General features: G+C 59.5%; 215 protein-coding genes, 2 tRNA genes and 1 pseudogene (1 of these 218 cut by a window edge). 87 read left to right on the top strand and 131 right to left on the bottom strand.

What is annotated here, in order from left to right:
• From ACQ4OE_RS08305 to ACQ4OE_RS08285, 5 genes are all read left to right on the top strand, one after another.
• Positions 1-665: the 3' portion of an efflux RND transporter periplasmic adaptor subunit gene (locus ACQ4OE_RS08305; protein WP_122591595.1), read on the top strand. It extends 493 nt beyond the left edge of the window; the window shows 665 of its 1,158 coding nt (coding positions 494-1,158); its start codon lies off the left edge, out of view; the stop codon is at positions 663-665.
• A gap of 3 nt (positions 666-668) precedes the next feature.
• Positions 669-3,818: an efflux RND transporter permease subunit EmhB gene (gene emhB / locus ACQ4OE_RS08300; protein ID WP_430946324.1), complete on the top strand. Its 3,150-nt coding sequence runs from the start codon at positions 669-671 to the stop codon at positions 3,816-3,818.
• A complete protein-coding gene (emhC, locus tag ACQ4OE_RS08295) occupies positions 3,815-5,275 on the top strand; it encodes an efflux RND transporter outer membrane subunit EmhC (RefSeq protein ID WP_430946323.1) in 1,461 nt (486 codons plus the stop codon). The genes emhB and emhC overlap by 4 nt, the downstream gene beginning before the upstream one ends.
• Positions 5,276-5,627: 352 nt before the next feature.
• On the top strand, positions 5,628-6,887 hold the full coding sequence (locus ACQ4OE_RS08290) for an OprD family porin (RefSeq protein ID WP_430946322.1): 1,260 nt from the start codon (positions 5,628-5,630) through the stop codon (positions 6,885-6,887).
• A 277-nt stretch (positions 6,888-7,164) separates the two neighbouring features.
• Positions 7,165-7,971, top strand: a complete 807-nt coding sequence (locus ACQ4OE_RS08285; RefSeq protein WP_430946321.1) for a methyltransferase domain-containing protein — start codon at positions 7,165-7,167, stop codon at positions 7,969-7,971.
• 119 nt (positions 7,972-8,090) lie between these two features.
• Here ACQ4OE_RS08285 and pcaC read toward each other — a convergent pair whose 3' ends face one another.
• The 11 genes from pcaC to pcaR all read right to left on the bottom strand — a co-directional run bounded on the left by pcaC (position 8,091) and on the right by pcaR (position 19,044).
• Positions 8,091-8,483 carry a 4-carboxymuconolactone decarboxylase gene (gene pcaC / locus ACQ4OE_RS08280; RefSeq protein WP_008080096.1) on the bottom strand — a complete coding sequence of 131 codons (393 nt, stop codon included), beginning with the start codon at positions 8,481-8,483 and terminating at the stop codon, positions 8,091-8,093.
• Between the two features lie 13 nt (positions 8,484-8,496).
• Positions 8,497-9,285, bottom strand: a complete 789-nt coding sequence (gene pcaD, locus ACQ4OE_RS08275) for a 3-oxoadipate enol-lactonase (protein WP_430946320.1) — start codon at positions 9,283-9,285, stop codon at positions 8,497-8,499.
• 12 nt (positions 9,286-9,297) lie between these two features.
• Complete coding sequence (locus ACQ4OE_RS08270) at positions 9,298-10,662, bottom strand: 3-carboxy-cis,cis-muconate cycloisomerase (RefSeq protein WP_430946319.1); 1,365 nt, start codon at positions 10,660-10,662, stop codon at positions 9,298-9,300.
• A 45-nt stretch (positions 10,663-10,707) separates the two neighbouring features.
• The gene (locus ACQ4OE_RS08265) at positions 10,708-12,003 is read right to left on the bottom strand and encodes an MFS family transporter (RefSeq protein ID WP_122591583.1); all 1,296 of its coding nucleotides are present in this window, start codon (positions 12,001-12,003) and stop codon (positions 10,708-10,710) included.
• 210 nt (positions 12,004-12,213) lie between these two features.
• Positions 12,214-12,780, bottom strand: a complete 567-nt coding sequence (gene pcaG, locus ACQ4OE_RS08260) for a protocatechuate 3,4-dioxygenase subunit alpha (protein ID WP_430946318.1) — start codon at positions 12,778-12,780, stop codon at positions 12,214-12,216.
• Position 12,781: 1 nt separating this feature from the next.
• A complete protein-coding gene (pcaH, locus tag ACQ4OE_RS08255) occupies positions 12,782-13,486 on the bottom strand; it encodes a protocatechuate 3,4-dioxygenase subunit beta (RefSeq protein WP_122591579.1) in 705 nt (234 codons plus the stop codon).
• 36 nt (positions 13,487-13,522) lie between these two features.
• Positions 13,523-14,728, bottom strand: coding sequence for a 3-oxoadipyl-CoA thiolase (pcaF, locus tag ACQ4OE_RS08250; protein WP_430946317.1), 1,206 nt, complete (start codon positions 14,726-14,728; stop codon positions 13,523-13,525).
• Positions 14,725-15,504, bottom strand: coding sequence for a CoA-transferase subunit beta (locus tag ACQ4OE_RS08245; RefSeq protein ID WP_430946316.1), 780 nt, complete (start codon positions 15,502-15,504; stop codon positions 14,725-14,727). Before ACQ4OE_RS08245 ends, pcaF begins: the two co-directional genes overlap by 4 nt.
• Positions 15,504-16,361 carry a CoA transferase subunit A gene (locus ACQ4OE_RS08240; protein WP_122591574.1) on the bottom strand — a complete coding sequence of 286 codons (858 nt, stop codon included), beginning with the start codon at positions 16,359-16,361 and terminating at the stop codon, positions 15,504-15,506. The genes ACQ4OE_RS08245 and ACQ4OE_RS08240 overlap by 1 nt, the downstream gene beginning before the upstream one ends.
• A gap of 199 nt (positions 16,362-16,560) precedes the next feature.
• The gene (locus ACQ4OE_RS08235) at positions 16,561-17,907 is read right to left on the bottom strand and encodes an MFS transporter (RefSeq protein ID WP_122591572.1); all 1,347 of its coding nucleotides are present in this window, start codon (positions 17,905-17,907) and stop codon (positions 16,561-16,563) included.
• Positions 17,908-18,201: 294 nt separating this feature from the next.
• Positions 18,202-19,044 carry a pca regulon transcriptional regulator PcaR gene (gene pcaR, locus ACQ4OE_RS08230; protein ID WP_007917109.1) on the bottom strand — a complete coding sequence of 281 codons (843 nt, stop codon included), beginning with the start codon at positions 19,042-19,044 and terminating at the stop codon, positions 18,202-18,204.
• Positions 19,045-19,693: 649 nt separating this feature from the next.
• Here pcaR and ACQ4OE_RS08225 point away from each other — a divergent pair.
• Together ACQ4OE_RS08225 and ACQ4OE_RS08220 are read left to right on the top strand one after the other, a co-directional pair.
• Positions 19,694-19,894: a hypothetical protein gene (locus ACQ4OE_RS08225; protein WP_122591569.1), complete on the top strand. Its 201-nt coding sequence runs from the start codon at positions 19,694-19,696 to the stop codon at positions 19,892-19,894.
• 373 nt (positions 19,895-20,267) lie between these two features.
• On the top strand, positions 20,268-21,743 hold the full coding sequence (locus ACQ4OE_RS08220) for an inorganic phosphate transporter (protein WP_122591568.1): 1,476 nt from the start codon (positions 20,268-20,270) through the stop codon (positions 21,741-21,743).
• A gap of 765 nt (positions 21,744-22,508) precedes the next feature.
• Here the strand turns inward: ACQ4OE_RS08220 and ccoM are convergent.
• From ccoM to ACQ4OE_RS08205, 3 genes are all read right to left on the bottom strand, one after another.
• Entirely contained in the window at positions 22,509-22,622 is a 114-nt protein-coding gene (gene ccoM, locus ACQ4OE_RS08215; protein ID WP_041070550.1) for a cytochrome c oxidase subunit CcoM, read from the bottom strand.
• A gap of 145 nt (positions 22,623-22,767) precedes the next feature.
• Positions 22,768-22,929 carry a hypothetical protein gene (locus ACQ4OE_RS08210; RefSeq protein WP_007918490.1) on the bottom strand — a complete coding sequence of 54 codons (162 nt, stop codon included), beginning with the start codon at positions 22,927-22,929 and terminating at the stop codon, positions 22,768-22,770.
• Between the two features lie 135 nt (positions 22,930-23,064).
• Positions 23,065-23,406 carry a hypothetical protein gene (locus ACQ4OE_RS08205; RefSeq protein WP_003222394.1) on the bottom strand — a complete coding sequence of 114 codons (342 nt, stop codon included), beginning with the start codon at positions 23,404-23,406 and terminating at the stop codon, positions 23,065-23,067.
• Between the two features lie 242 nt (positions 23,407-23,648).
• On the opposite strand from ACQ4OE_RS08205, the gene rapA reads away from it, so the two are divergent.
• Positions 23,649-26,495: an RNA polymerase-associated protein RapA gene (gene rapA / locus ACQ4OE_RS08200; protein WP_122591566.1), complete on the top strand. Its 2,847-nt coding sequence runs from the start codon at positions 23,649-23,651 to the stop codon at positions 26,493-26,495.
• Positions 26,496-26,668: 173 nt separating this feature from the next.
• Here the strand turns inward: rapA and ACQ4OE_RS08195 are convergent, their stop codons facing one another.
• Positions 26,669-28,018: an MFS transporter gene (locus ACQ4OE_RS08195; protein WP_430946315.1), complete on the bottom strand. Its 1,350-nt coding sequence runs from the start codon at positions 28,016-28,018 to the stop codon at positions 26,669-26,671.
• Positions 28,019-28,319: 301 nt separating this feature from the next.
• Here ACQ4OE_RS08195 and ACQ4OE_RS08190 point away from each other — a divergent pair, with 301 nt between their 5' ends.
• Positions 28,320-28,688, top strand: a complete 369-nt coding sequence (locus ACQ4OE_RS08190) for a YkgJ family cysteine cluster protein (RefSeq protein ID WP_122591563.1) — start codon at positions 28,320-28,322, stop codon at positions 28,686-28,688.
• Between the two features lie 149 nt (positions 28,689-28,837).
• Positions 28,838-31,120 (top strand): putative bifunctional diguanylate cyclase/phosphodiesterase, encoded by a 2,283-nt coding sequence (locus ACQ4OE_RS08185; RefSeq protein ID WP_430946389.1) that lies wholly within the window; start codon positions 28,838-28,840, stop codon positions 31,118-31,120.
• On the opposite strand, the gene ACQ4OE_RS08180 is transcribed toward ACQ4OE_RS08185, so the two are convergent.
• Positions 31,011-31,907, bottom strand: coding sequence for an NAD(P)-dependent oxidoreductase (locus ACQ4OE_RS08180; protein ID WP_430946314.1), 897 nt, complete (start codon positions 31,905-31,907; stop codon positions 31,011-31,013). The genes ACQ4OE_RS08185 and ACQ4OE_RS08180 overlap by 110 nt on opposite strands.
• Before the next feature lie 195 nt (positions 31,908-32,102).
• On the opposite strand from ACQ4OE_RS08180, the gene ACQ4OE_RS08175 reads away from it, so the two are divergent.
• On the top strand, positions 32,103-34,304 hold the full coding sequence (locus ACQ4OE_RS08175; protein ID WP_430946313.1) for a hypothetical protein: 2,202 nt from the start codon (positions 32,103-32,105) through the stop codon (positions 34,302-34,304).
• Between the two features lie 280 nt (positions 34,305-34,584).
• Here ACQ4OE_RS08175 and ACQ4OE_RS08170 read toward each other — a convergent pair whose 3' ends face one another.
• Positions 34,585-34,905, bottom strand: coding sequence for a DUF2288 domain-containing protein (locus ACQ4OE_RS08170; protein WP_122591558.1), 321 nt, complete (start codon positions 34,903-34,905; stop codon positions 34,585-34,587).
• Positions 34,906-35,256: 351 nt separating this feature from the next.
• On the opposite strand from ACQ4OE_RS08170, the gene ACQ4OE_RS08165 reads away from it, so the two are divergent.
• The 9 genes from ACQ4OE_RS08165 to ACQ4OE_RS08125 all read left to right on the top strand — a co-directional run bounded on the left by ACQ4OE_RS08165 (position 35,257) and on the right by ACQ4OE_RS08125 (position 42,997).
• Complete coding sequence (locus ACQ4OE_RS08165) at positions 35,257-36,384, top strand: branched-chain amino acid ABC transporter substrate-binding protein (protein WP_007918518.1); 1,128 nt, start codon at positions 35,257-35,259, stop codon at positions 36,382-36,384.
• 231 nt (positions 36,385-36,615) lie between these two features.
• Entirely contained in the window at positions 36,616-37,539 is a 924-nt protein-coding gene (livH, locus tag ACQ4OE_RS08160; protein WP_116028816.1) for a high-affinity branched-chain amino acid ABC transporter permease LivH, read from the top strand.
• Positions 37,536-38,792 carry a high-affinity branched-chain amino acid ABC transporter permease LivM gene (locus ACQ4OE_RS08155; RefSeq protein WP_093438700.1) on the top strand — a complete coding sequence of 419 codons (1,257 nt, stop codon included), beginning with the start codon at positions 37,536-37,538 and terminating at the stop codon, positions 38,790-38,792. Before livH ends, ACQ4OE_RS08155 begins: the two co-directional genes overlap by 4 nt.
• Positions 38,789-39,556 (top strand): high-affinity branched-chain amino acid ABC transporter ATP-binding protein LivG, encoded by a 768-nt coding sequence (gene livG, locus ACQ4OE_RS08150; protein WP_027621149.1) that lies wholly within the window; start codon positions 38,789-38,791, stop codon positions 39,554-39,556. Before ACQ4OE_RS08155 ends, livG begins: the two co-directional genes overlap by 4 nt.
• On the top strand, positions 39,557-40,258 hold the full coding sequence (locus ACQ4OE_RS08145; protein WP_019580929.1) for an ABC transporter ATP-binding protein: 702 nt from the start codon (positions 39,557-39,559) through the stop codon (positions 40,256-40,258).
• A 292-nt stretch (positions 40,259-40,550) separates the two neighbouring features.
• Entirely contained in the window at positions 40,551-40,856 is a 306-nt protein-coding gene (locus tag ACQ4OE_RS08140) for a BufA1 family periplasmic bufferin-type metallophore (protein WP_430946312.1), read from the top strand.
• A gap of 25 nt (positions 40,857-40,881) precedes the next feature.
• Positions 40,882-41,769 (top strand): MNIO family bufferin maturase, encoded by an 888-nt coding sequence (gene bufB / locus ACQ4OE_RS08135; RefSeq protein WP_430946311.1) that lies wholly within the window; start codon positions 40,882-40,884, stop codon positions 41,767-41,769.
• Positions 41,766-42,524 carry a DNA-binding domain-containing protein gene (locus tag ACQ4OE_RS08130; protein ID WP_430946310.1) on the top strand — a complete coding sequence of 253 codons (759 nt, stop codon included), beginning with the start codon at positions 41,766-41,768 and terminating at the stop codon, positions 42,522-42,524. Before bufB ends, ACQ4OE_RS08130 begins: the two co-directional genes overlap by 4 nt.
• Entirely contained in the window at positions 42,521-42,997 is a 477-nt protein-coding gene (locus ACQ4OE_RS08125; protein ID WP_430946309.1) for a DoxX family protein, read from the top strand. The genes ACQ4OE_RS08130 and ACQ4OE_RS08125 overlap by 4 nt, the downstream gene beginning before the upstream one ends.
• Before the next feature lies 1 nt (position 42,998).
• On the opposite strand, the gene ACQ4OE_RS08120 is transcribed toward ACQ4OE_RS08125, so the two are convergent.
• Positions 42,999-43,913: a LysR family transcriptional regulator gene (locus tag ACQ4OE_RS08120; protein WP_430946308.1), complete on the bottom strand. Its 915-nt coding sequence runs from the start codon at positions 43,911-43,913 to the stop codon at positions 42,999-43,001.
• Positions 43,914-44,017: 104 nt separating this feature from the next.
• On the opposite strand from ACQ4OE_RS08120, the gene ACQ4OE_RS08115 reads away from it, so the two are divergent.
• The 3 genes from ACQ4OE_RS08115 to ACQ4OE_RS08105 all read left to right on the top strand — a co-directional run bounded on the left by ACQ4OE_RS08115 (position 44,018) and on the right by ACQ4OE_RS08105 (position 47,041).
• Positions 44,018-44,617 (top strand): short chain dehydrogenase, encoded by a 600-nt coding sequence (locus ACQ4OE_RS08115; protein ID WP_430946307.1) that lies wholly within the window; start codon positions 44,018-44,020, stop codon positions 44,615-44,617.
• A 59-nt stretch (positions 44,618-44,676) separates the two neighbouring features.
• Positions 44,677-45,330: a COG3650 family protein gene (locus ACQ4OE_RS08110; RefSeq protein ID WP_430946306.1), complete on the top strand. Its 654-nt coding sequence runs from the start codon at positions 44,677-44,679 to the stop codon at positions 45,328-45,330.
• A 97-nt stretch (positions 45,331-45,427) separates the two neighbouring features.
• Positions 45,428-47,041 (top strand): NAD(P)/FAD-dependent oxidoreductase, encoded by a 1,614-nt coding sequence (locus tag ACQ4OE_RS08105; protein ID WP_430946305.1) that lies wholly within the window; start codon positions 45,428-45,430, stop codon positions 47,039-47,041.
• Between the two features lie 131 nt (positions 47,042-47,172).
• Here ACQ4OE_RS08105 and ACQ4OE_RS08100 read toward each other — a convergent pair whose 3' ends face one another.
• Entirely contained in the window at positions 47,173-48,267 is a 1,095-nt protein-coding gene (locus ACQ4OE_RS08100; RefSeq protein WP_430946304.1) for a PLP-dependent cysteine synthase family protein, read from the bottom strand.
• A 251-nt stretch (positions 48,268-48,518) separates the two neighbouring features.
• Here ACQ4OE_RS08100 and nhaA point away from each other — a divergent pair, with 251 nt between their 5' ends.
• The 3 genes from nhaA to ACQ4OE_RS08085 all read left to right on the top strand — a co-directional run bounded on the left by nhaA (position 48,519) and on the right by ACQ4OE_RS08085 (position 51,281).
• Positions 48,519-49,703 carry a Na+/H+ antiporter NhaA gene (nhaA, locus tag ACQ4OE_RS08095; RefSeq protein ID WP_430946303.1) on the top strand — a complete coding sequence of 395 codons (1,185 nt, stop codon included), beginning with the start codon at positions 48,519-48,521 and terminating at the stop codon, positions 49,701-49,703.
• 172 nt (positions 49,704-49,875) lie between these two features.
• Positions 49,876-51,060, top strand: a complete 1,185-nt coding sequence (locus tag ACQ4OE_RS08090) for a colicin E3/pyocin S6 family cytotoxin (protein WP_430946302.1) — start codon at positions 49,876-49,878, stop codon at positions 51,058-51,060.
• Positions 51,057-51,281: a pyocin S6 family toxin immunity protein gene (locus tag ACQ4OE_RS08085; protein ID WP_430946301.1), complete on the top strand. Its 225-nt coding sequence runs from the start codon at positions 51,057-51,059 to the stop codon at positions 51,279-51,281. The genes ACQ4OE_RS08090 and ACQ4OE_RS08085 overlap by 4 nt, the downstream gene beginning before the upstream one ends.
• Positions 51,282-51,365: 84 nt before the next feature.
• On the opposite strand, the gene ACQ4OE_RS08080 is transcribed toward ACQ4OE_RS08085, so the two are convergent.
• Positions 51,366-51,830, bottom strand: a complete 465-nt coding sequence (locus tag ACQ4OE_RS08080) for a glycine zipper 2TM domain-containing protein (RefSeq protein WP_122591533.1) — start codon at positions 51,828-51,830, stop codon at positions 51,366-51,368.
• Between the two features lie 180 nt (positions 51,831-52,010).
• Between ACQ4OE_RS08080 and ACQ4OE_RS08075 the strand changes: the two genes are divergently transcribed.
• Positions 52,011-52,247 (top strand): hypothetical protein, encoded by a 237-nt coding sequence (locus ACQ4OE_RS08075; RefSeq protein WP_430946300.1) that lies wholly within the window; start codon positions 52,011-52,013, stop codon positions 52,245-52,247.
• 5 nt (positions 52,248-52,252) lie between these two features.
• Here the strand turns inward: ACQ4OE_RS08075 and pdxH are convergent, their stop codons facing one another.
• From pdxH to dinG, 5 genes are all read right to left on the bottom strand, one after another.
• Complete coding sequence (gene pdxH, locus ACQ4OE_RS08070) at positions 52,253-52,900, bottom strand: pyridoxamine 5'-phosphate oxidase (RefSeq protein ID WP_430946299.1); 648 nt, start codon at positions 52,898-52,900, stop codon at positions 52,253-52,255.
• Positions 52,901-52,924: 24 nt separating this feature from the next.
• Positions 52,925-54,031, bottom strand: coding sequence for an OmpA family protein (locus tag ACQ4OE_RS08065; RefSeq protein ID WP_430946298.1), 1,107 nt, complete (start codon positions 54,029-54,031; stop codon positions 52,925-52,927).
• A 113-nt stretch (positions 54,032-54,144) separates the two neighbouring features.
• Positions 54,145-55,290 (bottom strand): serine hydrolase domain-containing protein, encoded by a 1,146-nt coding sequence (locus tag ACQ4OE_RS08060; RefSeq protein ID WP_430946297.1) that lies wholly within the window; start codon positions 55,288-55,290, stop codon positions 54,145-54,147.
• 103 nt (positions 55,291-55,393) lie between these two features.
• A complete protein-coding gene (locus ACQ4OE_RS08055) occupies positions 55,394-57,871 on the bottom strand; it encodes a beta-agarase (RefSeq protein ID WP_430946296.1) in 2,478 nt (825 codons plus the stop codon).
• Positions 57,872-57,965: 94 nt separating this feature from the next.
• Positions 57,966-60,110: an ATP-dependent DNA helicase DinG gene (gene dinG / locus ACQ4OE_RS08050; RefSeq protein WP_122591523.1), complete on the bottom strand. Its 2,145-nt coding sequence runs from the start codon at positions 60,108-60,110 to the stop codon at positions 57,966-57,968.
• A 99-nt stretch (positions 60,111-60,209) separates the two neighbouring features.
• Here dinG and ACQ4OE_RS08045 point away from each other — a divergent pair, with 99 nt between their 5' ends.
• A complete protein-coding gene (locus ACQ4OE_RS08045; protein WP_430946295.1) occupies positions 60,210-60,668 on the top strand; it encodes a CopD family protein in 459 nt (152 codons plus the stop codon).
• A 111-nt stretch (positions 60,669-60,779) separates the two neighbouring features.
• Here the strand turns inward: ACQ4OE_RS08045 and ACQ4OE_RS08040 are convergent, their stop codons facing one another.
• The 4 genes from ACQ4OE_RS08040 to ACQ4OE_RS08025 all read right to left on the bottom strand — a co-directional run bounded on the left by ACQ4OE_RS08040 (position 60,780) and on the right by ACQ4OE_RS08025 (position 63,485).
• On the bottom strand, positions 60,780-61,538 hold the full coding sequence (locus ACQ4OE_RS08040; RefSeq protein ID WP_122591519.1) for a collagen-like protein: 759 nt from the start codon (positions 61,536-61,538) through the stop codon (positions 60,780-60,782).
• Positions 61,531-61,812, bottom strand: a complete 282-nt coding sequence (locus ACQ4OE_RS08035) for a DUF1145 domain-containing protein (protein WP_053117797.1) — start codon at positions 61,810-61,812, stop codon at positions 61,531-61,533. Before ACQ4OE_RS08035 ends, ACQ4OE_RS08040 begins: the two co-directional genes overlap by 8 nt.
• Before the next feature lie 163 nt (positions 61,813-61,975).
• A complete protein-coding gene (locus ACQ4OE_RS08030) occupies positions 61,976-62,698 on the bottom strand; it encodes an OmpA family protein (protein WP_430946294.1) in 723 nt (240 codons plus the stop codon).
• Between the two features lie 91 nt (positions 62,699-62,789).
• The gene (locus ACQ4OE_RS08025; protein ID WP_007918596.1) at positions 62,790-63,485 is read right to left on the bottom strand and encodes an OmpA family protein; all 696 of its coding nucleotides are present in this window, start codon (positions 63,483-63,485) and stop codon (positions 62,790-62,792) included.
• A 199-nt stretch (positions 63,486-63,684) separates the two neighbouring features.
• Between ACQ4OE_RS08025 and ACQ4OE_RS08020 the strand changes: the two genes are divergently transcribed.
• From ACQ4OE_RS08020 to pdeM, 14 genes are all read left to right on the top strand, one after another.
• Positions 63,685-64,182: a DUF6231 family protein gene (locus ACQ4OE_RS08020; protein WP_116254526.1), complete on the top strand. Its 498-nt coding sequence runs from the start codon at positions 63,685-63,687 to the stop codon at positions 64,180-64,182.
• 4 nt (positions 64,183-64,186) lie between these two features.
• Positions 64,187-64,663 (top strand): YchJ family protein, encoded by a 477-nt coding sequence (locus ACQ4OE_RS08015; protein ID WP_122591515.1) that lies wholly within the window; start codon positions 64,187-64,189, stop codon positions 64,661-64,663.
• A gap of 40 nt (positions 64,664-64,703) precedes the next feature.
• A complete protein-coding gene (locus ACQ4OE_RS08010; RefSeq protein ID WP_122591513.1) occupies positions 64,704-65,195 on the top strand; it encodes an LEA type 2 family protein in 492 nt (163 codons plus the stop codon).
• The gene (locus ACQ4OE_RS08005) at positions 65,192-65,401 is read left to right on the top strand and encodes an SEC-C metal-binding domain-containing protein (RefSeq protein WP_008083915.1); all 210 of its coding nucleotides are present in this window, start codon (positions 65,192-65,194) and stop codon (positions 65,399-65,401) included. Before ACQ4OE_RS08010 ends, ACQ4OE_RS08005 begins: the two co-directional genes overlap by 4 nt.
• Before the next feature lie 347 nt (positions 65,402-65,748).
• Complete coding sequence (locus ACQ4OE_RS08000; RefSeq protein WP_430946293.1) at positions 65,749-68,199, top strand: penicillin acylase family protein; 2,451 nt, start codon at positions 65,749-65,751, stop codon at positions 68,197-68,199.
• A gap of 140 nt (positions 68,200-68,339) precedes the next feature.
• Complete coding sequence (locus tag ACQ4OE_RS07995; protein WP_430946292.1) at positions 68,340-69,374, top strand: ligase-associated DNA damage response exonuclease; 1,035 nt, start codon at positions 68,340-68,342, stop codon at positions 69,372-69,374.
• Positions 69,371-71,059 (top strand): ATP-dependent DNA ligase, encoded by a 1,689-nt coding sequence (locus ACQ4OE_RS07990; RefSeq protein ID WP_430946291.1) that lies wholly within the window; start codon positions 69,371-69,373, stop codon positions 71,057-71,059. The genes ACQ4OE_RS07995 and ACQ4OE_RS07990 overlap by 4 nt, the downstream gene beginning before the upstream one ends.
• Positions 71,060-71,302: 243 nt before the next feature.
• Positions 71,303-72,085 carry a transporter substrate-binding domain-containing protein gene (locus ACQ4OE_RS07985; RefSeq protein WP_008083900.1) on the top strand — a complete coding sequence of 261 codons (783 nt, stop codon included), beginning with the start codon at positions 71,303-71,305 and terminating at the stop codon, positions 72,083-72,085.
• A gap of 56 nt (positions 72,086-72,141) precedes the next feature.
• On the top strand, positions 72,142-72,870 hold the full coding sequence (locus ACQ4OE_RS07980; RefSeq protein ID WP_122591506.1) for an ABC transporter permease: 729 nt from the start codon (positions 72,142-72,144) through the stop codon (positions 72,868-72,870).
• Entirely contained in the window at positions 72,867-73,577 is a 711-nt protein-coding gene (locus ACQ4OE_RS07975) for an ABC transporter permease (protein WP_034154960.1), read from the top strand. Before ACQ4OE_RS07980 ends, ACQ4OE_RS07975 begins: the two co-directional genes overlap by 4 nt.
• Before the next feature lie 28 nt (positions 73,578-73,605).
• Positions 73,606-74,724: a succinylglutamate desuccinylase/aspartoacylase family protein gene (locus ACQ4OE_RS07970; protein WP_430946290.1), complete on the top strand. Its 1,119-nt coding sequence runs from the start codon at positions 73,606-73,608 to the stop codon at positions 74,722-74,724.
• 13 nt (positions 74,725-74,737) lie between these two features.
• Positions 74,738-75,502, top strand: a complete 765-nt coding sequence (locus ACQ4OE_RS07965; RefSeq protein WP_122591502.1) for an ATP-binding cassette domain-containing protein — start codon at positions 74,738-74,740, stop codon at positions 75,500-75,502.
• Between the two features lie 131 nt (positions 75,503-75,633).
• Positions 75,634-78,123: a ligase-associated DNA damage response DEXH box helicase gene (locus ACQ4OE_RS07960; protein ID WP_430946289.1), complete on the top strand. Its 2,490-nt coding sequence runs from the start codon at positions 75,634-75,636 to the stop codon at positions 78,121-78,123.
• Positions 78,120-78,773, top strand: coding sequence for a ligase-associated DNA damage response endonuclease PdeM (gene pdeM / locus ACQ4OE_RS07955; protein ID WP_430946288.1), 654 nt, complete (start codon positions 78,120-78,122; stop codon positions 78,771-78,773). Before ACQ4OE_RS07960 ends, pdeM begins: the two co-directional genes overlap by 4 nt.
• A 36-nt stretch (positions 78,774-78,809) precedes the next feature.
• On the opposite strand, the gene ACQ4OE_RS07950 is transcribed toward pdeM, so the two are convergent.
• Together ACQ4OE_RS07950 and dcd are read right to left on the bottom strand one after the other, a co-directional pair.
• Positions 78,810-79,019: a hypothetical protein gene (locus ACQ4OE_RS07950; protein ID WP_122591497.1), complete on the bottom strand. Its 210-nt coding sequence runs from the start codon at positions 79,017-79,019 to the stop codon at positions 78,810-78,812.
• Between the two features lie 105 nt (positions 79,020-79,124).
• Positions 79,125-79,691 carry a dCTP deaminase gene (dcd, locus tag ACQ4OE_RS07945; protein WP_007918616.1) on the bottom strand — a complete coding sequence of 189 codons (567 nt, stop codon included), beginning with the start codon at positions 79,689-79,691 and terminating at the stop codon, positions 79,125-79,127.
• A gap of 353 nt (positions 79,692-80,044) precedes the next feature.
• Here dcd and ACQ4OE_RS07940 point away from each other — a divergent pair, with 353 nt between their 5' ends.
• Complete coding sequence (locus ACQ4OE_RS07940; protein ID WP_002554837.1) at positions 80,045-80,254, top strand: cold-shock protein; 210 nt, start codon at positions 80,045-80,047, stop codon at positions 80,252-80,254.
• A gap of 118 nt (positions 80,255-80,372) precedes the next feature.
• Here the strand turns inward: ACQ4OE_RS07940 and ACQ4OE_RS07935 are convergent, their stop codons facing one another.
• On the bottom strand, positions 80,373-81,380 hold the full coding sequence (locus ACQ4OE_RS07935) for a DUF481 domain-containing protein (RefSeq protein ID WP_122591496.1): 1,008 nt from the start codon (positions 81,378-81,380) through the stop codon (positions 80,373-80,375).
• Between the two features lie 176 nt (positions 81,381-81,556).
• Here ACQ4OE_RS07935 and ACQ4OE_RS07930 point away from each other — a divergent pair, with 176 nt between their 5' ends.
• The 4 genes from ACQ4OE_RS07930 (at position 81,557) to ACQ4OE_RS07915 (ending at position 86,317) form a co-directional block, all read left to right on the top strand.
• A complete protein-coding gene (locus ACQ4OE_RS07930) occupies positions 81,557-81,898 on the top strand; it encodes an MGMT family protein (protein ID WP_430946388.1) in 342 nt (113 codons plus the stop codon).
• A gap of 43 nt (positions 81,899-81,941) precedes the next feature.
• Complete coding sequence (locus ACQ4OE_RS07925; protein WP_122591492.1) at positions 81,942-83,501, top strand: AmpG family muropeptide MFS transporter; 1,560 nt, start codon at positions 81,942-81,944, stop codon at positions 83,499-83,501.
• 129 nt (positions 83,502-83,630) lie between these two features.
• Positions 83,631-85,346: a proline--tRNA ligase gene (locus tag ACQ4OE_RS07920; RefSeq protein WP_122591491.1), complete on the top strand. Its 1,716-nt coding sequence runs from the start codon at positions 83,631-83,633 to the stop codon at positions 85,344-85,346.
• 17 nt (positions 85,347-85,363) lie between these two features.
• Positions 85,364-86,317, top strand: coding sequence for a hypothetical protein (locus ACQ4OE_RS07915; protein WP_122591489.1), 954 nt, complete (start codon positions 85,364-85,366; stop codon positions 86,315-86,317).
• 102 nt (positions 86,318-86,419) lie between these two features.
• Here the strand turns inward: ACQ4OE_RS07915 and dinB are convergent, their stop codons facing one another.
• Positions 86,420-87,481 (bottom strand): DNA polymerase IV, encoded by a 1,062-nt coding sequence (gene dinB / locus ACQ4OE_RS07910; protein WP_122591488.1) that lies wholly within the window; start codon positions 87,479-87,481, stop codon positions 86,420-86,422.
• A 280-nt stretch (positions 87,482-87,761) separates the two neighbouring features.
• Here dinB and ACQ4OE_RS07905 point away from each other — a divergent pair.
• The 4 genes from ACQ4OE_RS07905 (at position 87,762) to ACQ4OE_RS07890 (ending at position 92,350) form a co-directional block, all read left to right on the top strand.
• Positions 87,762-87,838 (top strand) — tRNA-Met (locus tag ACQ4OE_RS07905).
• A gap of 221 nt (positions 87,839-88,059) precedes the next feature.
• Positions 88,060-88,136 (top strand) — tRNA-Met (locus ACQ4OE_RS07900).
• A gap of 279 nt (positions 88,137-88,415) precedes the next feature.
• On the top strand, positions 88,416-91,055 hold the full coding sequence (mprF, locus tag ACQ4OE_RS07895) for a bifunctional lysylphosphatidylglycerol flippase/synthetase MprF (protein WP_430946287.1): 2,640 nt from the start codon (positions 88,416-88,418) through the stop codon (positions 91,053-91,055).
• Positions 91,055-92,350: an AcvB/VirJ family lysyl-phosphatidylglycerol hydrolase gene (locus ACQ4OE_RS07890; protein ID WP_122591483.1), complete on the top strand. Its 1,296-nt coding sequence runs from the start codon at positions 91,055-91,057 to the stop codon at positions 92,348-92,350. The genes mprF and ACQ4OE_RS07890 overlap by 1 nt, the downstream gene beginning before the upstream one ends.
• 196 nt (positions 92,351-92,546) lie before the next feature.
• Here ACQ4OE_RS07890 and ACQ4OE_RS07885 read toward each other — a convergent pair whose 3' ends face one another.
• From ACQ4OE_RS07885 to ACQ4OE_RS07875, 3 genes are read right to left on the bottom strand one after another with little or no spacing between them, the layout of a single operon-like run.
• Positions 92,547-93,230, bottom strand: a complete 684-nt coding sequence (locus tag ACQ4OE_RS07885; protein WP_430946286.1) for a serine/threonine protein phosphatase — start codon at positions 93,228-93,230, stop codon at positions 92,547-92,549.
• Positions 93,227-93,925 (bottom strand): hypothetical protein, encoded by a 699-nt coding sequence (locus tag ACQ4OE_RS07880; RefSeq protein WP_430946285.1) that lies wholly within the window; start codon positions 93,923-93,925, stop codon positions 93,227-93,229. Before ACQ4OE_RS07880 ends, ACQ4OE_RS07885 begins: the two co-directional genes overlap by 4 nt.
• 1 nt (position 93,926) lies before the next feature.
• Positions 93,927-94,694: a MarR family transcriptional regulator gene (locus ACQ4OE_RS07875; protein ID WP_430946284.1), complete on the bottom strand. Its 768-nt coding sequence runs from the start codon at positions 94,692-94,694 to the stop codon at positions 93,927-93,929.
• Positions 94,695-95,331: 637 nt separating this feature from the next.
• Here ACQ4OE_RS07875 and ACQ4OE_RS07870 point away from each other — a divergent pair.
• Positions 95,332-95,643: a DUF3077 domain-containing protein gene (locus ACQ4OE_RS07870; RefSeq protein ID WP_430946283.1), complete on the top strand. Its 312-nt coding sequence runs from the start codon at positions 95,332-95,334 to the stop codon at positions 95,641-95,643.
• Between the two features lie 161 nt (positions 95,644-95,804).
• Here ACQ4OE_RS07870 and ACQ4OE_RS07865 read toward each other — a convergent pair whose 3' ends face one another.
• Positions 95,805-97,646, bottom strand: a complete 1,842-nt coding sequence (locus tag ACQ4OE_RS07865) for a potassium transporter Kup (protein ID WP_430946387.1) — start codon at positions 97,644-97,646, stop codon at positions 95,805-95,807.
• Positions 97,647-97,995: 349 nt separating this feature from the next.
• Here ACQ4OE_RS07865 and rimO point away from each other — a divergent pair, with 349 nt between their 5' ends.
• The 6 genes from rimO (at position 97,996) to tsaA (ending at position 103,179) form a co-directional block, all read left to right on the top strand.
• The gene (gene rimO / locus ACQ4OE_RS07860) at positions 97,996-99,333 is read left to right on the top strand and encodes a 30S ribosomal protein S12 methylthiotransferase RimO (protein ID WP_331694916.1); all 1,338 of its coding nucleotides are present in this window, start codon (positions 97,996-97,998) and stop codon (positions 99,331-99,333) included.
• Positions 99,334-99,456: 123 nt separating this feature from the next.
• Positions 99,457-99,930 (top strand): GNAT family N-acetyltransferase, encoded by a 474-nt coding sequence (locus ACQ4OE_RS07855; RefSeq protein WP_430946282.1) that lies wholly within the window; start codon positions 99,457-99,459, stop codon positions 99,928-99,930.
• Between the two features lie 192 nt (positions 99,931-100,122).
• Positions 100,123-100,833, top strand: coding sequence for an rRNA pseudouridine synthase (locus ACQ4OE_RS07850; protein ID WP_122591467.1), 711 nt, complete (start codon positions 100,123-100,125; stop codon positions 100,831-100,833).
• Positions 100,834-100,905: 72 nt separating this feature from the next.
• Complete coding sequence (locus ACQ4OE_RS07845) at positions 100,906-101,373, top strand: DUF1456 family protein (RefSeq protein ID WP_430946281.1); 468 nt, start codon at positions 100,906-100,908, stop codon at positions 101,371-101,373.
• Between the two features lie 168 nt (positions 101,374-101,541).
• On the top strand, positions 101,542-102,312 hold the full coding sequence (locus tag ACQ4OE_RS07840) for an SDR family oxidoreductase (protein ID WP_122591463.1): 771 nt from the start codon (positions 101,542-101,544) through the stop codon (positions 102,310-102,312).
• A gap of 159 nt (positions 102,313-102,471) precedes the next feature.
• Complete coding sequence (tsaA, locus tag ACQ4OE_RS07835; protein ID WP_430946280.1) at positions 102,472-103,179, top strand: tRNA (N6-threonylcarbamoyladenosine(37)-N6)-methyltransferase TrmO; 708 nt, start codon at positions 102,472-102,474, stop codon at positions 103,177-103,179.
• Between the two features lie 78 nt (positions 103,180-103,257).
• Here tsaA and fpr read toward each other — a convergent pair whose 3' ends face one another.
• The gene (gene fpr, locus ACQ4OE_RS07830) at positions 103,258-104,037 is read right to left on the bottom strand and encodes a ferredoxin-NADP reductase (protein WP_007908723.1); all 780 of its coding nucleotides are present in this window, start codon (positions 104,035-104,037) and stop codon (positions 103,258-103,260) included.
• Positions 104,038-104,170: 133 nt separating this feature from the next.
• On the opposite strand from fpr, the gene ACQ4OE_RS07825 reads away from it, so the two are divergent.
• Positions 104,171-105,097: a LysR family transcriptional regulator gene (locus tag ACQ4OE_RS07825; protein ID WP_430946279.1), complete on the top strand. Its 927-nt coding sequence runs from the start codon at positions 104,171-104,173 to the stop codon at positions 105,095-105,097.
• Here ACQ4OE_RS07825 and ACQ4OE_RS07820 read toward each other — a convergent pair.
• From ACQ4OE_RS07820 to ACQ4OE_RS07810, 3 genes are all read right to left on the bottom strand, one after another.
• Positions 105,094-105,456: a diacylglycerol kinase gene (locus ACQ4OE_RS07820; protein WP_003222276.1), complete on the bottom strand. Its 363-nt coding sequence runs from the start codon at positions 105,454-105,456 to the stop codon at positions 105,094-105,096. The genes ACQ4OE_RS07825 and ACQ4OE_RS07820 overlap by 4 nt on opposite strands.
• A 74-nt stretch (positions 105,457-105,530) precedes the next feature.
• Positions 105,531-106,181 carry a response regulator transcription factor ErdR gene (gene erdR, locus ACQ4OE_RS07815; RefSeq protein ID WP_122591459.1) on the bottom strand — a complete coding sequence of 217 codons (651 nt, stop codon included), beginning with the start codon at positions 106,179-106,181 and terminating at the stop codon, positions 105,531-105,533.
• 224 nt (positions 106,182-106,405) lie between these two features.
• Positions 106,406-107,152 (bottom strand): tRNA-uridine aminocarboxypropyltransferase, encoded by a 747-nt coding sequence (locus ACQ4OE_RS07810; protein ID WP_430946278.1) that lies wholly within the window; start codon positions 107,150-107,152, stop codon positions 106,406-106,408.
• A 189-nt stretch (positions 107,153-107,341) separates the two neighbouring features.
• Here ACQ4OE_RS07810 and ACQ4OE_RS07805 point away from each other — a divergent pair, with 189 nt between their 5' ends.
• A complete protein-coding gene (locus tag ACQ4OE_RS07805) occupies positions 107,342-107,767 on the top strand; it encodes a PA3611 family quorum-sensing-regulated virulence factor (RefSeq protein ID WP_008077172.1) in 426 nt (141 codons plus the stop codon).
• On the opposite strand, the gene ACQ4OE_RS07800 is transcribed toward ACQ4OE_RS07805, so the two are convergent.
• Positions 107,768-107,962: a hypothetical protein gene (locus tag ACQ4OE_RS07800; RefSeq protein ID WP_105707415.1), complete on the bottom strand. Its 195-nt coding sequence runs from the start codon at positions 107,960-107,962 to the stop codon at positions 107,768-107,770.
• Between the two features lie 350 nt (positions 107,963-108,312).
• Here ACQ4OE_RS07800 and ACQ4OE_RS07795 point away from each other — a divergent pair, with 350 nt between their 5' ends.
• A complete protein-coding gene (locus tag ACQ4OE_RS07795; RefSeq protein ID WP_430946277.1) occupies positions 108,313-109,431 on the top strand; it encodes a TIGR00730 family Rossman fold protein in 1,119 nt (372 codons plus the stop codon).
• Between the two features lie 55 nt (positions 109,432-109,486).
• On the opposite strand, the gene recX is transcribed toward ACQ4OE_RS07795, so the two are convergent.
• From recX to ACQ4OE_RS07650, 29 genes are all read right to left on the bottom strand, one after another.
• The gene (gene recX, locus ACQ4OE_RS07790) at positions 109,487-109,957 is read right to left on the bottom strand and encodes a recombination regulator RecX (RefSeq protein ID WP_430946276.1); all 471 of its coding nucleotides are present in this window, start codon (positions 109,955-109,957) and stop codon (positions 109,487-109,489) included.
• Between the two features lie 8 nt (positions 109,958-109,965).
• Positions 109,966-111,021: a recombinase RecA gene (gene recA, locus ACQ4OE_RS07785; RefSeq protein WP_122591453.1), complete on the bottom strand. Its 1,056-nt coding sequence runs from the start codon at positions 111,019-111,021 to the stop codon at positions 109,966-109,968.
• Positions 111,022-111,104: 83 nt separating this feature from the next.
• Complete coding sequence (locus tag ACQ4OE_RS07780) at positions 111,105-111,605, bottom strand: CinA family protein (protein ID WP_122591451.1); 501 nt, start codon at positions 111,603-111,605, stop codon at positions 111,105-111,107.
• Positions 111,606-111,672: 67 nt separating this feature from the next.
• Positions 111,673-112,191, bottom strand: a complete 519-nt coding sequence (locus ACQ4OE_RS07775; protein WP_430946275.1) for a lysis system i-spanin subunit Rz — start codon at positions 112,189-112,191, stop codon at positions 111,673-111,675.
• Positions 112,170-112,736 carry a glycoside hydrolase family 19 protein gene (locus ACQ4OE_RS07770; RefSeq protein ID WP_430946274.1) on the bottom strand — a complete coding sequence of 189 codons (567 nt, stop codon included), beginning with the start codon at positions 112,734-112,736 and terminating at the stop codon, positions 112,170-112,172. Before ACQ4OE_RS07770 ends, ACQ4OE_RS07775 begins: the two co-directional genes overlap by 22 nt.
• Before the next feature lie 114 nt (positions 112,737-112,850).
• Positions 112,851-113,324: a hypothetical protein gene (locus ACQ4OE_RS07765; RefSeq protein ID WP_430946273.1), complete on the bottom strand. Its 474-nt coding sequence runs from the start codon at positions 113,322-113,324 to the stop codon at positions 112,851-112,853.
• Between the two features lie 88 nt (positions 113,325-113,412).
• Positions 113,413-114,444, bottom strand: coding sequence for a phage late control D family protein (locus ACQ4OE_RS07760; RefSeq protein WP_430946272.1), 1,032 nt, complete (start codon positions 114,442-114,444; stop codon positions 113,413-113,415).
• 9 nt (positions 114,445-114,453) lie between these two features.
• Complete coding sequence (locus ACQ4OE_RS07755) at positions 114,454-114,666, bottom strand: tail protein X (RefSeq protein WP_064393145.1); 213 nt, start codon at positions 114,664-114,666, stop codon at positions 114,454-114,456.
• Positions 114,659-115,042, bottom strand: a complete 384-nt coding sequence (locus ACQ4OE_RS07750; protein WP_430946271.1) for a phage tail protein — start codon at positions 115,040-115,042, stop codon at positions 114,659-114,661. Before ACQ4OE_RS07750 ends, ACQ4OE_RS07755 begins: the two co-directional genes overlap by 8 nt.
• Positions 115,042-117,195 carry a phage tail tape measure protein gene (locus ACQ4OE_RS07745; RefSeq protein ID WP_430946270.1) on the bottom strand — a complete coding sequence of 718 codons (2,154 nt, stop codon included), beginning with the start codon at positions 117,193-117,195 and terminating at the stop codon, positions 115,042-115,044. The genes ACQ4OE_RS07750 and ACQ4OE_RS07745 overlap by 1 nt, the downstream gene beginning before the upstream one ends.
• A 129-nt stretch (positions 117,196-117,324) precedes the next feature.
• Positions 117,325-117,906 carry a phage tail assembly protein gene (locus ACQ4OE_RS07740; protein WP_430946269.1) on the bottom strand — a complete coding sequence of 194 codons (582 nt, stop codon included), beginning with the start codon at positions 117,904-117,906 and terminating at the stop codon, positions 117,325-117,327.
• A 177-nt stretch (positions 117,907-118,083) separates the two neighbouring features.
• Positions 118,084-118,590, bottom strand: coding sequence for a phage major tail tube protein (locus ACQ4OE_RS07735; protein ID WP_122591411.1), 507 nt, complete (start codon positions 118,588-118,590; stop codon positions 118,084-118,086).
• Positions 118,590-119,756, bottom strand: a complete 1,167-nt coding sequence (locus ACQ4OE_RS07730; protein WP_430946268.1) for a phage tail protein — start codon at positions 119,754-119,756, stop codon at positions 118,590-118,592. The genes ACQ4OE_RS07735 and ACQ4OE_RS07730 overlap by 1 nt, the downstream gene beginning before the upstream one ends.
• Before the next feature lie 2 nt (positions 119,757-119,758).
• Positions 119,759-119,944: a hypothetical protein gene (locus tag ACQ4OE_RS07725; protein WP_430946267.1), complete on the bottom strand. Its 186-nt coding sequence runs from the start codon at positions 119,942-119,944 to the stop codon at positions 119,759-119,761.
• A gap of 101 nt (positions 119,945-120,045) precedes the next feature.
• Positions 120,046-120,450 carry a hypothetical protein gene (locus ACQ4OE_RS07720; RefSeq protein WP_430946266.1) on the bottom strand — a complete coding sequence of 135 codons (405 nt, stop codon included), beginning with the start codon at positions 120,448-120,450 and terminating at the stop codon, positions 120,046-120,048.
• Between the two features lie 10 nt (positions 120,451-120,460).
• Entirely contained in the window at positions 120,461-122,923 is a 2,463-nt protein-coding gene (locus tag ACQ4OE_RS07715) for a phage tail protein (protein WP_430946265.1), read from the bottom strand.
• The gene (locus ACQ4OE_RS07710; protein WP_430946264.1) at positions 122,924-123,559 is read right to left on the bottom strand and encodes a phage tail protein I; all 636 of its coding nucleotides are present in this window, start codon (positions 123,557-123,559) and stop codon (positions 122,924-122,926) included.
• Entirely contained in the window at positions 123,556-124,551 is a 996-nt protein-coding gene (locus ACQ4OE_RS07705; protein ID WP_430946263.1) for a baseplate J/gp47 family protein, read from the bottom strand. The genes ACQ4OE_RS07710 and ACQ4OE_RS07705 overlap by 4 nt, the downstream gene beginning before the upstream one ends.
• Positions 124,548-124,880, bottom strand: a complete 333-nt coding sequence (locus ACQ4OE_RS07700) for a phage baseplate protein (protein WP_007908814.1) — start codon at positions 124,878-124,880, stop codon at positions 124,548-124,550. The genes ACQ4OE_RS07705 and ACQ4OE_RS07700 overlap by 4 nt, the downstream gene beginning before the upstream one ends.
• A gap of 14 nt (positions 124,881-124,894) precedes the next feature.
• Entirely contained in the window at positions 124,895-125,503 is a 609-nt protein-coding gene (locus tag ACQ4OE_RS07695) for a phage baseplate assembly protein V (protein ID WP_430946262.1), read from the bottom strand.
• Between the two features lie 3 nt (positions 125,504-125,506).
• Positions 125,507-126,019, bottom strand: a complete 513-nt coding sequence (locus tag ACQ4OE_RS07690; protein WP_122591398.1) for a hypothetical protein — start codon at positions 126,017-126,019, stop codon at positions 125,507-125,509.
• Positions 126,020-126,089: 70 nt separating this feature from the next.
• Positions 126,090-126,428 (bottom strand): phage holin family protein, encoded by a 339-nt coding sequence (locus tag ACQ4OE_RS07685; RefSeq protein WP_122591396.1) that lies wholly within the window; start codon positions 126,426-126,428, stop codon positions 126,090-126,092.
• Positions 126,429-126,551: 123 nt separating this feature from the next.
• Positions 126,552-127,022 (bottom strand): tail fiber assembly protein, encoded by a 471-nt coding sequence (locus ACQ4OE_RS07680; RefSeq protein WP_430946261.1) that lies wholly within the window; start codon positions 127,020-127,022, stop codon positions 126,552-126,554.
• A 135-nt stretch (positions 127,023-127,157) separates the two neighbouring features.
• Positions 127,158-127,574, bottom strand: coding sequence for a tail fiber assembly protein (locus ACQ4OE_RS07675; RefSeq protein WP_430946260.1), 417 nt, complete (start codon positions 127,572-127,574; stop codon positions 127,158-127,160).
• A gap of 515 nt (positions 127,575-128,089) precedes the next feature.
• The gene (locus tag ACQ4OE_RS07670; RefSeq protein ID WP_430946259.1) at positions 128,090-128,833 is read right to left on the bottom strand and encodes a LexA family transcriptional regulator; all 744 of its coding nucleotides are present in this window, start codon (positions 128,831-128,833) and stop codon (positions 128,090-128,092) included.
• A 55-nt stretch (positions 128,834-128,888) separates the two neighbouring features.
• Complete coding sequence (locus ACQ4OE_RS07665; RefSeq protein WP_122591393.1) at positions 128,889-129,071, bottom strand: hypothetical protein; 183 nt, start codon at positions 129,069-129,071, stop codon at positions 128,889-128,891.
• A 54-nt stretch (positions 129,072-129,125) separates the two neighbouring features.
• Complete coding sequence (locus tag ACQ4OE_RS07660) at positions 129,126-129,491, bottom strand: DUF1090 family protein (protein ID WP_430946258.1); 366 nt, start codon at positions 129,489-129,491, stop codon at positions 129,126-129,128.
• A 560-nt stretch (positions 129,492-130,051) separates the two neighbouring features.
• Positions 130,052-130,543: a hypothetical protein gene (locus tag ACQ4OE_RS07655; RefSeq protein ID WP_430946257.1), complete on the bottom strand. Its 492-nt coding sequence runs from the start codon at positions 130,541-130,543 to the stop codon at positions 130,052-130,054.
• Positions 130,510-131,259 (bottom strand): winged helix-turn-helix domain-containing protein, encoded by a 750-nt coding sequence (locus tag ACQ4OE_RS07650; RefSeq protein WP_430946256.1) that lies wholly within the window; start codon positions 131,257-131,259, stop codon positions 130,510-130,512. The genes ACQ4OE_RS07655 and ACQ4OE_RS07650 overlap by 34 nt, the downstream gene beginning before the upstream one ends.
• 251 nt (positions 131,260-131,510) lie before the next feature.
• Between ACQ4OE_RS07650 and mutS the strand changes: the two genes are divergently transcribed.
• Positions 131,511-134,081, top strand: coding sequence for a DNA mismatch repair protein MutS (mutS, locus tag ACQ4OE_RS07645; protein WP_430946386.1), 2,571 nt, complete (start codon positions 131,511-131,513; stop codon positions 134,079-134,081).
• Between the two features lie 163 nt (positions 134,082-134,244).
• Complete coding sequence (fdxA, locus tag ACQ4OE_RS07640; protein ID WP_007908827.1) at positions 134,245-134,568, top strand: ferredoxin FdxA; 324 nt, start codon at positions 134,245-134,247, stop codon at positions 134,566-134,568.
• A gap of 491 nt (positions 134,569-135,059) precedes the next feature.
• On the opposite strand, the gene rpoS is transcribed toward fdxA, so the two are convergent.
• The 8 genes from rpoS to ACQ4OE_RS07600 form a co-directional block, all read right to left on the bottom strand.
• Complete coding sequence (gene rpoS, locus ACQ4OE_RS07635) at positions 135,060-136,070, bottom strand: RNA polymerase sigma factor RpoS (RefSeq protein WP_122591386.1); 1,011 nt, start codon at positions 136,068-136,070, stop codon at positions 135,060-135,062.
• A gap of 106 nt (positions 136,071-136,176) precedes the next feature.
• Positions 136,177-137,046 (bottom strand): peptidoglycan DD-metalloendopeptidase family protein, encoded by an 870-nt coding sequence (locus ACQ4OE_RS07630; RefSeq protein WP_430946255.1) that lies wholly within the window; start codon positions 137,044-137,046, stop codon positions 136,177-136,179.
• A gap of 211 nt (positions 137,047-137,257) precedes the next feature.
• The gene (locus ACQ4OE_RS07625; protein WP_178113750.1) at positions 137,258-137,893 is read right to left on the bottom strand and encodes a protein-L-isoaspartate(D-aspartate) O-methyltransferase; all 636 of its coding nucleotides are present in this window, start codon (positions 137,891-137,893) and stop codon (positions 137,258-137,260) included.
• Positions 137,894-137,934: 41 nt separating this feature from the next.
• The gene (gene surE, locus ACQ4OE_RS07620; RefSeq protein WP_007908831.1) at positions 137,935-138,684 is read right to left on the bottom strand and encodes a 5'/3'-nucleotidase SurE; all 750 of its coding nucleotides are present in this window, start codon (positions 138,682-138,684) and stop codon (positions 137,935-137,937) included.
• Positions 138,672-139,730, bottom strand: coding sequence for a tRNA pseudouridine(13) synthase TruD (truD, locus tag ACQ4OE_RS07615; RefSeq protein WP_430946254.1), 1,059 nt, complete (start codon positions 139,728-139,730; stop codon positions 138,672-138,674). Before truD ends, surE begins: the two co-directional genes overlap by 13 nt.
• A complete protein-coding gene (gene ispF / locus ACQ4OE_RS07610) occupies positions 139,727-140,200 on the bottom strand; it encodes a 2-C-methyl-D-erythritol 2,4-cyclodiphosphate synthase (RefSeq protein WP_421139256.1) in 474 nt (157 codons plus the stop codon). The genes truD and ispF overlap by 4 nt, the downstream gene beginning before the upstream one ends.
• A 44-nt stretch (positions 140,201-140,244) precedes the next feature.
• Positions 140,245-141,096 carry an S-formylglutathione hydrolase gene (gene fghA, locus ACQ4OE_RS07605; protein ID WP_430946385.1) on the bottom strand — a complete coding sequence of 284 codons (852 nt, stop codon included), beginning with the start codon at positions 141,094-141,096 and terminating at the stop codon, positions 140,245-140,247.
• A gap of 90 nt (positions 141,097-141,186) precedes the next feature.
• Entirely contained in the window at positions 141,187-142,299 is a 1,113-nt protein-coding gene (locus ACQ4OE_RS07600; protein ID WP_007908835.1) for an S-(hydroxymethyl)glutathione dehydrogenase/class III alcohol dehydrogenase, read from the bottom strand.
• Between the two features lie 115 nt (positions 142,300-142,414).
• On the opposite strand from ACQ4OE_RS07600, the gene ACQ4OE_RS07595 reads away from it, so the two are divergent.
• On the top strand, positions 142,415-143,311 hold the full coding sequence (locus tag ACQ4OE_RS07595; RefSeq protein ID WP_122591378.1) for a LysR substrate-binding domain-containing protein: 897 nt from the start codon (positions 142,415-142,417) through the stop codon (positions 143,309-143,311).
• 143 nt (positions 143,312-143,454) lie between these two features.
• Here the strand turns inward: ACQ4OE_RS07595 and ispD are convergent, their stop codons facing one another.
• The 23 genes from ispD to rpsB form a co-directional block, all read right to left on the bottom strand.
• Positions 143,455-144,162, bottom strand: a complete 708-nt coding sequence (ispD, locus tag ACQ4OE_RS07590; protein WP_008081721.1) for a 2-C-methyl-D-erythritol 4-phosphate cytidylyltransferase — start codon at positions 144,160-144,162, stop codon at positions 143,455-143,457.
• Positions 144,159-144,437, bottom strand: coding sequence for a cell division protein FtsB (gene ftsB, locus ACQ4OE_RS07585; protein ID WP_007908838.1), 279 nt, complete (start codon positions 144,435-144,437; stop codon positions 144,159-144,161). Before ftsB ends, ispD begins: the two co-directional genes overlap by 4 nt.
• A gap of 171 nt (positions 144,438-144,608) precedes the next feature.
• The gene (gene eno, locus ACQ4OE_RS07580) at positions 144,609-145,898 is read right to left on the bottom strand and encodes a phosphopyruvate hydratase (RefSeq protein ID WP_042557893.1); all 1,290 of its coding nucleotides are present in this window, start codon (positions 145,896-145,898) and stop codon (positions 144,609-144,611) included.
• 157 nt (positions 145,899-146,055) lie between these two features.
• Entirely contained in the window at positions 146,056-146,901 is an 846-nt protein-coding gene (kdsA, locus tag ACQ4OE_RS07575) for a 3-deoxy-8-phosphooctulonate synthase (RefSeq protein WP_016985082.1), read from the bottom strand.
• A gap of 5 nt (positions 146,902-146,906) precedes the next feature.
• Positions 146,907-148,538 (bottom strand): CTP synthase, encoded by a 1,632-nt coding sequence (locus ACQ4OE_RS07570; protein WP_122591375.1) that lies wholly within the window; start codon positions 148,536-148,538, stop codon positions 146,907-146,909.
• 274 nt (positions 148,539-148,812) lie between these two features.
• The gene (gene tilS, locus ACQ4OE_RS07565) at positions 148,813-150,141 is read right to left on the bottom strand and encodes a tRNA lysidine(34) synthetase TilS (RefSeq protein WP_430946253.1); all 1,329 of its coding nucleotides are present in this window, start codon (positions 150,139-150,141) and stop codon (positions 148,813-148,815) included.
• Positions 150,142-150,272: 131 nt separating this feature from the next.
• Entirely contained in the window at positions 150,273-151,220 is a 948-nt protein-coding gene (locus ACQ4OE_RS07560; RefSeq protein ID WP_122591371.1) for an acetyl-CoA carboxylase carboxyltransferase subunit alpha, read from the bottom strand.
• A 139-nt stretch (positions 151,221-151,359) separates the two neighbouring features.
• A complete protein-coding gene (gene dnaE / locus ACQ4OE_RS07555; RefSeq protein ID WP_430946252.1) occupies positions 151,360-154,881 on the bottom strand; it encodes a DNA polymerase III subunit alpha in 3,522 nt (1,173 codons plus the stop codon).
• A 76-nt stretch (positions 154,882-154,957) separates the two neighbouring features.
• Positions 154,958-155,584, bottom strand: coding sequence for a ribonuclease HII (rnhB, locus tag ACQ4OE_RS07550; RefSeq protein ID WP_122591368.1), 627 nt, complete (start codon positions 155,582-155,584; stop codon positions 154,958-154,960).
• Between the two features lie 11 nt (positions 155,585-155,595).
• Positions 155,596-156,726, bottom strand: coding sequence for a lipid-A-disaccharide synthase (gene lpxB / locus ACQ4OE_RS07545; protein WP_122591366.1), 1,131 nt, complete (start codon positions 156,724-156,726; stop codon positions 155,596-155,598).
• Positions 156,727-156,728: 2 nt separating this feature from the next.
• Positions 156,729-157,505 (bottom strand): acyl-ACP--UDP-N-acetylglucosamine O-acyltransferase, encoded by a 777-nt coding sequence (gene lpxA, locus ACQ4OE_RS07540; RefSeq protein WP_430946251.1) that lies wholly within the window; start codon positions 157,503-157,505, stop codon positions 156,729-156,731.
• Positions 157,502-157,942: a 3-hydroxyacyl-ACP dehydratase FabZ gene (gene fabZ, locus ACQ4OE_RS07535; protein ID WP_003222142.1), complete on the bottom strand. Its 441-nt coding sequence runs from the start codon at positions 157,940-157,942 to the stop codon at positions 157,502-157,504. Before fabZ ends, lpxA begins: the two co-directional genes overlap by 4 nt.
• Before the next feature lie 106 nt (positions 157,943-158,048).
• The gene (gene lpxD / locus ACQ4OE_RS07530; RefSeq protein WP_430946250.1) at positions 158,049-159,104 is read right to left on the bottom strand and encodes a UDP-3-O-(3-hydroxymyristoyl)glucosamine N-acyltransferase; all 1,056 of its coding nucleotides are present in this window, start codon (positions 159,102-159,104) and stop codon (positions 158,049-158,051) included.
• 3 nt (positions 159,105-159,107) lie between these two features.
• Positions 159,108-159,611, bottom strand: coding sequence for an OmpH family outer membrane protein (locus ACQ4OE_RS07525; protein WP_122591360.1), 504 nt, complete (start codon positions 159,609-159,611; stop codon positions 159,108-159,110).
• 45 nt (positions 159,612-159,656) lie between these two features.
• Positions 159,657-162,032 carry an outer membrane protein assembly factor BamA gene (bamA, locus tag ACQ4OE_RS07520; RefSeq protein WP_122591358.1) on the bottom strand — a complete coding sequence of 792 codons (2,376 nt, stop codon included), beginning with the start codon at positions 162,030-162,032 and terminating at the stop codon, positions 159,657-159,659.
• Positions 162,033-162,106: 74 nt separating this feature from the next.
• The gene (gene rseP, locus ACQ4OE_RS07515; protein ID WP_430946249.1) at positions 162,107-163,459 is read right to left on the bottom strand and encodes a sigma E protease regulator RseP; all 1,353 of its coding nucleotides are present in this window, start codon (positions 163,457-163,459) and stop codon (positions 162,107-162,109) included.
• 54 nt (positions 163,460-163,513) lie between these two features.
• Positions 163,514-164,704 carry a 1-deoxy-D-xylulose-5-phosphate reductoisomerase gene (gene ispC, locus ACQ4OE_RS07510; RefSeq protein ID WP_430946248.1) on the bottom strand — a complete coding sequence of 397 codons (1,191 nt, stop codon included), beginning with the start codon at positions 164,702-164,704 and terminating at the stop codon, positions 163,514-163,516.
• Positions 164,701-165,507 carry a phosphatidate cytidylyltransferase gene (locus tag ACQ4OE_RS07505; RefSeq protein WP_122591353.1) on the bottom strand — a complete coding sequence of 269 codons (807 nt, stop codon included), beginning with the start codon at positions 165,505-165,507 and terminating at the stop codon, positions 164,701-164,703. Before ACQ4OE_RS07505 ends, ispC begins: the two co-directional genes overlap by 4 nt.
• On the bottom strand, positions 165,507-166,262 hold the full coding sequence (gene uppS / locus ACQ4OE_RS07500) for a polyprenyl diphosphate synthase (RefSeq protein ID WP_122591351.1): 756 nt from the start codon (positions 166,260-166,262) through the stop codon (positions 165,507-165,509). Before uppS ends, ACQ4OE_RS07505 begins: the two co-directional genes overlap by 1 nt.
• Before the next feature lie 14 nt (positions 166,263-166,276).
• Entirely contained in the window at positions 166,277-166,834 is a 558-nt protein-coding gene (gene frr / locus ACQ4OE_RS07495; protein WP_034156333.1) for a ribosome recycling factor, read from the bottom strand.
• Positions 166,831-167,574: a UMP kinase gene (gene pyrH / locus ACQ4OE_RS07490; RefSeq protein ID WP_003222124.1), complete on the bottom strand. Its 744-nt coding sequence runs from the start codon at positions 167,572-167,574 to the stop codon at positions 166,831-166,833. Before pyrH ends, frr begins: the two co-directional genes overlap by 4 nt.
• A 211-nt stretch (positions 167,575-167,785) precedes the next feature.
• Positions 167,786-168,649, bottom strand: coding sequence for a translation elongation factor Ts (gene tsf, locus ACQ4OE_RS07485; protein ID WP_430946247.1), 864 nt, complete (start codon positions 168,647-168,649; stop codon positions 167,786-167,788).
• Between the two features lie 192 nt (positions 168,650-168,841).
• Positions 168,842-169,579, bottom strand: coding sequence for a 30S ribosomal protein S2 (gene rpsB / locus ACQ4OE_RS07480; RefSeq protein WP_003222119.1), 738 nt, complete (start codon positions 169,577-169,579; stop codon positions 168,842-168,844).
• 373 nt (positions 169,580-169,952) lie between these two features.
• Here rpsB and map point away from each other — a divergent pair, with 373 nt between their 5' ends.
• The 5 genes from map to ACQ4OE_RS07455 all read left to right on the top strand — a co-directional run bounded on the left by map (position 169,953) and on the right by ACQ4OE_RS07455 (position 176,493).
• Positions 169,953-170,735, top strand: a complete 783-nt coding sequence (gene map, locus ACQ4OE_RS07475; protein ID WP_016985097.1) for a type I methionyl aminopeptidase — start codon at positions 169,953-169,955, stop codon at positions 170,733-170,735.
• Positions 170,736-170,776: 41 nt separating this feature from the next.
• Positions 170,777-173,479, top strand: coding sequence for a [protein-PII] uridylyltransferase (locus ACQ4OE_RS07470; protein ID WP_122591349.1), 2,703 nt, complete (start codon positions 170,777-170,779; stop codon positions 173,477-173,479).
• A 43-nt stretch (positions 173,480-173,522) separates the two neighbouring features.
• Positions 173,523-174,722 (top strand): succinyldiaminopimelate transaminase, encoded by a 1,200-nt coding sequence (gene dapC / locus ACQ4OE_RS07465; protein ID WP_430946246.1) that lies wholly within the window; start codon positions 173,523-173,525, stop codon positions 174,720-174,722.
• A 279-nt stretch (positions 174,723-175,001) separates the two neighbouring features.
• Positions 175,002-175,748: a hypothetical protein gene (locus tag ACQ4OE_RS07460; RefSeq protein WP_430946245.1), complete on the top strand. Its 747-nt coding sequence runs from the start codon at positions 175,002-175,004 to the stop codon at positions 175,746-175,748.
• 52 nt (positions 175,749-175,800) lie between these two features.
• Complete coding sequence (locus ACQ4OE_RS07455) at positions 175,801-176,493, top strand: M12 family metallopeptidase (protein ID WP_430946244.1); 693 nt, start codon at positions 175,801-175,803, stop codon at positions 176,491-176,493.
• Here the strand turns inward: ACQ4OE_RS07455 and ACQ4OE_RS07450 are convergent.
• Positions 176,486-178,117, bottom strand: a complete 1,632-nt coding sequence (locus ACQ4OE_RS07450) for a Na+/H+ antiporter (RefSeq protein WP_122591341.1) — start codon at positions 178,115-178,117, stop codon at positions 176,486-176,488. The genes ACQ4OE_RS07455 and ACQ4OE_RS07450 overlap by 8 nt on opposite strands.
• A gap of 292 nt (positions 178,118-178,409) precedes the next feature.
• Between ACQ4OE_RS07450 and ACQ4OE_RS07445 the strand changes: the two genes are divergently transcribed.
• The 4 genes from ACQ4OE_RS07445 (at position 178,410) to ACQ4OE_RS07430 (ending at position 181,596) form a co-directional block, all read left to right on the top strand.
• Positions 178,410-178,772 (top strand): ArsC family reductase, encoded by a 363-nt coding sequence (locus ACQ4OE_RS07445; RefSeq protein ID WP_003222107.1) that lies wholly within the window; start codon positions 178,410-178,412, stop codon positions 178,770-178,772.
• Positions 178,773-178,805: 33 nt separating this feature from the next.
• Entirely contained in the window at positions 178,806-179,840 is a 1,035-nt protein-coding gene (gene dapD, locus ACQ4OE_RS07440) for a 2,3,4,5-tetrahydropyridine-2,6-dicarboxylate N-succinyltransferase (protein WP_122591337.1), read from the top strand.
• A gap of 149 nt (positions 179,841-179,989) precedes the next feature.
• Positions 179,990-181,195 carry an aminotransferase class V-fold PLP-dependent enzyme gene (locus tag ACQ4OE_RS07435; RefSeq protein WP_430946243.1) on the top strand — a complete coding sequence of 402 codons (1,206 nt, stop codon included), beginning with the start codon at positions 179,990-179,992 and terminating at the stop codon, positions 181,193-181,195.
• Complete coding sequence (locus ACQ4OE_RS07430; RefSeq protein ID WP_430946242.1) at positions 181,192-181,596, top strand: SufE family protein; 405 nt, start codon at positions 181,192-181,194, stop codon at positions 181,594-181,596. Before ACQ4OE_RS07435 ends, ACQ4OE_RS07430 begins: the two co-directional genes overlap by 4 nt.
• 88 nt (positions 181,597-181,684) lie before the next feature.
• On the opposite strand, the gene tcdA is transcribed toward ACQ4OE_RS07430, so the two are convergent.
• Complete coding sequence (gene tcdA / locus ACQ4OE_RS07425) at positions 181,685-182,503, bottom strand: tRNA cyclic N6-threonylcarbamoyladenosine(37) synthase TcdA (protein ID WP_122591331.1); 819 nt, start codon at positions 182,501-182,503, stop codon at positions 181,685-181,687.
• Between the two features lie 214 nt (positions 182,504-182,717).
• Between tcdA and ACQ4OE_RS07420 the strand changes: the two genes are divergently transcribed.
• The 4 genes from ACQ4OE_RS07420 (at position 182,718) to ACQ4OE_RS07405 (ending at position 187,961) form a co-directional block, all read left to right on the top strand.
• Positions 182,718-185,309 (top strand): glycosyltransferase, encoded by a 2,592-nt coding sequence (locus tag ACQ4OE_RS07420; protein WP_122591329.1) that lies wholly within the window; start codon positions 182,718-182,720, stop codon positions 185,307-185,309.
• A 238-nt stretch (positions 185,310-185,547) separates the two neighbouring features.
• Positions 185,548-186,699: a succinyl-diaminopimelate desuccinylase gene (dapE, locus tag ACQ4OE_RS07415; RefSeq protein ID WP_095050390.1), complete on the top strand. Its 1,152-nt coding sequence runs from the start codon at positions 185,548-185,550 to the stop codon at positions 186,697-186,699.
• Entirely contained in the window at positions 186,699-187,508 is an 810-nt protein-coding gene (locus ACQ4OE_RS07410; protein ID WP_430946241.1) for a putative RNA methyltransferase, read from the top strand. Before dapE ends, ACQ4OE_RS07410 begins: the two co-directional genes overlap by 1 nt.
• Before the next feature lie 75 nt (positions 187,509-187,583).
• Positions 187,584-187,961, top strand: coding sequence for a hypothetical protein (locus ACQ4OE_RS07405; protein WP_122591323.1), 378 nt, complete (start codon positions 187,584-187,586; stop codon positions 187,959-187,961).
• Between the two features lie 59 nt (positions 187,962-188,020).
• On the opposite strand, the gene ACQ4OE_RS07400 is transcribed toward ACQ4OE_RS07405, so the two are convergent.
• Both ACQ4OE_RS07400 and ACQ4OE_RS07395 read right to left on the bottom strand, forming a co-directional pair.
• Positions 188,021-189,595, bottom strand: a complete 1,575-nt coding sequence (locus ACQ4OE_RS07400; RefSeq protein WP_430946240.1) for a hypothetical protein — start codon at positions 189,593-189,595, stop codon at positions 188,021-188,023.
• A 240-nt stretch (positions 189,596-189,835) separates the two neighbouring features.
• On the bottom strand, positions 189,836-190,045 hold the full coding sequence (locus ACQ4OE_RS07395; RefSeq protein ID WP_053117589.1) for a cold-shock protein: 210 nt from the start codon (positions 190,043-190,045) through the stop codon (positions 189,836-189,838).
• 236 nt (positions 190,046-190,281) lie between these two features.
• Here ACQ4OE_RS07395 and plsB point away from each other — a divergent pair, with 236 nt between their 5' ends.
• The 5 genes from plsB to ACQ4OE_RS07370 all read left to right on the top strand — a co-directional run bounded on the left by plsB (position 190,282) and on the right by ACQ4OE_RS07370 (position 195,235).
• A complete protein-coding gene (plsB, locus tag ACQ4OE_RS07390) occupies positions 190,282-192,774 on the top strand; it encodes a glycerol-3-phosphate 1-O-acyltransferase PlsB (protein WP_430946239.1) in 2,493 nt (830 codons plus the stop codon).
• 148 nt (positions 192,775-192,922) lie between these two features.
• Entirely contained in the window at positions 192,923-193,255 is a 333-nt protein-coding gene (locus tag ACQ4OE_RS07385; protein ID WP_430946238.1) for a YbaY family lipoprotein, read from the top strand.
• A 116-nt stretch (positions 193,256-193,371) separates the two neighbouring features.
• Positions 193,372-194,055, top strand: a complete 684-nt coding sequence (locus tag ACQ4OE_RS07380; protein WP_430946237.1) for a hypothetical protein — start codon at positions 193,372-193,374, stop codon at positions 194,053-194,055.
• A 51-nt stretch (positions 194,056-194,106) separates the two neighbouring features.
• Positions 194,107-194,505, top strand: coding sequence for a YbaY family lipoprotein (locus ACQ4OE_RS07375; RefSeq protein ID WP_122591317.1), 399 nt, complete (start codon positions 194,107-194,109; stop codon positions 194,503-194,505).
• 40 nt (positions 194,506-194,545) lie between these two features.
• Complete coding sequence (locus ACQ4OE_RS07370; RefSeq protein ID WP_430946236.1) at positions 194,546-195,235, top strand: DUF4197 domain-containing protein; 690 nt, start codon at positions 194,546-194,548, stop codon at positions 195,233-195,235.
• A gap of 110 nt (positions 195,236-195,345) precedes the next feature.
• Here ACQ4OE_RS07370 and ACQ4OE_RS07365 read toward each other — a convergent pair.
• From ACQ4OE_RS07365 to ACQ4OE_RS07355, 3 genes and pseudogenes are all read right to left on the bottom strand, one after another.
• A pseudogene (locus ACQ4OE_RS07365) lies at positions 195,346-196,461 on the bottom strand (Fic family protein).
• A gap of 749 nt (positions 196,462-197,210) precedes the next feature.
• The gene (locus tag ACQ4OE_RS07360; protein WP_430946235.1) at positions 197,211-200,279 is read right to left on the bottom strand and encodes an efflux RND transporter permease subunit; all 3,069 of its coding nucleotides are present in this window, start codon (positions 200,277-200,279) and stop codon (positions 197,211-197,213) included.
• Between the two features lie 6 nt (positions 200,280-200,285).
• A complete protein-coding gene (locus ACQ4OE_RS07355) occupies positions 200,286-201,386 on the bottom strand; it encodes an efflux RND transporter periplasmic adaptor subunit (RefSeq protein WP_122591309.1) in 1,101 nt (366 codons plus the stop codon).
• 94 nt (positions 201,387-201,480) lie between these two features.
• Here ACQ4OE_RS07355 and ACQ4OE_RS07350 point away from each other — a divergent pair, with 94 nt between their 5' ends.
• A complete protein-coding gene (locus tag ACQ4OE_RS07350) occupies positions 201,481-202,116 on the top strand; it encodes a TetR/AcrR family transcriptional regulator (protein WP_430946234.1) in 636 nt (211 codons plus the stop codon).
• A 104-nt stretch (positions 202,117-202,220) separates the two neighbouring features.
• Here the strand turns inward: ACQ4OE_RS07350 and ACQ4OE_RS07345 are convergent, their stop codons facing one another.
• On the bottom strand, positions 202,221-203,003 hold the full coding sequence (locus tag ACQ4OE_RS07345; protein WP_430946233.1) for a class I SAM-dependent methyltransferase: 783 nt from the start codon (positions 203,001-203,003) through the stop codon (positions 202,221-202,223).
• Between the two features lie 92 nt (positions 203,004-203,095).
• On the opposite strand from ACQ4OE_RS07345, the gene ACQ4OE_RS07340 reads away from it, so the two are divergent.
• Complete coding sequence (locus ACQ4OE_RS07340) at positions 203,096-203,716, top strand: energy transducer TonB (protein WP_122591305.1); 621 nt, start codon at positions 203,096-203,098, stop codon at positions 203,714-203,716.
• 3 nt (positions 203,717-203,719) lie between these two features.
• Here ACQ4OE_RS07340 and ACQ4OE_RS07335 read toward each other — a convergent pair whose 3' ends face one another.
• From ACQ4OE_RS07335 to ppc, 7 genes are all read right to left on the bottom strand, one after another.
• Complete coding sequence (locus ACQ4OE_RS07335; RefSeq protein ID WP_430946232.1) at positions 203,720-204,412, bottom strand: extensin family protein; 693 nt, start codon at positions 204,410-204,412, stop codon at positions 203,720-203,722.
• Between the two features lie 2 nt (positions 204,413-204,414).
• Complete coding sequence (locus tag ACQ4OE_RS07330) at positions 204,415-205,251, bottom strand: isocitrate lyase/PEP mutase family protein (protein ID WP_430946231.1); 837 nt, start codon at positions 205,249-205,251, stop codon at positions 204,415-204,417.
• Between the two features lie 32 nt (positions 205,252-205,283).
• Positions 205,284-206,144: a DUF72 domain-containing protein gene (locus tag ACQ4OE_RS07325; RefSeq protein WP_430946230.1), complete on the bottom strand. Its 861-nt coding sequence runs from the start codon at positions 206,142-206,144 to the stop codon at positions 205,284-205,286.
• Positions 206,144-206,452: a hypothetical protein gene (locus tag ACQ4OE_RS07320; protein ID WP_122591297.1), complete on the bottom strand. Its 309-nt coding sequence runs from the start codon at positions 206,450-206,452 to the stop codon at positions 206,144-206,146. Before ACQ4OE_RS07320 ends, ACQ4OE_RS07325 begins: the two co-directional genes overlap by 1 nt.
• Before the next feature lie 257 nt (positions 206,453-206,709).
• On the bottom strand, positions 206,710-207,384 hold the full coding sequence (gene tsaB, locus ACQ4OE_RS07315; RefSeq protein WP_430946229.1) for a tRNA (adenosine(37)-N6)-threonylcarbamoyltransferase complex dimerization subunit type 1 TsaB: 675 nt from the start codon (positions 207,382-207,384) through the stop codon (positions 206,710-206,712).
• Positions 207,385-207,478: 94 nt separating this feature from the next.
• The gene (adk, locus tag ACQ4OE_RS07310) at positions 207,479-208,129 is read right to left on the bottom strand and encodes an adenylate kinase (RefSeq protein WP_122591293.1); all 651 of its coding nucleotides are present in this window, start codon (positions 208,127-208,129) and stop codon (positions 207,479-207,481) included.
• A gap of 300 nt (positions 208,130-208,429) precedes the next feature.
• Positions 208,430-211,060, bottom strand: a complete 2,631-nt coding sequence (ppc, locus tag ACQ4OE_RS07305; RefSeq protein WP_430946228.1) for a phosphoenolpyruvate carboxylase — start codon at positions 211,058-211,060, stop codon at positions 208,430-208,432.
• 213 nt (positions 211,061-211,273) lie between these two features.
• Here ppc and ACQ4OE_RS07300 point away from each other — a divergent pair, with 213 nt between their 5' ends.
• The 3 genes from ACQ4OE_RS07300 (at position 211,274) to ACQ4OE_RS07290 (ending at position 213,245) form a co-directional block, all read left to right on the top strand.
• Positions 211,274-211,618, top strand: coding sequence for a hypothetical protein (locus tag ACQ4OE_RS07300; RefSeq protein ID WP_016983304.1), 345 nt, complete (start codon positions 211,274-211,276; stop codon positions 211,616-211,618).
• 379 nt (positions 211,619-211,997) lie between these two features.
• On the top strand, positions 211,998-212,402 hold the full coding sequence (locus ACQ4OE_RS07295; protein ID WP_034154861.1) for a DUF4398 domain-containing protein: 405 nt from the start codon (positions 211,998-212,000) through the stop codon (positions 212,400-212,402).
• A 54-nt stretch (positions 212,403-212,456) separates the two neighbouring features.
• Complete coding sequence (locus ACQ4OE_RS07290; RefSeq protein ID WP_122591287.1) at positions 212,457-213,245, top strand: OmpA family protein; 789 nt, start codon at positions 212,457-212,459, stop codon at positions 213,243-213,245.
• Positions 213,246-213,419: 174 nt separating this feature from the next.
• On the opposite strand, the gene ACQ4OE_RS07285 is transcribed toward ACQ4OE_RS07290, so the two are convergent.
• From ACQ4OE_RS07285 to ACQ4OE_RS07220, 14 genes are all read right to left on the bottom strand, one after another.
• Positions 213,420-213,749, bottom strand: coding sequence for a hypothetical protein (locus ACQ4OE_RS07285; RefSeq protein ID WP_430946227.1), 330 nt, complete (start codon positions 213,747-213,749; stop codon positions 213,420-213,422).
• Positions 213,746-214,651, bottom strand: coding sequence for an alpha/beta hydrolase (locus ACQ4OE_RS07280; protein WP_122591283.1), 906 nt, complete (start codon positions 214,649-214,651; stop codon positions 213,746-213,748). Before ACQ4OE_RS07280 ends, ACQ4OE_RS07285 begins: the two co-directional genes overlap by 4 nt.
• Positions 214,652-214,798: 147 nt before the next feature.
• Positions 214,799-216,049 (bottom strand): flavohemoglobin expression-modulating QEGLA motif protein, encoded by a 1,251-nt coding sequence (locus tag ACQ4OE_RS07275; protein ID WP_177323295.1) that lies wholly within the window; start codon positions 216,047-216,049, stop codon positions 214,799-214,801.
• A gap of 59 nt (positions 216,050-216,108) precedes the next feature.
• Positions 216,109-216,663: a hypothetical protein gene (locus tag ACQ4OE_RS07270; protein WP_430946226.1), complete on the bottom strand. Its 555-nt coding sequence runs from the start codon at positions 216,661-216,663 to the stop codon at positions 216,109-216,111.
• Between the two features lie 157 nt (positions 216,664-216,820).
• Positions 216,821-217,525 (bottom strand): TetR/AcrR family transcriptional regulator, encoded by a 705-nt coding sequence (locus tag ACQ4OE_RS07265; protein WP_430946384.1) that lies wholly within the window; start codon positions 217,523-217,525, stop codon positions 216,821-216,823.
• 114 nt (positions 217,526-217,639) lie between these two features.
• Positions 217,640-219,142 (bottom strand): lysine--tRNA ligase, encoded by a 1,503-nt coding sequence (gene lysS, locus ACQ4OE_RS07260; protein WP_122591277.1) that lies wholly within the window; start codon positions 219,140-219,142, stop codon positions 217,640-217,642.
• A gap of 114 nt (positions 219,143-219,256) precedes the next feature.
• Positions 219,257-220,352 (bottom strand): peptide chain release factor 2 gene (gene prfB, locus ACQ4OE_RS07255; protein ID WP_122591275.1). Its coding sequence is split into 2 segments (ribosomal slippage): positions 219,257-220,279 and positions 220,281-220,352, totalling 1,095 coding nucleotides; the frame shifts between segments, so codons are not numbered across the junction.
• A gap of 209 nt (positions 220,353-220,561) precedes the next feature.
• The gene (locus ACQ4OE_RS07250; RefSeq protein ID WP_064393226.1) at positions 220,562-221,563 is read right to left on the bottom strand and encodes a response regulator; all 1,002 of its coding nucleotides are present in this window, start codon (positions 221,561-221,563) and stop codon (positions 220,562-220,564) included.
• Positions 221,564-221,611: 48 nt separating this feature from the next.
• The gene (locus ACQ4OE_RS07245; protein ID WP_430946225.1) at positions 221,612-222,622 is read right to left on the bottom strand and encodes a chemotaxis response regulator protein-glutamate methylesterase; all 1,011 of its coding nucleotides are present in this window, start codon (positions 222,620-222,622) and stop codon (positions 221,612-221,614) included.
• Positions 222,619-224,904 (bottom strand): hybrid sensor histidine kinase/response regulator, encoded by a 2,286-nt coding sequence (locus tag ACQ4OE_RS07240; RefSeq protein WP_430946224.1) that lies wholly within the window; start codon positions 224,902-224,904, stop codon positions 222,619-222,621. The genes ACQ4OE_RS07245 and ACQ4OE_RS07240 overlap by 4 nt, the downstream gene beginning before the upstream one ends.
• Entirely contained in the window at positions 224,901-225,584 is a 684-nt protein-coding gene (locus tag ACQ4OE_RS07235; RefSeq protein WP_430946223.1) for a chemotaxis protein CheW, read from the bottom strand. The genes ACQ4OE_RS07240 and ACQ4OE_RS07235 overlap by 4 nt, the downstream gene beginning before the upstream one ends.
• Positions 225,581-226,852: a CheR family methyltransferase gene (locus ACQ4OE_RS07230; RefSeq protein ID WP_430946222.1), complete on the bottom strand. Its 1,272-nt coding sequence runs from the start codon at positions 226,850-226,852 to the stop codon at positions 225,581-225,583. The genes ACQ4OE_RS07235 and ACQ4OE_RS07230 overlap by 4 nt, the downstream gene beginning before the upstream one ends.
• Positions 226,849-227,385, bottom strand: a complete 537-nt coding sequence (locus ACQ4OE_RS07225) for a chemotaxis protein CheW (protein ID WP_430946221.1) — start codon at positions 227,383-227,385, stop codon at positions 226,849-226,851. Before ACQ4OE_RS07225 ends, ACQ4OE_RS07230 begins: the two co-directional genes overlap by 4 nt.
• Entirely contained in the window at positions 227,385-229,007 is a 1,623-nt protein-coding gene (locus ACQ4OE_RS07220; protein ID WP_122591261.1) for a HAMP domain-containing methyl-accepting chemotaxis protein, read from the bottom strand. The genes ACQ4OE_RS07225 and ACQ4OE_RS07220 overlap by 1 nt, the downstream gene beginning before the upstream one ends.
• Positions 229,008-229,447 lie beyond the last annotated feature (440 nt).

The following is a 229,447-nucleotide window of genomic DNA, read 5'->3' as shown; positions in this document are numbered from 1 at the left end:
GCCGTATTGGCCGCTCTTCGGTCACTGAAGGTGCGCTGGTCAGCAACGGTCAGGCCGACGCGATGGCAACGATCCAGCAACTGGACCCGATCTACGTCGACGTGACCCAATCTTCGGTTGAGCTGCTGGAACTGCGCCGCGAACTGGAAAGCGGTCGTCTGCAAAAGGCCGGTGACAACTCGGCAGCGGTCAAACTGACCCTGGAAGACGGCAGCCAGTACAAGCTCGACGGTAAGCTGGAATTCTCCGAAGTCACGGTCGACCCGACTACCGGTTCGGTGACCCTGCGTGCGGTGTTCCCGAACCCGGATCACACCCTGCTGCCGGGCATGTTCGTCCGCGCCCAGTTGCAGGCCGGCGTCAATGCCGCCGCCATTCTGGCGCCGCAGCAAGGCGTGACCCGCGACCTCAAAGGCACCCCGACCGCTCTGGTCGTCGGCGCCGACAACAAGGTTGAGCTGCGTCAGCTCAAGGCCAGCCGCACCGTCGGCAGCCAGTGGCTGATCGAAGACGGCTTGAAGGCGGGCGACCGTCTAATCACCGAAGGGCTGCAATACGTGCGTCCAGGTGTTCAAGTGAACCCGACCGAAGCCACCAATGTAGGCAACAAGAACCCGGCCCCCGCTCAGGCAGCTGACAAAGCCGCCGGCGGCAAAGGGGAGTAATTCATGTCAAAATTCTTCATCGACCGTCCGATTTTCGCCTGGGTAATTGCCCTGGTGATCATGCTGGTCGGGGCACTTTCGATCCTGAAACTGCCGATCAACCAGTACCCGAGCATTGCCCCACCGGCCATTGCGATCTCCGTGACCTACCCGGGCGCTTCGGCGCAAACCGTGCAGGACACCGTGGTTCAGGTGATCGAGCAGCAGCTCAACGGTATCGACAACCTGCGTTATGTGTCCTCGGAAAGTAACTCCGACGGCAGCATGACCATCACCGCAACCTTCGAGCAAGGCACCAACTCCGACACCGCGCAGGTACAGGTTCAGAACAAGCTGAACCTCGCCACCCCGCTGTTGCCGCAGGAAGTGCAGCAACAAGGTATCCGCGTGACCAAGGCAGTGAAGAACTTCCTGCTGGTGATCGGCGTGGTGTCGCGTGACGGCAGCATGACCAAGGACGACCTGTCCAACTACATCGTGTCGAACATGCAGGATCCGATCTCGCGAACCGCCGGTGTCGGTGACTTCCAGGTCTTCGGTGCCCAGTACGCGATGCGCATCTGGCTCGACCCGGCGAAGTTGAACAAGTACAACCTGACCCCGGGCGATGTCAGCACCGCGATCTCGGCACAGAACGTCCAGGTGTCTTCCGGTCAGCTCGGCGGCTTGCCGGCGCTGCCTGGCCAGCAACTGAACGCCACGATCATCGGCAAGACCCGTCTGCAGACGGCCGAGCAGTTCAAGGCGATCCTGCTGAAGGTTAACCAGGACGGCTCGCAAGTGCGTGTCGGCGACGTCGCTGACGTCGGTCTGGGCGGTGAAAACTCGAGCATTTCTGCGCAGTTCAACGGCAGCCCGGCGTCTGGTCTAGCGGTCAAACTGGCCAACGGTGCCAACGCCCTCGACACCGCCAAAGCACTGCGCAAGACGATTGACGACCTCAAGCCGTTCTTCCCGCAAGGCATGGAAGTGGTGTTCCCGTACGACACCACTCCGGTGGTGACCGAATCGATCAAAGGTGTGGTTGAAACCCTGGTCGAAGCGATCGTGCTGGTGTTCCTGGTGATGTTCCTGTTCCTGCAGAACTTCCGCGCCACGGTCATCACCACGATGACGGTGCCAGTGGTATTGCTGGGTACATTCGGCATCCTCGCGGCGTTCGGTTTCAGCATCAACACTCTGACCATGTTTGGTATGGTGCTGGCCATCGGTTTGCTGGTGGACGACGCCATCGTTGTGGTGGAAAACGTCGAGCGGGTGATGAGCGAAGAAGGCTTGTCACCGAAGGAAGCGACCAAGAAGTCCATGGGCCAGATCCAGGGCGCACTGGTCGGTATTGCCCTGGTTCTGTCGGCGGTACTGCTGCCGATGGCGTTCTTCAGCGGTTCCACCGGTGTGATCTACAAGCAGTTCTCGATCACCATCGTTTCCGCCATGGCCCTGTCGGTACTGGTTGCGCTGATCTTCACCCCGGCGCTGTGCGCCACCATGCTCAAGGCTATTCCGAAAGGCGAGCACGGCACGCCGAAGAAAGGTTTCTTTGGCTGGTTCAACCGCAACTTCGACCGTGGCGTGCAGAGCTACGAGCGCGGTGTCGGCAACATGCTGTCGCGCAAAGCGCCGTACCTGCTGGCCTACTTGCTGATCGTGGTCGGCATGATCTGGCTGTTCACCCGCATTCCAACCGCGTTCCTGCCGGAAGAAGACCAAGGCGTACTGTTCGCCCAGGTGCAGACCCCGGCCGGTTCGAGTGCCGAGCGTACTCAAGTGGTTATCGACGAAATGCGCAGCTACCTGCTGGATAAAGAGGCAGGCGCAGTGTCCTCGGTGTTTACCGTGAACGGCTTCAACTTCGCCGGTCGCGGTCAGAGCTCTGGCCTGGCGTTCATCATGCTCAAGCCGTGGGACGAGCGTAACTCGGACAACAGCGTGTTTGCCCTGGCCCAACGTGCCCAGCAACACTTCTTCAGTTTCCGCGATGCCATGGTGTTTGCCTTCGCCCCGCCAGCGGTACTGGAGCTGGGTAACGCCACCGGTTTCGACGTGTTCCTGCAAGACCGTGCCGGTATCGGTCACGACAAGCTGATGGAAGCGCGTAACCAGTTCCTCGGCCTCGCCGCGCAGAGCAAGGTGCTCTATCAGGTGCGTCCGAACGGCCTGAACGATGAACCGCAATACCACCTGGAAATCGATGACGAGAAAGCCCAGGCCCTTGGCTTGAGCCTCACCGACATCAACAGCACGCTGTCGATCTCTTTCGGTAGTAGCTACGTCAACGACTTCATCGACCGTGGTCGCGTGAAGAAGGTTTACGTGCAAGGTCAGGCCGGTGCTCGCATGAGCCCTGAAGACTTGAAGAAATGGTATGTGCGCAACAACGTCGGGACCATGGTGCCGTTCTCCGCGTTCGCCAAAGGCGAGTGGATCTACGGTTCGCCGAAGCTGGCCCGTTACAACGGCGTAGAGGCGATGGAAATTCTCGGTTCTCCGGCGCCGGGTTATTCCACCGGTGACGCGATGGCCGAAGTCGAAGCGATTGCCAAGAAGCTGCCGGCGGGTGTCGGTATCTCCTGGACCGGTCTGTCCTATGAGGAACGTCTGTCCGGCTCGCAAGCACCGGCGCTGTACGCCCTCTCGCTGCTGATGGTGTTCCTGTGTCTGGCGGCACTGTACGAGAGCTGGTCGATTCCGATCGCGGTTATGCTCGTAGTACCGCTGGGTATCATCGGTGCGCTGCTGGCCACCAGCCTGCGCGGTCTGTCCAACGACGTGTACTTCCAGGTGGGCCTGTTGACGACCATCGGTCTGGCGGCTAAAAACGCCATTCTGATCGTCGAGTTCGCCAAGGAACTGCATGAACAGGGACGCAGCCTGCGTGATGCGGCGATCGAAGCCTGCCGCATGCGTTTGCGTCCGATCATCATGACCTCGCTGGCCTTCGTCCTCGGTGTTGTACCGTTGGCGATTTCCACTGGCGCAGGTTCAGGCAGTCAACATGCGATCGGTACGGGCGTGATTGGCGGTATGCTCACGGCCACGATCCTGGCGATCTTCTGGGTCCCACTGTTCTTCGTTACGGTTTCGTCCATCGGCAAGCGTAAAGTCGCTGACGAGGATGAGACGACTGAAACTCCTAAAGAGGCTGGCCAATGAGCAAGTCGCTACTCTCCATCGCAGTCGCCGCCTTCGTGCTGAGCGGTTGCTCGCTGATACCTGACTATCAGCAGCCTGAGGCTCCGGTCGCAGGTCAGTACCCGCAGGGGCCGGCGTATTCGCCGGCCCAGGCTCCGGCGCAGGCCGCTGCCGAGCAGGGCTGGAAGCAGTTTTTCCATGACCCGGCGCTGCAACAGCTGATCCAGGTTTCCCTGGAAAACAACCGCGACCTGCGTGTCGCGGCGCTGAACATCGATGCCTATGCGGCTCAATACCGCATCCAGCGTGCCGATCTGTTCCCGGCGGTTTCGGCTAACGCTGCTGGCAGCCGCCAGCGCCTGCCGGCCCGTGCCTCGCAGACCGGTGAAGCGGGCATTACCAGCTCCTATTCCGCCACCGTTGGCATCAGCGCCTACGAACTCGACCTGTTCGGTCGGGTTCGCAGCCTGAGCGAACAAGCCTTGCAACAATACTTCGCCACGGAAGAAGCGCGCCGCAGCACCCAGATCAGTCTGGTCGCCAGCGTCGCCAACGCTTACCTGACCTGGCAAGCGGACAAGGAACTGCTGAAGCTGACGCAAGACACCCTCGGTGCCTTCGAAGAAAGCCTCAAGCTGACCAGCCGCAGCAACGAAGTCGGTGTGGCCTCGGCACTGGATCTGGCGCAGTCGCGCACGTCTGTGGAAAACGCCCGTGCGCAACTGGCGCGTTACACCCGCCAGGTCGCACAGGACGAAAACAGCCTGACCCTGCTGCTCGGCACCGGCATCCCGGCCAACCTGCAAGCGGCCAAACCGCTGTCCGATGACCTGCTCAGCGACGTACCGCCGGGCCTGCCTTCGGACCTGCTGCAACGCCGTCCGGACATCCTGCAAGCCGAGTACAACCTGAAAGCGGCCAACGCCAACATCGGCGCGGCCCGTGCCGCGTTCTTCCCGAGCATCAGCCTGACCGCCAACGCGGGCAGCCTGAGCCCGGACCTGTCCGGCCTGTTCAAGGGTGGCTCGGGGACATGGCTGTTCGCGCCGCAGATCAACCTGCCGATCTTCAATGCTGGCAGCCTGCGCGCCAGCCTCGATGCCGCCGAGATCCAGAAGGACATCGGCGTGGCGAACTACGAGAAGTCCATTCAGACGGCCTTCCAGGAAGTCGCCGACGGCCTGGCCGCCCGCCAGACCTACACCGAGCAGCTGCAAGCGCAGCGTGACTTCGTTCAGGCCAACCAGGATTACTACCGCCTGGCCGAACGTCGTTATCGCATCGGCGTCGACAGCAACCTGACCTTCCTCGATGCCCAGCGTCAGCTGTTCAGCGCGCAACAAGCCCTGATCACCGACCGCCTCGCGCAGCTGACCAGTGCGGTCAACCTGTACAAGGCACTGGGCGGTGGCTGGAATGCGCAAACCGCGCAGAACGAACCGCTGAAAGAAGAAGCACCGAAGATGAAGTTGTTCTGATCATCATCGAGTGAAAACGAGAAGCCCACCGATTGGTGGGCTTTTTGTTGCCTGTCAGAAAGTTGTGGTGTCTGGGCTCGCGAAGAGGCCCTCACATTCACGCAAAAATCCGCCTCAATCTTGCGTTCGATAATCGCCCAAAACCCGCTTTTCCCAATTGAATCCAAACATCTGCCCCCCGCACCATTCGCTCAACAAAATCAATAACATCAGGTTCGACACCATGCTCCCGCGCCCTGCTCCGTCCGGCTGATCGCCGCCGCTTCACGCCCTGAATCCATGCATTTCTGCACCGTAAAAAACGGCCGCAGCGCCCCCGTTCGTCCTAAAAAAACAAGAGAGACCCGAGCCCATGACCACCTCCCCTGCGCCCTACGCACTTCCGGGCCTGATCGCCCTCGCTTTGGCCGGCATTGCGCTGCCCGCTGCGGCTGAAGAAGCCGGTTTCGTCGAAGGTGCCAAGGTCAACCTCAACCTGCGCAACTTCTACATCAACCGCAACTTCACCAACCCGACCAAAGCCCAAGGCAAGGCTGAAGAGTGGACGCAGAACTTCATCCTCGACGCCAAATCCGGGTTCACCCAAGGCACCGTCGGTTTCGGCATGGACGTGTTGGGTTTGTACTCGGTGAAACTCGATGGCGGCAAAGGCACCGGCGGCACCCAATTGCTGCCGCTGGATCGCGATGGACGCCCGGCAGACAACTTCGGTCGCACCAACGTCGCCTTCAAGGCCAGGCTTTCCCAGACCGAAGTGAAGGTCGGCGAGTGGATGCCGGTGCTGCCGATCCTGCGCTCGGATGATGGTCGCTCCCTACCGCAAACCTTCCGTGGCGGGCAGATCACGTCGAAGGAAATCGACGGCCTGACCCTTTACGGCGGCCAGTTCCGCGCCAACAGCCCGCGCGACGACAGCAGCATGACGGACATGTCGATGACCGGAAAAGCAGCGTTCACCTCTGATCGTTTCAACTTTCAGGGCGGCGAATATGTGTTCAACGACAAGCGCACGCAGATCGGCGTGTGGAATGCCCAGCTCAAGGACATCTACAGCCAGCAATACGTCAATCTGATCCATAGCCAGCCTGTCGGCGACTGGACCCTCGGCGCCAATCTCGGTTTCTTCTACGGCAAGGACGACGGCAGCGCCCGCGCCGGCGATCTGGATAACAAGACCTGGTCCGGCCTGCTGTCGGCCAGACACGGCGGCAACACCTTCTACGTCGGTCTGCAAAAACTCACCGGCGACAGCGCCTGGATGCGGGTCAACGGCACCAGTGGCGGCACCCTGGCCAACGACAGCTACAACGCCAGTTACGACAACGCACAGGAACGTTCCTGGCAGTTGCGCCACGACTACAACTTCGCCGCCATGGGTGTGCCCGGCCTGACGTTGATGAACCGCTACATCAGCGGCGACAACGTACACACCGGAACCATCACCGACGGCAAGGAATGGGGCCGCGAGTCGGAACTGGGCTACACCGTGCAGAGCGGCGCGCTCAAAGACCTCAACGTCAGATGGCGCAACTCGACCATGCGTCGTGATTACAGCAATAACGAGTTCGACGAGAACCGCTTGATCGTCAGCTATCCGATCAGCCTGTTGTAAAACACTGATGTTTCCCTGTGGGAGCGAGCCTGCTCGCGAAAGCGATTTATCAGTGACATTTAAAGTGCCTGACACACCGCTATCGCGAGCAGGCGAAGGCCTACAGGGGATCTGTGCCATTGGTCAGGAGAAGTGGCGCTTCGCCGACTGCCGGGTAAAGTGAAAAAACCTGAAAGACTCAGGCGCTTCACCCTGCCCTTCCGTCGTCGTTGTTGGTCCTCAAGTCGTGCACCAGGTTGTCATCGGAAGACACCCCCGATCACTGGAGGACCGCCTCATGATCACCCGAGTCAAACCCGCCCCCGACTGGGACGCCAAGGCGTACCAGCAGTTTTCCCGTCTCAGGCGACGCCCGATCAATGAATTGCTCGACCGCGTCGACCTGCAAAATCCCGAAACCATCATCGACCTCGGCTGCGGCACCGGTATTGCCACGCAATTGCTGGCCGAGCGCTGGCCGCAGGCGCAATTGCAGGGCATCGACAGCTCAGCGCAGATGCTGGAGCAGGCCCGGTGCCTGCCGATCAAGGCCTTGTGGCGGCACTGCGACCTGCTCGACTGGCAGTCGGAACAACCGGCGGATCTGTTATTCGCCGCCGCCGTGCTGCACTTCATCGACGGCCACGAAACATTACTGCCGCGCCTGCTCGGCCAGCTCAATCCGGGCGGCTGTCTGGCCGCGCACATGCCGGATTGGCGCGACGCGTTGTGGTATCGACTGATGCTCGAAACCCTCGATGATGGCGGTATCGGCGGCACGCCATTGGGCACACCCGAGCTGCGCCAGCGCATGGCCGCGCGACCGTTGCTGGCGCTGGAGGATTACTACCGCTTGCTCGCGCCGATGACGGAGTCGCTGGATATCTGGGAGACCGAGCAATTACAGGTGGTTGACGGTAAATCGCCGGTGTATGACTGGGTGAAGGTCTCGGCGCTGCGGCCGGTGATGCAGGCGTTGAGTTCAGCAGAACAGGCGCGGTTTATTTATCACTTTCTGATGCGGGTGCACGAGGAGTATCCGCAGGAGGCGGACGGGCACACGTTGTTTGCGTTCAAGCGGGTATTTATTGTCGCCAGGGTTTGATTCGTCACGGCCACTACCGCTTTCGCGAGCAGGCTCGCTCCCACAGGGAAATGCATTCCAATGTGGGAGCGAGCTTGCTCCGGGCGGCGATCCGACGAAAGCGTCAGAAGGGGCGACAATTATTCGCGGGATTCGACTCCTAGCTCATCCCACACCGCTTCGGCCAAATGAAACGTCGCATTCGCCGCCGGAATCCCGCAGTAGATCGCGCTCTGCATGATCACTTCTTTGATCTCGCCTCGGCTCACCCCATTATTCGCCGCCGCGCGCAAATGCAGTTTCAGCTCGCCTTCACGGTTCATGCCGATCAGCATGGCGATGGTAATTAAACTGCGGGTGTGCCGCGGCAAGCCCGGGCGCGTCCAGATATCGCCCCAGGCATGCCGGGTAATCATCTCCTGGAACTCCGAGTTGAACTCGGTCAGGGTGGTCAGGCTGCGATCGACATGCGCATCGCCCAACACCGCGCGGCGTACCTGCATGCCGTCGTCGTAACGTTGTTTCTCGTCCACGAAAATCCCCTTATCAGGCGTTTAGAAACGCCAACACACGATCACTGAAATCAGCACCGGCCTGCACGTTGGACAGATGCGCCGCATAGAACTCGGCGTACTCGGCGCCGCGCACGTGCTCCTGAATGAAATGCCCACCGGCCGGCGGTGTCACTGCATCTTCGGTGCCGGCAATCACCAGCAACGGCACGTTGATCGAGGCCAGTTGCTCGCGGAAATCGGCATCACGCACCGCTGCGCAATTGGCTGCGTAACCTTCAGGCGAAGTCGCTGCGAGCATGTCGGTGATCTGCTTGGCCGCCGCCGGATGGGCCGCGGAAAAATCCGGGGTAAACCAGCGGGCAATCGACGCATCACGCAGAGCAACCATCGCCGCAGCACCATCGCGCAGCACGGTTTCAATGCGTGGGTTCCACACCGATGGATCACCGATTTTTGCCGCCGTGTTACAGACGATCAGCTTGTGCAGACGATGCCCGGCATTGATCCCCAGCCACTGGCCAATCAAGCCGCCCATCGACAGCCCGCAGAAATGCGCTTGCTCGATGTGCAGCGCATCCAGCAAGCCGAGCACGTCGTGACCGAGTTGCTCGATGCTGTACGGCCCCCGCGTCACCAGCGACTTGCCATGGCCACGGGTGTCGAAACGCAGCACGCGGAAATGCTCGGTAAATGCCGGCATCTGCGCGTCCCACATGTGCAGATCGGTGCCCAGCGAGTTGGACAGCACCAGCACCGGTGCATCGACCGGGCCCTCGATTTGATAGTGCAGTTCGCCATCGGCGAGTTGAACGAAAGCCACAGCCCTCTCCTTTCAGTCAGACAATGCGTTGTGTTCGGCCACCGCACGCTCGACCCAGGTTTGCGCCTGACCGAGGTAATGGGCGGGGTTCAAAAGATGATCGAGTTCAGCGCTGCTCAACTCGGCAGTGACTTGCGGTTCGTCACCGAGCACGGCGCGCAAGTGGCGCTGTTCGGCCACCGCGCGCTTGCAGCATTGTTCGAGCAGGTGATGCGCGGTGTCGCGGCCAACCCGTTGCGCGAGAACGATGCTCACCGCTTCGGCGAGCACCAGCCCTTGGGTCAATTCGAGGTTGCGCGCCATGCGGTCGGCGTCGACTTCCAGACCTTCGGCGAGCAATTTCGCTTGCTGCAGCGAACCCGACACCAGGCTGCAAATCTCCGGCAAGGTTTCCCATTCGGCATGCCACAGACCGAGGCTGCGTTCATGTTCCTGAGGCATGGCGCTGAACAGCGTCGAAACCAGACCCGGCACCCGCGTCGCCGCGCCGATCAACACCGCTGCGCCGACTGGATTGCGTTTGTGCGGCATGGTCGAAGAACCGCCCTTGCCCGGCGCCGATGGCTCGAAAACCTCGGCGGCTTCGGTCTGCATCAACAGGCTGATGTCGCGGCCGAATTTGCCGAGGCTGCCGGCGATCAAACCGAGCACCGCGCCGAACTCCACCACGCGATCGCGCTGGGTATGCCACGGTTGTTCCGGCAAAGTCAGTTGCAGTTCTTCGGCCAGCGCTTGGGCAATCGGCAAGGCCTGTTCGCCAAGCGCCGCCAGCGTCCCCGACGCACCGCCAAATTGCACCACCAGCAAGCGCGGTTTGAGTTCGCGCAGACGTTGGCGGCTACGTGTCACGGCGCCCAGCCAACCGGCGATTTTCATGCCGAGGGTGACCGGTGTCGCGTGTTGCAGCCAAGTGCGTCCGGCCAGCGGCGTAGCGGCGTGACGTTGTGCTTGAGTAGCAAGGGAATCAGCCAGTTGCGCCAAATCGCCTTCAATCAATTCCAGCGCCTGACGCAATTGCAGCACCAGCCCGGAATCCATCACATCCTGACTGGTCGCGCCCAAATGCACATAACGCTCGGCCTCGGCGTCGTTGGAGGCGATCTGCTTGCCCAACGCCTTGACCAACGGAATCGCCGAATTGCCCGCCGTGGCAATCGCCTCGCCGAGTGCCGCGAAGTCATACAGACCGGCGCTGCACGCCGCCGCAATCGGTGCCACCGCAGAGTCAGGAATCAAGCCGACCCGCGCCTCGGCCCGGGCCAGCGCTGCTTCGAAGTCGAGCATCGCCTGCACGCGGCCCTGATCACAGAACACCTCACGCATATCGCGGGCAGTGAAGTAGGCATCGAACAATTGATTGCCCGGTCGCTGAGTCATAAAAATCCTTGCCGGCGCGGGCCATCACGGCCCGCGCGCATCGGGTTAGAGGTCGTGGTGCAAGTACGCCGCCTGTTTCGGCAAGCGCAGACTGAACAGGAACGCGATCGCCATCATTGCCGTCACGTACCAGTAGAACGAGTTTTCCATACCGATATTCTTCAGGCTCAGGGCGACGAATTCCGCCGAACCGCCGAAGATCGCATTCGCCACCGCGTACGCCAGACCAACGCCGAGGGCGCGGACTTCCGGCGGGAACATTTCGGCTTTCACCAGGCCGCTGATCGAGGTGTAGAAACTGACGATTGCCAGCGCCACGGTGATCAACACAAACGCGAGGAACGGGCTGCTGACGCTTTTCAGGCTCAGCAGAATCGGCACGGTGAACAGCGTACCCAGCGCGCCGAACCAGAGCATCGAGTTACGACGGCCAATCTTGTCAGCGAGCATGCCGAACAGCGGCTGCATGCACATATACAGGAACAGCGCGCCGGTCATGATGTAGCTGGCGGTCTTGGCGTGCATGCCGGCGGTGTTCACCAGGTACTTCTGCATGTACGTGGTGAAGGTGTAGAAAATCAGCGAACCACCGGCGGTGTAACCGAGCACGGTGATGAACGCGGCTTTGTGATCGCGGAACAGCGCGCTGATGCTGCCGGCGTCCTTGTGGGCACGGGTTTCCTCGTTGGTGGTTTCTTTCAACGAACGACGCAGGAACAGCGAAATCAACGCCGCCACCGCACCGACCACAAACGGAATCCGCCAGCCGTAGGCGCGCAGGTCTTCTTCGGTGAGGAACTGCTGCAATACTACTACCAGCGACACCGCCAGCAATTGCCCGCCAATCAACGTCACGTATTGGAACGAAGCGAAGAAGCCGCGCTGGCCCTTGAGTGCGACTTCGCTCATGTAGGTCGCGGTGGTGCCGTACTCGCCGCCGACCGACAGGCCTTGCAGCAGACGTGCGAACAACAGCAGGACCGGCGCCCAGACGCCGATGTCTTTGTAGGTCGGCAGGCAGGCGATCAGCAACGAACCGAAGCACATCATCAGAATCGAGATGAGCATCGAATTCTTGCGACCGTGCTTGTCGGCGACGCGACCGAAAATCCAGCCACCAATCGGGCGCATCAGGAAGCCGGCGGCGAATACGCCGGCGGTGTTGACCAGTTGCACCGTGGGGTTGTCAGAGGGGAAAAACGCCGGGGCGAAATAGATCGCGCAGAAGGCGTAGACGTAGAAGTCGAACCATTCGACGAGGTTGCCGGACGAGGCGCCGACAATGGCAAAGATGCGCTTGCTGCGCTCTTCGCCGGTGTAATGGGAGGTGGTGGTTGTCATTGTTTTTCACTCGATAGGGACAGTGAGAGTCTAGACATACTTTGCAACAGTCCCGTTCCACATCCTATATCGATCGTTCCCACGCTCCGCGTGGTAACGCATCCGGTGACGCTCCGCGTCACGGTGGACGCGGAGCGTCCATGGCGGCGTTCCCACGCAGAGCGTGGGAACGATCATGTAGGCGCTGCCGCAGGCGGCGATCTTTTGATCTTAATAATCGAAGAACACCGTCTCGGCATCAGTGCCCTGCAGAATCACATTCCACTGGTAAACACCCGATTCATCTTTCTTCGCCAACAACGTATCGCGGCGTTCAGCCGGGACGCATTCCAGCAGCGGATCAGCAACGTTCGCCGGCTCACCTTCAAAGTAGATCCGCGTCAGCAAGTGCTTGACCAAGCCACGGGCAAACACCAACACGACCAAGTGCGGCGCCTGGGTCGAACCTTTCAGCCCTTCAACCATACCCGGTTTGATCGTGGTGAAACGGAAACGCCCTTCAGCGTCCACCGGCACCCGACCGAAACCTTCAAAATTAGGATCGAGCGGTTTGTTCTGCTCGTCTTCCGGGTGGTCGTACTTGCCGGCGGCGTTGGCCTGCCAGACTTCGAGCATGGCGTCGTTGACGACATCGCCATTGCCATCCACCACCTGCCCGGTGATCGCCACACGTTCGCCCAGAGTCTGTTCGACCGTGAGGTCTTCGCGGTTCAGCCAGGTCAGGCCGATGTGGTAATACGGCCCGACGGTGTGGGACGTGGTCGCAGTCAGCGTCATCTTATTTCTCCATCGGCGTGGCTTCACGCCCGCGCAGCACGATGTCCCAGCGATAACCGAGGGCGTAGGACGGAATGGTTTTTTCCAGATCGAAACTGGCGATCAGGCGTTCCTTGGCCGAGGTGTCCGGCACGCAGTTGTAGATCGGGTCGTAGGCCAGCAGCGGGTCGCCCGGGAAGTACATTTGCGTGACCAGGCGCGTAAGAATGCTCGGCCCAAACAGCGAAAAGTGGATGTGCGCCGGGCGCCACGCATTGTGGTGGTTGCCCCACGGATAGGCGCCGGGCTTGATGGTCTGGAACTGATACCAGCCGTCGGCATCAGTCACGGTGCGGCCGGTGCCGGTGAAGTTCGGGTCCAGCGGCGCATCGTGCAGGTCGCGCTTGTGGTTGTAGCGGCCGGCGGCGTTGGCCTGCCAGATCTCCACCAGAATTCCCGGTACCGGCAGACCGTTTTCGTCCAGTACACGGCCATGAATGATGATGCGTTCGCCCTGTGGCTCGCCCTCATGCTGGGCGGTCAGGTCGTTATCGGTGTCGCCTACGCGCTCGGCGCCGATGGTCGGACCGGTGATTTCCGACAGCGAATGCGGCAGAAACACCAACGGCTTCGACGGCGAACGCAGGTTGGTGGATTGATACGTCGGGTGCAGGTACTCAGGCTGCGTGCCTTCCTGCGGACGAAGATAACCAGGCTTGTCAGACATGTCGCTTTCCTCTGTACTTATTCGTCACGGCTTGCGTCAGACGCGTTCGATGGCCAGGGCCAGACCTTGGCCGACACCGACGCACATGGTCGCCAGACCTTTTTTGCCGCCGGTCTTTTCCAACTGATGCAACGCGGTCAACACCAGACGCGCACCGCTCATGCCCAACGGGTGACCCAAGGCAATGGCGCCACCGTTCGGGTTGACCTGCGCAGCGTCATCCGCCAGCCCCAACTCACGCAGCACCGCCAAGCCTTGGCTGGCAAACGCTTCGTTGAGTTCGATCACATCGAAATCGTTGACCGCTACGCCGAGGCGCTCGATCAATTTGCGCACCGCTGGCACCGGGCCAATGCCCATCACGCGCGGCGCTACACCGGCGCTGGCCATGCCGAGCACTTTGGCGCGGGCCGTCAGGCCGTGTTTTTTCACCGCTTCGGCGGAAGCCAGTATCAGTGCAGCGGCACCGTCGTTGACGCCGGAAGCATTGCCGGCGGTAACGGTTTTATCCGCGCCGTTGACAGGTTTCAACTTGGTCAACGCTTCAATCGTGGTGTCGGCGCGCGGATGTTCGTCCTGGCTGACCACGGTTTCGCCCTTCTTGTGGGCGATCCGCACTTCGACGATTTCTTCAGCGAAGTAGCCAGCAGCCTGCGCCGCGGCGGTACGTTGCTGGCTGCGCAGGGCGAACGCGTCCTGATCGGCGCGCGAGACTTGATAGTCGTCGGCGACGTTGTCAGCGGTCTGCGGCATCGCATCAACGCCGTACTGCGCCTTCATCAATGGATTGATGAAACGCCAGCCGATGGTGGTGTCTTCCAGCTTCATATTGCGCGAGAACGCCGCGTCAGCCTTGCCCATCACGAACGGTGCGCGGGACATCGACTCGACGCCGCCGGCAATCGCCAACTCCATCTCGCCGCTGGCAATCGCCCGGAACGCCGTGCCGATCGCATCCATGCCCGAAGCGCAGAGGCGATTGAGGGTCACGCCCGGCACGCTCTCCGGCAGGCCCGCCAGCAACAGCGCCATGCGCGCAACGTTGCGGTTGTCTTCGCCGGCCTGGTTGGCGCAGCCGAGGAATACTTCGTCAATGGCGTTCCAGTCCACCGAGGGATTGCGATCCATCAGGGCCTTGATCGGCACGGCGGCCAGGTCATCGGCGCGCACGGCGGACAAACCGCCGCCGAAACGGCCAATGGGTGTGCGAATCGCGTCGCAGATATAAACGTCACGCATCATGCTTCTCCAGGTGCCTGGCCGTGGGCGGCCGCGGTGCGTGCTTCGAGATCACGCAGTGCAGTCAGTTCGACTTCCGTCGGTTCAGCGGTGGCTTCAACGTGGTCGGCGAAACGAATCGCCCAACCGGTGGCCGCGACCACTTGCTCGCGGGTCACGCCCGGGTGCAGTGCGGTGACCACGAATTCGTGGGTGCCTTCTTCCGGCTCCATGATGCACAGGTCGGTAATGATCCCGACCGGCCCGGCGCCCGGCAGGCCCAGGCGTTTGCGCGAATCGCCGCCCTCGCCGTGACCGACCGAGGTGATGAAATCGAGCTTGTCGACAAACGAACGCGCCGACTGTTTAAGGATGATCAACACGCTTTTCGCCGAGCCGGCAATTTCCGGCGCGCCCCCGGCACCCGGCAGGCGCACTTTCGGCGAGAAGTAATCGCCGACCACGGTGGTGTTGATGTTGCCGAAGCGGTCGACCTGCGCGGCGCCGAGAAAACCGACGTCGATGCGGCCGCCCTGCAACCAATAGCGAAAAATCTCACCGGTCGGTACGACGGTGTCGGCGGTTTCCGCCAGCTCGCCGTCGCCGATGGACAGCGGCAGCACGCTTGGCTTGGCGCCAATCGGGCCCGATTCGTAAATCAGCACCACGTCCGGCGACGAGGTCAGGCGCGCGAGGTTGGCGGCTTTCGAAGGCAGGCCAATGCCGACGAAGCACACCGAGCCATTCTTCAGGCGACGGGCCGCCGCGACGGTCATCATTTCATGGGTGGTGTACGGCATTACTTGGCCTCCGAAGCAGCAGCCAACTTGGCCTGGAACGCGCTGAAGTCAGCGCAGCCATGGATGTATTCGTTGATCCACGCGGTAAACGTCTCACGGTCGCGGGCGATCGGATCCCACGCCTGATAGAAACGATTGTCACGCTCGGTGTAACCGTGGGCGTAGGACGGATGCGCGCCGCCGGGAACATGGCAGACCGCGCTCAGGGCCCAGGTCGGCAATACACAAGCGTTCATCGGCGCCTTTAGATCGTCGACGATCTCTTCCACGGTGACGATGCAACGCTTGGCCGCCAATGCGGCTTCTTTCTGTACGCCGAGAATGCCCCACAGCAGCACGTTGCCCTGGCGGTCGGCTTTCTGCGCGTGGATCACGGTCACGTCCGGGCGCACCGACGGCACCGCCGCCAGCACTTCACCGGTGAATGGGCAGGTCACAGTTTTGATCAGCGGGTTGACCTTCGGCAGGTCGGAGCCGGCGTAGGCACGCAGCACCGCGAACGGTAGGCCGGAGGCGCCGGCGACGTAGGCATTGGCCAGGTCGGCGTGGCTGTGTTCTTCGATTTCGAGAGCGTGCGGCCATTGTTTCTCGACCGCGTCGCGCAGACGGTGCAGCGAACCCACGCCCGGGTTACCGCCCCAAGAGAAGATCAGTTTGCGTGCGCAACCGGCGCCGATCAGTTGGTCGTAGATCAGGTCAGGCGTCATCCGCACCAGCGTCAGATCTTTCTTGCCCTGACGAATGATTTCATGACCCGCAGCGGTGGGGATCAGGTGAGTGAAGCCTTCGAGCGCGACGGTGTCACCGTCGTTGACGAACTGCTTCACCGCTTCGTGCAGCGAAAGGATCTCAGCCATGGAGCGGGCTCCTGTTTTTGTTATGAATCGCCAGTAATAAAAAGGCGCGAGGTTCAGCGCCGGAGTGACTGAAGATTAAGCCTGGGAAATGTGCCAAACAATCCGATAATCGACTGAGCGTTCGTTTATCGAACAGATTGTTGTCAGCCTAACAATGATCGTTCCCACGCTCCGCGTGGGTACGATCATGCGCTGAAACTCAGGTCGCATCCGCATGACTGACCATGCCCTTGATCAACACCGCCGCCGTCGCCAGACCCGCCGGAATCACCAACGCCGTCAGCACTTGTTCGAAATTCCAGCCCAGGCCCAACAACGTCGCGCCCATCCATGCACCGAGAATCGCGCCAAATCGGCCAATCCCCAACATCCACGAAACCCCGGTCGCCCGCCCTTGGGTCGGATAAAACCGCGCCGCCAGTGACGGCATCGCCGATTGCGCACCGTTCACGCACATCCCTGCCACCAGCACCAGCGTCGCCAGCAAGGTGATATTGCCCAGGCTCTGCCCGACGGCGTAGGCAAACACCCCGGCCAGCAGGTAGAAAATGCCGATGACCTTGTGCGGATTGAAGCGATCCATCGCCCATCCCACAGCGACCGCGCTCAATACCCCACCGAACTGGAACAACGCACCGATGAATGCCGCTTGCTCCATGCTTGCGCCGCTGTCACGCATCAGCGTCGGCAGCCAACTGGTCAGCAGATAAACAATCACCAGGCCCATGAAATAGGTCAGCCACAGCAGCAAAGTGCCGGTGCTGTAAGTGCCTGAGAAAATCACCGCGAAGACGTTGCGCGCCTTGACGGTTTTTTGTTCCGGCACACTGAAACTGGAGGCTTGGGCAACGGTGACCGGATCAATCGGCGCCAGGGTCTTGCGGACTTTGTCGGTGCCACGGTTACGCACGACCAGGTAGCGCGCCGATTCCGGCAGCCAGAACAGCAGCACCACGGCGAGGATCAGCGGCAGGATGCCGCCGATCATCAACAGACTGTGCCAGCCGAACGCCGGAATCAGCTTGGCGGAAATAAACCCGCCACCGGCCATGCCGAGGTTGAAACCGCAGAACATGCTGGTCACCAGCAGCGACTTCTTGCGCTCCGGCGTGTATTCCGAGAGCAGCGTGGTCGCATTGGGCATCCCCGCGCCCAGACCGAGGCCGGTCAGGAAGCGCAGCACCAGCAGTTGTTCAACGTTAGTGCTATAGGCCGACGCTAGGCTGAAGGCACCGAACAGCACCACAGCGCCAACGAGTACGACTTTTCGCCCGAAGCGGTCAGCCAAAGGGCCAGAACCCAGTGCGCCGAAGACCATGCCGATCAACGCGGCGCTCATCACCGGGCCGAGGCTGGCGCGGTCGATGCCCCAGTCCTGCGAGAGCGCCGGGGCAATGAAGCCCATCGCGGCGGTGTCGAGGCCATCGAGGAAGACAATCAGGAAACACAGAATCACTACACGCCACTGATAGCGCGAGATCGGTTGGGCATTGATGAAGGTCTGCACATCGAGGCAGTTACCTACAGCGGACTGAGGCTGGTTCATTATTTTTATTCCACGCAAAAAACGCAGTCGAACGGCGGCCGGCCAACGAGCGGCACGGTCACAAGAATAGAAGGTCTGGATCAGGCGTTGCGGGTCACCCGGCAACAGCGGGCGAAGCGGAGACAGTCGGAGAGCTTGCGCATGGGGAGTTGCCTCTTGTCATTATTATGAGAGTCGACAGTCCGGCGGGCTCATTCACAACAGCTCCGGATGACGCTGCCGCGACATTAATGATCCGGGGGTTTTAGCGTCAATTCGATAAACGCAACACTGTGCGTTTATCGAACAGCTTCATCAGGCAAACAACTGCGCGCTGAGGTCGCGACTGGCGCTGAGCAGGCCCGGCAGGAAGCGCTGTTCCAGCTCGGTGCGACTGACGCGACCGGCGTGGGTGCTGACGTTGAGCGCCGCCACCACTTGGCCCGAGGCGTCGTAGACCGGCACGGCAATCGAGCGCAGACCTTGCTCCAGTTCCTGATCGACGATGCACCAGCCCTGCTGCCGCACTTCCTGCAAACATTCGAGCAACGCGTCGGGGGTGTGGATCGTGCGACTGGTTTTGGCGACCAGTTCGGCGTGATCGAGGTATTCGCGCAGTGACGTGTCGTCCAGCGCTGCCAGTAGAATCCGCCCCATCGATGTGCAATAAGCCGGCAGGCGCCCGCCGACCGACAGGTCGACCGAAATAAGGCGCTGCGTGGTGGCCGAGCGAGCGATGTAGAGAATGTCGTCGCCCTCGAGCGTGGCCATGTTGCAGGCTTCGTGCAGTTGTTCGCTCATGCGGTCGAGGTACGGCTGGGCGGACACGGCCAACGGCGTCGACGACAGATAAGCGTGGCCGAGGGTCAGCACTTTGGGCAGCAAGGAATAGGTGCGGCCGTCGGTGGTGGCGTAGCCGAGTTTGATCAAGGTGTGTAGGCAACGGCGCACGGCGGCGCGGGGAATTTCCGTGCGGTGGCTGATCTGGGCGATGGTCAGATGACGCTTGCGTTCCTGAAACGCCTGGACCACCGCCAGGCCACGGGCCAGCGACGTCATGAAGTCCGGATCGCCGGTCAGCGCCTGAATCCGCTTGGCCGGCGAGGCAACGATGGGCGGCGCCACCGAAGTGAAGGAGTTGCGCATTTGATCGTTCATTTCTTGTCCTTTTATCCAGCACGGATCAACGGCTATACAAACGGCTCACGGGCTGATGCACAAGCATCAGGCCAGCGACATCGGGCGATTATCGAACCGTCGACCGATAATCGCAATCGGTCTGCTTGACCTGATGCCGCCAGTTGAGACGGTTGTGCAACTTTGGCGGGAAACTGGATCGCGGTTTAGTTGATCGACTAAATGGCGCCAAAAACTAAGCGCAGACAAGTAAACGTTTGCCTGCACTTGAACTATTCAGGAAAGTTGCGAGTAACAAAACAAACACACATCCCGAACCGTTTTTAACTTGGCAAAGATAGTCATTCCTGAATCGACCGCTATAATGCGTTCAGTGGGGCCGCGTTTTTTTATCGCCGTGGTCGCCACCTGCTGACGCGATGCCCATCGCCGACAGCCTCGGCCAGCGCTTGACGTTCATCACTCATTCAACGCCAGCGCTTGCTGAACCAGGACACTGAAGCTGCGTCAGTTTTAATCTGGTGCTGCAGCCGCCTGTAACACGGAAGTCTTGAACGCCCGCCGATGTGCTTGATGCCTTTTCAGGCATTGCGCTTTCGTCGGGGTCGTTCAATCGACTCGTTGCTGAGCGTTTCACCAGACATTTAACTCAACTCAAACAGGTAGCACTGTGACGAAAGACGAACTGCGCGCGGAACTAGAGCGCCAGGAACAACGTTACAAGGAAGTTTACGGCGGGGAAGTCACCACCTACGCCGCTCAGCCAGAACCGGAACGCAAAGCATGGCGCAAGCGCCCTACTGTTCAGGATCAGGTTTTCAAGCAGGAAATCGAAAAGATCGAGAAGGAACTCAAAACCGAAGAGCCATAAGCCCCGGTTTGATCATTATCCAGGGTCAACGCGGACATTGCCGACCAACGCGATGTCACGACGATGCCTTGCGCGCCCGCTACCCGCGGGCAGCGGCTATCTCCCCGTCCTACAGGGTGAAGGGGACCTTCCTACAGGTTTCATAGATATTTCAGACAAGCGTTTGAGCCGTCCGCGCGCCTGCAAAATCGCCTGTCAAAAAAGCGGTTTACCAATAAAATCAACAGGTTGAAAGACCTTGTAGGACACTGGGTTTTAATGCGCTGCAACAAATTAAATGAAAGAAGAGTGTTACCGATGAGCAGGGAGGGCATCGATTTCAAGACTTTTCTGGCATAATCGCGCCCCCTTACGACCGGGTCAGAAAACCTTCATGATCGATTTATTCAGCGGACTGGATGCTTGGGTGCTTGTGAGCCTCTTGCTCGCCCTGACGTTTGTCCTCGCCTTCGAGTTCATCAATGGATTTCATGACACCGCTAACGCGGTAGCCACTGTTATCTACACCAAAGCCATGCCGCCTCACCTGGCGGTATTTTTCTCCGGTGTGTTCAATTTCCTCGGCGTGCTGCTGGGTGGCGTTGGCGTGGCGTATGCCATTGTCCACTTGCTGCCAGTTGAGCTGCTGATCAATGTGAACACCGGCCATGGCCTGGCGATGGTGTTCTCGTTGCTTGCCGCGGCAATCGCCTGGAACCTTGGCACCTGGTACTTCGGTATCCCGGCGTCCAGCTCGCACACGCTGATCGGTTCGATCCTCGGTGTCGGTCTGGCCAATGCCCTGATCAACGACATTCCGTTGGCGGACGGCGTGAACTGGCAGAAAGCGATCGATATCGGCGCCTCGCTGGTGTTCTCGCCGATGGCCGGTTTCCTGATCGCGGCACTGGTACTGATCGGCCTGAAATGGTGGCGCCCACTGTCGAAAATGCACAAGACGCCCGAACAGCGCCGCAAGCTTGACGACAAGAAGCACCCGCCGTTCTGGAATCGTCTGGTCCTGGTGATCTCGGCCATGGCCGTGAGCTTCGTGCACGGTTCCAACGATGGCCAGAAAGGCATCGGCCTGATCATGCTGGTGCTGATCGGTATCGTTCCTGCGCAGTTCGTTCTCGACCTGAACAGCACCACCTACCAGATCGAGCGTACCCGCGACGCAACCCTTCACTTGAGTCAGTTCTACCAGCGCAACGCCGATTCGCTGGGCGAATTCCTCGCCCTGGGCAAAAGCGTGGAAGGCGACCTGCCGGAGAAATTCCGCTGCAACCCGCAGCAGACCGAACCGACCATCAGCGCCCTGCTGCACACCCTCAAAGGCGTTGCGGATTACCACTCGCTGTCGTCGGACAGCCGCGTAGAAGTTCGTCGCTACCTGCTGTGCCTGGACGATACCGCGAAGAAAGTCAGCAAGTTGCCGGTTCTGGATGCCCGTGAAAAGGCTGACCTCGACAAGTTGCGCAAGGATCTGACTACCACGACTGAATACGCCCCGTTCTGGGTGATTCTGGCGGTTGCACTGGCCCTGGGCCTGGGCACCATGGTCGGCTGGAAACGTGTGGTACTGACCATTGGCGAGAAGATCGGCAAGCAAGGCATGACTTATTCCCAAGGCATGTCGGCGCAGATCACGACGGCCAGTTTGATTGGCCTGGCCAACATCTTCAGCCTGCCGGTGTCGACCACTCATGTGTTGTCTTCGGGTGTGGCGGGGACCATGGTCGCCAACAAGAGCGGCCTGCAAGGTGGCACTGTTCGCACCATCCTGTTGGCTTGGGTACTGACCTTGCCGGCGACTGTGGCGCTGTCGGCCGGGTTGTTCTGGCTGGCGTCGAAGGCTTTGGGTAGTTGATAGATAGCTGTATGTAAGAAAGGCGCGATTCGAGAGGATCGCGCCTTTTTTTGTGTTTGGGTATTTGGGATTGGGATTTGGACAAAAGCCAAAGCAAGATCACAAGCCAGATCAAAAGCCCCTCAGCCTAACCCTCTCCCAAAGGGAGAGGGGACTGATTGAGGTGTTTGTCAGAGGTACGCCGACGTGCAATACCGCGTTGAACTCAGGTTTTAAAACGCCCGAAAATCGGCCCCCTCTCCCTCGGGAGAGGGCTGGGCGGGCGGCGTTCCGATGAGGGGCAGCCCCACCACAGAATCAAAGCCGACCACGCTGTGCTCTTCACCACTCAACAGGATGAGCGTTAGCTCGGCTGCGGCTTTTGATCTGTAAGGCGACGTCGGAAGGCGGAGTGGAGGGATTGATCCGGGGGTGGGAGCGTAGCGACCGTTCGACGAAGTCGAACACATCGAGAGGAGGTGCAGCGAAGCAAACCGTAGGCGATGCGCCCGGATCGATCCCGCAGCGAAGGAACCCCGAGCCCCAGCGAGCGGGCCGAACGTAGGAGCAAGCGTTTTTTGCTTACTTTTTGCTGGGCCGGCATTCCGGCGTTTGAAAAAAAGTGAGTCGCCGTAAGGGCGAAACCGCCAGTGGCACCACCCGCAAAAACGGATATACACCCAAAACCCCACCAGCCTGGTCGGCCCAAAGGCCGCCAAGGCACAAAAAAAAAGGGGCAACCGAAGTCGCCCCAAAATGCCTTGCGTGCTCATCAATCCAGAAGAATCACTTCTTACGCTTATGCGCATCCTTCCAGATAAAAAATCCAAACCCTGCAAAAAACAGAACCATCAGCCCGACAGTCAGGACCCCGGCAAACACCACGTTATCGAAAAACATGACTGGCCTCCTGGCCCCTGCTTTGCTGCGATGGGACTAAATTAGCAAACACACAGGCGCACACATTGACCAGGATCAATGTCCGCGAGGAAGGGAGAGAAAGGAGGGGAAATAACTGACCTGCATCAACGGATGCAGGGGGAGATCAACGTTTTTTCGGCTTGTTCTTCGACTTTTTCTTGGCTTTGCCCAACGGCATCGCCTGCTCGAATGCCTGGCGCACTTCGTTCAAGCGCTTCTCTTTGATGTCATGCACCCGCTTCGCGCGTTCGGTGCTGAGGTCGATCAGTTTGTCGTCTTGGCTCATGGCGCTCTGTGCATCGCTTGGAAGAATCACAACTGCCACATCACCGGCAGGGCTGTACCAATAATGCCGATTCGCCCCGACGCTGACCAGCCACCGCGTTAAACGCAATCAAACAAATCATGTAAGCCCCGCAGTTCAGATCTCGATATCGACCCACAACCCCTGACGCGGCTGATCTTCCATCAGCGGCACCACCGGCACGGTGTTGTCGGCGTTCAGCTCGGTGCCCGGCACGGCTAAGTGTTCTTCGGGATCTTCGTCGGCCTCGCGGCGCCGGCGATCGCGCTCCTGCTGTCGACGCTGTTCTTCGCGCGCGAGCAGTCGATCCTCTTCCGGATCGCGCTTTTGCAGATCGATCGTGCTTTCGTTGGAGCTTTCCTGCACCGGCACCACCGGAGGAATGTCCGGCCGCTGGCGGATCGGATCCTGCTGGGAAGTGATCGGCACAGCGCTCAGAGGGAGCATCGGTGGCAACATATAAAGGTTCTCCTGTGTGCAGGCTATCGGCTGCGGCAAAGGCGCCTTGAGCCATCCGTCGTAAATCTGTGACCTGCGTAACACTCACAAGGTGCCCTGCGCGGACAGAAAACACACACATAACGCCTTTTGTTTCAGCTTGCAGCTAGCAGCTAAAAGCTCGTCGCTGCTCCTAATCCTTTGGCCCTGAAGCCTGCATTCCGTTAAGATAGCCCGCTTTTTCAAGGTGGGAGTCAGGCAGCATGGCGCAGCAGTATCAACCGGGGCAACGCTGGATCAGTGACAGCGAAGCAGAGCTTGGTTTAGGCACCGTTCTGGCACAGGACGGCCGCTTGTTGACCGTGCTTTACCCGGCCACTGGCGAAACCCGCCAGTACGCGCTACGGAATGCGCCCCTGACCCGCGTGCGGTTCTCGCCGGGTGACAGCATCACCCACTTCGAAGGCTGGAAGATGACCGTGCAGCAAGTCGACGACGTCGACGGCCTGATGGTCTATCACGGTCTCAACGAGCAGAACGAAGCCGTCACCCTGCCGGAAACCCAGCTATCGAACTTCATCCAGTTCCGTCTGGCCAGCGACCGTCTGTTCGCCGGGCAGATCGACCCGCTGCCGTGGTTCTCGCTGCGTTACAACACCCTCGAACACACCAGCCGCCAGTTGCAATCTTCGCTCTGGGGCCTGGGTGGCGTGCGTGCGCAACCGATCGCGCACCAATTGCACATCGCCCGTGAAGTCGCTGACCGCATTGCGCCGCGCGTTCTGCTGGCGGACGAAGTGGGTCTGGGTAAAACCATCGAAGCCGGTCTGGTGATCCATCGCCAACTGCTGTCGGGCCGCGCCAACCGCGTGCTGATCCTGGTTCCGGAAAACCTTCAGCACCAGTGGCTGGTCGAGATGCGCCGCCGCTTCAACCTGCAGGTCGCGCTGTTCGACGAAGAACGTTTCATCGAAAGCGATGCCAGCAACCCGTTCGAAGACACCCAGCTTGCACTGGTGGCCCTGGAATGGCTGGTCGACGACGAAAAGGCGCAAGACGCACTGTTCGCGGCCGGTTGGGATCTGCTGGTGGTCGACGAAGCGCACCACCTGGTCTGGCACGAAGAAAAAGCCAGCCCTGAATACACGCTGGTCGAACAACTGGCTGAAACCATCCCGGGCGTGTTGCTGCTCACCGCGACCCCGGAACAACTCGGTCAGGACAGCCACTTCGCCCGCCTGCGCCTGCTCGATCCAAACCGTTTCCATGACCTGGCCGCCTTCCGCGCCGAGAGCGACAACTATCGCCCGGTGGCCGAAGCCGTTCAGGAACTGCTCGACAAGGGCCGTCTCTCGGCCAAAGCGCACAAAACCATCCAGGGTTTCCTCGGCAACGAAGGCGAAGCCCTGCTGACCGCGGTCAACGACGGCGACACCGAAGCCAGCGCCCGCCTCGTGCGCGAACTGCTTGATCGCCACGGCACTGGCCGCGTGCTGTTCCGTAACACCCGTGCCGCCGTGCAGGGTTTCCCGGAGCGCAAGCTGCACCCGTACCCGCTGCCGTGCCCGGACGAATACCTCGAACTGCCGCTGGGCGAACATGCCGAGCTGTACCCGGAAGTCAGCTTCCAGGCGCAACCGGACGCCAGCGAAGAAGAGCGCTGGTGGAAATTCGACCCGCGCGTCGAATGGCTGATCGATCAGCTGAAAATGCTCAAGCGCACCAAAGTGCTGGTGATCTGCGCCCACGCCGAAACCGCGATGGACCTGGAAGACGCCCTGCGCGTGCGTTCCGGCATCCCGGCCACGGTGTTCCACGAAGGCATGAACATCCTTGAGCGTGACCGCGCCGCCGCTTACTTCGCCGATGAAGAGTTCGGCGCGCAAGTGCTGATCTGCTCGGAAATCGGCAGTGAAGGTCGCAACTTCCAGTTCGCTCACCACTTGGTGCTGTTCGATCTGCCGTCGCACCCGGACCTGCTCGAGCAACGTATCGGTCGTCTCGACCGGATCGGCCAGAAGCACATCATCGAACTGCACGTGCCGTACCTGGAAACCAGCCCGCAAGAGCGCCTGTTCCAGTGGTACCACGAAGCGCTGAACGCGTTCCTCAACACCTGCCCGACCGGCAACGCCTTGCAGCATCAGTTTGGCCCACGCCTGCTGCCCCTGCTCGAAGAGGCCGACGACAGCGAGTGGCAAGCGCTGATCGACGAAGCACGCAGCGAGCGTGAGCGTCTGGAAGCCGAACTGCACACCGGTCGCGACCGCCTGCTGGAGCTCAACTCCGGTGGCGCTGGCGAAGGTGAAGCGCTGGTCGAGGACATTCTTGAGCAGGACGATCAATTCACCCTGCCGATCTACATGGAAACCCTGTTCGACGCGTTCGGCATCGACAGTGAAGACCATTCGGAAAACGCGCTGATCCTCAAGCCGAGCGAGAAAATGCTCGACGCCAGTTTCCCGCTGGGCGACGACGAAGGCGTGACCATTACTTACGACCGCAACCAGGCGCTGTCGCGCGAAGACATGCAGTTCATCACCTGGGAACACCCGATGGTGCAGGGCGGCATGGATCTGGTGCTGTCCGGTTCGATGGGCAACACCGCCGTCGCGCTGATCAAGAACAAGGCGTTGAAGCCAGGCACCGTGTTGCTGGAGTTGCTCTACGTCAGCGAAGTCGTTGCGCCACGTGCGCTGCAACTGGGCCGTTACCTGCCGCCGGCGGCCCTGCGCTGCCTGCTCGATGCCAATGGCAACGACCTGTCGCCACGGGTTTCCTTTGAAACCCTGAACGACCAGTTGGAAAGCGTGCCACGCGCCAGCGCCAACAAGTTCATCCAGGCCCAGCGCGATCAGCTGACGCCACGGATCAACGCCGGTGAAGACAAGATCGCCCCGCGTCACGCCGAGCGCGTGGCCGAGGCCCGTCGCCGTCTGGCGGCCGACACCGACGAAGAACTGGCGCGCCTGACCGCGTTGCAAGCGGTCAACCCGACTGTGCGTGACAGCGAACTGGATGCGCTGCGCCAACAGCGTGAGCAGGGTCTGGCGATGCTGGACAAAGCAGCGTTGCGCCTGGAAGCGATTCGGGTGTTGGTAGCGGGCTAAACCGCCCTGCTTCAACGCTGAAACAAGAAGGCCCGCAGTGATGCGGGCCTTTTTTCGCAGATCGTTCCCACGCTCCGCGTGGGAATGCCTCAAGGGACGCTCCGCGTTCCAGCTCCGGAAAGGGACGCAGAGCGTCCCGGGCTGCATTCCCACGCAGAGCGTGGGAACGATCATCATGCCGTCGCCGCAGCCACTTCTGGCTCAACCACAGCAACCAAGCCCTCCTTCATCCGCTGCGCATCGCGCACAAAACACCGCGCTGCCAGAAACAGAAACACCATGGTCAAAAACAGCGCCACCGGAATCAGATACATCGCGTCATGCAGCCCGACTGCCTTGAACGCCTCGGTCATCTGCTCAGCTCCCGCTGCCAGCATCGCCGTGTGCGCGAAATGATCCGACAAACCACCGACCACCACCGGGCCCAAACCACCGCCCAGCAGATACAAGCCGGCAAAGAACAACGCCATCGCCGTCGCACGCAAGCGCGGTTCGACCACGTCCTGAATCGCCGTGTAAACGCAGGTGTAGAAGTTATAGGCAAAGAGCCAACCGACACTGAACACCGCGACAAACACACCGATCTCGATGCGCCCGGCATGCAGTGCCCACGCCGTGCACAAGGTCGAAATGATCAGGCTGAACGCCGCGAATAACAGCCGCCCATTGGCTACGCGTTGATGAATCTTGTCGGCGATCAAGCCGCCCAGGGTCAAACCGACCAGCCCGGTCACGCCAACAATCACGCCCGTGGCCACTGCCGCCTCTTGCAAGGGCATAAGGAAATACCGCTGCAGCATCGGCACCAGAAACGAGTTGCAGGCATAGGTGGCGAAGTTGAAGCACAACCCGGCCATCACCAGCCACAGGAAGGTCGGCACCGCGAGAATCCGGCGGATCGGCTTGTCGACTTTCTCTTGCGAAACCTGCACGGTTTCCGCCGCGCCGCGCTTCGGCTCTTTAATGAAGAACATGAAGATCGCCAGAATCAGCCCCGGCACCGCGGCGATAAAGAACGGCGCGCGCCAACTGTCGAAGGCCTTGACCATCGCGCCGATGGTGAAGAACGCCAGCAGCAAACCCAGCGGCAGACCGAGCATGAAAATGCCCATGGCCCGCGCCCGACGGTGCGCCGGAAACAAGTCGCCGATCAGCGAGTTGGCTGCCGGTGCATAACTGGCCTCGCCGATGCCGATGCCCATGCGCACGATCAGGAAGCTCCAGAAACTGCCGACCAGACCGTTGACGGCGGTCAGCGCACTCCACGTCGCCAGGCCCCAGCCCATCAGTTTGCTGCGCGAACCGGTATCAGCCATCCGCCCTAATGGCAGGCCGGCAATGGCATAAACGATGGTGAACGCGGTGCCGACGATGCCCAGCTGAAAGTCGCTGAGGTGCCACTCCATGCGGATCGGCTCGATGATGATCGCCGGAATGGTGCGGTCGAAGAAGTTGAACAGGTTGGCGAGGAACAGCAGGAACAGAATGCGCCAGGCATTCGCCGCTTGGGTCGAGTTCTGCATGGGTCCGTCTCTTTATTGTTATGGGGCTTCACTGCCAACGCATCCGAGCCCGGAACCTGCAATCTAGTCAGCCCGTCGGGAGCTGTCTGTGATCATTCGTCCGCCTGATATCGGTCCATGGCTGTGTAAAGAAACGTAAGCCCTTGATAAGTCTGCAATCCCCCGAAAACAGGGGGTTTTGCGGCAAAACCTTGCCACAAAAAAATAGTTTCGCGCCCCCCTTCCCAAGTCCGTAGCGAAGCCTAGAATGGCCGCCGGATCCGTCCGGATCTCCCGATCAATCCCTTTGATACCCTCGCCCATGTCCGAAGTCAGTCCGTGTCTGAATTGCGGTGCCTGCTGTTCCCATTTTCGCGTGTCTTTTTTCTGGGGCGAATGCGCTTCCTCAGGGGGTACGGTGCCCGATGACCTGGTCACGCAGATCAGCCCGAGCCGGGTGGCGATGAACGGCACCGACTGCAAATCGCCGCGTTGCACGGCGTTGGTCGGCGAAGTCGGCAGCGAGGTGAAGTGCTCGATTTACGAACTGCGCTCCAGCCCCTGCCGCGAATTCGAATCGTCCTGGGAAAACGGCGAGCAGAACGTCGATTGCGACAAGGCCCGCGCACGTTTCGGCCTGCCACCGCTGCAACCGGACTGGGCGCAAATCCCTTTCGAACAGATCGCCTAAGCCTTTAGCGCCAATCGCTATGACGCTAATGCCGAAATCATTAGCGCCAATGTGCCACTACCCATTCCACTGCAAAAACCGCCTCTATACTCCTGTCATTCGCCTGCGCTGACCGCGCAGTAAGGACGACTTCAGAAATGGGGCATGCTATGGAGTGGCTTGGTCTGCAATTTGTTACCGAGCTGCCGGAGAGCGGGCAGGTCATTCTCGACTGCACACATAATCCCTTGCTGGTGCTGGTGGCCTACCTGGTCGCTTGCGCCGCGAGTTTTGCCACTCTCGACATGGCCGAGCGAGTCGGTCACGCCGAAGACCCGGGCTCGCAGCGATTGTGGCGCTGGATCGGCGCGACGTGCCTGGCCGGCGGCATTTGGGCCATGCATTTCATCGGCATGCTCGCGTTCCAGGCGCCGATCGACATCCAGTACGACCTGCCCATCACCCTGTTCTCCCTACTGATCGCCCTGCTCGCTTCCTGGCTGGCGATGCATACGCTGAGCGAAGCGCAGCCGAGTCTGGTGCTGTATCTGAAGACCGCTCTGGTCATCGGCCTGGGTATCGCCGGCATGCATTACGTCGGCATGGCCGCCATGCAATCGAGCGCCACCGCCTATTACCAGCCCGGCCTGTTTCTGCTGTCGATTGCGATTGCCATCGGCGCCAGTTTCGCCGCGTTATGGGTTGCGGGTTATTTGCGCGAAGGCAGCGGCCTGTTTCATCAGATGCTCAAGTACAGCGCCGCGCTGATCCTCGGCGCCGGCATCTTCAGCATGCATTTCACCGGGATGGCGGCGTTGCATCTGGTCTTGCCCGAGGGCAGCACTGCGGCGATCACCAGCGAAACCAGTCATATGCAGCTGGGCCTGACCGTAGCGTTGATTACCCTGCTGATTCTCGGCAGCGCAATCAGTGCGGCACTGGCGGACAAAAAACTGCAGAACAAAGAACGTGACCTGCGTCGGGTCAACGCCCTGCTCAGCCAACTCGATCAGGCGCGCATGTCCCTGCAACAAGTGGCCAACTACGACGCCCTGACCAACCTGATCAACCGTCGTGGGTTCAACCAGATCTTCGCCGAGAAGCTCAGCCAGAAAGCCAGCGAGGGCGGCATGCTCGCGGTAATGTTTCTCGACATCGACCACTTCAAACGCATCAACGACAGCCTCGGCCACGATGCCGGCGACGCCTTGCTCAAAGTCATCGCCGATCACATCAAGGGCTCGGTGCGCAGCCATGAAGACGTGGTCGCACGTTTTGGTGGTGACGAATTCTGCATCCTCATCGGCCTGCGTGACCGCGAAGAAGCGCGCAACATGGCGCAACGCATCATGCTGAAAATGAAGGAGCCGATCGAACTGGCCGGGCGTCGCATGGTGATGACCACCAGCATCGGCATCAGCCTCTATCCCGAGGACGGCACCACCTGCGACGAACTGCTCAAGCATGCCGATCTGGCGCTGTATCAATCCAAGGGCGCCGGGCGCAATGGCCTGCACTTCTTCAGTTCGAACATGAAGACCCGCGCCAGCATGGAGCTGCAACTGGAAGAAGAACTGCGCCATGCCTTGCGCGCAGAAAACGGCCTGATGCTCTACTACCAGCCGATCTATGAACTGAAAACCGGTCGGGTCACCAAGCTCGAAGCGTTGATCCGCTGGCAACATCCCGTGCACGGTCTGCTCGCCCCCGACCGTTTTATCGCCATTGCCGAAACCAACGGGCTGATTGCCGAACTGGACAATTGGGTGCTGCGCAAAGCCTGCAAGGATCTGGGGGAACTGTCACGGCATGGCTGCAACGAGTTGAAAATCGCCTGGAACTGCTCGCCGCTGAACCTTGCCCGGGAAGAGCTCGCCGACGAGATCGAGAGCGCTCTGCGTACCGCCGGCGTTGCCCCGGAACGGCTGGAGCTGGAAGTCACGGAAAACGCACTGATGGGCAATATCGCCAACACTTTGGTGCTGCTGCGACAGATCCGTGCCCTCGGCGTGTCGTTGTCGATCGACGACTTTGGCACCGGCTACTCGTCACTGGCCTATCTCAAGCGCCTGCCGCTGAATACGCTGAAGATCGACCGCTCGTTCATCCTCGATATTCCCAAGGCCACGGCGGACATGGAGATCGTCCAGGCAATCATCGTCATGGCCCACACCCTGCATTTGCAGGTGGTGACCGAAGGCGTGGAAAGCCTGGAGCAGTACGAATTTCTTGAGCGTTCAGGCTGCGATTTCATTCAGGGTTACCTGCTCAGCCGTCCGGTGCCGCTGGATGAACTGGTCCCGGTGCTGGAAGAAATCAATCAGCGCAAACATTCACACGCGGTCAATCCGCTGATTCTGGCGCGCGGTACATTTGCACCAGTGTCGCTGGATCTTTCGCCAAAAAGCCTTGCGCCCCATGCAGGCGCATCAACTGTGCGGCCAATCCGCTGATCGGTGTGGCTGAACCCTGTTCGCGAGAGAATTTCACCGCCGTGTCGAGATCCTTGAGCAGCGTGCGCACGTGCCACTTGATCGGTTCGAAACGGCTTTCGGCCATTTGCGGGGCGAGGATCTGCAACGGTTTCGAATCGGCAAAGCCACCGGCCAAGGCTTCAGCGATCAGGCTGGCGTCGACACCGGCCTGCTCGGCCAACGCCACCACTTCGGCAATCACCAGCGCATTGCAGGCGACGATCATCTGATTGCAGGCCTTGGTCACCTGACCGGCACCGATGCCGCCCATGTGCGTGACCCGTTGACCGAGGTTGAGCAACACCGGGCGCACCCGCTCCAGATCCGCTGCCTCGCCGCCGACCATGATCGCCAGGCTGCCCGCCTCGGCACCGACCACGCCACCGGACACCGGTGAATCCAGCCAGCTCATGCCGGATTTCTGTGCCAGTTCCGCCGCCATCTCGCGCGTGGCAGTCGGTTCGAGGCTGGAAAAATCCACCAGCAACTGGCCGTTTTTCGCTCCTTCGGCGATACCGTCCGAGCCAAACACCACCTCGCGCACCACCGCCGTATCGGCCAGACACAACATCACCACGTCGGCGTGTTCGCACAGTTCAGCGGCGGTCGCCACCTGCCGGGCATCGGCCTCAACCAGTGGCGCGCACTTGGCCGGGTTGCGATTCCACACGGTCAGCGGGTAGCCCGCGGCCAACAGACGCCGACACATGGGCAAGCCCATCAGACCGATTCCGGCGAACCCCAACGATGGTAGCGTTGACATCATTTTGCCTCTTTTCGATTAAAGATCGCCGAATAATGGCCGATTTATCAACGATCAGGAAAGGATTCCCCCCTGCGACAATCAGGCTAAAACCCTGGCGCTCGGGCCCAATTCGCGCAAAAAAGACGCGAGATCTTATTCCGTGAGGTTCGCCGGCATTTGACCCGCGAGCCGCCCAGTCCAGGTATATGGCGCACAATGACTTCTAAAAACAATCCCGCCACTGCGGTAGCCGATCTGACTTTGAGCCCCGCCGCCAACAGCCCGTCGTCTTCAAAGCCATCGGTTCCCTCGCGCCCGCTGTCGACCCAGCAATACCTGTACTTCACCGAAACCAATACCGACCGCATCCTCGATAATCTCGACGGCCTGCGCGATCTGGTGTTCCCGCGCCCGCCGCACCTGGAAGGCGATAACGAACAGCACAACGATCAGGAATTTCCGTCGGTGTGCCTGATCGGTCTCGGTCGTTGCGGCTCGAACATCGCCCTCGACGTGGCGGAGTTGGTGTACAACGCGCGCAAGTTCTACCTCAACGAATTCAACAACGAAGATCGCCCGTCGAATGACCGACGCTCCGCCGACAAGGGTTACAGCCCGGCGCAGTGGATCAAGAACAACCTGCGCATCGGTCACAACAAGGCGAGCAAACCGGTGTTTCTGGTCGAGCCGCTGGTGATGCTTGGCGACCTCGACAAGGACATCGCCGGGCGCATCCGTTTTTCGCGCAAGGGCGAGAAAAGCGGCTTCCTGCGCGACTACAGCAAAATGAAGATCATGGACTTGTCCGAAGTCCACGCCGGTGGCGCCGGTAACGCGCCGATCCTCGGCCAGTACCTGGCGAAGATCATCCTCAACAAGGACACGCAGCGCTTCTCCAGCCCTGACTGGAAAATGATCCACTCGTACCTGATCGACAGCTGCGGCATCAAGGCCAACCAGTCGCGCCTGTACTTCTCGATCTTCAGTGCCGGCGGCGGCACCGGTTCCGGCATGGCTTCGGAATTCGGTCTGGCCCAGCAACACTCGTACATGAACAAGACGTTCGACACCAAGCCGATGGACGAGCATGACGGCAAGAGCGGTCATTCGTTCGTGTTCGAACCGATCTTCACCAGTGGCATTTGCGTGCTGCCGAACATTTCCGATCACCGCAGCGAAATGTCCGAGGCGCTGCACATCAACGCCGGTCGCCTGCTGTGCAAATACCTCTCGGAGGAATGGGATTTCTCCTACAACTTCGCCAATGAAGACAGCAGCGAAGCCAGCGTCATGGGCCGTATCCGCCCTTGGAACGCGATGATGCTGATCTCCAACGACATCATGCGTTACGCCGAAGAGAGCGATGACGGCAACATCCAGAACATTGATGTCAATGCGATGGAGAAGCACGCCAACCAATACATCTCGCAGCAGATCTTCAACATTCTGACGGCGCAGGCAGTTACCACTGACTACGACCAGAACTATTTCCGCCGCGCCGGCATCGACATCGGCGAGACCATTCGCCTCGATGCCAACGACCTGTTCATGAGTCTGGCCGGCCCGGTGGCGATTGCCTACGCCGAATCGGTAGTGCCGGAAACGCCGCCACCGAGCAGCGACAAATTCAAGGTGTTCGACAAAGAGCCGCAGCGCCTGAACATCGATGATCTGTTCTTCCGTTCGATCGACCTGCCGCACTTCAACAAAGTCACGCAGGCGATTGAAGGCATCAGCCTGTTGCCGATCGAGTCCAAGCGGTATCGCGCTTCGCTGGAGCAGTACAAGAATTCCGGCTACGACGCCGCCGCGCTGCACGACCTGCATTTCTTCAAGAACTGCTCGTCGGTGGTGTCGATCGTTTCGCTGCCGAAAGACTACAAGCTGTCGTACATGGACCTGAACCGGTTGAAGACCCACCTCAACAGCCTGTTCCCCAACACCACGCTCAAGCGTTACGCGCTGGTGATCGGCGCTTCTGCCAACCTGTCGCTGACTACGTTGATCGCCAAGAGCCCGTGCCTGTCGGACGACTTCCTGACCCTGATCGTGGCGTTCATCAAACGCTGCTTCGCGAAGAACCCGTACCGCTTCGACGAAACCCTGGATAACTCGATTCTCGACTTCATCATCAATGAAGAATTCGACGAAGACCGCATCGATGACCTGCTCAACGAGTTCGAGAACCCGGCGAAAATCCTCGACACCAACTGGTACGCGATCAAGCCGATGTACGAGAAAAAGTACCGCGAACTGATCAACGACAAAGAGAAGTTTGTCTCGATCAATGACATTCGTTTGTCGCGGGATTGTGTGAAGAAGTCGATCAAGTACCTGCGCGAGATCTATCGTCACCGGATTGGCAAGACCAAGGTTATTTCGCTGAATAACCATACCGGGAAGTCGTTCTCGGCCTGATCCAGGACCGAGTCGCCCCACTCGCGAGCAGGCTCGCTCCCACAGGGGAATACATTCCAAATGTGGGAGCGAGCCTGCTCGCGAAGAGGCCTTCAAATTCACTGAAGATTTTGGCCTTTCCAATATCCAGAAACAATTAAGCAGCCGTCAGGCTGCTCAATAAACTGTTCCCGTTACGTTTACGTCACCGTGAGGCCACCCTCGCTTGTGGTGTTTCTCTACGGCAACGTGCCATCACGCTACTCCGCTACACACTTTTCGCTAATGACCGGTCGCACCATCAAGGTGCGACATCAGAAGCGCCTGCCCTTTCCTGGATCAGAATCCACGGCGAAACCACCACTGCCCACAGCTGCGGATCGCGTTCGAAAAGATCCAGCGCCCGCGTTTCAGACAGCTTGGCGAGTCTGTCTTCGGCCAGCCAGGCAGCGACTTTCTCGCCCTCATCCGAGGCCACGGCTTCGGCGGCAGCGATCAGATCCAGCGCCGGGTCGACCCACAATAGGGCACCCTTGGCGAAGAACGGCTCCAACTCCTTCCAGGTAATAGATGCGGTTTCACCAAGCAGCTTGGCATAGAGGGTGCTAGGTTCTTGATTCATGGGCGCTGTCCGGAAAAGAAATCGACGGGAATGATAACGTCGGTGGTCCGCCAGAAAAACCCGGTTGCAAATCGCTTCACCGAACGAAAAGAGCAGGAACGCCAAGGAATGCTGCCGATTGGGATATATGCCCACGAACGCCCCGCCGCAATTCTGTCTTTTTCATTCAAAAATGCGACACCCCCAAGTTTTGCCCCTCGGCGCCCGCTTCCCAGGCTAACAACCGGCGCTCTACACTGTACCGGTACAGTTGCCGGGGGCATTTCCGGAGGGTATCGCAAAGATATCTGACCCGGTTCTGCTGCTACGGCGCCAGGACTCTAAAAAATACAACAGTAAGAGTGGAGCACTATGACTAAGGCTACTAAGCAGATTTCCAAACTGTTTGCCGCTATGGTTCTGGCCGGGGTTGCCAGCCATTCGTTCGCAGCTGACACCATCAAAATCGGTATCGCCGGTCCTAAAACCGGTCCAGTAGCCCAGTACGGCGACATGCAGTTCAGTGGCGCAAAAATGGCCATCGAGCAAATCAACGCCAAGGGCGGCGTCGACGGCAAGAAGCTCGAAGCCGTTGAATACGACGATGCCTGCGATCCAAAACAAGCGGTAGCGGTCGCGAACAAGGTCGTCAACGACGGCGTCAAGTTCGTGGTCGGTCACCTGTGCTCCAGCTCCACTCAACCGGCTTCGGACATCTACGAAGACGAAGGCGTGATCATGATCACCCCGGCTGCCACCAGCCCGGACATCACCGCCCGTGGTTACAAAATGGTCTTCCGTACCATCGGTCTGGACAGCGCCCAGGGCCCTGCCGCCGGTAACTACATTGCCGACCACGTGAAACCGAAAATCGTCGGCGTCCTGCACGACAAGCAGCAGTACGGTGAAGGCATCGCCACCGCGGTCAAATCGACCCTCGAGAAGAAAGGCACCAAGGTTGCCGTGTTCGAAGGCGTCAACGCCGGCGACAAAGACTTCTCGGCGATCATCGCCAAGCTCAAGCAAGCCAACGTCGACTTCGTTTACTACGGCGGCTACCACCCGGAGCTGGGTCTGATCCTGCGTCAAGCCCAGGAAAAAGGCCTGAAAGCCAAGTTCATGGGTCCGGAAGGCGTGGGTAACGACTCGATCACCCAGATCGCCAAGGATGCTTCCGAAGGCCTGCTGGTGACCCTGCCGAAATCCTTCGACCAGGATCCAGCCAACATCGCTCTGGCCGATGCGTTCAAAGCGAAGAAAGAAGATCCGAGCGGTCCGTTCGTGTTCCCGTCCTACTCGGCGGTTGAAGTGATTGCCGAAGGCATCAAGGCAGCCAAGTCCGAAGACGCGACCAAAGTGGCTGAAGCCATCCACGCCGGCACCTTCAAGACCCCGACTGGCGACCTGAGCTTCGACGCCAAGGGCGACCTCAAAGACTTCAAATTCGTGGTCTACGAGTGGCACAACGGCAAGCCTAAAACTGAAGTATCGCCTCAGTAAGGCGCTGCCTGACTGACTGCCAATAAAGCCCACGGCGTGCCGTGGGCTTTGTTTTACGAATGTATTGGGCCGCGCTGGCGTGATCCGCCAGTCTCCCCACCTGAAAATCTCAAAACCGTCATCAGCGGTTCGCTGGCAAAACCCGGATTCGAAGTGGATATAGATCCACGGGGCCGGGCGGGAAAATGACTCCACCAGTGAAATGCGTATCAGGTTTTTAGGAGCGCTGTAATGCCTGACATCTATCACTTCTTCCAACAGCTGGTTAACGGCCTGAACGTTGGCAGCATGTATGCCTTGATCGCCATCGGCTACACGATGGTTTACGGCATCATTGGAATGATCAACTTCGCCCACGGCGAGGTGTACATGATCGGCTCCTACGTGGCGTTCATCGCCATCGCCGGGTTGACCATGATGGGACTCGACAGTGTCCCGCTGTTGATGACCGCGGCGTTCATCGCCAGCATCGTCGTCACCAGTTCCTACGGTTACAGCATCGAACGGATCGCCTACCGCCCCCTGCGCGGCAGCAACCGTCTGATCCCGCTGATTTCCGCGATCGGTATGTCGATTTTCCTGCAGAACACGGTTCTGCTGGCGCAAGACTCCAAGGACAAAGCTATCCCCAACCTGATTCCGGGCAACCTTGCCTTCGGTCCAGGTGGCGCACAAGAAGTGCTGATTTCCTACATGCAAATCGTGGTGTTCGTGGTGACAGTGATCGCCATGCTCGGCCTGACGCTGTTCATCTCCCGCTCTCGCCTGGGTCGCGCCTGCCGCGCCTGCGCCGAAGACATCAAGATGGCCAACCTGCTCGGCATCAACACCAACAACATCATCGCCCTGACCTTCGTCATTGGTGCCGCGCTGGCAGCCGTTGCGGCTGTGCTGCTGAGCATGCAATACGGCGTGATCAACCCGAACGCCGGTTTCCTCGTCGGCCTCAAAGCCTTCACCGCAGCAGTACTCGGCGGTATCGGCAGCATCCCTGGCGCCATGCTCGGCGGCTTGGTGCTTGGGGTGGCGGAAGCGTTTGGCGCCGATATCTTCGGTGACCAGTACAAGGACGTCGTGGCTTTCGGCTTGTTGGTTCTGGTGCTGTTGTTCCGTCCGACCGGCATTCTGGGCCGTCCGGAGGTTGAGAAAGTATGACTAGGAATCTTAAACAGGCACTGTTCAGTGCCTTGCTGGTTTGGGCCGTGGCCTACCCGGTACTCGGTCTGAAACTGACCATCGTCGGCATCAACCTGGAAGTGCACAACACCAGCCCGGCCGTACTGGCGACCATCGCCATCTGCTCGGTGCTGATGTTCTTGCGCGTGCTGTTCAATCAGCAGATCAGCAAAGCCTGGCGCTCGTCGCCGGGCCTGCCGCTGATCCCGGCCAAGGCGAGCAACTTCCTCACCCTGCCGACCACTCAGCGCTATTTCATCATTGCGCTGATCCTGGTCGCACTGGTGTGGCCGTTCTTCGGCTCCCGTGGTGCGGTGGACATCGCGACGCTGATCCTGATCTACGTGATGCTCGGCCTCGGTCTGAACATCGTGGTCGGTCTGGCCGGTCTGCTCGACCTCGGTTACGTCGGCTTCTACGCCGTCGGCGCCTACAGCTACGCGCTGCTGTCGCACTACTACGGCCTGAGCTTCTGGATCTGCCTGCCGATTGCCGGCCTGATGGCGGCGACGTTCGGCTTCCTGCTGGGCTTCCCGGTGTTGCGTTTGCGCGGTGACTACCTGGCGATCGTGACCCTCGGCTTCGGTGAGATCATCCGTCTGTTCCTGCGTAACCTGACCGACATCACCGGCGGTCCGAACGGCATCAGCAACATCGAGAAACCGACGTTCTTCGGTCTGACCTTCGAACGTAAAGCCGCTGAAGGCATGCAAACCTTTCACGAGTATTTCGGCCTGCAATACAACTCGATCAACAAGGTGATCTTCCTTTACCTGGTGGCCCTGTTGCTGGCGCTGGCGGCGCTGTTCGTCATCAACCGTCTGCTGCGCATGCCGATCGGCCGTGCGTGGGAAGCGCTGCGTGAAGACGAAATCGCTTGCCGTGCACTGGGTCTGAATCCAACGATCATCAAGCTCTCCGCGTTCACCCTCGGCGCTGCATTCGCCGGTTTCGCCGGTAGCTTCTTCGCCGCCCGTCAGGGTCTGGTGACCCCGGAGTCGTTCACCTTCATCGAGTCGGCGATCATCCTCGCCATCGTTGTGTTGGGTGGCATGGGCTCGCAGTTAGGTGTGATCCTGGCTGCGGTGGTGATGATCCTGTTGCCGGAAATGATGCGTGAGTTCAGCGAGTACCGCATGTTGATGTTCGGTGCCCTGATGGTGTTGATGATGATCTGGCGTCCACAAGGTCTGCTGCCGATGCAACGCCCACACATGGAGTTGCGAAAATGAGCCGCGAGATCTTGAAAGTTGAAAACCTGAGCATGCGCTTCGGCGGCTTGCTGGCGGTCAACGGCGTGGCACTGACCGTCAAAGAGAAACAAGTGGTGGCACTGATCGGGCCGAACGGCGCGGGCAAGACCACCGTGTTCAACTGCCTGACCGGTTTCTACAAGCCATCTGGCGGCAGCATCCTGCTGGACGGCGAGCCGATTCAGGGTTTGCCGGGCCACAAGATCGCCCTCAAAGGCGTCGTGCGGACTTTCCAGAACGTGCGTTTGTTCAAGGACATGACGGCGGTCGAGAACCTGTTGATCGCCCAGCACCGGCACCTGAACACCAACTTCCTGTCCGGCCTGTTCAAGACCCCGGCGTTCCGCAAAAGCGAGCGCGAGGCCATGGAGTTTGCCGAGTACTGGCTGGAAAAGGTCAACCTCAAAGAGTTCGCCAACCGCACCGCCGGCACCCTCGCCTACGGTCAGCAACGGCGTCTGGAAATCGCTCGCTGCATGATGACCCGTCCGCGGATCCTCATGCTCGACGAACCGGCCGCCGGCCTGAACCCGAAGGAAACCGAAGACCTCAAGGCGCTGATCAGCGTGCTGCGTGAAGAGCACAACGTCACCGTGCTGTTGATCGAACACGACATGAAACTGGTCATGAGCATTTCCGACCACATCGTCGTGATCAACCAGGGCACGCCTCTGGCCGACGGCACGCCGGAACAGATCCGCGACAATCCTGAAGTGATCAAAGCCTACCTGGGGGAAGCGTAAATGCTGCAGTTCGAAAACGTTTCCACCTTCTACGGCAAGATCCAGGCCCTGCACAGCGTCAACGTCGAAGTCCGTCAGGGCGAAATCGTCACGCTGATCGGCGCCAACGGTGCCGGCAAGTCCACGCTGCTGATGACGCTCTGCGGTTCGCCGCAAGCGCACAGCGGCAGCATCCGCTACATGGGTGAGGAACTGGTCGGCCAGGACTCGTCGCAGATCATGCGCAAAAGCATCGCCGTAGTGCCGGAAGGTCGTCGGGTATTTGCCCGTCTGACCGTTGAAGAAAACCTCGCCATGGGCGGATTCTTCACCGACAAGGGCGACTATCAGGAACAGATGGACAAAGTTCTCGGACTTTTCCCACGCCTGAAAGAACGTTTTGCCCAGCGCGGCGGCACCATGTCCGGCGGCGAACAGCAAATGCTCGCTATCGGCCGTGCGCTGATGAGCAAGCCGAAACTGCTGCTGCTCGATGAGCCGTCGCTAGGCCTGGCGCCGATCATCATCCAGCAGATCTTCGACATCATCGAACAGCTGCGCAAGGACGGCGTGACGGTGTTCCTGGTCGAGCAGAACGCCAACCAGGCGCTGAAAATCGCCGACCGCGCCTACGTTCTGGAGAACGGCCGCGTGGTCATGCAAGGCACCGGTGAAGCCCTGCTGACCGACCCGAAAGTGCGCGAGGCGTACCTCGGCGGTTGATAGTTTTCGCCCAACAAAAAAACGGCCTTCGGGCCGTTTTTTTGTGTCTGCACGATTTTCAGATTCTCCAAAAATCCCTTGTAGGAGTGAGCCTGCTCGCGATGGCGTCGTGTCATTCAACATCGCCAGTCTCTGACATGACGCCATTGCGAGCAGGCTCACTCCTACAGGACTCTGCGTTTTTCCAAAAAGATTTTGAGCAGGCTGTAACGCAACGCCACCTCGTTTCTCTAGAGGGATAAGCAAGCGCAACCGCGCTTGTAAAATCCCTGAACAAGACTGGAGAAACACCATGACTGCTACCACCCGCACCTTGTCCGCCACCGCCCTGGTTCTGGCCCTCGGTTCTGCCCTGAGCATGACTGCTGTATCGACCGTCCACGCTGCTGACGCCGACATGGAAAAATGCTTCGGCGTGGCCATGAAAGGCAAGAACGACTGCGCCGCAGGTGCAGGCACCACCTGTGCCGGCACCGCAAAAATGGACTATCAGGCCAACGCCTGGAAACTCGTTCCAGAGGGCACCTGCGCTACCACTGAAAGCAAAACCTCGCCGACCGGTTTCGGGCAGATGCAAGCCTTCAAAGCCAAGTCCTGATTTCTGGTTTGCCTGAGTGACGATCATGTTCACAACTCAACTCCCCAACCTCCCCGGCACTCAGGCAGCCTGCGCCGCACTCCCGCCGCGTGCCGGGCTGGGACTCAAGACCGGGCACTTTCGTGAAGTGCTCGGCTCACAACCGGACATCGGTTTCTTCGAAGTCCACGCCGAAAACTACATGGTGGCCGGCGGTCCGTTTCATCATTTTCTCGGTTTGATCCGCGATCAGTATCCGCTGTCGTTGCACGGTGTCGGCTTGTCCATCGGCGCTGAAGGGCCGCTGGATAAACAACATCTTCAACGCCTTGCCGAGCTGATTCAGCGCTATCAACCGCAAGCCTTTTCCGAACATCTGGCCTGGTCGAGCCACGGCCCGGTGTTTCTCAATGATCTGTTGCCGCTGGCCTATGACACGCCGACGTTGAACCGCGTCTGCGCGCACATCGACCAGGTGCAGAACACGCTCAAGCGGCCAATGTTGCTGGAGAACCCGGCGACCTATCTCGGCTTCCAGCGCTCGACCCTCGATGAGCCGGATTTCATCGCCGAGGTGATCCGCCGCAGCGGCTGTGGCCTGTTGCTCGACGTGAACAATGTCTACGTGTCGTGCATCAATCATCAGCGCGACCCGCAGGCTTATCTCGACGCGTTGCCGCTGCACGCCGTCGGTGAAATTCATCTGGCGGGGTTTGCCGAGGATTGCGACAGCCTCGGCGATCGTCTGCTGATCGACGATCACGGGGCGCCGATCGATCAGGCTGTCTGGGATTTGTACCAACAAGCGCTGCAACGCATCGGCCCGGTAGCCACGTTGATTGAGCGTGACAATCAGGTGCCGGCATTCGACGTGCTGCTGGCCGAGGCGCGTCAGGCAGAAAGGCTGTTAAGCCTTGCCGGAGCTCAGCCATGAGCAGCCAAACCGCATTCGCTACCGCCCTGCTCGATGTGCAATTGCCCTGCCCCGACGGCTTGTGCAGCGCCAACGGTGCCGACCCGGCCAGCCGCTTCGCGGTGTATCGCAACAACGTGCAGAGTTCGCTGATCAACGCGCTGGCCGACAGTTATCCGGTGGTCATGCAATTGGTCGGCGTAGAATTCTTTCGCGCGATGGCGACCATTTTTGTCCAGACCCAACCGCCATACAGTCCACTGATGAGTTGTTACGGCGAAGGATTTGTCGACTTCATTGCCGGGTTCGAACCGGCCGCCAGCGTGGCGTATCTGGCTGACGTGGCGCGCCTCGAAGGCTTGCGCACCCGCGCCTATCACGCCGCCGATGCATCGCCGATCCGACCGGAAGAAATCACCGCCGCCCTCGCCCACCCGCAAATACTGAGCACGCTGAGCGTCGTGCTGCATCCCTCCCTGCGCTTGCTCGACTCACCCTGGCCGGTGGTTGCGATCTGGGCGGCGCATCAACGGCAAGACAGCCTCGCAGGTATCGACTTGCATCGGGGGCAACATGCGCTGGTATTGCGCAATCACCTCGACGTTGAAGTGATGGTCATCGAGCCCGGCGCCAGCGTATTCATCCGCCAACTGATCGCAGGCCAGCCATTGCTGCGAGCGGCAGAAACAAGCCCGTCCTTCGATCTGGCGCAAACCCTTGGCTTGCTGATCGCGCACAACGCCATCTGTGATTTGAACGACAAGGAATTGCCATGAACAACCTCATCGTCCGCGCGATCGCGCTGCTGGCAAAAATCCCGCACAGCCTGATTGCCTTGGTTGCGCGTTTTTCGATTGCCGCGGTGTTCTGGAAGTCCGGGCAGACCAAGGTCGAGGGATTGGCCATCGACCTGGTCGACGGCACATTTCAACTGGGCTGGCCGCGCTTGGCCGACTCGACGATTCCGCTGTTCCAGAGCGAATACCACGTGCCGCTGCTGTCGCCCGAGATCGCGGCGCACATGGCGGCGTTCGCCGAGCATTTTTTTCCGCTGCTGATTCTGATGGGCTTCGCCACGCGATTTTCGGCGTTGGCGCTGCTGGGCATGACCCTGACCATTCAGTTGTTTGTGTACCCGGATGCGTATCCGACTCATGGCACGTGGGCGGCGGTGTTGCTGTATTTGATGGCGACCGGGCCGGGTAGATTGTCGGTCGATCACCTGATTGCCCGCGGCTATTCCCGATAAATCAACGCTGCAGTCGATCCAGCGCTTCGCCGCTGCGCTTGAACCAGCCGATCAAATAATCCGCGAGCACTTGCGTACGTTTAGGCAAACCACCCTGATACGGATGCACCAGGTACATCGGCATGCGTCGCGTCTGAAAATCACGCAGGAGCCAGCGCAATCGACCGTCAGCCAATTCCGCCTGCAACAGGTAGGACGGCAACCGGGCAATGCCGGCGCCGGTGAGTGCGGCTTTCTTCAGCAGGTTGTAGTGATTGCTGGCGAACGGGCCGGACACCCGCACCCGCAACAATTCGTGCTGCTGGTGATACAACCATTCCTCGCGCCCGCTGTAGTGGCTATTGAGCAAACAACGGTGTTCAGCCAGCGCCTGCGGGGTCGTCGGCTCACCGAAACGTTCGAGATAAGCCGGGCTGGCGCAGGTCATTTCCTGCCAGGCCAGCAGCGGTTTGGCGACCAGACGTTGGTCATTGGCCACTTCAGAGCGAATCGCCAGATCAAACCCGTCCCGAAACAGGTCGCGATAACTGTTGTTCAGCTCCAGCTCGATCTGCACCTCGGGGTATTGCTGCGAAAACTCCAACAGCAGGCCGTCGAAGAAGGTTTCCCCCAGCGATACCGGAACCGTCATACGCACCGGGCCGGCCATGTCGTCCTTCAATCGCGCCAATGCCTGACGCGCCTTTTCGACCTGGACGACAAGCGCCTGGGCCTGAGGCAACAACGCCGCGCCCGCCGCCGTCAGGCTCAAGCGCCGAGTAGTGCGCTGCAGCAACACCACGGAAAACTGCGCTTCGAGCTGGCTGATGCGCTTGGACAACTGGCCCTTGCTGCAACCCAATTGCTGCGCAGCGAGGGTAAAGCTGCCCGCTTCGATCAACACCGCGAAGGCGGCGAGGTCATCCATTTCGCTCATGGATTGTTTCCATTTGAAAACCAAAGGTTGCCTATTAGCGCGCTTATCCACAGAAAAAACCACTCTAGACTGAAACCTCGTTCAATCACTTGAGGTACAGCTCGATGAAAATTCTGTTGATAGGCGCTGGCGGCACCATCGGTTCGGCGGTGGACAAAGAACTCTCGCAACGCCACGAAGTCATCCGCATCGGGCGCAGCAGCGGTGATTTGCAGGTGGATATCAGCGACAGCGCGTCAATCCGCAAACTGTTCGAACAAACCGGCAAGTTCGATGCACTGGTCTGCGCCGCTGGCAACGTCACCTTCGCACCCCTAGGTGAGATGACTGAAGACAGTTTTGCCCTCGGCCTCAAAGACAAGCTGATGGGCCAGGTCAACCTGCTGCTGATCGGCCGCGAATTTGCCAACGACGGCGCTTCATTCACCTTCACCACTGGCGTGCTCAGCCACGATCCGATCCGCAGCGGCGCCTCGGCAGCGCTGGTGAATGGCGCTCTCGACAGCTTCGTCCGTGCAGCCGCCACCGAACTGCCTCGCGGTCTGCGCGTGAACTCGATCAGCCCCACCGTGTTGCTCGAAGCGATGGGTAAATATGCGCCGTACTTCCGTGGCTACAAGCCAGTGCCTGCGGCCGATGTGGCGTTGGCCTACGCGAAAAGTGTCGAAGGCCTGCAAACAGGTCAGACGTTTCACGTGGGCTAAGCCCTTGTGATGAACGGTCAGGCTGCGTAACGTGGCGGCACTTGTCTGGAGAGCCGAAGATGCGTGTTGCCCGTTCGTTAGTCGTTGTTGCCCTGCTGCCGTTGTTTGCCGCTTGCCAGTTGTTCGATGGTCAGCGAGAAAGTGCCTCGCACGTCGGGCAGACGCGGATGCAGGGGCAACTGACTGCCGCTGACGGCAAACTGGTGTTCCAGCCGTGTCAGGATCAGCGCCAATTGGTGGTCAATGACATTGGCGGCACCAGCGTTTTGCAGGAAGCTGCCACCCTCGCCGACGAGCAGGGCAAACTGTTCGCTGATGTTCGTGGCAAAGTCTCAGGCGATCGCCTCGATCTGACCCAGCTGTATCGCGTCGAACGCAACGGCACCGCCTGCGACGATCCGAATTTCAAACTGTTGATTCTGCGCGCCGCCGGCCATGGCCCGGAGTGGAACGTCAAGGTCAGCGGCAAAGGCATGGTCATCGACCGCGACGGCCAGCCACCACTCGCCGTGCCGTACGTTGAAGAACAGCTGGGCGACGGCCGCTTCAATCTGAGCAGCGAAGCCAACAACCAGCGCATCGAATTGTGGGTCGCGCCGCAACGTTGCGTCGACAGCAGCACCGGCAGCGTGCAGCACATGAGCGCCGAGTTGCGCATCGATGGCCAGGTGCAGCGCGGTTGCGGGTATTTCGGCGGATCGCGCAACGACTGAGCGTTTTAGCCTCACCGGATCCGGCCTTTGCGGCTTATAATCGCGGCCTTCAAACGCCCTGGCGCAGTTGTGCGCCCCGCGAATCCGGATCCTCGCCATGTTACGAATCACTGAACTCAAGCTGCCAATCGACCATCCCGAAGAAGACCTGCGCCCTGCCATCGTGCAGCGTCTGGGCATCGCCAGCGATGATTTGCTCGATTTCACCTTGTTCAAGCGCAGCTACGACGCGCGCAAAAAGTCCTCCGAACTGTGCTTCATCTACACCATCGACCTCGAAGTGCGCGACGAGGCCAAGGTGTTGGGCAAGTTCGCCGACGACCGTAACGTCAACGTGGCGCCGGATGTCAGCTACAAATTCGTCGGTGAAGCGCCGAGCGACCTGAGTCAGCGCCCGATCATCGTCGGTTTCGGCCCGTGCGGGATTTTTGCCGGCCTGTTGCTGGCGCAAATGGGCTTCAAGCCGATCGTTCTCGAACGCGGCACCGAAGTTCGTCAGCGCACCAAAGACACTTGGGGCCTGTGGCGTAAAAGCGTGCTCAATCCAGAATCCAACGTGCAGTTCGGCGAAGGCGGCGCGGGAACATTCTCTGACGGCAAGCTGTACAGCCAGATCAAAGACCCGAAATTCCTCGGCCGCAAAGTCCTGCACGAGTTCGTCAAGGCCGGCGCGCCGGAAGAAATCCTCTACGTCAGCAAGCCGCACATCGGTACATTCCGTCTGACCGGCATGGTTGAAAACATGCGCGAACAGATCCGCGAACTGGGCGGCGAAGTACGCTTCCAGGAGCGCGTCACCGACGTGCTGATCGAAGACGGCCAACTGGTCGGCGTCGAACTGGCCAGCGGCGAAACCCTGCATTCGAAACACGTGGTTCTGGCCCTCGGCCACAGCGCCCGCGACACCTTCCGCATGCTCCACAGCCGTGGCGTGTTCATGGAAGCCAAGCCGTTCTCGGTGGGTTTCCGTATCGAACACCCGCAATCGCTGATCGACCGCGCGCGACTGGGCAAGTACGCCGGCCACCCGAAACTCGGCGCCGCCGACTACAAACTGGTGCACCACGCCAAGAACGGCCGTTCGGTCTACAGCTTCTGCATGTGCCCGGGCGGCACCGTGGTGGCAGCCACTTCCGAGCCGAACCGGGTGGTCACCAACGGCATGAGCCAGTACTCGCGTAACGAGCGCAACGCCAACTCCGGCATCGTCGTAGGCATCACCCCGGAAGTCGATTATCCGGGGGGCCCGCTGGCCGGAATCGAGTTGCAGGAACGCCTGGAATCCCACGCGTTCATCCTCGGCGGCAGCGATTACAAGGCACCGGCGCAACTGGTTGGCGACTTCATCAACGACATTCCTTCGACCGAACTGGGCGAAGTCGAGCCGTCGTACAAACCGGGTGTAGCGCTGGGTGACTTGGCGTTGGCGTTGCCGGACTTTGCCATTGAAGCGATTCGGGAAGCGTTGCCGGCGTTCGAGAAACAGATTCGCGGTTACTCGCTGCACGATGCGGTGTTGACCGGTATCGAGACGCGCACCTCGTCCCCGCTGCGCATTACCCGCAACGAGACGCTGCAGAGCATGAACGTGAAGGGCTTGTTCCCGGCCGGTGAGGGCGCGGGTTATGCGGGCGGGATTCTGTCGGCAGGTGTGGATGGGATTCGGATTGCTGAAGCGGTGGCACGCGACATCCTCGGCCTGACTGACTAATCATCTGAAGTAACACAAGTCCATGTGGGAGCGAGCCTGCTCGCGAAAGCGGTATTTCAGTCAACGATGATGTTGAATGAGATGACCCCTTCGCGAGCAGGCTCGCTCCCACATTTGTTTTGTGTGCTTCTTTAAATATTGGCGCGTAAGACTGAAGTCGGCAGCGGCTCACCGCGCTCGGCACTCGCCGCCACGACGTCGATTAAATCGGCCAACTCGTAACCCTGCATCTTCAGCCAATCCTGATCGTAATAGGTGTCGGCGTAACGCTCGCCGCCATCGCACAGAATCGCCACGATCGACCCCGACTCCCCCGTCGCCTTCATCTGCTGCGCCGCCATTAAAGCGCCGATCAGATTGGTCCCGCTCGACCCGCCAACATGCCGCCCGAGACGCTGCGCCAAGTAATGCATGGCCGCCAGCGACAAGGCGTCCGGCACTTTGACCATCGCATCGATCACCTTGGGCAGGAACGACGCCTCGACCCGAGGTCGGCCAATGCCTTCAATGCGCGAACCGCACTCCAGGCGCAGACTTGCATCGCCAGTCTGGTAGTAATCGAAAAACACCGAACGCTCAGCATCGGCGCACAACACGCGGGTGCAGTGCTGGCGATAGCGCACATAACGACCGAGCGTCGCAGTGGTGCCGCCGGTGCCAGGGCTGGAAATCAGCCAGCTCGGTTCCGGGTGCTTTTCGTAGCGCATCTGCTGGAAGATCGATTCAGCGATGTTGTTGTTCGCGCGCCAGTCTGTAGCGCGCTCGGCGTAGGTGAACTGGTCGATGAAGTGACCGCTATGCTCACGGGCCAGACGCTCGGATTCGGCGTAAATCTGCGTCGGATCTTTCACCAGATGACTTTGGCCACCATAGAAGGCGATCTGCGCAATCTTCTCTTTGGACGTGGTCGCCGGCATCACCGCAATGAACGGCAAGCCCAGCATCCGCGCAAAATACGCCTCGGAAATCGCCGTCGAACCGCTGGACGCCTCGATGACCGGGGCACCGGGTTTCAACCAGCCATTACACAGTGCGTAGAGAAACAGTGAACGGGCCAAGCGATGTTTAAGGCTGCCAGTCGGATGGCTGGACTCATCCTTGAAATACAACTCGATGCCCGCGAAACCCGGCAGCGGCAAAGGGATCAGGTGGGTGTCGGCGCTGCGCTGAAAGTCCGCTTCGATGATGCGGATGGCTTCGCGGGCCCACTGTCGGTTGTCGCTCATGGTGAAAGTTCTCGTTGAATCGGGCAGGGAATAGATCTGTTCGAAAGGCTCACTCGTCAGCTTAGGAAAAAACCTACAGCGCGCACAGATACAGCTGAGTCTCAATGTGTCAGACAACTGCTAGGCTCAGCGTGGCTTGAGCTAGACACCCTGTAACGACATATAACAAAAAAGAATATAACTTTTGTTTTAACAACTAAGGGTACGGGTTAGGGTGTCGCACCTTTTTGACGATTCCATGGAGAGCGACCTTGCCTCTGCGTAGCACTTTCACGCGTTTCTTTCAGTTGGAAGCTGCCAGCGGTCTGTTATTGATCGCCGCAGCCATCCTGGCTCTGATTATCAACAACTCGCCGCTGTCGTGGCTGTACACCGGCCTGCTCGACACCCCAGTGGTGGCGCAGATCGGTGCGTTGAAAATCGCTAAACCCCTGCTGCTGTGGATCAACGACGGCCTGATGGCGATGTTCTTCCTGCTGATTGGCCTGGAAGTGAAACGCGAAGTTCTCGACGGTCAACTGTCGAAACCGTCGCAGATCGTCCTGCCCGGTGCGGCGGCGATCGGCGGCATGCTGGTGCCAGCGCTGATCTACTGGTTCCTGAACCGCGACAACCCTGCAGCCCTCAGCGGCTGGGCGATTCCGACGGCCACCGACATCGCCTTCGCCCTCGGCGTCCTGGCCCTGCTTGGCAAGCGAGTCCCGGTGTCGCTGAAGCTGTTCCTGATGACCCTGGCGATCATCGATGACCTTGGCGCCATCGTGATCATTGCGATCTTCTATTCCGGCGAACTGTCGACCCTGTCGCTGGGTCTCGCGGCAGCCTGTATCGCGGCGCTGGTAGCGATGAACCGGCTCGGCGTGGTCAAGCTCGGGCCGTACATGATCATTGGTTTGATCCTTTGGGTCTGCGTGCTCAAAAGCGGTGTCCACGCGACGCTGGCCGGCGTGACCCTGGCCTTCTGCATTCCGCTACGCACGAAAAACGCCGAGCCGTCGCCACTGCTGACCCTCGAACATGCGCTGCACCCGTGGGTCGCCTACGGCATCCTGCCGCTGTTCGCCTTCGCCAACGCTGGTCTGTCGCTGAGCGGCGTGACCGTCGAAAGCTTCACCCATCATGTGCCGATGGGCATTGCGGTCGGCCTGCTCCTGGGCAAAACCGTCGGCGTGTTCGGCCTGACCTGGCTGGCCGTCAAAGTCGGCATCGCCGCCCTGCCCCAAGGCGCAAATTGGGGTCAGGTGCTGGGCGTGGCGATCCTCTGCGGGATCGGCTTCACCATGAGCCTGTTCGTCGGCTCGCTGGCCTTCGAACCGGGCGTGAGTGATTACGCAGGCATGGACCGGATGGGCATTTTGACCGGGTCGATTCTGGCGGCGTTGATTGGTTATGCGGTGACGGCGGCGGCGAGTCGCAAGAACTCCCAAGCGATATAACCTCTGTGGCGAGGGAGCAAGCTCCCTCGCCACAAATTTCCTGCGTTCCTGTTACACGGCGAACAATCCCCACGTCTTTAGCGACGCGTCCTACAGCCACCATTTTTCTGCTTCGTTAACGTTGCGCAGCCCTTTGCGAAGGGCTGTCGACGGATGAACGAAAGGACGATCAGTGGCTGGCAACAAGGACATTCCTCGGGTTCAAAACCCACCGCAAGGCGACGGGCATCACGTCACCTACCGCTACATGACGGTCAGTGAACTGGCTGAACGTGACGCCAGACAAAACGCTTATGACGCCATGCTCGCCCGGCAGGAGGCTTTCGAGCGTAGCCGTGAGGTGGCGATCAAAAAGGCTGAGCCCGTTCGGGCTGGCTGCGTATTCGCCAAGTCCTGCAAATTGCCGGATGCGATTATTGATTACAGCAATCCCTCGGGCATGGTGCCGACTGACAGTCTGAAGGATTACGGCGATCTGATTCTGCTGGGCGCGCGTGAGGCCGATGAAAGCGGCGCAGTTCCTCTCAAGAAAATTGGAGCTACGGCCGTCCCGGCTGGGTTTGGCAGTCTGGCGTTGGCGGGGTCGGCTTTCGAAGCATTGCCTGCTGCTGTATCAAGCGCGGCTGTTGGACCTTTGGTTGGCTTGGTTGCGCTGTTCATGCCATCGAGCCTTGGCGACAGCGCGCTCTATACCGACGAGCAACTGCGCGGACTTGAACAGGCGCGAACGCGTGTTCGATTGAGAGTCGAACAACAGGCTGATGGAAGCTTGAAGGGCTACGGCTTCTACACCGGCAAGAATCGTGATTGGGAAATGGTTGATGTCGTGCAGTTCAAGTTGCGTGGCAGCCAGTTCATTGCTGACTTAGGCGAAGGTGTAAAACTGATCTGGACGCCTGCTGTGGATGGCTCGGACATCCTTGGTATTCCGGCGCTGGAGGCTGCACCGCAAGCACCACATATCTGGGTGTATCCGCCGACGAAAGCGGCGGATGGAATTCTGGTGAATCCGGTTTATCCGCCGGATTACCGGGATTTCATTCTGGTTTTTCCGGCGCATTCGGGGATACGACCGGTCTACGTTGTAGCGAACATTTCACATGGAAACTACCATCAAAAGCCCGAAAACCTGCCGGCATATCCCGATGCCCGATGGGCTACGCCAAAAACGCCAATAAAGGGTGGCGGAGGATTACGCCCACGTTGGAAAGACAGAGACGGCGTAATTTATGAATGGGACTTTCGACATGGAGCCATTGAAAAATATACAAAGCGTGGAAAACATTTCGGAGAGTTTAATCACGTAACAGGCGAGCAAACAAAACCGGCAGATCCAACCAGAAGGGTAGAACCATGAAACACCATGTCATGGGAGTAAAGAGAGGAGAAGATTTCCCACTCTTTCACCAAACGCTTGCCATCGCTACATCAGATTTAACAAGAGTCATGGGCTGGGAGAGTGAAGAAGAGTCCCAGCACGACTATAGGCTGACGGAGCAGCAGGTTATTGATATTGAAGAAGCATGCGCGATCAGCCTTCCTCGACATCTTGACCTTTATCTATCCACTCAGATTTAGCTCGCCGCGCCGAAAACAAAAAACAAAAAACAAAAACCCCGACCAGTCACCTGATCGGGGTTTTCTTTCGACCCTACATTCCGCTTAGTGCGAAACGCGGCTGGTCCCGCCGACGGTGGAGATGCGCACGCGTTCGCCAACGCGGAACACTTCGTTCTCCTGCACTTGCTGCACATAGGCACGCATGCTGCCGTCGTCTTCACGCACGGTGATTTCCACACCTTGAGTCCGGGTCAGGCCTTCTTCCGTTGCCGAGCCGAGCAGGCCACCCGCCACCGCACCGATCACCGCCGCAACGATGCTGCCCTTGCCGCCGCCGATGGCGCTGCCGCCAACGCCGCCGACCGCTGCACCGGCGATGCCGCCGATCGGGGTTTTGGTGCCTTCGATTTTGACCGGGCGCAGGGATTCGATGGTGCCCATGCGAATCGTCTGCACGCGACGCGCTTCGTCACGGGAGTAGGAGTCACCGGTCAGGCTCGACTGGCAGCCGGTCAGTAACATCGCCATCGTGGAAAAGGAAGCAACCAGCAGAACAGACTTACGCATAGCATCAACTCCAAAGGAACATATGTTCATTAAACTCCGTGGCTTGACGCCTGTCACGACGCTGCCCGGACAAATTCTGTTTCATTCAGGCGCGGTACAGACGCCTGCACGCGTCACCTGACATAGCCCTACAGTAGCGCCAAATAGCTGAGTCTGCGCCACCGAGACCAAGGATTTTTCATGGATTACTTCATCATCGTCGTCACCACTGCCGCCGGTTTGTACTTCCACTGGTGGTTGTTAGTGCGGATCAGGCGCTGGATGGATCGTGACCTGGCGCTGTCGCTGGCCGGCAAGGATGAGGGCAAACGCGCCTTCATGCTCGAACAGTTGGCCCGCGCTCAGGTGCAGAAGATCAAGCGTCGGGATCTGCCGAAGTGGCTGGAGGCCGCGTCAGCAGAGTATCCCGCTCGGTAGACTGTTCAGGGTGCCAGACGTTCAAGAATCCAGTCGGCGCCCTGCACACGGTAGTTGAGGCGATCGTGCAGACGGCTCGGACGGCCCTGCCAGAACTCGATGCGCTCAGGCAGCAGGCGGTAACCGCCCCAATGTTCGGGGCAGTCGGGTTGGGTATCGGAGAAACGCTGTTCGGTGGCCTTGAGCAAATCTTCCAGTTCACCGCGACCGTTGATCACCCGGCTCTGCGGTGATGCCCAGGCGCCGAGACGGCTGCCCAGCGGACGCACCTGGTAATACGCGTCGGACTCCTCAGGCGTGACCTTCACAACGCGGCCTTCGATGCGCACCTGGCGCTCGAGGGTTGGCCAAAAGAACGTCATGGCGGCGAACGGATTGGCCGCCAGATGTTGGCCCTTGGCACTGTCGTAGTTGGTGAAGAAGGTAAAGCCCTGCGCGTCCAGGCCCTTGAGCAGCAGAATGCGGCAATGCGGACGCCCTTGCGCATCGACCGTGGCCAGGGTCATGGCATTGGCTTCCACCGGCGCCTGTTCGGTTTTCACCGCGTCGGCAAACCATTGGTGAAACAGCGCAAACGGCTCGGCCGGGGCTTGCGCCTCGGTCAGGCCATCACGGGTGTAATCACGACGCATATCTGCCAGAGCCTGGGTCATGGCGCATTCCTTTTCGTTAGCGGATCACTTCTTGGTGGTATCGGTCGCGGCGACTTTCTTGTCGGTGGCGGCGGCTTTGGCTGGCGTGGTTTTCTTCGCTGGAGCCTTGGCCGGAGCTTTTTTCGCTGGCGCCTTGGCAGCGGCTTTCTTGACGGGAGCCTTTTTCGCGGCAGGCACAGCGGCTTTTTTCGCCGCAGGCGCCGGCGTCACCGGTTTGGCCACTGGCTTGACGTCTTGTGCAGCGACCATGGTCACCGGCTTAGGCGCCGGCATGTTGTACTTGCTCAACAGCGCGACCATGGTGTTTTGTGGGGTCACCAGCAGTTCGACGCGACGGTTCAGGGCACGACCTTCAACGCTGTCGTTGGCCGCACGCGGCGCTTCGGAACCCATGCCGCGTAGCATCAGACGATCACGCTGCAGGCCGCTGAGGCGGAAAATCGCGGCCACGGCCTGGGCACGTTCCTGGCTCAATTTGGTGTTGGCCGGAGCAGCGCCGCTGGTGTCGCTGTGGCCCAAAACCAGCACGGCGGTTTTCGGGTCAGCTTCGAGGATTTTCGCCACGCGAGTGAACGGGCCGAGGGTGACGGGCAGCAGCATCGCCGGGCGATCCGGGTTGAACGAGCCTTCCACCGGCGCCGTCACGACCAGCACGTTTTCACGGCGCTCCAGTTGCAGATTGCTGTCCTTGACCGCTTCACGCAGGCGCGGCTCATAGTCGTCGAGCCAGGCTTGCGTGACTTTCGGATCCGGCATCGGCACAGCTTTGGTGGTTGGCTGATCCTTGCCACCGAACGGCCACCACCACTTGCTGCCGGTGTCGGCGTCAGCCTTGGCCACGGCGACTGGTTTTTTCGCTTCGGGGGCGACTTCAGCCTTCATGTCAGCCTTGGCCGCTTCATCATCGGAACCGAATGGCCAGTACCAAGGGCTGCTGCTTTCAGATTTCGCCACTGGTGCAGTAGCGGCGGTTTTCAATGGCGCTGGAGCCGGTGCCGGCTCGTTGGCCGCGACTTTGTCGGAAGAACCGAACGGCCACCAACTGCTGCCGTCTGCATCGTTTTTCGGGGTCTGTGCGCAACCGGTGATCGCTACACACAGGGCCAGGGCGAGGGTCTTTTTAGATGACATTGAAAATCCACAAAATGAAGTAATGAAAAATCAGAGCACTTTCGCCCGGATAAACAGTCGATTTGAATCGAAATAACGCTTGAGGTTCCGACCCTGGAGCCCCGGATGGAACTTTACAGACAAGTGGCAAGGACCCGCGCGAGCTTCTGCGCGCGCGGATCCATCAAAACGTACGGCCCCAGGGTGTTTGTCACGAATCCGAAGGCGACATCATGTTCAGGGTCAGCGAAACCGATGGAACCGCCCGCGCCAGGATGGCCAAACGCCCGTGGGCCGAGGCCGTAAGTGGCATTAGGCACCTCCGGCTGATCAAGCATGCAGCCCAGACCGAAACGGGTGCGGGTCAGCAACGTCTTGTCTTCGCCGAGGCTGTGCTCGCGGGTCAGCTCTTGGAGCATGTCGCTTTCGAGCAGGCTGCCGTCGAGCAACCCGGCGTAGAACCCGGCGAGGCTGCGCGCATTGCCGTGGCCGTTGGCCGCCGGTTGCTGCATGCGCCGCCATTCGGGTTTGTTGGTGCTGGTGAGCACCGACGGCGGATTGGTGAAGGCGCGGGTGGTCATCGCGGTCGGTTCGCGCATGGTCACTTGCAGCAGGCGTTGCGCGGCGGCGTCGCCCGCATTGCCTTTGCCCCGCGCGATGTGCGCCACGCGATGGAATTCTTCGTCAGCCAGACCAACGTGGAAATCCAGACCTAGCGGCTTGGCCACGCGCGCGACGATGGATTCGCCCGGCCCGCGACCGTCGGCGCGCCGCAGCAATTCGCCAACTAACCAGCCGTAAGTGATCGCGGCGTAACCGTGACCGGTGCCCGGCGTCCACCACGGTGCTTCGGCGGCGAGGGCGTCGACCATGGTTTGCCAGTCGTAAAGGGCTTCGGGCGCCAGCAACTCGCGCAGGGCCGGCAGACCGGCCTGATGGCAGAGCAATTGGCGCAAGGTGACGGATTCTTTGCCCGCAGCGGCGAACTCGGGCCAGTAGCGGGCCACCGGAACATCGAGTTGCAACTTGCCTTCGGCAACCAGTTGCAGGGCGGTGACGGCGGTAAAGGTTTTGGTGCAGGAGAACAGGTTGGCGATGGTGTCGCTGTGCCAGGCTTCAGCGCCGTCCTTGTCGGCGGTACCGGACCAGAGGTCGAGGACGGTTTCTCCACCGACCTGAATGCACAGGGCTGCGCCGCGTTCCTGGGGATCGTCGAACAGTGCCGCGAAAGCGTCGCGCACCGCTTCGAATTGAAGCTCGTAATGTCCCTGAATCTGCACCCGCAACTCCCCCGCGAAAACGCTCTACAAAGTGGCCCGCATTGTTCCAGCCCTTGAGGGATTTGGGAACAGCTGCGGGCCAGACGGTTATTTCTGATTTCCGTTAGTGACCATTCCCCGAATGCCCACCGGCATGCCCTGCCCCCGGCCCTTTCCCGGCCTCGCCTTTGCGCCCGCCTTCAGCCTCATGCCCTGCAGCGGCGGCTTTCTCCGCCTCTTTGCCGAGCTGATCAATCGCCTGCAGATTGCTCTTGCGCACCGCCTCGACAAAGCCCTGATACGGCAGATCCGTCACTCCGACCAGCCCGAAATGACCGTTCTCGCCATCAAGCAAACGCCCGGTGACCGGTTGATCGAGATACTGGAACCAGTGCACGCCGACAATCGACGGTTCGCTCAAGGCCTGCTTGAGGAAGTTGGCATACGCCGGGGCGCGGTCTTCTTCTTTGCCCAGTTGCGTCACCCCGCCCCAGAACGGGCCACGGTCAGCCGAGCCAAAGTTGAATTCGGTGATCAACACCGGTTTGTCCAAAGCCGCCAGCGCCGCGAAGTCATAGCCGTCCTGCGGCTTGAGCGTGTACATATTGAAACTCAGCACATCGCAATACTGCGCGCAGGACGCCACCGCTTCCGGGGTGCTGATAGCGAAGCGGCCACCGAGCAGCAATTGGTTCGGCGCGTGCCATTTCAGCGAGTCGGAGATGGTCTTGAAGTAGGTGTCGGCGAAGACCTTCTGGAAGTATTTGAAGTCCGCCTCGATTTCCGGATGTTCCGGGCTTGGCAAGGGCGGCTCGAAGCCCGGGTCTTCCATCAATTCCCACGCCGGCAAATCAATGCCCCAGGCTTTCGACAGTCCGGCCTGATTGCGGTACTTGTCGCGCAATTGCTTGAGGAACGCGCGCTTGGCCGGCACATCGGTGGTCATCTTCAACGTGCCGTACGCCAAGGCGTAACGGGATTTCGGGTCATCGCCAGGACCGGCCCACGCCAATTCGTTGTCGGCGTAATAGCCGATCAGCCACGGATCATCGCGGTGATCGCGGGCAGCGATAGCCACGGCGCGCTCGGTCGCCATGGCGAAACGCGGATCGAACGGATCCGGCATGCCGCCCCACCAGTCGCTGCCGGTACTGATACTGGTGTAGTCGCCGACGATCGACAGCGGCAAGGTGTACGGCACGCGTTCGGCTTCACTTAGCGAATCGGCGCTCCAGTTGCCGACGGTGTTGAAACCCCAGGCTTGCAGTCGATCGAGCGTGTGATGGGTCCATTGCTGCTCATCGATGGTCGCTTTGCACGGCGCGGCAGCCTTTTCAGCCGTCACCTGCACGGCGTCAGTCTTGGCGGCTTCGGCAACGCCGGACTTCGGCTCGGCCGGCGCCGTCACAGGCTCTGTCGCATTGACGGCGGCGGTTTCAGCGGCTTCAGTCTTCGCGGCTTCGGCAACACCGGACTTGCTTTCGCTGTCGGTATTGCATGGATCGCCGTGGATACGCTGCAGATTGGCGCCGTAGAAGTCGTACCAGCGTCCATTGCCGTAACCCCGGCCCTGATCGACGCCGTTGCCGCCACGGTTATCACCCTCGCCAAAATGTCTGGCCAGTGGCTCCTCGGCTTTGGGCAGGGATTCGAACATGTACTCGCGACCGGCCACGTACGTCTGGTTGACGTCGGCGCTGACCGTGTTTACGCCCAGCGAGTAGAACGGATGCCCTTCAGGGGTGACCAGATACCAGCGGCCATCACGTTTTTCGGTGCGGAAAAAGCCGCTGGCCTTGAACGTCGGGCCTTTGTTCCAGCCGCCGAACTTGTCCAGCGAAGACTTCTCGCGCTCGGCCAGCCAGGTTTTCAGCTGTTGCTGTTCCTTGGCGGCGGCTGATTTCAATTGTTCGTCGCTGCTGACTTTTTCCGGCCATTTGCTGCGGGTCGATTGCCCGTAGGCGTCGACCAGATTGCCGTACACCGCTTGGGTGACCGAGTCGCCGTCCTGCACGCCAAAACGCTCCAACAGCAAGCTCTGGGCGACTTTCGGCTGATCCATCGACAGACTCACCGAGACCACTTGGCTGCGATCAATCTCGCCGCTGCTGCTGGCCAGCAAAATGCGCTGACCATCGACGGTCATCGGCATCGGCGGCCCGGCTTTCATGCCTTGGCTTAATGGCGTGGAGGCTACCAATGGCACCAGCAACGTTTGCGCAGGGCCGGCCGGCAGATCGACACGGCTGACCAGTGTACGGCCGTCATTGCTCTGGATTTGCACGTAAACGGTGACGGCCCAGTTCATCGCACTCTGCAAACGCAGGGTCATCATCCCCGACTGCGACCAGTCCCACGCGCCGGTTTGCGGGGTCAAACGCAACGTCGGGCGGGCCACTGGATTGAACGTCACCCGGCGCAGCACTTCGCCTTCCGGGGTTTGCTCGGCGTTGGCTTGCGGCAGATCAGCGTTTTCGGTGGCGATCTTCACCACGTCGGCAGGACGGACAAAGTTGAACAGTGTCTGCTGACCAGCGGGCGCTGCGAGCAACGGCGCAGCAAAGATCAAGACGAATACGGCAGGCAACGAACGGCGGATCATAAGAACGGAGTTCTCCCTAACGACCAACTAAGGCCAATGGAAAAGCATGGCAGAGAGATAGACAGCGCGGCGGGCAAAACTGCCCACCGTTGTCTCAGGATATTTCACGACGGAAAGGGGGCAACGCATTGAGGATCGCTTTGCCGTAGCGCTGGGTGACCAGCCGCCGATCCAGCAAAGTGATAGTGCCGCGGTCTTCTTCGGTACGCAGCAGACGCCCGCAGGCCTGCACCAGTTTCAGCGAAGCGTCGGGCACCGAGATCTCCATGAACGGATTGCCGCCCCGGGCTTCGATCCACTCCGACAACGCCGCTTCGACCGGATCGTCCGGCACCGAGAACGGAATCTTGGCAATCACCACGTGTTCGCAATAGGCGCCCGGCAAGTCCACACCTTCGGCGAAACTGGCGAGACCGAACAGGACGCTGGAATCACCACCATCGACCCGCGCCTTGTGCTTGTTCAGGGTTTCCTGTTTCGACAGGTTGCCTTGAATGAACACTTGTTTGCGCCAATCGCGGTCGAGACCGTCGAACACGTCCTGCATCTGTTTGCGCGAAGAGAACAGCACCAGCGTGCCGCGCGATCCTTCGACCAGATCCGGCAACTCCCGAATGATCGCCGCCGTATGAGCAGCGGCATCGCGCGGATCGGCTTTCAGATCCGGCACCCGTAGCACACCGGCATCGGCGTGGTGGAACGGGCTCGGCACCACGGCGGTGACGGCTTTTTTCGGCAGACCGGCACGCATGCGGAAGCGGTCAAACGTGCCCAGCGCGGTCAGGGTTGCCGACGTGACGAGGCAACCGTAGGCGACGTTCCACAGGCTGCGGCGCAAAGTTTCGGCGGCCAGGATCGGGCTGGCGTTGACCTCGATGTCAAACAGCGAACCGCTTTCGGCCAGCGTCAGCCAACGTGCCATCGGCGGGCTGTCTTCCGGGTCTTCGGCGGTGAACGCGGTCCACAGTTCCCAGTTGCCGGAGGCGCGGGACAACAGGCTGCCGAACAGCGGATACCACTCTTCCGCCTGATTGCTGGCGATGCCGATGTTGACCTCGCCGTCCATGCCTTCCTTGAGCAGGTCGGTCAGGCGGGTGAACAGATCGTTGAGGCGCGAGAAGCCTTTCTTCAGCTCGATGCCCATTTCGCGGATGTGCTCAGGAATCACCCCGGCGACGAAACGATAACGCGGCCGCTCACGGCCCTCGACGTCTTCACCGGGTTTGAAATCGGCAACCTGTTCGCAGGCGCTGAACATGAACTGTTGCTGGGCCTTGATCTCGCGCGCCAGCTCCGGCACCTGCTCGATCAATTTGCCGAGATCGCCCGGCAACGGGTGCTGAGCGAGCAGTTTGGTCAGGTTCTTCGCAGTGGTTTCCAGCCAGTCGGCGGTGGAACGCAGGCGCGTGTAATGGGCGAAGTGGCCGATCGCCTTGTCCGGCAAGTGGTGGCCTTCGTCGAACACGTAAATGGTGTCGCGCGGATCGGGCAGTACCGCACCGCCGCCAAGGGCCAGGTCAGCCAGCACCATGTCGTGGTTGGTGACGATCACGTCAACCTTGCCCATGCCTTCGCGGGCCTTGTAGAAAGCGCACTGGCCAAAGTTCGGGCAATGACGGTTGGTGCACTGGCTATGATCGGTAGTCAGGCGCGCCCAGTCGGCGTCTTCCAGCGCATTCGGCCAGCTGTCGCGGTCGCCATCCCATTTATTGCCGGCGAGCTTTTCAATCATGCTGGTGAACAGCTTCTGACTGGCTTCATCGACTTCGATCTTGAAGCCTTCTTCCTCGAACAGTTGCGCGGTGGCGGTTTGCGCGTGGCCTTCCTGCAACAGCATGTCGAGCTTGGACAGGCACATATAGCGGCCACGCCCCTTGGCCAGCGCGAAGGTGAAATTCAGCCCGCTGTTGCGCATCAGGTCGGGCAAATCCTTGTAGACGATTTGCTCTTGCAGCGCGACGGTCGCAGTCGCAATGACCAGACGCTTGCCGGCAGCTTTGGCCGTGGGGATCGCCGCCATACTGTAGGCCACTGTCTTGCCGGTACCGGTGCCGGCTTCCACCGCGACAATCGCGGGGTCGCCACTGCGCCGGCCTTCGTCGTCGGTGTCGATATCCCCGAGGACTTTGGCGATTTCAGCGATCATCAGGCGCTGGCCGTAACGCGGTTTGAGGCTCTTGGCCTCTAGAAAACGCGAGTAGGCGCCCTGGATCGTGGTTTTGAGTTCAGTGCTGATCATGGATTGTCGGGCGCAAAAAACGCTGGATAAATTTTCAGTGGTTTCGGATGGCGGCTATCATACCCCGCTAATTAATCCCGCGCAGAACGGAGTGCCCCAATGACACCTTTTAGCCTCGTTTACCCCCTGCATGTGCTGTCCGCATTAGTGTGGGTCGGCGGCATGTTTTTCGCCTGGATGGTCCTGCGCCCCGCGGCGGTGAAGGCCCTCGAAGGCCCTGCCCGGCTGACCTTGTGGGTGGAAGTGTTTCAAGGTTTTTTCCGCTGGGTGTGGGTCGCGGTGATCCTGCTGCCGATCAGCGGCGTCGGCATGTTGCATTTGCAGCAGGTCGGTTTCGAGACCGCGCCGAAATACGTGCAGGTGATGATCGGGTTGTACGTGGTGATGACGGCGCTGTTTATTCGGATTCAGGGGTTGATGCTGCCGGAATTGCGCACGGCGGTTGAAGCGAAGGACTGGCCGACGGGCGCGGCGGTGCTGGGGCGGATTCGCCGGGTGGTGGGGATTAATCTGATTGTCGGGTTGGTGCTGGTGGCGATTGCGGCGGCGAGGCCGTGATCGTTCCCACGCTCTGCGTGGGAATGCCGCAAGGGACGCTCCGCGTCCAGTGACGCGGAGCGTCACTGGCTGTGTTCCCACGCAGAGCGTGGGAACAATCAGTAAAAGCGCTTACAAGCGCTGCACCGTCACAGCACCCGCAGCCCCGACAGGCCCAGGCTGTCCATCCGCCCCGGCCTTGCCGCTCTTGCCGCCATCGGCGCGATAGACCAGGCAGCCCTTGGACTTGCCGCCCTTCCCTGCCTTACCGCCAACACCCGCCGGGCCACCGGCACCGCCAGCGACATTGACCTTGATCAGCTCGGCCGGAAACTCACGCGGCACTTCAAGGCGCACCAGTGCACCCGGTGCACCCGGTTGGCCGTCACTGCCATCACTGCCATCAAAACCGTGTCCAGCCGAACCATAGGTGCAGCCCGGATCTTCACCGTTGCCGCCGTCCAGACCGACAAAACCTGGTGCGCCGGTGCCGCCACGGGCATCAACGAACAGTTGTGGCGCGTTCAATGCCTTGAATTGCAGATTCAGATTGCGCCCCGCACGGGCCGCTTTTTCGTAGGTGCCCGGTGCACCGCGCGCGGTGATCTTGCTGCCATCGCCCAGCTCGGCGCGAACGACTTTCAGGTCCAGCGCCTGTTCACCCGGCACGATCGCAATGCGCGCTTCATGACCCAGGCGCAGTTCGCCGACGCTCAACTCGGTCACGTTGGCAGGAATCAGCAGCGTGCCGTAATCGGCCACTTCCAGTTTTTCCAGCTGCAAGGTGCTGGCGGTGTTGGGCAAGCGCATCAGCGAATTGGTTTCGACACTGACGACCTGGGCGCAGGCCAGTGGACTGATGAATGCAGCGAGCAGGCAAAGTTTACGCATGGGAAGAAGCCTCCGGAGCGGCCGGGGCCGGGATGGTTTGCAGGTGGAAAACGCCGAACAGCAGGATGCGGCCACGGTCACGCCAAGGGTGCGGACGGCCTTTGAGGCTGCGATTGCACAGCAGCACTTCGAGTACATGAATCAGCAACAACAGACCGCCGGCCAGATTGACCAGCAGATGCAGCGGATGAACGAACGGCACCAGCTGATTCGCCAGCACCACGCAGCAGAACAGCAGGGTCAATAAACGCCCCAGCCCCCAGAACACTTTCATACGCTCCCCCGTGTTGCGAATTATTCTTTGGGCGCACAGTAACGGCTTCTGCGGGGGATAAGCCAGAGGGATAAATGAAAAAATTCCGATTGCCTGCCAAATGGCTGCCGAAACGACGCTGATCGTCGCCCGGCAGCTCTAGCCCGCGCCCTACAGACGCTTCCTAACGATTAATGTGCAGCTCCACGCGACGGTTCTGCGCGCGGCCTTCATCGGTGGCGTTATCGGCAACCGGCTCACTTTCGCCGCGACCCTCGCTGGTCAGTTTGTTCGGCGCCAACCCCTGGCTCAGCAGATACGCCGCGACACTGCTCGCACGCCGTTCCGACAGTGCCTGGTTATAGGCATCCGAGCCTTTGCTGTCGGTGTGCCCGATGACTTTGATGCTCACCACGTCGGCATTGCGCAACTTTTCCATCAGCGTATCGAGCTGGGCTTTGGCGGCCGGGGTCAGGTCGGACTTGTCGAAATCGAACAACACGTCGCCGGCATCGCTCAAGGTGATGACTTCAGTCTGCGGGGCCGGTTCGACCGGTTTCTCAGCCACCGGATATTGCGGCAACGGGCAACCGCGATGGTCGACCGGGGTATTGGCCGGGGTATCCGGGCAACGGTCGCGGCGGTCGAACACGCCGTCGTCGTCCTCATCACCGTCCTGGGCATAGCAGATCAGTCCGCCGGTCACGATCCCCAGCGCTGCGCCGCCACCGGCCCAGCCAGCACTTTCGATGGCGCCAAGACCGCCACCGACCAGCCCGCCGAGAAGGCTGCAGATCGGCCACGTACGTTGATTGAGGGGGGCATCGCCATCGCTGTGAGTGGCGCAACCGGTCAGCAAGCTGCCTAGCAACAGCACCGGCAAGACGGACCTTGAGAATACAGTCATTGTGAAAGCTCCTGTGTCACCGGCCCATACCGGTTACACAGGAGTAAAGACCCGCATCCGCGACTGCACAAGCCGCGGATGCGAGAGGGGCTCAACGCTGGATTTTGATTTCGGTACGACGGTTCTGCGCGCGGCCGTCAGCGGTTTTGTTGTCGGCCACTGGCTGGCTTTCACCCAGACCGGACACCGAAACGAAGCTGGCGCGTGGCACTCCCTGCTGGATCAAGTAGTCCACCACCGAATGCGCGCGACGATCCGAGAGTTTTTTGTTGTAGGCATCGCTGCCCACGCTGTCGGTATGACCGGTCACGGTCAGTTGCGCAGTCGAGGATTCCTGTTTCAGTCGGGTAGCGACCTTGTCGAGGACTTGTTTGTCTGGGCCGGTCAACGTGGCTTTGTCGAACTGGAAGTGAACATCACGGATAACAATGGTTTCTTCCTTGACCACTACAGCTTCTTCGACCACTGGCGCAGGCGCTGGTGGAGGGCAACCGTCAGCATCGACCTGTACGCCTTTAGGCGTGCCTGGGCACTTGTCGCGACTGTCCGGCACACCATCGCCGTCTTCGTCGCCATCACCGTGCACCCAGCAATAGGCCGCTGCGGTACCACCGACCAGCAACGCGCCGTAGCCGGCCCATGCCGAACTTTCCGTCGCGCCGAGACCGGCACCGACAACACCACCGACCGCCGCACAGGTCGGCCAGTCGGTTTTCTGCAAACCTGCACAACCAGTCAACACACTGGTTAGCAGAATCAAAGGTAATGCTGTCCGAACTATGCTCATCTGGTTTTCTCCTGAGGGATCGGCTTAGAACCGATTCAGGGAGTAAAGACCGGAGTTTTAATCTCCGCCAGCAATAGGCCACTGCTGTTTGCGAGCGTGTTCACAGGACTTTGACGCATTTGCCGCAAACCGGCGAAACAGGGCCCTTTGCCGCTGCAGTCAGGCAGGCTAGTCTTGGCGGTCTGATTGAGGAGCCTTGATGAACGTCGCCATTTCTTCCCGCACGCCGCAACAGGCGTTGGCCGCTTTGCTGGATCGCTACGCCCCGGCGCGTCTTCTGCTGATCGGCGCCAGCGAGTTTCCGGCCCTGAGCGCCTTTAAAGAGGCGCACCCGGACACCGTCGTCGCCCACGCCGCGCCGGGCGCATTGCCCGCCGAACTGGCGGCGCAGCGTTTCGATCTGGCGCTGGTGGTCGATTGCCTGGAACATTTGCCCAAGCGCGATGGCCTGAATCTGTTAGGCGGGATTCGCAATCTCAACGCCAGCCGCATTGCGGTGCTGGCGGATCTGGCGGCCAGCGGCTGGCAGGAAACCGACTTCTATTCGCTGGCGCTGCAAGCCAGCGAACGTTTTCAGCGCGATGATCAAGTGCTGACCCTGTTCACCTACGATCTGCTTGAATACAAACAAGTCCCCGACTGGCTCAACTCACGCTTCTGGGCCAATCCGGAAAACTTCGGGAAATACTGGTGGTAATGCAATGAGTACAGCCATTTGCCCTTGCGGCAGCGGCAATCTGCTGGATGCCTGCTGCGGTCACTATCACGACGGTCATCCTGCGCCGTGCGCCGAAGCGCTCATGCGTTCGCGCTACAGCGCCTACGTGCTGGGCCTGATCGACTATCTGGTGGCGACCACCCTGCCCGCCCAACAAGCGGGACTGGATCGTCAGTCGATCAGCAACTGGAGCGCGCAGAGCACTTGGCTGGGCCTCGATGTCGAAAGTTCGGAAGTCTTCGGCGGTCAGCCGGAACACGCCTTCGTCACTTTCACCGCGCGCTGGCACGATGATCAGGGCGAGCACAGCCATCGCGAGCGTTCCTCGTTCGTGCAGAACACCGGGCGCTGGTATTTCATCGACCCGACGGTGCAGTTGAAGCTGGGCCGCAATGACAGTTGCCCGTGCGCCAGCGGGCAGAAGTTCAAGAAGTGCTGTGCGGGGTATTTCGGCGCGTAGAGACGACGGCGGTTAGACTGGCACCAAAGGGAGTACAACCATGCTCGGTCGGCGCACGTACCAATTTCTCATGTTGACGCTGGTCCTCAACCTCGGCGGTTGCGCGTCGTGGTTCAGCGACGACAGCGTCGAACCCGCCGTGCATCTGGTGAAAGTCGAAGTGGTGCGCGCCAAACTGCTCGAGCAGAAGTTCATCCTGCACTTTCGTGTCGATAACCCCAATGACAGTGACCTGACCGTGCGCGGCCTCGAATATCGCATTCATCTGGCCGACCTGTTGCTGGCCGAGGGCGAGCATGAACACTGGTTCACTGTCGGACCAAAACGCAGTGCCTATTTCAAAGTGCCGATCCGCACCAACCTGTGGCCGCGGGTAAAAGACGTGGTGAAAATGCTGAAAAGCTCAGACCAGCAGATTCCCTATCGACTGCAAGGGGAAATGGAAACCGGTTTATTCATCGCTCACTACGTGCACCTTGAGCGCAATGGCGTGATAATCCCCGCCGATTTAATTCCGGAGCAACACCGATGACCCAGCAACCTCATGTCCATGGCCCTGACTGCAACCACGATCATGATCATGACCATCACCACGATCATGACCACGGCCACGTGCACGGCCCGAACTGCGGCCACGCCCACCAGGAACCGGTGCGCAACGCCCTGAAAGACGTCGGCCGCAACGACCCGTGCCCGTGCGGCAACGGCAAGAAATTCAAGAAGTGCCACGGCGCTTGATGCCTTAGGCGAAGAATCTCTTCGCCTGACCTGCCGCCTTCGCGAGCAGGCTCGCTCCCACATTTGATCTGCGCCGACCACATTTTTTGTGAATACCCGCAGACCCAGTGGGAGCTGGCTTGCCAGCGATGAGGCCGGCAACTTCAACATTGATGTCAGCTCGCACACCGCTATCGCTGGCAAGCCAGGTCCCACAGGTTTATCTCGACTGCACTTGGGAAGACCTGACCCCGGGCGTCGTGAACTCAAGAAATAACTCTCTCGCCCGCTTGCGCGGCCACCTCCTGCTCACTAACGTAGCGGCTTTATTGCGCCCCCAGCCTCTACACCCCCGCAGGAGCTTTGCCATGGCCTCGCCAGCCCTCACACATTTTCTTCCCCGGTTCGGCGTTGCCGCAGCAGTGGCCGGTGTTTTGGGCCTGTCCGGTTGCCAGACCTGGAACGCCCAGGACACCCTCCCGCCGACCTCCGGCGTGCAACCGCTCAAGGGCTTGGCGCAGAATGTTTCGGTGCGTCGCAATGCCATGGGCATGCCGCTGATCGAGAGCAACACCTTCCACGACGCACTCTTCAGCCTTGGCTATGTCCACGCCAGCGACCGCATCAATCAGATGGTCACCCTGCGTCTCTTGGCTCAGGGCCGGCTGGCGGAAATGTCCGGTGCGTCGATGCTCGATGCCGACCGCTACATGCGCGCAGTCAACCTGAAGAAAAGCGCCGGTGAGCTGTACAAAGCTTCGTCGCCACGCCTCAAGCGTTTCTTCGAAGTCTATGCGCGGGGCGTCAACGCCTACCTGTTCCGCTACGCCGACAAGCTGCCGGGCGACCTCGCCTCCAGCGGTTACAAGCCGGAATACTGGAAACCGGAAGATTCCGCACTGATTTTCGCCCTGCTGAATTTCAGCCAGTCGGCCAACCTGCCGGAAGAAATCTCCTCGCTGGTACTCGCGCAAACCGTGACCACCGACAAACTCGCCTGGCTGACGCCGTCCGCCCCCGATGAAAACTTGCCACTGGCCGAAGCCGACAAGCTGCAAGGCCTCAAGCTCAACGGGCAGATTCCCGGCCTGACCGAGCTGAGCAATGCCAGCCAGCAACTGTCGGCACTGAACCTGCTCGGCACGCCGTCTTCGAACAACTGGGCGATTGCCCCGCAACGCAGCCGCAGCGGTAAAAGCCTGCTCGCCAGCGATGCCCATGGGCCGCTGGCCGCGCCGTCGTTGTGGAGCTTCGTGCAGATTCGTGCGCCGAAATATCAAGCGGCGGGCGTGACCGTCGCCGGTTTGCCGTTGGTGCTGGGTGGTTTCAACGGCAAAGTGGCGTGGAGCACCACCAGCGTATTTGGCGACAACCAAGACCTGTTCCTGGAAAAAATCCGTCGTCAGGGCAGCAGCCTGACCTACGAGGTCAATGGCAAATGGCAGCCACTGGGTGTGCGCAACGAAACCTATTTCGTCAAAGGTCAGCGACCGATTCGTGAAGCGGTGTACGAAACCCGCCACGGCGCGCTGCTCAACAGTGCTCAGGCTGCGGCGCAAGGCACCGGTTTCGGCCTGGCCTTGCAGACACCGAGCTTCACCGATGACAAGTCGCTGGATGCGTTTTTCGATCTGACCCGGGCACAAACCGTTGAACGTGCTTCCGACGCCAGCCGCGAGATCCGCGCCATCGCCCTGAATCTGGTGTTCGCCGATGCGAGCAACATTGGCTGGCAAGTCACCGGCCGCTTCCCAAATCGTCGTGAAGGCGAAGGCCTGCTGCCGTCGCCGGGCTGGGAAGGTCGCTACGACTGGGACGGTTACGCCGACCCGATGCTGCACCCGTACGATCAGGACCCGGCGCAAGGCTGGCTCGGCACCGCCAACCAGCGCGTGATTCCTCACGGTTACGGCATGCAGTTGTCGAATTCCTGGGCCGCGCCGGAACGTGGCGAACGTTTGGCCGAACTGGCCGGCAGCGGCAAACACGACAGCCGCAGCGTGATCGCCATGCAGTACGACCAGACCACCACCTTCGCTGCCAAGCTGAAGAAGATGTTTGAAGCGCCGGGCATGAAGCAGCCGCTGAAACAGGCCATTGATGCCCTGCCGGAAACCGATCGCAGCAAGGCCCGTGAAGCGTTCACGCGGTTGATGGCGTTTGACGGCAAGCTCAGCCCGACGTCGGCGGATGCGGCCATCTATGAGCTGTTCCTGCAAGAAAGCATGAAGCAGATTTTCCTCGACGAACTCGGTCCGGAATCGAGCCCGGCGTGGAAAGCGTTTATCGCCAACGGTGATTTGTCCTACGCGGCGCAGGCCGATCATCTGCTGGGGCGCGAAGACAGTCCGTTCTGGGATGACCTGCGCACGCCGCAGAAAGAAGACAAAGCGCAGATTCTTGCTCGTAGTTTCGCAGCGGCGATCAGCGCCGGCGACAGTCAGTTGGGCGGCGATCATCGCGCTTGGCAGTGGGGCAAATTGCACAGTTATGCCTGGAAAAACAGCACCGGCCAAACCGTGCGCGGGCCACTGGCGGCGGGGGGCGATCACACCACGCTGAACACCTCGGCGTTCGCTTGGGGTCAGGATTTCGTCACCACGCGCGCACCGTCGATGCGGTTCATCGTCGACTTCAGCCAGACCGAACCGCTGATGGGTCAGAACGGTACGGGGCAGTCGGGCAATCCGGTCAGCCCGAACTACCTGAACGGGATCGATGCGTGGTTGAAGGGGCAATACATCGGCTTGCCGATGCAGCCGCAGAACTTTGACCGGGTGTATGGCAAAACCCGATTGACCCTTACCCCCGGGAAATAAACGCAGTTCCATGGTGCTGATGATCGTTCCCACGCTCCGCGTGGGAACGATCTGTCGCAATGCGTCATCCTGAAAATCGATAGAACTTCCGGCTCCGCGCCAGCCTCATAACTGACAAGCCCCCCCATTCAGGTAACGACATGGACCTTGTTATCGCGCGCCCCGAAGGTCTCTATTGCCCGGCCGGGGATTTCTATATCGACCCCTGGCGTCCCGTCGAGCGCTCGGTGATCACCCATGCCCATGGCGATCACGCCCGCACCGGCAACCAGCATTACCTGTCCAGCAGCGCCAGCGAAGGGATTCTGCGCGCGCGACTCGGGCAAGACATCAATCTGCAAACCCTCGCCTACGGCCAGCGCCTGACCCACCATGGCGTCACCTTGAGTTTTCATCCCGCCGGCCACGTGCTGGGTTCGGCGCAAGTGCGTTTGGAATACGGCGGCGAAGTCTGGGTCGCGTCGGGGGATTACAAGATAGAACCGGACGGCACCTGTGCGCCGTTCGAACCGGTGCGTTGCCACACCTTCATTACCGAGTCGACCTTCGGCCTGCCCATCTATCGCTGGCAGCCACAGGCGCAGATCTTTGCCGAGATCAATCAGTGGTGGGCAGCCAACATCGCCGCCGGCAAGGCCAGCGTGCTGTTCTGCTACTCGTTCGGCAAAGCCCAGCGGATTCTCCATGGCATCGACGAAAGCCTCGGGCCGATTCTCAGCCACGGAGCGGTCGAGCCGCTGAACCGGGTGTACCGCGAGGCAGGCGTCTATCTGCCGCCGACGATCTACGCCGGCGACGTCGCCAAGAATGATCCACGAATGCGTGAAGCGTTGGTCATCGCCCCGCCCTCGGCCGGCGGCAGTAGCTGGATGCGTCGTTTCGGTGACTTCAGCGACGCCTTCGCCAGTGGCTGGATGCGCTTGCGTGGCACTCGCCGGCGGCGCGGTGTGGATCGCGGATTCGTCTTGTCCGATCACGCCGACTGGCCCGGTCTGCTCTGGGCAATCGAACAGACCGGCGCCGAACGGGTGATGGTCACCCACGGTTCGATTGGCGTCCTCGTGCGCCATCTGCGCGAACACGGCCTCGATGCACAGGGCTTCAACACCGAATACGGCGATGACGAAGAAGACAACATCGCCTCCCAGCCCACCGTCGCCGAGACGCCCGTATGAAAGCCTTCGCCGATCTCTACGCCGAACTCGACGCCACCACCTCGAGCAACGCCAAACTGGCGGCGATGCAGGCTTACTTCGCCCAGGCTGAACCCCACGACGCAGCGTGGGCGGTGTACTTTTTGTCCGGCGGCCGGCCTCGGCAGTTAGTCCCGGTGCGGGTCCTGCGTGAAGTCGCGGTCGCAGTGTCGGGCCTGGAGCCGTGGCTGTTTGAGGAAAGCTATCAATCGGTGGGCGATCTGGCCGAGACCATTTCCCTGGTTCTCCCGGAAAACCCGCACACGTCCAGCGCTGGTCTGGCTGAATGGATCGAAGACAAACTGCTGCCCTTGCGCGGTGAAACCCCGGAATTCCTCGCTCGGCAGTTACCGGCATTCTGGGCACAACTGGATAGGCCGAGCCTGATGTTGTGCATCAAGCTGATCACCGGCAGCTTTCGTGTTGGTGTGTCGAAATTGCTCGTGACCCGAGCGCTGGCGGCGATGGCCGGGCTCGACAGCAAACGCGTGGCGCAACGGCTGGTGGGTTACACCGATCTGTCGAACCGCCCGAATGCGGCCAGCTATCTGAAACTGATCGCCCCGGAATCCGCGGACGAACACGCCCAGCGCGGCGGGCAGCCGTACCCGTTTTTCCTCGCCCACGCCTTGTCGCAACCGGTTGAGGAATTCGAGCAACTGATCGGGCCGGCCAGCGACTGGCAGATCGAATGGAAATGGGATGGCATTCGCGCGCAAGTGGTCAAGCGCGAGGGCCGCTTGTGGGTGTGGTCGCGCGGTGAAGAACTGGTCACCGAGCGCTTCCCCGAACTGGATGTGCTGGTGCACGGTCTGCCCGATGGCACGGTGATCGACGGCGAAATCGTTGTATGGAAAAGCACCCATCCGACCACCGAAGATGCCTTCGATCCGCAATCGACTGAACCGCCAGCGGTGCAACCGTTCGCCCTGCTGCAGCAACGCATCGGCCGTAAAACCCTCGACAAGAAGATTCTCGAAGAAGTACCGGTGGTGGTGCTCGCTTACGACCTGCTGGAATGGCAAGGCGAAGACTGGCGCAATCAGCCGCAGGCCAAGCGCCGCGCGCAATTGGAAGAGGTGATTGCACGTTGCAACAGTCCGGTTTTACTGCCTTCGCCCGTGCTTACCGGTAACGACTGGTTTGACCTCGCCCGCCAGCGCGAAGCCTCTCGGCGCCTCGGTGTTGAAGGCATGATGCTCAAGGCGCGGGATTCGCTTTATGGCGTTGGCCGGACCAAGGACATGGGCGTGTGGTGGAAGTGGAAAGTCGATCCGTTCAGTGTCGACGCAGTGCTGATTTACGCCCAGCGCGGGCATGGCCGCCGGGCCAGCCTGTACAGCGATTACACCTTTGCCGTGTGGGACGGGCCGCCGGAATCCAGCCAACGCTCGCTGGTGCCGTTCGCCAAGGCTTATTCGGGGCTGACCGATGAGGAGATGCGCCAGGTCGACAGCATCGTGCGCAAGACCACCGTGGAAAAATTCGGCCCGGTGAGCAGCGTCAAGCCGAGTCTGGTGTTCGAATTGGGCTTTGAAGGCATCGCCCTGTCACGGCGGCACAAGAGCGGAATTGCCGTGCGTTTCCCGAGAATGCTGCGCTGGCGTCAGGATAAAACCGTGGATGAGGCGGATAGCCTCGCCACATTGCAGGATCTGCTGGCCTGACCTCAACATCACGCGAAGATCGTTCCTACGCTCCGCGTGGGGACGATCAGCCCTAAATCAGTGCAAGCTTTTTTCTGTGCCCGTTTAAGGGCACTCTTTCGCTCGCCCATTCCCAGCGCCAACCTTTTAAAACACTTGTTCGGGACTCTGGTTCGGAAATTGCTACTTTCTATAGGTCGTACGCGTTCCAGTAACAATAATTCTGCGCCACAAGCGCTCATATTGGTTCTTAGGGATTGAATAATGAAAAAAGCATTGCTGACCCTTTCTGCACTGGCGTTGTGCATGGCCGCTGGCTCCGCGCTGGCCAAGGAATACAAAGAGCTGCGCTTTGGCGTTGACCCTTCGTACGCACCGTTTGAGTCGAAAGCGGCCGACGGCAGCCTGGTGGGCTTCGACATCGACCTGGGCAACGCGATTTGCGCCGAACTGAAGGTCAAGTGCAAGTGGGTCGAAAGTGACTTCGACGGCATGATTCCGGGCCTGAAGGCCAATAAATTCGACGGTGTGATCTCGTCGATGACCGTAACTCCGGCCCGCGAAAAAGTCATCGATTTCTCCAGCGAGCTGTTCTCCGGCCCGACCGCTTACGTGTCGAAAAAAGGCTCCGGCATCACCGCCGACGTCGCGTCGCTGAAGGGTAAAACCGTTGGTTACGAGCAGGGCACCATCCAGGAAGCCTACGCCAAAGCCGTGCTGGACAAGGCCGGCGTGAAAACCCAGGCCTACCAGAATCAGGATCAGGTGTATTCCGACCTGACCTCCGGCCGTCTCGACGCCGGTATCCAGGACATGCTGCAAGCCGAACTGGGCTTCTTGAAGTCGCCACAAGGCGCCGACTATGACGTCAGCAAGCCAGTCGACAACGAATTGCTGCCAGCCAAAACCGCTGTCGGTATTAAGAAAGGTAACACTGAGCTGAAGGCGCTTTTAGATAAAGGTATCAAAGCGTTACACGATGACGGCAAATACGCCGAGATTCAAAAGAAACACTTTGGCGATCTGAATCTGTACAGCGGCAAATAATGCCCCGGCGCCCATCCTCGATGGGCGCCTTTTCCATCCGCTCAGGTTGCTGATTTATGTTCGAAACCCTCCTGCAAAATCTGGGGCTCTCCGCCTTCAGCCTCAAGGGCTTTGGTCCTTTGCTGCTGGAAGGCACCTGGATGACCATCAAATTATCGGCGTTGTCGCTGCTGGTGGCCGTGTTGCTCGGCCTGCTCGGCGCCAGTGCCAAACTGTCGAAAATCAAACTGGTGCGCCTACCCGCCCAGCTCTACACCACGCTGATTCGCGGCGTGCCAGACCTGGTGCTGATGCTGCTGATTTTCTACAGCCTGCAAACCTGGCTGACGTCTTTGACTGACTACATGGAATGGGAATACATCGAGATCAACCCGTTCAGCGCCGGGGTGCTGACCCTGGGCTTCATTTATGGCGCGTATTTCACCGAAACCTTCCGGGGTGCGATCCTCGCGGTACCGCGCGGTCAGGTTGAAGCCGCCACCGCCTATGGCCTCAAACGTGGCCAGCGCTTTCGCTTGGTGGTGTTCCCCCAAATGATGCGTTTCGCCCTGCCCGGCATCGGTAACAACTGGATGGTGATGCTCAAAGCCACCGCGCTGGTGTCGATCATTGGTCTGGCCGATCTGGTCAAAGCCGCGCAGGACGCCGGCAAAAGCACTTATCAACTGTTCTACTTTCTGGTCTTGGCCGCGCTGATTTATCTGCTGATCACCAGTGCTTCGAACTTCATTCTGCGCTGGCTCGAACGCCGTTATGCCGCCGGTTCCCGGGAGGCCGTACGATGATCGAACTCCTGCAGGAATACTGGCGCGCCTTCCTTTATACCGACGGCCAGAACATCACCGGGCTGGCGATGACGATGTGGCTGCTCAGCGCCTCGATCTTCATCGGCTTCCTCGTGTCGATTCCGTTGTCGATCGCCCGGGTGTCGCCGCACTTCTACATTCGCTGGCCGGTGCAGTTCTACACCTACCTGTTCCGTGGCACGCCGCTGTATATCCAGTTGCTGATTTGCTACACGGGGATCTACAGCCTCGCCGCCGTGCGGGCGCAACCGCTGCTCGACAGTTTCTTTCGCGATGCGATGAACTGCACGATTCTGGCTTTCGCTCTGAACACCTGCGCCTACACCACGGAGATTTTCGCCGGGGCGATCCGCAGCATGAACCACGGCGAAGTCGAAGCGGCCAAAGCGTACGGTCTGACCGGCTGGAAGCTGTATGCCTACGTGATCATGCCGTCGGCCTTACGCCGTTCGTTGCCTTACTACAGCAACGAAGTGATCCTGATGCTGCACTCGACCACCGTGGCGTTTACTGCGACCATCCCCGACATCCTGAAAGTCGCGCGGGACGCCAACTCGGCGACCTTCCTGACCTTCCAGTCGTTCGGCATCGCCGCGTTGATCTACCTGACCATTACCTTTGCGCTGGTCGGCCTGTTCCGCTTGGCCGAACGCCGATGGCTGGCCTTCCTCGGCCCGACCCACTAGGCCCAGCTCAGGAATAAAGAGATAAAAAATGCGCCACCTGATCCATGACCTGCTGGCCCCGCTGCCGGGAACCGCTCGACAGATCCACAGCTTCCACTTCGGCCCGGAGCAGGCCAAGGGCAAGGTCTACATTCAGTCTTCGCTGCATGCCGACGAACTGCCCGGCATGCTCGTCGCCTGGCACCTCAAGCAGCGCCTGGCGGAGCTGGAAGCCGCCGGCCGCCTGCGCAGTGAAATCGTGCTGGTGCCGGTGGCCAACCCGATCGGCCTCGAACAAGTGCTGATGGACGTGCCGCTGGGCCGCTACGAACTGGAGAGCGGGCAGAACTTCAACCGCTGGTTCGTCGACCTCAGCGAGGAAATCGGCAACGCGATCGAGGGCAAACTGAGCGACGATCCGCAGCGAAACCTCGAACTGATCCGCACCCATCTGCGCGCCGCCCTCGCCCGCCAGACCGCCACCACACAGCTGCAATCCCAGCGCCTGACCCTGCAGCGACTGGCCTGCGACGCTGACATGGTGCTGGACTTGCACTGCGATTTCGAATCGGTGGTGCATCTCTACACCACGCCCGAAGCGTGGCCGCAGGTCGAACCTTTGGCCCGTTACATCGAGGCGCAGGCGAGCCTGCTGGCCACCGATTCTGGCGGCCAGTCGTTCGACGAATGCTTCACCCTGCTGTGGTGGCAATTGAAAGAGCGCTTCGGCGAACACTTCGAGATTCCCCTCGGCAGTTTTTCGGTGACCATCGAGTTGCGCGGCCAAGGGGACGTCAATCACCCGATGGCCAGCCGTGATTGCCAAGCGCTGATCGACTATCTGATTCAGTCCGATGCAATCGTCGGCGAGACCAAACCGCAGCCGCCGTTGCCCTATCCCGCCACGCCACTGGCGGGTGTGGAACCGGTGACCACGCCGGTCGGTGGCTTGCTGGTGTTCACGGCGGTAGCCGGCCAATACCTGGAAGCCGGGCAACAGATCGCCGAAATCATCGACCCGATCCACGACCGGATCACCCCCATTCATTGCGCGACGGCCGGGCTGATGTACGCCCGTTCGCTGCGGCGCATGGCCACGGCGGGCATGGTCATCGCCCACGTTGCCGGCACCGAAGCCTATCGCAGCGGCTACCTACTTTCGCCTTGAGGATGTCTGTCCCATGTACAAACTGACCGTTGAAGGCCTGCACAAAAGCTATGGCGATCATCAGGTGCTCAAAGGCGTTTCGCTCAAGGCCAAGACCGGCGACGTGATCAGCCTGATCGGCGCCAGCGGTTCGGGCAAAAGCACCTTTTTGCGCTGCATCAATTTTCTCGAACAACCCAACGACGGCGCCATGAGCCTCGATGGCCAGACGATCCGTATGGTCACCGACCGCCACGGCATGCACGTCGCCGACGCCGATGAACTGCAGCGCCTGCGCACGCGCCTGGCGATGGTCTTTCAGCATTTCAATCTGTGGAGCCACATGACCGTGCTGGAAAACATCACCATGGCTCCGCGCCGGGTGCTGGGTTGCAGCAAACAGGAAGCCGAAGACCGCGCCCGACGGTATCTGGACAAGGTCGGCTTGCCGGCGCGGGTAGCGGATCAATACCCGGCGTTTCTTTCTGGCGGTCAGCAACAGCGCGTGGCGATTGCCCGGGCGCTGGCGATGGAGCCGGAGGTGATGTTGTTCGATGAGCCGACGTCGGCGCTCGACCCGGAACTGGTGGGGGAAGTGTTGAAGGTGATTCAAGGTCTGGCCGAGGAAGGCCGGACGATGATCATGGTGACCCATGAGATGAGCTTTGCGCGCAAGGTTTCCAGCCAGGTGCTGTTCCTGCATCAGGGTCTGGTTGAGGAAGAAGGTGCGCCCGAAGATGTGCTGGGCAACCCGAAGAGCGAACGTCTGAAGCAGTTTCTGAGCGGTAACCTGAAATAACGGTCAACACAAAACCCTGTGGGAGCGAGGTTGCTCGCTCCCACACTCGTTTTTCATCGCCTACAAAAATCAAACTTGTCCGCCCGCTCCGTGGTCACTGGAAGAACACCTCCAGAGCGCGCGCAGTTCGCATGGCGAAATCCCCCGACCACGCAAAAACCTGGTTCAGCGCCCGCGACTGGAAGCCGTTTGCCTTTCAGAAACAGGTGTGGACGGCGGTGAAAAATGGCGAATCCGGCCTGCTCCACGCCAGCACCGGCGCCGGTAAAACCTACGCTGTGTGGTTCGCCGCCCTCAATCGCTTCGCCAAAACCCTTGCCGTCGATGCGCCACCCCGTAAACGCAAGGCGCCCGCCGAACCGCTGACGGTCCTGTGGATCACCCCCATGCGCGCCCTCGCCGCCGACACCGCGCGAGCCCTGCAAACGCCCATTGAAGATCTGCAGATCCCGTGGAGCATCGGCCTGCGCACCGGTGACACCAGCAGCAGCGAACGCGCCCGGCAGAGCCGACGCTTGCCGACCACGCTGATCACCACGCCGGAAAGCCTGACCTTGCTGCTGGCCCGCGCCGATGCACAGGTGGCGCTGTCGACGCTGCGCATGATCGTCGTCGATGAATGGCATGAATTGCTCGGCAACAAACGCGGCGTGCAACTGCAACTGGCACTCGCCCGGCTGCGGCATTGGCAACCGGAGCTGATCGTCTGGGGCGTGTCCGCCACCCTCGGTAATCAATCCCACGCCGAACAAGTGCTTATCCCACAGGGCGGCGGCGTCAGCATTCAGGGGCAAAGCGAAAAATCGCTGAAGGTCGACACCCTCCTCCCACCAGCGATTGAGCGTTTTCCGTGGGCCGGGCACATCGGTCTGAAGATGCTCCCGCAAGTCGTCGCCGAACTGGATGCCTGTGCCAGCACCTTGGTGTTCACCAACACTCGCGCGCAGTCGGAAATCTGGTATCAGGCACTGCTGGAGGCGCGGCCAGACTGGGCCGGGTTAATTGCTTTGCATCACAGTTCATTGTCACGCGACACCCGCGACTGGGTGGAAAAAGCCTTGAAAGACGGGCAACTGAAAGCGGTGGTCTGCACGTCGAGTCTGGATTTGGGCGTCGACTTCCTGCCCGTGGAGCGCGTCCTGCAGATCGGCTCGGCCAAAGGTGTCGCGCGGTTGATGCAGCGCGCCGGGCGCTCGGGGCACGCACCGGGGCGTACCTCGCGGGTGACGCTGGTGCCGACGCACAGCCTGGAACTGATCGAAGCCGCTGCAGCCCGCGATGCCGTCGAACAACGGCGCATCGAACCGCGCCTGTCACCCTACAAACCGCTGGATGTACTGGTCCAGCATCTGGTCAGCATGGCGTTGGGCGGTGGATTTTTACCCGATGAGCTGTACGAAGAAGTTCGCCTGGCGTGGGCTTATCGCGACCTGACCCTTGCCGATTGGGCGTGGGCGCTGGCTTTCGTACGCCACGGTGGGATGTCTCTGACAGCCTATCCGGACTATCGCCGGGTCGAGCCAGACGAACACGGCGTCTGGCGCGTGCCCGACGCGCGTTTGGCGCGGCGCCACCGCATGAGCATCGGCACCATCGTCAGTGACGCCAGCATCAACCTAAAATTCTGGAGCAAGGGCGGCGGTGGCAAGCAGTTGGGCAGCGTTGAGGAAGGCTTTATTGCCCGACTGAAACCGGGCGACGGCTTTCTCTTTGCCGGACGTCTGCTCGAGCTGGTGCGGGTGGAAAACATGACGGCCTACGTCAAACGCAGCACCGCGAAGAAAGCTGCGGTACCGAGGTGGAATGGTGGGCGCATGCCACTTTCCAATGAATTGGCCGAAGCCGTGGTCAGGCGTTTTAGCGAAGCCACGCAAGGCGCGTTCAACGGCCCGGAAATGCAGGCCTTGCGACCGTTGCTGGAAACCCAGGTGCGCTGGTCAGGCTTGCCGACGACCGACAATCTGCTGGCCGAGGTTCTGAAGTCCCGCGAGGGCTGGCACTTTTTCCTTTATCCCTTTGCCGGACGCCAGGTGCATTTGGGACTGGCAAGCCTGCTGGCGTGGCGCGTCAGTCAACGCGAGCCCGTAACGTTTTCCATCGCAGTGAACGATTACGGCCTGGAGTTGCTCAGCGCCACGCCAATCGACTGGGCCGAACATCTGAATGCCGAGCTGTTCAAGGCCGATGATTTATTAGTGGATGTCCTGGCCAGCCTGAACGCCGGCGAACTGGCCCTGCGGCGTTTCCGCGAGATTGCGCGGATCGCCGGACTGGTTTTCGCTGGCTATCCCGGCGCACCGAAAAGCACCCGCCAAGTGCAGGCGTCCAGCGGATTGTTCTTCCAGGTGTTCAAGCAGTACGACGCCGACAACCTGTTGCTGGCGCAGGCCGGGGAAGAAGTCCTACGGGAAGAACTGGATATTCGTCGTTTGGAACAGACATTGGAAAGGATCAACGGGATGAAACTGGACGTGCATATGATCAAACGTCCTACACCATTAGGCTTTCCGCTGTTGGTGGAGCGCATGCGTGAAAGCATGAGCTCGGAAAAACTCGCAGATCGCATCAGACGGATGGTTGGTGATCTGGAGAAAAGCGCCGACAAGGGTAATGGACGATGAGCGCGCCCTACCCTGTGCGGTTGGCCGGAGAGGAACTCTGGTTGCTGCCGGAAAAAGCCCTGTACTGGCCCGCGCAACAAGCGCTGCTGATTGCCGATGTGCACTTCGGCAAAGCGGCGGCCTATCGCAGCCTCGGCCAGCCAGTGCCACAAGGCACGACGGCAAGCAACATCGCTGTGCTGGACCGGCTGCTGGCCAAACTGCCCTGTCGGCAGCTGATTTTTCTCGGAGACTTTCTGCATGGCCCGGGTTCGCACGCGCCCGGCACGCTGGGCGCCTTGGCGGAGTGGCGCGCGCGTCACGCTGACTTGCCGATGACGCTGATTCGCGGCAATCACGACAAACGCGCCGGCGATCCACCCGACTCATTGAATATCCGCGTAGTGCCCGAGCCTATGCTATTGGGGCCATTCGCCCTGCAGCATGAACCGGATCCGCATCCTGAACGGCATGTACTGGCCGGCCACGTGCACCCTGTTTACCGGTTGCATGGCAAAGGTCGACAAAGCTTGCGACTGGCGTGTTTCCGCCTGAGCGAGCGCATCAGCCTGATGCCCGCGTTCGGTACGTTCACCGGGGGTTATCAGGTCGAAAAAGATAATAATTGCAGGATATTCGTCATCGGCGATGACGAGATATGGCCTTTGTAGGAGCAGAGCAGGCTCGGCTCCTACAGATCAGCGCGGTCAGGCGACAGGCGCTGGTGGCGGCTCGTCCGGCAGCGTTGGTACGCCCGGCTCGGTTGGCTCTTCATTCGGGGTATCAGGATCAGGCTGACCGGGAATTCCGCCGGCCATGCTGATGGGCGGGTGTGCCAGCAAGGACCAGGCTAAAACGCCAACCTGATTGGGCTCAAGCCTTGCCAGTTCGGCGGTGATATGCGGATCGATCTTCATAAGGCACTCCTCGGCGAAGGCCCGTTTCTCAGAAGCAAAAACGGGCAGTACACCCCATAGAGTGTCTGCCCGCCAAAGAATTCCCGAGATCTGCCGGATGGCGAATCAGGTACGCGGCAGAGTCACGCCACGCTGGCCCTGATACTTACCGCCACGGTCCTTGTAGGAAACCTCACATTCCTCGTCGGATTCGAGGAAAAGCATCTGCGCCACGCCTTCATTGGCGTAGATTTTCGCCGGCAGGTTGGTGGTGTTGGAGAATTCCAGGGTCACGTGGCCTTCCCACTCAGGCTCGAGCGGCGTGACGTTGACGATGATGCCGCAGCGCGCGTAAGTGCTCTTGCCCAGGCAGATGGTCAGTACATTGCGCGGAATACGGAAGTATTCGACGGTGCTGGCCAGTGCGAAAGAGTTCGGTGGAATGATGCAGACATCACTGTGGACGTCGACGAAGCTGCCCGGGTCGAAGTTTTTCGGGTCGACGATGGACGAGTTGATGTTGGTGAACACCTTGAAGTGGTTGGTGCAACGCACGTCGTAGCCGTAGCTCGACACACCGTAGGAGATCACCCGGCTGTCGTCGCTGCCACGCATCTGGCGCTCGACGAACGGTTCGATCATGCCGTGTTCCTGCGCCATGCGGCGAATCCACTTGTCCGATTTGATGCTCATGGCGGGTGTCCTGAATAGCGAGGTGGAAAAATTCTGTCCGGCATCTTACCGGGCGCGCCGCCGGGTTCAAAGTGCGGCCTGCAAATCTCGCCGATCCCCCATGATTTGCGCGCTCTGGCGACGAACCGTCACACCGCCGATCCCTAAATCAGAGAAACCTTCGCAAGAAGCATTGGCACTTCCCGGAAAAAGGGTTAAGGTGGCGCCACTGTGTTGCTTGTGTCACTGAGAATCTCTACACGATATGTTGAATTTCGATCCAACCATCTACAAGAATTTTTCCTGCTCTTTGCACTCAGTCTCGGCCAGGGTTCTTCCTGAGTCGCAGTTATCTTTGTTCAAGGAGTTACACCATGTCTAATCGCCAAACCGGTACCGTTAAGTGGTTCAACGATGAAAAAGGCTTCGGCTTCATCACTCCACAATCCGGTGACGACCTGTTCGTTCACTTCAAAGCTATCCAATCCGACGGCTTCAAAAGCCTGAAAGAAGGCCAACAGGTTTCTTTCATCGCTACCCGCGGTCAGAAAGGCATGCAAGCTGAAGAAGTACAAGTTATCTAACTTGTAGCTTCTTTAGAAAAGAGCCCCGCCCTTAAAAGCGGGGCTTTTTTGTGGGCGTCTGTTTTGTACAGGCAAAAAAAATCGCAGCCGACACGGCTGCGATTTTTTTCTGCGGCGCTTACCAAGCCACGCCAAACCCAGCGGTATAACGGGTCTTGCTCAGATCCGCATCGTTGGTGCCGCTGATGATGTCACGCTCGGCCTTGAGGTTGAGCGACGCCCATTCAGTGACTTTGTAGCGCAAGCCCATCTCGGCATCCAGTGCGTAGTCGGCGACGCCAGACAGTGGCTTACCGAGCTCACCGTTGGTGAAGAACTCGACCTTCTTGCCAATCAGGTAACGGTTGTAGTCCCACTTCATCGCGACCGAATAGAAGTTGTCCTTGCCGCCATCGCTGTACTCGTAATCGGTGCGGTTGAGCAGCGAACCCAGCGAGAACGCGCCGAGTTCGTCATCCCAGAACTGATAACCCGGACCGGTACCGACAACGCGCTGGCGCGCCAGCTCTTCAACATGGTCGCGCTTGTAGTTCAAACGCCCCTGCCAGAACCATTTGTCTGTCAGGAAGCGGTCGAGGGAATATTCGGCGCGCCAGTTGTTGGTGGTGACTTCGTCGTCCTGCACTTCGCGGTTGTATTCGCCTTCGGCGGTGTGACGCCAGCGACCATGGCGCGCGGTGGTCTTGAAGCCGACGTCATAGTCGTCGGTGTCCTTCTCGGCGCGCTGATAGTCGAGGGCCATATCGACATTGCCCTTCCACACCAGATCCTCGACCACCGGTTTCGGTTTGAGAATCTGCTGGATGCTCGCCAGCTCCACGGTTTTAGGCGCTTCGCCGTTGGCCAGGGTGACCTTGCCATCTTCCGCGGCGGTCAACGACTTGGACACTTCACCGGTGTAGGCATCCTGCTTGACCAGCAGGTGCTGATCGCTGTCCAGAGTTTTGACCTCTTTCCAGTCAATCGTGACGGCGCCAGCGTATTTGGTCTGAATCAACAGCTTGCCGCCGTCGAAGACAGTAATGGTGCCGCTCAACTTGTCACCGTTCTTCAACCAGACGGTGTCGGCAAGCAGGGGCGTGGACGCACTGAAAACAGCAAGGCACAGCAGGGATCTGGACAACATAAGCGAATCGAGGGCTCAGGTTTGCGAGAAAGGTCGGCATTATCCGTAGGAATAAGACCCTGACAAGGACTGACCGGACGATTTCCAATGAGTTCATTTCTCAACTGCGCAGCCAAGGATTACCCTTGCAAGGGTCAATACGACGAAGCTCAGGAACCACGCCCGTGACAGACCCGATGCATGAAGGTGACAGCGAAGCGCAAATCCGACGCACGGCGCTCTACTCGACCCTCGCGCAAGTGCCCGAAGGCAAAGTCGTCAGCTATGGTCAGTTGGCTGAACTGGCCGGGCTTGGGCGCGCCGCCCGCTGGGTCGGTCGCACCTTGAGTCAGTTGCCCGGCGATACCAGACTGCCTTGGCACCGTGTACTGGGCGCCGGCGGTCGGATCAGCCTGCCGGTGGGCAGCCCTTCGGGGGATGAACAACGCGCCAGATTGCGCATGGAAGGCATCACCGTCCTGAACAATCGTGTGGATATTCAGCGCCATGGCTGGCGTCCGGTAGAGCACAGCGGTTAGAGTGCGCGCTTTGTTTTCGCAATCTTGAGGCAGACTTCAGCCCATGCCCCGTAAAACCTGGCGCGCCGCGCTCGCCGCCTATGCCAGTCCTTCGACGCTCGTGCTGTTGTTGCTCGGTTTCGCTGCCGGCCTGCCGTACATGCTGGTGTTTTCAACGCTGTCGGTCTGGCTGCGCGAGGCCGGTGTCGCCCGCGAAACCATCGGTTACGCCAGCCTGATCGGCCTGGCCTACGCGTTCAAATGGGTTTGGTCACCGCTGCTTGACCAATGGCGCCTGCCGTTGCTGGGCAAACTTGGCCGTCGCCGTTCATGGCTGGTGCTCTCGCAAACGCTGGTGATTCTCGGCCTGATCGGCATGGGCTTCTGTGATCCGCAGAAACACCTGTCCTGGCTGATCGCCATTGCCGTTGTCGTCGCGTTCGCCTCTGCCACACAAGACATCGCGGTCGATGCCTATCGACTGGAAATTGCCGAAGACAATCGCCAGGCCGCCCTCGCCGCCAGTTACATGTCCGGTTACCGCGTGGCTGCCCTGCTGGCGACCGCCGGGGCACTGTTTTTCGCCGAAGGCTTCGGCTCTACCGGTTTCAATTACAAGCACTCGGCCTGGACCGGCACCTATGTGCTGTTCGGCGCACTGATGATCCCGGCGTTGTTGACCACGCTGTTCATGCGCGAGCCGCCCGTGCCGTTACGCACTCAGTTGCAGGCCGGGCGCTACACCTTCATGCATCAATTGATGTCGGTGTTCGTGCTGATCGTATTGCTGGTCTCCGTACCGGCGATGTTCACCCAGCTCTACAACACCGACTTCGCCAGTGTGCTGTTCGGCACCATGAGCCCGCTCGATCTGCTGCTCGAAGACCGAGCGTTCCTGCGCGCCATTCTCTATACGCTGCTCACCGGCCTGTGCCTCTCGGCCATGGGCCGTCGCGGCCTCGCGCCCGTGCTGACACCGGTTAACGACTTCATCCTGCGTTATCGCTGGCAGGCGCTGTTGCTGCTGGGCCTGATCGCCACGTATCGCATGTCGGACACGGTGATGGGTGTCATGGCCAACGTGTTTTACATCGACCAAGGGTTCACCAAGGACCAGATCGCCAGTGTCAGCAAGATCTTCGGTCTGATCATGACCCTCGTCGGCGCCGGCATGGGCGGTCTGCTGATCGTGCGCTTCGGCATTCTGCCGATTCTGTTCATCGGCGGCGTGGCCTCGGCAGCGACCAACCTGCTGTTCGTGATGCTCGCCGACATGGGCCCAGACCTGCAGATGCTGGTGGTGACCATTTCCCTCGACAACTTCAGCTCGGGCCTGGCCACGTCGGCGTTCGTCGCCTACCTGTCGAGCCTGACCAACCTGAAGTTCTCGGCGACCCAGTACGCCCTGCTCAGCTCGATCATGTTGCTGTTGCCACGCTTGATGGGCGGCTATTCCGGCGTCCTGGTAGAGAAGTTCGGTTATCACAGTTTCTTTCTGATTACCGCACTGCTCGGCGTCCCGACGCTGGTGTTGATCGCCGTGCACTGGTTTCAGGAACGCCGCCGCGAAGGCCCGACACCCACGCCCGAGCCGGCTCCGACGCCTGCCGTCGAAGAGTCGTAAGAGATTTCGCCAACGGCGGGAGGAATCCCGCCGTCGTGCTGCCCCACCGACCGCACGCCTGTACGTCGGCAACACTCGCCGGTACACTGCTGCGTCATTTCCAGTCATAGCAACCGACAACGGCCAACCATGCGCACCAGTCAATTTTTGCTCGCCACACAGAAAGAAACGCCTTCCGATGCGGTCGTGATCAGCCATCAGTTGATGCTGCGCGCCGGCATGATCCGCAAGCTCGCCTCCGGCCTGTACACCTGGCTGCCCATGGGCCTGCGGGTGATGCGCAAGGTTGAAGCCATCGTTCGTGAAGAAATGAACGCTGCCGGCTCTCTGGAAGTGTTGATGCCGAGCACCCAACCGGCCGAACTGTGGCAGGAATCGGGGCGCTGGGAAGAATACGGCCCTGAGCTGCTGCGTATCAAAGACCGCCACGGTCGCGATTTCTGCGCGGGCCCGACCCACGAAGAAGTGATCACCGATCTGATGCGCAACGAGTTGAGCAGCTACAAACAGCTGCCAATCAACCTGTACCAGATCCAGACCAAGTTCCGTGACGAAATCCGTCCACGCTTCGGTTTGATGCGCGGCCGCGAATTCATCATGAAGGACGCTTACTCCTTCCACGCGGATCAGGCGTCGCTGCAGGTCACCTACGACCGCATGCATGAAGCCTACTGCAACGTGTTCACGCGTCTGGGCCTGAAATTCCGTCCAGTCGAAGCCGACAACGGTTCGATCGGTGGCGCTGGCTCCCACGAATTCCACGTGCTGGCCGAGTCCGGCGAAGACGATATTGTCTTCAGCAACGGTTCCGACTACGCGGCGAACATCGAGAAGGCCGAAGCGGTGCCACGCGAAACTTCGCGCGCCGCAGCGACCGAAGAGCTGCGCCTGGTCGATACACCGGACACCAAAACCATCGCGGCCCTGGTGGAAAAATTCAATCTGCCGATTGAAAAGACCATCAAGACCCTGATCGTGCGCGCCGAAGAAGAAGGCAAGCTGATCGCGCTGGTGATTCGTGGCGACCACGAACTCAACGAAATCAAGGCTGCCCAGCAACCAGGCGTAGCCAACCCGCTGGTCATGGCCACCGACGCCGAACTGCGTGACGCCATTGGCGCCGGCGCCGGTTCGCTCGGCCCACTGAACCTGCCGCTGCCAATCATCATCGACCGTTCGGTCGAGCTGATGAGCGACTTCGGCATCGGCGCGAACATCGACGACAAGCACTACTTCGGCGTGAACTGGGAGCGTGATCTGCCGGTTCCGACCGTGGCCGACCTGCGCAACGTAGTCGCCGGCGATCCAAGCCCGGACGGCAAAGGCACGCTGGAAATCAAACGCGGCATCGAAGTCGGGCACATCTTCCAGCTGGGCAACAAGTACAGCAAGGCGATGAAGTGCGAAGTGCTGGGCGAGAACGGCAAGCCAGTGACCCTGGAAATGGGTTGCTACGGCATCGGTGTTTCCCGCGTGGTGGCTGCCGCCATCGAGCAGAACAACGACGCCAACGGCATCATCTGGAGCGACACCCTGGCGCCGTTCCAGATCGCGCTGGTACCGCTGCGTTACGAAACCGAGCAGGTGCGCGAAGCCACTGACAAGCTGTACGCCGAACTGACGGCGGCCGGTTTCGAAGTGCTGCTGGACGATCGCGACAAGAAAACCAGCCCGGGCATCAAGTTCGCGGACATGGAACTGATCGGCATTCCACACCGGATCGTGGTCAGCGACCGCGGCCTCGCCGAAGGCAACCTGGAATACAAGAGTCGTACCGAAGGCGAGGCGCAAGCATTGCCGGTCGCCGATGTACTGTCCTTCCTGCAGGCCCGTATCCGCCGCTGAAACCAGATAGAGACGTCATGTTCAAGCGAAACACCTTAGGCCTCGGTGGCACCGCCCTGTGCGGTGCCCTGCTGGTCAGCGGCTGTGCCAATCACATGTCACAGCGCAGCGAGCACGAAGAGCGGGTCGAGCGGAAGTTGCTCGATCACAGCCTGCAGATTGATGTCGGTGAGCCTAAGGCGCTTGAGCTGCCGCAGCGACGCGTGAAGATCAACGAACAGAAGACTTTTGAAGTCACCGAGTTCGAAGTCACTCGTCGTTACGATCGTTACACGCCCTACCAGCCTTGGCGGGAAGTCTACGAGATTCCGCTGGGCGTGGTGGCGGTGGTCGGCGGCGTCGGCGCGAACGTGGTCAACGTATTTGCCTTGGGCAACTTGCCGGACAGCGTCACCAAGGACTGGCTGAGCTACGGTTTCGCCGGGCTCAATCCGTTCATGAACGTGCAGTCCAACGGTCGTGCGCAGCAAAACCTTGCGGGTATCGATGAAGTCCAGCGCGACAAGCGCACGGAATATTCGAGCCTGCCGTGGAGCGAGCGCCCGGTGCAGGTCAAGGCTGGCAAACAGACCTTCGACATGACCACCGACCGCAACGGCGTACTGCGCCTGAATCTGCTCGACAGTCCGTTTGCCGAAAATGACCTCAATCATGTTGGCAAATTGCAGATCAGCGTTGAAGACGCCAAGGATGACGTGCATTCCGATTCGTCGCTGCTGATCAGCAGTCATCTGCGCGGCAAGTTGCTCGAAGCGCACGGGCTGATTTACGACGACCTGGAAGATGACGAAGTGAGCCAGTGGGTGCACCGGGTCAAGCGGCTGTCGGAACTGGGTCTGGAAGAAGAAGCCAGCGAACTGGAACAAAGCCTGATCGAACTGACGCGTAATGATCCTGAGTTGCAGACTGAGTTTCTCAAGTCGCTGACCAAGGATGCCGGGCGCCTAGTGGCGGATCCAGGACCGAACTGACAGCTAGAAGCTTCTCAGGCAGGCCCGCTCCCACAGGGCGGAATACATTCCAAATGTGGGAGCGAGCTTGCTCGCGAAGAGGCCCTGACACACACCGCAAACCTACCGCTCAAACAACTCCATCTGCTCAAACCCGCCGCGCAAATCCTCCAGCCGCACCCCAACCCCCAACAACCGCACCGGTTTGCCGCCGCGATTGAACGCCTGCGTCAGCATCAATTGATAACTGCCCAAATCACGCCCTGCCCCGGCCTGCTCAAGCGTCGTCTGGGTAAAGTCATGAAACTTCACTTTGACGAACGGTTTGCCCGGCCGATAACTGCTGTCGATCCGTGCCATGCGGGTTTTCAGGGTTTCCAGCAGCTCTGGGAGTTTATCGAGGCAACTGCGCAGGTCCGGCAGATCAACGTCGTAGGTATTTTCCACGCTGATTGACTGACGACGACTGTCGTTGTGCACCAAGCGATCATCAATCCCACGAGCCAGACTCCACAATCGCTCGCCGAAGCTGCCGAATTCACGCACCAGCGCCAGCTTCCCCCACTCGCGCAACTGTGAGCAGTCGACGATGCCGTGCTTGCCCAGCTTGTCGGCGGTGACTTTGCCGACACCGTGCAACTTGCTCACCGGCAAACCGCTGACGAAATCTTCGACCTGATCCGGGGTAATCACGAACAAGCCATTGGGCTTTTTCCAGTCGCTGGCGATCTTCGCCAGAAACTTGTTCGGCGCCACGCCCGCCGACACGGTGATATGCAATTGATTGGAGACTCGGCGGCGGATGTCTTGGGCGATGCGCGTGGCACTGCCGCCGAAATGCGCACTGTCGGACACGTCGAGATAGGCTTCATCCAGCGACAGCGGCTCGATCAGGTCGGTGTAATCGCTGAAGATCGTATGAATTTCTTTCGATGCTTCGCGGTAAGCATCCATCCGTGGCTTGACGATGGTCAGATCCGGGCACAGTTTCAACGCATGCCCGGACGCCATCGCTGAACGCACGCCGTAAGCCCGCGCCTCATAGTTGCAGGTAGCAATCACTCCGCGCCGGTCCGCTGAACCACCCACCGCCAACGGCTTGCCGGCCAGGCGCGGGTCATCGCGCATCTCGATGGCGGCATAGAAACAATCGCAGTCGATGTGGATGATTTTTCGCTGAGTCATGTCAGAAAAGGAAACGTGGCGAACCGGATCAGCAGTATCTCACTCACACCTGTATATAGCACCAGTGGTATGAATGTTCTTTCCAGGCGGTAGGAAATGTCCTTTGAATTTATTTTCTCAATCGACGAGCGGCCGCCAATAGAGCTGAAAGCCTTGCCCCGCCTGACCTGTAGCGTGACAAACACCCGGAAAAAAGCGCTAACCGATTGAACCTCAACAGTTTTTATCCAGATTGCGGGTTGACACCCCGGCGTTCCTCTGTAGAATGCCGACACACAGACGCGGGATGGAGCAGTCTGGTAGCTCGTCGGGCTCATAACCCGAAGGTCGTCGGTTCAAATCCGGCTCCCGCAACCAAACATCAAAAAAGGCTACTCGAAAGAGTGGCCTTTTTTGTGCGCGTTGGTTTTGTGAATTTCTCTTCTTGATAGAGAGCGATCGCCAAACAGGAATTCTTTGCATTTCCGAAACTTAAGGCGTCACCTGCGACCGTTTGACGCGATTCCGCACTTATTTGACCCTTTACGGGATTAGCGGTTGACACCCCGTCGTTCGTCTGTAGAATGCCGCCACACAGACGCGGGATGGAGCAGTCTGGTAGCTCGTCGGGCTCATAACCCGAAGGTCGTCGGTTCAAATCCGGCTCCCGCAACCAAACATCAAAAAAGGCTACTCGAAAGAGTGGCCTTTTTTGTATCTGTGGAAAAAGTCCTTTCGCAACAATGATCTGTCAATGTGCAGTGACCCGCTCGGGATCTTCAGGCTCGCCAACTTGCGACTATGCTTGTGTCGCAGGCACGACGTCTGCAATCCAGGAACTGCCCTCGCCGATACCCGGTGAGAGGCGTAGTATTTTGTGATTATTTTTTTCTACAGGGATTGGTAACTTGGCTGGATACCTCCATCCTGTCGCGCACAATCCAAGAGGTGATTGATGCGCGCCAACTCGTCTGATCCACAAGACACCGTCACAGCGGAACATCCGATCAAACCCGAGCGTCTGCGCTTGCTGGATCGGTTAAGCAAATACCGACAACCGATTGGTCTGGCGGTGACGTTGCTGCTGTTCGCCATTGCGCTGATCGCCTGTCGTCATCTGCTCGCCGAACTCGATCTCGATGCGCTGCACGACTCGATTCTCGACGTGCCGAAACCCGCCCTGCTCGGCGCCTTCGCTGCGACCGTAGTCGGCTTCATTATTCTGCTCGGCTACGAATGGTCGGCCAGCCGCTATGCCGGTGTGAAATTGCCACCGCGCACATTGGCGCTGGGCGGCTTCACCGCGTTCGCCATCGGCAATGCCATCGGTCTGTCGCTGCTGTCCGGCGGCTCGGTCCGCTACCGTTTATATGCACGACTAGGCTTGGGCGCGTCGGAAGTCGCGCACATGACGTTGTTCGCCAGTCTGTCGCTGGGTTGCGCCCTGCCCCCTCTGGCTGCACTTGCAACGCTCAGTGATCTTCCTGCTGCTTCCCAGGCGCTGGGACTGTCCGAAGGTTTGCTCGGCACAGTTGCAGCAGTCGTACTGTTGCTTGGCGTAGTACTGGCTATCGGCATCTACCGTCGGCGCCTGCCGGAACAACCGTTGCGCGACAACCTGCTGGTCAGAGTTGGCCGCCGCACCCTGCGTCTGCCGGGTCGTCGCCTGACCTTCCTGCAACTGGTGATCACCGCCCTCGACGTCGCCGCTGCCGCCACCGTTCTCTATCTATTGCTGCCGGACGCACCACCGTTCGGTGCGTTCCTGCTGGTGTACCTGCTGGCATTGGCTGCGGGCGTTCTCAGCCATGTGCCGGGCGGCGTCGGCGTGTTCGAGGCGATTCTGCTGGCCGCCTTCGCCGACAAACTCGGTGCCGCGCCACTGGCCGCTGCCCTGCTGCTGTACCGTCTGATCTACGTGGTCCTGCCGCTGCTGGTCGCCTGCGTATTGCTGCTGATCAATGAAGGCCAGCGCCTGTTTCAAACCCAGACCATGCGTGCAGCGTCTGGTCTGGCGGCACCGATTCTGGCGGTGCTGGTGTTCCTGTCCGGCGTGGTGCTGCTGTTTTCCGGCGCCACGCCAGAGATCGACACGCGTCTGGAGCACATCGGTTTTCTGATCCCGCATCGTCTGGTTGATGCTTCGCACTTTGGCGCCAGCCTGATCGGCGTGCTCTGCCTCATGCTGGCCCAGGGCCTGCGCCGTCGCCTCTCGGCCGCTTGGATGCTCACCACCATTCTGTTGCTGGTCGGCGCCCTGCTCTCGTTGCTCAAAGGCTTCGACTGGGAAGAAGCGACGCTGATGACACTGACGGCTGCGCTGCTCGGTGTGTTCCGTCGCTCGTTCTACCGCCCGAGTCGCCTGACCGAACTGCCGTTCTCGCCGCTGTATCTGGTGGCCAGCCTCTGTGTGCTGGGCGCGTCGACGTGGCTGCTGCTGTTCGCCTATCAAGACGTACCGTACAGCCATCAACTGTGGTGGCAGTTCACCCTTGATGCCGACGCGCCGCGTGGCCTGCGTTCGCTGCTCGGCGCCGCCGTGCTGTTGCTGGTGATCGCTTTGACCTGGCTGCTGCGCACTGCGCGCCCGGTCATTCACCTGCCGACGCCGGACGAACTCGACCGCGCCGCAAAAATCCTCATGGCCTCGTCACAACCCGACGGCGGCCTCGCACTGACCGGTGACAAAGCACTGCTGTTTCACCAGAACGACGAAGCGTTCCTGATGTACGCGCGCCGTGGCCGCAGTCTGGTGGCGCTGTACGACCCGATCGGTCCCGGCCAGCAACGCGCCGAGATGATCTGGCAGTTCCGCGACCTCTGCGATATTCACCACGCCCGCCCGGTTTTCTACCAGGTGCGCGCGGAGAACCTGCCGTATTACATGGACATCGGCCTGACCGCGATCAAACTGGGCGAAGAAGCCCGGGTCGATCTGCTTCGCTTTGACCTGGAAGCCAAGGGCAAAGAGATGAAGGACCTGCGTTACACCTGGAACCGTGGCACCCGCGATGGCTTGTCGCTGGAGATCCACGAGCCGGGGCAGGCGCCGATGGACGAGTTGAAAGTGATTTCCGATGCGTGGCTGACCGGCAAGAACGTGCGTGAGAAAGGCTTCTCCCTCGGCCGTTTCAGCGACGACTACCTGAAGCATTTCCGCATCGCGGTGATTCGCTTCGAAGGCCGCCCGGTGGCCTTCGCCAATCTGCTCGAGACTTACAGCCATGACCTGGCCAGCCTCGACCTGATGCGCGCACACCCGGACGCCCCCAAGCTGACCATGGAATTCATGATGGTCGGCCTGATTCAACATTATAAGAGTCACGGATACGCGCGTTTCAGCCTGGGCATGGTGCCGCTGTCGGGGTTGCAACCCCGGCGTGGTGCACCGCTGACCCAGCGTCTGGGCTCGATGGTTTTCCGCCGTGGTGAGCAGCTGTACAACTTCCAAGGCTTGCGCCGCTTCAAAGACAAGTTCCAGCCTGACTGGGAACCCCGTTATATGGCCGTGCCCGCCGGACTCGATCCGCTGGTGGCGCTGGCCGACACTGCTGCCCTGATCGCGGGCGGCTTGACTGGATTGGTGAAACGCTGATGATTCAACGCTCCCTGAAGTACATCCTGGCCGCACTGATCGTGCTGGCCGTGATTGCCGGCGGCGGTTACTGGTACCTCAAACGCCCGGCACCGGAACCGACCGTCGAACAGCTCAACCCGGCCGACGGCGCCGCCATGACCCGCGTCATTCCCGGCACCAAGCCCAAGGCGCAGGTGCTGGTGGCGGTCAACGACGACCAGAAACTCTCTGAAAAACAACTGACCACCCTGAGCCGCAGCGCTTCGGCGCAAATTGTTCAGGTGATTCTGCCGAAAGACTGCCTGCTGCAAAGCCGAGCCCTGCAATCGGGCCTGCGTGAACTGAACGGCCCGGCCACTCTGGTCAGCGGTATCGGTCCAGGCGCTGTGCTGGCATGGCGCTGGTTGGCGGAGCAGAAAGACGACAAGGCTCAAGCGGTGTCCGTCGACCTGGCTCTGGAAAAAGGTGGCTGCACGCACCTGCTGCCAAAATCTGCCGCCCACGGCCATTGGCTCGCCGCCTGGAACGACAACCCGGACGACGCCAGCGCAGGTTTCGTGCGCGATCAACCAAACGCCGAAACCAGCATCAGCGACTACGACATCAACCTGCCGCAAGTGCTGAACAACGAACTGCGCAAAATCCTCGTCGGCGGCGACAAGGCCAACGGCGGTCTGGCGATTCCGGTGGTTGAAGTGCCGGCCGGTCAAGCCAAAGATACCGTCACCCTGTTCCTCTCCGGTGACGGCGGCTGGCGCGACCTCGACCGCGACGTGGCGGGCGAGATGGCCAAGATCGGCTACCCGGTGGTCGGCATTGACACCCTGCGCTACTACTGGCAGCACAAGAGCCCGGAGCAAAGCGCCCTGGACCTGACCGAACTGATGCAGCACTACCGGCAGAAATGGGGCACGAAACGCTTCATCCTCACCGGTTACTCATTCGGTGCCGACGTGCTGCCAGCGATCTACAACCGCCTGCCGGACACCGAGCAGCAGCGTGTAGACGCGATCATCCTGCTGGCCTTCGCCCGCACCGGCAGCTTCGAAATCGAAGTCGAAGGCTGGCTGGGTAACGCCGGCAAAGAAGCCGCCACGGGCCCGGAAATGGCCAAGCTGCCACCGGCGAAGGTTGTGTGCATCTACGGTGAAGAAGAAACCGATGAAAGTGGCTGCACGGACAAGACTGCAGTCGGTGAAGCGGTGAAACTGCCCGGCGGCCACCACTTCGACGAGAACTACCCGGCGCTGGCCAAGCGCTTGGTGGACTTGATCGAGAAGCGCCAGAGCAAGGACTCGGTCGCCGAAGAGTGATCTGAAGCGCCCCTACAAAAAGCCCTCGCAACTTCGCAGTTGCGGGGGCTTTTTACATCTCGGACGATCAACCCGTTCCCCTGTAGGAGTGAGCCTGCTCGCGATAGCGGAGTCAGCCACCTATTTGCCAACTGACACACCGCTATCGCGAGCAGGCTCACTCCTACAAGGGATGGCGCTGGATTCAGACAACTCTTCAGTCTTGCTGGCCAAGCTGAACATCTATCCACGTGACATCATCGTCGCCAACGCTAATGTCGCTATCCGGCGCCGCCAACAAACTGCTTTGCTGGGCTTGCGTCAAGTCCGCCCAAAAGCCATCAGTGACAAAAACCAAGCGCACAACAGCGTCCAGTGCACAACAAACAAAGTCAGGGTTCGGAACCCGATTGATCTTCAAGTATCGTGTTACCGAATTTCGCGCGGGGTCTTGCGCCAACTCGCAGTGCGAACGGTCGCGCCGCCAATTGGCCTTGCAGTGAGGTGGCGTAATCCAATCGATGGCTCCCGCCAGCGTCACAATCCCGCATGAACAGTCACCTTCGTATGCAACGGTGAGTCGGCCATGAGCGACCAAGCCAATCAGGTAACAGATGACTCCCGTCTGATCAGCAGGCAACGACGCACGAAAATCCGACAGTATTGAATCCAATAGGCGCTCAACAGCTGCGGGCTCTGCAGGATAGCTCCCCTGCTCCATCTGTGTGGAATGAGCCGCCAACATGCCGCTTACGAAGCGTTCAGCCAGCTGTCCACTGCCGCGCCTGGAAGTGCCATCCGCGACAACAAAAAACCCACCGTCACCCTCACAGGTCGCTCCGGCATAGTCATTATTTGCCCTGCTGGCTTGCCCAGTGATTGATCGGGAGTGGTATCTCATGCGCTGGCCAGCGCTTTCATACGCCTGTGAATAATCTGCCCTCTGCCCGGATTCGCCTGCACCGAGCCTGAACTTTCGATCACGTAGCCAACCCCATCGAGCGCCATCAGCGTCTGGACTCCCTCTGTGATGAACGTCTTGAGGTCCTTGTCAGCATGGCCCACCTCCTCCAACAGCTCAGGCCGACCATCGATCAAGATGATCATGTCCTCGACATCCTTGTGATAAGGATCACCATTTCCCCGACCGGCGAAAGCTTCCAGTTTCGTCGCGAGAAAATACGTGGGCTGGAATATCTGGATGACAGTGCCGCTGGGCAGGGTAAATTTATCCGCCCTCGCCAGCCCCTCGACGAACCAGCGGTTGGCATAGCCGAGCACTGCAGGGTCGGAAGGCATGACATCCACGACGACGTCATTGAAGCGAAAACGACAATTGACCTCGTCTTCACCCGTGATCTTGAACCCCTTGGCCGCCAGCCGTTCGGTGAGATGGTTCCAGGCGCTGATACCGGCCAACTCGATCACTAGATCAACGTCATCAGTGAAACGAATGTCGTCCAGCACGGCTGTATCTGTAACCAGCATGGCGGTAGTGCAGCCGCCAACAAAAGCAACTTCGGCGAGAAAGGCCTTGCCCAAGCTTTGAGCCACAAACTCTATGAGCTCGTAGTTGTGATCCGCGTTTGACGACATGCTATTTCAGCCCCATCCCTGCCTTCAGAATGCTGATTGCCACACCACATTCACGTGGCCCCCCCAGACGGATTGCATCAGCTAGCGCCAGATAGTGGTAAAGGATCCGGTCTTTTTTCACCGCTTCCGGCACTGTTTTGTAAAGCGGCACTATCGCTTGGCCTCGCTCGGTTCCCTGCGCATCCGGCCAGACCGGAATCAAACCACCCGCACTCTTGATGCTTTTGGACAGCGCAGGCGCCGCAAAACCTGTGGGTATGCCACGAACCATCGCGCCAGGCTTGACCGGGAAGAAGTACTTCAGCGCGTGCTCGGTAATTTTCAGCAGTTCCCGGCGGTGCACTTTGGCAAGCCCGGTGTCGTAGTCATGAATGAGCAGTCCGGATTCCCGGCATCGGGCGAGAGCATTTGAGACTTCGCTTTTGCTCAGTCCGAGAGAGGCAGACAGCGCACGCAGAGAGTACCGATCGCTCCAACTTGTCAGCGGTGGATCAGATGCTGGTTCCGCCCATCCCTCCCAGCCTAGCCCATCAGCGAAAGGCGAATCGAGTTCGCGGCGCTGGAAGACTGTGTCTTCCCCATCAGTGGAATAGGTAACCAATGGCTTCCCCACACTCGCCCCTGCGGTCATTCGGCTGACGACATAAGGCCTGAGCAGCTCTTCGACCCTGTCCGAATTCGATTCGGCCTCCATCTCCCCCAAGAGGTTCTCTTCCTGAGCGTGGAGACTGGCCATTTTGAACAAAAGTAAAATGTCTTGACTCTTCATTTAGCTCAAAACCTCAGGTGTCCACATTCCATAAAACGTGGACACTTGTCTCACTGACGAGGCCGGGTCGTCAAGCCCTTGGGTCGATCACTAATCGGTGCATACCTTGCCCTCACATCGTCATGGCTGATTGCTTGGCCAAAATCAAAGATGAGCAATCGTTCACTGGCCTTCTTTTCGATCCGAAGCTCCTCTGGTTCATCCTGTACTTCTTGTTCCGCTGATGCCGTCATACGTACCTGAATGCTTTGCACACGTCGGTTCGTGCGTGACGTTTAGTATCGTTTACTTCCAGTCTCGCAATATCAGATGACGCCCACAGACCTTGTAGGCAAACTCCGAAACTCGTGTTCGGGCGCTTTGCCGCTCTATTGCGCTGTTTTTCGAAGGGATACTCTCCGGACGTCGCTGACCCATTCAGCGATCGGGCTTGGTAACCCGGTGGAATAAGGCGCAACAGCGCACCCGACACGACTCAGGCGAAATCCCGTCCGAGCCCCTGTGTTATGGCAGCTGTGTGTGGGACGCTTTCGGGCGTGCCGGTTTCCTTGATTCCCCGGTTTACCAACCTGCGCACAGCTGTCACCCATTCGCTTGGTATCGGATGCGGCAGCTCTCGAAATCAAGGGAACTGACAATGAACAATCCATCAGATCTTAAAACCATCGGCTTCACCCCTTTCCTCCACAACTCGGATCAAGCGTTCTTCAACGTCCGCTCCGGCATCCCCATCACTGATGCTTTATCCCAATCCTCCGACCTGCTATCCCTCGCCAAATCCTTCGCCGAGGATGCGGCCTTCATCAAAGACACCGACCGCCATGCCTGGGCTGCGCATTATCTGACGGTGATGGGCAAAGCCTTGATTGATGACGTGATCCAAGCGCTGATCCCACGACCTGCGCGGACGAAGACCGAGTCTGAAGCAGAGATACCTGAAGGCTTGTAAAGGTTTGAAGATCAAAGATCGCAGCCTTCGGCAGCTCCTACATGGAATGCGAAACCTGTAGGAGCTGCCGAAGGCTGCGATCTTTTGATCTGAAGTTGCCGCCCACAAAAAAGCCCCCGCCAGCCACAAGGCTGACGGGGGCTTTTCGGTTGAGGCCAGGCTTACATCTCCACCTGCGTCCCCAACTCAATCACCCGGTTCAACGGCAAATTAAAGAACCTCAAGTTCCCATTGGCATTCTTCAACATGAACGCAAACAGCGCTTCACGCCAACGCGCCATGCCCTCAAGTTTCGAAGCAATCACCGTTTCCCGGCTGAGGAAATAGGTAGTGCGCATCGGGCTGAAATCCAGATCATCCAGATGACAAAGCTTCAGCGCCTGCGGCACATCCGGCTCGTCGGTGAAACCGAAGTGCAGGATCACCCGGAAGAAGCCCTCCCCGTGCGCTTCGACCTCGAAGCGCCGTGATGGCGGTACGCGCGGGATGTCTTCGTAAACCACGGTCAGCAACACCACTTGCTCATGCAGCACCTGGTTGTGCAGCAGGTTGTGCAACAACGCGTGCGGCACGGCGTCGGAGCGCGCGGTGAGGAACACCGCGGTGCCCTGCACCCGGTGCGGCGGTTGCACGCGAATGCTGCTGATGAAGATCGGCAGCGGCAGCGCGCCTTCGTCGAGGCGTTCGACCAGCAGTTGCTTGCCGCGCTTCCAGGTGGTCATCAGCACGAACAGGGCGATACCGGCGATCACCGGGAAGGCACCGCCCTGAACGATCTTCGGCACGTTGGCGGCGAAGTACAGGCCGTCCACCAGCAGAAAGCCCAGCAGCACCGGCACCGCGAGGATCGGTGGCCATTTCCACAGCAGCAGCATCACCGCCGACACCAGAATGGTGGTCATCAGCATGGTACCGGTCACCGCCACACCGTAGGCCGAAGCCAGTGCGCCGGAGGATTCGAAGCCGAGCACCAGCAACACCACGCCGACCATCAGCGCCCAGTTCACCGCGCCGATGTAGATCTGGCCCTGCTCGTCACTTGAGGTGTGCTGGATGTACATGCGCGGAATGTAGCCCAACTGGATCGCCTGACGGGTCAGGGAGAACGCGCCGGAAATCACTGCTTGCGAGGCGATCACGGTGGCCATGGTCGACAGGCCGACCAATGGAATCAACGCCCAGCTCGGTGCCAGCAGATAGAACGGGTTACGCGCTGCTTCCGGGTTGTCCAGCAGCAAGGCGCCCTGACCGAAGTAGTTCAGCACCAGCGCCGGCAGCACGAGGATGAACCACGCGCGGGCAATCGGCTTGCGCCCGAAGTGGCCCATGTCGGCGTACAGCGCCTCGGCACCGGTCAAGGCGAGCACCACGGCGCCAAGGATTGCCACGCCCATCCCCGGGTGAACGACGAAGAAATTCACCGCCCACATCGGGTTCATCGCATGCAACACTTCCGGGCTGTGGCTGATGCCATACACACCGAGGGCACCGAGTACGACAAACCAGGTGACCATGATCGGCCCGAACAGAATGCCGATCCGCGCCGTACCGTGACGCTGGATCAGAAACAGTCCGACCAGCACCACCAGCGACAGCGGCACCACCCAATGGTCGATGCCGTCAAACGCCAGACCCAGACCTTCAATCGCCGACAGTACGGAAATCGCCGGGGTGATCATGCTGTCGCCATAAAACAGCGCCGCGCCGATCAATCCGCACACCACCAGCAACGACCGCAGCTTCTTGCGATGCCCCGCCGCCCGCCGTGCCAGTGCGGTGAGCGCCATGATGCCGCCCTCGCCCTGGTTGTCGGCGCGCAGCACGAACATCATGTATTTGATCGAGACGACCCAGATCAGCGACCAGAAGATCAACGACAGAATGCCCAGCACGCCGTCGTGATTGACGGGCACACCGTAACCGCCGGAAAACACTTCTTTGAGGGTGTACAACGGGCTCGTGCCGATGTCGCCGTAAACCACCCCGACCGCCGCGACCAGCATGCTCAGCGGCTTGGAGGCCGAACCCTCGGCGCCTGCCGCATGACTACTTGCCTGACCCATCCAACACTCCTGATTTTAGAACCGGCTTCTTTGAATGAAGCACTATGCTTTGTGGTGCAGCATGCGCTGTTTTACCTGTTGTTACAGACCATTTGTTGACTGTAAAAATCTGGTAAAGCTCAACGGCGCGAAGCATAGCGCAGCACTCGTCGTATTTCCCTGCATAAAGCTGGTCAAGTGCGTCCCTCGCCGCTAGAATTGCGCACTTTTTGATCAGAGGCGCGCCCTAAGCGCCCGTCCGTCGGCTTTCGCATCAAGAAAGCGATGTCACAAAATACCGAGGTTAGACATGTCCACCACTCCTGCGCCGGCCAATCCAAAGGTTGGCTTTGTATCTCTGGGTTGCCCGAAAGCACTGGTCGACTCCGAGCGCATCCTGACCCAGCTGCGCATGGAAGGTTATGACGTGGTGTCCACCTATCAGGACGCCGACGTTGTAGTCGTCAATACCTGCGGTTTCATCGATTCGGCCAAGGCTGAATCTTTGGAAGTGATCGGCGAAGCCATCAAGGAAAACGGCAAGGTCATCGTTACCGGCTGCATGGGCGTGGAAGAAGGCAACATCCGCGACGTACACCCGAGCGTGCTGGCCGTGACCGGCCCGCAGCAGTACGAGCAAGTGGTCAACGCTGTGCACGAAGTCGTGCCGCCGCGTAAGGATCACAACCCGCTGATCGACCTGGTGCCGCCGCAAGGCATCAAGCTGACCCCGCGTCACTACGCGTACCTGAAAATTTCCGAAGGCTGCAACCACAGCTGCTCGTTCTGCATCATCCCGTCGATGCGCGGCAAACTGGTCAGCCGTCCGGTCGGTGATGTGCTCGACGAAGCTCAGCGTCTGGTCAAATCCGGCGTTAAAGAGCTGTTGGTGATCTCGCAAGACACCAGCGCCTACGGCGTCGACGTCAAATACCGCACCGGTTTCTGGAACGGCGCGCCGGTGAAAACCCGCATGACCGAGCTGTGTGAAGCATTGAGCAGCCTCGGCGTCTGGGTGCGTCTGCATTACGTTTACCCGTACCCGCACGTTGACGAGCTGATCCCGCTGATGGCCGCCGGCAAGATCCTGCCGTACCTGGACATCCCGTTCCAGCACGCCAGCCCGAAAGTGTTGAAGTCGATGAAACGTCCGGCGTTCGAAGACAAGACCTTGGCGCGGATCAAGAACTGGCGCGAAATCTGCCCGGACCTGATCATCCGTTCGACCTTCATCGTCGGCTTCCCGGGCGAAACCGAAGAAGACTTCCAGTACCTGCTGAACTGGCTGACCGAAGCCCAGCTCGACCGCGTCGGTTGCTTCCAGTACTCGCCGGTTGACGGCGCGCCAGCCAATGATCTGGATCTGGAGATCGTACCGGACGACGTCAAGCAGGATCGTTGGGATCGCTTCATGGCGCACCAGCAGGCGATCAGCTCGGCCCGCCTGCAAATGCGCATCGGCCGTGAAATCGAAGTATTGGTGGACGAAGTTGACGAGCAAGGCGCGGTTGGCCGCTGCTTCTTCGACGCCCCGGAAATCGATGGCAATGTGTTCATCGACAACGGCAGCAACCTGAAGCCGGGCGACAAGGTCTGGTGCAAAGTGACTGACGCCGACGAATATGACCTGTGGGCTGAGCAGATCTAAGCTTCCCTCAGGGGATAGTGATGTATTCGAAAGCCCCGCTCTTTTTACGAGATGTGGGGCTTTTTTACGGCTATCGTTTAGCAGGGGACGGACTCCCTTGAAACGGACAAGAGGCAGACGGGCATGCGTCACCATTCGGTCATCCACACGCCGAAACTCAGCGATTATCAGGAACTGACCCGGGTCTGGGAGGCCTCGGTCCGCGCCACCCATGATTTCCTGCCGGACAGTTATATCGAGCTGCTGCGTAATCTGGTGCTCACCCGATACCTGGATGCGGTGATGTTGATCTGCACCAAGGACGCCGACCAGCGCATCACCGGGTTTGCCGGTGTCGCGGCGGGCAAGATCGAGATGCTGTTCATCGATCCCGAGCATCGCGGCCAAGGCTTGGGCAAAAAATTGCTGAACTACGCGATGCAGCACCTGAACGCCGATGAACTCGACGTCAACGAACAGAACCCGCAGGCACTGGGCTTCTACTTCAAACAGGGTTTTGAAGTGATCGGTCGCTCGGAAGTCGATGGCATGGGCCAGCCTTATCCGTTGCTACACATGCGCCTGCGCCAAAACCAGCAACGCTCAAACAACGGCTGACACAACACAAAACAATTGGGGGAGCTAGCCCTGCTAGCGATTGCATCACCGCGGAGCATCAGGCAGACCGCAGCGCCTGCATCGCTAGCAGGGCTAACTCCCACAGGTAATACGAACACCCTGTAAATGGAACCGGGCTTAACCGGCGCCACACAGGTACAATGCCCACCCCTTTTTTGTTACGGCCCTGTCATGACTGACCCGATTCGCCTCTCCAAACGCCTCATCGAACTGGTCGGTTGCTCCCGCCGGGAGGCCGAGCTGTTCATTGAGGGCGGCTGGGTCACCGTGGACGGCGAAGTGATTGACGAGCCGCAGTTCAAGGTCGGCGACCAGAAGGTCGAGCTCGACAAAGACGCCAAGGCCACCGCGCCGGAGCCGGTGACCATCCTGCTCAACGCGCCGGCCGGCATGGACGTCGAGACCGCCATGCAATCGCTGAGCGCCGAAACCCTCAGCGAAGACCACCGCTTCAGCAAGCGTCCGTTGCGCGGGCACTTTCTGCGCCTGACCGCCAGTGCCGATCTGCAAGCCAAGGCCAGCGGCCTGCTGGTGTTTACTCAGGACTGGAAAATCCTCCGCAAGCTCACCGCCGATGCCGCCAAGATCGAGCAGGAATACGTGGTTGAAGTCGAAGGTGACATGGTCGCCCACGGTTTGAACCGCTTGCAGCACGGCCTGACCCACAAGGGCAAGGAGCTGCCGCCGGTCAAGGCCAGTTGGCAGAACGAAAACCGTCTGCGCTTCGCCATGAAAAACCCGCAGCCCGGCATCATCGCCCAGTTCTGCGAAGCGGTCGGCCTGAAGGTCATCGGCATCCGCCGCATCCGCATCGGCGGCGTCTCGATCGGCAAAGTCCCGGTCGGCCAATGGCGCTACCTGTCCGGCAAAGAGAAGTTCTAGGACTTCCACTGCCGCCACACATTCCGGCAGCGCGCCCGCGTGCTGCCCACAACGCTTATCAGGATTACTCACATGATTCATAACGACGTATTGCGCAGCGTGCGCTACATGCTCGACATCAGCGACAAGAAAGTCGTCGATATCATCAAGCTCGGCGGCATGGACGTAGCACTCGCTGACGTAGTGACCTGGCTCGACAAGAAAGAAGAAGACGAAGAAGGTTTTGTGCGCTGCCCGGACGAAGTCATCGCGCACTTCCTCGACGGCCTGGTGATCTTCAAGCGCGGCAAGGATGAAAGCCGTCCGCCGCAGCCCATCGAAGTGCCGGTGACCAACAACATCATCCTGAAAAAGCTGCGCGTGGCCTTCGAACTGAAAGAAGACGACATGCACGCGATCCTCAAGGCTGCCGAGTTCCCGGTGTCCAAGCCTGAGCTGAGCGCACTGTTCCGCAAGGTTGGCCACACCAACTATCGCCCGTGCGGTGACCAGTTGTTGCGCAACTTCCTCAAAGGGCTCACGCTGCGCGTGAGAGCTTAAAAGCAGCTACAAGCTACAAGCTGCAAGTTGCCACACCGCGTTAACTTGTAGCTTGCAGCTTGCCACTCGAAGCTGGCCGCATGGCCCCCCATTCCTTTCGAAAATAGTGGCTCCGCTTTTCGCGGCTGACGACTAGGGTGTACTGATCCCTAATCCTCAGGACTCGCCATGCATCCGTATTTCTCCCTGCAAGGCCGCACCGCTCTAGTGACCGGCGGCACCCGTGGTATCGGCAAGATGATCGCCAAAGCGTTTGTCGAGGCCGGCGCTCGGGTTTATGTCTGCTCACGCGACGCTGAAGCCTGCCATCAAACCGCCGAAGAACTCAGCGCCTTGGGCAAATGTCATGGCGTGGCCGCGAATCTGGCGACGGAAGAAGGGGTTCAAGAGCTGGCCGCGCGCCTGGGTGAACAGATAACGCATCTGGATATTCTGGTGAACAACGCCGGCACCACCTGGGGCGCCCCGCTGGAGAGTTACCCGGTCAAGGGCTGGGAGAAGGTCATGCAACTCAACGTGACCTCGGTGTTCACCTGCATCCAGCAATTTCTGCCGCTGCTGCGCAAGGCAGGCTCGGCGGCGAATCCGGCGCGGATTATCAACATTGGTTCGGTGGCGGGTATTTCTTCCTTTGGCGAGCAGGCGTATGCCTATGGGCCGAGTAAGGCCGCGCTGCATCAATTGTCGCGGATTCTTGCGCGGGAACTGGTGAGTCAGCACATCAACGTCAATGTGATCGCGCCGGGGCGTTTTCCGAGCAAGATGACCCAACATATTGGCAATGATCAGCAGGCCTTGGCTGAGGATACGGCGTTGATTCCGATGAAGCGCTGGGGGCGTGAAGAGGAGATGGCGGCGTTGGCGATCAGTCTGGCGAGTACGGCGGGGGCTTATATGACCGGGAATATTATTCCGCTGGATGGTGGGTTTAGCCTCTGACATCGGCGGTGCGGCCTTCGCGAGCAGGCTCGCTCCCACATTGGATCTGTGTCATGCACACAACCTCTGTGGGAGTGAGCCTGCTCGCGAAGAGGCCTGCCCAGCTAACACCAGACTTTAGGCCTGTCGGGTTATCATGCCCACCCTGCCCCGCTTCGAATGCAACCCATGACTTACAGCGTCTCCCCCATCGGCTTCGTGCGCTCCTGCTTCAAGGAGAAATTCGCCATCCCGCGCCAACCGCAATTGGCCCCCGCCGCCCGTGGCGTGCTGGAACTGGTGGCGCCGTTCGATCAGGGCGACGCCGTGCAGGGGCTGGAACAGGTCAGCCATGTCTGGCTGCTCTTCTTGTTTCATCAGGCACTGGAAGACAAGCCACGTCTGAAGGTTCGTCCACCTCGTTTGGGCGGCAACAAGTCCATGGGCGTGTTCGCCACCCGCGCTACACATCGACCGAACGGCATCGGTCAGTCCGTAGTGAAACTGGACAAGGTCGAAGCCAACCGGCTGTTCATCTCCGGCATCGACCTACTCGACGGCACACCGGTGCTCGACATCAAACCTTACGTGCCCTACGCCGACATCATTCCCGAGGCCTCTAACAGCATCGCCAGCGCCGCGCCGCAGCTGATTGACGTGCAGTGGACGGACTCGGCGCTGCAACAGGCGCACACACACGCTCAGCGCCTTGGCGAACCCTTGGTTCAACTGATTGAACAGTGTCTGGCTCAGGATCCACGCCCGGCCTATCAAACCCCGGTGCCTGAGCGTGAATATGGCGCACAATTCTGGGATCTGGATGTGCGCTGGCATTACCCGGCGCCCGAGCAGATCCGCGTACTCGAAGTGATTCCCGCCGACAGGTAACCCCCAGAAACGAAAAAGCCCGCGCTGCCTTCTCAGGCAACGCGGGCTTTTTCATGCACTACAAACCAATGTGGGAGCTTACTTCTCGACGAACGCACGCTCGATCAGGTAATCACCCGGCTCGCGCATCCGCGCCGAGATCTTCAGGCCGAAGCTATCAAGCACTTCGCTGGTCTCGTCGAGCATGCTCGGGCTGCCGCAGATCATCGCGCGGTCGTCCTGCGGGTTGATCGGTGGCAGGCCGATGTCGCTGAACAGCTTGCCGCTGCGCATGAGGTCAGTCAGACGACCCTGATTCTCGAACGGCTCGCGGGTCACGGTCGGGTAGTAGATCAGCTTGTCACGCAGCGCTTCGCCGAAGAACTCGTTCTGCGGCAGGTGCTCGGTGATGAATTCGCGGTAGGCGACTTCGTTGACGTAGCGTACGCCGTGAACCAGGATCACTTTTTCAAAGCGCTCGTAGGTTTCCGGGTCCTGAATCACGCTCATGAACGGCGCCAGACCGGTGCCAGTGCTCAGCAGATACAAGTGTTTGCCCGGGTTCAGGTCGTCTAGAACCAGCGTGCCGGTAGGCTTCTTCGAGATGATGATCTCGTCGCCTTCCTTCAAGTGCTGCAGCTGCGAAGTCAGCGGGCCGTCCTGCACCTTGATGCTGAAGAACTCCAGATGCTCTTCCCAGTTCGGGCTGGCGATCGAGTAAGCGCGCATAAGCGGGCGGCCATTGGGCTGTTGCAGGCCGATCATCACGAACTGACCGTTCTCGAAGCGCAGACCCGGATCGCGGGTGCACTTGAAGCTGAACAGAGTGTCGTTCCAGTGATGAACACTGAGGACACGCTCGTGGTTCATGTTGCTCATGTACGTTTGACTCCTGGAGATTGGGTCTGCGCTGGCTTTCAAAGGCGACGGTGCGCAATTGCATCGCATTCTAATAGCGACGACAATATCTGTTAACTGGATTATTAAGATAAGGGTTATCGGTTATATCGATATGCGATTTACTCTCCGTCAACTGCAAGTCTTCGTCGCCGTCGCCCAGCAGGAAAGCGTATCCCGTGCTGCGGGTCTGCTCAACCTCTCGCAGTCGGCCGCCAGCACCTCGATCACCGAACTCGAGCGCCAATCCAGCTGCCAGCTGTTCGACCGCGCCGGCAAGCGGTTGAGCCTCAACGCCCTCGGCAAACAGCTGCTGCCACAGGCGGTGGCCCTGCTCGACCAAGCCAAGGAAATCGAAGACCTGCTCAACGGCAAATCCGGTTTCGGCTCACTGTCGGTCGGCGCCACGCTGACCATCGGCAACTATCTGGCGACCCTGCTGATCGGCAGCTTCATGCAGCGGCATCCGGAAAGCCAAGTTAAGCTGCACGTGCAGAACACTGCCAATATCGTGCAACAAGTCGCCCACTACGAAATTGATCTGGGTCTAATTGAAGGCGATTGCAGCCACCCGGACATCGAAGTGCAGAGTTGGGTCGAGGATGAACTGGTGGTGTTCTGCGCGCCCCAGCATCCGCTCGCTCAACGCGGCACCGCGACGATGGAAGAGTTGACCCACGAAGCGTGGATTCTGCGCGAGCAGGGTTCCGGCACGCGGCTGACTTTCGATCAGGCCATGCGTCACCATCGCAGCTCGCTGAATATACGTCTTGAGCTGGAACACACCGAAGCGATCAAACGCGCGGTGGAATCGGGACTTGGGATTGGCTGCATCTCGCGTCTGGCACTGCGTGATGCGTTCCGCCGCGGCAGTCTGGTGCCGGTGGAGACGCCGGATCTGGATCTGGCGCGACAGTTCTACTTCATCTGGCACAAACAGAAGTATCAGACTTCTGCCATGCGCGAATTTCTCGATCTGTGCCGCGCTTTCACTGCCGGGGTGCAGCGCAGCGACGAGATCGTTTTGCCAACCATCGCTTAAAGCAGAATCACTGCCCACACCAGCGCAATCATGCTCAGGGCCACGAATTGTGCGGCGCTACCCATGTCCTTGGCATTTTTCGACAGTGGGTGCAGTTCCAGCGAGATGCGGTCGATGGCCGCTTCCACCGCCGAATTCAGCAGCTCGACGATCAGCGCCAACAGGCACACGGCGATCAACAGCGCTTGCTCGACCCGACTGACATTGAGGAAGAACGTCAGCGGAATCAGCACCACATTGAGCAGCACCAGTTGGCGGAACGCCGCTTCGCCGGTGAACGCGGCGCGCAGACCGTCCAGCGAATAACCAGAGGCATTGAGGATACGTTTCAGGCCGGTCTGGCCCTTGAAAGGTGACATAAGGAAGAAACCAACCAAAAAGGAGTGGGAAAGCTAGATCAATAAAAGTCAAAAAAGCGTGAAGACACCAGCCTTTATTGGCTTGGAATTGACTCAAGTTGTTGCAGCAGTAAAGCCGCTTGTGTGCGAGTGCGCACATTCAACTTGCGAAAGATCGCCGTCACGTGGGCTTTGATGGTCGCTTCCGACACGCTCAGCTCATAGGCAATCTGCTTGTTCAGCAGGCCTTCACAGACCATCGTCAAGACGCGAAACTGCTGCGGCGTCAGGCTGGCGAGGCCGTCGCTCGCGGCTTTGGCTTCGTCGGAAACGGCGACTGCTTCGAACGCCTGTGGCGGCCAGAACACATCGCCGTCGAGCACTTTGCGCACCGCTTCTTGAATCACGCTGAGGTCGCTGGACTTGGGAATAAATCCGCTGGCGCCGAACTCACGGGATTTGACCATCACCGAGGCCTCTTCCTGCGCTGAAACCATTACCACCGGAATCTGCGGGTATTGCCCGCGCAGCAGCACCAACCCGGAGAATCCGTATGCGCCGGGCATGTTCAGGTCCAGCAGGACCAAGTCCCAGTCAGCTTTTTCGGTCAAACGCGCTTCCAGTTCGGCGATGCTCGCCACTTCCACCAAGCGTACATCCGGGCCAAGGCCCAGCGTCACCGCTTGATGCAGGGCGCTACGAAACAGGGGGTGATCATCGGCAATCAGGATGTCGTATGTGGCCATTTTTCAAATGATCCTGTTTTTGATGGCAGACGCGGTGCATTCCGGTCTGGCCAAAGCAACTCAAGATGCCGCTCTTGAAGCGATATCCACAGGGGCACGTTCAACGCCAATCAACAGCAAACACGGCGTTTCAAACCTTGGCCGCACCCTAATCGGCGCCAAGCATGCCCAGCGAAGACGGGGTGGTCAAGCAACAAGGCCGCGACTGCGTACAGTATGGGCCACTATTGCGCCAACTCCGGCTGCGCCTTTCGTATATAAGGCAGCAACTCAGCGTGAGCGGGGGTGGACTCATTCATATCCAGTTGTTGCTTGGCGCCGAGGTAATGCTGGCTGAACACGTCAAAATAGGCGTCCAGCGCGGAGGCGGCGTCGCTGTCGCCAGCCAATTCGAGACACAGTGCAGCGACTTCGGCGGTACACAGATGCTCGCTGCGGGTCGAACGGCGCAAGCGGTAACGCGAAAGCTTGTCGGGCAACAGGCTCAAGATCGGCAAGTGATCGAAATACGGGCTTTTGCGGAAAATCTTGCGCGCCTCGGTCCAGGTCGCATCCAGTAAAATGAACAGCGGACGCTTGCTGCTATCGGCAGCGACGGTGTTGGTCACTCGCGACGGCTCGACGTATTCGCCGGGGAACACCAGATAAGGCTGCCATTGCGGGTCGCTGAGCAGTGCGAGCATCTGCGGATCAGGCTCGGTGCGCGACCAGATGAACGCATGGTTGTCACGCACGACGTCGGCAATCAGCCAACCGGTGTTGCTCGGCTTGAACACTTCCTTGCCGGTCATGATCAGGCACACGCCCGAACGCGTTTCAACGCTCGGCCGCCACGCGCACAGGCAATGGCTGATGATCACCCGGCAGTCGCGGCAACGCTCGGAGCGAAAGCCACGGGCCTGAATCGGCTTGATGCCTTCATCTTCGCGCTGGTCGCGCAGACGGGCGACGGCGTTGGGGGCATGGTTCATCGCGGATAACGCCGAAAAGCAGGAAAACTCGACACGAACAACACTCGGCAGGGCAATAAAGGCCGGCAGTTTACCAGAGCGACGGGCACAAGCCTGTACCCTCCCGACCGGCTCCCCTATAATTCGCCGCCACTGAACGCACAGCCCCGAGGCTGGTCGAACCACCAGTCACCGAATCAGGAGAGTTTCATGCTGCGCCTTATCGTTCCCACCGCTGCCATTCTGCTGGCGTCGTCCTTCACCGCTCAGGCTGCATCGCTGAGCGAGCAGAATCTGAACCGCGAGCTGCGCAACGTCGCCGCCCAGAGCAGCGTCGGCACGCCACGCGCCATCAGTGAAGACATTCTGGATCAGGGTTTCACCGTTGAAGGCACGCAGCTGATCAACCACTTGAGCGTGCAAAAGAGCCACGCCGACAAAATGCGCGCTGACCCTAAAGCCGTGTATTTCCAGTTGGGCGCCTCGGTGTGCAACAACCCGTCGTTCCGCAAGCTGATGGCCAAAGGCGCGATCATGCGTTACGACTTTACCGAAGTGAAAACCAACAAAGCGATCGGCTCCGCCAGCTACCAGGAATCGGATTGCCCGAAAGCCGGCCCGGCGAAGAAGAAGTAATCATCGTGAATTGGCGCGCCGCTGTTCATCCTCGGCGCGCAGTTCGGCCAGCAAGGCCTGTAAATAGTGCGAACGGCGCTCGCCGCCCGCCAACCGCCGGCAGCACTCCTCTTCGAGACTGATCTGATGGGTCTCGGCTGATGCCTTCAACATTCGATACAGCTGCGTATCGATCTCCAGAATCACTCTGGCCATGTGTCCCGCCTCCTTGCCACCCGCAAATCCTTGAATCGCGTGCACCTTGCGTACGCTTGTTGATGCACAGCTGTCGTACGGCGCCTGTAAGTCAGTTAATCAGAGAGACGGGGAGTCGGCGCACGTTCGGACGAGCGGTGTCGGCATTGGCGCAAAAATAATAAACGGTTGCCAGCCAGAATGTTGCGGCGCAATGATCAAGTCAGCGTAATCGCGCGCAAGGGTCTAGATTCACAGTAGTCCGATCATGCGTTAACGGCAGACAAGGAACTGCCGATTGTGTGTTTTTTGCAGCGCGGCCCTGACGTCGCTCGTCAGGGCCACCCGCTCTGTGCAGAAGGAGACGTTGAATGCCTTACCAACCGAATGACCTCCTAAGTCGTCATTTTCAGGAAAGCGGCCCCGACCTCATCAGCCAGGTCGAAGAACAACTCAACCGCGTTTCCCCCAACAGCCCGAATATCCCCATCTACCGCGACATGATCCTGACCGTGCTACGCATGGCGCAGGAAGACCATAACCGCTGGAACGCCAAGATCACCCTGCAAGCCCTGCGTGAGCTGGAGCAGGCGTTTCGAGTGCTGGAACAATTCAAAGGACGACGCAAAGTTACGGTGTTTGGTTCTGCACGCACGCCGGTCGAACATCCTTTGTATGCCATGGCCCGAGAGCTCGGCGCGGCACTGACCCGTTCTGACATGATGGTTATCACCGGCGCCGGGGGCGGCATCATGGCCGCCGCCCATGAGGGTGCCGGGCGCGATCACAGCCTCGGATTCAACATCACCCTGCCCTTCGAACAACATGCCAACCCGACCGTCGATGGCACCGGCAATCTGCTGCCGTTCCACTTCTTCTTCACCCGCAAACTGTTTTTCGTCAAAGAAGCCGACGCACTGGTGCTATGCCCGGGCGGTTTCGGCACGCTGGATGAGGCGCTGGAAGTGCTGACGCTGATCCAGACCGGCAAAAGCCCACTGGTGCCGGTGGTTTTGCTGGATGCGCCAGGCGGCACGTTCTGGCAGGGCGCGATGGACTTCATCCGCCAACAATTGGAGGACAACCGTTACATCCTGCCCACCGACATGAAACTGATGCGCCTGGTTTACAGCGTCGAAGAGGCGGTGGAACAGATCAACCAGTTCTACAGCAACTTCCACTCCAGCCGCTGGCTCAAGCGCCAATTCGTAATCCGCATGCACCACACGCTGAGCGACCAGGCGCTGGCGCACATGCAGGAAGCCTTTGCCGATTTGTGCCTGAGTGACCATTTCCATCAACACGCCTACGCCGGCGAGGAACACGATGAACCGCATTTCAGCCATCTGGCGCGACTGGCCTTCGCTTTCAACGCGCGCACTCACGGGCGTTTGAGGGAGTTGATTGACTACATCAACCTGCCGGAAAACTGGGCGGATTCCAGACCGCAACCGTCGCAACGCAGCCGCGAACCGTCACAGGTAATTTGAACGCAAAAAAAAACGGCCCGCTATTTTCATAGCGGGCCGTTTTTTTTGAATCGGTTTAATCGTCCATGCCTCGACCGCTGAACAAGCGGTTGATCATCTCCATCGAGAAACCCCGATACGCGAGGAACCGACCTTGCTTGGCCCGTTCTTTCGCATCAATCGGTAAATGTCCGGAGAACTTCCGGCGCCACGTGTCCTGAAGTTGTTCCTGCCAACTGATACCGCTTTCGCGCAGGGCGAGTTCGATATCGGCACGTTGCAGACCGCGCTGGCTCAGCTCCTCGCGAATCCGCAGAGGGCCGTAGCCGGAACGGGCACGGTAGGAAACAAAGCTTTCAAGGTAACGGGCTTCTGAAAGCAGCCCCTCTTCCGTCAAACGGTCGAGGGCTGTTTCGATCATTTCCGTCTCAGCGCCGCGCTGACGCAGTTTGCGCGTCAGCTCGACTCGACCGTGCTCGCGACGTGCGAGCAGGTCCATGGCGGTTCGCCGCACAGCGACGAGGGTATCGAGTACGGCGGTGGTCATCGCTGCGATCAGAGGTCAGCGTCGGCCAAGTCGTCTTCAGTCTCTTTGACTGCCGAAGCCTTGGAGTCGATCACTGCCGGAGTCAGCAGCTTGTCACGCAGTTGCTTCTCGAGCTTCGCAGCGATTTCCGGGTTGTCTGCCAGGAACTTGGCCGAGTTGGCCTTGCCCTGACCGATCTTTGTGCCTTCGTAGGCGTACCAAGCGCCGGACTTCTCGACGAAGCCGTGGAGCACGCCCAAGTCGATCATCTCGCCGTTGAGGTAGATGCCTTTGCCGTAAAGAATCTGGAACTCGGCCTGACGGAACGGCGAAGCGACCTTGTTCTTCACAACCTTGACGCGGGTTTCGCTGCCGACTACTTCGTCGCCTTCCTTCACCGCGCCGGTACGGCGGATGTCGAGACGAACCGAGGCGTAGAACTTCAGCGCGTTACCACCGGTGGTGGTTTCCGGGCTACCGAACATCACACCGATCTTCATGCGGATCTGGTTGATGAAGATCACCAGGCAGTTGGCGTTCTTGATGTTACCGGTGATTTTACGCAGCGCCTGGGACATCAGACGGGCTTGCAGGCCCACGTGCATGTCACCCATTTCGCCTTCGATTTCAGCCTTCGGTACCAGAGCTGCCACGGAGTCGACGATGATCACGTCAACGGCGTTGGAGCGCACCAGCATGTCGGTGATTTCCAGCGCCTGTTCACCGGTGTCCGGCTGAGACACCAGCAGGTCATCAACGTTGACGCCCAGCTTGCCGGCGTACTCAGGATCGAGGGCGTGCTCGGCGTCGACGAATGCGCAGGTCGCGCCGGCTTTTTGAGCTTGGGCGATCACGGACAACGTCAGTGTGGTTTTACCGGAAGATTCCGGACCGTAGATTTCAACGATACGGCCTTTTGGCAGGCCGCCAATGCCGAGTGCGATGTCCAGACCCAGAGAGCCAGTGGAGATAGCCGGGATCGCCTGACGGTCTTGATCGCCCATACGCATCACGGCACCCTTGCCGAATTGACGTTCGATCTGACCCAGGGCCGCAGCCAAGGCTTTCTTCTTGTTGTCGTCCATTAAAGTCCTCACGTAATCAATAAGGCCTGACGGCCAACACCTGTATAAGTAGCCAGTATTATTCCACAGCGTTCACGGATCGCCTACCCCTGATTTTCGATTTCTCGTGCCGCTAGTCGCAGGAGCCCCTCTAGCGCGGCCTTCACCGTTTGTCGGCGGACTTCATCGCGGTTACCGGGAAAGTGCTGAACCTCACTGGTGACCGTCTCGCCAACGCCCCACGCCAGCCACACCGTACCGACCGGCTTGTTCGGCGAGCCACCGTCCGGCCCGGCAATGCCGCTGACCGCAACCGCAAACCGCGCCAGACTTTTGTCCTGTGCGCCACGCACCATCGCTTCGACCACTTCGCGACTGACCGCACCCACCGTCTCGAACAACTCGGTCGGCACATTCAACTGCTGGGTTTTCTGCCGGTTGGAATACGTCACATAACCGGCTTCGAACCATGCCGAACTGCCCGGAATCCGGGTGATCGCTTCTGCGATGCCGCCGCCGGTACAAGACTCGGCAGTCGTGACATGGGCGTTGAGCACTTGCAGACGTCGGCCCAGTTCGGCGGCCAATTGGGTGGTCTCTTTCACGGCGTGCTCCGGATCGTGTGGAATGTCTCCACCGTACACGACCCGGTTGCGCTTTCAATACACAGACTTATTCAAAATGTTCGGGCGCCAGCGCTCTGACGTAAGCCTGACAAGCCTGCAAGGCAATCAGTCCGCGATCGCCGGTGTCGGTAATGGCGATAATTCGCTGAGCATGCGCCGTGTCAAGTCGGGCGCGTACGGTTGCAGGATCCACGCGGCCGGCGCTGGTGGTGGCTGGCACGTTGCAGCCGGGGGCAACGTCGCTGGCGTCGAGAAGGACTGACAAGCGCACATCAGCAGTAGCAAGACGATCGCGCAGGCGATCCTGATCACGTTGGGCATCGTTCAATGCTCGGTAATGGCTGTGTTCACTGGTCGCGAGCCGTTGCTCCAGCGCCAGACGTTTATCCTGTTCAACCTGTTGGGCGGTGGCGGCGGTCAGGGTCAGTTGATTGAGGGTGTCGGCGCTTAACCGCGCCTGCTCGGCCAATTGCCGACCGTAGCGCCAGTCCTGCAACTGCCAGGCCGCGGCAAATGCCCCCGCCGCCAACAGCAAAAAGCCAATCATGCGCCAGGAGATTGGCATAGCAGCGCCCTCGCCCGCGCCCAGATTTCCAGGCGATCCTGCAAACCGTTCAACCCGCCGTTGATGCGCCGGGTGATGGTGTTGAATTGCTCACGGTCGGCCAGTTCATTCAAGCCGCTCTGCTCCCAAAACCACGCAGCGGATTCGGCCGCCCATTGCGGTTGCTCAAGCAGTTCGGGCAAGGACAACAGGCGGTCATCACCAAACAGGCCGACGCTGCACTGTCGGTAATTGGAACGACCGGTAATCTGGATCAACCCGCGTCCGCGGTATTTTTGCCCGTCGCCGTCAGCCTCAGGCGTGTTGCCCAGGCGCAGGGCCAACGTACCGGTGTCGTATTTGCTCAGGTATTGGTTGTTGCCCAACTCGCGTACATAACGCAGTTGTCCCGACTCATGGCCGACCTGCGCAAGAAACGCAGCCATGCGTTTGGGCGTGTCGATGTGACGCCGCGTCATGGCGGTGTTGAGCGCAGAAACAAAAACGCCCGCTTGGGAGCGGGCGTTGGGCATGATGTCGATAAGGTTTTGTTCAGTGATTTGCATAATGCTTGATCCTCCCTGGATGTGCTGCGATTGAAACATGGCCGGGGGCCAATGCCTGCCAGCCATGTCTTTCCGGATTTGTCCGCGACAGCATCCCCGTGAAACACAACGGTTTCACAGTGCCGCTGCCAACCAGCGCGGCGCCAGCGGACGATGCTCACTGAACGGGAAGAACGATCCTTGCGGCCAGTCGCGCAACTCGCGTCGATAGGTTTGCAGCTCGGCATATTGATCGGAGGTCAACGTCGTAACACCGTCGTATTCCAGTTCATCGCGGTCTCGCGCAACCAAGCCGTCGGTGAAGGCCAATTGCGCGGTACGCCAGCGACGCTCAGTGGCTTCGACTTCCTCTACCGAGGGCGGCGGTGGGTCAACCAAAACTGGATAGCCACTTTGCGTGCGCGCTCCAATCATTTCTGGACTGAGCGCCAGTTGCTGTAGCAGCGCGATCCAGTATCCCTGCGGGATCTCCATGACGTCGTCGGGTATATCCGCCGAGTTCACACCCGAAGGGTAAGCGCCTCGTGTACTGGCGCTGAACAAAATATGGTAAGTGTTCATTCGATAGCCCTTTGTAATGTAGTTCATGCTCCACCTGCACCTGATTGACCGGCAGCATTGCCAATTTCAGCCTACAACCCTGCAGGCTCCCAAAAGGATTCAAGGTGCAGAGAGATCAGTCCTTGGCTGCAGCCTTCGGATCCAGGCCGGCGGCATCGATCACACAGCGATAGCTGTTTTCGCGATTGCTGCTGGCGGTGACTTTTTCGATCGACCAGCGCCCTCGCAAAAAGTCCGGCCAAGTGTCGTCGAGCAACAACAGCCCCTCAGCCGTCAGCCGCGGATCGCCCGGGCAGGTGATTTTCACTTTGAATTTCTTGCGCAGCATCTTGCGCACTTCGCCTTCGCCGACCGCGATTGCATCGGCTTCGTTGGGTTGCTGCTGGCGGATGACCTTGTGCGGTGCCACGCCGGTTTCAATCCAGCGCACCACCGCCGCCGCGGCATCCCAGAAACAGGTCTTGCAGCCTTGCGTCTGCTCGCGGGCGGCCTCTTCCAGGGTGGCGCTGATGAAGGCCTGATCGCCGGGGCGATTGTTGTGGGTGACCGACAACGTCACATCCTGCAGTGTCTGCCCCGAGATTGATTTGATCTGCCCGGGCCGCGCCAGCACATACGCATCGCCATAAGGTTTGGCGACCAGGTTGTACTTCTTCGCCAGCCGCGTCAGGAAGCCCATGTCGGTTTCATTGGACTGGTCGACGTGGGCGATCTTGATCATCGCCACGTCCGCTGCGACACGCGATGAAAAACCGTGCTGCGTCACCAGTTTGCTGAACAATTGACCCAGCGTCGTGGGTCCATGACTGGCGGTGCGGCGCTGCTTGAAGCCGGTTTCATCATCCTTGGTGAACGGCGCTGCAGTGGCCACCAGGGTCAGGCGAAACGGAAACAGTGTCGGCGTCAGACGAGTGACTTTGAACTGGCCCTTGTCGACCATCTCTTCCATTTCCAGGTAACCGACCAGCAGGCCGATTTTCCCGCCAAGCTTTGGCAGCCCTTCGAGGCCTTCCAGATCAATGATCAGGGTCAGTTGATCCGACTCGATACCGGCGGCATCAATGTGTTCCCAACTGATCAGACGCTGGTTGAGCAGATCCGCGTTTTCGCCATAAATCTGCACGACCGGGGTAAAACCCAGTGCCATACAACCTCCTTAATCCCACGCCGTGAGCGCTTTGATCGCCGCGGGTTTGCTGTCGAGTTCAGGCAGCACGACCCAGATGCCAGCGGGCAAAACCGGGCCGTGCTCGGCCAACGTCGGGTTGAGCTTCCACAGCGCCTCTTCAGCGGCATCGTCACTGCGCCCGGTTTCGCGGTAGAGCAGCAGATTCACTGAGTCACCGGCCACGCTTCGAACCTTACGCATTGTTGAACTCCACTAATTCGATGGCCCACTCGACCACCATCGCCGTGCCGTCATCGATGATGCAGGTCTGGGTTTCCTGAACGTTGTTGATCCGCCACAGCCCCCAATTGCGACCGATGCCATCAATCAGCGGCAGCGGAATACGCAGCGCCTGCAAGTTGCGCAATTCATCGAGCCGATCCATGGCCGCGGCGTACATCGACTTGCCGGTGATGGTCAGGGTTTCCGACTTCTGTCCGGTCTGACTGGATTTGGGTTTGCTGGTGAGGATCGGCAATTCCATCCAGCCGCCATCGGTTTTGCGCAACAACGAGTGGTACGCAAAATTGCGCGACAGGCCAAAAATGAAATTGCCCAATGCCATTTGTTGTTTCATCAGGCGACTCCATCGGTGAGGGCTGCGTCACGGCGGGTGGCCAGAGGGTTGCTGCTCATCAGAGGCGTGAAGTCAGAGATGAAATGCGCCTGCATGACCTGCGCCACCATGGCGGTGACTTTTTCCGAACTGGCAAAGTCACCGCCGCTGAAATTGAACGACGGTGCATAGTTAATCTGCTGATTTGAGCTTTGGGCTCCAGCGAGGTCTTTGGCAACGTCTGATGGTGGGGCGAGTTGGTCCGGTGCGGGCGTCGCGAGTTTTTCACCCAATTCGCTTCCCCATCGATTGCCATAGAAGGTGCCAGCTGCTCCGACAACCCCTCCACCTAAAACTGCACCGGCAGGACCGGCGAAAGCCCCCAGAAAGGCGCCAACGCGCGACCCCACGTAATTTCCAACAACCGCACCGACCAATCCGCCAGTCCCTCTGGCGGTTTTTTTGCCATCGGCATCAAGAAGGCCGTTGACCACGTCCATGCCAGAGTCGACCATCGTCAACGGCATACTCAGAGCGCCAGTGACACGACCGAGTCGGGCACCTTGGCTGACCAGATCTCGGCCTGGACCGAAGGCAAGGTATTTGGCGCGATTGAGCGCAGCGGAACCCCAGGATCGGGCAATTGCGCCGACTGACTTGAGTTCGGCGATTGCGGTTTTCGCTCCTGTAATCCCCTTGGACAACATCGATCCATCGAGCTGCAGAGCCTTGATCCCGACAGCACTCAGAATCAACGTACGCGCAAGCTCTGGTGACTTTTCAGCCACGCTGCTCAAGCCATCGGTCGCCCATGCCATTACCCAGGTCATCCTGTCAAAGTCAGGTAGCACGGCAGCACCAGCGGAGCTGAACAAGCGGTCTTTCTGAGCGGTGAAGACGTTCCAGACGGATTGCGAAGTATCCGACAGCTTCAGCGCAGCCTGATTGACTGCCCCGCCCTCCTCGCCTCGCGCCGAAGATGCGTACTGCTGTTTATCTTTGACGAGATCAAACGCACCTCGCACATCAGCCGTGCGCTCAAGCATTTTCACAACCGGCTGGTCGATCGAAAACAACGTCATCGCCAGACCGGCTTGCTGCTCGGGGGATTTCTTGTTCAGCGCCTCAAGCACTCGGACAATCGCGCCGGGAGCATCCCCGTGCATTTGTGCAGCGAGGGCCGTTGGATCGAGCTTAAGCTCAGCGAGCACCGCTTTCTGACTAGCCGAGGCGTTGTCGCCCAACGCTAGCGTAGTGGTGATCTTCTCCAGTGCCACCCCGGCATCAGCCCTGTTTACGTTGACGTTGAGCATTGCCGCAGCAAAAGCCGCAGTCTGTTCGGGACTCAGACCGGCGCCTTTTGCCGTAGCGCCGTAGTTGCTGACGATCGAACCGATGTCCGCCACCGAGGCACTCAGTCGGCTTCCCAGCACACTGGTCGCATCGGCGAGGTCGAGGGTTCTGGCTCGGTCGAGCCCCATGGAGGTACGCCAACCAATCAGCAGATCCGCGACATCCGGCGCTTTCATCTCAAAGGCTGTGGCCGTGACAGCGGTGTCTCGGGTGAATTCACTGAGGGCCTTTTTCCGGCTGACTTCAGTCTTCTGATCGCTGCCAACACCCCCCTTGTTACCGGCATACATCACGTTTGTCAGATCAAGCGCCGTGGTACCTCCGGCAGCAACTGTACGCTCGGTGGCCATTTTCTCCAGCGACTCGCGCAACGCTTTGCGTTCATCGCCTTCAACGCCTGTAACCCGACCCAGCCGCGCCATCGCACTGTCAAGATTGATCGTCGGTTGCAAGAATTTGAACGGCTGCGTTGCACCATTGGCACTTGGCGTTTTGGCCTCGGCGCCGACGGCCGTGCTGCCGGTTTGTGTTTGCCGGTCATTCAGCGACTGTTGCAGCGAGCGCTGTGAAATCAGCACCGCCTGTATCGAGGTCAGCACATCCCTGAGCTGAACCTGCTCGGCGGTCAGATTGCGCAATTCGTTGGTCGCGTCGGCCAGCGCCAGGCTCAACCCGGCGTACCCGCCGTCAAGGTTCGACGCAGGTGTTGTCCGTGCAGACATCGTCGGGGGCATCAAGGCGACTGTCTTGCTGGCCGTGCTCAACGCCCAGGCCTCTTGATTGATCTGAGCGAAGGTCAACGCATAGTTATCGTCTGCCATTGCCGCTCTACTCCTGTTTTACGCCAAGGCGAGTGATCGCTATGTCGTAGCGGCGTAACGCCTTTTCGGCGTCCCATTCCAGAATTTCCGCTTCACTTACCGGGTAAATGAGCGGGACGATATCGAGGATTACTTCGATGTCGCGTTCCGAAAGTAGGCCGCCGGCTGGTTTAAAAAATCGTCGATGCGCACCTGCAGTTGCGTCCAGTCCGGGACGGTCATCAGGGCCAGATCGGGGATCATCAGGCCGGTGCAATGGGCGGTGATGAACTCGGCGCGTTCCTTGGCCGTTTTCAGTTTCTTCATCACTTTGGTGGCGCGCAGCACGGGCATTTCCAGGCTCAGCGAGGTCACGGTGCGGCCGCTCACGGCGAGCGGTTGCAGCAGTTGCACCTGGTCGGGATCGGCGGATTTTTCCGCGTCTTCGACCTGATCGAGAAAATGCGCCGACGGTTGGGTCGACATCTCGTGCACGTACTGCGCGATGCTCACGTAGTCCGGGCGTTTGAGCTGGTCGAGTTCCTTGACCGAGAGGCCGGTGGCGAGCAAAGCCAGTTCGAAGAACTGATCGTCTTCGTCATCGCCGGCGCGCTCCAGCGCTTCTTTTTGCGCGGCGTAGAACAGCGGTTTGAGCTGGATCTGGTTGATCTGCGAACCGTCATCGCCGGTGATCGGCGACAGCAGATCATGTTGGGGTGGCATCCACGACATGTATGAATTCCTTGGTGGTTCTTGGGGGTTACTCAATTTCTGCCAGTCACACTGGCCCACGGTGGGAGCGAGCCTGCTCGCGAAAGCGGTGGTTCAGTCACATTGATGTTGAATGTGCCAAAGGCTTCGCGAGCAGGCTCGCTCCCACAGGTTTTGTGGTTGCCTGCGAGCCGTGGGTTACGGCATCAGCACCGCACGGCGCGCATCACCGAGGATGTCGACGCCGTTGAGCACGAACTTCTGGGTGCGCACGTCGATGTCGATTACTGGGATGCCGTTTTCCAGGCGGTTGTAGGTGCGGCAGGACAGCTCCAGTGTGGTGATGGCTTTGCTACCCATTTTCAGAGCATCTTCCGCCAAGGATTTCAGCTTGCCGCCGACGGTGTGGTAGGTGAACCAGGTATTGCCGTCCTGATCCTGACCGGCTTCGCGCACGTTCAGCAGGATGTCGTCGCCGAGTTTCACACCCAAGGCGAGCATGACCTCAGGACCTACGCCTTGGAGCTTGAGCGTGGCGTTCAGCGCCTTGGCGCTTTTGGCCATTTCTTCAACGATGAAACGTCCGCCCGTCATGCTTTCCATGTCGAAATCAATTTTCGGCGGGGTGAATTCCTCAACGGTCGCCGACAATGGCAGGCCTTGCAGGGTGGCCGCGATGGCCTGTCTTACGCGGTTGGTAAACATTAGAGAACGTCCTCCAGGAACTGCTCGATGATTTCATCGCGGGCGTTGAGTTGATAAACCATGTGTTCGTTCGGCGCGTAGCGGCCGTAGTCGATGACCACGTACCAGGTACCGTTCTTGTACTTCTCGACGCTGTTCAGTTCCGGGTGCAGATAGACGCTGCCGCCAGGAATGGTTTCGTCGGCGACGAGGGTTTGCAGCCAGTCGTTGATGCGCTTGACCTCTTGATCCATGAAGGATTTGGTGAGGTTCTTGGCCATGGCTTTCTGGCCGGCCTTGACCAGCTTGCGGCTGATCGCATCTTCGAGGCCGACGTAGCTGATGAACTTGCCGGTGATCGAGCGGTTACCCAGCAACGAGAAGCCGCCGAGCACGGTGCGGGCGTAGTAGCTGACGCCGTAGCGGTTGAGCAGATCGCCTTCGGTGGAGGTGTCGAGAATGTTGTATTCAACGACCCGCGACACGTCCTCGGCGTAGGTCACCTGGTTGCCCGGGCTCTCCCACTGCTTGACCTTGGCCAGCGCGGCAATCGCCAGACTGGACGGCGACAGGAAGACGTTTTTCTTCGCCGCTTTCGAGTACACAGCGGGCATGTTGTGCACCACCAGGCAACGGTCGAAACCGAGGTCGGCACCACCAAGTTCCTGGCTGTACAGCACTTGATCGGCGACCGAGGCGTCCTTGCCATCCAGCACCACACGGGCCTTGATGCGCTTGCCGAACGAGGCGAATTCGCCGGCCACCGCTTTGGTGCCGGTAAAGCCCGGCGCGCCGATGATGGTCAGGTCTTCTGGAACGCTGCCCAGTGCAGCCAGACCGAGCTTGCGACCGGTCAGTGGCTCAACACCGCCGATCACCGCGTTGACGGTGTCGGCTGGGGTCGCGCCTGCTTCGACGATGACCACGTAGACCGGCACCTTGACCACTTTGAGGATCTGGTAAACCGCGTGGTACAGGGTGCCCTCTTCCGCACCGGTCGGATCGAGCAGCGCGTGGGTGGTGAAGCTGTTGATGCGGAACGGCGCGTTACGCGGAATCAGCGGATCGGCGTTCGGCGCGGTGCCGACCAGACCGATGACGTTGTCACCCAGGCCACCCATGGCCTCGGGGGATTCGGTGGCATTGACGGTAATGCCGTTGTGCTCGAAGTTCAAAACCTCAGCCATGTTCAGTCAGCCTTCTTGGCAGCGGCCTGTTTGGCCTGGGTGGATTGGGTTTTCAGTTCCAGTCGACCGGCGAAGTGCAAGGCACTCGCTTCGACGTCAAGCAGATCAAGGTCTTGGCCGATGCTCGACCAGTGCCCACCGCCGGTGGGGAATGGGACGAGCACGGTGTAGGTTTGGCGGGTTGCCATTTTTCGTTTCTCCATAAACGGGAAAGCCCCTCGTGGGGAGGGGCTTGGCGGGTGTTGACTGTTGTTGAGCGGATAAGAAAACGCCCCGGGGTGCGGGGCGTTCAGTCCATGATTTGTAACGGGGAAGTTGCCCACGGAAATTCTTGCTGGATTTCATTGAATCGTTGTATGCCCGCCGTGCGAACGGTTTCCCAACCGGATTCGCCCATAACTTCCATGCGCTGGGCCTCAGCGAACAGTCGGTCGGATCCGGTAATAGGGTCGGCGTACGCACGACGCCTCAAAGCTTCAATTTCCTCAGCGGAATATTCGACGGGTTGTAATTCGGGGAGCGCATGCTTGGTAATGGCGCCGTCATCAGCCAATTTCCATACGCCATCAAGTTCCTGAGTGATGCGCATCCACAGGCTTTCATCAACCTCGACGGCATCCTGCGGAATATCACTTACGCCGCGAATTAAGCGGGACTCAAGATTGCCTTGGGAGTCAAATGTCACGTACTTCATATTTCCACCATTAATGCCCAATCGAGAGCCAATAGAAATTGGTCGCAGTTTGCAGGGGAGATCCTGAAATGCCTGAACTTACCCCGACAGCCGTAAATCCATTTTTGCCAGGCGTCGAAGTCAACTCAGCAACATCCGCTGCACCCGAAACATTGGATGCTGAGGTTTGTACGCAGAGACACGCATTTGGGTAGCTCAGTGAAAATGGGACCGTCGTTGAGGCAGCAGGAATTGACGCGTAACCCCATTGGATAATGAGACCGCCTAGCCAAGATGGAAAAACTACATAGCCATTGGCAGCCTTGAGAATCTGAAAGCCCAAGCGCAATTTTTTCGGCGTGACGATAGTCGCGTCATCAGTACCTGAGTCAGTAAGGACCTGGGTGGCAACTTTCGCCGTGCCTTGATTCGTCTCAGTGGCTTGCTGTGCCAGAGCGGACAATGCAGCAATGTCGATGTTTCCCTGATTGACCGGGGCGTTCCAGGCTTTGATGCACCACATGACCGCGATGTTGCGTGGGCGGTTTTCTGCGGCCGTCCGGGCTTGTCGGGCGTTATCGAAATTCACGTTGGTATAGGCATCAGCCGCAGCAACAGTAGCCTTTGCAACTCCGGACTTAGTACCACTGTACACGCCGTTAACTACCTGGCCGAGCCCAGTGGAGTCTGCGGCAGAGATCCCGCCAGTCAGCCGTTGCATAGCGTCCAGTTGGAGAGTGCCAATCTGACGCTCTTCGTCTATTCCACGCCCATGGTCCCAGCCACGCAGGAATTCGCCGCGGGAATCCGGCAGCCGGAAACTGCCTGCACCTTCATCACCCTTGTTGTAGGTAGTACCAAGGTACGCAGCCAGATCCGGATAAGTCGCAATGCTCTGCACACTGCCATCCAGCTCCAGAAAGCCGGGCGGCACGATGCCTGTCGGGAAAGCCATTACCGCACCGACCGGTACGGCCGAGCCGAGTCGCGAAACTTCCTTGACCAGTGCCGCTACGTCGATATTTCCCTGATTGACCGGGGCGTTCCAGGCTTTGATGCACCACATGACGGCGATGTTGCGAGGACGGGTCTCAGTTGCCGCTCCAGAGTTGTAGGTTCTTACACGACCAATACTCAGTTCGGCATTGTCGCCCTCGGTGCGCAGGACCCAGTCCGCCGCCGTATCCTTCAATACAACCGTCGGATTTTCTCCATTGGGATCGACGGCCTGCCCTCCCCCTGATCCAGTCGGGAGGGAATGGAAGTGAGCCTTGAGGCTGTCCGCTTGATAGCTTCCAGATGCACGGTTTGCATCTACCCCACGCCCATGATCCCAACCCCGCAAGAATTCCCCGCGAGCTTCAGGCAACCGGAAATTCCCAACCCCCTCATCCCCCTTATTAAACTTGCCACCCAGATAAGCGCTCAAGTCCGGGTAAGTCGCGCTGCTCTTGACGCTGTTATCCAGCTCCAGAAAACCCGGCGGTGGCGAGTCAACCGGGAACGCGACAATCGACCCCACCGGCAACGCCGACGCCTTTGCAATCAGCGCTTCAACTTCAGCCTTGGTATACGAATCCTTGATGCCAAATCCGGCCAGCGTTTCAGGATTCGCACCCGCCGTCGCCCGGCCATATTCATCAATCGTCAGACTCTTGTAAGTCCCGGCAGCAATCCCGGTTCGCCCGGCGAGCATCTTGAACGTCAGCGCAGTCGTGCCGAGGGTGATCGGCGCATTGGTGGTCAGGTGCCACAACGAATCTCCGTTCGCCGCACCCTCCTCGACCATGACCGTCAGGCCCGGCGTGACCTTGGCGTTGCTGTTGGCATCGGTCGCCCGCACCCAGTCACCATTGGCGACGATCCACAGGCCGTTGTCCTTGGCCAATGTTTGACTCGGCAATAGCACACGGTCACCAGCGACCACGGCGACGCCGTCAATCTGCTGCGCGCCGTTCAACACGACATTGCCAGTCGCGGCGACACGCACCGATTGTTTGCCATCGAGTTTGCCGAGTTCTTCGGCCAGATAACTCATGACCCAGGCGCGGGTGGCTTTGACCACGGTGTCGTCGATCAGCAGCGTCACCAAGGACGCATTACTGGTCTCGAAAATCGAGCGAATGTAGAACTCTTTGCCCGAACCCGAGGTGGCCAGAACCGGTTTGAACGACTCCGGGTATTTGACGATGGCGTAGAGAATCCCGGTGTCGGTCCACAGCCCTACCTCGCGCACATACCAGCCGCCAACATCTGGCGGAATGGTCACTTCGGCGAGCAGCCAGCTCGGATTTTTCTCGTCCTGGAACAGCGCATTGAGCGGACTACGCCAGACTTCGCGTTTCAGGGCGGTGGCGGTGGCCGCCGGGTTGTAGACCGCGCCGCCGCCATCGCCGACGGAAATCTGCGTCAATTTGATCGGCGTGCCCGCGGCTTTGCACGCCGTTTCGTAGGCAATCCCTGCGTTGGTGAGCAGGGTGTAATAGTCAGCCATTCAGGCCCCCTGAGGATAAATTGTGGATGTTTCGACGGTGTACAGCGCCGCCGCCATGAACGCTTTGCCCGAGGTTTCGAGCCCTTCGATGACGATCGGATAAACCGTGGTCAGCTCACCGCAGAACGTCGCGGCGCCGATGACGTGATTGCCGAACGCGCTAAGGCCCACCGAGACCGTCAGCACATCCCGTTCGCTTTTCGCATCGGCCAGGCGTCGGTCAAGACGGGCATCGATTTCTTCGCTGTAGGGTTGTTCGCTGAAAGCGCGCACGGAGAAGCTGTAAGGCGTGCCGGGCGGTGTCTGTTCGTACCAAGCGCGGATTTCCGGGCGCAGTTGCAAACCCTTGGCAGCATTTTCCAGCGCCTTGCGAGTGCCGGCCTGACGCGCAGTCGGCCAGGCCAATTCGACGGTCAGGCGTTTCTCTGCTTCCGGCGCAGCGCTGCTCCACTCGGCAACACCACGATCCGCCGCCAGATACGGAAGAAACGCGGCGGGCGTTTCGCTAGGGTTCATCAACTCCGGGAACGGTGGCGCGATGCGATCCAGCAAAGCACCGAAGCCCAGATCCAAGCCGCGTTCGAGGGCCGAGCTGTTGGCGGGCAACAGTGTCGGGCGCTGAGTTTTTTCACTCATAGCGTCAGCACCTCGACTTCAACCGCCGTGCAATATGGCGCTTGAAACGCCGTGGTCACGATCGGCGCCAGCGGTTCGATAATCTGCAGTTGCACGGCGCCGGCGCTGTGCAGCGTGAAGTCGATCCAGCTCGGATCGACCCGGCCTTCGAGGCGATGACAGCTGTCGGCGTAGGCCTGCAATTGCTGCTGCGCCGCGACTTTGGTCAGACCCGAATCAGGGCCGGAATTGATCTTGGCGACGACGCGAATTTTGTAGCGCTGAATATCGGCGGATTTGACGGTGACGAGGTCGGTTTCCGGGCGCACATCGGGCCGTGCGAAATGCTGCCGCACACCGTCGAGCAAGGGTTCGGACGCTGCACCGTCGCCCTCTCGCGCCAGCACCGTGACCTGCACTTCCCCGGGCGCGGTGCGGCGGCCATTGCCATCCTTGACCTGCGCGGCGAGGCCGTCCGGGTTGAAGGTGTAGGTGACATTCACCACTCCAGCATCGGTGGATTCGACGTTCACTGTTGGCCGCTCGCCGAGGGTGAACACTTCGCGGCGGTACTGCATTCGCGAACCCGCCGCCGGTGCATGGGGCGCCAGGTAATAGCGCAACCGGGCGTCGTCGTCGCTTTCATAAATCGCCGGCACCGGTGGGAATGCCGCCGGGTCGCCGGCATCCAGCAACTGCCGTTCGAGACCCATGTCTGCCAGCCGCGCATCGAGGTTGCTGCCGGTCGCCCACCACGCCAGCATCTGCTTGATGCGTGCGTTGTATTTGCGTTCATGGGTTTGCAGCCGGACGCAAAAGGCTTCGAGCGCCAGGGTCAGCAACTCACTTTCGTTGTCCAGACTGGTCTTGAGTTTCGCCGCACTGTCCGGCGAGCGAGCCGCGACGTATTCGACGACGAACGCTTTGAACTCGGCGAGCAAATCCTCAAAGGCGTCGACGGTGATCAGGGCGGGTTCGGCCAATTGGTTCTGGCCGGGAATCAACATGCTCATGTCACGACCTCGAAGGTTTGTTGACGGTTTTTCCAGGTGCCGGCAAACCGCAGCAACAGACCGGCGCCCTGACGGCTGGCGACGATCACTTGCGGTTGAAAATCGCTGATGCCGTTTTGTGCGTTGTAGAACGCTTGCGCGGCGTGGCTTTGGGCGAGAAGCAAAACGTCGTCACCGAGGTTTTGCCCCAGCAGCGAGGGGATCAGCGATCCGTACAAGGGCCGTTTTTGCCGGGTGCCCAGCGGCGTGGTCAGGGCCCGGGTCGCGCGCTGCACAAACTGCAGCCAGTCGTCGACCGTGGCCCCGCTGTCTCTATCGATTCCGATCATGGAAAACTCTTGAATCAGGGGCTGATGACACGGCCCTGGTGATCGACCAACGGGCCGCTGAAGTGCACGCCAGAGGCGTCGATGGTCAGGCCGACGGCGCCCAGTTGCAGGTTGATCGCTTGTGCAGTCATGGCCAGTTGCGCCGGGCCGATACTCAATTCCAGCGCTTGGCGAGAACCGCTGAAAGCAGCCGGGGCGTTCTGCCAATGCAAGGTGTGCGTGGCGTCGTCGTAGCCGCTTTCGCTGCCGTCCTGATGCACACGACGGGTCAGCGTCGGCACGGTCGCGGCCGGTGGAAAACGATCACTGTTGAGGCCGAATAAAGCCACGCTCTGCGCGCCGCTTTCGCCGCTGCCGTAGTTGAACAGCAAGCACTGCTCGCCCACGCTCGGTATTCGCGACTCGCTCTGCGCCCCGGCACTCGGGTTGAAGAACTTGATGGCCGGCGTCAGCAAGCCACCGTGGCTGACCTGACAAGTGTTGCTCGCCGCGTCGACGCTCTGGCAAATGCCGATGCGGCAGAAGCTCTCGGCGCGGCGGTTAAGGTCTTCGATCTCCGCTTCCATTTCCGCGAGGCGTTCGATGATCGGCCCCAGTTGCATGCGCAGTAATGCGTCGAACATCGGTCAGCCCTCCAGCGCGGTGTATTGATCCGGGTCGTCGATGTCGCTGACTTCCCAGGTGCGGGCGAATTTCGGTGTGCCGAGCGGGTCGTCAAGCAAGGTCGGGCCGAGGTAGAGGGTCTGCTCGAACGTCAGGGTCCAGGCCTTGTATTGCTCGCCAAGCAGTGACGGCAGGCCATCGATGTTCGTTGGCAGATCACACTGATCGCCGGGCAGTTCCCAGCGGTTGTCAGTGATGAGATTTTTCAGCACGGCGATCAGATCGCAGGCGGCAAATGCAGTCGCGGCAAGCGCCGGAATGACTTGCAGCGACAGCGTCATGACATGCGCGATACGCCCATCAGCGGCGCGCAGTCCTGATGCATTTCTGTCGAAGTCGATCAACACCCAGGCCTGATCGCCCGGTGCAGTGAAATCGTCGTGATGGCCGGCAATGATGTTGAGCCCGGCGGTGTTGCGCAGCGTCGTCGCGATGGCGGTGAACAGTTGCGACGGCTGCTGAATCGGTGTGGGCATACATGACCTCCTTTTCAATCGTCCACGCGCAGCCCTGCCGCCCAAAGGGCGGCACGAATAACATTCAAGATTAAGGCTGGTCGCGGGGTGGAACTTCGCAGACGCCGATGCGTTTGGCAGCCCAGCGTTCGTAGAGACCGATGGCCACATCGGCCCCGGCCATTGCAGTGAGGCAGCCGAACGCTCCCGCGGCCCAGATCGACATGCCGGCGGCATACAGCAGCATGATCGCCGACACGCCGCAGATCATGCAGGCGCCGGAGCGCAAGGCCAGACGCCGTACTAATGACCAGCCACGGGCGCCCTCCTTGTCGGCACGCCACATTTCGCCGGACACCCCGCCCACTACGGCAAGGAGGATGACCAGCCAGATCGGCATGTCGGCCAACGCTTGTTGCTCGGTTGTCATGTCACACCTCCTGGTGTGATGAATGATTGGTGTGTGTTGGGTTCAAGCGGTTTCTCTTGAGGTAGGCATTCCAAAAAGCCCGGTGATGCACGGGGCTTTTCAGTAATGCGCACTCGCTTTTTATTAAAACGGAGCCACCGGCCAGTTGATCGTGTAGGGGTAGTCAGCTTGGGTTTTCACGTCACTGACAGCGATGTGGTACTGCTGATAGGCCAGCCATGCGGCTTGCTCTGCAGGCGTGGCGACGCCAAGATTCACTTTGAAATTCACGGGGTTGATAGTCAGCCAACCCGTCGCAAATCCCAACTTTGTCCGCACCTGCACTGCGACCAAGTTCACGTAGTCTTCATGCGTCAGCTCAGAGAAGACCCAACCGTTCTCTGAGTTTTCAGCTTTCCAGCCCACTTGAACGACCGTATCAATGGCGACCTGATTCCAGAAGGACTGCATATCCGGTGGAGGATTCATGGGTTGTTCTTCAGCATCCTGGATGTCAGCGACCCGGGAAAATGGAGAAGTAGTGCTGTAGTTAATAAGAACATATCGATTCATAAATTCACCTTTTGGAGAGGGACAGAGATTGAGCTGCTTCAACCTGCTCCGCCTTTCACCGCGCTGTATCAGTGAGTAAACAGCTCTAACCGCGGGCAGGCATTTCAAGAAAGCCCGGCAACGAGCACCGGGCCCTTCAGTTTTATGGTTGACAGCGCGAAGGCCGCAAACCAGTGCTTAAGGAACTTCTGGCCAAGTGACCGTCAGCGGATAGCCTGGTTGTTTGTTGACGTTGCTCATGTCGATGAAGAACTGCTTGTAAGCCAGTAGTGCAGCTTCATCGGCAGGCGTGGCGAGGCCGAGTTCGACCTTGTATGCAAGGGCACTGGAGGCCAATGTGCTGTTGGCGCGTTCGAGTCGAGGCGTTCGAGCACTGCGCAGTTGGTTGGACAACTGGGACGGCTGACCCCACATGTCGCTGTCGGTGAAAGTCCAGACGCCGTCGGTATTCACGGCGTTCCAGGAGTAATCAATCTTGGGCAATGCGGTGACATCTACCCAGACTTGATTGGATGGAAACTCTTCGGTGATCGGATTATCGGTTTCGAAAATGTTGTCGACCTTGCCATCAACAACGCGAGCGTACTTCTTCATGGTCATATCCTTATTCAGTACCGGCATCCCGGCATTTCGGTTACTGCCCTGGCAGGCATTCCAAAAAGCCCGGTGATGCACCGGGCTTTTCAGTAATGCGCTCCTTCGCCTTCCTTCCAATCCTGTGTTCAAGAAGGAAGCTGACTCTTCGGCGCTACTGGCGCGGTACGAGTCCGTTCAAATTGTTTTTCCGACCGCGGTCCCTGCCCGCCGGATAACTGCTTCTGGTGCTTTACGCTGCGCACCCGGGTCAGTTGCCAACCCTCTGAACCGTTGAGGCCGGTTCATCGCTGCCTGTTCTTGTGGAACTAAAGAGCTTTCTTGCCAGCCGCTTTGTCGAGCGGCTTGGTGGCAAGAATATGCATGGATGCATATACAGTCAATGCATAAATGCATTTATTTATGCGCGAAAAATGCGTGAGCGCATGAAAGGCCCGTCTGCAAAGGCTTTGAGGATTTTCTTCAGGCGAAAAAAAACCCGCCGAGAGGGCGGGTTTTATGTGAGGGCTATCAGATCAGCGGGCGTACATGCCCCACCAGAAGACGTGACCGAGGATGACGATCTGCTCTTCCTGGATTTCCTGGAAGCTGTAGTCCTCGTCCGGATGTTCGTCGCGGTTGAAGCTGCGCAGGCGGATACCGGTGGGCAGACGATAGAGTTGTTTCACGCGCAGCTGGCCGTTGTGATTGATCGCGTACAGGTCGCCATCAATGATGTCGCCGATGCCGCACTTGCCCGCGTTGACACCGACGGTGGCGCCATCACGCAGCACCGGCAACATGCTGTTGCCACGCACGGTCACGCATTTGGCCTGGTCGAACTGCACACCATTGTGACGCAGACTGCGCTTGCCGAAGCGCAGGCTAGAGCGTTCGCTCTCTTCAATGACGAATCTTCCTGATCCAGCAGCCAATTCAACCTCGCGAAGGAACGGCACTGATACTTCGTCATCATCGACAGGCGTATCGTCGTCCCACAGCATTATGTCCTTGAGTTCCGCGTGTACGTCATCACGCGCCGCGCCTGTCGCCGGAGCCACATTCGCGCGCCCGCGCAACTGATCGGTACTGACATTGAAGTACTCGGCGATCTTCGAAATATGTTTATCCGAGGGATCGACGATCTTCCCGCTGAGAATCCGCGAGAGAGTGGATTGAGGCACGCCGGTGCGACGGTGGAGCTCCGTGGGGGAGATCCCGTGCTGGTCGAGCAGTGCTCTTAAGACGGAGGCAACGTTGCGTTTTTGCATAACGCGCATAGTGCTTGAAGTTATTCGCGAAGACAAATGCTGTTTTGCATAAATTATGCATAGATCACGATTTAACCCGCCGGGCAGCCGCATTGGCTCGCTTGAGCCGATCGCTTCGGGCCTTTTTGTCGTAATCGTCTTTGGCGCCCATGATGCCCCCGGCGGCGTGTACCCAATCGGTAGCGGTGCAGCCAGAGATCAAAACGGTCGAGGTCAGGATTGAGGCAAAGAGTAGTGCGTTTTTCATTGTCGAATTTCCAGAGATCACGATAGACACGTTGGTTCACAGCCGAACTGGCGCTTACTCATCCATGAGCCTTTGCAGTTTGGCCTCGGCCCGCTCAAGCCTGGCTTCCTGCTTCTGGATGACTTTCACATCACCGTACTGACGCGCCGCTTTCAGATGGTTTTGGCGGCGCCGAACTTCGGCTTCAGCCTTCTGAATGGCCCTTTCATGCTCATCTTCAAGTGAGGGCTCGCGACAGTAACGCTCGACATTGGCCAGCGCCTGTTCCAGACCGGCCTTGCGATAGATGTTATCCGCCGCATCGGCGCGTTCTATTTGTCGGATAAGTTCCCCGCGGCGCTCGGCGCAACTTTGTCGCGAGTCTGCAAAGGAACGATCAACGATTAACCCGGCGCCGACCGCCAGAGTCAGGCTCCACAACAGACTAAACTTCATGAGACATAACCAAGATAAGTTTTCTCGCCCGAAGGCCCACAAAAACAACTGACGCGATTCCAGGCATCTCGACAATTCAAGGTTTTCTGTAGACTGAATAATGCGGCTGAGACCATTTCGCGGCAGCGAGCCTTGCACATCGGAAAATGTTCAACCATCCACGCCATCGGTACATATACATGGTCAAAACACAGTAGCACTGGCGTGCGACCCGATAACGTAGACAAACTTACATCCTTTTCCTTGCCACCAATTGCAGCGGCAACAAATACGGTGCCGTCCCTCTTAATGGCAATGGAACGTTTCCAGGCCGGAGCCTGAACCCCATGCGAACTGCGCACGCAAAACCAGAGCATTGGTAAACCCCTTGATACTCTAAACGTCATCATATTCTTCAAGACAATAAACAGCCTTGCTACGCAGACTCTTCGCAGCAGCGGTTGCCTTGACTCGAATCACATTAACAACGCAGAGCTCCTGAGGCCTTACAGACATCTTACTTAGTCTTACTTAGTCGCCCCGAGCCTTGCACCTGCGGGGTTTCGCTAGCGAGGGACGTGGCAAACGCCATTGATCAGGTTATTGATGTTGTAGTAATACTCGGTATCGGAGAAGTAATTGAAGGTCACCATACCGCCCTGAAATCCCCGCTCCATAAATGGCAGTTCATCTCCGGCGGTGTCTGAATCAAACTTCACAATGGATCGCGTCTTGAACAGGAATCTGGAAGTGTCCAGATGAGTGAGGGAAATGTCGAACTTGCGATCGTAGGTAAAGACTTTGCCCTCGGGAGTTTTCACTACGTAATACACATAAAGGGCGCCTTCTTTCGGATCGATCGTCATATCACCAACGCCATGCCAGCGAACTTTGTGGTCAGGGGTATGGACGAAATCGATGGAAGCGAAACACGGCGCACGCGGAATATCGCGATTGATCAGATAGAAATACCGGACAACCAATACACCGAAGATCAATATCGTCGAGACAGCCAACAGCGGAATTATTTTTTTCCAACGAGCTGGTAATTCACGCATATGGCCTCCCCTTTGCTTTCAGGCTTGACGCACTTGATCAATAACTGGGAGAGCGGCTTTCGCACATAGTAGTTAGTATCCGATAACTCAATGGGCGGCTCGAACTCGCTGAGTGCCTTCACAATTTCGTCCTTGGATATTCTTTCACTTTCTTCCACGAACAACTTCGCCTCGCCTTCCTGCCAGACGAGTTTCCACTCCTCCAGGTCGGCGGGTTTCTTGAAGATCAACCAAGCGTAAAACAGTGGAAGAATCGTCGCGGCTACAACCAGGGCAGGCAACAGCAAGCGCCTGTGGCGGCGCGACGGTTTCGTCTGCGCGATGAGCGCTTGCTCGCCAGGACTGACGACCGCTGGCACGGCCTCAATCTGCGTCAGCTCTGTGCTGACCAATCGGATCTCACACAACAGCACCACACCCCGACGCGGCAGGGTCTTGAGGCTGTCCCGAGGCAAACCGACATCGGCGAAATGCGTGCGAAGCATGTGCAGGGTCTTGTAGTAACTGCTGTCGGAGATCACCAGCCCGCGCTCGCCCCAAACCCGCGAGATCAGTTGCTCCTTATCAGTCACGCCGGCGATCAATGCCAGCAACAGATCACTTTCATTGCTGCCCAGACAGGCTGATCGCCCTGCCCGGCTGAGGGTCATTTTTTCCGCATCGTAATGGCAATCGCTCGATGTCGATCCTGAGCCGATGCCTTCTGACTGTTCCAAGCTGCGTCCTCAACTGACCTGCAATCCACGAATTCCGATCATTCGATAGCTTTTCGGCACTATAGGACACAATGCCAACCCGAGCGGCGGCGCGTTGCTGCATCCACCTCAAAAAAACTTCATACTCAGCCCCACTGAAACAACCCACGGGCGGCATCGCTGGCAAGTACTCGCCATTTTGAAGATGCGAACGTCCCCGTTTTTGCCTCGTCACTCATTCCGGTAAAGCTAAACCCCTGATGAATAAAGCTATTTCAGACCTGTCCTCCCACACTCCGATGATGCAGCAGTACTGGCGCCTAAAGAATCAGCACCCGGATCAGCTGATGTTCTACCGCATGGGCGACTTCTACGAGATCTTCTACGAAGACGCGAAGAAGGCTGCCAAGTTGCTGGACATCACCCTGACCGCGCGCGGGCAGTCGGCGGGGCAGGCGATTCCGATGTGTGGGATTCCTTATCACGCAGCGGAAGGCTACCTGGCGAAACTGGTCAAGCTCGGCGAGTCGGTGGTGATCTGCGAGCAGGTCGGCGACCCGGCGACCAGCAAAGGCCCGGTCGAACGTCAGGTGGTGCGCATTCTCACGCCGGGCACGGTGAGTGACGAGGCGCTGCTCGATGAGCGCCGCGACAACCTGATTGCCGCACTGTTGGGTGACGAGCGCCTGTTTGGTCTGGCCGTGCTGGACATCACCAGCGGCAGCTTCAGCGTCTCTGAAATCAAGGGTTGGGAAAATCTGCTGGCGGAACTGGAGCGGATCAACCCGGTCGAGTTGCTGATCCCGGACGACTGGCCAAGAGACCTGCCTGCGGAAAAACGCCGTGGCGTCAGCCGTCGTGCGCCGTGGGATTTCGAGCGCGACTCGGCACTGAAAAGCCTTTGCCAGCAATTTTCCACCCAAGACCTCAAGGGCTTTGGCTGCGAGAACCTGACCCTTGCCATCGGCGCTGCGGGTTGTCTGCTGGCCTACGCCAAAGAAACCCAGCGCACCGCCCTGCCGCACTTGCGCAGCCTGCGCCACGAACGTCTCGATGACACCGTGGTGCTCGATGGCGCCAGCCGTCGTAACCTCGAACTCGATACCAACCTGGCCGGTGGCCGCGATAACACCCTGCAATCGGTGGTTGATCGTTGCCAGACCGCCATGGGCAGCCGTTTGCTGACCCGTTGGCTGAACCGCCCTCTGCGCGATCTAACCGTACTGCTCGCGCGCCAGACCTCGATCACTTGCCTGCTCGACCGCTACCGCTTCGAAAAGCTGCAGCCGCAGCTCAAGGAAATCGGCGACATCGAGCGGATTCTCGCGCGGATCGGCCTGCGCAATGCGCGTCCTCGCGACCTCGCACGACTGCGGGACGCTCTCGGTGCCCTGCCCGAACTGCAAGTGGCAATGACCGATCTGGAAGCACCGCACCTGCAAGGTCTGGCGACGATCACCAGCACCTACCCGGAACTGGCGGCGCTGCTGGAAAAAGCCATTATCGACAACCCGCCTGCGGTGATCCGTGACGGCGGCGTTTTGAAAACCGGCTACGACAGCGAACTCGATGAGCTGCAATCGCTGAGCGAGAACGCCGGCCAGTTCCTCATCGATCTGGAAGCCCGCGAAAAAGCCCGAACCGGTCTGAGCCATCTGAAAGTCGGCTACAACCGTATTCACGGCTACTTCATCGAGTTGCCCAGCAAGCAGGCAGAATCGGCACCCGCGGATTACATCCGTCGCCAGACCCTCAAGGGCGCCGAGCGATTCATCACGCCGGAGCTGAAAGAGTTCGAAGACAAGGCGCTGTCGGCCAAGAGCCGTGCCCTCGCTCGCGAAAAAATGCTTTACGAAGCGCTACTGGAAGATCTGATCAGCCAGCTCCCACCGCTGCAGGACACCGCTGGCGCCTTGGCTGAACTGGACGTATTGAGCAACCTCGCCGAGCGAGCGCTGAATCTTGATCTGAACTGCCCGCGTTTCGTCAGCGAGCCATGCATGCGTATCACCCAGGGTCGTCACCCGGTGGTCGAGCAAGTGCTGACCACGCCGTTCGTGGCCAACGACCTGAGCCTGGATGACAACACGCGCATGCTGGTGATCACCGGCCCGAACATGGGCGGTAAATCCACCTACATGCGCCAGACCGCGTTGATCGTGCTGTTGGCGCACATCGGCAGCTTTGTGCCGGCGGCCAGTTGCGAACTGTCGCTGGTGGATCGCATCTTCACTCGCATCGGTTCCAGCGATGACCTGGCCGGTGGTCGTTCGACCTTCATGGTCGAAATGAGCGAAACCGCCAACATCCTGCACAACGCCACCGAGCGCAGCCTGGTGCTGATGGACGAAGTCGGTCGCGGCACCAGCACCTTCGACGGCCTGTCGCTGGCGTGGGCAGCGGCCGAGCGTCTGGCGCAACTGCGCGCCTATACTTTGTTCGCCACGCACTATTTCGAGCTGACGGTGCTGCCGGAAGCCGAGCCGCTGGTGGCCAACGTGCACCTCAACGCGACCGAGCACAACGAGCGCATCGTGTTCCTGCACCACGTGCTACCGGGGCCTGCGAGCCAGAGCTACGGCCTGGCGGTGGCGCAATTGGCCGGTGTGCCAAGTGAAGTGATCGTGCGCGCCCGCGAGCATTTGAGCCGACTGGAAGACACCGCTCTTCCCCATGAAGCGCCTAAACCCGCCGCCAAGGGCAAACCGGCGACACCGCAGCAAAGCGACATGTTCGCCAGCCTGCCGCATCCAGTGCTTGATGAGCTGGCCAAAGTGGATCTTGACGACATGACCCCGCGTCGAGCGCTCGAAATGCTCTATGCACTGAAGAACCGGATATAAGCACTGAAGAAGCGGATATAACGCAAACCGCTTCAAGCTGTTAGAATCTCGCGCGGTTTGGGATGCTGCTGGCTAATAGCCTGGCCAGCAGGTATCGCTCCCGAACCTGGCGACCCCAACCGTGAAGGGGCAACGCTGCCGCCGCCTGAGGAGAAAATTAGAAATGACCTTCGTCGTCACCGACAACTGCATCAAGTGCAAGTACACCGACTGCGTAGAAGTGTGTCCGGTGGACTGCTTTTACGAAGGCCCGAACTTCCTGGTGATTCACCCGGATGAGTGCATCGATTGCGCCCTGTGCGAACCAGAATGCCCGGCCGTGGCCATTTTCTCCGAAGACGAAGTCCCGGAAGAGATGCAGGAATTCATTCAACTCAACGTTGAGCTGGCTGAAATCTGGCCGAACATCACCGAGAAGAAAGAATCGCTGCCGGATGCCGAAGAGTGGGATGGCGTCAAAGGCAAGATCAAAGACCTCGAACGCTGATCTGTCGCGCGCTCGAATAAAAGGCCCCTTGCGGGCCTTTTTGCTTTTCCGCGTTTTACTTTTCTGCAGGCAAAAAAAGGGGCGGTATGACCCGCCCACATTTTTTCCCTATTCCCTGTATTCCCTTTTCATCGTCCTGATGAATCGCTTCCTGCGATGTCCGTTCCCCTCTTCCTTGAAGGGCGTGTCTGTCCGTCGACACAGCCCCGATACTAGAGAGTTCCGTGAAGAGATCAATCGCTCCTCCCCGGTGAAACTGTCTGTCATAAGCACTTAATAATAAAAAATAAACTTATCTTTCAATCGGTTACGAATGCCCATCGAAAGCAATCGGCGTCTGCCGCCGTGCAGAGATAACGAACACTTACGAAACAGTAAGCAATGGCTTACAGCGAGAGACTACATCGGACTCGATCAGACCAATGGCTTCCCCAAGACAACAAAAAGCCCCGAACCAGTCGGGGCTTTTTGCGGGCAGTCGTGTGAGGCGCTTACTGGAACAGCGACTCGCTCGACAGGCCATTCTTCTCAAGAATTTCACGAAGGCGTTTGAGACCTTCTACCTGAATCTGCCGCACTCGCTCGCGCGTCAGGCCTATCTCCAGGCCTACATCTTCCAGCGTGCTGCTCTCGTGGCCGCGCAGGCCGAAGCGGCGTACCACCACCTCGCGCTGCTTGTCAGTCAACTCAGACAGCCATTGATCGATGCTCTGTGACAGGTCGTCATCCTGCAGCAGTTCGCATGGATCGGTAGGACGATCATCAGTGAGGGTGTCCAGCAGGGTTTTATCCGAATCCGGACCCAGCGAGACGTCGACCGAAGAAACCCGTTCGTTAAGGCCCAGCATGCGCTTGACCTCGCCCACCGGTTTTTCCAGCAGGTTGGCGATTTCTTCGGGTGAAGGTTCGTGGTCGAGCTTTTGCGTCAGCTCCCGTGCAGCCCGCAGGTACACGTTGAGTTCCTTGACCACATGAATCGGCAGCCGGATGGTCCGGGTCTGATTCATGATCGCGCGCTCGATGGTTTGACGAATCCACCAGGTGGCGTAGGTCGAGAAGCGGAAGCCGCGTTCAGGATCGAACTTTTCCACCGCACGAATCAGACCGAGGTTGCCCTCTTCGATCAGATCCAGCAGCGACAGGCCCCGATTGACGTAGCGTCGGGCGATTTTCACCACCAGTCGCAGGTTACTTTCAATCATGCGCTTGCGCCCGGCCGGATCGCCACTTTGCGACAGTCGCGCAAAATGAACTTCTTCCTCCGGAGAGAGCAGTGGGGAAAAGCCGATTTCGTTGAGATACAACTGCGTGGCATCGAGTGCCCGCGTGTAGTCGATGTACTTATGTTGTTTAAGTGAAGCGGAGTGTTTGGATTTGGAACGAACGGAAGGTGGAGCAGCCCCTTCATCATTCGACATCGAAGAATCCGAATCGATGCCGGTCTCCATAAGGAGAACCTCATCGTCGATGTCAAACTCCGGCACTTCTTTACTGAGAGCCATTGTTATAGTCCTTTGGTGAGTTCGACCCCAAGCTCAAGCGACGCCTTTATCCTTGGCAGCGCTGGAGCCTGTCCCCTCTACGCGACGGAACAGGCTGGCTTACAAATCAACGTCTTGGCAGGAACTGCAGCGGATCTACAGGTTTACCTTGGCGGCGAATCTCAAAATGCAGTTTCACCCGGTCTGTACCCGTTGACCCCATTTCGGCAATTGTCTGTCCGACCTTGACCTGCTGTCCCTCCCGAACCAACAGCCTGCGGTTATGTCCGTAAGCACTGACGTAGGTTTCGCTGTGTTTGATGATGACTAATTCGCCGTAGCCCCTTAAGCCACTCCCGGCGTAAACCACCGTCCCATCAGACGCAGCTAAAACAGGCTGTCCCAAATCTCCGGCGATATCAATTCCTTTATTCAAACTACCGTTTGAAGAGAATTTTCCAATCAGAATGCCATTAGATGGCCATCCCCAGCCGGTCGGGGCTGGACCTGCGGGAGGCAGTGGAGCAGGCGCTGACTTGTTGGCGACGGACGGTGCAGCCCCCGTGGAACCGGTGGTTGTGGTGGTCGTCGTGCCATTTGCCTGGCGCCGGATTACCGTGGTTTTGCTCGACGAAGAAGGCGAGGAAGTGCTGTTGCTCACCACCGCCGTCGGCGTTGAACCGGTGCGGCCGTCAAAGCGAATTGTCTGACCCGGATGGATCGTATACGGCGTAGGAATATTGTTCCGGGCAGCGAGGGCTTTGTAGTCCCAGCCGTAGCGAAATGCGATCGAAAACATCGTATCGCCCGGACGGACTACATACTGCCCGGTCGTTACGGTAGGACGTTGTGCAACCGCGTTGTTGCGATCAACTACGCGCACGTTGTTCGATTTGGTGCTGGAGCAACCCACCAGCAAGGTGCTCAAGACAAGGCCAGTCACCAGGCGCTGAAAGCTCGTGTTACCCATACGCTGCGCAATGACTGTGAGACTCACCCGCCGCTCCCTTTGTGGTGGCTGAAAAATGTGGAATGCCGGATTTCGGCATGACGTGTCGCAAGTATAACGGGCCGGATCGGCTTTACCCTTAATGAAGCGAAATCGCTTCGCGCACACGTTTGCAAGCTGACAATCTGCGCGTTTAAACCATCGCTGCCGAAGTAAGACCTGAGCGAGCGAAAGGAATTCAGCGCCTGTAAACAAATGCTCAGGCCAGTGGCCCATTGAGCAAAGGCACGAAGCGAACGGCACCTAAAACATGCCGCGAGAAACCGTTTTCTTCTCGGACGATCAGCAGCAGTTGCTGCACTTCACCCGAGCCGACCGGAATCACCATGCGCCCACCGGGCGCCAGTTGATCGAGCAACGCTTGAGGCACATCGGTGGCCACCGCCGTGACGATGATGCCGTTGTACGGCGCCAGCGCCGGCCAGCCTTCCCAACCATCGCCCCAGCGAAACACCACGTTGCGCAGGTTCAGTTCGACCAGACGTTCCTTGGCCCGGTCCTGCAGCACCTTGATGCGCTCGACCGAGAACACGCGCTCGACGAGTTGCGATAACACCGCGGTCTGGTAACCGGAACCAGTGCCGATCTCCAGCACTTTATCCAGGGGCCCCGCCTCCAGCAGCAGCTCGCTCATGCGCGCCACCATATAAGGCTGGGAAATGGTCTGGTTGTTGCCGATCGGCAGCGCCGTGTCTTCGTAAGCGCGATGCGCCAGCGCTTCGTCGACGAACAGGTGGCGCGGCGTGCGGCGGATGACTTCCAGCACCTTGGCGTTGCACACGCCTTCTTCATACAAGCGCTGGATCAGCCGCTCGCGGGTACGCTGGGAAGTCATGCCGATCCCGCTGCGCAGTCTGTCTTCGTGTTCGCGAGCCATCAGCGCAATCCCTCCAGCCAGCCATCGAGACTTCTGAACGCATCGTTGAAGGTGCGATCAAGCTGCAACGGCGTGATGGAGACGTAACCCTGCATCACCGCATGAAAGTCAGTGCCCGGGCCGCCATCTTCAGCGTCGCCGGCAGCGGCAATCCAGTAGCCGGCCTTGCCCCGCGGATCGACCACTTTCATCGGCGCCGCCGCCCGGGCACGGTGGCCAAGGCGAGTCAGTTGAATACCGCGAATATGGTCGATCGGCAGATTGGGAATGTTCACGTTGAGCACCGTGCGCGGCGGCAGATCGAGCCCGGCATGGGCTTCAACCAGTTTGCGTGCAAAGTAAGCCGCTGTCGGCAAATTATCCACCTGCCGCGAGACGAGTGAGAAGGCAAACGACGGACGCTCGAGGAAACGCCCTTCAAGCGCTGCCGCGACGGTGCCGGAATACAACACGTCATCCCCCAGATTGGCACCGAGATTGATCCCGGAAACCACCATGTCCGCCTCGCGCTCCAGCAAGCCGTTGAGGCCCAAATGCACACAGTCGGTGGGTGTGCCATTGAGACTGATAAAGCCGTTGGCCAGGTATTGCGGGTGCAGCGGACGGTCGAGCGTCAGCGAACTGCTGGCGCCGCTCTTGTCCTGCTCCGGGGCGATAACCACGCACTCGGTGTAATCCGCCAGCGCAGCATAAAGCGCGGCGAGACCGGGTGCGGTTACCCCATCGTCGTTAGAAATCAGAATACGCATGGGCTGTCCGTCTGCCCCACCGGCACCAGATCAACGAGTTCGCGCACCAATACGGTGGCGAAGCATCCGGCCGGGAGGACGAATTCCAGTTGCAGAATGTCAGGCTGGGGATAATGCCACGTCAACCCGCCAATGGGCAGCCGCAGGATGCGACGTTCGTGGCTCATGCCGGCGTGAATCAACCAATCGCGCAGCTCCGCTTCACCGGCGGCAATCCCCTGCTCCAGTTCATGGACAGCGCCTGCGGTCGGCGAGTCACCTTCGCCCCACTGCGGGCCGGTCGGGTGCAGGTCGAGAATCGCCAGGCGCGGGTCGCTGCATTCAGCCTCACCGGCCGGGAAAAAACTGCGACTGTCGGTGAACGCAAGCAGATCGCCGACTCGGGCTTGCTGCCAGGTGCCATCCGCGACACGCGCTGCCAACACCTTGTTGAACAGAAAGCTGCGCGCGGTCGACAGCAAGCGCGAACGCACATTGCGCTGTTCCGGCAACGCCTTGCGTGCGGCCCACGAACGCGCATCGACAACGTTTCCGCCATCATGACCGAAACGCTGAGCGCCGAAATAATTGGGAATACCTTGTTTAGCGATCAGTTGCAGACGTTGTTCAAGCGCGTCTTTGTCGCCATCGAACTGAGTCAAGCGCAGGGTGAAACCGTTGGCCGAATGCGCACCGCGTTGCAGCTTGCGTTTGTGGCGCGTGGTCTTGAGGATCTTCAGCGTGTCATTTTCCGCCGCCGACAGATCCGGATCAGCCTTGCCCGGCAATTGCACGCTGAACCACTGACGGGTCAGCGCCTGCCGATCCTTGAGACCGGCATAGCTGACCGTACGCAGTGGCACGCCGGCAGCCTTGGCGATACGCCGCGCGGCTTCTTCAGTGTTCAGGCCACGCTTTTCGACCCAGATCCACAGATGTTCGCCATCGCCGCTGAACGGGATATCGAGCACTTCATCGACCTGAAAATCTTCCGCGATGGCTTTCAGTACCGCGGTGCCGAGGGGTTCGCCATAGGCGCGCGGGCCGAGCAATTGCAGTTCGTTCATGCGCGCAGCAACAACGCAACGGCGTGCACGGCGATGCCTTCTTCGCGACCGACAAAGCCGAGTTTTTCGGTGGTGGTAGCTTTCACGTTCACTTGATCCAACTCAACTTGAAGATCCGCGGCGATCAGCGCGCGCATCGATTCGATATGCGGGGCCATTTTCGGCGCTTGGGCAACGATGGTGTTATCGACGTTGCCGACTTTCCAGCCTTTGGCGTGGATCAGCGCGACCACATGCCGCAGCAGCGCACGGCTGTCGGCGCCCTTGAATTGTGGGTCGGTGTCCGGGAAGTGTTTGCCGATATCACCCAGCGCCGCAGCACCGAGCAAGGCATCGCTCAAGGCGTGCAGCAGGACGTCACCGTCGGAATGAGCGAGCAGCCCGAAGCTGTGTGCAATGCGCACGCCGCCCAGAGTAATGAAATCGCCTTCAGCGAAACGATGCACATCATAGCCGTGGCCAATACGCATAAAAAAAACGCCCCGATTTTTGTCAGGGCGTGATTCTACCCGCATTAGCCCTTGAGGGCGCGTGCATGATGTTGCAAGTGGTCGTCAATGAAGCTCGCGATGAAGAAATAGCTGTGGTCGTAGCCCGGTTGCAGACGCAACGTCAGCGGATGGCCCGCTTGTTTTGCCGCTTGTTGCAGGGCTTCGGGTTTGAGTTGGGTGGCGAGGAAATCGTCGCGGTCACCTTGATCGACCAGCAGCGGCAGTTTTTCATCCGCTTCGGCGATCAGCGCGCAGGCATCCCACTCCTTCCATTTCGAACGGTCTTCGCCCAGATAGCGGGAGAACGCCTTTTGGCCCCACGGGCAATCCATCGGATTGTTGATCGGCGAAAACGCCGACACCGATTGGTAACGCCCCGGATTGCGCAATGCGCAGACCAACGCACCGTGGCCGCCCATGGAGTGGCCGCTGATGCTGCGTTTGTCCGAGGCGGGGAAATGCGCTTCAACCAGTGAAGGCAATTCCTGCACGACGTAGTCATGCATCCGATAGTGCCGCGACCACGGTTCCTGCGTGGCATTCAGATAGAACCCGGCACCAAGGCCGAAATCCCACGCGCCATCCGGATCGCCCGGCACATCGGGGCCGCGCGGACTGGTGTCCGGCGCAACGATGATCAAACCCAGTTCGGCCGCCATGCGCATCGCGCCGGCCTTCTGCATGAAGTTCTCATCGGTGCAGGTCAGGCCGGACAGCCAGTACAGCACCGGCAGTTTGCCGCCCTGCTCCGCTTGCGGCGGCAGGTACACGGCGAACACCATGTCGCAACCAAGCACGTCTGAGCGATGGCGATAACGCTTGTGCCACCCGCCAAAACTTTTCTGACAGGAGATGTTTTCCAGACTCATGGGGATTCTCCCAGCTGCAAGTGGCAAGCTTCGAGCTACAAGAAAAGGCAAAAGCGCCTTTGCTTGCAGCTTGAAGCTTGTAACTTGGGGCTGCTTTTAGAAATGAATGACGGTACGGATGCTCTTGCCTTCGTGCATCAGGTCGAACGCTTTGTTGATGTCTTCCAGGCCCATGGTATGGGTGATGAAAGTATCCAGCGGGATTTCACCGCTCTGAGCCATGTCGACGTAGCTCGGCAACTCGGTACGGCCACGAACACCGCCGAACGCCGAACCGCGCCAGACGCGACCGGTCACCAACTGGAACGGACGGGTAGCGATTTCCTGGCCAGCACCGGCAACACCGATGATCACCGATTCACCCCAACCTTTGTGGCAGCACTCAAGGGCTGCGCGCATCAGTTGCACATTGCCGATGCATTCGAAGGAGAAGTCAACGCCGCCATCGGTCATGTCGACGATCACTTCCTGAATCGGACGATCGAAATCTTTCGGGTTCACGCAATCAGTTGCACCAAGTTGCTTGGCGATCTCGAATTTCGCCGGGTTGATGTCGATGGCGATGATGCGCGCAGCCTTGGCTTTAACCGCGCCGATCACCGCAGACAGACCGATGCCGCCCAGACCGAAGATGGCCACGGTGTCACCGGGTTTTACCTTGGCGGTGTTGAGCACTGCGCCGATACCGGTGGTGACACCGCAACCGAGCAGGCAAACCTTTTCCAGCGGCGCGTCTTTGGAAATTTTGGCCACGGAAATTTCCGGCAGCACCGTGTATTCCGAGAATGTCGACGTGCCCATGTAGTGGAAAATCGTTTCGCCCTTGTAGGAAAAGCGCGAAGTGCCGTCTGGCATCAGGCCTTTGCCCTGAGTCGCGCGTATCGCCTGACACAGGTTGGTCTTGCCCGACTTACAGAATTTGCACTGGCCGCATTCCGGGGTGTACAGCGGAATGACGTGATCGCCCACGGCAACCGAGGTTACGCCCTCGCCAATCGCTTCAACGATGGCGCCACCTTCGTGACCGAGGATCGACGGGAAGATACCTTCCGGGTCTGCACCGGACAGGGTGTAGGCGTCGGTGTGGCAGACACCGGAAGCGACCACGCGCAGCAGGACTTCACCGGCCTTGGGCATGGCGACATCGACTTCTACGATTTCCAGCGGTTTCTTCGCCTCGAAGGCAACGGCGGCGCGCGACTTGATCATGCTGACTCTCCAGTGAATCCATTAATAAAAAAGCAGACAAGGAGTGTAATACATGGCGTTACGATGAATAATCCGAGCGAAAGCAAAACATTATTGCCCTACAGGGATAATCCTGATGTCCGAAAACCGCTGGGAAGGCATCGACGAGTTCGTCGCCGTTGCCGAATGCAGCCAGTTCACCGCCGCTGCTGAACGCCTTGGGGTTTCTTCCTCACACGTCAGTCGACAAATCGTACGGCTGGAAGAGCGCTTGCAGACGCGCCTGCTGTATCGCAGTACCCGTCGGGTGACGCTGACCGAGGCCGGTCAGACTTTTTTGCAGCATTGCCAACGCCTCCAGGACGGTCGCGAGGAAGCACTGCGCGCGGTTGGCGACCTGACCAGCGAACCGAAAGGCATGCTGCGCATGACCTGCGCTGTCGCCTACGGCGAACGCTTTATCGTGCCGCTTGTGACACGGTTTATGGGGCTGTATCCGCAGCTGCGCATCGATATCGAGCTGAGCAATCGCCAATTGGATCTGGTGCATGAAGGGCTGGATCTGGCGATTCGCCTGGGTCGCTTGCAGGACTCGCGGTTGGTCGCCGCACGGCTGGCGCCGCGGCGCATGTTTTTGTGCGCATCACCTTCCTACGTTGAGCGGTACGGTCGCCCACACAGTTTGTCGGAACTGAGCCGGCACAATTGCCTGATCGGCAGCTCGGACATCTGGCAGCTTGAGCAGAATGGGCGGGAATTTTCCCAGCGAGTGCAGGGAAACTGGCGTTGTAACAGCGGGCAAGCGGTGCTCGATGCGGCGCTGCAAGGGGTGGGGTTGTGTCAGTTGCCGGACTATTATGTGCTGGAGCATTTGCACAGCGGCGCGCTGATTTCGTTGCTGGAAGCGCATCAACCACCGAATACGGCGGTCTGGGCGCTGTACCCGCAGCAGCGGCATCTGTCGCCGAAGGTGCGCAAGTTGGTGGATTTTCTGAAGGAAGGATTGGCTGAGCGGCCGGAGTATCGGACTTGAGTTCTGCGTCGACTGCGAATCCGCTATCGCTAGCACAGCTAGCCCCCCGGGGATTTTCAGTGGACATTCGATCCGTGTTCACAGCAGATCAAAGGTGGGAGCGAGCCTGCTCGCGAAGGCAATCTGAACAGCGCCCCCAGCAATCAGCGGCGGTTAGCCCAACGCTGACGCAACCACTCCAGATCTTCCGGCCGGGTCACCTTGAGGTTATCCGCGCGACCTTCGATTAGTCGCGGCTTCAGCCCCGCCCACTCCATCGCCGATGCCTCATCGGTAATCACAGCATCCGCCACCAGACTGTCCGCCAACGCCCGATGCAACGCACCGAGGCGAAACATCTGCGGTGTATACGCCTGCCAGATCACACTTCGATCGACGGTTTCGACCACCCGACCGTGCTTGTCGACGCGTTTCAACGTGTCGCGTGCAGGCACTGCGAGCAGCCCGCCGACCGGGTCATCCGCCAGTTCATCAAGCAATTTGTCGAGATCTTCGCGACTCAGATTCGGCCGTGCCGCATCGTGCACCAGCACCCAATCTTCGTCATCGGCACCCTGCGCATGCAGGTGCAGCAAGGCATTGAGCACCGAGCCGGAACGCTCGGCCCCACCTTCAACCCGCTGAATACGCGAGTCGCCCGCGCACGCCAGGTTCGGCCAATAAGGATCATCAACAGCAAGACTGACCACCAGCCCTTTTAGGCTCGGGTGATCGAGGAAACAGCCGAGGCTGTGTTCGAGAATTGTGCGCCCGCCCAGTTGCAAATATTGCTTGGGACGGTCCGCGGCCATTCGGGCACCGACGCCCGCGGCAGGAATCACGGCCCAGAAGGCCGGAAGGGAATTGATCATTGGGCCAACTGGTAAAGGGTTTCGCCGTCCTTGACCATGCCCAGCTCGTGACGAGCCCGCTCTTCAACGGTCTCCATGCCTTTCTTCAACTCGCTGACTTCAGCGTCCATCACTCGGTTGCGCTCCAGCAAACCCTCGTTCTCGGCATGTTGATCAGCAATCTGCTGATTCAGCTCGGCGACCTGCGCCAGACTGCCATTGCCCACCCACAGGCGGTACTGCAGACCGGCCAGCAGCAAGAGCAAAACGAGAAACAACCAGTAAGGACTGCGCATCGAATATCAGGTATCCAGTGAAAAAAGACAGCCACGCGAAAACTTGAAGCATCTGATAGCACGAAGCCTGGAAAGATCCAGGCTTGTGCTGTTAAGGCATCAGATTAGTGGCAAATCCATCGCTGTCACGACTTTTTCGACACAATCCGGTGTCCTTTTATCAGTTGGTACTTAGCCGCGGAACTCAGAGCGACCGTTGTACTTGGCCTTGCCATTCAACTGCTCTTCGATACGCAGCAGTTGGTTGTACTTGGAAACACGGTCTGAACGGCACAGCGAACCGGTCTTGATCTGGCCAGCCGAGGTGCCCACGGCCAGGTCGGCAATGGTCGAATCTTCGGTTTCGCCGGAACGGTGCGAGATCACTGCGGTGTAACCGGCAGCCTTGGCCATCTGAATGGCTTCCAGGGTTTCGGTCAGGGTGCCGATCTGGTTGAACTTGATCAGGATCGAGTTGGCGATCTTTTTATCGATGCCTTCTTTCAGGATCTTGGTGTTGGTCACGAACAGGTCGTCGCCTACCAATTGAACCTTCTCGCCGATCTTGTCGGTGAGGATCTTCCAGCCAGCCCAATCGGACTCGTCCAGACCGTCTTCGATCGAGATGATCGGATAACGCTCGGTCAGGCCTTTGAGGTAGTCAGCGAAGCCTTCAGCGGTGAACACCTGGCCTTCGCCGGACAGGTTGTACTTGCCGTCTTCGTAGAATTCGCTCGCCGCGCAGTCCAGCGCCAGGGTCACGTCAGTGCCCAGCTTGTAACCGGCGTTGGCAACAGCTTCGGAAATCACTTTCAGCGCGTCTTCGTTGGAGGCCAGGTTCGGTGCGAAACCACCTTCGTCGCCAACAGCGGTGCTCAGGCCACGGGCCTTCAACACGGCTTTCAAGTGATGGAAAATCTCGGTGCCCATGCGCAGACCTTCCGAGAAAGACTTGGCGCCAACTGGCTGAACCATGAATTCCTGGATGTCGACGTTGTTATCGGCGTGCTCGCCACCGTTGATGATGTTCATCATCGGCACCGGCATCGAGTAAACACCCGGGGTGCCGTTGAGGTTCGCAATGTGTGCGTACAGCGGCAGATCCTGATCCTGTGCAGCAGCCTTGGCCGCAGCCAGGGAGACGGCGAGGATGGCGTTGGCGCCCAGGGTCGCTTTGTTTTCAGTACCGTCGAGCTTGATCATCGCGTGATCCAGGGCTTTCTGGTCGCTTGGGTCGGTGCCCAGCAGCAGATCGCGAATCGGACCGTTGATGTTGGCTACCGCTTTGAGCACGCCCTTGCCCAGGTAACGGCTCTTGTCGCCATCACGCAGCTCGAGCGCTTCACGCGAGCCAGTGGATGCACCGGACGGCGCGCAAGCGCTGCCGATGATGCCGTTGTCGAGAAGCACGTCCGCTTCCACGGTGGGATTGCCACGGGAGTCGAGAACTTCACGACCTTTGATGTCGACGATTTTTGCCATTGTTGTAAACACTCCAAAGTTGACGAAAACGACGCAGCTAGAGGAAATCTTTTTACCGTCGGCAAGGGGTGTGCAGCGGGCAGACTTGCAGACGATAACGCTCCTGCCCGAGGGCATGAGCGACAAATCGTGCGGTACTTTACCGGAGAATTGAGTGTTACGCGGTTTCTACCGTCGGAAAACTCTTCACCAGTTCGTCCAGAGCTTTGAGCTGGGCCAGGAAAGGCTCCAGTTTGTCCAGACGCAAGGCGCAAGGGCCGTCGCATTTGGCATTGTCCGGATCCGGGTGGGCTTCGAGGAACAGACCCGCCAGCGACTGGCTCATGCCTGCCTTGGCCAGATCCAGAACCTGTGCGCGGCGACCGCCGGCGGAATCGGCACGACCGCCAGGCATTTGCAGCGCATGGGTCACGTCGAAGAAAACCGGGTACTCGAACTGCTTCATGATGCCGAAGCCGAGCATGTCGACCACGAGGTTGTTATAGCCGAAGCTCGAACCACGCTCGCAGAGGATCAGTTGGTCGTTACCCGCTTCCACGCACTTGTTCAGGATGTGTTTCATTTCCTGAGGTGCGAGGAACTGGGCTTTCTTGATGTTGATCACTGCATTGGTCTTGGCCATCGCGACGACCAGATCGGTCTGGCGCGACAGGAAGGCCGGCAGCTGAATGATGTCGCAGACCTCAGCGACGACCGCGGCCTGATCCGGCTCGTGGACGTCGGTGATGATCGGCACGCCGAAGGCCTGTTTGATGTCCTGGAAGATGCGCATGCCCTCTTCCAGACCAGGACCACGATAAGAGGTCACAGAAGAACGGTTGGCCTTGTCGAAACTGGCCTTGAACACGTAAGGGATACCGAGTTTTTCGGTGACCTTCACATATTCCTCGCAAACCTGCATGGCCATGTCACGGCTTTCCAGCACGTTCATGCCGCCGAACAGCACCATGGGTTTGTCGTTGGCAATTTCGATGTCGCCGACGCGGATGATCTTCTGTGCCATCGGGGTTACGCCTTCTTCTGGTGTTGAGCCAACGCTGCTTTGACGAAGCCGCTGAACAGCGGATGGCCATCGCGTGGGGTCGAGGTGAACTCAGGGTGGAACTGGCAAGCCACGAACCATGGATGATCCGGTGCTTCAACCACTTCAACCAGTGCCGCGTCTGCGGAGCGACCGGAAATTTTCAGGCCAGCTTCGATCAGCTGTGGCAGCAGGTTGTTGTTCACTTCGTAACGGTGACGGTGACGCTCAACGATTACGTCCTTACCGTAGCAGTCGTGCACTTTGGAGCCGGCTTCGAGCAGGCAGTCCTGAGCGCCGAGGCGCATGGTGCCGCCCAGATCGGAGGTTTCGGTACGCACTTCAACGGCACCGGTCGCGTCTTCCCACTCGGTGATCAGACCGACAACCGGGTGGCCGCTGGCGCGGTCGAACTCGGTGGAGTTGGCGTCTTTCCAGCCCATGACGTTACGAGCGAACTCGATGACCGCCACTTGCATGCCCAGGCAGATACCCAGGTACGGAACCTTGTTTTCGCGAGCGTATTGAACGGCAGTGATCTTGCCTTCCACGCCACGCAGACCGAAGCCGCCCGGTACGAGGATCGCGTCGACACCTTCGAGCAGCGCAGTGCCCTGATTTTCGATGTCTTCGGAATCGATGTAACGCAGGTTGACCTTGGTGCGGTTGCTGATGCCGGCGTGACTCATCGCTTCGATCAGCGACTTGTAGGCGTCCAGCAGTTCCATGTACTTGCCGACCATGGCGATGGTCACTTCATGTTCCGGGTTCAGCTTGGCGTCAACCACTGCTTCCCACTCGGACAGATCGGCGCTGCCGCACTGCAGACCGAAACGCTCAACGACGAAATCATCCAGACCCTGCGAGTGCAGGATGCCCGGGATCTTGTAGATGGTGTCGGCGTCTTCCAGTGCGATGACCGCACGTTCTTCAACGTTGGTGAACTGAGCGATCTTGCGACGCGACGAAATGTCGATCGGGTGATCGGAACGGCATACCAGCACGTCTGGCTGTAGGCCGATCGAACGCAATTCTTTTACCGAGTGCTGAGTTGGCTTGGTCTTGGTCTCGCCGGCAGTGGCGATGTACGGAACCAGCGTCAGGTGCATCAGCATCGCGCGCTTGGCGCCGACTTCGAAACGCAGCTGGCGGATCGCCTCAAGGAACGGTTGCGACTCGATGTCACCGACGGTGCCACCGATTTCGACCATTGCCACGTCAGCGTCACCGGCACCCTTGATGATGCGGCGCTTGATTTCGTCGGTGATGTGCGGGATCACCTGGATGGTTGCACCCAGGTAGTCACCACGGCGCTCTTTGCGCAGCACGTGCTCGTAGACACGGCCAGTGGTGAAGTTGTTGTTCTGGGTCATGGTCGTGCGGATGAACCGCTCGTAGTGGCCCAGGTCCAGGTCGGTCTCGGCGCCGTCGTGGGTGACGAACACTTCACCGTGCTGGAACGGGCTCATCGTGCCCGGATCGACGTTGATGTACGGATCCAGCTTCAGCATGGTGACCTTAAGTCCCCGCGCCTCCAGGATGGCCGCCAATGAAGCCGATGCAATGCCTTTCCCCAATGAAGAAACAACACCGCCCGTGACGAATATGTAGCGCGTCATGAAAAACCCTAGAAGTCTGCGTTAAAGCGGTACGAGCCGCCGGGGAAAGCGAAGGAAGGCCGAAGCCCCCGATCACCTGCATTAATCACAGTGCACCTTTCAAAAAAACCGCCGCGTTGGGACAGACCGGCAGATGAAACACCGGTACGTTGCTCGCTACACATTTTTTGGAATCGCCCAGCAAAGACTGCTTGGTAATCGGCAACTCCTGTAATTCAGGCGAATCCACAGAAGTTGTATCAAGAAGGGAGCGTAGTCTACCGGAATGCTCCTTTCAGCTCAAACCTTGATCTTCGTCCGTTGGCTGCCAATGCAATTTCCAGGCGCCATGCTCGGGACCATCAAGACCCGCCAGGTTCGCCACCGCAAGCAATTCTTCGCCACGAAACAGCAGCGGCAATCTGCCACGCACGAAACCCGGCACCGCACGCTCATTGAGCAAGCGTTTGAGATCGCGGTGACCGCGATCGGCCAGATGCATGACTTCGCCGCCCTGCCGGTAGCGAATCTGCAAAGGTCCGACGGGCGTCTGCCCGCTGAGCATGACACGACCGTTATCGGCCAAGCGTAGCGCTGAAGATGGGGTCTGCCACTCGCAACCGATCACTGGCGTGCGCAGCCACCGACCGCTAAGCCACCAGACCCGACCGGCGCTGCGGTGCAACTCGCCATCGGCCAGACGCCAGATGGGCGAGGCATCCTGACTGGCTGCGCGGAGATCAGTCCAACCCGACCAGTGGTCGGTGTCAGGCAGACGCGTGAAAGGTTCGAGCCAATGACTGATCGCGTTGCGTTGACGCGCGGCAGACAGCTCGGTCAGCGGCGCCAGTTCCAGCGACGGCAATCCCAGCCATTGGAAATCATGAGATGTGCTCGCCTGTGCCAGATCAATCTGCGCCAGCTCATCTAGCAAACCTTGGGCTTCACGCAGATGCGCGGCGCTGCGGGCGAGACTCACCTGTGCTTGCGGCCAGCGCTCGGTCAGCACCGGCACGACTTGATGGCGCAGATAATTGCGCGAGAACTGCCGATCCTGATTCGACGGGTCTTCGATCCAGCGCAATTGATGGGCTTGCGCATAAGCTTCCAGCTCGGCTCGAGAGGCGTCGAGCATTGGGCGAATCAGCGCGCCCTGCCCCACTGGCCGCTGCGCCGGCATCCCGGACAATCCGCGCGCACCGGCGCCACGCAACAACCGGAACAGCAGGGTTTCGGCTTGATCATCCCGATGCTGGCCCGTCAGCAAGACGTCATTGGCCTGGGTCAGCGAACTGAACACCGCATACCGCGCATCCCGCGCCGCCCGCTCCAGACTCGCGCCCGGCCGAACGGCCACGCGCTCGATCAACAGCGGCACGCCCAGCCCATCGCAGACCGACTGGCAATGCTGCGGCCAGGCATCAGCCACCGCCTGAAGGCCGTGATGGATGTGAACTGCGCTTAACGGAGGAAGAGGTTCGGTTTTTGCGAGATGGGCAAGAAGATGCAGCAGCACGGTGGAATCGAGACCACCAGAAAACGCGATCCGCCAATGAGCAGCATTGCGCCATGGCTCAAGGTTCAGTAGAAGCCGGGAAGGCAAATCAATCATGGACTGGCCCATATCTTTTTCTCTGCCCCAAACAAATGTGGGAGCGAGCCTGCTCGCGAAGACGGTTTAACATTCAACACATTTGTCGACTGTTATACCGCTTTCGCGAGCAGGCTCGCTCCCACATGGGTATTGCGCTCGACTTAGAGACCGTAGCTCATCAGTCGATCATAACGACGCTTCAACAACGCTTCGTTATCGAACTTCTTCAGCATCGCCAGTTGCGAGCTCAGCTCGGCACGGATCGATGCAGCGGCGGCAGCCGGATCACGGTGAGCGCCGCCCAAAGGCTCGCCAATCACCTTGTCGACGATGCCCAGGCCTTTCAGACGCTCGGCGGTGATGCCCATCGCTTCTGCTGCATCCGGCGCTTTTTCGGCGGTTTTCCACAGAATCGAAGCGCAACCTTCCGGCGAGATCACCGCGTAGGTCGAATATTGCAGCATGTTCAGTTGATCGCAGACGCCAATAGCCAATGCACCGCCGGAACCACCTTCACCGATAACAGTGGCGATGATCGGGGTCTTCAGACGCGCCATCACACGCAGGTTCCAGGCGATCGCTTCGCTCTGGTTGCGCTCTTCAGCGTCGATGCCTGGGTAAGCACCCGGGGTGTCGATGAAGGTCAGGATCGGCATTTTGAAACGCTCGGCCATTTCCATCAGACGGCAAGCCTTGCGGTAGCCTTCCGGGCGCGGCATGCCGAAGTTGCGGCGTACCTTCTCGCGGACTTCACGGCCCTTCTGGTGACCGATGATCATCACCGGCTGGTCTTCCAGACGGGCGATACCGCCAACGATTGCTGCGTCGTCAGAGAAGTGACGGTCGCCGTGCAGTTCGTCGAACTCGGTGAAGATGTGCTCGATGTAATCCAGGGTGTACGGGCGTTTCGGGTGACGCGCCAGGCGTGCGATCTGCCAGCTGGTCAGCTTGCCGAAGATGTCTTCGGTCAGCGTTTTGCTCTTGTCCTGCAGGCGGGAGATCTCATCGCCGATATTCAGCGAATTGTCATTACCGACCAAGCGCAACTCTTCGATCTTGGCTTGCAGGTCGGCGATCGGCTGTTCGAAATCTAGAAAATTCGGGTTCATAGGCGTCCGTCTTGGGTCGTGTCCCAAATGAGCTTGGGCCGGCCGGTTGTCTATTCGCGCCCTACCTTAAGGGAGAGGCGCGCTGAGGTCGAGATTAAAAATTCAGGTTGCGGGCAAGCGCCATGATGGCACTCGCCGGTCAACGGTATTGGAGGAAGACGTTGTCTCGCCCGAACTGGTCACGCAGAGCCTGAATCAAGGCATCCGCCGGGTCGATTCGCCACGTCTCGCCGAACTGCAACAAGGTCTTCGCATCCGGGCTGGTGTACTCCATGGTGATCGGGCACGCGCCGCGATGACGCTTGAGCAGATCGCCCAACCAGCGTAGCTGATCGCCTTTCAGGTCCTGGGTCTGCAGCTTCAGGCGCAGACTTTCGGCGAGGTTGGTGCGCGCATCCTCCATGCTCATCACGCGCTTGACCCGCAGCTTCAGGCCCCCGGAGAAGTCGTCATTGCTGACCTCGCCTTCGACGACCACCATCGCGTCAGTCTGCAACAACGACTGCGCCGCATGGAACGACTCGGAAAACAGCGAGGCCTCGATGCGTCCAGAGCGGTCATCCAGGGTAATGAACCCCATCTTGTCGCCCTTCTTGTTCTTCATGACCCGCAGCGCAATGATCATGCCCGCGACGGTCTGGGTATCACGCGCCGGTTTCAGATCAATGATGCGCTGGCGGGCGAAACGACGGATTTCACCTTCGTATTCATCAATCGGGTGACCGGTCAGGTACAAGCCCAAGGTGTCTTTCTCCCCTTTGAGCCGCTCCTTGAGCGTCAACTCCTTGGCCTTGCGATGGTTGGCGTAAACGTCAGCGTCTTCTTCGACGAACAGTCCACCGAACAGGTCCGAGTGCCCGCTGTCCTGAGTGCGTGCAGTTTGTTCGGCGGCCTTGATCGCCTCTTCCATGGCCGTCAGCAGCACCGCGCGGTTGCGGTCGATGTTGGCTTGATAGGCTTTTTGCTCATCGTGGAAGTACGGGCCAAGGCGATCCAGAGCGCCGCTGCGAATCAAGCCGTCGAGCGTGCGTTTGTTGATGCGCTTGAGGTCGACCCGGGCGCAGAAATCGAACAGGTCCTTGAATGGCCCCGCCAAACGCGCCTCAGTGATCGCCTCAACCGGCCCCTCGCCTACGCCTTTGATCGCGCCGAGGCCATAAATGATCCGGCCCTCATCGTTCACCGTGAACTTGAACTCCGAAGTATTCACATCCGGCGCGTCGAGACGCAGCTTCATGGTGCGAATTTCTTCGATCAAGGTCACGACCTTGTCGGTGTTGTGCATATCCGCCGACAGTACCGCAGCCATGAACGGCGCCGGGTAGTGGGTTTTCAGCCAGGCGGTCTGATAGGAAACCAGACCATAAGCGGCAGAGTGAGACTTGTTGAAACCGTAACCGGCGAATTTTTCCACCAGGTCGAAAATGTTGCCCGCGAGATCAGCGTCAATATTGTTGGTCTTGCAACCTTCAATGAAACCGCCGCGCTGCTTGGCCATTTCTTCGGGTTTTTTCTTACCCATGGCGCGACGGAGCATGTCCGCACCGCCGAGGGTGTAACCGGCCATGACCTGGGCAATCTGCATCACCTGTTCCTGATACAGGATGATGCCGTAAGTCGGCGCCAACACCGGCTTGAGGCCTTCGTATTGGTAATCCGAGTGCGGATACGCCAGCTCGGCGCGACCGTGCTTACGGTTGATAAAGTCGTCCACCATGCCGGACTGCAGCGGGCCCGGACGGAACAGGGCCACCAGTGCGATCAGGTCTTCCAGGCAGTCGGGCTTGAGCTTTTTGATCAGCTCTTTCATGCCTCGGGATTCAAGCTGGAACACCGCAGTGGTTTCAGCTTTTTGCAACAGCGTGTAAGTCGGTTTGTCGTCGAGCGGGATGAACGCAATGTCCAACGGCGGAGCGTCGACCTTGGCCCGGTCGCGGTTGATGGTCTTCAGTGCCCAGTCGATAACCGTCAGCGTGCGCAGACCGAGGAAGTCGAACTTCACCAGACCGGCCGCTTCAACGTCGTCTTTGTCGAACTGGGTTACCAGACCGTCACCGGCCTCGTCGCAATAAATCGGCGAGAAGTCAGTCAGCTTGGTCGGCGCGATAACGACACCACCGGCGTGTTTACCGACGTTACGCACAACGCCTTCGAGCTTGCGCGCCATCTCCCAGATTTCTGCCGCCTCTTCATCAACCTTGATGAAGTCACGCAGGATCTCTTCCTGCTCGTAGGCTTTTTCCAGGGTCATGCCGACTTCAAACGGAATCATCTTCGACAGACGATCCGCCAGGCCGTAGGACTTGCCCTGTACCCGCGCCACGTCACGCACCACAGCTTTTGCCGCCATGGAACCGAAGGTGATGATCTGGCTGACCGCGTTGCGACCGTACTTCTCGGCCACGTAGTCGATCACGCGGTCACGACCGTCCATGCAGAAGTCGACGTCGAAGTCGGGCATCGATACCCGTTCCGGGTTAAGGAAACGTTCGAAAAGCAGATCGTATTCCAGCGGGTCGAGGTCGGTGATCTTCTGCACGTAGGCGACCAGCGAACCGGCACCCGATCCACGGCCCGGACCTACCGGCACGCCGTTGCTCTTGGCCCACTGGATAAAGTCCATAACGATCAGGAAGTAACCGGGGAAGCCCATCTGGATGATGATATCCAGCTCGAAATTCAGCCGGTCGACGTAGACCTGACGCTTGGCTTCGTAGTCCTCGGTGGTGTCCTTGGGCAGCAGGACCGCCAGGCGCTCTTCGAGACCGTCGAAGGAGACTTTGCGGAAATATTCGTCGATGGTCATGCCATCGGGGATCGGGAAGTTAGGCAGGAAGTGAGTGCCGAGTTTGACTTCGATGTTGCAGCGCTTGGCGATCTCGACGGTGTTTTCAATCGCGTCAGGAATGTCGCTGAACAGCTCGAGCATTTCCTCGGCGCTTTTCAGGTATTGCTGATCGCTGTAATTCTTCGAACGGCGCGGATCGTCGAGGGCGCGGCCCTCGCCGATGCATACGCGGGTTTCGTGGGCGGCGAAGTCTTCCTGCTTGATGAAGCGCACATCGTTGGTCGCCACCAGCGGCGCGCCCAGTTTATCGGCGAGGGCGACGGCGCCGTGCAGTTGTTCTTCGTCATTGGGACGGTTGGTGCGCTGGATTTCCAGATAGAAACGATCCGGGAATACCGACATCCATTCGCGCGCCAAGGTTTCGGCTTCGGCCGGGTTGCCGCCGATCATGGCCATGCCGATTTCGCCTTCTTTGGCGGCGGACAGCATGATCAGGCCTTCGTTGGCTTCAGCGACCCACTGGCGCTCGACAATGATCATGCCGTTGCGCTGGCCTTCGATGAAGCCGCGCGAGATCAACTCGGTGAGATTGCGATAGCCCTTGGCGTTCATCACCAACAGGCTCAGTCGGCTCAGCGGTGCGTCCGGGTCTTTGTTCGACAGCCACAGGTCGGCGCCGCAGATCGGCTTGATGCCGGCGCCCATGGTGTTTTTATAGAATTTGACCAGGGAACACATGTTGTTCTGGTCGGTGACCGCGACCGCCGGCATGTTCATGGCGGTCAGCGCCTTGACCAGCGGCTTGATCCGCACCAGCCCGTCGACCAGGGAGTATTCAGTGTGCAGGCGTAGATGAACGAATGAAGCCGGCATAGTGATCCTGTCCAGTTACATAGAGACAACAAGGCCCGGATTGTACCGGGCCTCGAACAAAACATCAGCCTCGCGACTAAACCTGCGTCAGGCCTTCCAACGCTTCATAAGCCAGACGCACCGGGGCGAAAGAGCGCCGGTGAATCGGCGTCGGGCCAAGCCGCACCAACGCTTCCAGATGAACGGGCGTCGGGTAGCCTTTATGGCCGCCGATGCCGTAACCCGGGTAGATCAATTCAAACGCAGCCATTTCGCGGTCGCGGCTGACCTTGGCCAGAATCGACGCTGCAGCAATCGCTGGCACCTTCCCGTCACCCTGCACTACGGCTTCGGCGCGCATTGGCAAGTGCGGGCAGCGGTTGCCGTCGATCATCGCCAGTTTCGGCTGAATGTGCAGCCCGGCCACTGCGCGCTGCATGGCCAGCATGGTTGCGTGAAGGATGTTCAGCTCGTCGATTTCTTCGACCTCGGCGCGGGCGATGCACCAGCTCAGGGACTTCTCGATGATTTCGTCGTAGAGCTTTTCGCGCCTGGCTTCGGTGAGCTTCTTCGAATCGTTCAGACCGAGGATCGGCCGGTTCGGATCGAGGATTACCGCCGCCGTCACCACTGCACCGCACAAAGGGCCGCGACCAACTTCATCGACGCCAGCCACCAGTTCTTCTACTTCGGCGACCAGGGTGAAATCCAGGCCCATCTGCATGCTTGTCTTGCTCATCGATTCTGACCGATCAGGTTGAGGACGGCATCCGCCGCCTGATTGGAGGCATCCAGCCGCAGCGTGCGATGGATCTCGTCGAAACCGCGAGTCTGTTCTTCGCCACCTTCGATCAGCGGCGACAGGGTCTGCGCCAGTGCTTCGACCGTCGCATCATCCTGCAACAATTCCGGGACCAGCAGGCGCTGGGCCAGCAGGTTCGGCAAGGACACATAAGGGCTCTTGACCATGCGCTTGAGGATCCAGAACGTCAGCGGCGCCAAGCGATAAGCCACCACCATCGGCCGCTTGTACAGCAGCGCTTCGAGGGTGGCGGTGCCGGAGGCGATCAGCACGGCGTTGCACGCGGCCAGCGCCAGATGCGACTTACCGTCAAGCAGGGTCACCGGCAGGTCGCGACCGGCAAGCAGCTCTTCGAGTTGCGCGCGGCGCTCCGGGTTGGCGCACGGGATGACGAAACGCAGACCCGGGCGCATGGCGCGCAAACGCTCGGCGGTATCGAGGAATAGCGCACCCAGTCGGGACACTTCACCACCACGGCTGCCCGGCATCAACGCCACCAGCGGACCGTCGGGCAAGCCCAGCTCAGCGCGTGCTGCGGCGCGATCAGCTTCCAGTGGAATGGTATCGGCCAGGGTGTGGCCGACGAACCGTACCGGCACACCTTTCTCTTCGTAAAATCTGGCTTCGAATGGCAACAGCGTCAGCATCAGATCGCAACCTTCGCGGATCTTCAGCACGCGCTTCTGCCGCCACGCCCACACCGACGGGCTGACGTAATGCACGGTCTTGATTCCGGCCTGACGCAGCTTGAGTTCGATGTTGAGGTTGAAGTCCGGAGCATCGATGCCGATGAACACGTCCGGCTTCTCGGCGATCAGGGTGGCGATCAGGTCTTTGCGGCGCTTGAGCAGCTCGCGCAGACGACCTAGCACTTCTACCAGGCCCATGACCGACAAGCGCTCCATGGGAAAGTAGGACGTCAGGCCTTCAGCTTGCATCAACGGGCCACCGACGCCGATGAACTCGACCGCCGGATGCTGCGCCTTGAGGGCGCGCATGAGGCCGGCGCCAAGAATGTCACCGGAAGCTTCACCCGCCACCAGCGCAATACGCAGACTGGCCATGATCAGCGGGTAATGCCGCGAGTCGACGACTGGATGGAGTCGCGGAATAGCGCAACTTCCGGGAACTGAGCGGCAGGTTCAACCAGTTCAGCCAGTGCCTGCTCGACCGTCAGCCCTTGGCGATACACGGTTTTGTAGGCGCGACGCAGTGTGTGAATGGCGTCTTCGCTGAAACCGCGACGGCGCATGCCTTCGAAGTTCATGCTGCGCGCTTCGGCCGGGTTGCCGAACACGGTCACGAACGCCGGAACGTCCTTGCCGATCGCGGTGCCCATACCGGAAAAGCTGTGGGCGCCGATGTGGCAATACTGGTGCACCAAGGTAAAACCGGAAAGGATCGCCCAGTCATCAACGTGTACATGACCGGCCAACGCGGTGTTGTTGACCAGAATGCAGTTGTTGCCAATGACACTGTCGTGACCGATGTGGGCGTAAGCCATGATCAGGTTGTGATCGCCCAGCGTGGTTTCCGAACGGTCCTGCACGGTGCCACGGTGAATGGTCACGCCTTCACGGATGACGTTATGGTCACCGATGACCAGGCGGGTTTCTTCACCTTTGTATTTCAGATCGGGCGTGTCTTCGCCTACCGAGGAAAACTGGTAGATGCGATTGTGCTTGCCGATACGGGTCGGGCCTTTGAGGACTACATGCGGCCCGATCACGGTACCCTCGCCGATTTCCACACCTGCGCCGATGATCGACCACGGGCCGACCTCGACGCCGTCAGCCAGAACGGCCGACGGATCGATGATTGCGCGAGGGTCAATCAAACTCATAGCTTGCGTTCCGCACAGATGATTTCAGCGGAGCAGACTGGCTTGCCGTCGACCGAAGCCTGGCATTCGAATTTCCAGATCTGGCGCTTGCAGCTGATGAACTTGGCTTCGAGGATCAACTGATCGCCCGGCAGCACTGGCTGACGGAAGCGCAGCTTGTCGGAACCAACGAAGTAGTAAAGCGTGCCGTCGGCAGGCTTCACATCAAGCATTTTGAAACCGAGGATCCCGGCAGCCTGAGCCATCGCTTCGATGATCAGCACGCCCGGCATGATTGGATGCGCAGGGAAGTGACCATTGAAGAACGGTTCGTTGATGCTGACATTCTTGTAGGCGCGAATGCGCTTGCCTTCAGTGTCCAGTTCCACCACCCGGTCCACCAGCAGGAACGGGTAGCGGTGAGGCAGGTATTCGCGAATCTCGTTGATGTCCATCATTTCGGGGGGAAGCCTATGTAAAGATTGGGAGCGCGACTGACGCGCACTCCTCTAGCAAATCAAGGAGGCAGTCTAGAGGCTGTGCACACTTGATATGGAAATGGTATCAGCCATCTGATGAAGCATTGCCGTCAGGGGTCACTTCCCCGACGCGCTTTTCCAGCTGTTTCAAACGTCGCGCGATGTCATCGAGCTGACGAATGCGGGCCGCGCTTTTGCGCCATTCGGCAGCCGGTTGCATGGCTGTACCGGAAGAATAGGCGCCCGGCTCGGTAATCGAGTGAGTCACCATGGTCATCCCGGTCAGGAAAACGTTGTCGCAAATATCGATATGACCGACCAGACCAACGCCACCGGCCAGCATGCAATGCTTGCCGATCTTCGTGCTGCCGGAGATACCTACGCACGCGGCCATGGCGGTGTGGTCACCAACCTGGACGTTGTGGGCAATCTGGATCTGGTTGTCGAGTTTCACACCATTACCAATCACGGTATCGGCCAACGCACCACGGTCGATGGCAGTGTTCACGCCAATCTCCACATCGTCGCCGATGGTTACGCCACCGATCTGGGCGATTTTCTGCCAGATGCCTTTTTCGTTGGCAAAGCCGAAGCCTTCGCCACCGAGCACGGCACCGGACTGAATCACCACTCGCTTGCCGATGCGAACATCGTGATACAGCGTGACGCGTGGAGCGAGCCAGCCGCCTTCACCGATTTCGCTGCGGGCGCCGACAACGCAATGCGCGCCCAGCGTCACGTGCGCACCGATTCGCACGCCAGTTTCGATCACCACGAAGGGGCCGATGCTGGCGGTTGGATCAACCACAGCGTCGTCCGCAATCACTGCCGACGGGTGGATACCCGCCGCAGCTTTTGGTTTCGGATCGAACAAATGCGAGATACGCGCGTACGCCAGATAAGGATCAGGCACAACCAACACATTACCGGCAAAACCCTCGGCATCGGCTTCTTTGAGCAGCAGTGCTGCTGCCTGCGAGCCGACGAGGAATTTGCGGTATTGGGGATTTGCCAGAAAGCTCAACTGAGCTGGGCCAGCCTCTTGCAAAGTGGCCAGCCCAGTAATTTGCTTCTCCGGGTCGCCACGCAGGGTGGCGCCGAGGAACTCGGCCAACTGGCCGAGTTTGATAGTCGCGGTCATGGGTTACTTCAGCTGATTCATGCGCTCGATAACCTGGCGCGTGATGTCGTACTGAGGTTTGACATCAATCACTGCGCCACGCTCGAACACCAGGTCAAAACCACCTTTCTTGATGACTTCTTCCACTGCGCTATCCAGTTTCGGCTTCAGTTGCTTGAGCATTTCGCGGTCAGCAACGGCTTTGGCTTCGTTCAGCTCCTTGGACTGGAACTGGAAGTCACGGGCCTTTTGCTTGAATTCAAGCTCCAGACGCTCACGCTCGCCCTGCTGCATCTTGTCGCCACCGGCCATCAGACGATCCTGAATGCCCTTGGCGCTGCTTTCCAGGGTCTTCAGCTTGCTCAGCTGCGGTCCGAATTTCTTCTCGGCATCCACGGCGTACTTCTTCGCGGCGTCGGATTCGAGCAAAGCCATCTGATAGTTCAGAACAGCGATTTTCATGTCGGCAAATGCCGGGCCTGCCACCATCAAGGAGGCCAGGAGAACCAATTGAGTCAACTTACGCACGATGCACTCCTACAAAATCCATTGTCGTTATCTTGGGTCAGACGCTTAGAAGGTCTGACCGAGGGAGAATTGGAACACTTGAGTTTCAGCCTCATCCGGCTTCTTGATCGGCATGGCCAACGCGAAGCTCAGAGGACCCAGTGCGGTGACCCAGGTCACACCCACACCCACGGAACTGGCCATGTTGCTCAGGCTGATGTCGTTGCACTTGGTGTTCGACGTCGAGCCATTCGCATTGGTAGTGTCCTTGCACTGCGAGTCAAATACGTTACCCACATCCCAGAATACCGAAGTACGCAGGGAGCGTTGATCCTTGACGAATGGCAGCGGGAACAGAACCTCGACGCCACCCTGGATCAGGACGTTACCACCGAACGGCAGTGGATCCTGGTCCGGGTCAGCCAGCGTACCCGGGTTGTTACCCCGGCTCGGCGTACTGCGCGGGCCAAGTGTACTGTCCTTGAAGCCACGAACCGAGTTGAAACCACCAGCATAGTAGTTTTCATAGAACGGCAAGCCGTCAGTTCCGCCGTAGCCGTCGCCATAACCCAGCTCGGTGTGCAGACGCAGGGTGTAGTTCTCGGTGATCGGCTGGAACAGCTGACCACGGTAATCAAGTTTGTAGAACGACAGGTCACTGCCTGGAATAGTCGATTCCAGCGTCAGGCTCTGCGAACGACCACGGGTCGGCAGAACACCTTTGTTCAGGGTCGATTCCGACCAGCCAGCCGAGGCCTTGAAGTTCAGGTACTTGTCGCCTTCCTTGTTAACGAAGTCGAAAATCTCGTCAACGGTGTAGGTCCCGGTCTTGATCTCGTCCTGTTGAACGGACAGACCAAAGGTCAGACGCGAAGTCTCGCTGATCGGGTAACCGACGTTCACACCGGCACCCAGGCTGTCTACCGCATAGCTTGCTACGTCGACGTCGAGGTCTTTGTAGTCAGTGGTGCGATAGAACGCGTTGTAACCCAGGCTCACGCCATCGGCGGTCCAGTACGGGTCAACGTAACCGAAGTTGTAGCGGCTCTGGTATTCGCTGCGGGTCAGACCGACGCTGACGCGGTTACCGGTACCGAGGAAGTTGTTCTGGGTGATCGAACCACCGAGGATCAGACCGGCGCTCTGGGCGAAACCGACGCTGGCAGTGATCGAACCGGAGGCCTGTTCTTCTACCGCGTAGTTCACGTCAACCTGGTCGTCGACACCTGGCACGGCCGGGGTTTCGACGTTGACTTCCTTGAAGAAGCCCAGACGCTCAAGACGTGTCTTGGATTGGTCGATCAGGTAAGTCGAAGCCCAGCCCCCTTCCATCTGACGCATTTCACGACGCAGCACTTCGTCTTCGGACTTGGTGTTGCCACGGAAGTTGATGCGGTTGACGTAAGCGCGCTTGCCTGGATCGACAGCAAACAGGATGTCCACGGTGTGGTCATCATCGTGCGGCTGAGGCACGCCGTTCACGTTGGCGAAGGTGTAACCCTCGTTACCCAGACGACGGGTGATCAGTTCGGATGTGGTGGTCATCAGCTTGCGCGAGAACACCTGACCCTTCTGTACCAGCAGCAAGGATTTGACCTGATCTTCAGGGACTTTCAGGTCACCGCTGAGCTTGACGTCACGAACGGTGTACTTCTCACCTTCGGTCACGTTGACCGTGATGTAGACGTGCTTCTTGTCCGGGGTGATGGACACTTGGGTCGAAGCGATGTCCATGTTGATGTAGCCACGGTCCAGGTAGTAGGAACGCAGACGTTCCAGGTCACCGGACAGTTTTTCACGAGCGTACTTGTCATCGTTCTTGAAGAACGACAGCCAGTTGGTGGTTTTCAGTTCGAACAGGTCGGTCAGGTCTTCCTCTGGGAAAACCGTGTTGCCCACCACGTTGATGTGCTGAATGGCCGCGACAGTACCTTCGTTGATCTTCACTTTCAGACCAACACGGTTGCGCGGCTGCGAGACCACTTCGGTATCGACGGTAGCCGAGTAGCGGCCTTGCGCGACGTACTGACGTTGCAGCTCGTTACGCACGCCTTCGAGGGTGGCACGCTGGAAGATCTCGCCTTCGGCCAGACCGGATTGCTTGAGGCCCTTCATCAGGTCTTCAGTGGAGATCGCCTTGTTACCTTCGATCTCGATACTGGCGACGGATGGACGCTCGACAACCGTGATTACCAGAACGTTGCCTTCGCGGCCCAGCTGGATATCTTGAAAGAAACCGGTTTTGAACAACGCACGAGTGGATTCCACCAGGCGACGATCATCCGCCTGCTCGCCGACGTTCAACGGCAAGGCACCAAAGACACTACCCGCGGAGACCCGCTGGAGGCCATTGACGCGAATATCAGAGATAGTGAAGGACTCGGCGTGAACTTCGGCGATCATCAATACGGTGAGAACCGCAGTTAGCAGCAGACGTTTCATGAAGTCCTTTCTTATTCCAACTGGCAATAAACAAACTGCCGCAAAATGCGGCAGATTCGCAATTCAGCGAAGCGTTACAGTCGACCCAGATCGTTGACCAGAGCAAGCAACATCACCCCGACCACCAAACTGATACCGATCTGTATCCCCCAACCTTGCACCCGATCCGACAAGGGACGACCACGCGCCCACTCGATCAGATAAAACAACAAATGCCCCCCATCCAGTACAGGAATGGGCAGCAAATTCAGAACGCCCAGGCTAATACTCAGATAAGCAAGGAAATTCAGGAAATCAGCGACGCCCGACTGGGCAGAAGCGCCCGCCACTTTAGCAATGGTTATCGGTCCACTCAAGTTTTTTACCGAGAGCTCGCCGAACAGCATTTTCTTCAGTGAATCCAGCGTCAGAATGCTCATGGTCCAAGTGCGTCGGGCACCCTCGCCAATCGCGGCCAATGGCCCATAACTGACTTCGCGGATCATCTCCGGTGGCCAGTCGACAGCTTTCACCCCAGCGCCCAGATAACCGCTTGGCGATTTACTTTCACCGCGTGCGGCCAACGTGACCGGAACGTCGATTTGAGCACTGTCGCGCTCGACGCGCAGCATGATTTTGGTATCAGGACGCGTACGAACGGTATCAACAACTTGTTGCCAATCATTAAGTGCCTGACCGTCAAGCGACAGCAGACGATCACCGGTTTTCAGGCCGGCGGCCTGGGCCGGACCTTTTGGATCAAGCTCGGCAAGCACTGGTGGCAACGCCGGGCGCCACGGACGAATGCCCAGCGAACGAATCGGATCCGGCTCATCAGCGCCTTTAAGCCAGTGGTCCAGAGCCAGTTCGCGTGCAGAGTCAGCGGTCGAGCCTTGCTCGCGCACCATCAACTGCAAGGAGCCGCTTTCACCAAGTCGACGCACCAACTGCAAATTGACGGCCGCCCAACCCGACGTCGGCTCACCATCGATAGCGACGATTTCCTGACCTGAAGTCAAACCGGCCTTGGCGGCGATACTGCCGGATTCGACTGCGCCGATGACCGGGCGTATCTGCTCGCTGCCGAGCATTGCCAACACCCAGAAGAACACCAGGGCCAAAAGAAAGTTGGCGATAGGACCGGCGGCCACGATAGCGATACGCTGACGCACGGATTTGCGATTGAACGACTGATCAAGCTGAGCGACCGGTACTTCGCCTTCGCGCTCATCGAGCATTTTGACGTAGCCACCCAACGGGATCGCAGCAACCACGAACTCGGTGCCTTGCTTGTCGTGCCAGCGCAACAGCGGCATGCCGAAGCCTACGGAGAAACGCAGAACCTTGACGCCACAGCGACGCGCGACCCAGAAGTGGCCGAATTCGTGAAAGGTGACCAGCACACCCAAAGCGATCAGGGTGCCGGCAATCATATAGAGCGCGCTCATCTACTTTCTCCGCAATCCCGTTCAGTGCCGCGTGTAGCCATTGTGTTGCAAAACCTATCGACCGTGCCGGCTCAGCCACTGCTCAGCCAGAATGCGAGCCTTTGCATCCGCCGTGAACACCGCATCGAGATCATCCAGCGTGACCACCGGCTCACGATCCAGAACCTCTTCGATGATACTCGCGATTTCCAGATAGCGGACCCGTCCATCGAGAAACGCTGCGACGGCGACTTCGTTGGCCGCATTCAACATCGCCGGGGCGCTGTCGCCCGCTTCAGCAGCTTGCCGCGCCAGGCGCAGACAAGGGAAGCGTTGTTCATCGGGCGCCTCGAAATCCAGACGCGCAATCGCAAACAGGTCCAGCGGTGCGACGCCAGAGTCGATGCGCTCCGGCCACGCCAAGGCATTGGCGATCGGCGTGCGCATATCGGGGTTGCCCAACTGCGCCAACACCGAACCATCCACGTAATCAACCAGCGAATGGATCACGCTTTGCGGATGGATCACCACCTCAACCTGCGAAGGCTTGGCATCGAACAGCCAGCAGGCTTCAATCAGCTCGAGCCCCTTGTTCATCATGCTCGCCGAATCCACGGAGATTTTGCGCCCCATGGACCAGTTCGGATGCGCGCAGGCCTGATCAGGTGAAACATGCGCCAGCTCGGCCATCGGCGTCTGCCGGAAGGGGCCGCCGGAGGCTGTCAGTAAAATCCGACGCACACCTACCGAATTCAGCCCACGGGCAAAATCCTGCGGCATGCACTGAAAAATCGCATTGTGTTCACTGTCGATCGGCAGCAGTACAGAGCCGCTCTTGCGCACGGCCTGCATGAACAAGGCGCCGGACATCACCAGCGCCTCTTTATTGGCCAGAAGAATCTTCTTGCCTGCCTCGACCGCGGCCAGCGTAGGACGCAGACCCGCCGCCCCGACAATCGCCGCCATCACCGCGTCGACTTCCGGCGCGGAAGCGACCTGACACAAGCCCTCCCCCCCTACCAGAACGCGGGTCGGCAGCCCGGCAGCACGTAAATCATCCTGCAAGCTACGAGCGGCTTCGACCTGCGGCACCACCGCAAACTGCGGCACATGACGCACACACAGGGCGAACAGCTCACTCAGCCGAGTGAAGCCCGTCAGCGCGAAAACCTGATAACGCTCGGGATGACGAGCGATGACATCGAGGGTGCTCAGACCGATCGAACCGGTAGCCCCTAGAACAGTGATCTGCTGGGGACGACTCACGGCGCAGCCATCCAGAGCAGCACGGCAAACACCGGAATGGCTGCAGTCAAACTGTCGATGCGATCCAGAACGCCGCCATGGCCGGGCAGGAGATTGCTGCTGTCCTTGATGCCGGACTGACGCTTGAACATGCTCTCAGTGAGGTCGCCCACCACCGAAATGAACACGATCAACGCTGCACCGATCAAGCCCTTGAGCAATTCGGCTACGGTCCAGTCGCGCACCAGGCCGACGATTGCGGTAATCACCAGGCTTAGCGCCAGACCACCGTACACACCTTCCCAGCTTTTACCCGGACTGACCTGCGGCGCCAGCTTGCGCTTGCCAAAAGCCCGGCCCGAGAAATAGGCACCGATATCAGCACCCCACACCAACACCATCACCGCCATGATCAGCCAGTTGCCCAGCGGGTACTGTTTGATCTGCACCAAGCCTTGCCAGGCTGGCAGCAGGATCAACAAACCAATCACCAGTTTGGTAGCCGCGCTGGACCAGTGCTCGCTGGAGCGCGGGTAGGTCAGCACCAGCCAGGTCGCCACCGCCCACCACAGCACGGAAGCACCGAGAACCCAGGGAGCGAGGCCAGGCAGGATGTACATGACGAACAGCATCAACGCGACCACCGCGGCGAAGCCGACACGGAACGATTGTGCTGTGAAGCCTGCCAGGCGCGCCCATTCCCAGGCACCCAGACTCACGACCAGACCGATGAACAGCGCAAAACCGGAGCCCTCGAGCAGGAAAAACCCACACAGGGCGATTGGCAGCAGGATCAGTGCAGTGATGATTCGTTGTTTAAGCATTAAACCCGGGCTCCAGCTTCAACCTGTTCGCTCGTTTTACCGAAACGACGTTGGCGCGAAGCGAAATCGGCCAGCGCATTGCGCATGGCATCGTGTTTGAAGTCCGGCCAGAACAGGTCGGAGAAATACAGCTCGGCGTAGGCCAGCTGCCACAGCAGGAAGTTGCTGATGCGATGCTCGCCGCCGGTGCGGATGCACAGATCCGGCAACGGCAGATCGCCTGTTGCCAGGCAGGTCTGCAACAGATCCGGCGTAATGTCTTCGGGGCGCAGATGGCCCGCTTGAACTTCACGCGCCAGACGCTGTGCAGCCTGAGCAATATCCCACTGACCGCCATAATTGGCAGCGATCTGCAGCACAAAGCGATTGGCACCGACCGTCATGGCTTCCGCTTCGCGCATTGCCGCCTGCAGCTCCGGATGGAAGCGCGAGCGGTCACCGATGATACGCAGGCTGATGTTGTTGTCGTTGAGGCGCTTGGCCTCACGACGCAACGCCTTGAAGAACAGATCCATCAAGGCACTGACCTCATCGGCCGGACGCTGCCAGTTTTCACTGGAGAACGCGAACAAGGTCAGCACTTCAACCTTGGCCTCAGCACACACCTCGATCACGGCCCGCACAGCATCCACACCCGCTTTATGCCCGGCGACACCCGGCATAAAGCGTTTTTTCGCCCAGCGATTGTTACCATCCATGATGATCGCGACATGGCGCGGCACCGCGGACGGCGCAGTCTGCTTGGTCTTGTCCATTAAAAACTCGACCCTTATACGGCCATCAGATCCGCTTCTTTTTGCTTGGTAGCCGCGTCGATATCAGCCTCAGCCTTGTCGGTGATCTTCTGAATATCGGCAGCAGCACGACGCTCTTCGTCTTCGCTGATTTCCTTATCCTTGACCAGCTTCTTCAGCTCGCCCAGTGCGTCACGACGAATGTTGCGCACGGCAACACGAGCGTCTTCGGCGGCACTGCGCGCCTGCTTGGTGAAGCCCTTGCGGGTTTCTTCAGTCAGGGCTGGCATGGAGATCAGCAACAACTCGCCGAGGTTGGTCGGGTTGAGGTTCAGACCAGCGCTCTGGATTGCCTTGTCGACCGCCGCGAGCATGTTGCGCTCGAACGCAACGACTTGCAGGGTGCGCGAGTCTTTAACGGTGATGTTGGCAACCTGGGTGATGGAGGTATCCGCGCCGTAGTAAGGCACCATCACGCTACCCAGAATGCTTGGGTGAGCCTTGCCGGTACGAATCTGACCAAAAGCGTGGGTCAGGGAGTCCAGGGATTTTTGCATGCGCTCTTGAGCGTCTTTTTTGATTTCGTTGATCATTGTTGACCTTCCTCGATCAGGGTGCCTTCAGCGCCGCCATGGACGATGTTCAGCAGGGCGCCGGGCTTGTTCATGTTGAATACGCGCAGCGGCATCTTGTGGTCGCGGCACAGGCAAATAGCAGTCAGATCCATCACGCCCAGCTTGCGATCCAGTACTTCATCATAAGTCAGATGATCGAACTTCTCGGCATGCGGGTCTTTGAATGGGTCTGCAGTGTAAACGCCATCGACCTTGGTCGCCTTGAGCACAACGTCGGCGTCGATTTCGATTGCACGCAGACAGGCTGCCGAATCCGTGGTGAAGAACGGATTGCCGGTACCCGCCGCGAAGATCACGACGTCTTTGGAGTTCAGGTGGCGCATGGCTTTGCGGCGATCATAGTGATCAGTCACGCCAACCATGGAGATAGCCGACATCACGATGGCCGAGATATTGGCACGCTCGAGCGCATCGCGCATGGCCAGAGCGTTCATCACAGTGGCCAGCATGCCCATGTGGTCGCCTGTGACCCGATCCATACCGGCTTTGCTCAAGGCTTCGCCGCGGAACAGGTTGCCCCCGCCGATCACCAGACCGACCTGTACGCCGATACCGACCAGTTGGCCGACTTCCAGCGCCATGCGATCCAGGACTTTCGGATCGATCCCGAACTCTTCCGAGCCCATCAGGGCCTCGCCGCTAAGCTTGAGTAGAATGCGTTTATAGCGAGCCTGATAACCACTGCCCTGCTGAGCCATTGCGAATCTCTCCTGCGGCGTATTTTAAAAATTCTTTGCGAGCTGTTTACAGCTGGCGTTCACTCTAGCTTGGCGCTGCTTCAGCGCCATCGGAACATGGCTTTGTAAGTCAGTTCCTGAAGTAAACCAATAAAAAATTGGTTACCCCATCTGAAAAGAGGCTGCGCGCGTGAGCGGGCAGCCTCTTTCGGGCGACAGTTGAAAAACCGTCTTATTGCTTGGCGGCAGCCAGCTGGGCAGCAACTTCTTCAGCGAAGTTGTCGACCGGCTTCTCGATGCCGTCGCCTACTTTGTAGTAGGTGAAGGAAACGATTTCTGCGCCGCCTTTCTTGGCCAGCTCGCCAACCTTGATTTCAGGGTTCTTGACGAACGCCTGCTCAACCAGGCTCGCTTCTGCCAGGAACTTGCTGATACGGCCTTTGACCATGTTCTCAACAATGTTTTCTGGCTTGCCTTTGATCTTCTCTTCGTTCAGCTGCAGGAACACAGCTTTTTCGCGCTCGATCGCTTCAGCCGAAACTTGCGAAGGCAGCAGGAACTCAGGGTTGCTGGCAGCTACGTGCATCGCAATGTCTTTGGCCAGCTCGACGTCACCGCCTTTCAGAGCCACAACAACACCGATCTTGTTGCCGTGCAGGTACGAACCTACAACGTCACCTTCGATACGGGTCAGACGACGGATGTTGACGTTTTCGCCTACTTTGGCAACCAGCGCTTCACGAGCAGCTTCTTGCGAAGCGATCAGCGGAGCAGCGTCGGTCAGCTTGTCAGCGAAAGCTTTTTCAACGCTGGCAGCAACGAAGTTTTTGAAGTCGTCTTGCAGAGCCAGGAAGTCGGTCTGCGAGTTCACTTCCAGGATAACGGCAGCTTTACCGTCGTCCTTGATTGCGATTGCGCCTTCAGCGGCAACGTTGCCAGCCTTTTTCGCAGCCTTGATCGCGCCCGAAGCACGCATGTCATCAATGGCTTTTTCGATGTCGCCGTCAGCCTTTTCCAGGGCTTTCTTGCAGTCCATCATGCCTTCGCCGGTACGCTCGCGCAGTTCTTTAACCAACGCTGCAGTAATTGCTGCCATTTTCAAATTCCTCTTGGATAGGTTTTCAACCATTCCACCCGATCGAACGGGCGTTCAATTCGTCCCGAGCCCCACCTTGTAGCTGCTGCACGTTACAGGAGCTGTAGCTGCGCTGCCGACTAATGGTTTTCGAGGTGGCAAAAAGGGGGCCAAGCCCCCTTTTTGCTTACTGAGTCAACGCCAGGGCGTCAATTACTCAGCTGCAGCCTGAGTTTCTTCAGCTGCGAATTCAACAGTACCGCCAGCAACGTTGTTGCGACCGCGGATGACTGCGTCAGCCATCGAACCCATGTACAGCTGGATAGCGCGGATTGCGTCATCGTTGCCTGGGATGATGTAGTCAACGCCTTCAGGGCTGCTGTTGGTATCGACAACGCCGATTACCGGGATGCCCAGCTTGTTGGCTTCGGTGATCGCGATGCGCTCGTGGTCAACGTCGATCACGAACAGTGCGTCTGGCAGACCGCCCATGTCCTTGATGCCGCCCAGCGAACGATCCAGCTTTTCCAGGTCACGGGAGCGCATCAGCGCTTCTTTCTTGGTCAGCTTGGCGAAAGTACCGTCTTCGGCTTGAACTTCAAGGTCACGCAGACGCTTGATGGAAGCACGAATGGTTTTGAAGTTGGTCAGCATGCCGCCCAACCACCGGTGATCGACGTACGGCGAACCGCAACGTGCTGCTTCTTCAGCAACGATCTTGCCAGCGGAACGCTTGGTGCCGACGAACAGAATCTTGTTTTTGCCCTGGGCCAGACGCTCTACGAAAGTCAGAGCTTCGTTGAACATTGGCAGGGTTTTTTCAAGGTTGATGATGTGAATCTTGTTACGCGCGCCGAAAATGTACTTACCCATTTTCGGATTCCAGTAACGGGTTTGGTGACCGAAGTGCACACCGGCCTTCAGCATATCGCGCATGTTGACTTGGGACATGATAGTTCCTTAATAAGTCGGGTTTGGCCTCCACGTATCCCAATGACCAACCAGTGGCATAAAGCCAAGGGCACCCAGGTCATCGTGTCGACACGTGTGTGGATTTAAGCCTTTCGGGGTATCCCCGGAAAGCGGCGCATTTTATACCACAGGGTGCGCAGAAACGGAACACGAAATCTGTATTCGCACCAAGGACATGGGCGCAGCCCCCTTGGAATCGGCTTCAGGGCCACCATTGTATAGAGAGAAGCGATGCACGCAGGCGCGGATTTGCTCCTTTCGTCTGTTAGAATCGCGTTTTTCAGGGTCGCAAACCGAACACCTGCTGCCCAATCCGTATCTGCAAGCGCCGCCGAGCGCAGAGAGAGCCTGTATGACCGTCAACCTCAAAACCCCCGAGGACATCGCTGGCATGCGTGTCGCCGGCAAACTGGCCGCCGATGTGCTGGAAATGATTGCCGAACATGTCAAACCGGGCGTCACCACTGATGAGCTGAACCAGATCTGCCACGACTACATCGTCAATGTGCAGCAAGCCATCCCTGCCCCGCTCAACTACAAGGGCTACCCGAAGTCGATCTGCACCTCGATCAACCACGTGGTGTGCCACGGCATCCCGAACGACAAGCCGCTGAAAAACGGCGACACCCTGAACATCGACGTGACCGTGATCAAGGACGGCTATCACGGTGACACCAGCCGCATGTTCCACGTCGGCGAAGTGCCGGTCTGGGCCGAGCGCCTGTCGCAGATCACTCAGGAATGCATGTACAAGGCGATCGAGATCGTCAAACCTGGCTGCCGCCTCGGCGACATCGGCGAAGTCATCCAGAAGCACGCTGAAAAGAACGGCTTTTCGGTGGTCCGCGAGTTCTGCGGTCACGGCATCGGCAAAGTGTTCCATGAAGAACCGCAGATTCTGCACTACGGTCGCGCGGGCACCGGCATGGAACTGAAGGCCGGCATGACCTTCACCATCGAGCCGATGATCAACCAGGGCAAGGCCGACACCAAGGTATTGGGCGACGGCTGGACCGCAATCACCAAAGACCGCAAGCTCTCGGCACAGTGGGAACACACCCTGCTCGTGACCGATACCGGCTACGAGATCTTCACCCTGCGCGCCGACGACACCATCCCGCGCATCTCGGCCTGATCCAGAAAACGTTCCCAGCCTTATAGAAGGAAAGCCAATCGATGCCGCAGGTGGATCCCGAACTCTTCGACCGCGGCCAGTTCCAGGCTGAACTGGCCCTCAAAGCGAGTCCTATCGCGGCGTTCAAGAAGGCGATCCGCCAGGCTCGCGAGGTACTCGACACGCGCTTTCGCAATGGCCGCGACATCCGCCGCCTGATCGAAGACCGCGCGTGGTTCGTCGACAATATCCTGCAAAAGGCCTGGGACCAGTTCAACTGGAGCGAAGACGCCGACATCGCGCTGGTCGCGGTCGGCGGTTATGGTCGCGGCGAGCTGCACCCTTATTCCGATATCGATCTGCTGATCCTGCTGGACAGCGCCGACCACGAAGTTTTCCGCGACTCCATTGAGCGTTTTCTCACATTGTTGTGGGACATCGGCCTGGAAGTCGGTCAGAGCGTGCGCTCGGTCGATGAATGCGCCCAGGAGGCCCGAGCCGATTTGACGGTGGTCACCAACCTGATGGAAAGCCGCACCATCTGCGGCCCCGAGCGTCTGCGCCAGCGTATGCTCGATGTCACCAGCACCGCTCACATGTGGCCAGCCAAGGAGTTTTTCCTGGCCAAACGCGCTGAACAAAAGGCCCGCCACCACAAATACAACGACACCGAGTACAACCTGGAACCCAACGTCAAAGGCTCGCCCGGCGGCTTGCGGGATATTCAGACGATTCTCTGGGTTGCCCGTCGCCAATACGGCACGCTCAACCTGCGCGCCCTTGCCGGTGAAGGTTTCCTGGTCGAAAGCGAAAACGCCCTGCTCGCCTCCTCCCAGGAATTTCTCTGGAAGGTGCGCTACGCCCTGCACATGCTGGCGGGCCGCTCCGAAGACCGCTTGCTGTTCGACCACCAGCGCACCATTGCAGGTTTGCTTGGGTTTGAGGGTGACGACGCCAAACAGGCCGTCGAAAACTTCATGCAACAGTATTTCCGCGTGGTGATGAGCATCGCCCAGCTCAGCGACCTGATCATCCAGCATTTCGAAGAGGTCATCCTCGCCCCGGAAGACGAAGCGCCGCCACAACCGATCAATGCGCGTTTCCAGCTACATGACGGCTATATTGAAGCGCGCAACGACAACGTGTTCCGCCGCACACCGTTCGCCATGCTCGAGATCTTCGTGCTGATGGCGCAACAACCGGAAATCAAAGGCGTGCGCGCCGACACCATTCGCTTGCTGCGCGAACACCGTCACCTGATCGACGACAACTTCCGTAACGATATTCGCAACACCAGCCTGTTCATCGAACTGTTCAAGTGCAAGATCGGCATCCACCGCAACCTGCGCCGGATGAACCGCTACGGCATCCTTGGCCGTTATCTGCCGGAGTTCGGTTTCATCGTCGGGCAGATGCAGCACGACCTGTTCCACATCTATACGGTCGATGCGCACACGCTGAACCTGATCAAGCACCTGCGCAAATTGCAGTACACCCAAGTCTCGGAAAAATTTCCGCTGGCGGCCAAGCTCATGGCCAAATTGCCCAAGCCTGAACTCATTTATATGGCCGGCCTGTACCACGACATCGGCAAGGGCCGGCACGGCGATCACTCGGAGATTGGCGCGGTCGATGCCGAGGCGTTCTGCCAGCGCCATCAGTTACCGGTGTGGGACAGCCGCCTGATCGTCTGGCTGGTGCAGAACCACCTGGTGATGTCGACCACCGCCCAGCGCAAGGACTTGTCCGACCCGCAGGTGATACACGATTTCGCTCAGGCGGTCGGCGACGAAACTCGCCTCGATTATCTCTACGTGCTGACCGTGGCCGATATCAACGCGACCAACCCGACGTTGTGGAACTCGTGGCGCGCCAGCCTCTTGCGCCAGCTCTATACCGAGACCAAACGCGCACTGCGCCGTGGCCTGGAAAATCCGGTGGATCGCGAAGAGCAGATTCGCCAGACCCAGAGCGCCGCTCTGGATATTCTCGTGCGCGGCGGCACCGATCCGGACGACGTCGAGCAGTTGTGGGCGCAATTGGGCGATGACTATTTCCTGCGCCACACCGCCGGCGACGTGGCCTGGCACAGCGATGCGATCCTGCAGCAGCCGGTCGATGGCGGGCCACTGGTGCTGATCAAGGAAACCACCCAGCGCGAGTTCGAGGGGGGCACGCAGATCTTCATTTATGCACCGGATCAGCACGACTTCTTCGCCGTGACCGTGGCCGCGATGGATCAGCTCAACCTGAACATTCATGACGCCCGGGTCATTACCTCGAGCAGCCAGTTCACCCTCGACACCTACATCGTGCTCGACAACGAAGGCGAATCGATCGGCGATAACCCGACGCGGGTCAAACAGATCCGCGAGGGTCTGACCGAAGCCCTGCGCGACCCGGATGACTACCCCACGATCATTCAGCGTCGCGTGCCGCGCCAGCTCAAGCATTTTGCCTTTGCGCCGCAAGTGACGATTCACAACGACGCGCAACGCCCGGTGACCGTGCTGGAATTGACCGCACCTGATCGCCCGGGACTGCTGGCGCGGATCGGCGGGATTTTCCTCGAATTCGACCTGTCGCTGCAGAACGCCAAGATTGCGACCCTGGGCGAGCGCGTGGAAGACGTGTTCTTCATCACCGACGCGCACAACCAGCCGCTGTCCGACCCGCTGCTGTGCAGCCGCCTGCAGGACGCGATCGTTGAGCAGTTGAGCGTCAATCAGGAACCCGATATCAAGCTTTCGCGCCTCAGCATCTGATGCGCGCACGGATTCAAATGGCTTAGCACGAGACCCAGCCCCCATGAACAACGCTTTGAACCAGCTCCAGCCTTACCCGTTCGAAAAGCTCCGCGCCCTGCTCGGCACCGTGACACCGAACCCGGACAAACGCCCGATCGCCCTATCGATCGGCGAGCCGAAGCACCGCTCGCCGAGCTTTGTCGCCGAAGCGCTGGCCAACAGTCTGGATCAAATGGCGGTGTATCCGACCACGTTGGGCATTCCGGCCCTGCGCGAAGCCATCGCTGGCTGGTGCGAGCGTCGTTTCGGCGTGCAAAGCGGCTGGATCGACCCGGTGCGCAACGTACTGCCGGTCAACGGCACCCGTGAAGCGCTGTTTGCGTTCACCCAGACCGTGGTCAACCGTGGCGACGACGCACTGGTGGTCAGCCCGAACCCGTTCTATCAAATCTACGAAGGTGCGGCATTCCTCGCCGGCGCCAAGCCGCACTACCTGCCGTGCCTCGACGAAAACGGCTTCAACCCGGATTTCGACGCTGTCTCGCCGGACATCTGGCAGCGCTGCCAGATCCTGTTTTTGTGCTCGCCGGGCAACCCGACTGGCGCGCTGATCCCGGTCGACGTGCTGAAAAAACTGATCGCTCTGGCCGACGAATACGACTTCGTGATCGCGGCGGACGAGTGCTACAGCGAACTGTACTTCAACGAGCAAACGCCACCGCCGGGCCTGTTGACGGCCTGCGTTGAACTCGGCCGCAAGGACTTCAAGCGCTGCGTGGTGTTTCACAGCCTGTCCAAGCGCTCCAACCTGCCGGGCCTGCGTTCCGGTTTTGTCGCCGGCGATGCCGACATCCTCAAAGGCTTCCTGCTCTACCGCACGTACCACGGCTGCGCGATGCCGGTGCAAACGCAACTGGCCAGCGTCGCTGCCTGGAACGACGAAGTCCACGTGCGCGCCAACCGTGCGCTGTATCGCGAGAAGTTCGATGCGGTGCTGGCGATTCTCAGCCCGGTCATGGATGTGCAGCGCCCTGACGGCAGCTTCTACCTGTGGCCGAACGTACAAGGCGATGACGCCGCATTCTGCCGCGATCTGTTCGCCGAGGAGCACGTCACCGTGGTGCCGGGCTCCTATCTGTCCCGCGACGTTGACGGCGTGAATCCTGGCGCCGGTCGTGTGCGCATGGCGCTGGTTGCGCCGCTGGCCGAATGCGTGGAAGCCGCCGAGCGCATCCGCGACTTTATTCTTCGTCACAGATAAGTACCAAGTTCCCGCGCCAGGCAATCTGGCGCGTCGGCTTAATTGCAGGTTACATATCCAGGTATTTCCGCACTTTCGCCTGCTACTGCGCAAAGTTACCCTTCGAGCGCCAACCAACTTAGATAGGCGTCAGATACATATTGTTTTCATGGATGAAACAACTTCCTTACTCAAACCTGGGCTAACGCTCCCGTTTGTCAGTCGACGGCCCCACTCTTCAACCGGCGATTATAGAAATCAATTCAACTGACGTTCCTGTTAACAAAGGGATCGTTAATGATGAACCTACAAACTGTCTGCACCGCGAAACAACCTTCCGAACGGCCGCAATCCTACGCAGTGGCCATTACTGAAAACCCTGCGAACGCGCCGGCCTCTTCTTCGACCCGACAGAAACGCGCCGTCGCCCGCCATACCAACTTCTGGGCGCCCGGTCGTGTGTTGCGCATCGCCTTTCTAAACGGTGAGCCGCCGTTCAAAGAAGCGGTCAAGACCGCTGCCAGCCAGTGGTTGCCGTATATCAACCTGACGTTCGATTTCGTTGAGGGCGAGCAGGGGGATATCCGCATCGCCAGCGAGCCCGGCGCCTACTGGTCGCTCATCGGCACCAACGCCTTGCTGGTCGAAGAAGGGCCGACCATGTTGCTGTCTCCGGACCTGAGGATGCCGGCATTTTTCGCGGCCAATGTGATGCACGAGTTTGGTCATGCGCTGGGGGCGGAACATGAACACCTGCACCCACAAGCGAACATTCCCTGGAACCGCAAAGCAGTGTATCGGGCCCACGGTGTGGACGAAGATGCCGAAGAAGGTGATTACACACGAAATATGGTGGACGAGCGTTACTTCAATCTTCTCAACAGCAGTGAAGTTGATCACAGTCCTTACGACCCCAAGTCGATCATGCACTACGCGATTCGCCAGGAATGGACCGAGGGAGATTTCAAAATCGATTTGAATCTGGTGTTGAGCGAAAAGGACAAAGCCTTCATGAGCAAAGCTTACCCACGACAGAATGCTATTTAAATAACTTCTGCCATTTCTAAAACAAACAACCTCATCAATAAGGATATTGAACATGCAGGCTCGCGACTTTGTAAAAATGCTCAGCCCTGAACGAGATTCGAACGTACGGCCTAAACGTTCAGTCGGTTACTCGAACGCCTTTTGGGAAAACGCCAGCACCGTCACGTTTTCCTTTATGGACGATGTGTCGGATGAATTGGCTTACCGCATCGAAATGGCGATGCGTCAGTGGGAGCCCTTTGTCAGCCTGGCGTTCGAGTTGGTCGAGAATGGCAAAGGGCAGATCCGCATTGCGCTGGGCGGCACGGCCAATTACTCCGCGATCGGCACCAACGCCTTGAGAATGGCCGCGCAAGAACCGACCATGGCCATCGGTCTAGACCCTGCCAGCCCTTATTTCGAGGCGACGGTGATTCACGAATTCGGGCATGCGTTGGGCTTTCACCATGCGCATCTTCATTCCGATGCCAATATTCAGTGGAACAAACCTGCGGTGTATGCGTTTTACAACAAAGAGGTCAACTGGGATGAAGAGGAAGTTGACCTCAATCTCTTTGGTATCGAATCCGGTTCGACGGTTTTACAGGGCGAGTACGACAGGCATTCGATCATGCACTACGCGATTCCCGGTTTCCTCACCCTGAATAACGCCTGGTTTGCCTTCAACACCAAGCTCAGCGACGGCGACAAGCGTTTCGCCAGAAAGGTTTACCCCGCCATCGATTACCGTGCCGACCCTATTTGACCTGCCCCAGATTGGCCTCGCTCAAATCGAGATCCGCCAGCACTTCCCTGAGCACGTCATCGCCGATCTGGTGTTGACGGCTGAGGCTATAGAGTTCCAGGCGCTGCGCCCGTAGCGCCTTCAAGCGTAAACGGCGCTCCAGCAGATCCATCTGGAACGCCAGCGCCTGGGCTTCGGCCGAGTCATTGAAGACTTCGAGTTGATGGCGATATTCGGACATGATCCGCGCCTTCAACTCCGTCGCCAGCGCCGCTTGAGCCGCATCCTGCGGGGCGGCTTCTTCAGTCTCCAGCGCATGGATCGCCGCTTCGGCGGTCTTGCGCCAAGCGTCGCGCACTTCCTGGCGGCGCTTGTCGTCCGGACTCTTTTCGATGCCGCGCAACAACAGCGGCAAAGCGATACAGGCCGAGATCAGCGAGAGCAGAATCACGCCCGCCGCGATAAAGATCAGCAGATCACGCTCCGGAAACGCTTCTGCGCCCATCAACATCGGCACCGACATCACACCCGCCAGCGTCACCGCCCCGCGCACGCCACCGACGGTCAGCAGCCAGCAAGAGCGCGCTGTCGGCACTTGAGTCAGATCGCCTTTACCGCGCAAACGCCGCAACAGCACCGACAAACGCCAGATGCTCTGCACCCAGACAAACCGCAGCAGCACCAGGGCGAGGAAGATCGCAATGACATCGAGGCAGCGATAAAACAGCGTCGGCCACAACGTCGGCTCATGGCTGACCACGGCTTTGATGATGTCCGGCAGTTGCAGACCGAGCAGCAGGAAGATCAGACCGTTGAAGGCAAATTCCAGCAGCGACCAGACGCTTCGGTTGAGCAAACGCGTGCTGGTCTGGCGGGGCAGCAAGTCGAGCCAGCTCTGCATCATCCCCGCCGCGACCGCCGAAAGAATGCCCGACACGCCGAGGCGTTCAGCCAACACATACGCGGCGAACGGCAGCAGCAACATGAACACCACATGCGTCGCCGGATCGTCCCAACCCCGCGCGATCATCCACGAGCGCAGGCGCCCGACCAGCCAGCTCAATGCCACGCCAACCGCCAGACCACCGAGCGCTACGACGACAAAGCTCAGGCTGGCGTTGGTCAGCGAAAACACCCCGGTGATGGCCGCGGCCAAGGCGAACTTGAACGTCACCAGACCCGACGCATCGTTCATCAGCGCCTCGCCTTGCAGGATGTGCATCAGCGGCGTCGGCAAGCGGTTCTGGGCAATCGCCGATACGGCCACGGCGTCAGTGGGCGACAACACCGCGGCCAGCGCGAAGGCGACCGGCAAGGGAATCGTCGGCAATAACCAGTGAATGAAGTAGCCGGCGCCGACCACGGTAAACAGCACCAGCCCGACCGCCAGCGTCAGGATCGGCCCGCGCAAATGCCAGAACTCGCGCTTGGGCATGCGCCAGCCATCGGAAAACAACAGCGGTGGCAGGAATAGAAACAGAAACAGCTCGGGATCGAGCGCCACGTGCAGCCCCAAGGTCGGCCAAGCGAGCAAGGCACCGGCGGCAATCTGTACCAGAGGAAGCGGCAGCGGGATAACCCGTCCGACCAGACGCGAGACACTGACCAGCATCAGCAGGATCAGCACGGTGTAAGCAGTTTGCATAAAGCGGAAATCTCAGACAATCGACAGCGTTGAACTGCCATATTAGCCGCTTAGGCTGTGTCTGACCGTTGCACCTATGTCGCACGCCCTCATCGCCATTCCAGTCTGGGAGCGAGCTTGCTCGCGAATGCGGTAGATCATTCAACACTGATATTGACTGAAACGGCCCTTTCGCGAGCAGGCTCGCTCCCACAGGTTTTGCAGCCATGCGACAACCGTGGCCGACGAAACCGTTTGGTCATGGCATAATCCGTCACCATTTTTCTCCAGCACCTGTAAAGGGGGCGATTCCTTGACCGTTTCAAGTAAAACGTTGCACCTTTTCGGCATCAAAGCCTGCGACACCATGAAGAAGGCGCGCACCTGGCTCGATGAACACGCTGTCAGCTACGACTTTCACGATTACAAAACCGCCGGCATCGACCGTGAGCACCTGACCCAATGGTGCGACGAACACGGCTGGCAAACGGTGTTGAACCGTGCAGGCACGACCTTTCGCAAACTCGACGACGAACGTAAAGCCGATCTCGACCAGTCGAAAGCCATCGAACTGATGCTCGCTCAACCCTCGATGATCAAGCGCCCGGTGCTCGATCTCGGTGACCGAACCCTGATTGGCTTCAAGCCAGATATCTACGCGGCCGCTCTGAAGTAAGCAGCCCGTCACTCTTTGTAGAGGTGTATTTACATGTCCAATTCCCTGTTCAGCATCGCCTTTGGTGTCGGCACTCAGAATCGTCAAGGCGCGTGGCTGGAAGTGTTCTATGCACAGCCACTGCTCAATCCTTCGGCTGAACTGGTCGCCGCCGTTGCGCCGATCCTCGGTTACACCGAAGGCAACCAGGCCATCACCTTCACCACCGCCCAAGCCGCGCAACTGGCTGAAGCGGTGAAAGGCATCGACGCCGTGCAAGGCAAGCTGCTGACCCGTCTGGCCGAAAGCCACAAACCGCTGGTCGCCACCCTGCTGGCCGAAGACGCGCAGCTGACCTCGACGCCTGAGGCGTACCTCAAGCTGCACCTGCTGTCGCACCGTCTGGTCAAGCCGCACGGCGTGAGCCTGGCCGGGATTTTCCCGCTGCTGCCGAACGTTGCATGGACCAGCCAGGGCGCCATCGACCTCAGCGAACTGGCGGAAATGCAACTGGAAGCCCGTCTGCGTGGCGACCTGCTGGAAGTGTTCTCGGTGGACAAGTTCCCGAAAATGACCGACTACGTGGTTCCGGCCGGCGTGCGTATCGCTGACGCGGCACGTCTGCGTCTGGGCGCTTACGTCGGTGAAGGCACCACCGTGATGCATGAAGGTTTCATCAACTTCAACGCTGGCACCGAAGGCCCGGGCATGATCGAAGGCCGTGTCTCGGCTGGCGTGTTCGTCGGCAAGGGTTCCGACCTGGGCGGCGGTTGCTCGACCATGGGCACCCTGTCGGGCGGCGGCAACATCGTGATCAAGGTTGGCGAAGGCTGCCTGATCGGCGCCAACGCCGGTATCGGTATCCCGTTGGGCGACCGCAACACTGTTGAGTCGGGCCTGTACGTGACCGCCGGCACCAAGGTGGCGCTGCTCGACGAAAACAACAACCTGGTCAAGGTTGTGAAGGCGCGTGAGCTGGCCGGTCAGACTGACCTGCTGTTCCGTCGCAATTCGGAAACCGGCGCGGTGGAATGCAAAACCCACAAATCGGCGATCGAACTGAACGAAGCGCTGCACGCTCACAACTAAGCAGCCATACGATCCCCCTGTGGGAGCGAGCTTGCTCGCGAAGGCGTCCGGTCCGTCAACAGCAGTGCTAATGACACGACGCTTTCGCGAGCAAGCTCGCTCCCACAAGGTTCGGTGTACATCCCGCCCAAGTTCACAGGGCTGAACAGATGATGATTCCCTCCCCCTGGCGTGCCGATTTTCCGGCCATCGCCGCGCTGCAACGGCAAGACCAGACCTATCTGGACAACGCCGCCACCACGCAAAAACCCCAGGCCCTGCTCGACGCACTGACGCATTACTACGCCAACGGCGCAGCCAATGTGCATCGCGCGCAACACCTGCCCGGCGCGCATGCCACGCAGGCGTTCGAAGACAGTCGGCGCAAGGTTGCCCAGTGGCTGAACGCCGGTGACAGCGGGCAGATCATCTTTACCCACGGCGCCACCAGTGCGCTGAATCTCCTGGCCTATGGCCTGGAACATCTTTTCCACGCGGGCGATGAAATTCTCATCAGCGCCCTGGAGCATCACGCCAACCTGCTGCCGTGGCAGCAACTGGCGCAACGGCGCAATCTGAAACTGGTGATTCTGCCGCTGGATGCCGACGGCCTGATCGATCTCGCCGCCGCCGTGCACTTGATCGGCCCGCGCACGCGTTTGCTGGCGATCAGTCAGTTGTCCAATGTGCTCGGCGCCTGGCAGCCACTGACCGCGCTGTTGGGCATGGCCAAAGCGCAGAACGCACTGACCGTGGTCGATGGCGCGCAAGGTGTGGTGCATGGTCGGCACGACGTGCAAGCGCTGGGTTGCGACTTCTATGTATTTTCCAGCCACAAGCTGTATGGCCCTGATGGCCTCGGCGTGCTGTTCGGGCGCAACGCTGCGCTTGAGCAATTGAAGCCTTGGCAGTTCGGCGGCGAAATGGTGCTGGAAGCCAACTACCACGACTCGCGCTTCCGCCCTGCTCCGCTGGGTTTCGAAGCGGGTACGCCGCCGATTGCCAGTGTGATCGGCCTCGGCGCGACCCTCGATTATCTGGCCGGGTTGGATCAGGAAGCGGTGTCGGCCCATGAAGCGGCGCTGCATGATTATTTGCTGCGTGGCCTCGCGGCGCGTAACGGCATTCGATTGCTCGGCAAGCCGCAATTGGCCTTGGCCAGTTTTGTCGTCGAGGGTGTGCATAACGCTGATCTGGCGCACCTGCTGACTGAGCAAGGGATTGCCGTGCGCGCCGGCCATCACTGCGCGATGCCGCTGTTGAAAAGCTTCGAACTGGCCGGGGCGATTCGGGTGTCGCTGGCGCTGTACAACGATTCGGAAGATCTGGAACGCTTCTTTGAAGCACTGGATCAGGCGCTGGAGTTGTTGCGATGAGCTTGCCGGTCGAGGCCGCCGAAGCGCTGCAAATTTTTCAGAACGCATCCGGCTGGGAACAGCGGGCGCGGTTGTTGATGCAGTTTGGTGATCGTCTGCCGCCGTTGAGTGACGCCGACAAGTGCGATGCCAACCGGGTGCACGGCTGTGAGAGTCAGGTGTGGCTGGTTGGGGAATTGCACGACGGTCACTGGCAATTCAGCGCCAGCAGCGATGCGCGGATGATTCGTGGGTTGGTGGCGTTGTTGCTGCTGCGGGTTAACGGCTTGTCGGCGGCTGAGTTGCAGCAGATTGATTTGCCTGATTGGTTTAATCAGTTGGGCCTGTCGCGCCAGCTATCGCCCTCGCGCAGCAATGGCCTCAATGCCGTGCTACAGCGGATGAATGAGTTGGCCGGTTAATCGCTTTCGCGAGCAGGCTCGCTCCCACATTGGAATGCATTTCCCTGTGGGAGCGAGCCTGCTCGCGAAGAGGCCTTCAGCCTCACCATCAAACCTGAGGTTTAACCCGGTCTGAAGGACGCCGAACACCCGCGACAATCTTGTCCACAGCCTTGGTCGCCGCGACCATGCCGAACGTCGCCGTGACCATCATCACCGCGCCAAACCCACCCGCGCAGTCAAGCTTCACGCCGTCGCCGACAAAACTTTTCTGCAAGCAAATGCTGCCATCCGGTTTCGGGTAGCGCAGTTGCTCCGTGGAAAACACGCACGGCACGCTGTAATGGCGGGTCACGGTGCGCGAAAAACCATAATCACGACGCAACGTCGAGCGCACTTTCGAGGCCAACGGGTCATTGAACGTGCGGTTGAGATCGCACACCTGAATCAGCGTCGGATCAATCTGTCCGCCCGCGCCGCCGGTGGTGATGATCTGGATCTTGCGGCGTTTGCACCAGGCGATCAGCGCTGCCTTGGCGTTGACCGCATCGATGCAGTCGATCACGCAGTCGATATTTGGCGTGATGTATTCGGCCATGGTGTCGCGGGTGACGAAGTCAGCCACCGCGTGCACGGTGCAATCCGGGTTGATCCCGCGCAGGCGCTCGGCCATGACTTCGACCTTGGGTTTGCCGACGGTGCTGTCCAGCGCGTGCAACTGGCGGTTGGCGTTGCTGACGCAGACGTCATCGAGGTCGAACAGCGAAATCTCGCCGACGCCACAACGGGCGATGGCTTCCGCCGCCCAGGAGCCAACGCCACCGACGCCGACGATCGCCACATGGGCCGCACGCAAGCGCTCCATGCCTTCGATGCCATACAAACGGGCGATGCCTGCAAACCGCGGATCTTCTGTACTCATGACCATTACCCCAAAAACCGGCGCGCATTATAGGGCCACGCAGCGACAAGTTCTAAGCCTGCAGCTACAAGTGTAAGAACTTAAGTCAAAGAGGCTTGCCCAATGTGAGTAATTTCCCCGTCTGTTGTACGACTGGCGAACTACCGGTGTAGGATGCGCGCCCCTTTGGCGTACAGCCTGCCGATCCTTCGTTCCACAGCCTTTGGAACCTGAAACAGCTATGTCATCGCGTAAATTTGGACTCAACCTGGTGGTGGTTCTGGCAATCGCTGCCCTGTTCACCGGTTTCTGGGCGCTGATCAATCGCCCGGTTTCCGCACCGAACTGGCCGGAGCAGATCTCCGGTTTCTCCTATTCGCCGTTCCAGCAGGGACAATATCCGCAGAAGGATCAGTATCCGTCTGACGAGGAAATGCGCCGCGACCTGGAGATCATGAGCAAGCTGACGGACAACATCCGCATCTACTCGGTTGACGGTTCGCTGCAAGACATCCCGAAACTGGCCGAGGAATTCGGTCTGCGCGTGACGCTGGGGATCTGGATCAGCCCCGACCAGGAACGCAACGAACGGGAAATCACCCGCGCCATCGAGTTGGCCAACACTTCACGCAGCGTGGTTCGCGTGGTGGTGGGTAACGAAGCGATCTTCCGTAAGGAAATCACCGCGCAAGAGCTGAGCGTGTTGCTTGATCGCGTGCGCGCGGCGGTGAAAGTGCCGGTGACCACCTCGGAGCAATGGCACGTTTGGGAAGAACACCCGGAACTGGCCAAGCACGTTGACCTGATCGCCGCCCACGTTCTGCCTTACTGGGAATTCATCCCTGTCGATAAGGCCGGGCAGTTCGTTTTCGACCGCGCTCGCGACCTGAAAAAGATGTTCCCGAAAAAGCCATTGCTGCTGTCCGAAATCGGCTGGCCGAGCAACGGTCGCATGCGCGGTGGTGCCGATGCGTCGCCGGCGGATCAAGCGATTTACCTGCGCACACTGGTCAACAAGCTAAACCGCCAAGGCTTCAACTACTTCGTGATCGAGGCGTTTGACCAGCCGTGGAAGGCCAGCGACGAAGGCTCGGTGGGCGCGTACTGGGGCGTTTTCAACGCCGCGCGTCAGCAGAAATTCAATTTCGAAGGCCCGGTGGTCGCGATCCCGCAATGGCGCGTGCTCGCGGTGGGTTCGGTGGTGCTGGCGCTGTTGTCGCTGACCCTGCTGATGATCGACGGCTCGGCCCTGCGTCAGCGTGGACGGATCTTCCTGACCTTTATCGCCTTCCTTTGCGGTTCGGTGCTGGTGTGGATCGGTTACGACTACAGCTTGCAATACAGTACGTGGTTCAGTCTGACGGTCGGATTCCTCTTGGCGCTGGGTGCGCTCGGCGTGTTTATCGTCTTGCTGACCGAAGCCCATGAACTGGCCGAAGCAGTGTGGATTCACAAGCGCCGGCGCGAATTCCTGCCGGTTGAAGGCGACTCCAGCTATCGGCCGAAAGTGTCGATCCACGTGCCTTGCTACAACGAACCGCCGGAGATGGTCAAACAGACCCTCGACGCCCTCGCTGCTCTCGATTACCCGGACTACGAAGTCCTGATCATCGACAACAACACCAAGGACCCGGCGGTGTGGGAACCGGTGCGCGACTACTGCGAAACCCTCGGCCCGCGCTTCAAGTTCTTCCACGTTTCGCCCCTGGCCGGTTTCAAGGGCGGGGCGCTGAACTACCTGATTCCGCACACCGCGAAAGACGCCGAAGTGATCGCGGTGATCGACTCCGATTATTGCGTGCACCCGAACTGGCTGAAGCACATGGTGCCGCACTTCGCCGACCCGAAAATCGCCGTGGTGCAGTCGCCGCAGGATTATCGCGACCAGAACGAAAGCACCTTCAAGAAGCTCTGCTACGCCGAATACAAAGGCTTCTTCCACATCGGCATGGTCACCCGTAACGACCGTGACGCGATCATTCAGCACGGCACCATGACCATGACCCGTCGTTCGGTGCTGGAAGAATTGGGCTGGGCCGACTGGTGCATCTGCGAAGACGCCGAACTCGGTCTGCGCGTGTTCGAAAAAGGCCTGTCGGCGGCGTATTACCACAACAGTTACGGCAAAGGGCTGATGCCGGATACGTTCATCGACTTCAAGAAACAGCGTTTCCGCTGGGCCTACGGTGCGATTCAGATCATCAAGCGCCATACCGGCAGCCTGCTGCGCGGCAAGGACACCGAACTGACACGCGGCCAGCGTTACCACTTCCTCGCGGGCTGGTTGCCGTGGGTCGCGGATGGGATGAACATCTTCTTCACCGTCGGCGCGCTGCTGTGGTCGGCGGCGATGATCATCGTGCCGCAACGGGTCGATCCGCCGCTGCTGATCTTCGCGATCCCGCCATTGGCGCTGTTCGTGTTCAAGGTCGGCAAGATCATCTTCCTGTATCGCCGCGCCGTCGGCGTGAATTTGAAAGATGCGTTCTGCGCGGCACTGGCCGGCCTGGCGTTGTCGCACACCATCGCCAAAGCGGTGCTGTACGGTTTCTTCACCAGCAGCATTCCGTTCTTCCGCACGCCGAAAAACGCCGACAACCACGGCTTCTGGGTGGCGATTTCCGAAGCGCGGGAAGAGTTGTTCATCATGCTGCTGTTGTGGGGCGCGGCGCTGGGGATCTTCCTGGTCAACGGCATGCCGAGCAACGACATGCGTTTCTGGGTGGTGATGTTGCTGGTGCAGTCGCTGCCGTATCTGGCCGCGCTGATCATGGCGTTCCTGTCGTCGCTGCCCAAACCTGCGCCCGAGCCTGAGCCGGCGCCGGTCGTCTAAATCCTCATCGATGCACTAAACGGCGGCCAATGGTCGCCGTTTTGCTTTAAGATAACCGCCATTTTGCGGGGCTTGGCGTGATAACCGGTGTAACTGACCGAACCCAATCCCTGTGGGAGCGAGCTTGCTCGCGAAGGCTTTGTAACATTCAACCCCTATGTTGCCTGCTACACCGCTTTCGCGAGCAAGCTCGCTCCCACATTGGCCCTAGACCAATTTCAAGCTCCCGGAGTTTTCCATGACGGCCCACGCCGACCTTTCGCCGACCCTCCAACTCGCCATCGACCTGATCCGCCGTCCGTCCGTGACGCCGGTCGACGCCGATTGCCAGAAGCAGATGATGCAGCGCCTGGGCGATGCCGGTTTCAGCCTCGAGCCGATGCGCATCGAAGATGTGGATAACTTCTGGGCGACCCACGGCAACAATGACGGCCCGGTGCTGTGCTTCGCCGGTCACACTGACGTGGTCCCGACCGGTCCGGTGACTGCGTGGCAGATCGACCCGTTCAACGCCCTGATCGATGAGCACGGCATGCTCTGCGGCCGTGGCGCGGCGGACATGAAAGGCAGCCTGGCGTCGATGACCGTCGCCGCCGAGCGCTTCGTTGCCGACTACCCGAACCACAAGGGCAAGGTCGCGTTCCTGATCACCAGCGACGAAGAAGGCCCGGCGCACCACGGCACCAAGGCTGTGGTCGAGCGTCTCGCTGCGCGTAACGAGCGTCTGGACTGGTGCATCGTCGGCGAACCGTCGAGCACCACACTGGTCGGCGACGTAGTGAAGAACGGCCGTCGCGGTTCGCTGGGTGCCAAGCTCACGGTCAAAGGCATCCAGGGTCACGTGGCCTATCCGCATCTGGCGAAAAACCCGATCCACCTCGCCGCTCCGGCACTGGCCGAACTGGCCGCCGAGCATTGGGATCACGGCAACGATTTCTTTCCGCCGACCAGTTTCCAGATTTCCAACGTCAACTCCGGCACCGGCGCGACCAACGTGATTCCCGGCGATCTGGTGGCGGTGTTCAACTTCCGTTTCTCCACCGAATCGACCGTCGAAGGCCTGCAGAAACGCGTGGCCGATATTCTCGACAAGCACGATCTGGACTGGCACATCGATTGGGCGCTTTCCGGTCTGCCGTTCCTCACCGAACCGGGCGCGCTGCTCGACGCGGTGTCGGCGAGCATCAAGGACATCACCGGTCGCGAGACCAAAGCGTCGACCAGCGGCGGTACGTCCGATGGCCGTTTCATTGCGACCATGGGCACGCAGGTTGTTGAACTGGGCCCGGTCAACGCGACCATCCACCAGGTCAACGAGCGCGTGTTGGCGGCGGATCTCGACGTACTGACCGAGATCTACTACCAGACCCTGATCAAGTTGCTCGCCTGATGCTTGCTTGCCCGATTTGCAGTGAACCGCTCAACGCGGTGGATAACGGCGTAGTCTGCCCCGCCGGCCATCGCTTCGACCGTGCGCGCCAGGGTTACCTGAACCTGCTGCCGGTGCAGCACAAAAACAGCCGCGACCCTGGCGACAACCAGGCCATGGTCGAAGCGCGTCGCGACTTCCTCAACGCCGGCCATTACGCGCCGGTAGCCAAGCGTCTGGCCGAACTGGCGGCGAGTTATGCGCCGGAGCGCTGGGTCGACATCGGTTGTGGCGAAGGTTATTACACCGCGCAAATCGCCGAAGCGTTGCCCGATGCTGATGGCTATGCGCTGGATATTTCCCGCGAGGCGGTCAAACGCGCCTGCAAACGCAACCCGGCGATTAGCTGGTTGATCGCCAGCATGGCCCGCGTGCCATTGGCGTCGGGCAGTTGCCAGTTTCTCGCCAGCGTCTTCAGTCCTCTGGACTGGGAAGAAGCCAAGCGTCTGCTCAGTGTTGGCGGCGGCCTGATGAAAGTCGGCCCGACCAGCGGCCACCTGATGGAGCTGCGCGAGCGCCTGTACGACGAAGTGCGCGAGTACACCGACGACAAGCATCTGGCCCTGGTGCCGGAGGGCATGGCGCTGGCGCACAGTGAAACCCTGGAATTCAAGCTGACGCTGGACAAGCCCGAGGATCGCGCCAACCTGTTGGCGATGACACCCCACGGCTGGCGCGCCAGTGCCGAGCGTCGCGCGGCAGTGATCGAACAGGCTGAGCCGTTCGAGACCACCGTGTCGATGCGCTACGATTATTTCGTTCTTCAATAACTTTTGGTTCCGGGCCAGTGCCCGGGGCCGGCTAAATCCGCGAATGGATTTTTCAGACCCGCAGTGAGGACATCCATGCGCCAACCGGACATCGAGATTTACCTGAAAGACGCCGACGTCGACCACAAGGCGATTTCCGCCTGGCTGGGCGAAGCGTTGGGCCCGTGCAGCGACTGGGTGCAGAAAGGCCAGACCTACAAGTGCAAGGCCGGCAACGTGCCGGTGACCTGGCTGCCGAAAGCCGTGGGCAAGTGGAACAGCCTGTACCTGGAAAGCGACCAGACGCCATGGGACGACGACATCGCCTGCGCCCGCGCAGCCTTTGCTGCGCTGCAGGTGGAAGTGCGTTGCGCGCCGGGGACGTGGGTTGAAGAGGAAGGTGAGGAGACAGCGGATCGCTGGATGCGTATCAGCGCAGACGGTGAAGAAGAAATCACCTGGAAAACCGCCTGAACCATCTGAACCGCCCGCAGATTCTGCCAGAATCAGAATACGGGCGGTTCAAGTGTCTATCAGTTCCAGTTGCCTACTGACTGATCAGCCTTGTTGAATTCAAACCTTGCTGACTCGGCAGGCGTTTGGGGTAACGTCAGTTTGATGATGGGTATCGCTTTGCTGGCGTGTTTGTAAAAGTCCTGCTGGTAGAACCGGGCATCCGCCAAACCATTATTTGTATAAAAGAATGCCTTAATTGGAATGGTCGTATGGATGTTCTGTGGCCATGTCGCCAGACGGATTTCATTCCACGAGTTGAACGACTCGGCCCCCATTAACTTCATGGCCAGTATTCCCTGATAAAACGCATCGGCTGCAAGCGTTCCCTGACTGGCTCGCACATTGAACCCACACTGACGCTGGTATTTCCACCCCGTAGGCCCCTGATTGTAATGGCTAAGCCAAACTGCCGCAGTGGTTATTCCCTGCTGTTCGCATGAGCGACTGACCGTTGGATAATTACTGGATACACCACATCCCTGTGCGTCCCTTATATCACTGCCTCCGTCTATGGGAAAAATGCATAGAAGCTGAACTTCCAAGCTCCCCGCCGGGCGTTGCTGAGGTGGAAAAAAGACAAAACCACTGGTATTTGGATAATTGGCAGGAAACCCTTTGAAGTGCGCATCTTTACGCAAGTAGAAAAACGAAACGCCGCCGTTCTGCTGCGAAAGCGGACTCGGGTTCCAGGCGCGATAACCCGTATTGGTCTTTGTCGCCCGCAATATGACACCCGAGCACAACGCCGCAGGTAGTGAAGCAGTGCCGCAATTTTGTCGCGTATCGGCGTACTGTGCATTGAGATCATTGGCAACGCGTTGCCCATCCCCTCCCGACACCGTACCGATTACCCGCACGGGCAGCGGTGACGACGTAATCAGACTGCCCGCTCCGCCGACCTTGTAGGTGTATGTCAGATTGACCGTATGCCCCTTGTTTTCGGTGAGCCAGGCTTTGGGCAACTTGAAGGTCAGCGTACCTGCGGTGAACACGGTCTGGATCGGTGTATCACGCAACGCCACACCGGTCAGGCGAATACCGACAGTATCCTTTGGCGCCAGGCTCGGATAATAGACCTGTACGTTGGCTTCGGTGCCGAGCGTGTCGACGTTCAACTCGCCCGTCGGGGCTTCGACTACCTTGAACACACTCTGGCCCTGAGCGCTGACCACGCGGATGCTCAGTGGCGATGAGGTCATCGGATTTCCGACACCGCCGCGCTTGTAGGTGTATGTCAGGTTGACAGTACGCCCCTTGTTTTCAGTGATCCAAGCCTTGGGCAACTTGAAGGTCAGCAGCCCTGCGCTGAACACGGTCTGGATCGGTGTAGGACGCGACGCCACACCGGTCAGGCGCACACCGGCGGTGTCGTTCGCTGCCTGGCTCAGATAACTGAGCTGTACATTGGCTTCGGTGCCGAGCGTGTCGACGTTCAACTCGCCCGTCGGGGCTTCGACTACCTTGAACACACTCTGGCCCTGAGCGCTGACTGTCATCGCCGGAAAGCGGGGTTGCGCAACCTCCGATGGAGTGGGTTGCACCGAGCATCCAACAACACCCACTATCAGAAAAATCGAAACACTTTTCCACATGACCGCTTTCCTCTCGAACGGACTATGCCCTGAAAGCGCTGATTTACAGGGATCTTGTTCCGCGAAAGTAAGCGTGAGAAAAAAAGCCGTCTACTGTCATAACTGACAGGGTGATTATCCATACAGCGTGAAGCTCAAGACTTTCTTGCCCCAAAAGAATCACAGCCTGCGACAGCGCCTACAGGGTGATGTGTACACCTGTAAGCGCTGACGCAGGCTGCGATCTTTTGATCTTCAGGGTTACAGGCCTACAACATCCTCAGCCTGCAAACCCTTTTCGCCAGTAATCACCGCGTACTCGACCTGCTGACCTTCAGCCAGCGACCGGTGCCCTTCGCCGCGAATCGCGCGGTAGTGCACGAACACGTCCACCCCGTCTTCGCGCTGGATAAAGCCGTAGCCCTTGGCGTCGTTGAACCACTTCACGTTGCCGGTTTCACGTGTTGCCATCTGTTCATACTCCTTTCTTATTATTGAACAGGCTTTTCGCAGGAAAGCCTTCGCGGAACGTCAGCCTGCGCGCGACGTCCATTAAAGGGCCCCGGCGACAGAGCGCCGAGTATATGACAGGCGCAAAAAGTCTCAACAGGAGATTACTTCGCCGCTTTTTTGCCGATTTTCGCCTAATACGGCAAACTGTCCGTCCCGAGCGCCTGCTCGGTTTTATTCACTCACGCAGAAGCCGTATGACCCGTTCCCCGTTCCGCCGTCTTGTGTTTGGCACCCTGCGCCGACTGTTGTATCTCTGGGTTCGCTCGGAGACGATCAATCAGTCGTCGTTCACCCTCAACCTCGACCGCAGTCGTCCGGTGTTCTACGTCCTGCAAAACCCTTCGCTGACCGATCTGGCCGTGCTCGACACCGAGTGCACCAAGGCCGGTTTGCCGCGTCCGGTGCTGCCGGTGTCGGTGGGGTCGCTGATTGAACCGGCGGCGTTTTTCTACCTGACGCCGGATCCCGACTGGCTCGGTCGCCAGGACAAACGCGGCGCGCCGCCGACGCTGACCCGACTGGTCAGCGCCCTCACCCAGAACGCTGCTGAAGATGCGCAGATCATTCCGGTCAGTGTGTTCTGGGGCCAATCGCCGGACAGCGAAAACAGTCCGTGGAAACTGCTGTTTGCCGACAGTTGGGCCGTCACCGGGCGTCTGCGTCGGCTGCTGAGCATCATCGTCCTCGGCCGTAAAACCCGCGTGCAGTTTTCCGCGCCGATCCATTTGCGCGAGCTGATCGAGCACAACAAAGGCCACGAACGCACCGTGCGCATGGCTCAGCGGATCCTGCGCGTACACTTCCGCAATCTGAAAGCCGCGGTGATCGGCCCGGACATTTCCCACCGCCGCAATCTGGTCAAAGGCCTGCTCAATCAGCCATTGGTCAAGCAAGCGATCCTCGACGAAGCCGAGCGCGAAAACATCTCCCCGGAGAAAGCCAAAGCCCAAGCCCTGCGCTATGGCAACGAGATTGCCTCGGACTACACCTACACCGCGATCCGCTTCCTTGAAGTGGTGCTGAGCTGGTTCTGGAACAAGATCTACGACGGCATCAAGGTCAACCACATCGAAGGCGTGCAAAAGGTCGCCCAGGGTCACGAAGTGATCTATGTGCCGTGCCACCGCAGCCACATCGACTATTTGCTGCTGTCGTATCTGCTGTTCCGCAACGGCCTGACCCCGCCGCACATCGCCGCCGGGATCAACCTCAACATGCCGGTGATCGGCAGCCTGTTGCGTCGCGGCGGTGCGTTCTTCATGCGCCGCACGTTCAAGGGCAATCCGCTGTACACCTCGGTGTTCAACGAATACCTGCACACGCTGTTCACCAAAGGTTTTCCGGTCGAGTACTTCGTCGAGGGCGGCCGCTCGCGCACCGGGCGCATGCTGCAACCGAAAACCGGCATGCTCGCGATCACGATGCGCAGCTTCCTGCGTTCGTCGCGCATGCCGATCGTGTTTGTGCCGGTGTACATCGGTTACGAGCGCGTGCTGGAAGGTCGTACCTACCTTGGCGAACTGCGCGGTGCGAGCAAGAAGAAAGAGTCGATTTTCGATATTTTCAAAGTCATCGGCGCGCTCAAGCAGCGTTTCGGTCAGGTCGCTGTCAACTTCGGTGAGCCGATCAAACTGGCGGAATTCCTCGACGCCGAGCAACCGGACTGGCGCCAGCAGGAACTCGGCCCGCAGTACAAACCGGCATGGCTTAACGAGACCACCAATCGCCTCGGCGAAAAAGTCGCACAGCATCTGAACGAAGCGGCGGCGATCAACCCGGTCAACCTGGTGGCACTGGCGCTGCTGTCGACCACGCGCCTGGCGCTGGACGATCGGGCGATGGCTCGCGTGCTGGATCTGTATCTGGCGCTGCTGCGCAAGGTCCCGTACTCGCCGCACACCACGCTGCCTGAAGGCGATGGCCGCGCGCTGATCGAGCATGTGAAGGAAATGGATCTGCTTGCCGAGCAGAACGATGCGCTGGGCAAGATTCTCTATCTGGACGAGCAGAATGCCGTCCTGATGACCTACTACCGCAACAACGTGTTGCACATCTTCGCCCTGCCGGCGTTGCTGGCGAGCTTCTTCCAGAGCACTTCGCGGATGAGCCGCGAACAGATCCTGCGCTACACCCGCGCACTGTATCCGTACCTGCAATCGGAGCTGTTCATTCGCTGGTCGCTGGACGAGCTCGACGGTGTGGTTGATCAGTGGCTGGAGGCGTTTGTCGAGCAAGGTTTGCTGCGTTTCGAGAAGGATGTGTACCTGCGTCCGGCGCCAAGTTCGCGGCATTTCGTCCTGCTGACGCTACTGTCGAAGAGCATCGCTCAGACCTTGCAGCGCTTCTACATGACCGTGTCCTTGCTGCTCAACAGCGGCCAGAACAGCATCAGCGCCGAAGAGCTGGAAGATCTCTGCACCGTGATGGCCCAGCGCCTGTCGATCCTTCACGGTCTGAATGCGCCGGAGTTCTTCGACAAGAGCCTGTTCCGCCACTTCATCCAGACCCTGCTCGACCTCGACGTGCTGCGTCGCGACGACGCCGGCAAGCTCAGCTATCACGAATTGCTCGGCGAATTGGCCGAAGGTGCGGCGAAGCGGGTGTTGCCAGCCGATATTCGTTTGTCGATCCGTCAGGTGGCGTTGCATCGTAGTGAAGATGCGGCGGAGTTGGTCGAGCCGGTTTAATGAAGTTACGGCAGAAGCAAGGATGCTTCTGCCACGCAACGATGCCTATTCGACACGAAGCATCGGATCGTTCCTACATAGATATTTCGGCATCGACTCTATGGTGAACCGGCGTCAATATCGACGCGTGTTTGATAAGGAAATCAACATGACCAGCACTACTGTAAAAACACTAAAAGGCTCAGTGTTTTATTCTGTAAGACTTGCCCCTCCAATTGGCTTCACCTTGCATGCCAGCCTGCACGATGTGGACAATCCGAATACCGAGATTGCCAGTTGCACGTCGTCCAGCATGAAGTTCGAATTGACGTACGATGCGGCAGATGTCGTTGCCAACCATAACTACGCAATCACTGCTTGCATCGAGCATCAAGGTTATAAACATTATTTAAATGCCCGCCCCTTTCGGGTGGACCTGAACCATATTCATCGCCGACCGCTGCGAATCATGCTCCAGAGCCAACCCACCACTGCAGGTTGACCAACCTGGTCAGACTGAACATCTTTTGAAAACTAACCGAAGACCAGAGGTGTTCTCCGGTTAGTTTCGTTGTGAATTAATAGGCTCTTCTCCAGATCACGATAAGGACTATCGAGATGAGCCTGAATAACGACACATCAATCATCAACATCGACTTCAAACTTCCACCCGACTTCAACGCTCCTACCGGCGGTGAAAATGAAACGGTTGTCAGCGTCAAAGTTGTCAACGCCAAATCCCCGATCAATCTCAAAGACTGGCGCCATTCCTCGCTGTTCGATGTCGGCTGGACGTTTTCCTTCCCACACCGCTATAACGAAATGACAGTGAAGTACCAGATCAATATCCAGATGTTCCATGACCAGCAACCACTACTGGTCGAGCAGGATTACTTCGTGATTGTCCACACCGCTCCTCATCGGCAGACATTGCATCTGAGTCCGATCGGTTTTTTGTATGTCGAAGTTCAGGAGCCCCGCGCCATTGCTGTGCAGGAGGCGGTCACGGTCAGCCTGCATGATGTCGATAACCCACGGTGCGAACTGGCGAGCGCGACCCACGACGAACGCACGGCCACTTCGTTTTACTTGAAGTACGATCCCGCCCGAGTCATACCCGGCAAGCGCTACACCTTGAGCAGCATTGAAAACCGCTATCACCAGTCTATTGCGGTAACTCCCTGGCAAGTGGATCTGGCCCCGGTTTCGCCGAAAATGTCTGCACGGGTTCGCCAGACAATCTCGCGGTGGTTGCAAGCGCCCTTACGTTTGTTCACTGACGCTGAGGGCAAAATCCGCTAGATTTCCCTTCGGCGCCGGGATTCTTCCGGCGTAAAAGTCTCAGAGGTCCCGATGAAAAAACTCACCCTGCTCGCCGCCGCCACGCTGTTGAGCGCCTGCCAATCGACCACTCCTGCCGGCAAGGCCAGCCTCGACGGCGAAGTGTTCTACCTGCAGCGCATCGCCCTGCCACCGAGCGCGACCCTGAGCGTGAGTCTGCAGGATGTCTCCCTGGCCGATGCCCCGGCGACGGTGCTGGATGAGCAGAAAGGTCCGGTCAACGGTCAGGTGCCACTGCCCTTCCATTTGAACTACGATCCGGCGCAGGTCAAGCCGGGCCACCGTTACTCGGTGAGCGCGCGCATCGAAGTCAACGGTGAGCTGATGTTCATCACCACCGAAAACCATGCCGTGCAACTCGACGGCAACGATCCGCAGCCGCTGAAAATCCGCGTCGATGCCATTCGTTGATTCATTTTCTGTAACCATTTTCCGCAACAAGGAAGCCACCATGCTCCGCCCTACCCTTCGCTTCGCCGGCCTGTGCGCGGGCCTGATGATCTGCGCCAACGCTATGGCGCTCTCGCTGAGCGACCTGTCGCAGAAAGACGCCACCGGCGGCCTCAAGGATGCCCTGACCCAAGGCGCGCAAATCGCCGTCAAACAACTCGGTACCCCGGGCGGCTTCAGCAACAACCCGGACGTCAAAATCGAGTTGCCGGGCAAACTCGGCAAAGCCGCCAGCAAGATGAAAGCCTTCGGCATGGGCGCCCAGGTCGAAGAACTGGAAACCGCGATGAACAAGGCCGCCGAAGGCGCCGTGACCCAGGCTCAGCCGATACTCGTCGACGCCGTGAAGAAGATGAGCGTGGCAGACGCCAAAGGCATCCTCAGCGGCGGCAAAGACTCGGCCACGCAATACCTCGATAAATCCAGCCGCGAACAGATCCGCGCCAAGTTCCTGCCGATCGTCAAACAGGCGACCGACAAAGTGGGCGTGGCGCAGAAGTACAACTCGTTCGCCGGCCAGGCCGCTGCGTTTGGCGTGGTGGATGCGAAGAGCGCGAATGTCGAGAACTACGTGACCGAACAGGCGCTGAATGGCTTGTTCGAAATGATCGGCAAACAGGAAGAAACCATCCGCCAGAACCCGGCAGCTGCGGCGACGAGTCTGGCGAAGAAGGTGTTTGGGACGTTGTAACGTCCCGCTTAGGAGCGGCAGAATGCTGCGATCTTTTGATCTCGAGTATTTACATCAAAGACAAGATCAAAAGATCGCAGCCTTCGGCAGCTCCTACAGATTAAGTATTGTCAGGCCGCATTGGTCGCGCCGCTGTAAATCACGCTCTTTCGGTAAACATCGGTGAACCGGCTCAATGCCCGCTGAATGACCGAACACTGAAACTCGATGAAGTAGGTCAGATCCAACTCATCCGCTTCGGTATATAAATAAGAACGCCCATATTTCACCGGCGCATTGCGCAGCAGCAAACTGATCGCAATGTATCGAAACGCCGCGAACTCGCTCTTGAACATGAACCAATAAAACAATGCCCTCGCGACTCGCCCGTTACCGTCACGAAATGGATGTTCGTACCCCAAGGCAAAGTGCAGCGTGATCGCCTTGATCAGAGGATGCAGATAACCCCGCTCCTGCGGTAATCCCTCGGGCAGGTTGATCCAGTCCGACAGCCTCTTCAGCCGCGAAACCAACCCTTCTGCCGGTGGTGGCCGGTGCACCGTATTGCCGGCTCAGTCCTGAACCACCACTTCATCATTCGTGCGGAAAACGCCCGGAGCATAATCCTCGTCAGCAATCCCCTCCACCCCCACCCGATGCATCGGTGCGATCAAATCCACGCTCATGGGCTCATTGCGTTTTTCCCAAGCGAAATTCATCATTCTGTAGTTACCCATTACCATGCGCTCGTCCGGCGTACGTGGCTGACGCCGGTGCCTGAGCATGTCCTTGGCCACACGCGTGGTGGTCGCAGCGCCCTCCAATTGGCTACTGGCGATGGCCTCATCCTCGATCAAGTCATTCAGCAGATAACTGCAATGCGCGCGCTCGCCGAGCTGACGAGTCATGTAATCCAAGGCTGCGGAAGTAGTCTGCCGATCCACGACCGAAAGCGTAATCTGCGCCAACGGCGTCAGTACATATTTACCCCACTGCACCGGCTCCCCCAAGGGGAGCAAATTGACATACTGCGCAACGCGCGCCTTCTTGACCAACGCCCAACACAAATTCACATCGAGCCCGGACGCCCAGCGATAACGCAGCGCCTCAAAAGGCAGATAACGCCCCTGATCGTCGAGCGGCTTGAGCAACGCCAGATAATCCGCCAGACGCTGCTTGTGAGGCGGGCGCCCCAACAGGTCAAACACAGGGTCATTTCTGCCTTTTGATACTGGCGGATTTTTCATCAGGGACGGACTCAAAAGCTCGTGGAGACAGAGGCTGGAGTACAACACCCGAGGCACGTTGGCTCAAGATCGGAGGTTTCTGAAAAAGTTGTAGGAAGCATGCGAAGGATATTCTGGCAAATTGGCATCGCCCATCAGGCCCCATCGCGAGCAGGCTCACTCCTACAATTGGATTCGGTGCATTCAGCTTCAGAATGGTCGACTGAAAGGACGCCATCGCCAGCAGGGCTGGCTCCCACAATTGGATTCGGTGCATTCAGGCAGAGCATGGTCGGCTGGCAGGCCGCCTTCGCCAGCAGGCTCACTCCCACAGAAAGCAAAAGCAGAATCAAAAGCTCGCAGCCTTCAGCTCCTCCACCAAACCCGCGGCGTAGCCGCACCACTCAACAATGAGCGCAAGCTCGAGTAAAGCTCTTGATCTTGCCATGCCGGCCCCATCGGCAGGCTGAGTGGAGGGGTTGATCCGGGGGTGGGAGCGCAGCGACCGTTTGGCGCAGCCAAACACATCGAGAGGAGGTGCAGCGAAGCAAACCGTAGGCGATGCCCCCGGATCAATCCCGGAACGAAGGAACCCCGAGCCCCAGCGAGCGGGCCGAACGCCGGGGCCCAGCCTTTTGCTTACTTTTCGGCGTCTGGAAAAGTGAGTCGCCGTAAGGGCGAAACCGCCAGCCGCAACACCCAAAGCAACGGATATTCACCCCCCCCCCAAGAAAATGGTCGGCCCGAAGGCCGCCACGTCACACAAAAGATCAAACCTCGCGCCGAACCCTGAACCAAGCCGCATACAACGCCGGCAAAAACAACAGCGTCAACGCCGTAGCCACAATCAACCCGCCCATGATCGCCACCGCCATCGGCCCGAAAAACACACTGCGCGACAACGGAATCATCGCCAGCACCGCCGCCAGCGCCGTCAACACAATCGGCCGAAAGCGCCGCACCGTCGCCTCGATAATCGCCTGCCAAGGCCTGAGACCCGAGGCAATATCCTGCTCGATCTGATCCACCAGAATCACTGAATTGCGCATGATCATCCCGGACAACGCAATCGTCCCCAGCATCGCGACAAACCCGAACGGCTGACGGAACACCATCAAAAACAGCACCACCCCGATCAACCCCAACGGCGCCGTCAGAAACACCATCGCCGTGCGCGAGAAACTGCGCAACTGCACCATCAGCAAGGTCAGCACCACGACGATAAACATGGGCACCCCGGCATTCACCGACTTCTGCCCACGCTCGGAATCCTCCACCGTGCCACCCACATCCAGCAGATAACCGTCCGGCAACTCAGCCCGAATCGGATCGAGCGTTGGCATGATCTGCTTCACCAGCGTCGCCGGTTGTTCCTTGCCATAAATATCGGCCCGCACGGTCACGTTTGGCAGCCGGTTGCGATGCCAGATAATGCCTTCCTCAAAGCCGTATTCCAGCGTGGCGACCTGCGACAACGCCACACTGCGACCGTTATCCGTCGGCACTGCCAGGCTCGGCAACAACGACAACTCAGTACGCTCATGCACCGTGCCGCGCAGCAGAATCTCGATCAACTCATTGTCTTCGCGATACTGGCTGACGCTCGAACCAGTCAACGAACTTTGCAGGAATTTCGCCAGATTCGCCGTGCTCACACCCAACGCCCGCGCGCGATCCTGATCGATGTTCAGGTACACGACTTTGCTCGGTTCCTCCCAATCCAGATGCACATTGACCACATGCGGATTCTCGCGAACCTTGGCCGCCACTTTACGCGCCAAAGCGCGGACTTCCTCAATGTGCTCGCCAGTGACGCGGAACTGCACCGGGTAGCCCACCGGCGGACCGTTTTCCAAACGCGTCACCCGCGAACGCATGGCTGGGAACTGCTCGTTGAGCGTGTCGATCAGCCAGGAGCGCAGCGCTTCACGCTCCTCGATGTTCTTCGCCAACACCACAAACTGGGCGAAGCTGGCCGCCGGTAATTGTTGATCCAGCGGCAGGTAAAAACGCGGCGAACCGGTGCCGACATAGGCGACGTAATTGTCGATGCCCGCATTATCTTTGAGCATCGCCTCCAGCCGTTTCACCTCTCCGGTGGTGTTGGCCAGCGACGCACCTTCGGCGAGTTTCAGATCGACCATCAGCTCCAGGCGATTGGAGGCCGGGAAAAACTGCTGCGGGACGAAACGGAACAACATCACCGAGGCGATAAACAGCCCCACCGTCAGCACGATCACCGTCTTGCGATGCGTCACGCACCACTCGACCAGACGCCGTACCCGCTGATAGAACGGCGTGCCGTAAGGGTCCGGCTGACCATCGCCCGTGCCATGTTTGGCCGCATGAATTTTCGCCAGATCCGGCAGGAGTTTTTCCCCCAGATACGGCACAAACACCACCGCCGCCACCCAGGACGCAAGCAACGCGATGGTCACCACCTGGAAGATCGAGCGGGTGTATTCACCCGTGCCGGATTGCGCGGTGGCAATCGGCAGAAACCCGGCGGCAGTGATCAACGTACCGGTGAGCATCGGGAACGCGGTGCTGGTCCAGGCATAACTCGCCGCACGAATGCGATCGAAACCCTGTTCCATTTTGATCGCCATCATTTCCACAGCGATGATCGCGTCGTCCACCAGCAGACCCAACGCCAGCACCAATGCGCCAAGGGAAATCTTGTGCAGGCCGATGTTCAGGTAATACATGCAGGCGAAGGTCATCGCCAGCACCAGCGGAATGGTCAGCGCCACCACCATGCCGGTGCGCACGCCGAGGGAGAAGAAGCTCACCAGCAAGACAATCGCCAGCGCTTCGACCAACACTTGAACGAACTCGCCGACCCCGGTTTTCACCGCCGCCGGTTGATCGGACACCTTGCGCAATTGCAGGCCGGCCGGGAGGTTTTTCTGGATGCGCGAGAACTCGCCTTCCAGCGCTTTGCCGAGCACCAGAATGTCGCCGCCATCCTTCATGGCCACCGCGAGACCAATCGCGTCTTCGCCCATGAAGCGCATGCGCGGCGCCGGTGGATCGTTGAAACCGCGACGCACATCAGCGACATCGGAGATGCGGAACGTACGATCGCCGACGCGGATCGGGAAGTTTTTTATCTCATCGACTGTCTGAAAATTCCCCGACACCCGTAGCTGCAATCGCTCGCTGCCGGTTTCAAAAAATCCTGCGGTCGACACCGCGTTCTGTTCTTGCAGCGCCTGCTGCACCGCCGCTAGCGGCAAACCGAGTGTCGCCAGTTTGACGTTGGACAACTCGACCCAGATCTTCTCGTCCTGCAAACCGAGTAGGTCGACCTTGCCAACGTCCTTGACCCGTTGCAGCTGAATCTGGATGCGATCGGCGTAATCCTTGAGCACCGCGTAGTCGAAACCTTCGCCGGTCAACGCATATATATTGCCGAACGTGGTGCCGAATTCATCGTTGAAAAACGGCCCCTGAATATCCGGCGGCAGAGTTTGGCGAATGTCGCTGACCTTTTTGCGCACCTGATACCAGAGGTCGGGGATTTCCTTGGAATGCATCGAGTCGCGGGCAATGAACGTCACCTGCGATTCGCCGGGGCGCGAGAACGAGACAATGCGTTCGTACTCGCCGGTTTCCATCAGTTTCTTTTCGATACGTTCAGTGACCTGGCGCGAGACTTCCTGCGCCGTCGCCCCCGGCCAACGGGTTTGAATCACCATTGCCTTGAAAGTGAACGGCGGGTCTTCACTCTGGCCGAGTTTGGTGTAGGACAAAGCGCCGACGATGGCCAGCAAAAGCATCAGGAACAGTACGATCTGGCGATTACGCAGCGCCCATTCGGAAAGGTTGAAGCGCATCGGGGCTTACTCCTTGTCCGCCAGATTGACCACACGGTTGGAGCGATCCACCGGGCGCACCTGCTGCCCTTCGAGCAACACATGCACGCCGGCAGCCACCACCCAGTCACTGGCGTTCAAGCCTTCGAGCACCGGCACGGTTTTTTCGCCGAAAGGCCCGACGCGCACCGGGGTTTTCTTCAAGGTGTTGTTGCCGTTGACGACCCAGACATAGGTCGCGCCGTTTTCCGCAGTGAGTGCCGAGAGCGGCACCGACAACGACACGCTGTCGGCCGATTGCACAAACACCCGGGCGCTCTGGCCCAGTTCGGCGGGGACTTTGCCGCCGGTGAAGGAAATCCGTGCGGCGAAGGTGCGCGAGCGCGGATCGGCGGCGGGCGACAGTTCGCGGATCTGCCCGGCGAAGCGCTGATTCTGTTGCGTCCATAGTTCGACTGTCACTGGCTGACCGACTTTGAAGCGACCAAAGCTTTGTTCCGGCAGGCTGATCAGCACTTCGCGTTCGCCGTCGGTGGCGAGGGTAAACACGGTTTGCCCGGCGGCCACCACTTGCCCGACTTCCACCGAACGCTTGGCCACCACGCCATCCTGCGGCGCACGCAACACCGCGTAACTGGCCTGATTGGTCGAAACGTTGAATTCAGCTTTGATTTGTTTAACGCGCGCTTCACCGGAACGGTAAAGGTTTTCGGCATTGTCGTAGGCCGAGCGGCTGACCATCTGCCGATCCATCAGCGTTTTGTAGCGATCGCGCTCGGCGCGCACCATGTTCAAATTGGCTTCGGCGGCGGCGACTTGTGCGCGGGTGGCTTCCAGTTGCAGCCGTACATCTTGCGGATCGAGTTCGGCAAGCGCTTGATCGGCCTTCACGCGCTGGCCCTCATCGACCAGTCGTCGGCTGACTTTGCCGCCGATACGAAACGCCAAATCGGGTTCGTAACGGGCGCGCACCTCGCCCGGATAACTTTCCATCGCCTGGGCCGAAGGCTCTGGCTGCACCACCATGGCCGGTCGCACGGTGACTTGCGTCGCCTCTTCCTGACCGCATGCGGACAATATCAACGCCAGACTCGCTGGCAACGCAAAGGACAACGCATGGCGGAACATGGTGACGGACCTTTCGCAAATGGTGCTTGGAATAATTATACTGGCGGGTATGTTATTAATAGCAAACTCACCAGTCCAGTATTAAAAGCGAAGAATGTCGAACACTCCTTCAGCTCCAAACGGCCCGGGCCGCCCCAAGGATCTGGCCAAGCGCCAGGCGATCCTCGACGCGGCGAAAATTCTGTTTTTGCAACATGGCTATGCCAACACCAGCATGGACGCGGTCGCCAGCGAGGCCGGCGTGTCGAAGCTGACGGTCTATAGCCATTTCAACGACAAGGAAACGCTGTTTTCCTCGGCCGTGGTGGCCAAATGCGAGGAGCAATTACCGCCGTTGTTCTTCGAATTGCCCGAAGGCATTGCCGTGGAAAATGTGTTGCTGAACATTGCCCGAGGTTTTCATCACCTGATCAATAGCGATGAATCGGTGAATCTGCACCGTTTGATCATGGCGCTGGGGGTGCAGGATCCGAAGCTGTCGCTGATCTTCTTCGAGGCCGGTCCGCAGCGCATGGTGCAGGGCATGGAGCGGCTGCTGACGCGCATCCACGAGACCGGCGCGCTGAGCATCGATCTGCCGCGCAATGCGGCCGAGCATTTCTTTTGCCTGATCAAGGGCGCGGGGAATTTTCGGCTGTTGTATGGCTGTGGGGAGCCGTTGACTGAAGAGGCAGCGGAAAGCCATGTGCAGGAAGTTGTGGCGTTGTTTATGCGCGCCTATCGGCCCTGATTCTGTGGTGTCTGGGCGGACGCTTTCGCGAGCAGGCTCGCTCCCACAATGGAATGCATTTCAATGTGGGAGCGAGCTTGCTCGCGAATGGCAGCGACCCGGTCTCAAGCCTTGAGCGCTTTCTTCGGGTAGATGTCATACCGGCTCGATTTACCATCCAGCGCATGACTCGGCTTCGGCCCTTCGATGCACGGTGCCTTGCGCGGTCGCTTGACCACCACCCGGTGCGTCGCCAATGCCAGCGCAGCCTGCAACAGTGCCGGCGCATCCGGATCATCTCCCACCAACGGCCGGAACAGGCGCATTTCCTTCTTCACCAGCGCAGTCTTCTCGCGATGGGGAAACATCGGGTCGAGGTAAATCACCTGCGGCGGCTCCCCCTCCCAATTCTGCATGACCTCGATGGAATTGCCCTTGAGCAACTTCATCCGCGCCACGATCGGCGCGACATCGAAATCTTCCGCACCACGCGCCAGACCATCCTCCAGCAGTGCACCAATCAGCGGCTGACGCTCGATCAGGCTCATCTCGCAACCGAGGCTCGCCAGCACGAATGCATCCTTACCCAGCCCCGCCGTCGCATCCAGGACCCGCGGGCGCACGCCTTGGGCGATGCCGACAGCCTTGGCGATCATCTGCCCGCTGCCGCCGCCGTACAAACGACGGTGCGCCGCGCCACCTTCAACGAAGTCGACCCGCACCGGCCCCGGTGCGTCCGCGCCGAGCTGTTGCAGCTGCAAACCCTGCTCACCGACCTGCACGGCGAACTCGGCGTCCGCCACTTCACGCGGCAGACCGAGACGCTCGGCCCACTGCTGCGCTTGCGCTTCAAACGTCGCGCCGAGGGCTTCGACATGGATGCGGCAGGCCGCGGGTTGCTCAATCATGGAAAACACGCTCAAAAATTCAAGGAGCGGCAAAAACCGCCGATAACTCATTCAACGCGCATTTTGCCAGAGCTGAGCGTCAACCGAAAAAAATGTCAGGCATTCTTCCCACATCGATTGGCTACATTTCGCCCCATGGCGACTTCAGCCGTCAAAACACTCAAGCACTGAGCGGCGTCAGTCACCTGTGGCAGGATTTCTTTGCCCAAGCGATGGCCGAACAGACGAGTGAAGTGGTACCGGCCTGTGGCACGTTTCCACCGGTTGACCTGAACAGCCCTGAAGAGCCGACCGTTGGCAGCGAATTGCACGCGCACATCGTCAGCCAGCGCGAATGCGATGTGGTCGAGACTCAAGTGCGTCCGCCAGAGCCGCTGTTTCTGCCGATCGCCGAATTCGAAATGGAGCTGCTGGACAAGCCGTTCCCACCGTTCCCGGCAGACGAATTGAAAGCTCAGCAGGCCCAGCAGGATTTCGACAGCAGTTGGGTCCGTCCGGTGGTGATCAACAATGGCCAGCCAACGCCAGAGCCTGGCCCGGCTCCGCAGAAAAAACCGCTGTACCTGCCGATTGCCGAATTCGACCTCGACCTGATGCAGAAGCCATTCCCGCCATTCCCGCCGGAAGAAATCGTCGAGCAGCAGAAAGCGCTGGACTTCGATAACGGTTGGGCGCGCCCTATCGTTCTGCAGAACCTGCGTCTCGCCGCTTAAGCCTCAGCGACACACGCTCCAGCGCCCGACATCGACATGAAAGTGATTGCGATGAGCGGCGTTGTAATCCGGACTCAACACCACACTGAATGCCTCACAGGCGCCGTTGCGCACCTGACGCAGAAATTGCGCGTCCTGATTTTGCTTGGGCCAGTCCTTGAGCACAGTGATGCTGCGCCCGTCGGCCAGACGAAAACCGGCGATGTCCAGCGCATCGGCACTGGCATGCCGGCTGAGCGCCCCACTCTCGCGGTTGTAGACGTTGCGGCAGGCGAAGCTGCCGAGGTGATCGACACGTGCGATTTTCTGCCCGTAAACCGACTGAGCGGCGGGTTGCAGGGTGTGCTGTTCAAACATTGCGTAGGCCACGGCCAACGGACAACTGGCGAGGAAACTGCTGCTCAGCGCCACCTCGCCGCCCTGCACCCGCAAGGCGCCGATCAGCGGGCACTTGGCGCCCGGGCTGTCGGATTGCCGCGTGACGCGCAACTCAGAGCTGCTTAACGCTTGCGCACAGAGTTCAGGGTCACTGCGCAAGCGCATCATCTTGTAGCCGGTCAGCCAGTTGGGTGCGGCTTTGACGTCCAGCGGCGCCCACGGATTCCACTGCGGCGGCACGTCCAGCCAACCGCGCCAGACACTGACCGCAGCGCCGCCAATCATCAGCAGCACCAACCAGAATATCCATCGCCCCATGTTCAGCCTTTGAAAAACTGGTTGGCCGTGGCGTAAGGCATCGATTGCGAAGTGAAGCCGAACGTGCCGGATTGCTGAATCTCTTCGGCAGCGCGGAAGAACTCACCGAACGCCGCCAACGCCAATGCCGAACCGGTGCTGATCCGGCGCACACCCATGTCCTGCAATTGCTGCACGGTGAGTTTCAGACCGCCGGACATCAACACATTCACCGGTTTCGGCGCCACCGCACGCACCACCGCCAGCACCTCTTCGGCATTGCGCAAACCCGGTGCGTAGAGCACATCGGCGCCAGCGTCGGCGAAGGCTTTTAATCGGCGAATGGTGTCATTGAGGTCAGGATTGCCGTGCAGATAGTTCTCCGCACGCGCGGTGAGAATGAAAGGAAATGGCAGCGTACGCACGGCAGCGACAGCGGCTTCGATGCGCGCCACGGCGTGTTCGAAACCATAGATGGGCACATCCGGACGTCCCGTCGCGTCTTCGATCGAACCGCCCACCGCGCCCGCTTCGGCGGCACGCAACAGGCTTTTCGCGGACTCGGCCGGGTCATCTGAGAAACCGTTTTCCAGATCCACCGCCACCGGCAGATCCGTCGCGGCGACAATCGTGCGGACATTGTCCAAGGTCTCATCCAGACTCAACGCGCCATCGGCCTTGCCCTGGGAAAACGCATAACCGGCGCTGGTCGTGGCCAAGGCCTGATAGCCGAGACTGGCGAGCATCTTCGCCGACCCCGCATCCCACGGATTGGGAATGACGAAGATCCCCGGTTGTTCATGCAGGGCTTTGAAGGCGTGGGCTTTACGGGTCTGTTGTTGAAGGGCTTGCGCGTCCATCGGCTGGCTCCCGGGCAGGAAATAAATCCGCCTCAGAGCAGGCCAAGTTGCTCGGCGGCGGGTTCTCTGTATAGCTCAGGCAGCGATGGCAGGCCAGGCAAACGTTGCATCAATTGTGCGTGAAAACGTTGCGCCAGTTTCGCCGCCAACAGGTTGTCGGCGGTGTGCAGGAAGATGTACGGCGTGCGCCCCTCTTCGATCCACTCGGCGATTTTCGCCACCCACGGCACCAGGAACGAGTCGTTGGCCTCAAGCTCGGGATGGCCGATGAAGCGCACCTGCGGGAATTGCGTGAACGCCGCCGGGCGCGTCGGCACTCTTGGTTTTTTCGATTGCGCGTGGATCACCGAGGACTCGGTCGACAGGCAACTGAACAGCGCGCGCGGATCAAGGCAAATGCGCTCGACGCCACGGTCCAGCAACAGACGATTGAGCAAACGTTCGCTCTCGCCTTTGGCGAAGAACTGTTCGTGCCGCACTTCCACCGCCAGCGGGCAGTCCAGTGCATCGATGAACCCCGCCAGTTCCGGCAGCCGCTGCGGCGTGAAGCTTTTCGACAGTTGCAGCCACAGCGGCGAGACACGCTGACCGAGGGGCTTGAGTAATTGCAGGAAAGTTTCGGCAGCGGTCAGCTGCTCGCGCAGGTCACCGCTGTGGCTGATGTCGCCGGGGAATTTGGCGGTGAAACGAAAGTGCTCGGGCATGATCTCGGCCCAACGCTGCACGGTGGCGGGCGACGGGCTGGCATAGAAGGTCGTGTTGCCTTCGACGGCGTTGAACACTTGGGAGTAGAGACTGAGGAAGTCAGAAGTTTTTGCGTCTACCGGGTACAAATACTCGCGCCAGGCGTTTTCGCTCCAGGACGGGCAACCGAGGTAGTAAGGCAGATCCATCAGATGTACAGATCGAGGCCCAGCACGTCTGCATCCCAATCGACAAATCCGGCGGTGCTCAGGTAGCTGGCGAGGGCCATCGCTACACTTTTGCTCATCGTGCGGTGGTAGATCATGTCTTGTTGGCGGGCGGGCAGATTGCTCAGGCGTTGCGCGGAGGCTTTGGCAGCACGGGCGGCCAGTTGCTCTTCAGTCGGAAACTCCAGCTCGCCGTCGATATCGTCGACGGATTCATCCACCGTCACAGGGCCTTTGCGAGGCTTGCGCTTGATGGGGTAGGACTGAGAGGAGAGGCCGTCTATACGCATAATTTCATGCTCGGTATCGATGATGGCAATTTAGCGGCACTTGACCGACTTAGCAAACCGCCGAGTGATAACTAGAACACATAAAGCGCAAAAGGTTTAAAGCGAAGGGTTAGAAACTGACGATTGGCAGACATCTGGCAGCGCACTGCCCACTGTGGGAGCGAGCTTGCTCGCGAAGAGTTCAGCACATTCAACATTGATATAGGCTGATACGACGCCTTCGCGAGCAAGCTCGCTCCCACAGGGAATGTGTTGAATCAACGAGCCTTGGGGGTGGCGACTTTATCGCGCAGATACACCGGTTGCGCGTCGTCAGCCGGGATCGACTCGCCGCGTTCCCAGGCAAAACGAGCCAACGTCAGCAGGTCTTCGGCGTGGGGCAACATACCGGCGTCCGAGCCGCTGAAGTTGACGCCGATCCGCTCGCCATAGCCCCAACCGGTGCCAGCACCGAACCACTCGCCACTGGCATCAGCCGGCAGCGCCGCGACTTCCGGCGGCAACACCGCTTCGGCACCGACCAGACGCATCTCCCCCGCCGTCTCGCGATAGCAGCCCCAATACACTTCATCCATCCGCGCATCGATGGCCGCCGCAACCTGGCTCACGCCATGTTCGCGATAGGCACGCTGGGCCAGCACGGCGAGGTTGGACACCGGCAACACCGGGCGATCCAGCGCAAACGCCAAACCCTGCACGACACCAATGGCGATCCGCACACCGGTGAACGCACCCGGCCCGCGACCGAAGGCAATCGCATCGACCGCTTGCAGCGTGGTGCCGGCATCGGCCAGCAGTTGCTGGATCATCGGCAGCAGCTTCTGCGCATGCAGGCGCGGGATCACCTCGTAATGGCTCGTGACCTTGCCGTCATGCAGCAAGGCAACGGAGCAAGCTTCAGTCGCGGTGTCCAGGGCCAGCAAGGTGCTCATCGATGTTTCCAAAACAGGGGTGGGAAAAAAGTGCGTCAGTATAAACAACTACGGCCCGCAAGCGGGCCGTGGATGATGCAGCCGATCAGACTTTTCAGCTCAGCGCGGCCAGCACCTTGGCGGTGATCGCATCGACCGAACCGACGCCAGGAATGTGGCTGTACTTCGGCTTGCCAGCGTTTTTGGCGGACAGGTTCTGATAGAACTCCACCAGCGGCTTGGTCTGCGAGTGGTAGACCGACAGGCGATGACGCACGGTTTCTTCGGTGTCGTCCTTGCGCTGTACCAGCTCTTCGCCGGTGATGTCGTCTTTGCCCGAGATCTTCGGCGGGTTGTAAACGATGTGGTAAACGCGGCCGCTGGCTTCGTGAACACGACGACCGGCAATGCGTTGAACGATTTCTTCGTCTTCAACAGCGATTTCAACCACTGCATCCAGCTCGACGCCAGCAGTGACCAGGGCTTCAGCCTGCGGAATGGTGCGCGGGAAGCCGTCGAACAGGAAACCGTTGGCGCAGTCTGGCTGAGCGATACGGTCCTGAACCAGTGCGATGATCAGGTCATCCGACACCAGGCCGCCGGCATCCATGATGCTCTTGGCTTGAACGCCCAGCGGAGTACCGGCCTTGACCGCTGCACGCAGCATGTCGCCAGTGGAAATTTGTGGAATGCCGAATTTTTCGGTGATGAACTTTGCCTGAGTACCTTTACCGGCCCCGGGAGCTCCCAGCAGAATGACGCGCATTAGATGTGCTCCTCAATTTTTTTATAAAAAGCTTTTACAAAACAAAGGATTCGCCTCTTGGGACGAATCCTGAAAATACGGGTCGTGGCCGCAGAAACGGCCAAAGGCTGATCAAGATACACAGCAGGCTGCGCCCACACAAGACGCCAAAAGTCGGAGAAACCGCAGCCTCTCGCGACCTTGTGACGTGGTAACCCAAGTCGCAACCCCATCATTAACTGTCGCCTGCCGGCACATTCGCTCGTCAGGCAACGCGGCAACCGGCGCTTAATGCCGGTGCCGCACATCACGAGCAAAACCTTAGCCGGTATTTCGCAAACCGGCGGCGATCCCCGCCACAGACACCAGCAACGCCTGTTCCACCGGGCTGCCCTGCTCGACATTCTGCTGCCGTGAACGGGCCAATAACTCGGCCTGCAATAGATGTAGCGGGTCGAGGTAAGTGTTGCGCAACCGGATGAATTCGAGGGTGTCCGGGCTATGTGCCAACAGCTGCGACTGGCCGGTCAGGCCGAGCACAACCGCGCACGCCTGCGACAATAGGTCGCGTAACTGCGCGCCCAACGGCAGCAGATCTGCCTCGACCAGACGCTCGTCGTAGGACAGCGCAATATCCGCGTCAGCCTTGGCCAGAACCATTTCGAGCATGTCGATGCGCGTACGGAAGAAAGGCCACTGCTCGCGCATCTGCCCGAGCAACTCACCTTCGCCTCGCTCCAGCGCTTTGCTCAGCGCCGATTCCCAACCGAGCCACGCCGGCAGCATCAGCCGCGTTTGCGTCCAGCCGAAGATCCACGGGATCGCCCGCAGACTTTCGATGCCGCCGGCGCGGCGTTTCGCCGGACGGCTGCCAAGCGGCAAACGGCCCAATTCCTGCTCCGGTGTGGACTGACGGAAGTACTCGACGAATTGCGGATTTTCACGCACCACCTGACGGTAAGCACTGACACCGTCAGCCGCCAATTCGTCCATCAGATGGCGCCATTCCGGCGTCGGTGGCGGCGGTGGCAGCAAGGTCGCTTCAAGCACTGCCGCCAGATACAGATTGAGATTTTGCTCGGCGATGTCCGGCAGACCGAATTTGAATCGAATCATTTCCCCCTGCTCGGTGGTACGGAAACGCCCCGCCACCGAACCCGGTGGCTGCGACAGAATCGCCGCGTGCGCCGGGCCACCGCCACGGCCCACGGTGCCGCCGCGACCGTGGAACAGCAGCAATTCAACTTGCTGCTCACGGCAGATTTCCACCAGGCGTTCCTGCGCGCGATATTGCGCCCAGGCTGCCGCAGTGGTCCCGGCGTCTTTGGCCGAGTCGGAATAACCAATCATCACTTCCTGCGGGCCTTGCAGCCGCGCGCGATAACCCGGCAGCAGCAACAGCCGCTCCATCACCGGCCCGGCATTGTCGAGGTCGGCGAGGGTCTCGAACAGCGGCACCACGCGCATCGGTCGCAGCACGCCGGACTCTTTGAGCAGCAGTTGCACGGCGAGCACATCGGACGCGGCGCCGGCCATGGAGATCACATACGAGCCGAGCGAAGCGCCCGGTGCGGCAGCGATTTCCTTGCACGTGTTGAGCACCTCCGCAGTGTCGGCGGACGGTTTGAAATGCGCCGGCAGCAGTGGCCGACGATTAGTCAGCTCTTGCGTGAGGAAACGGATGCGCTGTTCTTCATCCCAATCTTCGTAGCGCCCGAGACCGAGGTAGTCGGTGATTTCGGTCATCGCCGAACTGTGCCGCGACGAGTCCTGGCGCACATCCAGACGCACGAGGAACAGGCCGAACGTCACCGCCCGACGCAGGCAATCGAGCAACGGGCCGTCGGCGATCACGCCCATGCCGCATTCGTGCAGCGAGTTGAAACACAGTTCCAGCGGATCGAGCAGATCGCGATTGTTGCTCAGCACATCGGCTGGCGCAGGCGTTGGCGCGGTCAGTGCGGCGTGTGCCCAATTGCGCGTGGCACGCAGGCGTTCGCGCAGTTGCTTGAGGACTGCGCGATACGGTTCGGCGCTGTCGCCCGCCTTGGCTTTCAACGCATCGCTGGCCTGCTGCATCGACAGCTCGGCCGCGAGATGATCGACATCGCGCAGGTACAAATCAGCGGCCATCCAGCGCGCCAGCAGCAACACTTCGCGGGTCACAGCGGCGGTGACGTTGGGGTTGCCGTCACGGTCGCCGCCCATCCACGAAGCGAAGCGAATCGGCGCCGCTTCGAGCGGCAGCCGCAGGCCGGTCGCTTCAAACAAGGCCTTGTCAGCCTTGCGCATATGGTTGGGAATCGCCTGCCACAGCGAATGTTCGATCACCGCGAAACCCCACTTGGCTTCGTCAACCGGCGTCGGTCGCGTGCGGCGGATTTCTTCGGTGTGCCAGGCTTCGGCGATCAGCCGTTGCAGGGTGTTTTGAATTTGCTCGCGTTCGGCGCTGGTCAGGTCGCGATGATCCTGCGCGGCGAGTTGCGCGGCGATCGCGTCGTACTTCTGGATCAGCGTGCGCCGCGCGACTTCGGTCGGGTGCGCGGTCAACACCAGTTCGATTTCCAGTCGCGCCAGTTGCCGGGCCAGCGACTCGGCGCTGTGGCCTTCGTTGCGCAAACGTGCGAGCAACTCGGGCAATACGCGGGATTCGAACGGCGCCGGCTGCGACTCTTCGCGCCGATGGATCAACTGATACTGCTCGGCGATGTTCGCCAGATTGAGAAACTGGTTGAACGCCCGCGCCACCGGGAGCAATTCGTCCTCGCTCAATTGATTGAGGCTGGCGCTCAGTTCAGCGTCCATCGAGCCTCGGCGGTCGGCCTTGGCGCCTTTGCGAATCTGCTCGATCTTGTCGAGGAACGCCTCGCCGTACTGGTCTCGAATGGTGTTGCCCAACAGCTCTCCGAGCAGGTGAACGTCTTCGCGCAAGCGTGCATCAATATCGGTCATCAGCAATTCCCCAGCAGTAATCCGGACGGCTTAGAAACGAGTGCATGACCTAGAGAGTGCCGCTCTGCGCCGCTTCTTACAAGCATCCGACCAAGGGACTTTAAACCTTGTGGCCGAAAGCTAGTCTCAACAGTAAGCCGTACAACGGCTTGCCGCCGGCCCCGGCGGACACTCACCCAGACCTGCCATGAGCAGGTGCGAAATGAGGTCATCATGAAAATTCGTGAACTCGCCCAGCATTGGGAAGAAAACGCCAAAGGTCGCCTGACCGACACTGGCTACACGATTCATCTGGACGTTGAGGCGGCTGCGCGACTGGCCGCGATTGCCGAGATGTACCCCAAACGGCATGCCGAAGAATTGCTCGGCGAACTGATTGGCGCAGCGCTTGAAGAGTTCGAAGCGAGCCTGCCGTATGTGAAGGGCTCGACGGTGGTGGCGACGGATGAGGAAGGTGATCCGTTGTATGAGGATGTCGGGCCTACGCCGCGGTTTCTGGCGTTGTCGCGCCGGCATTTGCATGACCTCTCGGCTGTTGAAGGCAAGCAGAAACACTGACACAACACCCATCAAAACTGTGGGAGCGAGCCTGCTCGCGATAGCGGTATATCAGTCGACATCGATGGTGACTGGCACACCGCTTTCGCGAGCAGGCTCGCTCCCACATTGACTGTATTTCTGCCTTGAAATCGACGTATTTTCGGTATTAGAAATTCCCGCGCGTACCGCTTCATCCCGCCAAAGTTCCCGCTCTAGAGCCTTGTCCATTCAGTCAAAATTTTTTTTGGCGATGAGCCATCTTTTCTGAACTTTTGAAAAATCGCTCCGGTCGGAAGCTGTAACCACGCCTGGAACGAGCGTTTCAAATAACGCACTTGGATACGACATTTTCGGCTCCTCGACCAGGATGGATTTAGATGTTTTCAGGAGATGCCTAATGGAGTTGAAGACCATGAAAAACCAAACCTCGTTTACCCACCTGCGCGGTCTGAAATTGGCTGCTCTGGCGATCGGCACCAGCTTCGTACTGGCCGGTTGCGCTGGTAATCCACCGACCGAGCAGTACGCCGTGACTCAGTCCGCCGTGAACAGCGCGGTCAGCGCTGGCGGTACTGAATTTGCCGCGGTTGAGATGAAGCAAGCGCAGGACAAACTGAAACAAGCCGAAATCGCCATGCACGACAAGAAGTATGACGAAGCTCGCACCCTGTCCGAGCAAGCCGAGTGGGATGCTCGCGTAGCAGAACGCAAGGCTCAGGCAGCCAAGGCTGAACAAGCCGTGAAGGATTCCCAGAAAGGTGTTCAGGAACTGCGTCAGGAAAGTCAGCGCACTGTGCAGTAAGCGCGCATCCCGATAGCAACGCTGAAACTTTATCGATTGAAAGGACGAAAAATTATGCGTAAGCAACTGATGATCCCAGCTCTTCTGGCCGCAAGCGTCGCACTGGCTGCCTGCTCCACTCCGCCTAACCCGAACCTGGAACAGGCGCGCACCAACTACGCCGGCCTGCAAGCCAACCCACAGGCAAGCAAAGTCGCAGCACTGGAAACCAAAGACGCCAGCGATTACCTGGACAAGGCCGACAAGGCTTATCTGGACAAGCAAGACGCGGCCAAGGTTGACCAACTGGCCTACCTGACCAACCAGCGCGTGGAAGTGGCCAAGCAGACCATCGCCCTGCGCACCGCAGAAAACAATCTGAAGAACGCCGCCGCGCAACGTGCCCAAGCGCGTCTGGATGCTCGCGATCAGCAGATCAAGCAGCTGCAGGACAGCCTGAACGCCAAGCAGACCGATCGCGGTACGCTGGTGACTTTCGGTGACGTGCTGTTCGCCACCGACCGTGCTGATCTGAAATCCAGCGGTCTGGTCAACATCAACAAACTGGCGCAATTCCTCCAGGAAAACCCGGATCGCAAAGTGATTGTCGAGGGTTACACCGACAGCACCGGTACCGCGAGCCACAACCAGACCTTGTCTGAGCGTCGCGCTAACTCCGTGCGTACCGCTCTGGTGAAAATGGGCGTTGATCCAGCGCGCATCGTCGCTCAGGGTTATGGCAAGGAATACCCGGTTGCCGAGAACAGCAACGCTTCGGGCCGTGCGCAAAACCGTCGTGTGGAAGTGACCATTTCCAACGACAACCAGCCAGTTGTGCCACGTTCGGCTGTCAGCTCGAACTAAGCGCCCTGCTGTAACGCAAAAGCCCCGCCTGAGTGATCAGGCGGGGCTTTTTCATGCACGAACACAAATCCCTGGTGGGAGCGAGCCCGCTCGCGAAAGCGGTGTGTCAGTCAACATCCCTGTTGACTGTGAATCTGTATTCGCGAGCAGGCTCGCTCCCACAGTTTGATCGGGTTACTGCTCGAGTTTTTGCGGGGTTTCTTCGCCCATGCAGCGCACGGCTTTTTTCTGTGCGTTGATCAGTACGCCGGTCAGGCCTTTCTGCTCGGTATCGAACAACACCAGCACGCCATCAACGCACTGTGCCACTTGCGGCGCCGGGTCGAGGGAGACTTTATAGTCCTCGCCCGGCACAGTCTTGAGCATGGTGAATTCGTTGAGCAGCAACGCATCCTCGGGTTTGGCGAAGTGCAGGTAACCGTAGTACCACAGCGCCCCGACGGTGCCGAGGATGCTGCAGATACCGGTGATGATCAGCGGGATGGCGTTGCGTTCTTCACTCATTGCGGACTCTCATCTTCAGAATTCGGAGGTTGCGGATAATTGGGGATTTCGCCGAGGCGGCGCAGGCCGTTGAAATGCTCGGGATCTTCCAGATAGCGCAGCATCACTTGGCGCCACACCGGGTCGCCAAAAGTCTGCACATGACCGCCACGGGTCAGTTGCAGCACGCGCGGTGGCGGCGCAGCTTGATACAGACGGATGCCGTTGGACAGCGGCACCAGCGGATCGTCGAGACTGTGGAAGATCAGCTTCGGCACGCCATTGAGCTGCGGCATCGAGTTGATCGCACTGTCGCCGTCCGGCACCAGCCACGACAGCGGCACCTGGAACGGCCAGGTCAGCCAAGACGTGCTCAGCGCGTATTGGCCGACGCCTCGATAACTGGCGGGCACGCCGTCGAGCACCAAGGCCTTGAGTTGTTTCTGCCGCTCTGGATGTTGCACCAGCCAATGCACGGCCATCGCACCGCCGAGGCTCTGACCAAGCAGCACCAGCGGCTTGCCTTTGACCTCGGGCGCCTTGTCCAGCCAGGCGAACGCGGCGTCGATGTCTTGATAGATCGCCGGCAAACTCGGCTCACCCTCGGACAAGCCGTAGCCGCGATAGTCCACCAGCAGCACTTGATAGCCGTTTTTCGGCAGCCACCAACTGCCGCCCAAATGCATCGGCAGGTTACCGCCGTTGCCGTGCAGGTGCAGGACGGTGCCCTTGACCTCGACGCCGGGTTTGGCCGGCAGCCACCAGGCATTGAGCTTCAAGCCATCGGCCGTGACCAGCGTGACGGTGCGGTATTCGAGCTTGGCTTTTTCCGGGGTGAAGATCTGGCCCGGCTCGGGGTAGAACAACAAAGAGCTGCAACCGCTGAGGGTCAGGAGCAGGCAGAAAATGCCGAGGATTCTCATCCGGTGAAACCTCGCAAAAATTCAGGTTCAGATCGTTCCCACGCTCTGCGTGGGAATGCATGCCGTGACGCTCTGCGTCACAGTGGACGCGGAGCGTCCATGGCGGCATTCCCACGCGGAGCGTGGGAACGATCGGTCTGTAGTGGGTTAGAGGATATTGGAGTAATCCGCTTCGATCCGGTCCAGGCTCAAGTGATTGAGGAAGTTGGAGAAGCACATCCACGCCGACAACGCATTCAAATCGCGGAACTGATCCGGCAAGTACTTCGGCGCCACCACCAGCCCTTCATCCACTAACTGACGCAAGGTGCGCATGTCTTCTAGCGTGGTCTTGCCGCAGAACAACAGCGGAATCTGCTCAAGCTTGCCCTTACGCACGGCCAACTGAATGTAGTTGTAAACCATGATAAAGCCCTTGAGGTAGGACAAGTCTTTGGTGAATGGCAGACCGGTCGGCGTCGATCCACGGAAAACGCGACTGGCGTTGCCGTAGCTTTCGGCCATTTCGAAGCCCTGCTCGCGGAAGAATTCGAAAATCTGCAGGAAGTCGGCGCCCTCCTCGACCATGTGAATCGCGCGGGTGCGGTTGGTCAGTTTGCGCAGGCGGCTCGGGTAGGAGGCGAAGGTGATGATTTCCATCAGGATCGCCAGGCCTTCCTGAGTCACCGTCGACGACGGCGGGCCTTTCGACAGGAAGGTGCAGATCGGCTGGTTCAGGCCGTTAAGCGTGGTGCCGACGTGGACCAGACCTTCGTGGACCTCCAGCGCACGCACATCACGATCGTTGAACATCGCGTCGGTGCGGATCTTGATGTAGTCCGCGCCCGCCGCCGCGTCGGCAACGATGCCGTCGGACTCGAACACGCGGATGGTTTCTTCGGCTTCACCGAAGACTTTGTTCAGACGGGTTTGCAGCAAGTGCACGGCGTCTTTGGCGGTAAGAGTTTTCGGCTCATCCTTCAGATCGCCACGGCCATCGATGTTGTTCAGGTAGTCAGACATCATCAGGCCGAGGTCGGCCAGGGTCGGGTCACCGGCGTGGAACGCATCGGACGCGGCGCCGTACAGTTCTTGCGAGATCAGGCCGAAATCCTCGGTACCGCGCGCTTCGAGCATGCGCACCACCATGCGGTACTCCTTGCACATGCGCCGCATGATCTGCCCGACCGGGTTGAACTGGCCGAGCTGGCGGGTGATGTCACGCTCGATGTTCTGGAATTCCAGTTTGACCTTGCTCGAATCGAAACTCAGTGGTCGATTGAGGTAGTAATCGCGGTCGATCGCCGGCATTTCCTTGCCTTTGGCCTTGAGAAATCCCTTGCGGATGTTCTCGTCCCACTTGACCGCGTCGAGCACGCGGATCGGCGTCTGCGCCAGCACAATGCGGTCGGACAACATGCGTATCGTCTGCTGGTAATCGTCCACCCGAAACTCCTGTAGAACACCTGACGTGTGAATTATTTGGCGCGGGCCTGGCGCTGGTAGCGCACGGCTTCGACGAAGACATCGGAATTGGCCGGATCGTCGAGGTAAGCAAAAACCTTGTCGAGACTGCTGTCGACCTGCACGCCGTCGCCATCGTCGGTCGGGAAGGCCTGACCGTCGAGGGCTTTTTGCTTGATCGCTTGATTGATCTGCTCGAGATCGAGGTTGTAGACCACCAGTTCGCCTTTGTCGGTGAGTTCGAACCCAGCGATGGTGTAGTGGCCGCCGTACTGTGCCGGGACCTTTGCCGACAGATACCAGCGGCTGCCGTGGCGCGCTACGGTGAAGGGATGGGCTTCGCGTTCATGGGGTTTGGCCTTGAAGTACGTGACCGCCTGATAGCGATCATTGCCCAGTCGCGTCAGTTCAAGGTTCATGGCATCGCCCCAGGCATTGGTGCTCGACCATTTGCCGAGCAGGCCCTTGGGCGCCGGGTCACTGGCGGCCAGCGGTTCCTTGAACGTCACCAGACAGCCACTGAGCAGCAGGAACGACAAGGCGATCAGCACACCACGCCAGGCTTTCATTCAGAACTCCCTATGAACATTGGCCGCCCTCATGGTGATCGATCGTTCCCACGCTCTGCGTGGGAATGCATCCACTGACGCTCTGCGTCATGTCGACGAAGGGACGCGGAGCGTCCCCGGCGGCATTCCCACGCAGAGCGTGGGAACGATCTTGTGGTCACACCGACGCGAGCACCAGGTGCATATAGCGCGTCAGAATGCCGAGCATGTCCTCTTCGGCCAAAGGCTCGGCGTCGTTGAGCAGGCCCTGATATTCCATCCGACCGATAATCGCCGTCAACACCTTGGCATCCTGTTGCGGTTCGCGCGAGCCCAAGACCTGGAACAACTGGCAGGTGCCCTGCAACAGAATCTGCTGATGCGAGCGCACCAGAATCGCCAGACGCGGGTTGAGCAGCGCTTCCTGGCGGAACGCCTGCTCGGCCATCAAATGCTCGCGACGGTTAACCAACTGACGATGCACGTAGTCGGCCATCAACCGCGCAATGTCATCGGCCAGTTGCGAGCGCGATTCGGGGCTGCCGTCGCCGCTGACGACCATGTCACGCAGCAGACCTTCATTGTTGACCCACAACTTGGCCATGTACGCCGCGCTGCGTTCGACATATTGGGCGAAGGTGTCGGTGAGCAGGTCATCGATGTCCTTGAAGTAATACGTGGTTGCCGACAGCGGCACACCGGCCTCGGCGGCCACGGCACGGTGGCGCACGGCGCGCACGCCGTCACGCACGACAATCCTCATCGCCGCGTCGAGAATGTCCTGGCGACGCTGCTCACTGCCCTGTCGGCTGGCCTTGCGGCCCTGGTACTGAACGCTTTCAGCGACCGCAGTGGCGATACCCGCTGCACCTTCTTGAGCTATTGCACCCCTCACGACAGAACTTCCTCTGCTATTGCGAAATTAACCAATTGATACATTTGTACCAGACAGGCAATAAAAAGCCGCCTGTTTTAGGCGGCTTTTTAACTGAAACGTTTACGCTTGCGGTCGCATGTGCGGGAACAGGATCACATCGCGGATCGACGGCGAGTTGGTCAGCAACATCACCAGACGGTCGATGCCGATACCTTCACCGGCCGTTGGCGGCATGCCGTACTCCAGCGCGCGAACGAAGTCGGCGTCGTAGTGCATGGCTTCGTCGTCGCCGGCGTCCTTGTCGGCCACCTGCGCCATGAAGCGCTCGGCCTGGTCTTCCGCGTCGTTCAACTCGGAGTAGGCGTTGGCGATTTCACGGCCACCGATGAACAGTTCGAAACGGTCAGTGACGTTCGGGTTGTCATCGTTGCGACGCGCCAGCGGCGACACTTCGAACGGGTACTGAGTGATGAAGTGCGGCTGCTCCAGCTTGTGCTCGACCAGTTCTTCGAAAATCATCACCTGCAGCTTGCCCAGACCTTCGAAGCCCAGCACCTTGGCACCGGCCTTCTTGGCGATGGCGCGAGCCTTGTCGATGTCGTTCAGATCATCGGCAGTCAGTTCAGGGTTGTACTTGAGGATCGAGTCGAACACCGACAGACGTACAAACGGCTCGCCGAAGTGGAACACCTTGTCGCCGTACGGCACGTCGGTGCTGCCCAGAACCAGCTGCGCCAGTTCACGGAACAGTTCTTCGGTCAGGTCCATGTTGTCTTCATAGTCGGCGTAAGCCTGATAGAACTCCAACATGGTGAATTCAGGGTTGTGACGGGTCGAAACGCCTTCGTTACGGAAGTTGCGGTTGATCTCGAAGACTTTCTCGAAACCACCAACCACCAGACGCTTCAGATACAGCTCTGGGGCGATACGCAGGAACATTTCCATGTCCAGCGCGTTGTGGTGGGTTTCGAACGGCTTGGCTGCGGCGCCGCCAGGAATGGTCTGCAGCATCGGCGTTTCGACTTCGAGGAAGTCGCGCTTCATCAGGAAGCTGCGGATGTGCGCGATCACTTGCGAACGCACGCGGAAGGTCTGGCGCACTTCTTCGTTGACGATCAGGTCAACGTAACGCTGACGGTAGCGCTGCTCGGTATCGGTCAGGCCGTGGTGCTTGTCCGGCAGCGGACGCAGGGATTTGGTCAGCAGACGCACGCTGGTCATTTCAACGTACAGGTCGCCCTTGCCGGAACGCGCCAGGGTGCCTTCGGCAGCAATGATGTCGCCCATGTCCCAGGTTTTCACCGCGGCCAGGGTGTCTTCCGACAGGGTCTTGCGGTTGACGTAGACCTGGATGCGACCGGTCATGTCCTGAATCACCATGAACGAGCCACGGTTAAGCATGATGCGACCGGCAACCTTGACCGGGATTGCAGCCTCTGCGAGCTCTTCCTTGGTCTTGTCCGCGTACTGTTTCTGCAGTGCATCGCAGTAGTTGTCGCGGCGGAAGTCGTTCGGGAAGGCGTTGCCCTTGGCGCGCTCGGCAGCCAGCTTTTCCTTGCGCAGTGCGATCAGGGAGTTTTCTTCCTGTTGCAGGGCTTGCGGGTCGAGTTGTTGGTCGCTCATGTCTTTAGATATTCCATCAGGTTCGTTGCCCCCGGACCTTGCGGCCCGGGGATCGCCAGCAGGGCTGGCTCCTACAGGGATCGTGCTGAATCAGCCGATGCTGTATTGCGTCTTTTACAGCCCGGATTTCAGGCTGGCTTCCAGGTATTCGTCGATATCGCCGTCGAGTACCTTGTCGCAGTCGCTGCGTTCGATGTTGGTGCGCAGATCCTTGATCCGCGACGCATCGAGCACGTAAGAGCGAATCTGGTGACCCCAGCCGATGTCGGACTTGGTGTCTTCCAGCGCTTGCGACGCGGCGTTGCGTTTCTGCATTTCCTGCTCGTACAACTTGGCCCGCAGCATTTTCATGGCGGTGTCTTTGTTGGCGTGCTGGGAACGTTCGTTCTGGCAGCTGACCACGGTGTTGGTCGGTACGTGAGTGATACGTACGGCCGAGTCGGTGGTGTTTACGTGCTGACCACCGGCACCTGAGGAACGATAGGTGTCAATCCGCAGGTCTGCCGGGTTGATTTCGATTTCGACCTTGTCGTCGATCTCTGGCGAGACGAAAACCGCAGAGAACGAGGTGTGGCGCCGGTTGCCGGAGTCGAACGGGCTCTTGCGCACCAGACGGTGCACGCCGATCTCGGTCCGCAGCCAGCCAAAGGCGTATTCGCCCTTGATGTGCACGGTCGCGCCTTTGATACCGGCGACTTCACCGGCCGACAGTTCCATGATGGTCGCTTCGAAACCGCGTTTATCTGCCCAGCGCAGGTACATGCGCAGGAGGATGTTGGCCCAGTCCTGGGCTTCGGTGCCGCCGGAACCGGCCTGGATGTCCAGGTACGCGTTGTTCGGGTCCATTTCATGGCTGAACATGCGGCGGAATTCCAGCTTGGCCAGATTTTCCTCGAGACGGGCCAGCTCGGCGACGACATCGCCCACTGCGCCTTCGTCGTTTTCTTCGACGGCCATGTCCAGCAGGTCGCGGCAATCGGCCAGACCGGCGTTCAATTCGTCGAGAGTGTCGACGATCTGCGCCAGCGCAGCGCGCTCGCGGCCCAGCTCTTGGGCGTATTCAGGTTTGTTCCAGACGCTCGGATCTTCAAGCTCGCGATTGACTTCGGTCAGACGCTCATGCTTTTGATCGTAGTCAAAGATACCCCCGAATAGTTTCGGAGCGCTCGGACAGGTCCTTGATGGTGTTCAGGATCGGGTTGATTTCCATGACGGGCAGCACTCGTTGGCGAACTTTTGAAAGCCGGCGAGTATAACGTAATCAGGCTGTCACGGCAGCCCGTCTGGCGGGTGTTGAGGCGATTCGCTTGACACATTTCACCAGTAGGAGCTGCCGAAGGCTGCGATCTTTTGACTTTGATTTTAGAAACAGATCAAAAGATCGCAGCCTGCGGCAGCTCCTACAGGGAATTGCGGCGGTTATTCGATGCCGACCTGGTTACGACCGTTGTTTTTGGCCAGGTACAGGCCACGATCTGCCGCCGAAATCAGCAGGCGGCAATCGTTGCCCGCCTGCGGCACCATGGTCGCCAGGCCAATGCTGATGGTCAGGCTCGCGCCATCCGCCGGGGTGTTGTGCGGAATCTTCAGCGAGGCCACGGTCTGCCGTAGCTTCTCAGCCACCAGCCGCGCGCCGCCCGGCGAGGTATTCGGCAACACCAGCGCAAACTCTTCGCCGCCATAACGGGCCGGCAAGTCCGACGGTCGAGCGCTGGCATCACGAATCGCCGTGGCGACCTTGCGCAGCGCCTCGTCACCCTCGACGTGACCAAAGCTGTCGTTGTAGGACTTGAAATAATCCACGTCGATCATCAGCAGTGACAACTGGCTCTGATCACGCAGCGAACGGCGCCATTCCAGTTCCAGGTACTCATCGAAGTGCCGACGGTTGGACAACCCGGTCAGGCCATCGGAGTTCATCAAGCGTTGCAGCACCAGATTGGTGTCGAGCAATTGCTGCTGACTGACCCGCAATGCGCGATACGCCGCATCCCGCTGCAACAACGTCATGTACGAGCGCGAGTGATAGCGGATGCGCGCCACCAGTTCGATGGTGTCCGGCAGTTTCACCAGATAATCGTTGGCCCCGGCGGAGAACGCCGCGCTCTTGATCAGCGGGTCTTCCTTGGTCGACAGGACGATGATCGGGATGTCCTTGGTCGCCGGGTGATTGCGGTATTCGCGCACCAGACTGAGGCCATCGAGGCCGGGCATCACCAGGTCCTGAAGGATCACCGTCGGCTTGATCCGCACCGCCTGGGCGATGGCCTGATGCGGGTCGGAGCAGAAGTGAAAGTCGATGTTCTCTTCATTCGACAGCCCACGGCGCACGGCTTCGCCGATCATCGCCTGATCATCCACCAACAACACCATGGCGGCGTTTTCGTCGGTTTTAATGTCGTCGATCTGTAAATCATTCATGGACTGTCACCTGAGTGCTGCGGGGGCCAGGATTGCGGATTGACCGGCTCATTTGGGGAACACCTCCTGCAATCGTGACGCTATCTTTTCCAGTGGACGGATTTCCACGGCGGCATCGATGGCGGCTGCGGCCTTGGGCATGCCGTACACCGCACTGCTTTGCTGATCCTGCGCGATGGTCAGGTAACCCTGCTGGCGCATGAGCTTAAGCCCTTGCGCCCCGTCGCGCCCCATCCCGGTCAATAAAACCCCGACGGCGTCACCTCCCCAATGGGCGACAACGCTCTCGAAAAACACATCGATCGAGGGACGGTAGATCTCGTTGACCGGCTCGGCGGTATACGCCAGCGTGCCGTTTTTCAACAAGCGGATATGGTGGTTGGTGCCGGCCAGCAGCACCGCGCCGGCCTGCGGCGGTTCGCCTTCGCGGGCCAGACGCACATCGAGGCCACTGGCGCTGGCCAGCCATTCGGCCATGCCGGCGGCGAACACCTGATCAACGTGTTGCACCAGCACGATGGCCGCAGAAAAATCCTTGGGCAAGCCTTTGAGCAGCACTTCCAGCGCTGCCGGCCCGCCTGCGGACGAACCGATCGCCACCAACCGCTGGCGCGAACCCGAACTGCGCGGAGGCGTCGGTGCCGGGCGCGAGCGCGGCGCTTTGTCGCCGATCAGCCAGCCGATGTTGAGGATTTTGCGCAACAAAGGCGCGGCGGCTTCGCGCGCGTCGCCGGCACCGAGGGCCGGGGTGTCGACCACGTCCAGTGCGCCGTGACCCATGGCTTCAAACACGCGGTGCACATTCTGCTGGCGGTCGACCGTGACGATGACGATGGCGCACGGGGTTTCGGCCATGATCCGGCGGGTGGCTTCGACGCCGTCCATGATCGGCATGATCAGGTCCATCAGGATCAGATCCGGGGTATTTTCAGCGCACAGTTGCACCGCCTCGGCGCCATTGCGGGCGACCCAGACCACTTGATGCGCCGGTTCGAAAGCCAAGGCGCGCCGCAGGGCTTCTACCGCCATTGGCATGTCGTTGACGATTGCGATCTTCATGCCCGCGCTCCTCCGATGAGCTCGACCACTGCGTCGAGCAGGGCGTCGTCATGAAAACTGGCTTTGGCTAAATAATAGTCGGCACCGGCGTCCAGTCCACGACGGCGATCCTCTTCGCGATCCTTGTACGACACGACCATCACCGGCAGCGATTGCAGACGGTTGTCGCGGCGCAACAGGGTGACCAGTTCGATGCCGTCCATGCGCGGCATGTCGATGTCGGTGATCAGCAAATCGAAGTCCTCCGAACGCAGGGCGTTCCAACCGTCCATGCCGTCCACCGCGACGGCGACGTCGTAGCCTCGATTGAGCAAGAGTTTGCGTTGCAGTTCGCGCACGGTCAGCGAGTCGTCGACCACCAGCACCCGCTTGCGCGCGGCTTCGGCGGCCTGATTACCGTGGCGGGCAATGCGTTCGAGGCGTCCGGTATTGAGCAGTTTGTCCACCGAACGCAGCATGTCTTCGACGTCGACGATCAACACCACCGAGCCGTCGTCGAGCAAGGCGCCGGCAGAGATGTCCTGCACTTTGCCCAGACGCTCGTCGAGGGGCAAGACCACCAGCGTGCGCTCGCCAATGAAGCGTTCGACCGCCACGCCGTAAATCGCATCACGCTCGCGAATCACCACGACCTTGAGGGTTTCGCCGCTGTTTTGGCTGGCCGGGCGGTTGAGCAACTGACTGGCCGCGACCAGGCCAACGTGTCGTTCTTCGTGCCAAAAGTGTTGGCGACCTTCGACCTGCACAATGTCCTCAGGCTCCAGATCACACATGCGTTCAATGTGTGCCAAGGGAAACGCGTAAGCCTCCTCGCCGACTTCCACCACCAGACTGCGCACCACCGACAAGGTCAGCGGCACTTCCAGATGGAAGCGGCTGCCCTCGCCCGCCGTCTGTTCCAGCACCACGGCACCGCGCAACTGGCGAACCATGTGTTGAACGGCATCAAGGCCGACGCCTCGGCCAGAGACTTCGGTGACGGTGTCGCGCAGACTGAAACCGGGCAGGAACAGGAAGGTCAGCAGTTCTTCCTCGCTCAACTGCGCCGCCGTTTCCGCTGGGGACAACTGCCGTTCGACGATGCTGCGGCGGACCTTTTCCAGATCGACGCCGTTGCCGTCATCGCTCAACTCCAGCACCAGCAGACCCGCCTGATGCGAAGCGCGCAGGCGGATCAGGCCCTCTTCGGATTTGCCTTTGAGCAGGCGCTGCTGCGGGGTCTCGATGCCGTGATCGACGGCGTTGCGCAGCAAATGCGTCAGCGGTGCTTCGAGCTTCTCCAGCACGTCGCGGTCGACCTGAGTTTTTTCGCCTTCGATTTCCAGCCGCACCTGTTTGCCAAGGCTGCGCCCCAGATCGCGAACCATGCGCACCTGACCGGTCAACACATCCGCGAACGGGCGCATGCGGCAGGCCAGCGCGGTGTCGTAGAGCACTTGTGCGCGCTGGCTGGCCTGCCAGGCGAACTCGTCCAGCTCTGCGTTTTTCTCGCTGAGCAGTTGCTGGGATTCGGCGAGCAATCGGCGCGCATCCTCCAAGGCTTCCAGCGCTTCAAGGCTCAGCGCATGTTCCTTGAGGTGCACGTTGAGGTTTTCCAGCGCGCGCAGGCCATTGTTCTGCATGCGCTTGAGGCGTTGCATGGTCGCCAGATGCGGCTTGAGGCGCTGGGTTTCCACGAGGGATTTGCTCGACAGATCGAGCAGGCTGTTCAGGCGTTCGGCGGTCACGCGCAGGACGCGTTCGCCACCTTCGGGGGTGCGTTTGTTGTTGCGTGGGGCCAGCTCTGGCGTTTCCACCGGGAGTTCCATGGAAGGCGCTGGCATCGCCTCGACTCGCGGGGCTTCGAGCTGCAATTCGGCCATGACCGGTGGCGCGACGGTTGCTGGCGCGGACGACGGATCGAGCACGCGCGCCATCAACGCCACGTACGCCTCAATTTCATTGGGCTGCGGCGCATGAGTCGGCGTGGCGATGCGCATCAACAAATCGGTGCCTTGCAACAACGCATCGATGTGCTCGGGCCGCAGCAGCAAGCGGCCATCCTGCGCGCTGACCAGACAATCTTCCATCACATGGGCAACGCTAACGCCGCTGTCGATGCCGACGATCCGCGCCGCACCTTTAAGCGAGTGCGCCGCACGCATGCACGATTCGAGTTGATCGGCCTGGGTCGGGTTGCGTTCCAGCGCCAGCAGCCCGGCGTTGAGCACTTGGGTCTGGGCTTCGGCTTCAAGGCTGAACAGCTCCAGCAGCGAGGCGTCGCGCATTTGCTCGGGGGTCATGTCAGGCTCCGGGTCACGGCGGACAGCAGCTGCTCTTCATCCAGCCAACGCAGACTGCGATCGCGAAACTGCAAGACGCCTCGGGTGAATTTGGCGCTGGTCTGCACGCCGGATTGCGAGGCGGCGTCGAGAATCCGTTCATCGATGGCGTGGATGCCGTAAACCTCATCCACTGGCACTACCACCGGCCCGCCATGGGCGGCGATGATCAACATGCGCGGCATGATTCGTCCGCTGACTGCCGGGGCGGCGTTCGCATCCAGATCGAGCAATTCGACCAGCGACAGGCACGCCACCAGCGCACCACGCACATTGGCCACGCCGAGCAAGGCGCGCGAGCGCTGATGCGGCAGCGAGTGAATCGCCTGCATCGGCGCCACTTCCACCAGACTGCGCGTGGCCAGCCCCAGCCATTCTTCGCCGAGGCGAAACATCAGCAGCGACCGTGTTTTGACATCGGTTTCGACGGCGGTCGCCACCGGGTCGCGCTCGTCCTGTTGCAGCGAATAACGGTCGAGCAGGCGCGTGGCGGCGGCGGAATACACCGAGCAGTTGCGGCAATGGATGTGCTCGTCGAGCAGCGGGCACGACTTGTCACCGTGGATACCGATGCGGTTCCAGCAATCGTCGATGGCCCGGGCGTCTTCGTGGGTGACGTTCAAGGTGTCGGACGCGATCATCGTTTACGCTCACTGTCGGCGGTGCGGCCGCTGCGGGCGGCGCGCTCCTGCAATCGTCTGGCACCGGCACTGTCGCCCTGAGCCTGCAGCAACGCGGCCAGGTGCATCAACGCTTCGGAGTGTTGCGGTTCGAGGTACAACGCCTTGCGATAGAAGCCTTGGGCTTCGAGGGTCAGGCCAGCGACATCGCTGAGCAGGCCGAGCCAGTAAAACACCTGGGCCACCGGTTCGTGGCTGCGCAAATACTGTTCACACGCGGCGCGGGCCTCGGCGCTTTTGCCTTCGTTGGCCAGTGCGGCGATGTTGGCCAACAAAGTGGCCGCGTCCGGATTGGCCGCTTTGCTGGACGTCGGCATCGGCGTGACCGCGGCAAACGGGCGCTGACGCACCGGCGCTGGCGGCATGCTCCGTGGCGGCGGGCTGACAGGCATCGCGACTGGTTGCGCTGTCGGCAGCGGTTCGGGGTGCGGATCACTGTGGCGGCTGAACGCAAACGACTGCGGGATGCCGATCGAACGCATGCCCAAACGCCCGAGCAGACTGCCCTCGGCGGGGCCGATAAACAGCACACCGTCGAAATGGGTCAGGCGCTTGAGCACCTCGAACACCTGCTTCTGGGTCGGCTGATCGAAATAGATCAGCAGGTTGCGGCAGAACACGAAGTCGAACGCTGGCTCGCTGACCAGCAGCGTCGGATCGAGCACATTGCCCACCTGTAAACGCACCTGCTCACGCACATCGTCATTGAGCCGATGACCGTCCTGCTCGGACTTGAAGTGCCGTTCGCGAAAGTCCAGATCCTGACCGCGAAAGGCGTTCCTGCCGTACAACGCCCGGCGCGCTTTTTCCACCGACAGCGGGCTGACGTCCATGCCTTCGACTTTGAATTGATGAGGCTTGAGTCCGGCGTCGAGCAAGGCCATGGCAATCGAATAGGGTTCTTCGCCAGTGGAACACGGCAGGCTGAGGATGCGCAGTGCGCGCATATTGTTCAGCTCTTTGAGGCGGTTTTGCGCGAGTTTGCCCAGCGTGGCGAAAGATTCCGGGTAGCGGAAAAACCACGTCTCGGGGACGATCACCGCCTCGATCAACGCTTGTTGTTCGTCCCGCGAACCTTGCAGCAACTGCCAGTATTCTTCGCCATGCGCCGCTTGCGAAAGCGTGGTGCGTTGGCGTACCGCGCGCTCGATAATCGCCGGGCCCACCGACGTGACATCGAGGCCGATACGTTCCTTGAGGAAATCGAAAAAGCGCTGATCGCTGCTCATGCCTGCGCCTCAAGCTGCGCCGGACTCAGCGGCGGATCGGGGAACAGCACCTCACGCACGGCGTCATCGAGCAAGTCGTTGACCCGGACCCATTGCACCAGGCCTTGGGCATCTTCGCGCACCGGGCCGAGGTACGGCGCCTCACGATTGTCGAGGCCGTAAGGCTTAAACTCCTGCGGATGACAGCGCAACGTGTCGGTAGCCTGTTCGAGAATCAGCCCCAGCCGTTGCGCCGGCTGCGTCTCATCGGGCTGGTAATTGACCAGCACCAACCGCGTGCTGGTGCGCGCCTCGGCAGGATGGCCGAAGGTCAGTGCGCTGAGATCGATCACCGGCACCACCGCGCCGCGATAGGCAAACACTCCGGCAACCCAGTGCGGCGCCCGCGCGATCGGTTTCAATGGCAGGCGCGGCAGCACTTCCGCCACTTCCGTGGCGCGCAAGGCGTAGCGCTCGCTGCCAATGCGAAACAGCAGGAACAACGCCGGCTTCGCCACGAGTACGGCGCTGCGTTTGGCGATGATTTCGCTCATCAGACTTTGAATCGCGAGACGCCACTGCGCAGCCCAACGGCCACCTGGCTCAGTTCGTCGATGGCGAAACTGGCCTGACGCAACGACTCTACGGTCTGGCTGCTGGCGTCACCCAACTGCACCAGCGCATGGTTGATCTGCTCAGCGCCGGTGGCCTGCGCCTGCATGCCTTCGTTGACCATCAACACCCGCGGCGCCAGCGCCTGCACTTGATGGATGATCTGCGACAGCTGCTCGCCGACCTGCTGCACTTCGGACATGCCACGACGCACTTCCTCGGAGAACTTGTCCATACCCATCACGCCAGCGGACACCGCCGACTGGATCTCGCGAACCATTTGTTCGATGTCATACGTGGCGACTGCGGTCTGATCCGCCAAGCGCCGCACTTCAGTCGCGACGACGGCAAAACCGCGACCGTATTCACCGGCCTTCTCGGCTTCAATCGCGGCGTTGAGCGACAGCAGGTTGGTTTGATCGGCGACCTTGACGATGGTCACCACCACCTGGTTGATGTTGCCGGCCTTCTCGTTAAGGATCGCCAGTTTGGCGTTGACCAGATCCGCCGCGCCCATCACCGAGTGCATGGTGTCTTCCATACGCGCCAGGCCCTGCTGGCCGGAGCCGGCGAGTACCGAAGCCTGATCGGCAGCGGTGGACACTTCGGTCATGGTGCGCACCAGATCCCGTGACGTGGCGGCGATCTCGCGAGAGGTCGCGCCAATTTCGGTGGTGGTCGCCGCGGTTTCGGTGGCGGTGGCTTGTTGTTGCTTGGAGGTCGCGGCGATCTCGGTCACCGAAGTGGTCACCTGCACCGAGGAGCGCTGGGCCTGGGACACTAGCGCGGTCAGCTCGGTCATCATGTCGTTGAAGCCGGTTTCGACGGCGCCGAATTCATCTTTGCGGTCGAGATTCAGGCGGGTGCTGAGGTCACCGGTGCGCATGATGTCGAGAATCCGCACGATCAGATTCATCGGCGCCATGATCGCGCGCATCAGCAGGAAACCACACGCTGCCGCAGCCAGCACCGCCACCAGCAGGGAAATGCCCATGCTGACTTTCGCGGCGGCCACCGCATCATCGATGTTGTTCATGGCTTCATCGGCGACGGCTTTGTTTTCACGGATGATGTCGTTGAGTTTCATGCGCCCGGCAGTCCAGGCGGGGGTCAGTTGCTCAGTGAACAGCCTGGTCGCTTCATCATCGAGATTGCGCTGGTGCAGATCGAGAACTTGCGTCTGGATCTTGTTGTAATTGAGCACGTCCTGCTTGAACAAGGCGAACTCGGACTTGTCCTCATCGGTAGTGACGGTGCCTTGATAGTTGCCCATCTGCTCTTCGAGACGCGCTTCGAAAGCCTTGAAGTCCGCCGCGTCCTCGGCACTGATGCCCTCGCCTTTTTTCAGGCCCAGCAACTCTTGGGTTTGCAGGTAACTGTCGACCCAGGCACTGCGGATCATCGAGCTGTAATACACACCCGGCACCGCGTCCTGACGCACGCTCTGCTCGCCGGCCTCGATCTTCAACAGCCGTGAATACGAGACGACGACCATCAACAGCATGATGGCGATAATCACCGCAAAGCTCGCCAAAATGCGTTGGCGCAACGTCCAGTTCTTCACAGTGAGTCCTCGTACCTGATCGAAATGCGGGGAGTATAGCCGAGGGTGGTGTTTCATTTATAAGACGCTTTTTAACCCTCGGGCCTGCCTGACGTCTTTGCCGGGAACGCTTTGGGCTGGGACTGTCCGCTAATTGAGGGCTGTCGCACCAGTGGGGGAATGGCAAAAAGGAGCAATGGATTGGTCATTTCCGAGCGTTCCATTTCAGCAAATTGCTGGCAATGCGCCTGTATGCGCAACTTTTTGCGCACTTGATCGCCGATTTTCGCCGGTTGAATCGCTACAGCGCCCATGCCCCGGCGCCTGTGGACAAGTGCGCAACTTCTTGCACACCACTGCGCAAGAAGTTGCGCACTTTTAGCTTGAAATCAGCATGAAACATCTTGAAACATGAGCTTTTCGGCACTTTAGCACCGTGTTTACGGGAATATCAGCAAACC

It is taken from the genome of Pseudomonas sp. WC2, from assembly GCF_050586545.1.
Taxonomy (GTDB): domain Bacteria; phylum Pseudomonadota; class Gammaproteobacteria; order Pseudomonadales; family Pseudomonadaceae; genus Aquipseudomonas.
Note: the sequence above shows the minus strand (reverse complement) of the source record. Positions and strands in the feature narration are given on the sequence as shown.

Coding starts and splice junctions, on each gene's coding strand:
- emhB (WP_430946324.1), top strand. CDS start 669: ATGTCAAAATTCTTCATCGACCGTCCGATTTTCGCCTGGGTAATTGCC.
- emhC (WP_430946323.1), top strand. CDS start 3,815: ATGAGCAAGTCGCTACTCTCCATCGCAGTCGCCGCCTTCGTGCTGAGC.
- ACQ4OE_RS08290 (WP_430946322.1), top strand. CDS start 5,628: ATGACCACCTCCCCTGCGCCCTACGCACTTCCGGGCCTGATCGCCCTC.
- ACQ4OE_RS08285 (WP_430946321.1), top strand. CDS start 7,165: ATGATCACCCGAGTCAAACCCGCCCCCGACTGGGACGCCAAGGCGTAC.
- ACQ4OE_RS08270 (WP_430946319.1), bottom strand. CDS start 10,662: ATGACTCAGCGACCGGGCAATCAATTGTTCGATGCCTACTTCACTGCC.
- ACQ4OE_RS08265 (WP_122591583.1), bottom strand. CDS start 12,003: ATGACAACCACCACCTCCCATTACACCGGCGAAGAGCGCAGCAAGCGC.
- pcaG (WP_430946318.1), bottom strand. CDS start 12,780: ATGACGCTGACTGCGACCACGTCCCACACCGTCGGGCCGTATTACCAC.
- pcaH (WP_122591579.1), bottom strand. CDS start 13,486: ATGTCTGACAAGCCTGGTTATCTTCGTCCGCAGGAAGGCACGCAGCCT.
- pcaF (WP_430946317.1), bottom strand. CDS start 14,728: ATGATGCGTGACGTTTATATCTGCGACGCGATTCGCACACCCATTGGC.
- ACQ4OE_RS08245 (WP_430946316.1), bottom strand. CDS start 15,504: ATGCCGTACACCACCCATGAAATGATGACCGTCGCGGCGGCCCGTCGC.
- ACQ4OE_RS08240 (WP_122591574.1), bottom strand. CDS start 16,361: ATGGCTGAGATCCTTTCGCTGCACGAAGCGGTGAAGCAGTTCGTCAAC.
- ACQ4OE_RS08235 (WP_122591572.1), bottom strand. CDS start 17,907: ATGAACCAGCCTCAGTCCGCTGTAGGTAACTGCCTCGATGTGCAGACC.
- pcaR (WP_007917109.1), bottom strand. CDS start 19,044: ATGAACGATCAAATGCGCAACTCCTTCACTTCGGTGGCGCCGCCCATC.
- ACQ4OE_RS08220 (WP_122591568.1), top strand. CDS start 20,268: ATGATCGATTTATTCAGCGGACTGGATGCTTGGGTGCTTGTGAGCCTC.
- ccoM (WP_041070550.1), bottom strand. CDS start 22,622: ATGTTTTTCGATAACGTGGTGTTTGCCGGGGTCCTGACTGTCGGGCTG.
- ACQ4OE_RS08210 (WP_007918490.1), bottom strand. CDS start 22,929: ATGAGCCAAGACGACAAACTGATCGACCTCAGCACCGAACGCGCGAAG.
- ACQ4OE_RS08205 (WP_003222394.1), bottom strand. CDS start 23,406: ATGTTGCCACCGATGCTCCCTCTGAGCGCTGTGCCGATCACTTCCCAG.
- rapA (WP_122591566.1), top strand. CDS start 23,649: ATGGCGCAGCAGTATCAACCGGGGCAACGCTGGATCAGTGACAGCGAA.
- ACQ4OE_RS08195 (WP_430946315.1), bottom strand. CDS start 28,018: ATGCAGAACTCGACCCAAGCGGCGAATGCCTGGCGCATTCTGTTCCTG.
- ACQ4OE_RS08190 (WP_122591563.1), top strand. CDS start 28,320: ATGTCCGAAGTCAGTCCGTGTCTGAATTGCGGTGCCTGCTGTTCCCAT.
- ACQ4OE_RS08185 (WP_430946389.1), top strand. CDS start 28,838: ATGGAGTGGCTTGGTCTGCAATTTGTTACCGAGCTGCCGGAGAGCGGG.
- ACQ4OE_RS08180 (WP_430946314.1), bottom strand. CDS start 31,907: ATGATGTCAACGCTACCATCGTTGGGGTTCGCCGGAATCGGTCTGATG.
- ACQ4OE_RS08175 (WP_430946313.1), top strand. CDS start 32,103: ATGACTTCTAAAAACAATCCCGCCACTGCGGTAGCCGATCTGACTTTG.
- ACQ4OE_RS08170 (WP_122591558.1), bottom strand. CDS start 34,905: ATGAATCAAGAACCTAGCACCCTCTATGCCAAGCTGCTTGGTGAAACC.
- ACQ4OE_RS08165 (WP_007918518.1), top strand. CDS start 35,257: ATGACTAAGGCTACTAAGCAGATTTCCAAACTGTTTGCCGCTATGGTT.
- livH (WP_116028816.1), top strand. CDS start 36,616: ATGCCTGACATCTATCACTTCTTCCAACAGCTGGTTAACGGCCTGAAC.
- ACQ4OE_RS08155 (WP_093438700.1), top strand. CDS start 37,536: ATGACTAGGAATCTTAAACAGGCACTGTTCAGTGCCTTGCTGGTTTGG.
- livG (WP_027621149.1), top strand. CDS start 38,789: ATGAGCCGCGAGATCTTGAAAGTTGAAAACCTGAGCATGCGCTTCGGC.
- ACQ4OE_RS08145 (WP_019580929.1), top strand. CDS start 39,557: ATGCTGCAGTTCGAAAACGTTTCCACCTTCTACGGCAAGATCCAGGCC.
- ACQ4OE_RS08140 (WP_430946312.1), top strand. CDS start 40,551: ATGACTGCTACCACCCGCACCTTGTCCGCCACCGCCCTGGTTCTGGCC.
- bufB (WP_430946311.1), top strand. CDS start 40,882: ATGTTCACAACTCAACTCCCCAACCTCCCCGGCACTCAGGCAGCCTGC.
- ACQ4OE_RS08130 (WP_430946310.1), top strand. CDS start 41,766: ATGAGCAGCCAAACCGCATTCGCTACCGCCCTGCTCGATGTGCAATTG.
- ACQ4OE_RS08125 (WP_430946309.1), top strand. CDS start 42,521: ATGAACAACCTCATCGTCCGCGCGATCGCGCTGCTGGCAAAAATCCCG.
- ACQ4OE_RS08120 (WP_430946308.1), bottom strand. CDS start 43,913: ATGAGCGAAATGGATGACCTCGCCGCCTTCGCGGTGTTGATCGAAGCG.
- ACQ4OE_RS08115 (WP_430946307.1), top strand. CDS start 44,018: ATGAAAATTCTGTTGATAGGCGCTGGCGGCACCATCGGTTCGGCGGTG.
- ACQ4OE_RS08110 (WP_430946306.1), top strand. CDS start 44,677: ATGCGTGTTGCCCGTTCGTTAGTCGTTGTTGCCCTGCTGCCGTTGTTT.
- ACQ4OE_RS08105 (WP_430946305.1), top strand. CDS start 45,428: ATGTTACGAATCACTGAACTCAAGCTGCCAATCGACCATCCCGAAGAA.
- ACQ4OE_RS08100 (WP_430946304.1), bottom strand. CDS start 48,267: ATGAGCGACAACCGACAGTGGGCCCGCGAAGCCATCCGCATCATCGAA.
- ACQ4OE_RS08085 (WP_430946301.1), top strand. CDS start 51,057: ATGAAACACCATGTCATGGGAGTAAAGAGAGGAGAAGATTTCCCACTC.
- ACQ4OE_RS08080 (WP_122591533.1), bottom strand. CDS start 51,830: ATGCGTAAGTCTGTTCTGCTGGTTGCTTCCTTTTCCACGATGGCGATG.
- ACQ4OE_RS08075 (WP_430946300.1), top strand. CDS start 52,011: ATGGATTACTTCATCATCGTCGTCACCACTGCCGCCGGTTTGTACTTC.
- pdxH (WP_430946299.1), bottom strand. CDS start 52,900: ATGACCCAGGCTCTGGCAGATATGCGTCGTGATTACACCCGTGATGGC.
- ACQ4OE_RS08065 (WP_430946298.1), bottom strand. CDS start 54,031: ATGTCATCTAAAAAGACCCTCGCCCTGGCCCTGTGTGTAGCGATCACC.
- ACQ4OE_RS08055 (WP_430946296.1), bottom strand. CDS start 57,871: ATGATCCGCCGTTCGTTGCCTGCCGTATTCGTCTTGATCTTTGCTGCG.
- dinG (WP_122591523.1), bottom strand. CDS start 60,110: ATGATCAGCACTGAACTCAAAACCACGATCCAGGGCGCCTACTCGCGT.
- ACQ4OE_RS08045 (WP_430946295.1), top strand. CDS start 60,210: ATGACACCTTTTAGCCTCGTTTACCCCCTGCATGTGCTGTCCGCATTA.
- ACQ4OE_RS08040 (WP_122591519.1), bottom strand. CDS start 61,538: ATGCGTAAACTTTGCCTGCTCGCTGCATTCATCAGTCCACTGGCCTGC.
- ACQ4OE_RS08035 (WP_053117797.1), bottom strand. CDS start 61,812: ATGAAAGTGTTCTGGGGGCTGGGGCGTTTATTGACCCTGCTGTTCTGC.
- ACQ4OE_RS08030 (WP_430946294.1), bottom strand. CDS start 62,698: ATGACTGTATTCTCAAGGTCCGTCTTGCCGGTGCTGTTGCTAGGCAGC.
- ACQ4OE_RS08025 (WP_007918596.1), bottom strand. CDS start 63,485: ATGAGCATAGTTCGGACAGCATTACCTTTGATTCTGCTAACCAGTGTG.
- ACQ4OE_RS08020 (WP_116254526.1), top strand. CDS start 63,685: ATGAACGTCGCCATTTCTTCCCGCACGCCGCAACAGGCGTTGGCCGCT.
- ACQ4OE_RS08015 (WP_122591515.1), top strand. CDS start 64,187: ATGAGTACAGCCATTTGCCCTTGCGGCAGCGGCAATCTGCTGGATGCC.
- ACQ4OE_RS08010 (WP_122591513.1), top strand. CDS start 64,704: ATGCTCGGTCGGCGCACGTACCAATTTCTCATGTTGACGCTGGTCCTC.
- ACQ4OE_RS08005 (WP_008083915.1), top strand. CDS start 65,192: ATGACCCAGCAACCTCATGTCCATGGCCCTGACTGCAACCACGATCAT.
- ACQ4OE_RS08000 (WP_430946293.1), top strand. CDS start 65,749: ATGGCCTCGCCAGCCCTCACACATTTTCTTCCCCGGTTCGGCGTTGCC.
- ACQ4OE_RS07995 (WP_430946292.1), top strand. CDS start 68,340: ATGGACCTTGTTATCGCGCGCCCCGAAGGTCTCTATTGCCCGGCCGGG.
- ACQ4OE_RS07990 (WP_430946291.1), top strand. CDS start 69,371: ATGAAAGCCTTCGCCGATCTCTACGCCGAACTCGACGCCACCACCTCG.
- ACQ4OE_RS07985 (WP_008083900.1), top strand. CDS start 71,303: ATGAAAAAAGCATTGCTGACCCTTTCTGCACTGGCGTTGTGCATGGCC.
- ACQ4OE_RS07980 (WP_122591506.1), top strand. CDS start 72,142: ATGTTCGAAACCCTCCTGCAAAATCTGGGGCTCTCCGCCTTCAGCCTC.
- ACQ4OE_RS07975 (WP_034154960.1), top strand. CDS start 72,867: ATGATCGAACTCCTGCAGGAATACTGGCGCGCCTTCCTTTATACCGAC.
- ACQ4OE_RS07970 (WP_430946290.1), top strand. CDS start 73,606: ATGCGCCACCTGATCCATGACCTGCTGGCCCCGCTGCCGGGAACCGCT.
- ACQ4OE_RS07965 (WP_122591502.1), top strand. CDS start 74,738: ATGTACAAACTGACCGTTGAAGGCCTGCACAAAAGCTATGGCGATCAT.
- ACQ4OE_RS07960 (WP_430946289.1), top strand. CDS start 75,634: ATGGCGAAATCCCCCGACCACGCAAAAACCTGGTTCAGCGCCCGCGAC.
- pdeM (WP_430946288.1), top strand. CDS start 78,120: ATGAGCGCGCCCTACCCTGTGCGGTTGGCCGGAGAGGAACTCTGGTTG.
- ACQ4OE_RS07950 (WP_122591497.1), bottom strand. CDS start 79,019: ATGAAGATCGATCCGCATATCACCGCCGAACTGGCAAGGCTTGAGCCC.
- dcd (WP_007918616.1), bottom strand. CDS start 79,691: ATGAGCATCAAATCGGACAAGTGGATTCGCCGCATGGCGCAGGAACAC.
- ACQ4OE_RS07940 (WP_002554837.1), top strand. CDS start 80,045: ATGTCTAATCGCCAAACCGGTACCGTTAAGTGGTTCAACGATGAAAAA.
- ACQ4OE_RS07935 (WP_122591496.1), bottom strand. CDS start 81,380: ATGTTGTCCAGATCCCTGCTGTGCCTTGCTGTTTTCAGTGCGTCCACG.
- ACQ4OE_RS07930 (WP_430946388.1), top strand. CDS start 81,557: ATGCATGAAGGTGACAGCGAAGCGCAAATCCGACGCACGGCGCTCTAC.
- ACQ4OE_RS07925 (WP_122591492.1), top strand. CDS start 81,942: ATGCCCCGTAAAACCTGGCGCGCCGCGCTCGCCGCCTATGCCAGTCCT.
- ACQ4OE_RS07920 (WP_122591491.1), top strand. CDS start 83,631: ATGCGCACCAGTCAATTTTTGCTCGCCACACAGAAAGAAACGCCTTCC.
- ACQ4OE_RS07915 (WP_122591489.1), top strand. CDS start 85,364: ATGTTCAAGCGAAACACCTTAGGCCTCGGTGGCACCGCCCTGTGCGGT.
- dinB (WP_122591488.1), bottom strand. CDS start 87,481: ATGACTCAGCGAAAAATCATCCACATCGACTGCGATTGTTTCTATGCC.
- mprF (WP_430946287.1), top strand. CDS start 88,416: ATGCGCGCCAACTCGTCTGATCCACAAGACACCGTCACAGCGGAACAT.
- ACQ4OE_RS07890 (WP_122591483.1), top strand. CDS start 91,055: ATGATTCAACGCTCCCTGAAGTACATCCTGGCCGCACTGATCGTGCTG.
- ACQ4OE_RS07885 (WP_430946286.1), bottom strand. CDS start 93,230: ATGAGATACCACTCCCGATCAATCACTGGGCAAGCCAGCAGGGCAAAT.
- ACQ4OE_RS07880 (WP_430946285.1), bottom strand. CDS start 93,925: ATGTCGTCAAACGCGGATCACAACTACGAGCTCATAGAGTTTGTGGCT.
- ACQ4OE_RS07875 (WP_430946284.1), bottom strand. CDS start 94,694: ATGAAGAGTCAAGACATTTTACTTTTGTTCAAAATGGCCAGTCTCCAC.
- ACQ4OE_RS07870 (WP_430946283.1), top strand. CDS start 95,332: ATGAACAATCCATCAGATCTTAAAACCATCGGCTTCACCCCTTTCCTC.
- ACQ4OE_RS07865 (WP_430946387.1), bottom strand. CDS start 97,646: ATGCTGGTCGCGGCGGTCGGGGTGGTTTACGGCGACATCGGCACGAGC.
- rimO (WP_331694916.1), top strand. CDS start 97,996: ATGTCCACCACTCCTGCGCCGGCCAATCCAAAGGTTGGCTTTGTATCT.
- ACQ4OE_RS07855 (WP_430946282.1), top strand. CDS start 99,457: ATGCGTCACCATTCGGTCATCCACACGCCGAAACTCAGCGATTATCAG.
- ACQ4OE_RS07850 (WP_122591467.1), top strand. CDS start 100,123: ATGACTGACCCGATTCGCCTCTCCAAACGCCTCATCGAACTGGTCGGT.
- ACQ4OE_RS07845 (WP_430946281.1), top strand. CDS start 100,906: ATGATTCATAACGACGTATTGCGCAGCGTGCGCTACATGCTCGACATC.
- ACQ4OE_RS07840 (WP_122591463.1), top strand. CDS start 101,542: ATGCATCCGTATTTCTCCCTGCAAGGCCGCACCGCTCTAGTGACCGGC.
- tsaA (WP_430946280.1), top strand. CDS start 102,472: ATGCAACCCATGACTTACAGCGTCTCCCCCATCGGCTTCGTGCGCTCC.
- fpr (WP_007908723.1), bottom strand. CDS start 104,037: ATGAGCAACATGAACCACGAGCGTGTCCTCAGTGTTCATCACTGGAAC.
- ACQ4OE_RS07825 (WP_430946279.1), top strand. CDS start 104,171: ATGCGATTTACTCTCCGTCAACTGCAAGTCTTCGTCGCCGTCGCCCAG.
- ACQ4OE_RS07820 (WP_003222276.1), bottom strand. CDS start 105,456: ATGTCACCTTTCAAGGGCCAGACCGGCCTGAAACGTATCCTCAATGCC.
- erdR (WP_122591459.1), bottom strand. CDS start 106,181: ATGGCCACATACGACATCCTGATTGCCGATGATCACCCCCTGTTTCGT.
- ACQ4OE_RS07810 (WP_430946278.1), bottom strand. CDS start 107,152: ATGAACCATGCCCCCAACGCCGTCGCCCGTCTGCGCGACCAGCGCGAA.
- ACQ4OE_RS07805 (WP_008077172.1), top strand. CDS start 107,342: ATGCTGCGCCTTATCGTTCCCACCGCTGCCATTCTGCTGGCGTCGTCC.
- ACQ4OE_RS07800 (WP_105707415.1), bottom strand. CDS start 107,962: ATGGCCAGAGTGATTCTGGAGATCGATACGCAGCTGTATCGAATGTTG.
- ACQ4OE_RS07795 (WP_430946277.1), top strand. CDS start 108,313: ATGCCTTACCAACCGAATGACCTCCTAAGTCGTCATTTTCAGGAAAGC.
- recX (WP_430946276.1), bottom strand. CDS start 109,957: ATGACCACCGCCGTACTCGATACCCTCGTCGCTGTGCGGCGAACCGCC.
- recA (WP_122591453.1), bottom strand. CDS start 111,021: ATGGACGACAACAAGAAGAAAGCCTTGGCTGCGGCCCTGGGTCAGATC.
- ACQ4OE_RS07775 (WP_430946275.1), bottom strand. CDS start 112,191: ATGCCAATCTCCTGGCGCATGATTGGCTTTTTGCTGTTGGCGGCGGGG.
- ACQ4OE_RS07770 (WP_430946274.1), bottom strand. CDS start 112,736: ATGCAAATCACTGAACAAAACCTTATCGACATCATGCCCAACGCCCGC.
- ACQ4OE_RS07765 (WP_430946273.1), bottom strand. CDS start 113,324: ATGAACTACATTACAAAGGGCTATCGAATGAACACTTACCATATTTTG.
- ACQ4OE_RS07760 (WP_430946272.1), bottom strand. CDS start 114,444: ATGGCACTGGGTTTTACCCCGGTCGTGCAGATTTATGGCGAAAACGCG.
- ACQ4OE_RS07755 (WP_064393145.1), bottom strand. CDS start 114,666: ATGCGTAAGGTTCGAAGCGTGGCCGGTGACTCAGTGAATCTGCTGCTC.
- ACQ4OE_RS07750 (WP_430946271.1), bottom strand. CDS start 115,042: ATGAAACAACAAATGGCATTGGGCAATTTCATTTTTGGCCTGTCGCGC.
- ACQ4OE_RS07745 (WP_430946270.1), bottom strand. CDS start 117,195: ATGGCAGACGATAACTATGCGTTGACCTTCGCTCAGATCAATCAAGAG.
- ACQ4OE_RS07740 (WP_430946269.1), bottom strand. CDS start 117,906: ATGTCGTGGATGCCACCCCAACATGATCTGCTGTCGCCGATCACCGGC.
- ACQ4OE_RS07735 (WP_122591411.1), bottom strand. CDS start 118,590: ATGTTTACCAACCGCGTAAGACAGGCCATCGCGGCCACCCTGCAAGGC.
- ACQ4OE_RS07730 (WP_430946268.1), bottom strand. CDS start 119,756: ATGGCTGAGGTTTTGAACTTCGAGCACAACGGCATTACCGTCAATGCC.
- ACQ4OE_RS07725 (WP_430946267.1), bottom strand. CDS start 119,944: ATGGCAACCCGCCAAACCTACACCGTGCTCGTCCCATTCCCCACCGGC.
- ACQ4OE_RS07720 (WP_430946266.1), bottom strand. CDS start 120,450: ATGAAGTACGTGACATTTGACTCCCAAGGCAATCTTGAGTCCCGCTTA.
- ACQ4OE_RS07715 (WP_430946265.1), bottom strand. CDS start 122,923: ATGGCTGACTATTACACCCTGCTCACCAACGCAGGGATTGCCTACGAA.
- ACQ4OE_RS07710 (WP_430946264.1), bottom strand. CDS start 123,559: ATGAGTGAAAAAACTCAGCGCCCGACACTGTTGCCCGCCAACAGCTCG.
- ACQ4OE_RS07705 (WP_430946263.1), bottom strand. CDS start 124,551: ATGAGCATGTTGATTCCCGGCCAGAACCAATTGGCCGAACCCGCCCTG.
- ACQ4OE_RS07700 (WP_007908814.1), bottom strand. CDS start 124,880: ATGATCGGAATCGATAGAGACAGCGGGGCCACGGTCGACGACTGGCTG.
- ACQ4OE_RS07695 (WP_430946262.1), bottom strand. CDS start 125,503: ATGTTCGACGCATTACTGCGCATGCAACTGGGGCCGATCATCGAACGC.
- ACQ4OE_RS07690 (WP_122591398.1), bottom strand. CDS start 126,019: ATGCCCACACCGATTCAGCAGCCGTCGCAACTGTTCACCGCCATCGCG.
- ACQ4OE_RS07685 (WP_122591396.1), bottom strand. CDS start 126,428: ATGACAACCGAGCAACAAGCGTTGGCCGACATGCCGATCTGGCTGGTC.
- ACQ4OE_RS07675 (WP_430946260.1), bottom strand. CDS start 127,574: ATGAAGAAGTACGCTCGCGTTGTTGATGGCAAGGTCGACAACATTTTC.
- ACQ4OE_RS07670 (WP_430946259.1), bottom strand. CDS start 128,833: ATGCGCGTTATGCAAAAACGCAACGTTGCCTCCGTCTTAAGAGCACTG.
- ACQ4OE_RS07665 (WP_122591393.1), bottom strand. CDS start 129,071: ATGAAAAACGCACTACTCTTTGCCTCAATCCTGACCTCGACCGTTTTG.
- ACQ4OE_RS07655 (WP_430946257.1), bottom strand. CDS start 130,543: ATGCGTGAATTACCAGCTCGTTGGAAAAAAATAATTCCGCTGTTGGCT.
- fdxA (WP_007908827.1), top strand. CDS start 134,245: ATGACCTTCGTCGTCACCGACAACTGCATCAAGTGCAAGTACACCGAC.
- rpoS (WP_122591386.1), bottom strand. CDS start 136,070: ATGGCTCTCAGTAAAGAAGTGCCGGAGTTTGACATCGACGATGAGGTT.
- ACQ4OE_RS07625 (WP_178113750.1), bottom strand. CDS start 137,893: ATGACTTCCCAGCGTACCCGCGAGCGGCTGATCCAGCGCTTGTATGAA.
- surE (WP_007908831.1), bottom strand. CDS start 138,684: ATGCGTATTCTGATTTCTAACGACGATGGGGTAACCGCACCCGGTCTC.
- truD (WP_430946254.1), bottom strand. CDS start 139,730: ATGAACGAACTGCAATTGCTCGGCCCGCGCGCCTATGGCGAACCCCTC.
- ispF (WP_421139256.1), bottom strand. CDS start 140,200: ATGCGTATTGGCCACGGCTATGATGTGCATCGTTTCGCTGAAGGCGAT.
- ACQ4OE_RS07600 (WP_007908835.1), bottom strand. CDS start 142,299: ATGATCAAGTCGCGCGCCGCCGTTGCCTTCGAGGCGAAGAAACCGCTG.
- ACQ4OE_RS07595 (WP_122591378.1), top strand. CDS start 142,415: ATGTCCGAAAACCGCTGGGAAGGCATCGACGAGTTCGTCGCCGTTGCC.
- ispD (WP_008081721.1), bottom strand. CDS start 144,162: ATGATCAATTCCCTTCCGGCCTTCTGGGCCGTGATTCCTGCCGCGGGC.
- ftsB (WP_007908838.1), bottom strand. CDS start 144,437: ATGCGCAGTCCTTACTGGTTGTTTCTCGTTTTGCTCTTGCTGCTGGCC.
- eno (WP_042557893.1), bottom strand. CDS start 145,898: ATGGCAAAAATCGTCGACATCAAAGGTCGTGAAGTTCTCGACTCCCGT.
- kdsA (WP_016985082.1), bottom strand. CDS start 146,901: ATGGCACAGAAGATCATCCGCGTCGGCGACATCGAAATTGCCAACGAC.
- ACQ4OE_RS07570 (WP_122591375.1), bottom strand. CDS start 148,538: ATGACGCGCTACATATTCGTCACGGGCGGTGTTGTTTCTTCATTGGGG.
- tilS (WP_430946253.1), bottom strand. CDS start 150,141: ATGGGCCAGTCCATGATTGATTTGCCTTCCCGGCTTCTACTGAACCTT.
- ACQ4OE_RS07560 (WP_122591371.1), bottom strand. CDS start 151,220: ATGAACCCGAATTTTCTAGATTTCGAACAGCCGATCGCCGACCTGCAA.
- dnaE (WP_430946252.1), bottom strand. CDS start 154,881: ATGCCGGCTTCATTCGTTCATCTACGCCTGCACACTGAATACTCCCTG.
- rnhB (WP_122591368.1), bottom strand. CDS start 155,584: ATGCAGATGGGCCTGGATTTCACCCTGGTCGCCGAAGTAGAAGAACTG.
- lpxB (WP_122591366.1), bottom strand. CDS start 156,726: ATGGCCAGTCTGCGTATTGCGCTGGTGGCGGGTGAAGCTTCCGGTGAC.
- lpxA (WP_430946251.1), bottom strand. CDS start 157,505: ATGAGTTTGATTGACCCTCGCGCAATCATCGATCCGTCGGCCGTTCTG.
- fabZ (WP_003222142.1), bottom strand. CDS start 157,942: ATGATGGACATCAACGAGATTCGCGAATACCTGCCTCACCGCTACCCG.
- lpxD (WP_430946250.1), bottom strand. CDS start 159,104: ATGACCGCGACTATCAAACTCGGCCAGTTGGCCGAGTTCCTCGGCGCC.
- bamA (WP_122591358.1), bottom strand. CDS start 162,032: ATGAAACGTCTGCTGCTAACTGCGGTTCTCACCGTATTGATGATCGCC.
- rseP (WP_430946249.1), bottom strand. CDS start 163,459: ATGAGCGCGCTCTATATGATTGCCGGCACCCTGATCGCTTTGGGTGTG.
- ACQ4OE_RS07505 (WP_122591353.1), bottom strand. CDS start 165,507: ATGCTTAAACAACGAATCATCACTGCACTGATCCTGCTGCCAATCGCC.
- uppS (WP_122591351.1), bottom strand. CDS start 166,262: ATGGACAAGACCAAGCAGACTGCGCCGTCCGCGGTGCCGCGCCATGTC.
- frr (WP_034156333.1), bottom strand. CDS start 166,834: ATGATCAACGAAATCAAAAAAGACGCTCAAGAGCGCATGCAAAAATCC.
- pyrH (WP_003222124.1), bottom strand. CDS start 167,574: ATGGCTCAGCAGGGCAGTGGTTATCAGGCTCGCTATAAACGCATTCTA.
- tsf (WP_430946247.1), bottom strand. CDS start 168,649: ATGGCAGCAATTACTGCAGCGTTGGTTAAAGAACTGCGCGAGCGTACC.
- rpsB (WP_003222119.1), bottom strand. CDS start 169,579: ATGTCCCAAGTCAACATGCGCGATATGCTGAAGGCCGGTGTGCACTTC.
- map (WP_016985097.1), top strand. CDS start 169,953: ATGACCGTCAACCTCAAAACCCCCGAGGACATCGCTGGCATGCGTGTC.
- ACQ4OE_RS07470 (WP_122591349.1), top strand. CDS start 170,777: ATGCCGCAGGTGGATCCCGAACTCTTCGACCGCGGCCAGTTCCAGGCT.
- dapC (WP_430946246.1), top strand. CDS start 173,523: ATGAACAACGCTTTGAACCAGCTCCAGCCTTACCCGTTCGAAAAGCTC.
- ACQ4OE_RS07460 (WP_430946245.1), top strand. CDS start 175,002: ATGAACCTACAAACTGTCTGCACCGCGAAACAACCTTCCGAACGGCCG.
- ACQ4OE_RS07455 (WP_430946244.1), top strand. CDS start 175,801: ATGCAGGCTCGCGACTTTGTAAAAATGCTCAGCCCTGAACGAGATTCG.
- ACQ4OE_RS07450 (WP_122591341.1), bottom strand. CDS start 178,117: ATGCAAACTGCTTACACCGTGCTGATCCTGCTGATGCTGGTCAGTGTC.
- dapD (WP_122591337.1), top strand. CDS start 178,806: ATGTCCAATTCCCTGTTCAGCATCGCCTTTGGTGTCGGCACTCAGAAT.
- ACQ4OE_RS07435 (WP_430946243.1), top strand. CDS start 179,990: ATGATGATTCCCTCCCCCTGGCGTGCCGATTTTCCGGCCATCGCCGCG.
- ACQ4OE_RS07430 (WP_430946242.1), top strand. CDS start 181,192: ATGAGCTTGCCGGTCGAGGCCGCCGAAGCGCTGCAAATTTTTCAGAAC.
- tcdA (WP_122591331.1), bottom strand. CDS start 182,503: ATGGTCATGAGTACAGAAGATCCGCGGTTTGCAGGCATCGCCCGTTTG.
- ACQ4OE_RS07420 (WP_122591329.1), top strand. CDS start 182,718: ATGTCATCGCGTAAATTTGGACTCAACCTGGTGGTGGTTCTGGCAATC.
- dapE (WP_095050390.1), top strand. CDS start 185,548: ATGACGGCCCACGCCGACCTTTCGCCGACCCTCCAACTCGCCATCGAC.
- ACQ4OE_RS07410 (WP_430946241.1), top strand. CDS start 186,699: ATGCTTGCTTGCCCGATTTGCAGTGAACCGCTCAACGCGGTGGATAAC.
- ACQ4OE_RS07405 (WP_122591323.1), top strand. CDS start 187,584: ATGCGCCAACCGGACATCGAGATTTACCTGAAAGACGCCGACGTCGAC.
- ACQ4OE_RS07400 (WP_430946240.1), bottom strand. CDS start 189,595: ATGTGGAAAAGTGTTTCGATTTTTCTGATAGTGGGTGTTGTTGGATGC.
- ACQ4OE_RS07395 (WP_053117589.1), bottom strand. CDS start 190,045: ATGGCAACACGTGAAACCGGCAACGTGAAGTGGTTCAACGACGCCAAG.
- plsB (WP_430946239.1), top strand. CDS start 190,282: ATGACCCGTTCCCCGTTCCGCCGTCTTGTGTTTGGCACCCTGCGCCGA.
- ACQ4OE_RS07385 (WP_430946238.1), top strand. CDS start 192,923: ATGACCAGCACTACTGTAAAAACACTAAAAGGCTCAGTGTTTTATTCT.
- ACQ4OE_RS07380 (WP_430946237.1), top strand. CDS start 193,372: ATGAGCCTGAATAACGACACATCAATCATCAACATCGACTTCAAACTT.
- ACQ4OE_RS07375 (WP_122591317.1), top strand. CDS start 194,107: ATGAAAAAACTCACCCTGCTCGCCGCCGCCACGCTGTTGAGCGCCTGC.
- ACQ4OE_RS07370 (WP_430946236.1), top strand. CDS start 194,546: ATGCTCCGCCCTACCCTTCGCTTCGCCGGCCTGTGCGCGGGCCTGATG.
- ACQ4OE_RS07360 (WP_430946235.1), bottom strand. CDS start 200,279: ATGCGCTTCAACCTTTCCGAATGGGCGCTGCGTAATCGCCAGATCGTA.
- ACQ4OE_RS07355 (WP_122591309.1), bottom strand. CDS start 201,386: ATGTTCCGCCATGCGTTGTCCTTTGCGTTGCCAGCGAGTCTGGCGTTG.
- ACQ4OE_RS07350 (WP_430946234.1), top strand. CDS start 201,481: ATGTCGAACACTCCTTCAGCTCCAAACGGCCCGGGCCGCCCCAAGGAT.
- ACQ4OE_RS07345 (WP_430946233.1), bottom strand. CDS start 203,003: ATGATTGAGCAACCCGCGGCCTGCCGCATCCATGTCGAAGCCCTCGGC.
- ACQ4OE_RS07340 (WP_122591305.1), top strand. CDS start 203,096: ATGTCAGGCATTCTTCCCACATCGATTGGCTACATTTCGCCCCATGGC.
- ACQ4OE_RS07335 (WP_430946232.1), bottom strand. CDS start 204,412: ATGGGGCGATGGATATTCTGGTTGGTGCTGCTGATGATTGGCGGCGCT.
- ACQ4OE_RS07330 (WP_430946231.1), bottom strand. CDS start 205,251: ATGGACGCGCAAGCCCTTCAACAACAGACCCGTAAAGCCCACGCCTTC.
- ACQ4OE_RS07325 (WP_430946230.1), bottom strand. CDS start 206,144: ATGGATCTGCCTTACTACCTCGGTTGCCCGTCCTGGAGCGAAAACGCC.
- ACQ4OE_RS07320 (WP_122591297.1), bottom strand. CDS start 206,452: ATGCGTATAGACGGCCTCTCCTCTCAGTCCTACCCCATCAAGCGCAAG.
- tsaB (WP_430946229.1), bottom strand. CDS start 207,384: ATGAGCACCTTGCTGGCCCTGGACACCGCGACTGAAGCTTGCTCCGTT.
- adk (WP_122591293.1), bottom strand. CDS start 208,129: ATGCGCGTCATTCTGCTGGGAGCTCCCGGGGCCGGTAAAGGTACTCAG.
- ppc (WP_430946228.1), bottom strand. CDS start 211,060: ATGACCGATATTGATGCACGCTTGCGCGAAGACGTTCACCTGCTCGGA.
- ACQ4OE_RS07300 (WP_016983304.1), top strand. CDS start 211,274: ATGAAAATTCGTGAACTCGCCCAGCATTGGGAAGAAAACGCCAAAGGT.
- ACQ4OE_RS07295 (WP_034154861.1), top strand. CDS start 211,998: ATGGAGTTGAAGACCATGAAAAACCAAACCTCGTTTACCCACCTGCGC.
- ACQ4OE_RS07290 (WP_122591287.1), top strand. CDS start 212,457: ATGCGTAAGCAACTGATGATCCCAGCTCTTCTGGCCGCAAGCGTCGCA.
- ACQ4OE_RS07285 (WP_430946227.1), bottom strand. CDS start 213,749: ATGAGTGAAGAACGCAACGCCATCCCGCTGATCATCACCGGTATCTGC.
- ACQ4OE_RS07280 (WP_122591283.1), bottom strand. CDS start 214,651: ATGAGAATCCTCGGCATTTTCTGCCTGCTCCTGACCCTCAGCGGTTGC.
- ACQ4OE_RS07275 (WP_177323295.1), bottom strand. CDS start 216,049: ATGTTGTCCGACCGCATTGTGCTGGCGCAGACGCCGATCCGCGTGCTC.
- ACQ4OE_RS07270 (WP_430946226.1), bottom strand. CDS start 216,663: ATGAAAGCCTGGCGTGGTGTGCTGATCGCCTTGTCGTTCCTGCTGCTC.
- lysS (WP_122591277.1), bottom strand. CDS start 219,142: ATGAGCGACCAACAACTCGACCCGCAAGCCCTGCAACAGGAAGAAAAC.
- ACQ4OE_RS07250 (WP_064393226.1), bottom strand. CDS start 221,563: ATGAATGATTTACAGATCGACGACATTAAAACCGACGAAAACGCCGCC.
- ACQ4OE_RS07245 (WP_430946225.1), bottom strand. CDS start 222,622: ATGAAGATCGCAATCGTCAACGACATGCCAATGGCGGTAGAAGCCCTG.
- ACQ4OE_RS07240 (WP_430946224.1), bottom strand. CDS start 224,904: ATGACCCCCGAGCAAATGCGCGACGCCTCGCTGCTGGAGCTGTTCAGC.
- ACQ4OE_RS07235 (WP_430946223.1), bottom strand. CDS start 225,584: ATGATCGCGTCCGACACCTTGAACGTCACCCACGAAGACGCCCGGGCC.
- ACQ4OE_RS07230 (WP_430946222.1), bottom strand. CDS start 226,852: ATGAGCAGCGATCAGCGCTTTTTCGATTTCCTCAAGGAACGTATCGGC.
- ACQ4OE_RS07225 (WP_430946221.1), bottom strand. CDS start 227,385: ATGAGCGAAATCATCGCCAAACGCAGCGCCGTACTCGTGGCGAAGCCG.